Genomic DNA, 226,095 nt, shown 5'->3' with positions numbered 1-226,095 from the left:
GCGTGGAGGCGTACCCTTTGCGTGAGTCCGGGTGCTGCGTCCCGGTCAGCCGCGCGCACGGAGCACTCATGGGCATGACACCTTCCTCCCTCGCCGTGGGGGAAGCGCGCGCCAGCAACGGCTACGTCCATGACGTGATGTTCTGGTCGCGTCCGGATGCGTTCGTCCACGACACCGCCGACTTCGTGCGCGGGGGGCTGCTGGCTGGCGAACGCGTCCTCGTGGCGCTCCCCGCACCTCGCCTGCAGGCGGTCCGGGCGGCCCTCGGCGACGAGGCCAGGCACGTGGACTTCGCCGCCATGGAACACCTCGGCGCCAACCCTGCACGGATCATCGCGGCGTGGGTCCAGTTCGTGACCGAGTCGGGGGACCGACCCTCGCGTGGGGTTGGTGAACCCCTCTGGGCGGGGCGGTCGAGTGTCGAGGTCAGCGAGTGCCAGCTGCACGAGGCCCTGCTCAACGACGCCATCCCGGCGTCGGCGCCGTTGTGGTTGCGCTGCCCCTACGAGGTCGGGGCGCTGCCTGATGAGGTCGTCGACGTCGCCCTGCACTCGCACCCGTGGGTGGCGCAGCCGAATGGCACGCCGACGGCGAACGAGTCCTACGCGGGAGGCGAGCAGGGTGCGTTGGCCTTTGCGACGCCGCTCCCGGATCCGCCGGTCACGAGCATCGTCCGGACCATCACGCACGAGACCCTGCGGTCCGTCCGCGACCTGGCCCTCCACGTGGCTCGCGTCTGCGGAGTCCCGCAGGAACGAGCCGAGGACCTCGGGCTCGCGCTCCACGAGCTGGGTGTCAACTCGGTCGTGCACGGCAACGGCGGCACCCTGCGACTGTGGCGCACGCCGGAGGCCTTGGTGTGCGAGGTCACCGACCGCGGTGTCGTGGCGGACCCCCTGACCGGGCGACTCGCCCCGAGCACCGAGGAGCCGGACGGCCGCGGGCTGTGGATGGTCAACCAGCTCTGCGACCTCGTGCAGCTGCGGTCGTGCGACACCGGGACGACCGTGCGGGTGCACACCTGGCTCTAGCCCGTCAGCCCCGCGTGGGGACGCGTGTGGGGGAGCCGCGTGTCGGGGAGCCGCGTGTCGGGGCCCCGTCAGGGGGCGACGGTGGACGAGTGGAGCAACGCGGCGATGAGGGCCGAACGCCAGGCCAGCGGGGCCTGTGCCGGCGTCCGGCACGATGCGCCACCGCACTCGCAGACCCAGATCCAGCCCCGCGCTCCGCGCAGGACGCGCGGGTGGTGGCTGGTGCTGCGGTGGATGGTGTGCGTGCTCACGTCTTCGACGGTAGAAGCCCGTCAGGTATGCCGTGCACGGACGCGCCGCGGATCGGCCGAGTTCACCCCATGGAAGGGCCGAACGGACGAGGCGGGGGTCAACCTCTCGGAACCCGCGGTGCTGAGCGCGAGGTCAGCTTGCCGGAGTGACCGTCAGGTTGTTGACCTTCACGATGGTGGAGTCGCTCATACCCAGGTAGACGCTGCCGTTGACCACGGCCACGGACTGGGCGCCGGTGGGTGCCGTGCTGAGCGCGGTCCACGAGCTGCCGTCGAGGCTGCGGTACAGGCCGGCGGAGGTCAGGGCGTAGATGTAGCCGTCACCCGGGACGGCCAGGTCGGAGAGTCCCCCGATCGCGGCGGTCACGGCGCTCACCCCGTTGAACGTGGTGACGCCGTAGGACGAGCCTCCCGCGCAGACGATCTTGTTCTTGAAGACCTCGACCCGGTTGGCCGCCACGGTCCCGCACGGCCGGTCGACCGACCCGGGGGAGACGGTCGACCAGGTGACCCCGTTGAAGGCGCGCAGGGGCGCACCTCCCGTGACACCGCTGGCCTGGAGGTACATCGTGCCGTTGATGGCGGCCGCCCAGTAGTAGCGCTCGTACCCGTTCTCGACGGCCGAGGTGTCCTTGGCGACCAGCTGCCAGGTCTGGCCCCCGTCGGTCGACCGGTAGGCACCCGCCCCGCCGCCCGCCACCGCGGGGTCGTACTGCCCGACCGAACCGACCATCCACAGGTCGTTCCCGGTCAGGGTGGCGACGTCGTAGACGTGAACTGCGGGGGCCTTCATCTGGTTGGTCCACGCACCGGTGGCGTTGGTCGCGTACCCGACGTTGGAGGTCCACGGAACGCGCGGGTCCGTCATCGGCGCGTAGAGCTTGCCACTGACCTTGCGGTAGACGCTGATCTCCTCGCTCGGCACCTCGAGCTGGCTTCCCGAGAACGCCTTGGTCGCGGGGTCGAACGTGTGCACCTGCTGTGGCCCGGTGTTCGCGTCGTAGTCGCCGTAGGCGACGTACAGCTTCCCGCCGTCGAGGCCGAGGTCGCGGATGAGGTGACCCGCGGCGGTGGGTTGTGCCGCAGCGAACGGGTCGGTGCCCACCACGGTCGTCGTGTGCGACGGAACGGGTGTCGGCTTGACCGGCTTGGCCGCCTGGGCGGGACTTGCGGCGACGATCGCCACGGCTGCGACGACGGTGGCGAGGACGGCAGGTGCTGCGTTGCGGAGATGCATACGAACTCCCACTATGGGTGCCGTTGGTCCAATGCCACGGCAGGTCGCCGGACACAGCATGGCCGACCCGGTAGGGGCCGCGCCACTACCAGCCTTGCGCGCCTTCAACCCCATGCAAACGTCTTTACCAAACCTTTAATGAGTTGTTCTGCTGTTTACCGAACGCAGCCCAAATCATCATGGTTTCCTCTTCACATCCAGAAGGAAGAAACCCTTCCATTTCGGCTCACGCGGGGAGCGTCCATGGCAAATGAACTCGGCATCGTCATCGAAGAGCGGCTGCGCGAGAAGGGGTGGTCCGTCTCGCAGTTCACGTTCGAGAGCGGCCTGAGCCCGGAGGTCGTCGTCAACCTGGTCGGCCCGGAGCAGCTGTCCGCCATGCCCGACGAGTCGACGCTCTCGCGGCTCTCGAAAGCCCTTGACCTGCCCTACCGTCAGCTGGTGGTGGCGGCCGGGATCGCGTGTGGTCTGCCGAAGAACCAGGAGGGTGAGCCCACGTTCGTCCTGCGGTTCGTGTCGAACCAGGAGCTGGTCAACGAGCTGCGTCGCCGGCTCGTGCGGGGTCGGAACACCGGCGATGCCCGGCAGCGACGACTGACGCACCTCGCGCTGATGCAGACCGCCCTGGTGAGCGAGGCGAGCTGACCCCGGTGGACGCACAGCGCGCATCCACACCCGCTTGACCGGTACATTCGGGGACAAACCCCGTGAAACGGCGGTAGGCGAAACCGTTCCTGGGCCCCCCGGAGGAAGGGTGACGCGTGCTCGCACTGGACACAGCGTGGCTTCGGACGCGGATCCAGCTCGAACGCGAGGTGGTGACCCGCGAGTCACTCGCGGGGGCGCTGGAACACCGGCTGCACGGCCCTGAAGTCGACCATGGGGAACTTCGACGGGGATGCGACTATGCCGCCGAGGTCGGGCTTGCCGCGGTCCTGTGTCGTCCCGAGCACCTGGCCACCGCGGCCCGCCGACTCACTGGGAGCGGAACAGCGCCCGTGACGGCTCTTGCCTTCCATGACAGGCCGTCGCAGTTCCATGACCCGGTCGACCTCGCTGCCGAAGCCATGGAACTGGTGTCCCTCGGCGCCTCAGAGGTCGCCTTGGTCGTCGCACCCGGGCGCGAGAACGACTGCCTGCACCTGATTGCCGAGCAGGTCGACGCGGTCGTGGAGGCCGTGACGCCGCAGGCCGGCAAGGTGCGCGCCCTGATCGACACGACGGACGCCTCCAAGGACCAGCTGACCGCGTGCACGGCGCTGCTCGGGGCGGCGGGGGCGGTGCTCGTCCAAGGGGGGTCGTTCCGCGGCGACCGCGCGACCTTCTCCCAGATCGAGGCCATGCGTCACACGCTTCCCGCCGCGGTCCTGCTGAAGTGGACACAGCCGCTGAGGTCGGTCGAGATGATGCTCGTCTGCATGGCCTTGGGCGTCAACCGGTTCAACGGCGACGTCCCGGCCCTCTTGGCAGAGGCAAAGCGGAGCACGCAGCGTGCACCGCTCATGCTCCCGATCTACGGCGTGGACTTCTGACGTGAAGAACGACCCCGACGATCAAGCGTGTCGGGGTCGTTCCGTGTGGTGTCCGGAGGGGGACTTGAACCCCCACGCCCGTTAAGGGCACTAGCACCTCAAGCTAGCGCGTCTGCCATTCCGCCACCCGGACAAGGTGCTGAGCAGGCCCCTTGGGGAGCGCCTGCTGCGACCCGGAACGATAGCACGCAGCACACCGCATCTCCCAAACGGCCCAGCCCCCAACGGATCCCGTGGAACGACCGGCCGCGTTGCATACCCAACGCCCTTAGTCTGGACGGCATGAGCGAGGTCACCGAGTCCGCCACCACTCCCGTCGACGAGGTCGTGCGGCTGTGCCGTGACCTGATCCGGATCGACAGCACCAACTACGGCGACGGCTCCGGACCCGGCGAGCGCGAGGCCGCCGAGTACGTCGTGGCCCAGCTCCGCGAGGTCGGCCTCGAACCCACCGTCATCGAGAGCGACCCCGGACGCACCAGCGTCGTGGTCCGGATCGAGGGTGAGGACCGCGACCGCCCGGCCCTGTGCATCCACGGTCACCTGGACGTCGTACCCGCCAACGCCGCCGACTGGCAGGTCGACCCGCTCGCGGCCGAGCTCAGGGACGGCTGCATCTGGGGCCGCGGCGCGGTCGACATGAAGGACATGGACGCCATGATCCTGGCCAACATCCGCGACCTGGCCCGCCGCGGTGCCAAACCCCCGCGCGACATCGTGTTCGCCTTCTTCGCCGACGAGGAGGCCGGAGGTGTCAAGGGGAGCCACTACGTGGTCGACCACCACCCGGAGCTCTTCGAGGGTGTGTCGGAAGCGGTCTCGGAGGTCGGTGGCTACAGCGTCACGGTGCCGACCGCCGGGGGCGACACCCGGGCCTACCTGGTCCAGACCGCCGAGAAGGGCATCCTGTGGCTCCGCCTCACCGCCCGCGGACGGGCCGGTCATGGTTCGGTGCCCAACGACGAGAACGCCCTGGTGCGCCTGGCCGAAGCCATCACCCGCATCAACGAGCACAAGTGGCCACGGGAGTACATCGCCTCGGTGCGCGAGCTCCTGGACGGGCTTTCCGCCGTCACCGGCACGTCCTATTCCGACGAGGACCTCGACGACCTGCTCGACCACCTCGGGGGTGCGCAGGGATTCGTGAGGGGGACGCTGCAGGACACCGCCAACTTCACCATGGCCGAGGCGGGGTACAAGCACAACGTCATCCCGCAGAGCGCCTGCGCCTCGCTCGACTGCCGGTTCCTCCCGGGCCACGACGACGACCTCCTCGACACCATCCGGGAACTCGCGGGTGAGCACGTGGAGGTCGAGGTCGTGCACCGTGACATCGCGCTCGACGCCCCCTTCGAGGGGCCGCTCGTCGAGGCGATGAAGGCGGCCCTGCTCGCCGAGGATCCCGGTGCCGAGGTGCTGCCCTACTGCCTGTCCGGGGGGACCGACAACAAGGCGCTGAGCACCCTCGGCATCACGGGGTACGGGTTCGCCCCTCTCCAGTTGCCGGCTGACCTCGACTTCGCGCCCATGTTCCACGGCATCGACGAGCGGGTGCCGGTCTCGGCCCTCGAGTTCGGGACCAAGGTGCTCCAGCGCTTCATCGCCACCTGCTGACCGCGCACAAATCCCTGCTGCAGCCGTATCCCCGCGGTCCGGCCCGTCGTTGAGCAGTCCGTAGTGGACACACGCGAAGGGCGGACGGTCATGGGGACTGGTCAACGGATCAGTGGCGTTGCTCGGCTCGGCGCGGTCCTGGCCCTCGCGGGAGGGGTGGTTCTCCTCGGTGAGGGTGGCGCCCATGCTGCCCCCCAGGTGGTGCCTGACCCCGTTGGCGCGGTGGTCGGCACCGCGACCAGCCTCGTGCCGGCGCCGCCACCTTCCGGCCCGACCACGCCGGTGACCCAGGTCATCGGCGCCGTCAAGGGTGCCCTGGAGAGTCCTTCGGGGAAGGGGTCCGGCAGCGCTCCACAGCGGAGCACCCCGGCTCGCACCGCGCCGGGGACGAGCGCGTCGTCACCGGCGGCCAGCTCCTCGGCCGCGCGCGTCGGCGCAGCACCCGCTGCGGACGGTGACACCGTCGTGGGCGCGGACGTCACCGTGCGGAACCTGCTGGGGGCGTGCGTACGGCTGACCCGCGCCGGTGTGCCGGCCCGCACCACGATCGTCGTGCTCGACCGCAACCTCCTCGACGAGCTCAGGGCTGTGGGGCTGCCCGTGGAACGCTTGCTCGTGCCCTGCCCGGCCGGAGCGTCAGTCGGCACCTCCCAGGGATCCACCGGCGGCACCACCAGCGCGGCCGCCACGTCAGCCAACCCGACGGGGAGCGCAGCGAGGGTTGGTGTCTCGGGGTTGCTCGCGTTCACGGGCGCCGACCTCGCACCCACCGTGCTGCTGGCCAGCGGCTTGATCGCCCTCGGGATCGCCTTTCTGCGCAAGGCCCACGGGCTCGTCGACTACCGGGCAGCGAGCACGAACAACGCCTGACCGGAGGTCGGCACCGACTCCCGCCATCCCTCGTCAGATGGGGCGCGGCGCCCGGATGATCTTGCGGCGCAACCAGGTCCGTTGCAGACCACCGAGGTAGATCCGGGTGCGGTGCAGCTCCCAGTGGCCGTACTCGGCGTGCTCGGTCAGCGTCCGGCGAATGTCGGATCGCGAATCTGTTCGGGTGAAGCTCACCACGCGGTACTCGTACTCAACCATCGTCCGCCATTTTGCCGTAGAACCCGATACCGTCGAGCCATGACCGCAGACCCGCGTGGCGCGCTGGCCAACCTCATGACCGCCTTCGAGCGGCACCTCGAGGCATCGGCATCCAAGCGGGGCGAGGAAGACCCAACGGTCATCGCAGCCTACGACGACCTGGCCGACGCGTTCGCGACCTACGACGACGCCCTCCTGCAGGCGTACGGCGAGATGACGCCGCTCGACATCTATGACGGCGACGACGACGACGACGATGACGAAGATGCCGAAGACGACGAGGACGACGACGAGGAGCTGGACGACCATCCCGACGAGGACGGCGACGGCGGTGTCTACTCAGGACTGGACGACGCGGACTACGACGAGTCCTGACGCCTCAGGCTGAGATCTCGTCCAACGCGGCCACCAGCTCGTCGGGGAGCTCGAGGGACTCGCTGGCGAGCGAGGTGCGCAGCTGTGCCGTGGTCCGGGCGCCGACAACGGGGCTGACCACGCCCGGCCGGTCTCGCACCCACGCCAGGGCGACCTCGGCCAGGCTGACCTCCAGCCCCTTGGCGGCGATGGCGAGCGCCTCGACGATCCCGGTGCTGCGGTCATCGAGGTAGCGGGCCGTGAACCGGGGGAAGTCTCGCGAGGCTGCTCTGGAGTCTGCGGGCACCCCGTTGCGGTACTTGCCGGTCAGCACGCCCCGGCCCAGCGGCGACCATGGCAGCAGCCCGAACCCCAGGGCCTGTGCGGCGGCCAGCAGGTCGGGCTCGGCGCTGCGGTTGGCAAGGGAGTACTCGATCTCGTTGGCCACCAAGGGGACTCGCGCCTGCTCCAGCAGCGACATCGCCCGGGCCGCCTGCCAGCCACTGAAGTTCGACACACCGACATAGCGCGCACGCCCGGTGTTGACGGCCCATTCCAGCGCCGACAACGTCTCGGTCAGTGGCGCCTCGTCCGACCAGGTGTGGACCAGCCAGAGGTCCACATGGTCGGTCCCGAGCCGTTCGAGTGAGGTGTCCAGCTGGCTGAGCAGGCTGTGCCGTGAGGTGTCCACGACGCGGTTGCCGGAGCGGCGGGAGATGCCGGACTTGGTGCAGATGACCAGGTCCTCCCGCTGGACGTCGTCGTCGATGAGGCGGCCGATGATCTCCTCGGAGGCGCCGTCGGAGTAGCCGTGTGCGGTGTCGACGAGGTTCCCCCCGGCATCGAGGAATGTGCGCAGCTGCTCGCGTGCGCCTTCCTCGTCGGTGGTCCGGCCCCACGTCATCGTCCCGAGGGCAAGGCGGGACACCGACAGTCCGGAGGTGCCCATTCGTCGCTGGCGCATGGTCCCGTACGGTAGTCGGCCGCCGCCCGGCTGACGCGGCGCACTCGCCGCTAACCTCGCACCCATGGAACTCGGTGTGAACCTCGGCTACTTCGGCATGGGCGTGGACCAGGACAACGTGGCGGTCGCGCAGGAGGCCGATCGGCTCGGGTATGCCGTGGCGTGGGCTGCCGAGGCGTACGGCTCGGACGTCCCCACCGTGTTGTCGTGGATCGGCGCCCTCACCGAGCGGATCGACCTCGGTGCGGCAGTGATGCAGATCCCGGCGCGGACGCCGGCCATGACGGCGATGACCGCGGCCACGCTCGACACCCTGTCCAAGGGCCGCTTCCGCCTGGGCCTGGGCGTCAGTGGTCCCCAGGTCAGCGAAGGGTGGCACGGTGTCCCGTTCGGGGCGCCGCTCGGGCGGACGCGCGAGTACGTCGACATCGTGCGGATGGCCCTGCGACGGGAGAGCCTGGCGTATGCCGGGAAGCACTTCACGCTCCCGGTGGCCGACGGCCCCGGCAAGGCCCTCAAGCTGACGATCCACCCGCCGCGTCCAGATCTCCCGATCTACCTCGCGGCTGTGGGGCCCAAGAACCTGGAGCTCGCAGGGGAGGTGGCCGACGGGTGGCACGCGATCTTCTTCAGCCCCGAGCACTCCGGCGACCTGGTGCAGTCCGTGGTCACTGGCCGCAGGCGTGCCGGCCGGGGGACCGACGACAACCCCCTCGAGGGTTTCGACATCGCTCCGTCAGTGCCCGTCGTGATCGCCGACGACGTCGAGGCCGCCGCCGACGCGATCCGTCCCTACGCGGCCCTCTACATCGGTGGGATGGGTTCGCGGGAGCAGAACTTCTACAACCAGCTGGCGGTGCGGATGGGGTTCGAGGAGGCGGCGGCGCGGGTGCAGGACCTCTTCCTGGCCAGGCAGCACCGTGATGCCGCAGCCGCAGTTCCCTTCGAGTTCATCGACGCCACGGCTCTCATCGGCCCCCGCGACCGCATCCGGGACCGGCTGGCGCGCTACGCCGACGCCGGGGTCGGCACGCTGTCGATCGCACCCTTTGCCGGAGGGCTCGAGGACCGGCTGCATGTCGTGCGAACGATGGCGGAGCTGATGGGGGAGACTGGCCCGTGACCTCGGCGCCGCACCGCTTCCTCCTCAGGCCCGACCGCCTCACTACCCCGAAAGCAGACCGTTGACCCTGAGCTATCTCGACGCCCTCATCCTCGGCATCGTGGAGGGGCTGACCGAGTTCCTCCCGGTCTCCTCCACCGGACACCTGACGATCACCGAGAAGCTGCTCGGCCTGACGGTCGACGACCCGGGGGTGACCGCCTACACCGCGGTGATCCAGCTCGGGGCGATCGTCGCCACGCTGCTCTACTTCGGCAAGGACATCGTTCGGCTGCTCGTGGCGTGGGTGTCCGGCCTGGTGAGCGCTCCGGCCCGCGCCCACCACGACTACCAGCTGGCCTGGGCCGTGATCGTCGGGTCCATCCCCGTGGGCATCGTCGGCTTCGCGGCAAAGGACCTGATCAGCGGCGGCCTGCGCAGCCTGTGGGTGGTCGCGGTGGCCCTCATTGCCTGGAGTGCCGTGATGTGGCTCGCCGAGACCCGCCACACGATGCTCACCCGCCAGGGGATCGAGCGCGGCGAGGGGCAGGTCACCCTCGTCGACGGCGTCGTCATCGGCCTCGTGCAGTGCGTTTCCCTGGTCCCCGGTGTGTCCCGCTCCGGCGCGACGATCTCCGCCGGGTTGTTCAGGGGTCTCGACCGGCTGACGGCGACCCGCTTGTCGTTCTTCATGGCGATCCCGGCCCTGACCGCTGCGGGCATCTTCGAGCTGCTCAGCGAGACCGACCACCTCAAGCTGCTCGGCATCGGCCCGATCATCCTCGGCGTCGTGGTGTCCTTCGTCGTGGCCTACGCCTCGATCGCGTGGCTGCTGAAGTTCGTCAGCAGCAACAAGATCACGGCCTTCGTCTGGTACCGCGTCGCCCTGGGCGTGGTGCTCCTCGTCGTCCTGGCTGCGGGCTGGATGACGGCCACCTGAGGCCAGGAGTCACAGCCAACCCGACTTGCGGAACGCGCGGTAGAGGCCCACGCAGGCCGACGCCATGACGGCCAGCACGATGAAGTAGCCGTACTGCCACCGGAGTTCGGGCATGTTGTCGAAGTTCATGCCGTAGACGCCCGCGATCATCGTGGGCACGGCCGCGATCGCGACCCAGGCCGAGATCTTCCGCATGTCGCTGTTCTGCTGGACGCTGATCTGCGCGAGGTGGGCGTTGAGGATGTCGGTGAGCAGCCGGTCGTAGGACTCGACGTGGTCGATCACGCGCAGGAGGTGGTCCGCGACGTCACGGAACAGCAGCCTGACCTCCTTGTGGGGCAACGGTGACCGCGACCCGTCGTGGAGCATCCGCAGCGGCGCGGCCAGGGGGACCGCCGCGCGACGGAACTCCAGCACCTCACGCTTGAGCTGGTAGATCGTCGTCGAGCTCGCGGACCTGGACCCCGAGAAGACGGCGGCCTCGATCTCTTCGAGGTCCTTCTGCAGCTCGGCGTCGATGGAGACGTAGTTGTCGATGATGCTGTCCATCACCGCGTGGACCACCGCGATCTCTCCGTGGCGCAGCGTCTCGGTGTTGGCCTCGAGCCCCTGCCGCACCCCCGCCAGCGGGTTCGCCTCGCCCCTCCGGACGGTCACCACGAACCTGTCGCCGACGAAGAGCATCACCTCGCCGGTCTCGATGTCGGAGGTCTCCTCGATGTAGCGCAACGTCTTCATCACCACGAAGATCGTGTTGTCGTAGAGCTCCACCTTGGGTCGCTGGTTGCCCTTGACCGCGTCCTCCACGGCCAGCGGGTGCAGCTTGAGCTCGTCGTTGACGAGGTCGAACTCCGCGTCGGTGGGGTTCTTGAGCCCGATCCAGAGGAAGGCGTGGGGGTCGTCCCCACCGCGTAGCTCCTCCAGCGCGTCGCTGAGGTCGCCGCACGGCAGCCGTTGGCCCTGGCGGTAGATGGCTTGGTCGACGATCACGGCCCTACTTCACCACGTCGCGGACGAGCGAGCGAGCAGCGCGCCGTAGAGTGCGCAGGTGCCCACCGTCCTGCTGGTCCGTCACGGCCACTCCAGCGCCAACGGTGAGGGCATCCTCGCCGGCCGGCTGCCCGGCATCCACCTCACCGACCGGGGTCGCGAGCAGGCCGGCCTCCTCGCGGAACGGTTCCGCGGGCTGCCCGTCGCGCGGGTGGTGAGCAGTCCGCTCGAACGCTGCCTCGAGACTGCGACGCCCATCGCCGCGGCGGTGGGCGTCGAGGTCACCGTCGACGAGGACCTCCAGGAGTGCGGTTACGGGGCGTGGACAGGCCGGCCGCTCGGTGAGCTGGCCAAGGAGGCGTTGTGGAAAGCCGTCCAGGACGCCCCGGAGACGGCCCGGTTCCCGGACGACGACCGGTACGCCGGCGAGAGCCTTCGCGCCATGAGTGACCGCGTCGTGGCGGCCGTCAGGCGCCACGACCGGGAGGTCGGCGAGGCGTCGGGAGGCTCCATGCTGTGGGTCGCCGTGACCCACGGTGACCTCCTCAAGGCGGTCCTGGCCGACGCGACCGGGTCCGGTCTGGCCCGGTTCCAGAGCTACACCGCAGACCCCGCCTCGGTCTCGGCGGTGCGGTACGGCGGTCGACACACGTTCCTGCTGACGGCAAACGACCTGACCCCCGACCTGACCCGGTTCCAGCCGACACCCGATGCGCCGGTCGCGGGCGACGCAACCGTCGGCGGGGGAGCCGGTTAGAGTTTCGCCATGGGGCTCGTCGAGTTTGATCCACCGGACCGGTTCGTCGCCGGCACCGTCGGCCCGCCGGGGCAGCGCACCTTCTTCCTCCAGGCCAGCGAGGGACGTCGACTGACCAGCGTCTCGCTGGAGAAGCAGCAGGTGTCGGTCCTCGCCGACCGCATCAACGACCTGCTCGACAGCTATGCAGCGGGGGAGGGTGGCGACCACGCCGCGGCCGAGGTCGTCGACAACGCACCGCTCGACACCCCGATCGAGGACGAGTTCCGTGTCACTGCGCTGAGCCTGGCCTGGGACGACACCCGGCACGTCGTGGTGATCGAGTGCCTCGACCGAGACCCCGACGACCCCGAGGCTGCCGTCGACCCGGAGGTCCTCACCGAGGAACCTCGACAGGTGCGGGTGGTGCTCTCCCCGTCGAGGGCTCGGGCGTTCGCGCGCCGGGCCCAGTCGGTCGTGTCCGCCGGTCGCCCGCCCTGCCCGTTCTGCGGTGGCCCGCTCGAACCAGAGGGGCACATCTGCCCCCGCGCGAACGGCTACAAGCGCTGACCCAGCCAGCAGGCGGCGCACGGGTCACCCTCGACCTCCTGACGCGCGCAGACCTGGTGGTGCTCGGGGCGTTGGCCGACGCCTCCAACCTCGCCCTGCTCGTGCGACTCGGCGACGACGAGGGACCGCTGGCCATCTACAAGCCGATCGAGGGCGAGCGACCTCTCTGGGACTTCCCTGACGGGTCGCTGGCGGCCCGCGAGGTGGCTGCCCACCTGGTCAGCGCCGAGGGTGGGTGGGACGTGGTGCCAGAGACCGTGCTGCGCGACGGACCCCGTGGTCCCGGATCGGTGCAGCGGTGGGTCGGCGACCCGCAGACCCAGCCGGAGTACGTCGTCGACGTCGTGGCGCCCGACGCCGTTCCGAAGGGATGGCTGGCTGTGCTCCGCGGACAGGACGAGCGTGGCCGGCCGGTCGTGGTCGTGCACGAGGACAGCACGGACGTCCGGGGAGTCGCGGCCTTCGACGCGGTGATCAACAACTCCGACCGCAAGGGCTCGCACCTCGTCCGTGAGGGCGAGCGCCTGCGAGGGTTCGACCACGGCGTGAGCCTGCACCAGGACGACAAGCTGCGGACCGTGCTCTGGGGCTTCGCTGGTCAGCCGCTGTCCTCAGCCGACCTGTCCCGGATCACGACCGTGCGCGACGCCCTGCGCGACGCGACGTCGTCGCTGCACCGCGGCCTGTCAGGACTGCTGACCACGGCCGAGCTCTCCGCCCTGGAGGCCCGCTGCGCGGCGCTGCTCGCCGAGGCGGCATACCCACTGCCCACCGGCGAGTGGCCGGCCATCCCGTGGCCGCCGGTGTGAAGGGCCCCCGTAGGCTTCCGCTGTGATCTCCTGGCCCACGCCCTTCCTCCCCACCGTGCCCGGCACCGGCCACCCCGTGCAGGTCTTCGACTCCGCGACCGGCGCGGTCCGCGCCATCACCCCTGGACCGACCGCGCGGATGTACGTCTGCGGGATCACGCCCTACGACGCCACCCACATGGGGCACGCCGCCACGTACGTCACGTTCGACATCCTCGGTCGCGCACTGCGAGACGCGGGGCACGACGTCGAGTACGTCCAGAACATCACCGACGTCGACGACCCGCTTCTCGAGCGAGCCGCGCGCGACGGGATCAAGTGGGAAGACCTTGCCGCGATGGAGATCTCGCTGTTCCGCGAGGACATGACCGCGCTGGCGGTCATTCCTCCAGACCACTACGTGGGTGTCGTCGAGAGCATCGAACCCGTCGGAGCCGCCGTCCGCGCACTGCTCGAGCGGGGAGCTGCCTACCCGGTCGACACCGCGGAGTCCGACGGAGACGACCTCTACCTCGACATCTCGGCGGACGCCGGCTTCGGCGCGGTGTCCAACTGGAACCGCGAGGAGATGCTCGCGGTCTTTGCCGACCGTGGCGGCGACCCCGATCGGGTCGGCAAGCGCGACGAGCTCGACCCCCTTCTGTGGCGGGCCGCTCGCGAGGGTGAACCGTCCTGGACGGTCGAGGGTCTGCCCGACGGTCGGCCCGGCTGGCACGTCGAGTGCACCGCGATCGCGCTGGAGCACCTGGGCATGGCCTTCGACATCCAGGGTGGGGGGACGGACCTGATCTTCCCCCACCACGAGATGAGCGCGACCCAGGCCGTGGTGCTGACCGACGAGCGGCCCTTCGCACGGACCTACACCCACCAGGCGATGGTGGGTCTGGACGGCCAGAAGATGAGCAAGTCCAAGGGCAACCTCGTGCTCGTCTCCAAGCTGCGCGCTGACGGCGTCGACCCGATGGCCATCCGTCTGGCGCTGCTTGCCCAGCACTACCGCACGGAGTGGTCGTGGACCGACTCCGTGCTGGAGGCGGCCCAGGAGCGGCTGGAGACCTGGCGCGCCGCCCTCTCGGTCAACACGGCACCCGACTCCACGGACGCCGTCGAGGCGATCCGCGCGCGGGTGGCCGAGGACCTCGACACCCCGGGCGCACTGGCTGCCGTTGACGCGTGGGCCCGGCAGACCCTGACCCGCGGCGGCACGAGCAGCTCCGCCGCGGGGGTGCTCTCCCGCGCCCTCGACGCCATCCTCGGAGTCAGGGTCTGAGGCTGGTCAGTCCCGACTGAGCCCCTCGGTCACCCCGCGTCAGGCGGTCGCGGCGTCCGAGAGGAGCTGGGCGAGAGCCCTCGGCTTGGTGACCATGGGCCAGTGGCCCGAGTCGATGTCGACCAGGTCGAGGTGCCTTGCCTTCGCGAGCTCACGAAGCTCACCGTCGTCGATCCACGCCTGGGCCTGCGCAGGGTCGAACTCGGGGCACACCAGCACGACCGGGACGTCGAACCGCCGCTCGTCGGTGAGGTGGACCACCCCCTTGGTCACCCCCTCGGGGACCGCGATGGCCGCAGCCTCGAAGGCTCGCCTGGCCTCCTCGTCGAGGTCGGCCGAGTCCGCTCCCTCGAACGGCCCCCAGCCGGGGAACGGCATGACGCCATCCGTGGTCTCGAAGAAGTCCGCGTAGGCCTCTCCGTCTGCGGACGGGAAGCCGCCGATCAGGGCAACCCGGGCCACCTTGTCAGGCCGGGCATCGGCCGCCAGCCACGCGAGGGTGCAGGCGGCGGAGTGCCCCACGACCATGGGAGGGTGGGCGGCAAGGTCCACCGCGCTGAGCACCGCCGCGACCTGGTCGTCCAGCGAGGCCTCCGTTGCGCCGTCACCTTGACCGGGGAGGGTGATCGGTACGGGGCGGTGGCCGAGGGCCTCGAGCTCCGGCACGACGGCGTCCCAGGCGGATCCGTCGAGCCACAGTCCGGCGATCAGCAGGATGTCCATGGTCAGGCCCCTTTCCAGCGCGGGCTCGGTGCCCGACGGTGAGGCCTGCAGGCTAGGTCCGGTTCCGGACGATGTGCGTCCGGTTCAGCGAGCGACGGGTGCCTCGGCCAGAGTCGGCTGGTCGTCCGGCTCAGCCCGGTCCCTCCTGGCCGCGGCGACGCAGGTAGCGCTCGAACTCGCGCGCGATCGCATCACCGCTTGCCTCGGGCAGGTCCGCGGTGTCCTGGGCCTCCTCGAGGGACTGGACGTACTCGGCGACCTCCTCGTCGGTGTCGGCGAGCTCGTTGATGCCGCGCTCCCACGCCTTGGCGCCCTCGGCCAGGTCGCCGTGGGGGATGGTCGCGTCGAGCAGCTCCTCGAGCCGCGAGATCAGCGCGAGGGTGGCCTTCGGCGAGGGAGAGTGGCCGGCGTAGTGCGGCACCGCGGCCCAGCAGGACAGCGACTGCATCCCCGACTGCGTGGCGGCGTCGGCCAGCACCCCGACGATGCCCGTCGGCCCCTCGTAGCGGCTCGGCTCGAGGTCGAAACGGTGGATCACGTCGTCGTCGTCGGAGGTCGCGGTCACCGGGATCGGGCGGGTGTGGGCCACATCGGCCATGAGCGCGCCGAGCGTGAACACCGTGCTCGCGCCCACCTCCTGGGCGAACTCCATGAGCTCGATGGTGAAGGCCCGCCAGCGGAAGGAGGGTTCGATGCCCTGGATCAGGATCACGTCGCGGTCCAGCCCCGCCGAGCGGGCGACGAGGATCCGGGTGGTCCGCCAGTGGATCCGGCGCCGGCCGTCCTCGAGCACCACGCGGGGCCGGTTGACCTGGAAGTCGTAGTACTCCTCCGGGTCGAGTGCTGCGATGGCCTCGGCGTCCCACACGTCGACGAGGTGGTCGACGGCTGCGGTCGCCGCCTCTCCTGCGTCGTTCCAGCCCTCGAAGGCGGCAATCACGACGGGGTTGTTGAGCTCGGGGACGTCTTCGAGTTCTATCACCACCGCTCCTTCCTCTGCTGCCGATGCGCGGTCCAGGTCCAGCCTACGGTCCGTGGTCCGGAGCCCTCTGCACGGCTGCGTATAGTCGGGCGCGCCGCCATCCCCGCACCACGAAGGCCACCCGCAATGCCGCCTCCCGAGTCCGCTCAGTCCGAGGACCCGTCGCCTCCCGTGGGCGGTCTCCCGTCCGCGGTCTTCTGGGACATGGACGGCACCCTCGTCGACACCGAGCCCTACTGGATCAACGCCGAACACGCGATCGTCGAGGAGGCCGGCGGGATCTGGAACGACGAGTACGCGCACCAGCTCGTCGGCAACGACCTCATGGTGTCGGCGGAGTTCATCCGGGACAACAGCCCTGTCTCGCTCGAACCGGTCGAGATCATCGAGGAGCTGCTCAGGCGGGTCATCGCCCAGGTCACCGAGCACGTGCCATGGCGCCCGGGTGCGGTCGAGCTGCTGACAGCCCTGGGCGAGGCCGGCGTGCCGAACGCCCTCGTGACCATGTCCTGGCGGTCGCTGGCCGACGCAGTCGTCGAGGCACTGCCACCGGGCACCTTCACCGCGGTCATCACCGGTGACGAGGTGGAGCACGGCAAACCCCACCCCGAGCCCTACCTCGCCGCGGCTCGGGCCCTCGGGGTCGAGGTCACCGACTGCGTGGCGATCGAGGACTCGCCCACCGGGGTCCGGTCTGCCGTGGCCGCCGGTGTCCCGACCTTGGCCGTGCCGCACGTCGTGCCGGTGCCCGTGATCGTGGGTGCGGTCCAGGCGCCCAGCCTGCGTGGGCTGACGCCCCGGGACCTTCGGGCCCTGTTCGTCGGTGCGCGAAGGGACGGGGCTCGCGGATAGCTCAGGCCACGGGGCCTCACTCGTCGATCGGGGTCACCTGGCCGGAGACGGCGGGGTTCAGCGCGATCTGGGCGGCGTTCTCAGGCAGCGGCGGGGGAGTGCCACCCCAGGCGGGGCAGAACTCGCGGTAGTCGCACCAGTCGCACAGCCGTGAGGTCTTGGGCCGCCAGTCGCCGGTGGTGGCGGCGTGCTCGATGGCCGTCCACACGGCCTTGAGGTTGCGCTCGAGGCTGAGCAGGTCGTGCTCGTCAGGCGCGTAGCGGACCACCTCCCCGTTGCCGAGGTAGACCAGCTGGAGCAGGCGCGGGATCTCGCCGCGCAGCCGCCACAGGACCAGGGCGTAGAACTTCATCTGGAAGAGCGCCTTGCCCTCGAAGAGCTCGCTCGGCGACCGGCCGGTCTTGTAGTCCACGACCCGCATCGCGCCGTCGGGGGCAACGTCGAGACGGTCGACGTAGCCACGCAGGACGAGGCCGTCCACGTCGGTCTCGACGTAGAGCTCGCGCTCGGCGGGCTCCAGCCGGGTCGGGTCCTCCAACGTGAACCAGGTCTCGATCAGCGCCTGCGCGTCACCGAACCAGCCGGCCTCGGTGAGCTTGTCGTCCGACAGGATCATCTCGGCCAGCTCGGGCTCCTGCTCGACGAGTGCCTCCCACTGCGGACCCAGAAGGGCCTGGGCGGCGGCCGGCGTGCGCTCCTCGGCGGGCAGGTCGAACAACCGCTCCAGGACGGCGTGCACCAGCGTGCCCCGTGCAGCTGCCGGGCTCGGCGGGGACGGCAGCTTGTCGATCGTGCGGAACCGGTAGAGCAGCGGACACTGCTTGAAGTCCGATGCTCGGCTCGGTGAGAGGGCTGGAACCATGGACCACACGGTATGCCGCGCCGCTGACAGCGGTGCCGCGGCGCACCGTCGGTGCCCCGCGGCATACCGCTCGATGACCGGTGCCGCTCGTCCGGCGTGGTGTAGTGACCCGGGTCAGCGGGTGCTCACTAGGACCCAGCCGGCCTGGACGGTGGCCCGGGCACAGGTGGGGGTCACACCGCCCTTGGCCTCGACGCTCTGGGCCGCGACCACCATCACATCCCGCAGGACAGTACGAGGGCGTCCGGGGCTGGCGCACCCGGCGGTGGGGGACTGCGAGCTGGTCAGGGTGACGGTGCCGTCCGACGAGACCGTCACGGTGCCGGAGTCGCGAGGGTTCCTGGCCAGGTTGCCCCTGTCGTCCAGCGCGTAGGTGCCGCGGCTGCCGTCGATCGCGAGGAGCATGCCGGTGCCCGGCATGATCCACACGCCACCCACCTGCGCGACCCGACGAACGGGTGTGGCGCCCGTCATCGAGAACATCGGGATCTCCGTCCCCGCGGGACTTGCCGGGGACAGTCGCACCAGGGACACAGGGGGTGCGGTGTTGCCGCAGAACTCCAGGACGTCTCCCGTGAGCTGCCTGCTCTGGCGGTACCCCGTCAGGCGGAAGGAGAAGTCGCATCCAGTGGCGTCGCGCACCCCGAGCTTGTTCCCCTTGAGGGTGTAGTGGAAGGGGGTCTCCAGGGTGTTCGCGTTGTTGCTGTACCCGCCCGTCCCGTCCGCGTAGAAGGTCCAGAGCCCGAGACCGGTCCAGACGCCGACCATCTCCTCGGGCGAGATGACCGACGGGGTTGCGGCGGGCACGGGAGGTGGCCGGTGGTGGGTGCCGCGTTCGGCCACCGCCCAGTAGGCGGTCGCCCCGCCCAGCAGGAGGGCCGCGGCCGCGCAGGCCGCTGCCAGGCGCTGTCCGCGCCGACGGCGCGACGCGCGGGCCGAGCGGTCCGTGAAGTCGGTGAACGCCGCGTCGACGTCCGCCGCCTCGAGCACGACCTCGTCCGCGAGGCTCGCGATTGCGCGTTCGAGATCTCGATCCTGCAGCGTCATCGGCCGGCTCCCATCACTGCCTGGAGGGCGGCTCGCGCCCGGTGGGTGTGCTGTTTGACGCTGCCCACACTGATGTCCAGCTCGGCCGAGGTCTCGGCCTCGCTGAGTCCCAGCAGGAACCGGCACACGATGACTTCGCGCTGACGGAGTGGGAGTGCCCGGATGGCCCTGCCCAGGCGGTGCGTCTCGTCGAGCAGGACGGCAGAGTCCTCCGAGCTGGGCACCAGCTCCGGCGATCCGAGCTCGCTCACCGCCCTCCGACCCCGGATGAGCCACCGCTGCCTGGATCGGCACTGGTTGAACACCACGGACCGGAGGTAGGGCAGCAGGGCGCCGCGGTCTCGCAGGGTGCCCCAGTGCAGGTGCAGGGAGACGAACGCCTCTTGTGCGACGTCCTCGGCGGCGCTGCGGTCGCCGAGCAGGCAGTAGGCGAGGCGGACCATGCTGCCGAACTGCTCGCGGAACAACGCCTCGACCACGGCGTCCTTGTCGTGGGATGTGGGCGCCTCGAAGGCGAGCACGACCGCTGACTCCTCGCCACCGTTCACTCCGGCCTCCCGGCACCAGTCTCCTGCGGTGTAGTCGTCACAGCGCGCTGGAGGTTGACACGGATGTCGGGGAATTTTCGAAAAAGCTGGAAACGGCAGGAGTCTGCATCGGGATCGGCGGGGCCAGAGACCTTCAAAGAATCTTCCGCGGCGCCGACGTCAACCTTTTGGTCGGCATCGACGACTACCCCACATGCAACCAAAAACTATGCAGCAGAGGCACATTCGTCGCCTGGCGCCCACCGCAGCAGCTGTTGCCGCTGCGCTCATTCTATGCGTTTCCTCGACCGCCACTGCGCGGCAGGACCCAGGGCCACGGCCCCATGCCACCACCGTGTTCTGGGACTCCACCCCGTTCCGGTGTCCGGTGGAACGTGTTGGGTCCCAGATCGTCCGCTGCGACAACCTCTCGGGCGCCGGCGTCTCAGCCCCGCTCGGCATTCCCCAGCAGCACTGACTGTCGCCTGCGGCCGTGGGACTGGGGCCTGGTGGCCGGTCAGTCCTCCGGCAGGTAGCCGAGGTTGGGAGAGAGCCAGCGCTCTGCCTCGGCGAGGGTCCAGCCCTTGCGCTTGGCGTAGTCCTCGACCTGGTCCCGGCCCAGCCGACCCACGACGAAGTACTGCGACTGCGGGTGCGAGAAGTACCAGCCCGACACCGACGCGCCCGGCCACATCGCCATCGACTCGGTGAGCTCCATGCCGGTGTTCTGCTCGACCTGGAGCAGGTCCCAGAGCAGGGCCTTCTCGGTGTGGTCGGGGCAGGCCGGGTAGCCGGGAGCCGGGCGGATGCCGACGTACTTCTCGGCGATCAGGTCCTGGTTCTTCAGGTGCTCGTCGGGAGCGTAGCCCCAGAAGTCGTGACGAACGCGCTCGTGCATGCGCTCCGCGAAGGCCTCGGCAAGGCGGTCCGCCAGTGCTTCGAGCAGGATGGCGTTGTAGTCGTCCATCGCAGCCTTGAACTCGTTGACCTTGTCGTGCGAGCCGAGTCCGGCGGTGACGGCGAACGCCCCGACGTGGTCGGACCTGCCGGTGTCCCGCGGCGCCACGAAGTCGGACATGGCGCGGTTGGGGATGCCCTCACGGTGCTGCCCCTGCTGGCGCAGGGTGTGCAGCGTCGTGGCCACCGTCTCTCGGGACTCGTCGGTGTAGACCTCGATGTCGTCACCGACCGAGTTCGCGGGGAACAGTCCGATGACACCGTTGGCCCGCAGCCACTTCTGGTCGATGATCTGGTCGAGCATCTTCTGCGCGTCCTGGTAGAGCCTGGTCGCGGCCTCGCCCGTCGCCGGGTTGTTGAGGATGTCCGGGAACCGGCCCTTCATCTCCCACGCCAGGAAGAACGGTCCCCAGTCGATGTAGTCGCGCAGCTCGGCGATGGGGTAGTCCTTGAAGGTCCGCACGAACTGGGTGACGGTGCGGTTGCGCGTGCCGGACTGGCGACGCAGCAGCTCCTTCTCCTGGGCCGCGACGAGGTGCGGCACCGGCGGCCGGTAGCCGCTCCAGTCGATCGGGGTCGCCTGTTCCCGGGCCTTCTCGATGGACACGAGCGGCCGCTCGGTCGTCTTGGCCGCGTGGCGGGCGCGCAGCGAGTCGAAGTCCGCCTTCACCTCGGCCATCAGCTTGGGGCGCAGCTCGTCGGACAGCAGCTGCGCGACGACGGGCACAGAGCGGGAGGCGTCCTTCACCCAGACCACGGGGCCGTGGTACTTCTGGTCGACCTTCACGGCCGTGTGCGCCCGTGACGTGGTGGCGCCGCCGATGAGCAGCGGCAGGTCGAACCCCTGGCGCTCCATCTCCGTGGCGAAGTTGACCATCTCGTCGAGGCTCGGCGTGATCAGGCCGGACAGCCCGATGACGTCGGCCTTCTCGGCCTTGGCAGCATCGAGGATCTTCTGCGCCGGCACCATGACGCCGAGGTCGACGACGTCGTAGTTGTTGCACTGCAGGACCACGCCGACGATGTTCTTGCCGATGTCGTGGACGTCGCCCTTGACGGTGGCCATGACGACCTTGCCCTTGGCCCTGTTCTCGGCCACCTCGGCCTCGGTCTTCTCGGCCTCGATGAACGGGATGAGGTAGGCCACGGCCTTCTTCATGACCCGGGCCGACTTCACGACCTGCGGCAGGAACATCTTGCCGGCCCCGAACAGGTCGCCGACGACGTTCATCCCGTCCATGAGGGGGCCCTCGATGACCTCGATCGGACGACCGCCGCGGGCCGAGATCTCCTGGCGAAGCTCCTCGGTGTCGGTCTCGGCGTGCTCGTCGATCCCCTTGACCAGGGCGTAGGTGATGCGTTCGCCGACGGGCAGGGAACGCCATTCCTCGGCGATCGCCTCCTGCTTGGTGTCGCCGGTGTTGAACTTGTCGGCGATCTCGAGCAGCCGCTCGGTGGAGTCGGGCCGCCGGTTGAGGACGACGTCCTCGATGCGTTCGCGCAGCTCGGGGTCGACCTGGTCGTAGACCACGAGCGCACCGGCGTTGACGATTCCCATGTCCATGCCCGCCTGGATGGCGTGGTAGAGGAACACGGCGTGGATCGCCTCGCGCACGGCGTTGTTGCCGCGGAACGAGAACGACACGTTGGAGACGCCGCCCGAGACCAGCGCCCCGGGCAGGTTCTCCTTGATCCAGCGGGTCGCGTCGATGAAGTCCGTGCCGTATGCCGCGTGCTCCTCGATGCCCGTCGCCACGGCGAAGATGTTGGGATCGAAGATGATGTCCTCGGCGGGGAAACCGACCTCGGTCGTGAGGATGTCGTAGGCCCGCTTGCAGATCTCCTTGCGGCGCTGCAGGGAGTCTGCCTGGCCGTCCTCGTCGAAGGCCATCACGACGATGGCGGCGCCGTACTTGCGGCACAGCCGGGCGTGTTCGATGAAGGGCTCGACGCCTTCCTTCATCGAGATGGAGTTGACGATCGACTTGCCCTGGACGCACTTGAGCCCGGCCTCGATGACCTCCCACTTGGAGGAGTCGACCATCAGGGGCACCCGCGAGATGTCGGGCTCGGTCGCGACGAGCTTGACGAAGCGGTCCATCGCGGCGACGCCGTCGATCATGCCCTCGTCCATGTTGATGTCGATGACCTGCGCGCCGGACTCGACCTGCTGTCGCGCCACGTTGAGCGCCGTGCCGTAGTCCTCGGCCTGGATCAGCTTGCGGAACCGCGCCGACCCGGTGATGTTGGTCCGCTCCCCGACGTTGACGAACAACGACTCCTCGGTGACCGTCAAGGGCTCGAGCCCGGACAGGCGCAGGGCGGGGGCGATCTCGCTGGGCACGCGCGGCGACTGGTCGCTGGCCGCCTTCGCGATGGCGGCGATGTGGTCGGGGGTCGTCCCGCAGCAGCCACCCAGGAGGTTGACCAACCCGGACTGCGCGAACTCACCGACCACCGACGCCATCGCATCAGGGGTCTCGTCGTACTCGCCGAAGGCGTTGGGCAGCCCGGCGTTGGGGTAGCACGAGACGAAGGTGTCGGCGACGCGCGCCAGCTCCGCGGCATACGGACGCATCTCGGCAGCGCCGAGGGCGCAGTTGAGCCCGACCGCGAGGGGACGGGCGTGGCGGACCGAGTTCCAGAAGGCCTCGGTGACCTGACCCGAGAGGGTGCGACCGGAGGCGTCGGTGATGGTGCCGGAGATGATGACCGGCCAGCGACGGTCGTGCTCCTCGAACAGCGTCTCGAGGGCGAAGATGGCGGCCTTGGCGTTGAGGGTGTCGAAGATCGTCTCGACGATCAGCAGGTCGGAGCCACCGTCGACCAGCCCGCGGGCCTGTTCGAGGTAGGCCTCGACCAGCTCGTCGAAGGTGACGTTGCGCTTGCCCGGGTCGTTGACGTCGGGGGAGATGGACGCGGTGCGGTTCGTCGGGCCCAGTGCCCCGAGCACCCAGCGCGGCTGGTCCGGCGTCCTGGCAGTCATGTCGTCGCACGCCTGGCGCGCGAGGCGCGCGGCGGCGAGGTTGATCTCGTAGCCGAGGTCCTCCATGCCGTAGTCGGCGAGGGAGATCCGCTGCGCGTTGAAGGTGTTGGTCTCGATGAGGTCGGCACCTGCTTCGAGGTATGCCGTGTGGATGCCGCGGATGATCTCCGGCTGGGTCAGGCTCAGCAGGTCGTTGTTGCCCTTGAGGTCGCTGTCCCAGTCGGCGAAACGCTCGCCGCGGTAGTCGGCCTCGCCGAGCCCCTCGCGCTGGATCATCGTCCCCATCGCGCCGTCCATGACGAGGATGCGCTCGGTGAGCGCGGTCGTCAGCTGGTCGGTGGCATCGGGCCGAAGTGTGGGGGAGTCAGGCACCGCACAAGTATGGCCCAGTGCGGGAATCGACGTCGGGGCCGGTCACGTAGGGTCACCCCATGACGACCAGGGCTCCCGAGACGGAACCAGAGGAGTCCGGTCACGGGGTGCGGATCGCGAGGGTCGGCGGTGTGCCGGTCTACCTCGCGCCGAGCTGGTTCGTCATCGCACTGGTGATCGTGGCGATCGTGGCAACGCCCTACTTCCCGGACCGGGTCGGCACGGGGATCGCCATCGGCATCACGCAGGCACTGCTGCTCCTCGTCAGCGTCCTGGTCCACGAGGCCGCCCACGCCGTGAGCGCCCGTATGTTCGGAATGCCGGTCATCCGCATCGTCGCGAACCTGTGGGGCGGGCACACGTCCTTCGAGGCGGCGCGAAGCACTCCCGGGAGGTTGGCGGCGATCGCGGCCGCCGGCCCTGCCTCGAACGCGGTCCTCGCCGTCGTGGCGTGGCTGCTCCTGCTGGGGACGACGGGCGACCGCACGAGTGCGCTCCTCACGGGGCTCGTGATCATCAACGGCTCCCTCGCGGTGCTGAACTTCCTCCCGGGTATGCCGCTGGACGGGGGGCAGGTCGTGGAGAGCCTGGTCTGGAAGACCACCGGCGACCGCAGCAAGGGTTCCGTGGTCGCCGGGTGGTGCGGCAGGGTGCTCACCGTCCTGCTCGTCCTGTGGTTCTTCGTCCGACCGCTCACCGACGGCCAGCAGGTCGGCTTCGACTCCATCTGGGTGCTGGTCGTGGGCTCGGTCCTGTGGGCCGGCGCCACCGACTCCATCCGCCGCGGGCGAGCTCTCTCCCAGTTCGCGGGCCTCCGGGTGTCGCAGGTCATGGAGCACGCAGTCTTCCTCGACCCGCAGACCCCCTTGGGGGTGGCCATCGACCATCCTGACGCCGTCGTGACGGCCGACGCACGCGGCATTCCCTGCCTGCTCCTCGCCTCGCCGGGCGGCGTCACCCCTGTGGGACTCGACCCGGCCGCCCCGCTCATCTCCGCGGTCATGCGCATCCCCGAGGAGAACGTCCTCGAGGTCTCGCCGGACGCCAACGCGCTCCCCGTGGTCGAGCTCATGCAGTCGACCCGCTACCAGGACGTGGTGCTCACCTGGCACGGCCAGGTCTACGGCATCGCCCACGGCCGCCTGGTCATCGCGGCACTGTCGCGCAATTAGACTTCCCGCCCATGAGCACAGCCCCCGAGCCGACCAGTCCCGCCCCGGCCTCGCCGATCGGCGCTGCGCTGCGTCGCGGAACGTTCACCGAGGGGGAGCGGGTCCAGCTGACCGACCCGAAGGGCCGGTTGCACACGATCACCCTCGAGCCCGGGCGCGAGTTCCACACCCACCGCGGACGGCTGGCCCACGACGACCTCATCGGTGCACCCGACGGGTCCGTCGTCCGCAACACGGCCGGGGTCGAGTACCTCGCCCTGCGGCCACTGCTGTCCGACTACGTCATGTCGATGCCACGCGGGGCTGCCGTCGTCTACCCCAAGGATGCCGGCCAGATCGTGACGATGGCCGACATCTTCCCGGGGGCGCGGGTCGTCGAGGCCGGCGTGGGGTCCGGTGCCTTGTCGATGTCGCTGCTGCGGGCAGTGGGCGAGCTCGGCCACGTGCACTCCTTCGAGCGGCGTGAGGACTTCGCCGACATCGCCAAGGGCAATGCCCGGGCGTTCTTCGGGCTCGACCACCCCGCGTGGCAGGTCACCGTGGGTGACCTCGTCGAGACGTTGCCGTCCGTCGAGGAGCCCGGGTCCGTCGACCGCGTGGTCCTGGACATGCTGGCCCCCTGGGAGTGTCTCGAGGTCGTGGCCCAGGCGCTCGCCCCCGGGGGCGTCCTCATCTGCTACGTCGCCACGGCCACGCAGCTGTCCCGGGTCGCCGAGGCGCTGCGCGACCATGGCGGCTACACCGAGCCCGAGGCGTGGGAGTCCCTGGTGCGCGGCTGGCACCTCGAGGGTCTCGCGGTGCGCCCCCAGCACCGGATGCACGGCCACACCGGCTTCCTCATCACCAGCCGTCGGCTGGCGCCCGGGGTCACCCCGCCCCTGCGCAAACGCCGTCCGGCAAAGGGCTCCACGGACGAGGAAGGCGCCCTCGAGAGTGGACTCGCGTTCGGTGCCGAGAGCGACTTCACCCCCGAGGACGTCGGAGAGCGCGTCCCATCAGACAAGAAGATCCGGCGGCTTCGCCGTTCTGTGACTCAAACCTCCCCGACACCCGAGTAGTTCGGGGTTAGGTTTGTGTCATCGGCCGCGCCAGGCGCGGGCAGGGCACGGTCGGTAGCTCGATCGCCACCGCGTTGTCTTGAGGGAGCCGACATGACCGATCACAGCACCCCTGCAGGCCACTCCGAGGAGCGCCGCCAGGCGGAACTGCTCGCGGAGGAGGTTGCGGCGCTGCGCCAGCGGCTGTCCGACGCCCCAGTCCGATCCCGCGAGCTCGAGACCAAGGTGCTGCAGCTGCAGTCCAACCTCGCCACGGTGTCCTCGCAGAACGAACGGCTGGTGCGGACCCTCAAGGAGGCGCGCGAGCAGATCGTCACCCTGAAGTCCGAGGTGGACCGGTTGGCCCAGCCGCCCGCGGCCTACGGCGTGATCCTCGAGTCCTACGACGACGCCACGGTCGACATCCTCACGGGCGGACGCAAGATGCACGTTGCCGTCAGCCCGGCGGTCGACCCGGCCGAGCTGTCCAGCGGACGCGAGGTCCGCCTCAACGAGGCGATGAACGTCGTCGCCACGTGCGGCTACGAGCGCATCGGTGAGGTCGTCATGATCAAGGAGCTGCTCGGTGAGGGCCGAGTGCTCGTCGTGGCGCACGCCGACGAGGAGCGGGTCTGCCGGATGGCCGACTCCCTCGAGGGCGAGCCGATCCGGGTCGGCGACGCGCTCATGCTGGAGCCGCGGTCCGGCTTCGTCTACGAGCGGATCCCCAAGGCCGAGGTCTCCGAGCTCGTCCTCGAAGAGGTCCCCGACATCGCCTACGAGGACATCGGTGGCCTGGCCGGCCAGATCGAAGCCATCCGTGACGCGGTCGAGCTGCCCTACCTGCACCCCGACCTGTTCACCGAGCACAAGCTCAAGCCTCCCAAGGGTGTCCTCCTCTACGGGCCGCCCGGGTGTGGCAAGACACTGATCGCCAAGGCCGTCGCCGCGTCGCTGGCCCGGAAGGTCGCTGAGAAGGAGGGCAAGCCGGTCGGCAAGTCGTTCTTCCTCAACATCAAGGGCCCCGAGCTCCTCAACAAGTACGTCGGGGAGACGGAGCGGCACATCCGGCTCATCTTCCAGCGGGCTCGCGAGAAGGCGTCCGACGGCACGCCGGTGGTGGTGTTCTTCGACGAGATGGACAGCCTGTTCCGCACCCGTGGGTCAGGTGTCTCCTCGGACGTCGAGACGACGATCGTGCCGCAGCTGCTGTCGGAGATCGACGGCGTCGAGCGGCTCGAGAACGTCATCGTGATCGGCGCGTCCAACCGCGAGGACATGATCGACCCCGCCATCCTGCGCCCGGGACGACTCGACGTGAAGATCAAGATCGAACGCCCCGACGCCGAGAGCGCTCGCGACATCTTCACCAAGTACCTCGTCGCCGACCTGCCCCTGCACGAGCACGACCTGGCCGAGCACGGTGGGTCACCGCAGGCCACCGTCGACGCCATGATCACCGCGGCCGTCGAGCGGATGTACTCCGAGATCGAGGAGAACCGCTTCCTCGAGGTGACGTATGCCAATGGCGACAAGGAGGTCCTCTACTTCAAGGACTTCAACTCCGGGGCGATGATCCAGAACATCGTCGACCGGGCCAAGAAGATGGCCATCAAGGACTTCCTCACCGTCGGGGCCAAGGGCATCCGCGTCGAACACCTGTTGGCCAGCTGCGTGGACGAGTTCAAGGAGAACGAGGACCTGCCCAACACGACGAACCCGGACGACTGGGCCCGCATCTCCGGCAAGAAGGGCGAGCGGATCGTCTACATCCGCACGCTCGTCACCGGCAAGAGCGGCACCGAGCCGGGTCGCTCGATCGACAACGTGGCCAACACCGGCCAGTACCTGTGAGGCGGCGCACAGCGGACTTCCCGACCTAACTTACTCTGGGTAACATCGTGGTCCATGGACCACCTGCTCGAGGACCCGGCGTTGCTCGCCGTGCCGTTCTTCGTCCTGTTCATCGTGCTGGAGCTGGTCGCACTGCGGGTGCTCGAGACGGACGAGGACGCGCCGCGGGTGGGGTACGCCAGGCAGGACTCGGCGGCGAGCCTGTCGATGGGCGTCGGCTCGGTCGTCGTCAACCTCGGGGCGCGGGCGCTGGCCCTGCTGGGCTACGCCGCCCTGTATGCCGTGACGCCCCTGCGTCTCGACCCGCGTGACTGGTGGACCTGGCTCGTCGCGCTGCTGCTCGTCGACCTGCTCTGGTACTCCTACCACCGCAGCAGCCACCGGGTCCGCGTGCTCTGGGCGATGCACCAGGCCCACCACAGCAGCGTCCACTTCAACTACACGACCGCCCTGCGGCAGAAGTGGAACCCGTGGGGCGAGCTGCTGTTCTGGGTGCCGCTCCCGCTGCTGGGGCTGCCCCCGTGGATGATCTTCTTCGTCTTCTCGCTCAACCTGACCTACCAGTTCTGGGTGCACACCGAGACGATCCCCAAGCTGTGGCGTCCCATCGAGCTCGTCTTCAACACGCCCTCCCACCACCGGGTCCACCACGCCAGCGATGCCGAGTACCTCGACCGCAACTACGGCGGGATCCTCATCGTCTGGGACCGGCTCTTCGGGACGTTCCGCGAGGAGCAGCAGCGCCCGACCTACGGCCTCACCCACCCCGTCACGACGTTCAACCCGTTCAGGTTGCAGTACGCCGAGTTCGCGCTGATGTTCCGCCAGGTCAGAGCAGCGGGTCGCTGGTGCGACCGGCTGGGCTACCTTTTCGCCCCACCCGGGTGGGCACCCCGGTCGTGAACGCGGTCGTGAACCCGGTCCTGAGGCCCGGACGGGAGCGCAGGGCGCGGCGCGCGCTCGCCTCGAGCCAGGTCCACATGCGGCAGTAGGCGATCCCGACCGCGAGGCAGCAGGCCATCGCGAGCACCGAGCTCGTCCCCATGATGCGCGGGTAGACCACGAAGTGGGTGAGGTAGACGAACAGCGACGCGGTCGCGACCTGCGATGCCGCGCGGCCGACGAAGCCTGGCACCCTCGCGGTCGGGAACCAGATGAGCGCGAGCAGCCCGACGATGATGGTCACCTCGCGCCCGGGCATGCTCGGCCAGAAACCGGGCACCGTGAGCACCGGGATGGCGGACACGAGGACCCGCTGCCAGGTGGTGGAGGCGCGGGCCGCGGCCCAGCCGGTCGCAAACAGCCAGACGAGCACGTAGGCGTTCGCGCCCCGGTAGGGCCCGGCGTCCGGCACCACCACGGCATACCTCGTCAACAGGCCCAGGCCCACGAGCGCGACGGGGAAGGCGAAGGGCCACCGCCGCTCCCACCGGTCCACAGCAGGAACCGCCATGAGCACGGCCGTGCCGACGAGCAGCGACGTCACTGCCTCGATGAACCAGAAGTGCCAGTGGTCGGACCAGCGCCCCCAGTCGCCGAGCACCTGGTTGAGCATCAGGACGTTGCGCCAGTCGTACGTCCCGGCCACGAGCGCGACGACCCCGATCCACGCGGCGCTCGGCAGCACCACGCGGGCGACGCTGCGCCCGATCCCGCGGACCCGTTCGCCGCGCGGGCGTGAGGTCAGCTGGAAGCGGGCGACGTTGTAGCCGACGAGGGCGAGCAGGGTGTGGGCGCCACCGGGCACGAACGACAGGTGGGTGTGGTTGGCGAGGATGAGCAGGATGGCGAGGGCTCGCACCAGGACGGTGGTGTCGATGGTGTGCAGCCGCCGGCCAGGACGCCTGCGGGCAGGCTCCGACGCGGCCAGCTCGCCGGGGGACAGCAGGTGCCAGCCGTCGGGAAGGGTGTGCAGCAGCGCCTCCAACCGCACCGACACCTCGACGTAGGACAGCGAGTCGCCGCCGAGGTCGACGAAGCTCGTCGTCGTGTCGGCGCGCGGCGCCGCGAGCAGCTCGCGATAGAGGGTCACCACCGCGTCGGTTCGTTCCTCGGCGGAGCGCGCGGCACCACCAGCGAGTCCGTCGGCCTCGGCCGCGCCAGCCCGGTGAGCTCCGATCAGCTCCGCCATGCCGCGATAGTCGGGCTTCCCCGTGGGGAGGCGCGGAGCCTCCAGCCCGTCGAGGACGACGACTCCGGACGCGGGTATGCCGTGCCGCCGGGTCACCGTCTCCGTCACCTCGGCGCCGGCGCCCACCGCCGTCGCGAGGACGCCGACGGCGTCGCCGAGGTCGACGCAATGCGCTTCGTGGCCGGCATTGGCGAGGTCACGCTCGACCTGGTCGAGGTCGATGCGCAGACCCACCACCTTGGCGAACCGGCTCCGGCGGCCGACGATCTCGACTAGGCCGTCAGGGCCGAGGCGGGCGAGGTCGCCGGTGCGCAGCTCGTGCACCTCGCGTCCCCGCGACAGGTCCAGCACGGACTCGGCATAGCCCAGCATCACGTTGGGTCCGGAGTACACGAGCTCGCCCAGCCCGCAGTCGAGGTCGCTGAGCGGGTCGAGGCGGAACGAGCCGCCGGGCACGGGCAGTCCGACCGTCTCGGGCCTGGTCTCGAGCAGGTCAGGGGGCAGCACGGCCATGCGCGCGGTTGCCTCGGTCTGCCCGTACATGACGAAGAGGTCCCAGCCCCGCTCCCGACCGAGGGCGGCATACCGCCGCACCCTGTCCGACGGCAGCCGGCCGCCTGCCTGCGTGACCACCCTCAGGGTGGGGTGCGCGCGGTGGGCGAAACCGCTGCGGTCCAGCAGGTCGAAGCTGTGGGGGACGCCGGCCAGGGTCGTGGCGCCGACGTCGTCGAACAGCGTCCAGAAGCAGGGGTCGACGACGGACAGGTCGGTGAGCACCACGGCAGCCCCCGCGCTCAGGTGGCTGTGAAGGACGGACAGCCCGTAGCAGTAGTGCAGCGGGAGGCTGGTGATGGCCCGGTCGCTGCTCCGCACGCCGAGCGACTCGGCGATGGCGGTGGCGTTGCTGTCGAGGTTCTCGTGGGAGAGGCGCACCAGCTTGGGGGAGCCGGTGGAGCCGCTCGTCGTGAGCAGCAGGGCAAGGTCGGCGTGCAGGTCGTGCGCGGCGCCCGCGTGACGCGAGACCACCTGCCACCCGGAGTCCCCGCGCCCGGCGACGACGTCGGGGTCGTAGGCCTCGATCAGTCCGTCCAGGTGCTGGAGGCGGTCGCCGGGGGCCAGCAGTGGGACGTGTCCGGCGTGGAGTGCGCCGAGGTAGGTGACCAGTGCCTCGACCGAGTTCTCGGCGGCAATGAGGACCAGACGCCGTCCGGTGCCCAGCTGGGCACCGGCGCCGGCCACGAGGTCCGCGAGGTCCGCGTAGGTGAGCGTCGTGCCGGGGGAGAGGACCGCGGTCGCCTCGCCCCGGTCCGCCAGCGTCGCGACGAAGTCGACGCGGTGGCGCTGTGGTGCAGACAGGAGATCGGCGGTCACGCGGGGATGATATTAGGTAAGCCTTACCAAACTCAAATGGCGTTCACAGTGGCGTCACAGAGAGGGGCGGAGCGTTCACGCGACGGTCAGCGGCGCGCCGCCGCCCTGTCGGCCCAGCGGTTCAGCCCCTCCTGAACGAAGCGGAACACCTCGACGGCGCAGCGCCAGCCGATCAGGAACAGGCCCAGCGTGAGCAGGGTGACCACGCCGAAGCTCCAGGCGAAGCCGCCACCTGTGGCGACGCGCAGCCCCAGGCCCAGGGCGACCGTGACCAGCCAGACCGTGGTGGAGCCGGGCATCCGGACCGGCCAGCCGCCACGCCGGTGGGCAATGGCCCACCCCACGAGCAGGGCCGCCACGAACGGCCAGGCGACGGCGAGGACGCCAGTGACGGTGACACCCTCCGCGTGGCTGATCCGTCCGACGGTGGCGAAGAGGAGGACGAAGGTCAGGTCGACGAGCAGGGCGAGCCGGGCAGACCCCGGTGCCCTCACGAGGCCCTCACCGAGATCAGACATGGACCTTGTCGAACAGGGAGGCCTGAGGTGGCGCATGGGTGGGGTCGACGCCGTCGAACAGGCTGCTCACCGACTCGCCGGCGTGGATCCGCTTGATCGCCTCCGCGAACAGCTGCGAGACCGAGCGGACCCGCAGCTCGGGCCAGTGACCGGGAGCGGGGACGGTGTCGGTCGTGACGACCTCACCGACCATCGGGTGCTCCCTGAGGCGCTCAACCGCCTTGCCGGCGAACAGGCCGTGGGTGCAGGCGACGTCGGCACGCGGGCAGCCGAGGTCTGCCAGCCGGTCCAGCAGCTCGACGATCGAGCCTCCGGTGGCGATCTCGTCGTCCAGGATGATGGCGCGCTTGCCGGCGACGTCACCGACGATCGAGTCGATGATGACCCGGTCGTCCGCGAGGCGTTGCTTCGACCCGGCTGCGACCGGGAGTCCCAGGAGTCGCGCGAACTGGGTGGCCGTCTTGGCGTTGCCGAGGTCGGGGGAGACCACCACCGAGTTCTCGAGGTTCGCCCCCCGGAAGTGGTCGGCCAGCACGCCGATCGCCGTGAGGTGGTCCACGGGCACCGAGAAGAAGCCGTGCACCTGCGGTGCGTGCAGGGTCATCGTCAGGACCCGGTCCACGCCTGCCGCCACCAGCATGTCGGCGACGAGGCGACCCCCGAGCGAGATCCGGGAAGCGTCCTTCTTGTCGGAGCGGGCGTAGGCGTAGTGGGGGATGACCGCGGTGATCTGGGCGGCCGAGGCTCCCCGGGCCGCGTCGATCATCAGGAGCAGCTCCATGAGGTGCTCCTGCGTCGGGGGCACCAGCGGCTGCACGATGTAGACGTCGCGCTGGCGGCAGTTCGCGAGCAGCTGCGCCTGGAGGCAGTCGTTGCTGAACCGCTTGATCTCGGCAGGGGACAGCCGCACCCCGAGGGCCTCGCAGATGCGTTGGGCCAGGGCGCGGTGCGCGTTCCCGCTGAAGACCACGATGTCGCGCAATGGCACTCCTGGTGGCTGGGTGTCCGGCAATGAGGTCTTGGTGCGAGCCTAACCCTCCTGGGCGCGCTGTGGCGCGCGCAGGCGGCATCCCCGTGGCAGCAGGGCTGGTCCGGCGGGTCTCGCCTAGGGTGAGTCCATGAGCGTGAGCCAGGTATGACGGTCCGCAGGGTGATGGGGGTCGAGACCGAGTACGGCATCTCGGTGCCCGGGGACCCGGCCGCCAACCCGATGATCCTCTCGGGACAGGTGGTCAACGCCTACGCGTCGGCCCAGGGGATCAGGGCCGCCCACGCGTCGTGGGACTACGCCGACGAGGCGCCGCTGCGGGACGCACGGGGGTTCGAGATGGGACGCGGCGTCGCCGATGCGAGCCAGCTCACGGACGAGGAGGATCCCACCCTCGCCAACGTGGTGCTGACCAACGGCGCTCGGCTCTACGTCGACCACGCCCACCCCGAGTACTCCTCGCCCGAGGTGACCTCTCCCCGGGCCGCGGTCGCCTTCGACCGGGCCGGCGAGGCGATCATGGCCGAGTCGGTCCGCCGGCTCTCCCAGTTCCCTCCCGGGGTGAACCTGTACAAGAACAACACCGACGGCAAGGGCCAGTCCTACGGCACGCACGAGAACTACCTCATGCGTCGCGAGACCCCGTTCACCGACATCGTCCGGCACCTCGTGCCGTTCTTCGTGGCACGTCAGGTCATCACCGGCTCCGGCAGGGTGGGCATCGGCCAGGACTCGCGCACCGCCGGCTACCAGCTGAGCCAGCGCAGCGACTTCTTCGAGGTCGAGGTGGGTCTGGAGACCACGCTCAAGAGGCCGATCATCAACACCCGCGACGAGCCGCACGCGGTGGCCGACCTCTACCGCCGCCTGCACGTGATCATCGGGGACGCCAACCACTGCGACGTCGCCAACCTGCTCAAGCTCGGCACGACGTCGCTGGTGCTGGCCATGATCGAGGACCGCGCCATCGACGTCGACCTCACGGTGGCGCGCCCCGTCGCGACCCTGCAGGCCGTGAGCCACGATCCGACCTGCACGGCCATGATCGAGCTGCGGGACGGCACCAAGCTCACCGCGGTGCAGCTGCTCTGGCGCTACCACGACCTCGCGGAGCGCTACCTGAAGGACAGGTATGCCGGTGAGCTCGACAGCGACACCGCCGAGGTGATGCGGTGGTGGGCGCTCGTGCTGGACCGACTCGAGCGTGATCCGCGTGAGGCCGCTCGCGAGCTGGACTGGGTGGCCAAGCAGCAGGTGCTGCAGGGCTACATCGACCGCGACGGCCTCGACTGGACCGACTCCCGACTGCGAGCCATCGACATCCAGTGGTCCGACGTGCGCCCCGACAAGGGGATCTTCCACAAGCTCCGGGCCGCCGGAAGGTTCGAGGAGCTGGTCACCGAGGACGTCGTCCTCGATGCCGTCCACGAGCCGCCGGTCGACACCCGGGCCTACTTCCGCGGGAAGTGCCTGGAGAAGTACCCCGACCAGATCGCGGCCGCGTCCTGGGACTCGGTCATCTTCGACATCCCGGGACAGACCTCACTCCAGCGGGTCCCGATGCTCGAACCGTTGCGGGGCACCAAGGCGACCGTCGGTCCGCTCCTTGACCGCAGTCCGGACGCGGCCACCCTCTTGCGTGAGTTGGCGTCCGCATCGGGATAGGTTCGGACTAGGTTCATGTGCAGCGGCTCGTCCGCGAGCTTCGAGAATCACGAGTGAGAGGTCACGCCAATGCCCAGCCAAGAGCAGAGCCGACCACAGCGACGCGACGACGCTCCCGACGAGGCGCCCGAGCCCACTCCCGCCGCGCCGGAGGCGACGGCCCGCAAGGAGAACCTGGACTCCGACATCGACAGCGTCCTCGACGAGATCGACGGCGTCCTGGAGTCCAACGCTGAGGAGTTCGTCCGCGGCTTCGTCCAGAAGGGCGGCCAGTGACCACTGGCGCCGACGCGGGGAAGCTCCCCGCGGCATACCTCTCGGCAGGGTCGTCCTCGTTCACCGAGTTCGTCGGCGCCCACGCCCCCCAGCTGCTGCCCTCACGACGCGTCCTGCCGCCCGGCAGCACACTGGAGGCCCCGCATGGCACCACCATCGTCACGGCGACCTTCGACGGTGGCGTGGTGATGGCGGGTGACCGCCGGGCCACGATGGGCAACATCATCGCCAACCGCGACATGGAGAAGGTCTTCGCCGGCGACGAGTACTCCGCCGTCGGCATCGCCGGCACGGCCGGGATCGCGATCGAGCTGGTCAAGCTCTTCCAGGTCGAGCTCGAGCACTACGAGAAGATCGAGGGCACGCTGCTGTCGCTCGAGGGCAAGGCCAACCGGCTCGCGTCGATGATCCGGTCCAACCTCGGCATGGCCATGCAGGGACTGTCGGTGGTGCCGCTGTTCGCTGGCTACGACCTCGACCGCGAACTCGGCCGGATCTTCTCCTACGACGTGACCGGCGGCTGCTACGAGGAGCACGACCACCACAGCGTCGGCTCGGGCTCGCTGTTCGCCCGCGGCGCGCTCAAGAAGGTCTGGCGACCGGGCCTGTCCGCCGACGAGGTCGTCAGCGTGGTCGTCGAAGCGCTCTACGACGCCGCCGACGACGACTCCGCCACCGGTGGACCCGACGTCGGCCGTCGGATCTGGCCGACCGTCGCCGTGGTGGGAGCCGAGGGCGTGCGGTTCGTCGGCGACGACGACCTGCGCACGGTCGTCGAAGCCGTCATCGCCGCCCGTCAGGGCAACCCAGGAGGTGCCCGATGAGCAGCATGCCGTTCTACGTCTCGCCCGAGCAGCTCATGAAGGACCGGGCTGACTACGCCCGCAAGGGAATTGCGCGCGGTCGGTCGGTCGTCGTGCTCGGCTACGACAAGGGGATCGCGTTCGTCGCCGAGAACCCTTCCCGGGCGCTGCACAAGGTCTCCGAGATCTACGACCGGATCGCCTTCGCTGCCGTCGGCAAGTACAACGAGTTCGAGAACCTCCGCGTCGCGGGAGTCCGGTATGCCGACCTGCGCGGCTACTCGTACGACCGCACCGACGTGACCGCTCGCGGTCTGGCCAACGCCTACGCCCAGACGCTGGGGACGGTGTTCACCCAGGAGTCCAAGCCCTACGAGGTGGAGATCGTCGTCGCCGAGGTGGGCAGCACCGCGGACGAGGACCAGATCTACCGGCTCACCTACGACGGTTCGGTCGCCGACGAGCTGGGCTTCGTCGCCATGGGTGGCGCAGCCGAACCCATCGAGACCGCGCTGAAGGATCGCTGGACCCCGGGGTTGTCGCTCGCGGACGCCCTCAGCCTCGCGGTGGAGCTGCTCGGGCAGGACCCTGCCGGTGGTGCCTCGCGGACCCTGACTGCCGCCCAGCTCGAGGTGGCCGTGCTCGACCGCGAGCGACCGCGCCGAACCTTCCGCCGGATCGGCGGCGGGCTCCTCGATGCGCTGCTCAGCACCGAGGACCCGACCAGCGACGCCCCTGCTGAGGACGACCCCACACCCGGGCGCCACGACACCCTGACGGGTGAGGGAACGCCCCGCGACGAGTCCAGCAACCCGCAGACCCAGCGCCCCCAGGAGTAGGGGAGAGCCCAGAGTAGGGGAGAGCCAGGGAACGACGATGCCGCGCCGGCCCGGGAACGGGCCGACGCGGCACACGCGTTGGAGGTGGGGCCGCCGTCAGGCCGTCGGTGCCTCGGCGTAGCGCAGGTAGGGCTTGACGACCTCGACGCCCTTGAACCGCGCCTGCGCGTCCTCGGTGGTGACGGTGGGGGCGACGATGATCCGCTCGCCGGCCTTCCAGTCGGCCGGGGTGGAGAACGGGCCGGAGTCGTTGACCTGCAAGGCGTCCAGCGCACGCAGGATCTCGTCGAAGTTGCGGCCGGCGCTCTTGGGGTAGGTCAGCGAGAGGCGGACCTTGCCCACCGGGTCGATGAGGAAGACCGAGCGGACCGCGGACGTGTCTCCCGCGCCGGGGTGGATCATGTCGTAGAGCTCGGCGACCTGGCGGTCCTTGTCAGCGACGATCGGGTAGTCGACGGCAGCACCGGAGACCTCCTCGATGTCGGCCTTCCAGGCGGTGTGGTCCTCGAGTGCGTCCACGGACACGGCGAGAACCTTGGTGTTGCGGGCTGCCCACTCGTCCTTGAGCTGGGCGACGCGGCCCAGCTCGGTCGTGCACACGGGGGTGAAGTCGGCGGGGTGGCTGAACAGCACTGCCCAGCCGTCGCCCTTCCAGTCGTGGAAGCTCAGCTCGCCCTCGGTGGTCTCGGCAGTAAAGTCGGGGGCGTCGTCGCCCAGTCGCAGCGTGGCCATGACGGTCCTCTCAACGGTAACGCGAAGTTTGTCGTGACCAAACATGCCGTTACTTGACCGAGGAGTGGATGGCCCGTCCGGATGCTGGTACGCCGCCGACCCCGGCAAGACCCGCAACGGCCTCGGCGATGAGGCCCACTGCGGTCGGCTCGAGCAGGACGCCGTAGTGGTCCCCAGCCAGGCCGGTGACCGCGACATCGTCGGGCAGGCGGGCCCCCGCGATCTGCTCGAGGGAGTAGAGCCCCTGGTCCTGGCCGAGTGGCCCCCGGGAGGCCCAGAGCAGGTGGGCCCGGCACTGGAGGGTGTGCACGGCGCTGAGCGTCGCGGGGTCGCTCATCAGGTCGGCCCAGTCGGCCCGCACACACTCCAGCGAGCTGGTCGACCGCATGGCTCCCTGGGGCCCGTCCAGGTCGTGCAGCAGGTAGGCCGTCAGGTCAGCGCCGGACGCCGAGTCCAGCAGCGGGCCCATCACCGGATGGGCAGCCCAGTGGCGCAGGTAGGCGGACTGGTCCTCGAAGGTCATCGACAGGCGGCCCATCGCCGGCCCGATGATGCCGTGCAGCACCTCGTCGACGTCGAAGGTGCCGGGGGAGGGAAAGGCCAGGCCGCCGTCGACGAGGACCACGCCGCGCACGCGTTCGGGGTGCGTGGCCGCCGTCAGCGCGGCGGCGAAGCCACCCATGGCATGACCTGCGAGGGTCGCCGATGCGGATCCGAAGTGGTCGAGCACCCGTATGACGTCGGTGACGTGGTCGGCCAGCCCGGTCGAACGCAGCGCCGCGCTCTCGGCACGGCCGCGCATGTCCGGTGCGATCAGGGTGACCCGTCCGGCCAGCGCGCGAGCCACGGGCACCCAGGCCAACGCGTTCGAGGAGATGCTGTGCAGGCCCACGACGACGGGCGCTCCGGGCAGAGCCTCGGCCAGGACGTGCACCATGAGGTGGCCACCGTCGACGGGAACCCGTTCGGTACGCTCCGCCAGCACGATGCCCCCAGTCTGGTGATCGGTCGGGACAGCGACGTTACGCAGACAGGGACTGGCGTGACATGGCGACGCTGACCACATCGACGAGCCGCGGGTGTGCCGGCGCACCACCTGCGACGGGCCGGGTCCCCTAGGCGCGGGCGTCGGCGAGCAGGTCGAGCTCGTCGGCCACCGTCAGGCCGGCCTTGCGGGCACGACCGGGACCGGACGCGACCTCCCAGGCGAGGGTGTCGCTCAGGGTCTCGGCCAGGGGGCGGCTGGTGAGTCCCAGGGCTTCGGCGGCGGCGGTGCTCCGGGCCATGAACCCGGCATGCTCGGGCACGGGCAGCCACAGCGGCAGGCTGCGTTCGCCGGACCAGGGCTGCACCTCGTGTGCTGCAAGCCAGTCCTGGTCCACCCCCACGGTCTCGCCACGGTGACCCGCGACCTCCCGCGCCGTCTCGAGGTGGTCCCCGAGGGGCAGCACCGGGCCACTCACGTTGACCACCCCGGTGGTGCGGTCCAGGCCCGCCCGGACGAGCCACCCGGCGAGGTCGCGGACGTCGAGGACCTGGGTGGCCACCTCGCTGTCCGGCACCAGGACTGCCCCGTCGGGGCTGGCGGGATGGGCGAACCGCAACGGCCAGTATCCAGTGCGGTCAGTGTGGTCACCGGGCCCGGCGATCAACCCTGACCGGGCGACGAGCGCCCTGTCGCCGACCTGGGCGAGGATGCTGCGCTCACAGGCCACCTTGCGACCGCCGTAGGTCTCCCAGCCCTCGTCGTCGGCCACGTGGGCGGGGAGAAGCTCGGCGCTCTCGTCAGCTCCCGCCACGTCACTGCTGGCGTAGACCGAGGCCGAGGACACGAACACCCACGAGGCGGTGCGCGCCGCCAGCGCCTCCAGGGCGCCGGCGACGTGGCTCGGCTGGCGGGCGACGTCAACGACGACGTCCCAGGCGCGACCGGACACGTCGTCGTATGCCGCGGGGTCGCCGCGATCTGACCGCACCACCTCGACGCCCGGTGGCGGCGGGCCGGAGGCTCCTCGGGCGAGGACGGTGACGTCCTGGCCGAGAGCGAGGGCGGCAGCGACCACCTCACGACCGAGCCAGGCGGTCCCACCGAGGACGAGCAGCGACATGCCCCCACGCAACCAGCGGGCGTGGGGGCATGTCGAGCGGTTGTGCTGACGGCGTAGCGGGCGTCCTGCAGCCGACTCAGGCGCGGGTGCTGGCGCGTTCGTCCACGTCTGCCTCGGCGTCGGCGTCGTCCTCGTCGCCTTCGTCGTCGTCGGAGGCGTCGGCCGAGTCCTCGTCGTCGTCCGCATCGCCGTCGGCGGAGTCGGACTGGTCGACGGCTGCGTCGCCCGCGGTGTCGACGTCGGCGTCGAGGTCGGCGTCGACATCGTCCTCGGCCGGGGCGGCCTTGGCTTCTGCTCCAGCCTCGGCTCCGGCAGAGGTGACGGGCTGAGCCGCCTGCTCGTCGTGGTCCCCGAACGCCTCGGCGATGGCGCCACCGCCGAGGGTTGCCAGCATCTGGCGGACGTTGCTCAGCTGCGCCGTGATGCTGTCTCGTCGCGCGGTCGCGGCGGAGAGCTCGCGCTCGGAGTCACGACGGATGCGCTCTGCCTGCTCACGGGCCGCGCTCACGAGCTGCTCGGCCTCGGCCTTGGCGGCGTCCAGGGCGCGCTGGCTCTCACTGAGGCTGTCCGCGTGGGCCCGGTCGCTCTCGGCAGCCAGCGTCTCGGCACGCTCCTGGGCCTGGGTGAGGGCGGTCTCGTGGGCGGCCATCTGGGCGGAGAACTCTGCTGCGGCCTTGTCGCGGCGCTGGCCGAGGGTGGCCTCGAAGTCCGCGGCAGYGGAGGCGGCCCGGGCGCGCTGGTGCTCGTAGAACGCCTCGGCCTCCTCGCGACGGGCAGAAGCCTCGCGGTCGGCGTCGTCGAGGATGCTGTCCGCCTGCTGCTTGGCCTTCTCCACGACCTGGGTGGCCTGCGCCTCGGCCTTGGTCCGGACGTCCTCGGCGTATCGGTCTGCCTCGGCCCGAGCGCGGTCGGCCTCGAGGGTGGTCGTGCCCTTGAGGGTGTCGGCGTCGGTCTTCGCATTGCTGCGGATCTCGGCTGCCTCCTCGTCGGCCAGGCTCAGGATGGTGCCGATCCGCTCACCGAGGTTGGCGTAGGTGGGGGCGGCCGCCTTGCTGTGCTCCTCCCGAAGGCTGGCCAGCGTCGTTGCCGTGCCGGCCTGCTCCTCCTGGACGCGGGCCAGCGCTGCGCGCAGCTCGCTGACCTCGACAGTGCGTTCGGCGGCCTCCTGTCGAGCCTGGTCCAGGGCGCCTGCGTGTTCGGCGCGCCACTGGTCGACCTGCGCCGGGTCGTAGCCGCGCAGGACGCTGCGGAAGGAACTGGTGTCACTCATGGTCGGTCCGTTCTTGGTGGGGGGAGGGGTCTTCGCTGGTGGGAGTGTCGGTGGAGGTGTCGGTTTGGGCGGAGGTGTCGGCAGAGGTGTCGGCGGACGTGGTGGAGGGCGAGGTGTCGGTCGTGGAGGTCTCGGCGACGCGGTCCGGCACGGACAGCGCGTCGATGACCCCGGAGAGATGGCCGAGCTGGGTGGTGATGTCCTGCCGGCGCGAGGCCAGTGCCGCCACTTCGGCGCGGGCGCGCTCGAGCATCGCGTGGGCCTCCTCACGCACCCGGTCGGCGTCGGCGCGGGCGGCGGCGGTGGTGGTCACGAGCTCCTCCCGTGCCTGACGGTGCGACTCGTGGGTCTCCCGCTGGAGACGCTCGATCTCCTGGGCCGTGCGTTCCCGGACCAGGCGCGCCGCCTTGTCAGCCTCGTCTAGCCGGCGGGCTGCCCGCTCGTCGGCAGCCCGTTCGGTCTCGGCTGCGCTCGCCCTCACCCGCTCTGCCTCCGCAGCGGCGGCTGCGGTGGTGCGCTCGGCCTGGGACTGCGCGGCAGCCATCACGGCTTCGGCCTGGGCTCGCAGGCTGTCGGACTCGAGGCGCGCAGACTCCCGCTCGGACCGGGCGCGGTGTGCGGTCTGGGCCAGCGACGTCTGGATCAGCTGACGACGGGACCGCATCCGCGCGGCGAGCTCACGGTGGGTCTCCTTGCGCATGCGGCTGACCTCGGCCTCGCCCTCGTCGAGGATCCGGCGCACCGTGTCCTGCCCCCACTTCAGGTGCTCCTCGGCCTGCGCCATGATCTCGCTCGCCTCGGAGCGGGCGCGGTCCACCCGCGCATCCGCGTCGACCTGGGCCTGCTCGACGAGCTCGGCCGCACGCGCCGCGGTCTCCTCCTGGTGGATCGCCGCGGCACCGATCATGCGCTCGGACTCGACCTGCGCGTCCTCCCTGAGCTTCGCGGCCGCAGCCGTGGCCTCCTCGAGCAGGGCGGCACGGGCCGCCTTCTCCTGCTCGTCGCGCTCCGCGAAGTGGCTGTCCATCTTCTCGACGCCAGCCGCGAACGCGGCGTCGCGCTCGGTCTCGTGCGCGGCATACCGGGCCATTGCTGTGTCGTAGTCGGTCTGCGCGCTGGTGCGCAGGGCCTCGGCGCGAGTGTTTGCCTCGGTGAGGACAGCGGAGGCCTCGGCGCGAGCGGAGGTGACCGCCTCGTCGCTGGTCCTGGTGGCGGACTCCGTCAGCATGGACGCCTGCTCGGTGGCGTCCTCCACCAGGGACTCCGCCTCGCGGGTCGCCTCGGCGAGCGCGCGACCGGCCTGCTCGCGGTCCCTGACGGCGTCCGCGTGCTGCCGCTCGGCGTCGTCGAGGAGGCGTTGGACCTCATCGCGGATGCTGGCGGCCTCCGCGCGCGCAGCAGCCAGGACCTGGTCGGTCTCGGCTCGCATGGCATCGGCGTAGGCCTGGGCACGTTCGAGGATGGACTGGGTGTGCCGCGTCAGGTCGCCCACCTGGGTGGTGGTCGTACCGGCGACACGGGTCCCCGCGTCCGTAGCGTGGGCGTCGGGCATGCGCCCATCTTCCCACGCGTGGCGTGACCCGCAGCCCGAGACCCCGGAAGCCTAGAGTGTGGGCATGGACCGGCGGATCTTCGGCATCGAGAACGAGTACGGCATCACGTGCACGTTCGAGGGTCAGCGCCGCCTCACCCCCGACGAGGTGGCGCGCTACCTGTTCCGCAAGGTCGTCTCGTGGGGGCGCTCGTCGAACGTCTTCCTCTCCAACGGCAGTCGGCTCTACCTTGACGTCGGCTCGCACCCTGAGTACGCCACCCCGGAGTGCGACCACGTCCGCCAGCTCGTGGTTCACGACAAGGCGGGCGAGCGGATCATCGAGGGCCTGGTCGCCGACGCCCAGGACCGGCTCGCCGAGGAGGGCATCGAGGGCGAGATCTACGTCTTCAAGAACAACACCGACTCCGCGGGCAACTCCTACGGCTGCCACGAGAACTTCCTCGTGGGCCGGGCGGGGGAGTTCCAGCAGCTCTCCGACGTGCTCATCCCCTTCCTCGTCAGTCGTCAGATCACGTGTGGCGCCGGCAAGGTGGTCACGACGTCGAAGGGCGCGACCTACTGCGTGAGCCAGCGGGCCGACCACATCTGGGAGGGAGTGTCCTCGGCGACCACCCGTAGCCGCCCCATCATCAACACGCGCGACGAGCCGCACGCCGACGCCGAGCGCTACCGCCGCCTGCACGTCATCGTCGGTGACTCCAACATGAGCGAGACCACGACCATGCTCAAGGTCGGGTCGGCCGACCTCGTGCTGCGGATGATCGAGGCCGGGATGGTGGTGCGCGACCTCACCCTGGAGAACCCGATCCGCGCGATCCGTGAGATGAGTCACGACATGACGGGGCGCAAGACGGTCCGCCTCTCCAACGGACGTGAGCTCTCCGCCCTCCAGATCCAGACCGAGTACCTCGAACGAGCCCAGGCGTTCGCCGACCGCGAGGGCCTGGAGGACCCGATCCACAAGCAGGTCCTCGACCTGTGGGAGYGGACCATCCGGGCGGTCGACACCGGCAACCTCGGCCTGGTCGACACCGAGATCGACTGGGTCATCAAGCACAAGCTGATCGCCGGCTACATGGCCAAGCACGACCTGCCGATGGAGCACCCCAGGATCGCCCAGCTGGATCTCGCCTACCACGACGTCAACCGTGACCGGGGGGTCTTCTACGTGCTCCAGAAGCACGGGCGCGCGGCCCGGATCACCACCGACCCAGAGGTCTTCGAGGCCAAGACCGTGCCTCCGCAGACGACCCGGGCCAAGCTGCGCGGCGACTTCATCAAGGCGGCGCAGGAGCACCGTCGCGACTTCACCGTCGACTGGGTGCACCTCAAGCTCAACGACCAGGCGCAGCGCACGGTCCTCTGCAAGGACCCCTTCGCGGCGGTGGACGCCCGCGTGGACCGGCTGATCGAGGGTATGCGCGGGTGAGCAGCGGGGTATGCCGCGTGGGCGGCATACCGGCGAATCGGGTATTGCCAGCGGCCACGGTTATGGTGGTCGCTGGTTCCCCGCCCCCAGCGAAAGTTCTCCATCGTGCATCTGCGTCGTTTTCCCGCCCTCACGGCGGTCGCCCTGGCCGCAACCCTGGCCCTGACCGGCTGTGGTGACGCCAAGGACACCAAGACCTCCGTGCTCGACAAGATCACGGTGACGGGCGGCAGCGACACCACGGCCCCCACGGTGACGGTCAACCCCAAGCCCCTCTCGGTGACCGAGACCACCACCAAGGTCGTCAAGCCCGGCACCGGTGCACAGGTCAAGGGCGACGAGATCGTCAGCCTCAAGTACGTCCTGCTGAACGGCAAGGACTCCTCGGTGCTCGACACGAACTTCGGCAAGCAGAACCTCGGCCTCAACCTCGGTGCGGCCGACCTGCTGCCAGGCCTCAAGAAGGGACTCCTGAACCAGAAGATCGGGTCCCGCGTCCTGGTCGCCATGCCGCCCAAGGACGCCTTCGGCACCCAGGGCAACACCGAGATCAAGGTCGGCGGGACCGACACGGTGGTCTTCCTCATGGACGTCCTGTCGGCGACCAAGCCGCTGGCTTCCGCCGAGGGCAAGGAGGTCAAGCCGGCTGCCGGGCTGCCGGCGGTGAAGGTCGAGGGCAACGACAAGCCCGCCACCATCACGATCCCCAAGGGCGCCAAGCCGCCGACCAAGACCGTCGGGCAGCTCCTCATCGAGGGCGCCGGCGCGAAGGTGCAGGCAGGCCAGACGATCCGCGTGACCTACACCGGCGCGCTCTGGAAGGACGGGTCGGTCTTCGACTCCTCCTCCAAGACGCCGAACAAGTACTTCGAGACCTCGATCGGCACCCAGCAGGTCATCAAGGCCTGGGACACCCAGCTCGTCGGCAAGACCGTCGGCAGCCGCGTTCTCATGGTGGTTCCGCCGGCCGACGGCTACGGCGCTGCCGGCAGCCCGCCGAAGATCAGCGGCACCGACACCCTCGTCTTCGTGGTCGACATCCTCGCGGCCTTCTGACGTCACCTGACACCGCTTCACCCACCCCCAGTTCTCACCCTGCGAAGGAGCATGACCCATGGGTTTCGACCCCAACACCACCAAGCCCGAGATCGACTTCCCCGGCGACGCGGCGCCGACCGAGCTGGTCATCGAGGACCTCACCGAGGGCGACGGCCAGGAGGCCGGGGCGGGTGACACCATCTCGGCGCACTACGTCGGAGTGGCCCACTCCACCGGCGAGGAGTTCGACGCCTCGTGGAACCGTGGAGCACCCCTGGACTTCCGCCTCGGCGTCGGCCAGGTCATCCGCGGCTGGGACGAGGGCATCGTCGGCATGAAGGTCGGCGGTCGTCGCAAGCTGGTCATCCCGGCCCACCTCGCCTACGGCGACCGCGGTGCCGGCGGCGCGATCAAGCCCGGCGAGACCCTGATCTTCGTCGTCGACCTGGTCGACGTCCGCTGAGGCCGAGCCAGACCGCGCGCTGAAGCCAGCGCGTCAGCTCTCCAGCAGCCGGGCGGCATGCCGCCCGGCTGCTGCGCTGTACAGGAACGCCGCGTGGTCCTCGTCGAGGCCACGGCCCATCGTCGAGAGCCTGACGGGAGTCGCTCTCAGGGCTGCGTCGAGCCCGTCCGGGTCGACACTGCGGACCGTGAGCGCACCCTGTGCCGTGCGCGCGAGGGTGTGCGCCTGGTCGGCGACCAGGGCGCCGAACTCATCGCCGGTCGCGGGGACCGGCAGGTCCGCGGTGACCAGGCAGATGCGCCCGTATGCCGTGGTGCTGTGGTGGGAGATCCCGCGGTGCCGTTCCCTGGCGTCCGCGTCCGAGACGCGGAGCGCGGCCACGCCGCGGCCCCCCAGGGTGCCGACCGCGTTGAGCGCCTCGCCCGCCGCGACCCCGGTGTAGCCCCAGGTCGTGCCCGTGCCGACGTTCCCCGGGCCCTGGATGACGATGGCGATGTCCGCGCCGAGCACATGCTTCGCGGCCAGCAGACCTGAGTGCAGGGTGACTGCCTCGTGCTCGCCGCCGTAGGCCTGCCCGACCGTCACGGTTCCGGCCAGCCAGCCGTGCTCGGTGAGGGTCGCGACGTTGCGGGAGAACGCGATCGGCAACGCCCCGCCGTCGGTCATGAGGTAGACGCATCGCGCCTCGGGACGGTCGACCCTGATCCCCGCGAGGATGGCGGGCAGCGCTGAGTGGAGGTCGGCCACGACGACCGGCATGCCGAGCAGGTCACCTGCCGTGGCGAGCGCGCCCGTCATCACGGCGTGGTGCGGGCTGTCCTGTTCGTCGACGGCCATGAACATCTGCTGCTGGGGCGTGTAGCGGGCCTTGACGATGTGCCCTGCGGAGGCCTCGGGGTCGCTGGGCAGGCGGTCGGGCGCGGCGACGATGAAGGCGAGCCCGCCGGTCCCGAGCCCTCGCAGCAGCGCCGAGGCGTTGAGCAGCACCCGGTCGCCGACCTGCGGCTCACCCACGAGCGCGGTGTAGGCCAGGGCCCGCACCAGGGTGTCGTCGAGCGTGTCGTCGGCGATGTCGTCGGCGGTGTCGGAGCCGGCTCCACGCAGCCGCACGGCATACTCCACCGCGCCCGGCCACCGGCCACGCACCTGCTCGACCGTTCCCTCGCGCCACTGCATCACGACACGCAGACTAGCCACGGGGCGTGCCTGCCACTCGGGTAGCGTCGGGCGGGTGAGTTCACCCACCGGTCCGGCGGCCAAGACAGAGCGACTGCTCAACCTCGTGCTGTGCCTGCTCTACACCCGTCGGCCCCTACCCAAGTCGCGGATCCGTGCTGTCGTCCCGCAGTACGGCGACGCGGTCAGCGACGAGGCCTTCGACCGGATGTTCGAGCGCGACAAGGACGAGCTCCGCGAGCTCGGCATCCCGCTCGTGACGGAAGACATCGGTGGGGCCTGGGACGACGAGGTCGGCTACCGGATCGACCAGCGCGAGTACGCCTTGCCCGACATCACCTTCGAACCGGACGAGCTCGCCGTGCTCGGCCTGGCCAGCCGCACCTGGGCGCACGCCTCGCTGGCCGGTCCGGCAGCCCAGGCACTGCGCAAGCTCAAGGCGGCGGGGATCGAACGCGACGGCGACTCCCTCATCGGGATCGAGCCGCGCCTCGGCACCAGCGAGCCGGCGTTCGACCCGGTCAAGAACGCCGTGGTCGGTCAGCGCACGATCACCTTCGGCTACCGCACCGGTGGTCAGGGCGAGGTCAACGCGCGAACGGTCCAGCCGTGGGGGCTCGCCTCGTGGCACGGCCGCTGGTACCTCACCGGTTTCGACCTGGACCGCGAGGCGCCGCGGGTCTTCCGGTTGTCACGCATCGACGGCGACGTCGCCGAGGTCAAGAAGGCTCCGGCGTATGCCGTGCCGGCCGACCACCGGGCGCAGGAGATGATCCGCAACTTCGTCGGGGAGCAACCGACCCGCGACGCGGTCGTCAGGGTGCGGGCCGACCGGGGCAACAGCCTGCGCCGACGTGCCACGAGCACCACCGACCTGGGGGAGTGGAGCGAGCTGGTGGTGCCGTTCGGCGACGACGACGCGTTGGCCGACGAGGTGAGCGGCTACGGCGCGGACGTCGTCGTCGTGTCGCCGCCCGAGGTGCGTGAGCTCGTGGTCGAGCGGCTGCGCGGTGCGCTGTCCGCCCACAGCGGGGGCGCAGCATGACCCCGCCGCCCAAGAGGGCTCGCACCGTGCCCGAGACCGCCACCGACCGACTCGCGCGACTCCTCACGATGGTGCCCTGGCTGGTCGCCCGACAGGGGATCGACCTGGGCCGGGCCGCGGCCGAGCTCGGCATCACCGTCGACCAGCTCGAGACCGACCTCCGGTTGCTCTACCTCTGTGGCTACGGCCAGATGCCCGACGAGCTGATCGACGCGCAATGGGAGAGCGGCAGGGTGTTCGTCACCAACGCCGACACCATCGCCCGGCCGCTGCGGCTCGGGCGCGACGAGGCACTCACCCTGATGGTCGGACTGCGGGCCCTCGCGGCCGTGCCGGGACTGGGGGAGCGTGACGCGATCGAGCGCGCCATGGCCAAGCTCGAGCAGGGCACGGGTGCCAGCGCCGAGGCGGCCGCCCGGGTCGAGGTCGCGATCAGCGAGGGCGTGGAGGCAGACCTGCTCGCCGACGCCCGCCGCGCCGTCGAGGGGCACCGTCGGGTGCACCTGCGCTACCTCGTGCCCAGCCGGGACGAGGCCACCGAACGCGACGTCGACCCCATGCGCGTGGTCAACCTGGACTCGCGGTGGTACCTCGAGGGCTGGTGCCACCTGGCCCAGGACACGCGAACGTTCCGCATGGACCGGATCGCCCGTCTCGACGTCCTGGACGTCGACGGGACTCCCCCTGCCGATGCCCAGCTGCGGGATCTCGACGCGGGTGCCTTCACCCCACGGCCGGACGACACGCTGGTCACGCTGCTGCTGCAGCCCGGCGCGACGTGGGTCAGCGACTACTACCCGACCGAGTCGGTCGAGACTGCCGCCGACGGGTCGCAGACCGTCACACTGCGCACCGCCGACACGCTCTGGCTCCGACGCCTGCTGTGGCGGCTGGGGGGACGCGGTGTCGTGGTGTCGCCCCCGGAGGTGGCGCAGGCGGTGAGCGAAGGGGCGCAGGCCGCCCTCGCGGCATACGGAGCGGACGCGAACCCACCCACCACGGGCGGGTAGGGTCGACGCCGTGTGGTGGTGGGTTCTCATCTGGGTGCTGCTCGTGGTCATCGCGGCGGCCTACCTGGCGACCCGCGCGTGGGGCGTCTGGGGGCAGTTCAAGGAGCTGACCGCCGAGGTGCGCCGTTCCTCGGAGACCGTCGCCGCCCTCGAGGCGGAGACGAGCCGACTGGGGGAGAGCCCGCGGGCGCCGCAACCCGACGTGTTCGAGGATCCCCGCAAGCTGCGCCGGGAACGAGACGCCACCCGCGCGTCGTTGAAGCAGCAGCGGCGCGCCCGTCAGGCCGCGCGGCGTCCCAGCTGGGCCAGACACCTAGACTGAGGCCAGAAGGCCCGGCAGAGGCAGGGCAGCACCGTCACACTGGCCACGACGTGGTCGAGAGGAATGAGTCACATGGGTCGCGGATTGTTCGAAGGCTGGCACATCATCATCCTGCTCGTGCTCCTCGTCGTGCTGTTCGGCTTCAAGCGGCTCCCGGACGCAGCCCGCTCGATCGGCCGGTCGATGCGCATCTTCAAGTCCGAGGTCCAGGAGATGAAGACCGACGGCAAGTCCGCAGCGAGCAGCGACACCGTCAAGGGCGAGGCCATCAAGGATCCCGAGGCTCCTGCAGCTCCCGAGGCTGCCAGCCCGATCCGTGAGGACCGTCCCCGCACGGACAACTCCTCCGGCGCCTCCTAGTCCGACCCGTCACCGCACCAGTCACCTCGACCATGGCGTTCCGGCGTGCCCGCAATCCCGACGGGCGCATGTCGCTCGGCGACCACCTGCGTGAGCTCCGCCGACGCTTCCTGATCTCCGCTGTGACGGTCCTGCTCGGTGGCGTGCTCGGCTGGATCATCTACCCGCAGGTCTACGGCAGGCTGGCCGCGCCGTTCAACGACTACAAGGCTGCCCACCCCACGAGTGTCATCAACCTGAACTTCGGGACCGCCACCGCTGCCTTCTCCCAGCAGGTGAGCCTGTCGATCTTCGTCGGGATCATCGTGTCGAGCCCGGTGTGGCTCTACCAGCTGTGGGCGTTCATCGTGCCCGGGCTGACCAAGAAGGAGCGGCGGATCTCGCTGGCCTTCATCGGAGCGACGGTCCCGCTCTTCCTCGCCGGGTGTTCCATGGCCTACTACGTCCTGCCCAAGGTGCTCGCGGTCCTCTACGGGTTCACGCCTCCTGGGGCGTCGAACATCCAGCAGGTCAGCGAGTACTTCTCCTTCGTCACGCGGTTCATCCTCGTCTTCGGCCTCGCCTTCCTGCTGCCGGTCTTCCTGGTCGCACTGAACGCGATCGGCATCCTGCCGGCCAGGGCGATGATCAAGGCGTGGCGCCCCGCCATCTTCGGGATCTTCGTCCTCTCCGCCATCGCGACGCCGACACCGGATGCCTTCACGATGTTCCTGCTCGCCATCCCGCTGTGCGTCCTCTATGCCGCCGCGATCGGGGTCAGCAAGCTGATCGAGCGTGGCCGGACCAAGAACCGGCCGAAGTGGACCGAGGTGCCCGACGACGAGGCGTCGGCCCTGTAGCCTCCGCGCGTGAGTCCGAACCCATCCACCGTGAAGAAGCGCATCGGCCTGGTGGTCAACCCGACCTCCGGCAAGAACCGCGGGATGGCACTCGGCATCGAGGTGGCCCAGCGGATGCGGGCGGCCGGCCACGAGGTGCTGGACCTCTCGGACGAGTCGTATGCCGCGGCGCGCGACCGCGCCCTCGGCGCCATCTCCCAAGGCCTGGACGTGCTGGCCGTGGTCGGCGGTGACGGCATGGTGCACCTGGGTGTCGACCTCGCCGCCGAGACCAAGACGACCTTGGCCATCATCGCGGCCGGGACCGGCAACGACGTCGCCCGCGGCCTGGGCCTGCCGGTCCACGACCCCGTGCGCGCGGCCGACCTGGTCAGCACGGGGATCCCCCGCACCATCGACGCCGTCCGCCACGTCGACGCCCATGGGGGCCGACACTGGTTCGTGGGGGTCCTCGGGGCCGGCTTCGACTCGGTCGTCAACGAGCGCGCAAATACCTGGCCCTGGCCCAAGGGCAACATGCGCTACAACCTGGCGATCCTGCGCGAGCTCCCGCTGTTCAAGGCGATTCCCTATGTCGTGACGATCGACGGCGTGCGACACGAGACCCGCGCCATGCTCGTCGCGGTGGGCAACGGCCCCAGCTACGGCGGCGGGATGCAGGTCCTGCCCGGCGCCAGGTTCGACGACGGGTTGCTCGACGTGCTGATCCTGCACCAGATCAGCACGCTGGAGTTCCTCAAGGTCTTCCCCAAGGTCTTCAAGGGCGCCCACGTCACCCACCCCGCGGTGGAGATCATCCAGGGCCGCTCGGTGACCCTCGAGGCAGCGGGCATCGTGGCCTACGCCGACGGGGAGCGGTTCGCCCCGCTGCCGATCACCGTCGAGGTGGTCCCCGGCGCGGTGACGGTGCTGGCGCCTGCCGCCACGTAGGCTCGGGAGCATGTCGACGCCCGCTGAGCGATTCGCCGCAAGCGCCAGCCGCGCGGCATACGAGAAGTCTCGGTTGGCCGCCTTCGCGGCGACGGTGGACTTCCCCCTCGACGACTTCCAGGTCCAGGCGTGCGAGGCGGTCGAGGCCGGGCGCGGCGTGCTCGTCGCGGCGCCCACCGGGGCAGGCAAGACCATCGTGGGCGAGTTCGCGGTGTTCCTGGCCCTCGCCACCGGGCGCAAGGCGTTCTACACGACCCCCATCAAGGCGCTGTCCAACCAGAAGTACAACGACCTCGTGAAGCGTCACGGTGTCAAGAACGTCGGGCTGCTCACCGGGGACTCCTCGATCAACGGCGAGGCTCCCGTCGTCGTCATGACGACCGAGGTGCTCCGCAACATGATGTATGCCGGGTCGTCGACCCTGCACGGGCTCGGCTTCGTGGTCATGGACGAGGTGCACTACCTCGCCGACCGGTTCCGCGGCGCAGTGTGGGAGGAGGTCATCATCCACCTGCCGCAGGACGTGCAGGTCGTGTCGCTGTCCGCAACCGTGAGCAACGCCGAGGAGTTCGGCGCCTGGCTGTCGGAGGTGCGCAGCGGCGTCGACATCATCGTGTCCGAGCACCGCCCCGTGCCGCTGTGGCAGCACATGATGGTCTCGCAGTCGATGTACGACCTGTTCGTCGACGAGGCGTCCGCGCCGGTCACGGGCGCGGACGCGACGCGGGTGAATCCCGAGCTGTTGCAGGCGATTCGCACTTTCGAGCAACGCGGTCGCTGGGACGACGGCGCACGCCACGGATCGCAGTCGGACCGGCACAGCCGCGGTGGGCGGGGGCCTCGCGGCCCCGGCGGCGGCTACGGCGGGCACGGCATGGCCCGCAGCTCGGGCGGGCGCCCCGGTGGGGGAGCGACCCGTTCCGAGGTCGTCCAGCGGCTCGAGCGCGAGGGGCTGCTGCCGGCCATCACCTTCATCTTCAGCCGGGTGGGGTGCGAGGCCGCCGTCGGCCAGCTGCTGCGCGACGGGGTCCGGCTGATCACCGAGGCCGAGGGCGACCGGATCCGGCGCACCGTCGAGGAGCGCGTCTCCGCGCTGGCCGACGAGGACCTCGGCGTGCTCGGCTACTGGGACTTCGTGGACGGCCTGACGCGTGGGTTCGCGGCGCACCACGCCGGCATGTTGCCGACGTTCCGCGAGATCGTCGAGGAGCTCTTCACGGCAGGGCGGATCCGCGCCGTCTTCGCCACCGAGACCCTCGCACTCGGCATCAACATGCCCGCGCGCACGGTCGTCATCGAGAAGCTCGTGAAGTTCAACGGCGAGACCCATGCCGACATCACCCCCGCCGAGTACACCCAGCTGACCGGACGGGCCGGGCGTCGGGGGATCGACGTCGAGGGCCATGCCCTGGTCCAGTGGAACCGCGGGATGGACCCGCTCGCCGTGGCCGGACTGGCGTCCACCCGCACCTACCCGCTGAAGTCGTCCTTCCGGCCCACCTACAACATGGCCGTCAACCTCGTCGCCCAGGTCGGGCGCGAGACCGCCCGCGAGATCCTCGAGACCTCCTTCGCCCAGTTCCAGGCCGACCGCGCCGTGGTGGGGATGGCCAGGGCCGTGCGCAAGAACGAGGAGGGCCTCGAGGGCTACGGCGAGGGCATGGCGTGTCACCTCGGCGACTTCAAGGAGTATGCCGCGCTGCGCCACGAGATCGCGCGCCTCGAGAAGGAGGGGGCCAAGGTCCGCTCGGCGAGCAACCGGGCGCAGGCAGCGGTGTCGCTGGAGGCGTTGAAGATCGGGGACGTCATCAAGATCCCGTCGGGTCGCCGCGCGGGCTACGCCGTCGTCGTCCATCCCTCCAAGTCCTACCGGGGAGAGGTGCCGGCTCCGACCGTGGTGACCGAGGACAAGCAGCTCCTCAAGCTGACGCTCGTGGACGTCCCGACGCCGGTCGAGGCGATCGCGCACGTCAAGGTGCCGCCACACTTCAACTCCAAGAGCCCGAAGGCCCGCCGCGACCTGGCGACCTCACTGCGGATCGCCGTCCCCTACGACCCCCCGCCCGGCCGCTCGCGCGACCACGCGGCATACGCGGGAAGCGCTGAGGACGAACGCATCTCCGAGCTGCGCCGCCAGCTCAAGGCGCATCCCTGTCACCAGTGTCCGGACCGCGAGGACCACGCCAGGTGGGCCGAGCGGTGGTGGCGGCTCAAGCGCGAGACGCTCGGGCTGCAGCGCAAGGTGGAGGGGCGCACCAACTCGGTCGCCCGCACGTTCGACCGGATCTGCACCCTGCTCGGGGAGATGGGCTACCTGTCCGACAGTGGTGACCTCGTGACGCCGCAGGGGGAGAACCTGCGCCGGCTGTACACCGAGAAGGACCTGCTGGCCGCTGAGTGCCTGCGGCTGGGGGTGTGGAAGCGGCTGGACCCGGCCGGCCTGGCGTCGATCGTGTCGGCCCTGATCCACGAGCCGCGTCGCGACGAGACCGACCCGTCACCCCGGATGCCCAACGAGGACGTCGCCGAGGCGGTCCGTGAGATGAACCGGCTCTGGTCGGTGCTGGAGGACCGCGAACGCGAGCTCGGGCTCCCGCTCACCGGTGACCCCGATGCCGGGATGGTCTGGATGATGCACCGGTGGGCGAGCGGTCGTCAGCTGGAGGAGGTGCTTCGGGGGTCGGACATGGCCGCTGGTGACTTCGTGCGGCGGTGCAAGCAGGTGGTCGACCTGCTCGGTCAGATCGGCGACGCGGCACCCGAGCCGACCCTGCGCGCCACGTCGCGCAGGGCCATCGACGCCGTCATGCGCGGCGTGGTCGCCGCCGACCGCCTCGACTGAGCGCTCTCGGGTGGGCACTTTCGGGCGAGTGGCCGATTTCCCGGGCACAGGTGCGCCCCTCCCTCCGAACGACCGGGCGAGTGGCCGAATGTCCACCGTCGACGCCTGACGATGAGGCTGCACGCCTGACGATGTGGCTGCACGGCTACTCGATGCGCAGAGCCGACAGCACGCGGTTGAACGAGCTGGTCACCCCGAACTCACTGGCGACCCGGCTCATCAGCACGGGGTCCGCTACCTCGGTCGGCAGGGCCAGGTCCACCTCGTCGACCGGTGCGTCGCGAGTCACTCGCACCACCGTGGGCGCCACGTCGAGGTACGCCGTCGCCGCCTCCAGGTTGGCCCGCCGGGCTCCCTTGATGGCCGGAGCTCCAGAGTCCACCGCCGCCCGGAGACCGGCGAGCGAGCCGTACTCGGCGATCAGCTGGGCCGCGGTCTTGTCGCCGATGCCCTTGACGCCGGGCAGGCCGTCGCTCGTGTCACCGCGCAGGATCGACATGTCCAGGTAGGCGTCGCCGTTCTCCACGGCATACCGCTCCCGCAGGTAGTCCTGGGTCGCGAGGTCGGGGTCACGCACCCCGCCCTTGCCGGTGTAGAGGACACGGACGCCTCGGGCGTCGTCCACGAGCTGCAGGAGGTCGCGATCTCCCGTGACGATGTCGACCTTCATGGTGCCGCCCCACCGGGTGGCCAGCGTGCCGATCACGTCGTCGGCCTCGAAGCCGTCAGCCCCGAGGCGGGCAATACCCAGCGCTGCCAGCGCATCGACGATGACCGGCACCTGGGGAGCCAGGTCGTCCGGGACCTCTTCGGCGACGGTGTCGTCCGAGGCCGGGTGCGCCTGGTCGGGCACGGAGCCGGCCACTGGGGCGGGGGACTCCTCGGTCACCCGGTGAGCCTTGTAGCTGGGCAGCAGGTCGACCCGCCACTGCGGTCGCCAGTCGTTGTCCCAGCAGGCTGCGAGGTGGGTCGGCTGGTGGGTCGTGACGAGCGAGGCGATCATGTCGAGGAACCCGCGGATCGCATTGGTGGGCGGCTGCGAGGGATCGCTGCGCTGGTCCGGCACCCCGAAGAAGGCGCGGAAGTACAACGAGGCGCTGTCGAGCAGCATGAGACGGCCGGAGCTGTCGGGCGAGGTCATGGCGGACATGCTGCCACCCCCGACCCCGGTCCTCAGTAAGGTGTGGGCGTGGAAGACCTCGATCGACGCATCGTCGACCTGCTGCGCGCCGACGGTCGGATGAGCTACACCGACCTGGGCAAGGCCATGGGCCTGTCCACCTCGGCGGTCCACCAGCGGGTGCGTCGGCTCGAGGAGCGCGGGGTCCTCAAGGGGTATGCCGCGCTCGTCGACTACACCGCGTTGGACCTGCCGCTCACGGCGTTCATCTCGATCTCACCGCTGGACCCTGCTGCGCCGGACGACATCCCGGACCGGTTGCGCGACATCACCGAGCTCGAGGCCTGTCACTCGGTGGCGGGCGATGAGAACTACATCCTCAAGGCGAGGGTCCGCACGCCCGGTGACCTCGAGGTGCTGCTGGCTCGGGTGCGGTCCGCCGCGAACGTCGCCACCCGCACCACTGTGGTCCTTTCCACCCCCTGGGAGTAGCCGCCTCAGGGTTGGTCCAGCTCGTGCAGGGTCAGCAGCGTGAGGGCAGCGGTCCACACGAGCGGAGCTGGCCCGGCAGGGCGCCCGGTGCGCGTGACCTTCTCGGGCAGGGATCCGTAGGCCGTGCGGTGGTCATCCAGCCAGTTCAACCACCGTGTGGCTGTCCCGTCACGGGCCGTCGCCGCGGCCGTCAGAGCCACGAGGGCGGTCTCCGGCGTCCACGACGCACCGTCGTCCTTGGGCCAGTCGGCGCCGGGGGCCAGACCGCCGGCCGGGCGCAGGGCTTCACGCTGGTAGCGCAACCACGCGTCACGCAGGGCGTGGTCGGCCTCCTGGCCTCCCGGTGGACCGTGGAACGGGGGCAGCAGCATCGCCACCGCGGCGTCGACGCCTCCACCGTCCCGTCCGAACCGCTCGTACCGCGGACCGAAGCTGCCGGTGACGACCTCGCTCAACCGCGAGGCCACGACGCCGACGGTGACGGCCTCCGTCGGCTGTCCGGTGGCGCGGTAGTCACCGGCCGCGGCCTCCAGGCCCGCGAGCATCGGCGCCACGGTCCCCAGGGAGGTGCGGTCGACCGGCAGCTCCCAGTAGTCCGGGGACGGTGGCGGGAGCCGGCTGCCCGAGTCGACGAGCGTGGTGAGGGCTTGCACACAGCGGTCTCGGAGGCCGGCCGCCGTCGCCGGGACACTCGCGGGGCTCGCGGTCCGCACCTGCGCGATGGCCCAGAGCACCCAGCCACACCCGTCGGACTGGCGTGGGCGGTCGGTCAGGGGCGACCCGTCCAGACGGTATCGAGCCTGGAAGCCCTGCAAGGGGTCGAACTCCAGTCGCGCCAGGCGGTCGAGGATCGACGCAGCCTCCTTGTCGTGACCGCTGATGCTCAGAGCGGCCGCCGCGAACGAGCCGTCCCGCGGCCAGAAGTATCCCCACGGCCCGCCGGGCCCGGCCGCCACGGTCCCGTTCGGGGACAGGAACGAGTGGATGTCGACGAGCGCCCACCTCGCCAGGTCCTCCCAGCGGGTGCCGTCGCCGGGCACGGTGCCGGTCTCCAGCCAGAGCTGGTCAGCCCTGCTCTGGCCACCGGCTGCATACACCTCGGGTGAGCGGTAGCCAGGCGCCGTGAGGAGTCGGGCCTCGGGGAGGTGCGCCCGGGGGCCTGCGGTCGCGCCGACCATGACGAGCGCGAGCAGCAGGATGCCCAGCGACCCTGTCCGCGTGGTCCTCACGTGTCACCCCCGATGGTGGGCCAGTCAGCCCACGGTAGATCGCCCCGGGGGCCGACGCACACCACCTTTGGGGGAGTCGGCGGCACGGCGGGTGAGCAGGGCGTCGACGACCGCGACGTCAGGGCGCGGTCAGGGCGTCACCGCGATATCAGCGCGACCTGTGCCCGCGTGGCGGTGACCAGGTCGTCAGGCGTGAGGGAAAGGTCGAGGCCACGACGGCCTCCCGAGACGTACACGCGGTCGAACCCGAGAGCAGACTCGTCCACGACGGTCGGGAGTGCCTTCTTCTGCCCGATGGGGGAGATCCCGCCCACGACGTAGCCGCTCGACCGCTCGGCGTCGGCGGGTTGGGCCATCGCCACCTTCTTGAGGCCCAGTGCGGCCGCGATGGCCTTGAGGTCGAGCTGCCGGTCGACCGGCACCACCCCGACGGCCAGGCCGCGCTCGGACTCGACCAGGAGGGTCTTGAAGACCTGTCCGGGGGGCACCGACAGCGCAGCGGCGGCCTCCAGTCCATAGGAGGCCGCCGCCGGGTCGTGCTCGTAGGAGTGCACCTCGAACGCCAGTCCGAGCCGGGTCAGCGCCGTGCTGGCGGGGGTGCCGGTGCTGGCCTCGCGACGCTTGCCCATCAGGTGTCGGTATGCCGTGACGGAGGTAGGTCGGTCAGCGCTTGTCGACGCGCTTGACGAGCGCCCAGGCGGCCGGGAAGAGGCCCGCAGCCGCCGCGATCTTGATGGCGTCGCCGAGGAGGAAGGGGGTGAAGCCGGCGGCCAGGCCGGCCTCGAGGTCCATGCCGGTGGAGCCCATCAGCCACGACACGCCGACGGCGTAGATGACGAGGTTGCCGAGCACCATGGTGACGCCCGTCCTCACCACGGTGCGGTCACCGCCGCGCTGGGCCAGCCACCCCACGAGCGTCGCCGCAGCGACGAAGCCGATGACGTAGCCGAACGTGGCGCCGCCCCAGCCGTCGTTGTGGTCGGCGAACCAGTTCACGCCCAGTCCGCCGGCGACCAGGTAGGTGCCGACGCTGAGCAGGGCCCGCAGGCCGCCCAGTGAGGCTCCCGTCAGCAGGACGGCGAACGTGCCGAGCGTGAGGGGCACCGGGGTGCCCGGGAGCGGGACGTGCCACTGGGACAAGAGGCCGATGAATCCGGCGCCGGCAGCGATGAGCAGGACGTCACGAACGCGCGATCCGACCCATGCGGGCACGCCCACCACTGCGGGGACGTAGTCGGCCAGGACGCGCTTGCGGGGGATGGCGATAGCAGTCACGGGAGCAACCTAGCGAAGCCCGACCGCGCGGCATGACAGGCCCTCACGTCGTGAACGTCACACGCCGCGGCCGCGCACCGTCCGACTCAGACCAGCGAGGCCTCGCGGCTGGCCGCGGCGCGCTCGACGGCGATCGCGTGGGCAGCCTCGTGGTCACCCTCCTCACGCCACCACTGCTGGCCCGCCTCAGGGAGGGTGTAGATCGGGTCGTAGTAGACGTAGTCGCGCGACAGGGCGTCGGTGTCTGCGTTCTCGATCGAGGTGCGGTAGTTCTTGCGCCAGAACGACATTCCGCGCTCGGTGTCGTAGCTGTCGACCTGGTGCACCCATCGCTTGCCGACGAACGGCACGTCGCAGACGATGCGCGGCGTGGCGAAGCCGGGCAGGTAGCCCATCATCGAGTGCTGCAGGTGCTGCGCCTCGGCGAGCGAGAGCCGCCAGTGCTCGGAGAACGGGATCATGTCGCACATGTAGAAGTAGTACGGCGTGATCATCGCGTCGTCCTGGAGGGCGAAGCAGAGGTCGAGCAGCTGCTCCACCGAGTCGTTGATGCCGCGCATCAGGACGCCCTGGTTGCGCACGTCCCGCACGCCGGCCTCCAACATCGCCTTGGAGGCGTCGGCCACCAGCGGCGTGACGGACTGCGCGTTGTTGACGTGGGTGTGGATCGCCAGGGAGACACCGCGCGAGCGGGCCTTGGCCGACACGCGGGCAACCCCCTCGACGACGTCGGGCTGCAGCCAGTGCTGGGGCAGGCCCATCAGCGCCTTGGTCGCCAGCCGGATGTCGCGGATGTTCTCGACGTCGAGCAGCTTGTCGATGAAGCCCTCGAGGTTCTTCCACGGCATGTTGGCGACGTCGCCACCGGAGACGACGACGTCACGCACCTGTGGCGTCTGCTGCAGGTAGGCGAGCATGGCGGCGTAGCGGTCGACCGGCTTGCCGGTGAGCTTGAGCTTGTCGATCACCGGCGTGGAGTTGCCGACGAGGTCCATGCGGGTGCAGTGTCCGCAGTACTGCGGACAGGTCGGGAGCAGCTCGGCGAGCACCTTGGTGGGGTAGCGGTGGGTCAGGCCCTCGGCGACCCACATGTCGTGCTCGTGCAGGCTGTCGCGGGTCGCGTGCGGGTGGGACGGCCAGTCGGTGCGTCGGTCGGAGAACACCGGGAGCATGTAGCGCCGGATGGGGTCGGCGTAGAACGCCCGGGTGAACTCGGCACCGGCGGCGGGCATCCGCCCGTCGGTCCAGGTCATCTCACTGACCATGGTGTTCATCATCTGCGGGGGGACGAGCATCGACATCGTGGCGCGCTCGGCCTGGTCGCGCTCGAGGTCGGCGTAGAAGGCGTCGGTCAGCAGGTCGCCCATCAGCTCGCGCAGCTGCTTGATGTTCTTGACGCAGTGCGCCCGCTGCCACTGAGCGCTGGCCCAGTCCTCGGCAGTGACGTCGCGCCACCCCGCGAATCGGGTCCAGTCGGGCTCCACCAGCTCGCGGTGGCGGTAGACATAGGGCTGCTCGATGGCGGTGCTCATACGTGGCAGGATACGGGACAGGTTCCGATGAAATCGACATCCGGCCGCAAGATTTGCGCTCTGTGTCGCAATTGATAGGAGATTCTGTGGTCCGCACCCCCTCGTCGCCCGTGGGTTTGCACCGCGTCCTCGACCCCGCCGGGGCCTCGCTGCCCCAGGCCGCCCAGCGGCTCGACGCCTCGCCCGAGCTGTGGCCGGACGAGGTGCGCATCAGCATCGAGACGCTCAACCTCGACGCGGCGTCCTACCGTCAGCTCTCCGAGAAGCACGGCGGCGACGGCGATGCCGTCCGCGCAGAGGTGCTCGACATCGTGGCCACGCGCGGGAAGATGCAGAACCCCGTCACCGGTTCCGGCGGCATGCTCATCGGCACGGTCGAGGAGGTCGGACCCGAGTCCACCCTCGGCCTGGCGGTCGGCGACCACGTCGCCACGCTCGTCTCGCTGTCTCTCACGCCGCTGGTGGTCACCGACCAGCTGGCTCGGTGGGACGGCAAGAGCGAGCGGGTGCCCGCCCGGGGACACGCCATCCTCTTCGGCCGCTCGATCGCGGCGCAGCTGCCCCCCGACCTGGCCCCGGACCTCGCCCTCATGGTGATGGACGTGTGCGGCGCACCGGCGCTGGTGGCCCGCGTGGTGGAGGAGTATGCCGCGCGCGGCGTCAGCCCCACCGTGTGCGTGCTCGGCGGGGCCGGCAAGTCCGGCTCGCTGTCCCTCGCCGCGGCGGCGCGGGCCGGCGCAGGCCGTCGCATCGCCGTGGTGCCCTTCGAGCGCGAGGCCGACCTGCTGTCCGGCACCGGACTGGCGGACGAGGTGGTCATCGCCGACGCCCGCAGCCCGCTCGGACTGTCCGAAGCCGTTGCCGCTGCGGGGGGACCAGCGGACATCACGGTCGTCTGCGTGGACGTGCCCGGGTGCGAGCAGCCGGCCATCCTCTCGACGGCACAGGGCGGCACGATCATCTTCTTCTCCATGGCCACCCACTTCGCGGCAGCGGCGCTCGGCGCCGAAGGTGTCGCCGCCGACGTTCGCATGCTGGTGGGCAACGGCTACGTGCCCGGCCACGCGGCATACGCCCTCGACCTGATCAGGGGCAACGCCGCGGTGCGGAGTCTCTTCGAAGGTCGCCTCGCGGAGTAGCGGCGGGACCAAAGGCCTTCCCCTCGGGTGCGGGTCCGTGGTGTCGTGGGGCGCATGCCGCAGACGTCCGCTGTGCCGGTGACCGTGTCCTACGCCCCGGAGGACCTCGCGCTGGACCTGCGGTGGTGGGCTGCCGCCAACTACCTGACGGTCGGCCAGATCTACCTGCGGGACAACGCCCTGCTCCGGGAGCCGCTGACCCTGGCGCACACCAAGCCCCGCCTGCTCGGCCACTGGGGCACCAGCCCCGGCCTGTCGATGATCTACGCCCTGGTGAACCGCCGCATCCGCGAGACCGACACGGACTGGCTCTACGTCACGGGCCCGGGGCACGGCGGCCCCGCCCTCGTGGCGGCAGCCTGGCTCGAGGGTACCTACAGCGAGATCTACCCCCACATCGGTGACGACGCCGAAGGGGTGCTGCGGCTCTTCCGCCAGTTCTCCTCGCCTGGGGGCATCCCCAGCCACGTCAGCGTCCAGACCCCCGGCTCGATCCACGAGGGGGGCGAGCTCGGCTACGCACTGGTGCACGCGGCGGGGGCGGCGTTCGACCACCCGGAGCTGGTGGTCGCCTGCGTCGTCGGCGACGGCGAGGCCGAGACCGGACCCCTGGCCGCGTCGTGGCGGCTGCCGAACTTCCTGAACCCGCGCCGGGATGGTGCGGTGCTGCCGATCCTGCACCTCAACGGATACAAGATCGCCGGGCCCACCGTGTTGGGACGCACCTCCGACGAGGATGTGGAGGACTACCTGCGCAGCCAGGGCTGGGACCCGGTCACGGTCAGCGGGGACGACCCCGCGCAGGTCTTTCCTGCCTTCCGGTCGGCGCTGGCGACAGCTCACGACAAGATCCGGTCGATCCAGGAAGCGGCGCGCAGTGGCTATGGTCCGGCCGAGCCGGTGCGGCACCCGTGGCCCGCCATCGTGCTGCGCACCCCGAAGGGCTGGACCGGTCCCGACATCGTCGACGGCGTGCAGGTGCAGGGGACCAACCTGTCCCACCAGGTGCCGCTGGCCGGCCTCGCCGAGGACCCCGGACACCTGCGGCTGCTCGAGGAATGGCTGCACACCTACCGCCCCGACGAGCTGTTCGACGCCGATGGCCGGCTCGCGCCAGAGCTGCGGGACCTCGCGCCGGCAGGGGACAAGCGCATGTCCGCGACGCCCTACGCGAACGGCGGACGGCTGCGCACGGAGCTGCCAACGCAGGACCTGACGGCATACGAGGTCCCCCTCACGCCCACCAGACGCGGACAGGACTCGGTGGAGAACACCATCACGTCCGGTCGCCTCATGCGCGACCTGTACGCCGCGACGACCCGACCCGACGGAGGCGGCACCTTCCGACTGTTCTCCCCGGACGAGACGGCGAGCAACCGCCTCCAGCCGGTGTTCGAGGTGACGGACCGCTGCTTCATGGGACCCCTGCGGGAGACCGACGACCACCTCGCGCCGGACGGCCGCGTGATGGAGGTGCTGAGCGAACACCTGTGCCAGGGCTGGCTCGAGGGATACGTGCTGAGCGGTCGGCACGGGATGTTTGCGACCTACGAGGCCTTCGCGATGGTGTCGGCGTCGATGGCCGTGCAGCACGTGAAGTGGCTGCAGCACGCGCAGGAGCTGCCCTGGCGGGCCGACGTGTCGTCGCTGAACGTCCTGCTCACGTCGACGTGCTGGCGCAACGACCACAACGGGTTCTCCCACCAGGGTCCCGGACTGATCGACTGCCTCATCCCGTTGTCGCCGCAGGTCGTGCGGGTGTGGCTGCCCCCGGACGCCAACACCACGCTGTCCATCACCGACCACTGCCTGCGCAGCACCAACTACGTCAACCTCATCGTCGTGGACAAGCAGAAGCACCTGCAGTACCTCACGCTCGAGGAAGCCCACGCACACTGTGCCGCGGGTGCCGGCGTCTGGGACTGGGCCAGCACCTGCGGACCGGACGACGAGCCCGACATCGTGCTCGCCTGCGCCGGCGACGTGCCGACCCAGGAGGCGCTCGCCGCCGCCGAGCTGCTCGCCGAGCACGTGCCAGAGCTCAGGGTGCGCTTCGTCAACGTCGTCGACCTGATGGCCCTGCTTCCCGAGAACGACCATCCCCATGGCTACTCGGACAGCCAGTTCGACGACCTCTTCACCGCCGACAGACACGTCGTGTTCGCGTTCCACGGCTACCCCCGTGCCGTGCACCAGCTCATCCACGGGCGCAACGACCCGGGGCGCTTCCACGTCCGCGGGTTCAACGAGCAGGGCACGACCACGACACCCTTCGACATGGTCGTGCTCAACCGGATGAGCAGGTTCCACCTCGCCCAGGTGGTGCTCCGCCGCGCTGATCGCCGCGTGCCAGGGTGGGACGCGCTCACCGAGCTCTGCGAGCGGCGGCTCGCCGAGCACCGGCCCCACATCGAGGAGCACCTCGAGGACATGCCGGACATCGCGGACTGGACCTGGAGGGGACCTGTCCACCCCAGCGCGCCTGACGAGTCGGGCCGGTAGTTTCGACCCCGTGACCACCAGCATCTACATCGCCGGCACCGAAGCCCGGTCCGGCAAGTCGGCGGTGGCGGTCGGACTGCTGCACCAGCTGAGCCGACGCGCGGGCCGGGTGGGCGTGTTCCGCCCCATCGTCCGCGCCTCGGGGCCGGACGAGCTGGTCCTGACGCTGTTGTCCCAGCTGCCCGGCGACCTCTCGGCAGAGCAGGCGTGCGGCGTGACCTACGACGACCTGCACGCCTCGCCCGAGCGGGCCATGGGAGTGATCGTCGACCGCTTCCACGACGTTGCCCGTGACCACGACGTCGTCCTCGTCGTGGGATCCGACTTCACCGACGTCTCGGCACCGACGGAGTTCTCGGTCAACGCGGCGGTGGCCGCCAACCTCGGCTCCCGGCTGCTCCTGGTCGTACCGGCACAGGGACACGACCCTGGGGAAGTGGCGACGACGGCCGAGATGGCGGTCACAGCGGCCCGCGAGGCGCATGCGCACGTGACCGGTGTGGTTGCCAACCAGGTGGCACGAGAGCTCCTGGCGGCCACCACGACCGCTGTGTCGGACCGGGTCGGGCTCCCCGTGCAGTCGCTGCCGGAGACACCACTGCTGCGGGCCCCGACCGTCAAGGACCTCGTCGACGCGTGCTCCGGCCGGCTCGTCCACGGCGAGGCCGGGTGGCTCGACCGCGAGTGCATGGGCCTGGTGGTCGCAGCCATGACCATGCCCCACGTCCTGGACCGGCTCATCGAGGGCGGCGTCGTGATCGTGCCCGGCGACCGTGAGGACGTGGTCCTTGGCGTCCTGCTCGCCCACCGGTCCAAGACCTTCCCGACCCTGTCGGGGATCGTCCTCAACGGCGGGTTCCCGCTCTCGCCGCAGGTCCAGCGGCTCATCGAGGGCCTCGACGTCGTACTGCCGATCGTCGCGACCGACAGCGGCACGATGACGACCGCGACGAGGTTGGGCGCGGCGCGTGGGCGCCTGACCCCCGGGTCCACCCGCAAGCTCGAGGCCGCAGTGGCCATGGTCGAGCGCGGACTCGACGCCGAGGCGTTGCTCGGACCCGTCGCGACGACGGGGGAGGGTGCTGTCACCCCGTTGATGTTCGAACACCAGCTGGTCGACGACGCTCGAGCGGCAGGCGCTCACATCGTGCTACCCGAAGGTGCCGAGGACCGGATCCTGCTCGCGGCCGACACCGTCCTGGCGCGCGAGATCGCGAAGCTCACCCTGCTCGGCGACGAGGAGACGATCCGCGCCAACGCAGCCCGCCTGGGTGCGGACATCTCCGGGGCGGCGATCATCGACCCGTCCAGCAGCTCCCTGCGCGAAGGATTCGCTGCAGACTATGCCGGGCTCCGGGCCCACAAGGGGGTCACACTCGACCAGGCCCGTGACCGGGTCGTCGACCCGTCCTACTTCGGCACGCTGATGGTGCACCAGGGCCTCGCTGACGGCATGGTCTCGGGGTGCATCACGACCACGGCACACACGATCCGCCCCGCCCTCGAGATCGTCCGGACCTCGCCTGACGTGTCGGTGGTCTCGAGCGTCTTCCTGATGTGCCTGGCCGACCGCGTCCTGGTCTACGGCGACTGTGCGGTCAACCCCGACCCGACCGCCGAGCAGCTCGCTGACATCGCGATCTCCTCGGCCCGCACGGCGCAGCGGTTCGGTATCGAGCCGAAGGTGGCGATGCTGTCGTACTCGACAGGCGAGTCGGGGACCGGCGCTGATGTCGACAAGGTCCGTGCCGCCACGGCGCTGGTCCACCAGCGTGCTCCAGAGCTGCTCGTCGAGGGTCCGATCCAGTACGACGCCGCGGTCGACCCCCACGTCGCGGCGACGAAGCTCAAGGACAGCCCCGTGGCGGGGCGCGCGACAGTCTTGGTGTTCCCTGACCTCAACACCGGCAACAACACCTACAAGGCGGTCCAGCGCAGCGCGTCGGCCGTCGCGATCGGTCCGATCCTCCAGGGCCTCAACCGGCCGGTCAACGACCTGTCCCGTGGAGCGCTGGTGCGCGACATCGTCAACACGATCGCCATCACGGCGATCCAGGCCGGCGCCTGATGCCGAGGTCGCGCACGGTCCTGGTCGTCAACTCGGGGTCGTCGTCGCTGAAGTACCAGGTCATCGATGCCGACAGAGGTGCCACCGCAGCCTCGGGGCTGGTCGAGAGGATCGGGGGCGCTGGACGTCTCAAGCACACGTCCAGCGACGAGACGCACGAGCGTGACGTCACCTGCAACGACCACCGGGCCGCCCTCGACGCGGCCCGAGCCGCGCTGCGCGAGCACGGACCGGATCTCGGAGAGGTGGGGCTCTTCGCCGTCGGGCACAGGGTCGTGCACGGCGGCCCACGGTTCACCGAGCCGGTGGTTGTCGACGACGACGTGATCGAAGCCATCCGCGAGCTCGTGCCGCTGGCACCTCTGCACAACCCGGCGAACCTCGAGGGCATCCTCAGCGCCCGGGAGTCCTTCCCCGACGTTCCCCAGGTTGCCGTCTTCGACACCGCCTTCCACCAGACCCTTCCCGCTCGGGCCCACACGTATGCCGTGCCCGCGGACTGGCGGGACCGCCACCACGTGCGGCGCTACGGCTTCCACGGCACGTCGCACCGCTACGTCTCCCGTCGCACGGCGGAGCTCCTGGGGCGCAGCCCCGCCGACTGCAACGTCATCGTGCTCCACCTCGGCAACGGCGCCAGCGCCTGCGCGGTGCAGGGTGGTCGCAGCATCGACACCTCGATGGGGCTGTCTCCACTCGAAGGCCTGGTGATGGGTACTCGCTCCGGTGACGTCGACCCGGCGCTCGGCGCCTATCTCGCCCGCGTCGCGGACCTCGACGCCACGGCATACGACGAGGCACTCAACAAGGGCAGTGGCCTGCTGGGCCTCGCCGGCATCTCCGACGTGCGCGAGCTCGAGCAGCGGCGTGCCCATGGCGACGCGGACGCCGCTCTGGCCTTCGACGTGATGGCCTACCGGCTGCGCAAGTACGTCGGTGCGTATGCCGTGGCGCTGGGCCACGTCGACGCCATCGCGTTCACCGGTGGCATCGGTGAGAACAGCGCCGAGGTGCGACACGCTGTGCTCAGCGGTCTCGAGGTCCTCGGAGTCGAGGTCGACGCGTTGGCGAACGTCGCGGGGGAGCCCACCCGGCTGGTCACGACGGCCCGCAGCAACATCGCTGTGTACGTCGTCCCGACCAACGAGGAGCTGGAGATCGCCCGCGCCTGCCTCGACGTCCTGGGGCAGGACGGTCCCGTCTAGGGTGCTGGCGTGACCACCCTGTACCGCGGCGGCTTCGTCTACACCCCCATCGACCCCTTCGCCAACGCGATGGTGGTCGACGACGCGACGGGCACGATCGCCTGGATCGGCGGTGACGACGCGGCGGCTGTGCACGTCGACGCCGTCGACGAGGTGGTGGAGCTCGACGGTGCGTTGGTGACCCCGGCGTTCGTCGATGCCCACGCCCACACCTCGCAGACGGGGGCGGGTCTTCGCGGAGTCGACCTCGGCACGACGCAGTCGGTCGTCCAGGCGCTCAGCCGCATCGAGGACGCCGCCCGTGCCAACCAGGGGCGCCCCGTCTACGCCCCCAACTGGGACCAGGGCGACTGGGCCGAGCGCCGTCCGCACACCGGTGCCGAGCTGGACCGCGCGACCTACGGGGGAGTCGTCTACTCACCCCGCGTCGACGGTCACTCGGCCGTCATCTCCTCCGCCCTGGCGGCTGCCTCCGGTGCCCGAGACCTGCCAGGCTGGGAGGGCGACGGCCTGGTCACCAAGGACGCCCACCACGCAGCCCGCGAGGCCTTCAACGGCGCGGTCACTCCTGCGCAGCGGCGGGCCGACATCGACCTCGCCCTCCAGGCCGCGGCGGCAGCCGGGATCGGACTCCTGCACGAGAACGGCGGCCGCACCCTGTCGGGCACCGACGACTTCGCGGAGGTCCTGGCGGCGGGGGAGCGTGGCGACGGGCCCCAGACGATCGGCTACTGGGCCCAGCTCGTGGCCGACGAGGCGCAGGCCCGGGACGTCGCCACCCTGCGCGGCGCCCGCGGGCTCGCCGGCGACCTCAACATCGACGGCTCGGTCGGGTCACGCACCGCCCACCTCCGGGCGGACTACTCCGACGCCTCCGGTCACGCCGGCAACGCCTACCTCACCGTCGAGCAGGTTCGCGACCATGTCGCTGCCTGCTCGCTCGCGGGCGTCCAGGCCGGGTTCCACGTGATCGGCGACGCCGGGGTGGACACCGCGATCGAAGGGTTCGAGGCTGCCGCTGCCCTCGTCAGGGCTCCCGTCGTGACGCGGACCCGGCACCGCCTCGAGCACCTCGAGATGATCTCGCGAGACGGCATCGAGCGCCTCGTGCGACTTGGGGTCACTGCGAGCGTCCAGCCCGCCTTCGACGCCTTCTGGGGTGGCGACCAGGGCATGTATGCCGCGCGGCTGGGCGCCGACCGCGTCCACGGACGCCGCGGCGGCGACTGCGCCCCGATGAACGCCTTCGCAGAGATGATGGCGGCCGGGATGATCGTCGCCCTGGGATCGGACTCGCCGGTGACCCCGTTCGCCCCGTGGGAGGCCGTGCGGGCCTGCGTGAACCACCACGACGAGAGCCAGCGGGTCTCCGCGCGTTCGGCCTTCCTTGCCCACACCCGGGGTGGCTGGCGGGCGGCCGGGTACGACGACCGGGGCTACCTCGACCTGGGACTGCCGGCGAGCTTCGCCGTGTGGGAGGTGGGCGACCTCGTGGTGCAGGCACCGGACGACCGCATCCAGACCTGGTCCACCGACCCGCGCTCCGGGACGCCCGGCCTGCCGGACCTCTCGCCGGGCAGTCCCTCACCGACCTGCCAGCGGACGGTCGTGCGCGGTCGCACCGTCTTCGACTCCGGCGCGCTCGCCTCGTGACCCTGGGACCGGCGTGGGGGAAGAATTTGCGGCCCAGAGGACCATGCGCCGGAAATCCTCTCCCTCGCTGCTAGATTTGCCGCGTGTCTTCGCGCGTGAAACCCCTCCTCGACCTCGACCCGGCTGACGTCCGCCGGGCCCGCACCCTGGCTCGCAAGGCCGGGCGACCTGTCGTCAAGCTGGCCCAGAGCCACACGACCGTCAGTGTCGAGCGCGCCACCCTGCGGCTCGCGGGCCTGTCCGGCGCCGACCACGAGCGCGTCCCGTGGGTCAACCACCTCGTCGATGCGGTCCGTGGCGAGGTCGGGCTCGAGCACGGCATCACCAGCCCGGTCTTCGACGCCCTGCGCAGGGGGGAGGCGCCCGACCTGCTGACCCTGGCCCAGAAGGCGGCGAGCGGCTCGGTGCAGTTCCGGCTCCCCGAGGGCAAGGCGGCCACCACGGCAGCCAAGGACGCGCGCCGTGAGGTGAGCCGCGGCATCCGCACCATCGACAAGCAGCGCGCCAACCGCGACCGCCTCATCAAGCGCCACGGCGACCCCGAGCAGCGCCCCTGGATCTACCTCATCGTCGCCACCGGCGACATCTACGAGGACATCCCGCAGGCGCAGAACGCCGCCCGCGAGGGCGCCGACATCATCGCCGTCATCCGCTCGACGGGCCAGTCGTTGCTCGACTACGTGCCCGAGGGCGCCACCCGCGAGGGGTATGCCGGCACGTACGCGACGCAGGAGAACTTCCGCCTCATGCGCGCCGCCCTGGACGAGACGTCCAAGGAGCTCGGTCGCTACATCCGGCTGACCAACTACGCCTCCGGGCTGTGCATGCCGGAGATCGCCACGCTGGCCGGGCTCGAGCGGCTCGACATGATGCTCAACGACTCGATGTACGGGATCCTCTTCCGCGACATCAACCCCATCCGGACGTTCGTCGACCAGCGGTTCAGTCGGCAGATCCACGCCCGCGCCGGGATCATCATCAACACCGGCGAGGACAACTACCTCACGACGGCTGACGCCGTCGAGGCCGCGCACACGGTGACCGTGAGCCAGCTGCTCAACGAGTACTTCGCCAAGGAGGCGGGGCTCGAGGACTGGCAGCTCGGCCTGGGGCACGCGTTCGAGATCAACCCCGAGATCCCCGACTCGTTCCGGATGGAGCTCGCGCACGCACTGCTGGCGCGGCAGCTGTTCCCCGACGCACCCCTGAAGTGGATGCCGCCCACCAAGCACATGACCGGCGACGTGTTCCGCGGCTACCTGCTCGACGGGTTCTTCAACCTCGTCGGCGCGATGACCGGTCAGGGCATCCTGCTCGTCGGCATGATGACCGAGGCCGTGGTCACCCCGTTCCTGTCCGACCGCGACCTCGCCCTCCAGAACGTCCGCTACGTGCTCAACGCGGCGGGCGGTCTGACCGAGGACTTCCACCCGCCCCGCGACGGCTTCATCCAGACCCGGGCTCGAGGCGTGCTCGGCGAGGCCATCGACCTGCTCACCGCGATCACCGAGGAGCCCGGGAAGGCACCCCTGCTCGAGGCGATCGCGGACGGCACCTTCGGCCTGATGAAGCGTCCCGCGAACGCCGGCAAGGGGCTCGACGGGGTGGTGGTCCGCGCTGACGGCTACGACAACCCGGCCACGACCCTCCTCGAGACCGGGGAGACCCGATGACACCGGCCCAGAACCCGCGCACGACCGACGAGGCCATGCCGCTCGACCCGATGCCCGCCAAGGCCGTGGCCAAGGGGGCGAAGGCTGCTCGCAAGACCCCGGACATCGTCCGCCCCTACGGCGACACCACCGGGGACGGCATGGTGCAGGTGTCGTTCACGCTGCCGGTCCCGCACGACAAGCGGGCCGAGGGCGCCGCCCTCCAGCTCGCAGCCAAGATGGGCCTCGAGCCGGCTCTGCTCGTCCACGCCAAGCCGATGGGTCCCGACTTCACGTTCTTCGTGGTCTACGGCAGCGCGACCCACCTGGTCGACCTGCGCGACGTCACCGTCGTGGAGCGTGAGTTCCCGCTGCTGAGCCCCACCGAGGTCAACAAGGCGATCAAGTCGCGGCTTCGTCGCAAGCTCGTCGTGGTCGGCGCGTGCATCGGCACCGACGCCCACACCGTCGGGATCGACGCCATCCTCAACATCAAGGGGTTCGCGGGGGAGAAGGGGCTGGAGTACTACCGCGAGATCAAGGTCGTGAACCTCGGCGCCCAGGTGCTCGTCCCGGAGCTCGTCGCCCGCGCCCGGGCCGAGAAGGCCGACGCCGTCATGGTCAGCCAGGTCGTCACGCAGCGCGACGCGCACATCCACAACACCACGACGATGAGCGCAGCCTTCCGAGAGGCCTACCCTGCCGGGCAGGTGCCACTGCTCGTCGTCGGTGGTCCCCGGTTCGAGGAGGGTTCGGCCCCCAAGCTCGGGGTCGACCGGATCTTCGGCCGCGGTACCACCCCCGGCGAGGTCGCCAGCTACCTCGTCCATGCCCTCGCCTCGCCCGTCTCGAAGGAGAAGTCATGACCGCCCCCACCCGAGCGACCGTCGGCCTCACCGTCACCCATCGCCGCTATGTGCCGTACAGCCACGCCCACTACGCGGGCAACCTCGTCGACGGCGCCTACTCGCTGGCGGCGTTCGGCGACGTGGCCACCGAGATGTGCATCCGCACGGACGGCGACGAGGGGCTGTTCGCGTCGTACTCCGACGTCCAGTTCAAGGCGCCGGTCCGGGCCGGCGACGTCATCGAGATCGAGGCCCGGCTGGTTCGGGCCGGGACCCGGAGCCGTGAGATGGACTTCGAGGTGCGGGTCGTCGGCCGCGGGACCCCCGAGCGCGGTGAGTCCGCCGCCGACGTCCTGGACCCGCCCGTGGTGGCCACCACGGCTCGTGGCGTCGTGGTGGTTCCCCCGCCGGCACCGACTGGTTGAGGGCCGCTTCCGGCGTGTCGCGCGCGACACGCCGACCGTTCGCCGATTGCCCGAAGTTGCCTTGCAGCACAACGGATTTGGCGTGAGCACGCAACCAGGGCAAATGAGGTCCTGCACCAGTGAACACGGGGTTGACAGCCCTCGCCTCGGGGGTAAGTTTGCCCACGGTTGTATCACCGCAAGACCGTTGACCAGGGGGAATCCAGGCCGGAGACGTACGCATTGCCCGGTGGCTAGCGCGCGCAGCCACCGCCCGCCAGCAGTGACGTACGACCGAACTGGTGCTCCGCCTCTCGGCGGTGGTGGACGGCGGCTCGGCCCGCGCGCTTAGTAGACAACAGCAGGATGTCGGCACCCAGCCGGCCCCTTGCTGGTCCCAACGGCAGTGCGGGCCGTTCCGTGTCCTACCGTGGTCCCGTGCCTCAGCCGACCATCACCCTCCGAGCGGGGCTGCGACTCCTCGCCGCCCTGGGATCCGGCCTCGTCACCTCGTACGCCTTTCCCGGACACGACATCTGGTGGTTCGCCCCGCTCGGTGTGGGCCTGCTGTCCGCGGCGGTCCTCGGCGCCCGGTGGCGACTGGCCCTGCTGCTGGGGCTGGCCCATGGCTTGGGGTTCTTCCTGCCGACGCTGTCGTGGACCGGCGTCTACGTCGGCAACCTCCCGTGGATCGCCCTGGCCACGCTGGAGGCCCTCTACCTCGCAGTCATGTGCGCGCTGACGGCTGCGGCCCAACGCCCCTTCCTCACCTCCCGGCTGYGCCCCCTCGCGTATGCCGCCGTCCCCTTGGCCTGGGTACTCCAGGAGTGGGCTCGAGGGACGACGCCATTCGGCGGTTTCCCGTGGGCGCGCCTGGCCTTCAGCCAGGCCGACGGCCCGTTGGCGCCGTTCGCCCGCTTCGGGGGAGCCCCCGGTCTCACCTTCGCCGTGGCCACCCTGGGCGTCCTGCTGCACCTGGTCGTCCGCGAGCTCACCCACCGGGTCGGGCGGCCGCGCCCGGCCCAGGCCGCGGCATACCGGCCCCTGGCGGTAGCCCTCGCAGTGCTGGCGCTGGCGCCGCTGGGCCTCGCCGTCGCGACGACGCCGCCCACGGACGGGCGGAAGGTGTCGGTCCTGTTCGTCCAGGGCAACGTGCCCAAGGCCGGACTGGACTTCAACGCCGAGCGTCGCAAGGTCCTGGACAACCATGTCCAGGGCACCCTCGAGGCGGTCGCCACGGGTCATCCGGCGCCGAGCCTGGTCGTGTGGCCGGAGAACTCCTCGGACATCGACCCGTTCGAGAACGCCGACGCGGCCGCCGACATCCGGCTCGCCGTCGAGACTGTCAAGGCGCCCATCCTCGTGGGTGCTGTCCTCGACGGCCCCGCCCCCTACATCTCCAACGCCAGCCTGTTCTACCGCCCGGGCGTCCCCGACCCGCAGCGGTACGTCAAGCAGCACCCGGTGCCGTTCGCGGAGTACATCCCCTTCCGCGACTTCTTCCGGAACTTCTCCGACAAGGTCGACCTGGTCACCCGGGACTTCACCAAGGGTGACCGGCCGGGCGGGTTCGAGGTGCCGGTGGCGGGGGAGCGGCCCTACTGGATCATCCCCACGATCTGCTTCGAGGTGGCCTACGACGGGCTGATGCGCGACTCGACCCTGCAGCCCGGGCGGGACGCGAGCATCCTCGCCGTGCAGACCAACAACGCGACGTTCGGCTACACCGCCGAGTCCGAGCAGCAGTTCGCGATCAGCCGGATCCGCGCCATCGAGCACGGACGCTCGGTCGTCCACGTCTCCACTGTCGGCGTCAGCGGGTTCATCAACCCCGACGGAACGTCCGTCGACAAGACGACGTTGTTCAGCGCAGCGGCCCGCTACGGGTCGCCGGTGGTCCGCACCGAGGTCACCGTGTCCGATCGCCTCGGACCGCTGCCGGAGTATGCCGCGGGCCTGGCGTTCGTCACACTCCTGGCGCTCGGTCTGTGCCTGCGGCGTCGGACCGCTAGGGTCGATCGCGCCACGGACGGACCCACCGCACCGGCTCAACCCCGAAGGGATCCTGTCGTTGTCTGACGAGATCGTGTTGTCTGACCAGGTCGACCGGGTGCTCGTGTGCATCCCGACGTACAACGAACGTGAGAACCTGCCCAGGATCGTCGAGCGGGTGCGTGCCGCGGTGCCGACTGCGGACGTCCTCGTGCTCGACGACAACTCTCCCGATGGCACCGGCAAGGTCGCTGACGAGATCGTCGCGGCCGATCCGCAGGTCCACGTGCTGCACCGACCTGGCAAACAGGGCCTCGGCAATGCCTACCTCGCGGGCTTCACCTGGGCCTTGGAGCAGGGCTACGGAGCCATCGTGGAGATGGACGCCGACGGCTCGCACCAGCCCGAGCAGCTGCCGGGCCTGCTGGCGGCCCTCTCCGACGCCGACCTGGTGATCGGCGCGCGCTGGGTTCGTGGCGGCAGCGTGGTCAACTGGCCACTGCACCGCAAGGCGCTCAGCGTCGGCGCCAACATCTACACCCGCGCGCTGCTCGGCATGCCGGTCCACGACGCCACCGCCGGCTACCGCGTCTACCGCGCCAGCGCCCTGCAGGCCATCGGGCTGGACCACGTCGCGTCCCAGGGCTACTGCTTCCAGGTGGACCTCACCCAGCGCGCCGTCCGGCTCGGGCTGCGCGTCGTCGAGGTGCCGATCACCTTCGTCGAGCGCGAGGTCGGTGACTCCAAGATGAGCGGCGACATCATGCGGGAGTCCCTGCTCCGGATCACGTCCTGGGGACTGGCGCACCGATCCGACCAGGTGCGCCGGCTCGGCCGCAGGGAGCCCACGTGGCACCGGCTGTAGGACGCACCCCCTATGCGCGGCGACGTCGGCCGCGCTGGCTGGCCATCGCGTTCGTGCTCCTGCTCGTCGTCCCGGTCCTGGAGATCGCGGCGATCATCGCGGTCGGCAAGGTCATCGGCGGCTGGCAGACCTTGGTCCTGCTGCTGGTCGAGTCGGCCCTGGGCGCCTGGCTCGTCCGGCGTGAGGGGGCCCGTTCCTGGAAGGCGCTCAGCACGGCTCTGACCACGGGTCAGATGCCGAGCCGACAGCTCGCGGACGCGGCGCTCGTCCTCGTGGGCGGGACCCTGTTGCTCACCCCGGGGTTCCTCACCGACATCGTCGGGTTCTTCTTCATCCTGCCCTTCACGCGGCCCATCGCCCGGACCCTGCTCGAGACCGTCGTCGCCAAGAAGCTGCTCGGGGGTCTCTTCGGTGGCCGGGTCACCGGTGCTGGTCCCGGTGCTGGTCCCGGTGGATCCGGCGGGGCCGGCGGACAGTCGTCCAGTGGACCCGACGTCATCGAGGGTGAGGTCCTCTAGCCGCTCACCACGCGGCATACCACGCATGACGAAGGCCGCGTCCCCTGATCGGGACGCGGCCTTCGTGCTGCTGTGGCTCAGGCGGTGCGCTTGCGGCGGGGCTTCTCGCCGCGCGACTCGCGCAGGAGCACCAGGCGCTCCTCGAGGAGCTCCTCGAGCTCAGGGATGGACCGACGCTCGAGCAACATGTCCCAGTGGGTGCGGACGTGCTTGACCTGCTTGACCTCGGGCTCGGGGCCGTCGACGAGACGGGCCTCCTCGCCGCAACGGCATTCCCAGGTCGACGGGATCTCGGCCTCGATCGAGAAGGGCAGCTCGGTCCGGTGGCCCAGTGGGCACACGTAGGACGTGATCTGTCGCTCGCTCGGGACGACGTGGTCGTCTGTCTCGAGACTGTGCGAAACCATTCGGCTGCCCCGGAGGGTGCGCTCTGCCATGACGGGGTTCTCCCAACGTGCTTGGTACCCTGCCCGCTCGGGTGGGGGCTCGGGGATTCACTCGGCATAACGCCGTAGACCCGTGCAATGTTCCGACGTTGGGGACGCCCGTTTCGTTGGCAGTTGTGACGCAAATCACATTCAGACGATCGCGGGCACCTCGTTGCCGGCGTCGATGATCCCCTGGCGTACGTCCACCCTGCGCAGGAGCACGAAGCCGAGGACGAAGAAGATGATCAGCGCGACGATCGCCGGCCGGTAGGAGTCGGTCAGCTGGTGGACCAGGCCGAAGAGCAGCGTGCCGAACCACGACGTGCCGCGCTCCATGGCTTGGTAGAAGGCGAAGAACTCGGCCTCGCGGCTCCTGGGCACGAGCTGGCTGAACAACGACCGGCTCAGGGCCTGACTGCCTCCCAGCACGATTCCGATGAGGACACCGAGGGCGATGAAGGGGATGAACGCCTTCTCCGGGACGAAGAACGCCGCAATGACGATGGCAGCCCAGGCCACCAGCGACCCGAGGATGGTCCGCCACGCCCCGTAGCTGCGGGCGAACCGGCCGAAGAGCAGCGCCCCTCCGAACGCCACGAACTGGACGAGCAGGATCAGGGCGATCAGCTGTTCCTGGGCGAACTTGAGCTCCTCGGCGCCATAGAGGCTGCTCGAGGAGATGACCGTCTGGATCCCGTCGTTGAAGAACAGGTAGGCGAGCAGGAACATCAGCGTGTGCGGGTAGGTCCGCAGGTCACGAAAGGTGTGTCCGAGCTGGGCGTAGCTGCCGCGCACGATGCCTGCGGACGGCTGGTCGACGCGGGCGATCTCCCCACCACGCAGGTCCCACAGGCCGCGCACGGGGATGAGCGTGAACAGACCCCACCACAGCCCGGCCGACAGCATGCTGATCCGCACCGCCATGCCCTTGTCCACGCCGATCAGGTCGGGCTTGGAGACGATGACCAGGTTGATCGCGAGCAGGAGCCCACCGCCGAGGTAGCCCAGCGCCCAGCCTCGCGACGACACGGCGTCGCGGTCGTCGGGGGAGGCGATCCGGCAGAGGATGGCGTCGTACACGACCAGGGACGAGCCCAGGGCGATCGTGGCCAGGATCATCATCAGCGCACCGAACCGCCAGTTCGACCCGTGGAGGAAGAACAGCAGCGACGCGGCCACGGCGCCCGCCCAGGCGAAGGCCCCGAGCAGTCTCGCCGGGCGCGGCGTCCGGTCGGCGATGGCTCCCACGAAGACCAGCAGGACCGCCGAGATGATGGTCGACAGGGTCACCGTGTAGGACGCGACGGACCCCGGGTCGAGGGGAGCGGTCAGGACGAGAACGAGGGCACCGACGGCAGCGAACGACAGCGGGATGGCCGTCGGCACCAGCGCGGGCTTGTTGCGGACCATCTGGACGACCGTGAACACCAGCGCGGCCAGACCCAGGAGGGTGAGCGCCAGGGCGACCTGCCAGACCCCACTGGGCAGGTCGGCGGCAGCCGGGACGACGTGCAGGTCGACGTGGCAGCTCTGGTCGTCATCGAGTCCGGGACAGGCGGCCTCCTTGGCGACCGTCGTGAGGTAGGGCGCGAAGAGCACCGTGCCGACCGTCGTGACGAAGGCGGAGTTCGCCCAGTCGTACCAGTACCAGGGCCTCTTGTACTGCTCGTGCTCAGCCCACGTCGACTGTGGCGCGGCCGCCTCTGTTGTCATGCGTGAAGGGTGGCACAACGACTACTYGCACAGATGGGTATTCCTACCCAAAAGCGATGGCGAGTCGGGGCCTCGCGGTGACTACCCGGCATACTCCCAGTGCCACGGCTCGGGCAGCGAACCGGTGGGTTCGGCCCAGTCCGGGTGGAACCACCCGTAGAGCGGCGCGTTCTGCTTCATCCAGAGGTGCGCAGGCGTCCCGAAGCTGTTGATGCCTCCACAGAGGTCCACGGCCCGGCCCATGCCGTGCTCGCTGCGCCCGGGGGTGGCGGCCCACTTGCCCTTGACCACCTTCACCGCGACCTGCTCGGCGTACGAGCGGTAGGAGTCGGTGACGCAGATGGGGGAGCCCGTGTCCTTCTCGTACGCGAGGCTCATCGCGTTGAACGCAGCGGCCGCACCCGGGCGAAGGCTCTGCCCGAGGGCACCGAAGAGCGGACACAGACCGGCCACCGGGATCTTGCCGTTGGGGTACTCGGTCTCGTTGGTGCTGCACGCCTTGACCGACCCGTCGGCCAGCACTCCCGGCACGACGAGGGCAGCGCGCAGTCGCTTCGACGCGTCCATCGCGGCCGCGTTGCCACTGCCGAGGAGCAGACCTGCCACAGGCCCGGCCTTGGCGACCTGCTCCGCGTGCAGCTGCCTGGTCGCATCCAGCTGGGCCTTCTGCTCCTCGACCACCACGTCGAGCTTCTTCTTGGCGTCGGCGGCCTGGGTCGCGGCTTCGGTGGCCCTGGTGCTGGCCTCGACGGCCTTGATGGCGATGGTGCGCTGCAGCTGGGTCTGGTTCTGGACCCGTTCGATCTGGCCCGTGCGCTGGTCGGTGAGGTAGGACAGCTGGGCGGCGGTGTCGCTCGCCTCGCTCGCCGACTTCGCCAGGGAGTCGAAGAGGGTGCCCATGTCGCTGATGGCGCCGCCGGTTCCGGCGTAGGCGAGGTAGGCCCACTGACCGAGGGCCCGACGGTCCTCACCAAGGCGGGTGCTCAGCTGCTGGTACAGCAGCACGTTGCGGTTGGCCTCCTCGCGTGCGGCCCGCTCCGCGTCACGTGCGGCGGCATACTCCTGCAGGAGGGTGTTGGCCTCGAGGGCGAGTCGGTCGAGCTTGGTCGCCGCGGCCGCGATCCCGGCGTTGGAGGCGGTGAGGTCCCTCGTGAGCGCATCCGCGGCGGCGATCTGCGCGGCCAGCTCTGCGGGGCTGAGCGTTGCCTCGCCACCCGCTCCGGGCGTGGCCGTAGCCCCGGCGGTGACCGTCCCTCCACCGGTCACGAGACCGTCCGTCGGGTGCCCGGCCAGACCATCGGCCGGGTCGGTTGGCGGGGCGGAGGGCTTGGTCGACCTGGACTGCGGAGCAGCTGCCGACGAGGTGGACGAGGGGGCGGGTGTGGACGAAGTGGCCGATGGTGCGGGTGGGGCCGTCGTGGAGGCGTAGGCGGGCGTCCACCCTGCCAGCACCGCGGCGGTCAGGACGCCTGCGGCTACGCCGGCTCTTCCTGCGAGCCCAAGCACGGTCAGCCAACTCCCTCTGCTGCCCTCTCTGGGCAGCTCCGAACTCCTCAACGCACCTTAACCGCGATAGGTCACGTTTTCTCTCGTCCTTTAGTGGGAGAGCGACTGGGCCATCAGGCTGACGCGGTGACCGGGATCGCCCAGCTGGGCCACCTCGCGATAGCCCCGGCGTCGGTGGAACTCCAGGGAGGGAACGTTCGGGGGGTCGATGTTGACCTCGAGGACGAGTCGACCCCGCACCACGGCCGCATCCTCGACCGCGTCGTAGACCGCCGTCGCCAGGCCCCGGCGCCGGAAGCGGTCGTCGATGACGATCCGGTCGAGGTAGTCGAACTCGCTCCCGTAGCGATCACCGAACCAGCGGTAGTTCGGCGAGTCGTAGGCGGTGCCCGGCCCGAACACGAGGACGAATCCGGCCGTCTGCCCGTCGCACACGATCACATCAGCGCGCGAGGCCCATCGCCGGAGGTCGCCGAGTCGCAGCGCGTCGWGGGGGGAGAGCAGCTCGACGTGGTCGGCGTTGAGCCGGAGCACGTCGAGCACGTCGGTGTCGACCATCGGGCGCAGCACTTCCGGAGCCTCCATGGGCCGAGTCTGCCACCCATGACAGTTGTCACTTCCGGTGAGGTCAGGGCTTACGTAGCCTCCGCCAGTCACCACAACCGACAGCCGGAACCGGCACTCGCCAACCCCGCTACCCGACGCGTTGTCACCTCATCGAGTCGCTGTCACCAACCCAACCCAGGAGCGTGCGTCCATGGCCAACCCCGTCCACAGCAGAAGGGGTGGCCCCACCGCCGCCCAGGTCCGGCGGGCGGCGGTGACGGCAGGAGCGGCAGTCCTGGCCCTCGCCGCTGCAGCCTCCACGGGCGCCGGCTCGGCCACCGCCCACGGCACGGACACCCGTCTCGCCCCTCGCACGCACTTCACGATGCAGGCTGACGGTTCCAGCGGGCTGACCGCTGGGGGAGAGGGCATCCCCAACATCGACTCGGTCAAGAAGACCATCTACGCCTACTACGGCGACCCGGCCGGCACCGGTGCAGCCAACCCCACCAGCTCGCCCTACATCAGCGAGCTGACGTCGATCCTGGACCGGCAGCGCCAGGCGCTTCCCCGCTTGCTGGCCAACGCCCAGCGGCACCACGAGAAGCCGGCCATCGTGTTCGATGCCGACGACACGACCCTGTGGACCTACCAGATGGAGGTCGGGGACATGAAGTTCGTGTTCACCCCGGCCGCCCAGGCTCCGTGGGTCAACGAGGAGCGGTTCCCGGCTGTCCCGGGGATGGTCGACTTCGTCAACGACGCCCAGGCGATGGGCTTCACGGTGTTCGGCCTCACCGGGCGCAGCGACAGCCAGAAGGCGCACACCGTCAGCAACCTCGCGAAGGTCGGCTACACCGCCTTCCCGGAGAGCCGGTTCTTCACGAAGTACAACTCGGGCACGACTCCGCCCGGCTACCTCACCTGTGCAGCAGCCCCCACCTGCAACACCGTCGAGTACAAGGCGGGGACCCGCAAGCACATCGAGCAGGACCTCGGTTACGACATCGTGCTCAACGTGGGTGACCAGTGGTCAGACCTGCAGGGCGGGTATGCCGACCGGTCACTCAAGCTGCCGAACCCCACCTACTACCTCCCCTCGCCTAACCTGCCCGGCGTCAGCGAGCCGTGGCTGGCTCCGCGAACCCGCTTCACGATGAAGCCTGACGGGTCCAGCGGGCTGACCCAGGGCGGCGAAGGGATCCCCAACATCGACGTCGTGAAGAAGACCATCGCGGTCTACTACGGCGACTCCGGCAGCGGCATCTCCAACAAGGTCTCGTCGCCCTACATCTCGGAGCTCACCCGGCTCGTCGACCGACACAGTCGCCAGCTGCTCCAGCAGTGCCGCACCGAAACGAAGCAGGGCCGCAACCCCGCCATCGTGCTCGATGCGGACGACACGACGTTGTGGACCTACGACATGGAGGTTGCGGCGATGCACTTCGTCTTCAACCCCACCGTCCAGGACCAGCAGTGGGTCCAGCCGCAGCGATTCCCAGCCACTCCGGGCATGGTCTCCTTCGCCAACGCGGCGGCAGAGGCCGGCTGCACCCTGGTCGGGTTGACCGGTCGGAACACGACCCAGCGGGCCGCCACGCTGGGCAACCTCGCCAAGGTCGGGTACACCGGCTTCAGCCCCGACAACTACTACACGAAGTGGACGTCCACCGAGCCGATCCCGTCGTACGCGACCTGCGTCCTGGCACCCCGGTGCACGACGATCGAGTACAAGTCGCAGACGCGTGCGCACGTGGAGGCCCAGGGCTTCGACATCATCGCCAACTTCGGTGACCAGTACAGCGACCTGATCGGTGGGTCGGCGGACCGCGCGATCAAGCTGCCCAACCCGACGTACTACCTGCCCTAGCCCGCCCACCCCTGAGCGGCGCGGAGGTGAGCTCCGCGCCGCTTCGGTGTGCCATCGGCACACCTCGACGCAAGGATGTCCCGCATGAGCACCGCTCCCCACCCCGCGACCCCGGTCGAGTCCGTCCTCGTCAGGTCCGACTACGTCGTCCTGACCGGCGGTGGGCTCGCGGTCGCGCTGGCCGCGCTGACCCACTTCGTCGGGGCGGGTGCCGTGCTGCCGTTTGTCTGTTCGGCAGTGGCCGTCACCCTGCTCGCCTCGCTGGTGGGGCGGTCCGTGGAGCAGCTGGGAGACCGGTTCGGACCCGGCGCGACGGGCGTCCTGCAGTCGGCACTGGGCAACCTCCCCGAGCTGTTCATCGCCCTCTTCGCCCTCAAGGCCGGACTCGTGGCGGTGGTGCAGGCAGCCCTGATCGGGTCGATCCTCGCCAACCTCCTGCTGGTGCTCGGCCTGGCCTTCCTCGTGGGCGGGCTCAGGCACGGGACACAACAGCTGAACTCCGAACGCGCCCGCAGCATCATCGTCCTGATGGTGCTGTCCGTCGCAGCCATGGTGGTGCCGTCACTCGCACACTACGTGCACACGCCTGCCGCAGCCCACGAGAAGACCTTGTCGCTCATCGTGTCGGTGGTCCTCCTGGTCCTGTTCGCGCTGACCCTGCCTGCCTCGCTACGCCGGAGCACGTCGACCGGGGGACCCGGAGCCGACGAGACGGAGCACGAGGCTCCCCGCTGGCCGGTCTGGCTCGCAGTCGGCCTGTTGGCGCTGGCCGCGGCGCTCTCGGCGTTCGTGTCGGACTGGTTCGTCGTGGCGCTCGAGCCGGCGATGAAGGCCCTGAGCATCTCCGACGCCTTCGCCGGTCTGGTCATCGTCGCGATCGCCGGCAACGCGATCGAGAACGTCGTCGGGGTGCAGCTGGCCGCCCGCAACCGGTCGGAGTACGCCTTCTCGATCGTCATCAACTCGCCGATCCAGATCGCCCTGGTGCTGGCTCCTCTGCTCGTCGTGCTGTCGTCGGTGTTCGGCTTCGCGACGCTGACCCTGGTGTTCCCACCCATGCTCGTGGTGTCCGTCGTGATCGCCGTGATCATCACGGCCTTCATCACCTTCGACGGTGAGTCCACCTGGATCGAGGGGGCCGCGCTGATCGCGGTGTATGCCGTGATCGCCACCTCGTTCTGGTGGGGCTGAGCAGCAACACCGGCCGTGGCGGCCGCGCCACGGCCCCATGACGGCTCCCTGTGTCCCCACGTGGGCGTCGTCGCCGCCGTCGTCCACACGTGGATCTCGTGGTCCTCGACCTGAGCCGGCACCACCGGCAGCGTGAACGCATGGATGACACAGTGGAGTGGGTCAACGAGGTGCGACTGGTGGGCAAGGTCAGCGGTGCCGTCGACGAGCGCGAGCTGCCCAGCGGGGACAGGGTGGCCGCCCTGCGTCTGGTGGTGCCGCGCCCTCCGGGTCGCGGTCCGGGCTCCGCCAGTGTCGACACGATCGACGTGGCCTGCTGGACGGGACGCACCCGTCAGGCTGCCCGACGGCTGGCCGCCGGGGACCAGGTCGAGGTCGCGGGTGCCCTGAGGCGCCGCTTCTTCCGCGCGGGGGCGGCAACCGCGAGCCGCTACGAGGTCGAGGCGCACCGGCTGACCCGGAGGCGGACTCCAGCGGGGTAGGGGAGTGGTCGCGCGGGGAGGTGGTGCCGGGGAGGTGGTGGTGCCGGGGAGCCTGCACCGCGTGGCGAGCCTGCCCTGTGCCGAAGGCGCTGGCACGGGCGCGCGCCACGTGGCACGCTTTCGAGGTGACCAGCACTCCCGCCGCCGAGCAGCACCTGCGTGACCTCGCACGGCTGCGCCGGGTCCGCGACAGGATCGACCGCGAGTACGCCCTGCCGCTGGACGTCGAGGCGCTGGCCCGTGGCGCCCACATGTCGGCCGGGCACCTGAGCCGTGAGTTCAAGCAGGCCTACGGTGAGTCTCCGTACAGCTACGTCATGACCCGGCGCATCGAGCGCGCCATGGCGCTGTTGCGTCGCGGGGAGCTCAGCGTCACCGAGGTCTGTTTCGCGGTGGGGTGTTCGTCGCTGGGCACCTTCAGCACCCGGTTCACCGAGCTGGTCGGCGTCCCACCGAGCACCTACCGGCAGCGGATGGCAACGCCGACGCCGGAGATGCCGTCGTGCGTGACGAAGCAGGTGACCAGACCGATCAGGAATCGAGAAGCGCGGGCCACCGAGGCGCAACTAGCCTGAACCTCATGGACATCACCATTCACGCGAGCTTCCTGCCACAGGACGACCCGGACGCCGCACTGTCCTTCTACCGCGACACCCTCGGCTTCGAGGTCCGGGGCGATGTCGGCTACAACGGGTTGCGGTGGATCACGGTCGGCCCCGTCGACCAACCCGGCACGTCCATCGTGCTGCACCCGCCGGCAGTCGACCCGGGCATCACCGACGAGGAACGTCGCACCATTGTCGAGATGATGGCCAAGGGCACCTACGCCACGATGCTCCTCGCCACCGCCGACCTCGACGCCACGTTCGAGCGGGTGGCGGCCAGCGGTGCCGACATCGTGCAGGAGCCGACCGAACAGCCGTACGGCGTGCGCGACTGCGCCGTCCGCGACCCCGCCGGCAACCTCCTGCGCATCCAGCAGGGCTGAACCGCACCGCACCGTTGCTGCACGCCAACTCGGCAGCACACCCCGCGCATCGCCTCACGGACGGAGACACGACCGAGCATGGCCACACCGAAGGACAGCCAGGTGCAAGCGGTCCACGCCGCCGACAGCCACGACACGATCAGCGTGCTGGGCGCGCGGGAGAACAACCTGAAGGACGTCAACGTCGAGCTCCCCAAGCGCCGGTTGACGGTCTTCACGGGCGTGTCGGGCTCGGGCAAGAGCTCGCTGGTGTTCGCGACCATCGCCGCGGAGTCGCAGCGGATGATCAACGAGACCTACAGCGCCTTCGTGCAGGGGTTCATGCCGAGCCTGGCCCGCCCCGAGGTCGACCTGCTCGAGGGGCTGACGACGGCCATCATCGTGGACCAGGAGCGGATGGGTGCGAACCCCCGCTCCACGGTCGGCACGGCCACCGATGCCAACGCCATGCTCAGGATCCTGTTCAGCCGCCTCGGACACCCGCACGTCGGGCCGCCGACTGCCTTCTCGTTCAACGTCCCGACGCGCAAGGCGAGTGGGGTCATGAGCACGGAGAAGGCCTCGGGTCGCGTCGAGAAGAACGTGGTCCGCGACGTCGTCTACCTGGGAGGGATGTGCCCACGTTGTGAAGGCATGGGCGCGGTCTCCGACTTCGACCTCACGGCGTTGTACGACGAGAGCAAGTCACTGAGCGGGGGCGCGCTGACGGTTCCGGGCTTCAGCATGGACGGCTGGTACGGCCGGATCTTCGCCGGAGCCGGCTTCGACATGGACAAGCCGATCGCGAAGTTCACGAAGAAGGAGATGCACGACCTGCTCTACAAGGAGCCGACCAAGATCAAGGTCGAAGGCATCAACCTCACCTACGAGGGCCTCATCCCCAAGATCCAGAAGTCGATGCTCTCCAAGGACGTCGACGCGATGCAGCCGCACATCCGTGCCTTCGTCGAGCGCGCGATCACGTTCCAGACCTGCCCCGAGTGCGACGGCACCCGGCTGACCCCTGAGGCAAGGTCCTCCAAGGTCGCGGGCAAGAACATCGCCGAGCTGTGCGAGATGCAGATCAGCGACCTCGCCGAGTGGATCCGCGCGCTCGAGGAGCCGTCGGTCGCGCCGCTGCTCACCGGGCTGCAACACCTCCTCGACTCGTTCGCCGAGATCGGGTTGGGGTATCTGTCGCTGGACCGGCCGGCAGGCACCCTGTCCGGGGGAGAGGCCCAGCGCACCAAGATGATCCGGCATCTCGGGTCGTCCCTCACCGACGTCACGTACGTCTTCGACGAGCCGACGATCGGGCTGCACCCCCACGACATCGAGCGGATGAACCAGCTACTGCTCCAGCTCCGCGACAAGGGCAACACGGTGCTCGTGGTGGAGCACAAGCCCGAGACCATCGCCATCGCCGACCACGTCGTCGACCTCGGTCCCGGCGCCGGCACCGAGGGCGGCAGCGTCTGCTTCGAGGGGAGCGTGGAAGGACTGCGGCGCAGTGACACCATCACCGGCCGCCACCTCGACGACCGCGCTGCCCTGAAGGAGTCGGTCCGTCCCTCGGCCGGCGCGCTCGAGGTCCGTGGTGCGTCGACGCACAACCTCCAGGACGTGGACGTCGACGTACCGCTCGGCGTCCTCTGCGTCGTCACGGGCGTCGCAGGGTCGGGCAAGAGCTCACTGATCCACGGCTCGGTCGCCGGTCGCGACGGCGTCGTGGTCGTCGACCAGGGTGCGATCAAGGGCTCGCGCCGCAGCAACCCGGCCACCTACACCGGACTGCTCGAGCCGATACGCAAGGCGTTCGCCAAGGCCAACGGCGTCAAGCCGGCCCTGTTCAGCTCGAACTCCGAGGGCGCCTGCCCCTCCTGCAACGGCGCGGGCGTGATCTTCACCGAGCTGGGTGTCATGGCGACCGTCGAGTCCACCTGCGAGGAGTGCGAGGGGAAACGCTTCCAGGCGTCCGTGCTGGAGTACACGCTGGGAGGTCGCAACATCGCCGAGGTCTTGGCGATGTCGGTCACCGAGGCGGAGGCGTTCTTCGGCGACGGCGAGGCGAAGACCCCTGCCGCCCACAAGGTCCTCGACCGGCTCGTGGACGTCGGGCTCGGGTACCTCACCCTCGGCCAGCCCCTGACCACCCTGTCCGGCGGCGAGCGGCAGCGGGTCAAGCTGGCCACGCAGATGGCCGAGAAGGGCGACGTCTACGTCCTCGACGAGCCGACCACCGGCCTGCACCTGGCCGACGTGGCAAACCTGCTCGGGCTGCTCGACCGGCTGGTCGACTCGGGCAAGTCGGTCATCGTCATCGAGCACCACCAGGCCGTCATGGCGCACGCAGACTGGGTCATCGACCTCGGCCCGGGTGCCGGCCACGACGGTGGGCGGGTCGTGTTCGAGGGCACTCCGGTCGAGCTCGTCGCCGACCGTTCCACCCTCACGGGAGAGCACCTGGCCGCCTATGTCAGGAGCTCGTGAGGATGACGAGCTGCCCCGTCGCTCGGGTCATCGCAACGTAGCGGTCGACCGCTCCCTCGATGCCCGTACCGAACTCCTCTGGGTCGACGAGGACCACCAGGTCGAACTCGAGCCCCTTGGACAGCTCGGGGGTCAAGGACTGGACGCGGGAGGTCGCCCGGAACGCCGGGTGACCGATGACGCAGGCGACCCCTTCGGCATGCTCGCCCAGCCAGGCGTCGAGAGTGGCGTCCAGGTCCGACGTCGCGCCGTGGACCACAGGGACGCCGGTGCTGCGGATGGAGGTGGGCACGTTCGCGTCCGGGATCGCCGCTCGGATGACCGGCTCGGCCTCGACCATCACCTCCACCGGCGTCCGGTAGTTGACGCTCAGGGAGGCGAGGTCGACCCGGTCGAGCCCGATCCGCTCGAGTCGCTCCTGCCACGTCTCGGTGAACCCGTGCCGGGCCTGGGCGCGGTCCCCGACGATCGTGAAGCTCCTCGACGGGCACCTCGCCAGCAGCATCTGCCACTCCGCGTCAGTGAGCTCCTGGGCTTCGTCGACGACGATGTGCGCGAACGGGCCGGCGAGCTGGTCGGAGTCGGCGTGGGGGAGGGCCTCCTCGTCGAGCATCGCTGCCTGGAGGTCCTCGCCACGCAGCATCGACATCACGTGCATCTCCGAGTCGTCCGTGGCGATCAGGTCGTCGACGACCCTGGCCATGCGTTCGCGCTCGGCGGTCACAGCGGCGTCGTGCCGGCGTTTGCGGCGGGAGGCGTCCGGGTCGCCGAGCCGCTGACGGGCGGCGTCCAGCAGAGGCAGGTCGGAGACCGTCCAGGCCTGGGCATCGGCACGCTGGAGTGCCCGGATGTCCTCCGTGCCCAGCCAGGGAGCGCACATCCGCAGGTAGGCAGGCACCGTCCAGAGGTCACCGACGAGGTCGGCTGGCTCGATCAGGGGCCACGCACTGTTGAGGACCGTCAACAGCTCCCGGTTCTGCTGCAGCGACCTGCGGAGCCGCTCGGGGGAGATCTCGCCGTCGTCAGGATCACCTTCGGGGTCGTCGACCAGTCGGTCCGTCAGGATCGTCAGCAGCTCGTCGAGGATCTGGTCGCGCGCCTCGTTGTGCGGAGTACCGGGGTCGGGGGCGTCGAACGCGGTTGCCCAGTCGTCGGCCCGCACCCAGACGTCGGACCACGGGGTGGTGACCGTCATCCCCGTCGTGGGTGGCTCCTCGTAGAACCGGACGGCGGTCTCGATGGCCGTCACGAGTTCTGCCGACGACTTGAGGGCGGCCACGATCGGGTCGCTCTCCGTCGGGGCAGTTGCGCCTCCGGGGACGAGGTCGCGGACGGTGCACGTCTGCACTCCTTCCTCGCCGAGACTCGGGAGCACGTCCGAGACATAGGCAAGGTAGGGCTGGTGCGGTCCCACGAACAGCACGCCTCCGCGGCGGTGCCCGAGTCGTGGGTCCGAATAGAGCAGGTATGCCGTCCGGTGCAGGGCGACGACCGTCTTGCCCGTCCCGGGACCACCGTCCACGACGAGCGGCCGGCGGGACCCCGCGCGGATGATGGCGTCCTGGTCGGACTGGATCGTGCCGAGCACGTCCCGCATCCGGGCTGACCTGTTGGTCCCCAGGCTGGCGATGAACGCGGACTGGTCGTCGAGGGAGGCGGCGTGCCCGGCATACCCGTCCGAGGTGAACACCTCGTCCCAGTAGTCGCTGACCCGACCACGGCTCCAGCGATACCTGCGCCGGCTGTCCAGGCCCATCGGGTCGGCGTGGGTCGCTCCGAAGAACGGCTCGGCCGCCGGGGAGCGCCAGTCGAGCAGCAGCCGACGGCCGTCCGTGTCCGTGAGGCCGAGTCGTCCGACGTAGACGGGCACGGGGTCGTCCCTGAGGACGATGTGTCCGAGGCACAGGTCCAGCCCGAACCGGCGCAGGGCGCGGAGCCGGGCACTCAGCCTGCGGACCTCCACGTCACGTTCCAGGGCCTCCTGACCCAACCGGCCCGGCGCCCTGCGAGCGACCTCCAGCCGGTGTGAGAGGTCTTCGATCGCCTGTTCGAGGCTCTCGGCGATGGCAGCGAAGTGCTGCTCGTCGCCGGCGATCAGGCTCGGGTCAGCCTTGGCGGTCAGATGGACGGGCAGGTCGAAGGCGCTGGTTGTAGTCATCGGCCGACGATTCTGCGGCACGACCCGGGCCTTGCTGCAAGCCCCGGGGTGCGCTATACGTTGGGAGTGGAAGGGAGCGGTTGCTCTCTTCCACTGTGTTGTCCAGCGGTGCGTTCCACGGGCTCCATCGAGCACCTTGATCGGCTGGTCCAGTGTGAAGGATAAACGCCGATAATCGACATTATGTCAATCTAGGGATTCTGGAAGCCTCCCCTACGGTGGTGCCATGGGCACTGACACACCGACCGCCGGCGACACCACCTACTCCCTCAACGACGGCACGTCGTTGCCGGCCATCGGCTTCGGCACCTATCCGCTCAAGGGCGCCGATGGCATCGACGCGATGGTCAGCGCCCTCGAAGCCGGTTACCGACTGCTCGACACGGCGGTCAACTACGGCAACGAGGAAGAAGTCGGCGAGGCCCTGCGTCGATCGGGAGTCCCCCGTGAGGACGTCGCCATCGCCACCAAGATCCCCGGCCGCTTCCACGCGAAGTCCCTGGCGCTGGAGTCGCTTCGGGACTCTGCGGACCGACTGGGTGTCGACCGGCTCGACGTGGCCCTCATCCACTGGCCGAACCCCAGCCAGGACCTGTATCCGCAGGCCTGGGAGGCGCTGGTCGACGCCCGACGCGAGGGCCTGGTCCGCACCGTCGGCGTCAGCAACTTCACGGCGCAGCACCTGCGCCGGATCATCGACGAGACCGGCGTGACGCCGGCGGTGAACCAGATCGAGCTGCACCCGTACTTCCCCCAGCAACAGATGCGCACCCTCCACGAGGAGCTGGGGATCCGCACCCAGGCGTGGAGCCCGATGGGCAAGCGGCAGGCGCCCTTCGACGCGCCGCCGGTGGCCGATGCGGCAGCTGCGCACGGGGTCGCCCCGGGTCAGGTGATCCTGCGCTGGCACGTCCAGCTGGGGTCGCTACCCCTGCCCAAGTCCGCCACGCCTGAACGACAGCGACAGAACCTCGACGTCTTCGGCTTCGAGCTCACGCAGGCCGAGATGGCTGCGATCACCGCCCTCGGCCGCGAGGACGGACGCCTGTTCGGCGGCGACCCGGACACCCACGAGGAGATGTAGGGGGCGAGCACCCCTCTCGCACTCCCCCGTTCGAACATCTGTCTACTCGAACGGCGTCGGGTCTCCCGCGCCCACGCGGGTCACCTCGGGGGTCCCGTCGGAGTAGTCGATCACCGTCGTCGGGTCGGTGCCACACTCCCCCGCGTCGATCACCGCGTCGACCTGGAGGTCGAGCTCCTCCTTGACCAGCCAGCCCTCGGTCATCGGCGCCGTCTCCTCGGGCAGGATCAGCGTGCTCGACAGCATCGGCTCCCCCAGCTCGGCCAGGAGCGCCTGAACGACGCGGTTGTCCGGGATCCTCACGCCGACCGTCTTCTTCTTGGGGTGCAGCAGCCTCCGTGGCACTTCCTTCGTGGCCGGGAGGATGAACGTGTAAGGCCCGGGGGTCGCGGCCTTGATGGCGCGGAACACCCGGTTGTCGATGTGCACCAGCTGCCCGAGCTGGGCGAAGTCGGCGCACACCAAGGTGAAGTGGTGCTTGTCGTCGAGGTGCCGGATCCGCACGATCCGCTCCTTGCCCTCCTGGTTGCCCAGGGCGCACCCGAGTGCGTAGCCCGAGTCCGTCGGGTAGGCCACCAGCCCTCCGTCCCGGATCAGCGCCACCGCCTGCCCGATCGCCCGTGGCTGCGGGTCAACGGGGTGGACGTCGAGATAGCGGGCCATGGGGTGACTGTATGCCGCGTGGTCGCGCCTGCGCGCACGCGGCGCAGCCACGCGGCATACCTCCCCTTTCCGCCAGCCGACTATGTTGTTCGGCGTGCGAGCACTCGTGAAGACCCATGCCGGCCCCGGACTCGAGCTCAAGGACGTGCCGGAACCACAGCCCGGACCCACGGACGTGAAGATCCGCGTCCTGCGGGCTGGCCTGTGCGGCACCGACCTGCACCTCGAGCAGTGGGACGACTGGGCGGCTTCCACCGTCACAGCGCCGATGACCATCGGACACGAGTTCTACGGCGAGGTCGTCGAGGTCGGAGAGGACGTCGACTCGGTGAGGGTCGGGCAGCGTGCTTCCGGCGAGGGACACATCGTCTGCGGGACCTGTCGCAACTGTCGGGCCGGGCGGCGCCACATGTGCATCCACACCAAGGGAATCGGCGTGAACCGCGACGGGGCCTTCGCCGACTTCGTGGTGATCCCGGCCTCGAACGTGTGGGTCCAGCCCGATGACCTCGACCCCGACCTGGGTGCGGTGTTCGACCCCCTGGGCAACGCCACCCACACGGCGCTGTCGTTCCCCATGGCCGGGGAGGACGTCGTCATCACGGGCGCAGGACCGATCGGCGTGATGGCTGCCGCGCTGGCGCGCCACGTGGGAGCCCGACACGTCGTCGTCACCGACCTGAGCGACTACCGGCTGGACCTGGCCAAGAACGCCGGAGCCGACCTCGTCGTCAACGTCCGAACCTCCGACCTGGGCGAGGCCATGAGGTCGCTGGGCATGAAGGAGGGCTTCGACATCGGCCTTGAGATGTCCGGTGTGCCGAGTGCCGTCGAGGACATGCTGGCGCACATGAACCACGGCGGCCGCGTGGCGATGCTCGGCCTGCCCAAGGATCCCTTCCCCATCGACTGGGGCCGGGTCATCACCCACATGATCACCATCAAGGGGATCTACGGGCGCGAGATGTACGACACCTGGTACGCCATGAGCTCGATGCTCGGCAACTCACCGGTGCTGCGCGACCGGATCGCCTCGGTGATCACCCACCGCCTCCCTGCCGAACAGTGGCAGGACGCCTTCGCCGCGGCCCGTTCGGGCCAGTGCGGCAAGGTCATCATGGATTGGAGCTGACCGGATGTACGGCACCGTGAAGGACGAGCTGGCCACGACGTTGCGGGAGATCGCTGACGCCGGGTTGTACAAGCACGAGCGCGAGCTGAGCTCGCCGCAGTCCGCCCACATCACGACAGCCCGAGCAGACGGGCTGCGGTCGGCGGCGCTCAACTTCTGCGCGAACAACTACCTGGGCCTGGCCGACCACCCCGATGTTGAGGCTGCAGCCGCAAAAGCGTTGCAGGACTGGGGATTCGGCATGGCCAGCGTGCGGTTCATCTGCGGCACGCAGGAGCTGCACAAGCACCTGGAGCGGGCGATCTCGGACTTCCTCCAGATGGAGGACACCATCCTCTACTCGTCCTGCTTCGACGCCAACGGCGGAGTGTTCGAGGTGCTCTTCGGGGCGCAGGACGCGATCGTCTCCGACGAGCTGAACCACGCCTCGATCATCGACGGCATCCGCCTGTCCAAGGCCAAGCGGTTCCGCTACAAGAACGCCGACATGACCGACCTGCGCACGCAGCTCGAGGCCGCCGCCGAAGGGGGCGCGCGGCGCACGGTCATCGTCACCGACGGCGTCTTCTCCATGGACGGGTTCCTCGCCCCGCTCGACCAGATCTGCGACCTGGCCGACGAGTTCGGTGCCATGGTCCTGGTCGACGACAGCCACGCGGTCGGGTTCGTCGGCGACGGCGGTCGGGGCACCCCGGAGCGGTTCGGCGTGATGGACCGCGTCGACATCGTCACCGGGACGCTGGGCAAGGCCCTCGGAGGCGCCTCCGGCGGCTACGTCAGTGCCCACCAGGAGATCGTCGACCTGCTGCGCCAGCGTTCGCGGCCCTACCTCTTCTCCAACGCGGTGGCCCCGAGCGTTGCCGCGGGCTCGCTCAAGGCGCTGGAGATCGCGGCGGGCTCCCAGGAGGCGCGCGCCCGGTTGCGCTCCAACACCGAGCTGTTCCGCGCCCTGATGACCGAGGCAGGGTTCACCCTCCTGCCCGGCGAGCACCCGATCACCCCCGTCATGTTCCCCGGTGAGGACGGCGCCCGGCTGGCCGCGCAGGTTGCCGACGCCATGCTCGAGCAGGGCGTCTACGTGATCGCCTTCTCCTACCCCGTGGTCCCGCAGGGCAAGGCGCGCATCCGCGTGCAGCTGTCCGCCGGGCACTCGGAGGACGACGTGCGTACGTGCGTGTCGGCCTTCACGGCGGCGCGCGACAGCCTCGCCTGAGCGTCGCCTGAGCCTCGCCGGAGCTAGTCCTCGGCGAGGCCGCTGTCGATCGGCGTGCCGATCACGACGGTGCGACTCACCGTGCACAACCGGTCGTGCGACATGGCAATCGCCTTGGGAAGCATGTCGCGCGCGCTGTCACCCGCCTCCCCCTCGGGAAAGGTCACCGAGAAGCGGACCTTGATGTCGCCCAGGTGGTTGCCGTTGTCGTCCCGGAGCTTGTCGCCCTCGGCCGTGACGGTGAAGCCCTCGGGCTCGGCCCGCTTGACGGTGATGAAGTCGACGTCCACGGCGCTGCACCCGGCAATGGCGGTGAGCAGCAGCTCGACGGGCGTGAAGTCGGCGTCGTCCCCTCCCCCGATGCGCATCGTGCCGCCGCGCACGTTGGTCACCTCGAAGACACCCCTGGAGACCCGTTCCATGCTCACCGAGCGATGTCCCAGTCCGGTGCCACCAGTCTCTTCGGCCATTCAGGTTCCCCATTTCTGCGCCAGGGCGCGGACGACGGTCAGGTTCCGGGCCGTGCCCGGGATCCCGAGGATCTTCTCGATGCGGGCGCCGGTCAGCTTGACCTCGTTGAACGGCACGGACAGCTCCAGGAGGACATCCTTGCCGATGACGGTGGCGCGCTCTCCCTCGACCTCCCACGCGTGCAGCTCCGTGGTCGCGGCAGCGGTGGGCGCCGTGACGCAGAAGCTGACATACCGGCTGGCCTCGTGCGGCAGCTGATCGGGTATGCCGTCGACCGCCTGCACGAGCACCGGCAGCTCCGCGGCCTTCCTGGCGATCGCGACGATGTCGAAGCCCGCGGACTCACCGAGGAGCCGACCGACCTCGGCCTCGACCTTCGGGACGCTTCGCATCGGGGTCGTGACGAAGACGTTGCCGGTCTGGATGTAGGTCTCGACGTCGCCGAAACCGTTGTCGGACAGTACTTTCCGGGCGTCCGCCATTTTCAGCTGTCGCTTGCCGACGTTCACCGCCCGCAGGAACACGACGTAGCCGGGCATCAGAGCTCGACCTCTCCGGAGCCCACCGGACGCACCAGCCCGCCCACCCGGACCGTGCCGTTGTCATCCACGGTCAGCTCGAGGAGCGACGGCCGCCCGACCTGGGCGCCCTGGCTCACCGACCACCGACCCGATCGACCCTGACCCACGAACCACGCGCCGAGGTTGGAGCAGGCCGAGCCCGTGGCGGGATCCTCCGAGACGGCGTCGCCGTCGCTGATCAGGGCTCGCGCCTCGATCTGCCCCTCCCCCGCCGCCGACCACACGTAGACGAGGGTCTCGCCACCCTTGGCGCCCATCCCGGCATACCGGGCTAGCAGCTCGGGCCGGACTCGTGCCCGGCGCACGGCGTCGACCGAGGTGGCCTGGGCGATGACCTGGGACGTCCCGACACTCACCTGCTGCACCGGTCCGACGAGGTCAGCCGCCCCGAGTCCGATGGCCTGCGCAAGGTCCTCGATGGCGAGCTCGGCCTCGACCCGGCCGGTGTTCGCGGTCAGTGTCCAGCGGTCACCGTCGGCCTCCACCGGGATGACCCCTGCCGGCATGGACAGACCGAGCTGGTCGCCGAGTCCGTGGAGGTCTCGGGCGACGTGGGCGGTTCCAAGGGTCGGGTGTCCGGCGAACGGCATCTCGAACGTCGTCGTGAAGATGCGCACCCCTGCGTCAGCCCCATCCCGCGGTGGGACCAGGAAGGTCGTCTCGGACAGGTTGAACTGTCGGGCCAGGCCCTGCAGCTGGTCCTCCGACAGACCCGAGCCGTCCTCGAAGACGCACAGGGGGTTGCCCGAGAACGGGTCGGAGGCAAGGGCGAAGACGTTGAGCAACCGGTACCTCAGGCGCATGCGCCCACTCTGTCATGCTTGCTCCGTGACCTCTGCGCCAGCGCCACCGGCCGGCCGCCTCGTCCTCCTGCGGCACGGTGAGACCGAGTGGTCGAAGTCCGGGCGGCACACCGGCCGGACCGACATCCCGCTCACGTCGCACGGCGAGGAGCTGGCCCGGCAGTCGGGGAGGCTCGTCGCCGACTACGACTTCGTGCTGGCCCTCAGCTCCTCGTTGCAGCGAGCGCGGCGCACCGCCGAGCTCGCCGGTCTGACGCCCGAGGTGGACGACGACCTGCTCGAGTGGGACTACGGCGGCTACGAAGGGCTGACGACGGCCCAGATCCGCGAGCAGCTCGGCTACGACTGGACCGTGTTCCGCGACGGCGTGCCGACTGGGGACACCCCTGGCGAGACCGTGGAGGAGGTCGCCGCCCGCGCCTCACGCGTCGTCAAGCGCGCCATGGCCGCGATGGCGGAGGGCGACGTGGCCCTGGTCGGGCACGGCCACTGCCTGCGGGTGCTGGCCAGCGTCTTCCTGCGCCAGGAGCCGCGGCTCGGCGCTCAGCTCCTGCTCGACGCCGGTTCGGTCAGCGTGCTGCAGTTCGACCGCGAGCAGCCCGCCATCCGGGTCTGGAACCACGGCCCGGCCGTCGCCGGCCACTGACGACACGGACGGCACCCACCGCACAGACGGCAGCGACGGCCTTGACGACGGTTGACGACCGGCGCCGGGTCAGTCGCGCGTGGTGCGAGTCCGCGGTGGCCGCACGACGGTGAGGTCAGCACGTCGCGGAGTCGGCAACGACGTCGGCGCCCCGGGAACCTGTTGCGCCGGAAGGGGGTCGGGGTCGACCGGCCAGTCCGCCGCCCCGGCGGCGTCGAAGAGGGCAAGGGCACTGGAGTCGCCCGGGGTGAAGCGCGGCCCGTACTTCACTCCCCCACTACCCGCCTCGTCCAAGGCGCGCGCCCAAGCCTGTGGCACGGCATACGGAACCATCGACTCCAGCTCGCGGGTGACGCCGAACGGCGCTGCTCGACCATCCTGCACATCGGCAACCTCGCGGGCCGCCGTGAGCCGCAACCGCGACACGACGGACGCCTCCAGCAGGCCCTCGGGCACCGCCTGTGAGCCACCCAGGACAGGGCCCAGGCGTTCGCGGAGGGCGCTGAGAGGGTCGAGGGCGACGTAGCACGTGCCGCGCGGTGGGGACAGGTCGAACCGCCCGCTGCCGTCGTTGCCGAACCACCACGGCCCCAGGTCCACGCCGTGGGCACGGAACAGGTCGGTGTCGGTGTCCACGCGGTGGGCCGGGAAGCCGGCCAAGGCCGCCGGGGGCGGTCCTTGCGCGGGGCGCTCGCGTGATGTCACGCGGCCCACTGGGACGCGTCGGCGACCGCGGCCGAAGCCACTCTGGACACGGCCGTCGGTGAGGACCGGTGCACGACGAGGTAGTCGACCGCGCTGTGCCCGTCGAAAACTGCTGACGGTGTCGTGAGCCACGCGCCGATCGACCAGCCGTCCGCTCCCCTGCGGCTGAAGGCACCCACCGCGTCCTGGATCCCGGGGCGGACGGCTCCGTTGCGCCCGAACTGCAGCGAGGGATAGAGGAGGTGACCGTCGACGGTGCGGCAGGCGAGCACCGTCCCCCGCCGGATCCTGTCGAACAGGGCCTGGCGCGAGATGCCCAGCCAAGCCACCAGCCCGGCGGTGTCGTAGAACGGGCCCAGGGGCTGGTCGAGCGGGTGCACGGTGGGCAGGGCCGCGAGCATCCGGTCGGCCAGGTCCTGGACGTCCCCGAGGTCGAGGCGGCGTCCCTGGGCCGCGAGCTCGGCGGCCCGCAGCTCGATCCTCGTGCGCACCGCCTCAGTGAGCGCGTCCACCTCTGTCGTGGTGCGGGTGCGTGGTGCCATCCGGTGCCTCCCGGTGCGTCAAGGGCGTCAAGGTCTCAGACACCACCATAGCGTCCCGGCACGACAGCCCGAGGCCCTGGCCCCCGAGGCGCAGGTATGCCGCGTGGCTGGCCCCGCGGCATACCTCACCGATGGGCTCCGGACCCTGYCGTGGGCAGGCCGATGGTCGGGCCGATGGTCAGGGCAACGGCCAGGTGTGCACCGGCTCGTTGCTGTGCATGTGCTTGGCGTAGAGGCGCAGCATCTCGGCCAGGGCCGTCTGGCGGTCCATTCCCGCTCGCTCGAAGCGCTCGACGGCATCGGTCTGCCAGGTGGCGCCGTTGGTGCTCGTCTTGCAGCGGCCCTCGATGACCGAGAGGTAGCGGTCGCGCACCGCCTCGGAGACGCCCCAGTCCGCGAGCCCCTCGTGCGCCATCGGCAACAGGTGGCGCAGCACCAGCTCCTCGGCGCGCACCTCTCCGAAACCCGGCCAGTAGAGCCGTGACTCGATGCCGTCGCGAGCCGCGTTGTGGAAGTTCTGCTCCGCGGCGGCGAAGCTCATCTTGCTCCAGATCGGCCGGTCGTCGGAGGCGAGCTTGCGGATGACGCCGTAGTAGAAGGCGGCGTTGGCCAGGACGTCGACCAGCGTGGGGCCGGCCGGCAGGACGCGGTTCTCGACACGGAGGTGCGGGGTGCCGTTGACGACGTCGTAGATCGGCCGGTTCCAGCGGTAGACGGTGCCGTTGTGCAGCCGCAGCTCGGCCAGGTTGGGCGCCTCGCCGGCCGCGAGCTTGGCCACCGGGTCCTCGTCGCTGACCTCCGCCAGGAGTGCCGGGAAGTAGCGGACGTTCTCCTCGAAGAGGTCGAAGATCGAGGTGATCCACCGCTCGCCGAAGAAGACCCGGGGACGGACTGCCTGGTTCTTCAGCTCGATGCTGCGCGTGTCGGTGGCCTGGCTGAACAGCTCGATGCGAGTCTCGGCGTGCAGCCGCTTGCCGAAGAAGTAGGGCGAGTTGGCGGCCAGCGCGATCTGGGGCGCGACGAGGGCCTGGGCGGCGTTCCAGTGTCCGGCGAAGTCCTGCGGCGCGACCTGCAGGTGCAGCTGCACGCTCGTGCAGGCCGACTCTGGGGCGATCGAGTCGCAGTAGGTGGCTATCCGCTCCCCCGTCGGGCCCTCGATGTCGAGGTAGATGTCCTCGCCGCGGGCGTAGAAGATCGAGTCGTTGAGCGCGGTGTAGCGGTTGTTGGCGCTGATCCAGTCACCCTCGAAGTGCTCGGGCATGATCGTTGGCAGGATCCCGACGGCGACGATGTGGGCACCACGCTTCTCCGCCGCGGCGCTGGCCGCGTTGAGCGAGGCCCGCATCTCGTCCTCGAGCTCGATGGCCGAGTCGCCCGGCAGCGGACGTGGCGGGACGTTGAGCTCGATGTTGTACTGCGCGAGCTCGGTCTGGTATCCGGGGTCGGCGATCGCCTCGAGCACCTCGGCGTTGGCGAACTTCGGCTGGTATGCGTCGTCGACGAGGTTGAGCTCTATCTCCATCCCGGTCATCGGCCGGTCGAACTCGAACTGGCTGGTCGCCAGCATCCGTTCGAAGACGTCGAGGTTCTGGCGCACCTTCTCGCGATAACGCTGGCGCTGCTCGCGCGTGTAGCTCTGCGCGTTGACCTCTTCGCCCACGGCACCTCCTGGGTGTGGCAGCTGGGATGTCCTCCCCGAGCGGGGAGGACCCAACGCCCTGATGACCTGACGCTGTCAGACCTAACTCGGTGATGAGCTAACTCTGTGATGACCTAACTCTGTGATGACCTAACCACGTGCAGGGCGCGCCTGCCAACGGCTGTCGGTGCGCACTCCTAGCCTGCAGGTGTGCGGTTCCTCCACACCTCCGACTGGCACCTGGGGCGTTCGTTCCACCAGGTGGGGCTGCTCGGCGCCCAGGCCAGCTTCGTCGACCACCTGGTGGAGACGGTCCGCGCCGAGGGGATCGACGCAGTGCTGGTGTCCGGCGACGTCTACGACCGCGCCCTGCCCTCGCCCGACACCGTGGACCTGCTCTCGCAGGCGGTCACCCGGTTGATCGACGCCGGGTCCGCGGTGGTCCTGTCCAGCGGCAATCACGACTCGGCCATCCGGTTGGGGTTCGCCAGCGACCTGCTGGCGCGCTCCGGGCTGCACATCCGCACCGCGGCGCAGTCGATCGGCGTGCCCGTCGTCGTCGGCGACGTCGCTGTCTACCCCGTGCCCTACCTCGAGCCCGCCGTGGCGGCAGAGCCGTTGGGCGCCGGTGAGCGATCGCACGCAGGCGTGCTGCGGGCTGCGATGGCCAGGGTGGAGGCCGACCGGGCCCTGCGGGGCGGGCGCTCGATAGTCATGGCGCACGCGTTCGTGACCGGCGGGGCGACCAGTGACTCCGAACGTGACATCTCCGTGGGTGGTGTGTCCGCGGTGCACCCGAGGATCTTCGCTGGCACCGACTACGTCGCCCTCGGCCACCTGCACGGGCGACAGCAGATCGGCGACAGGGTGCGCTACAGCGGGTCCCCCGTGGCGCTGTCCTTCAGCGAGGCCACCCAGACCAAGGGTTACTGGTTGGTCGACGTCGGCGAGTCGGGAGTCCAGGTCGAGGCGGTGGACGCGCCCGTCGAACGTTCGCTGGCCGTCCTGCGCGGTGACATCGACAGCCTGCTCACCGATCCAGCGCACACGACCGCCGAGCGCGCCTGGTGCCAGGTCACCCTGACCGACCCGGTTCGTCCGTTGGGCGCGATGGAGCAGCTCCGGCGACGGTTTCCCCACACGCTCGTCCTGCAGTTCGATCCGCAGGGCGCTCCCGTGTCGGTGCGCAGCTATGCCCAGCGGACCATGGCCGAGTCCGACCTCGACGTCTGCTGCTCCTTCCTGACCCACGTCCGCGGCGGCCACGGCCCCACCCAGGACGAGCAGGCCGTGCTCGCGTCGGCTGTCGAGGCGGTCCGCGTCGGTCGTGCCGGTCACGAGGACGAGGGGCAGCTGCCGCTGCGCTTGCCATCAGCGCGAGAGGGGGCGGCGTGAGGCTGCATCGCCTCGAGGTCACGGCCTTCGGGCCGTTCGCCGGCACGGTGGAGGTGGATCTCGACGCCGTCTCCGCCGGGGGCTTGTTCCTCATCCGGGGCGCCACCGGCGCTGGGAAGACCAGCCTGCTGGACGCGGTCGCGTTCGCGCTCTATGCCGACGTCCCCGGGGCGCGCTCCAAGAAGCAGCTGCACAGCGACCACGCCGAACGCGGCACGGTTCCCTCGGTCACCCTGGAGTTCACCGCCACCGGGCGGCGCCTCAAGATCGAGCGCTCACCCGAGTTCCACCGGCCCAAGTCGCGTGGCCGTGGCGAGACCAAGGTCCAGGCCAAGGCCGTTCTCTGGGAGCACCGCGGCGGTCAGTGGGTGGCCCTCAGCACCCGGCACGACGAAATCGCCGACGTCGTCAAGGACGTGCTCGGCATGGGGCTCGAGCAGTTCAGCAAGGTCGTCCTGCTGCCGCAGGGCGACTTTGCCGCGTTCCTGCGTGCCACGCCTGAGGAGCGCCGCGAGCTGCTCCAGCGGCTGTTCGACGTGTCGGCCTTCGCCGGCATCGAGGAGTGGTTCGCCGCGCAGCGCAAGGAGTCCGCCACGCTCGTCGCCGAGCACCGCTCCGCGCTGAACTCGGATCTCGCCGTGCTGGCCGACGTGCTCGCCGATGCTCCGGCGGTCGATGGCGGCTCGCGCAACTGGTCCGACCTGCCGCTCACCGAGCTCCCGTCGGCGCTCGAGGCAGCCAGGAAGTCCCTCGATGCCGGGTCGACGGCGCGGCTGGCGGCCGTCGACGCCACCCGGCTCTCCGACGCGGCCGCGACGACTGCACACGCCACCGCCAGCGAGACGGCGGCGCGGCGGCGGCGCGGGTTGGCCGCGCGGTCCGCCTTGGCGGCACTCGAGGCCGAGCACGACGCCCACGACGCGAGAATCGCCCGCCTCGAGCTCGGCGAGCGAGCGGCTTCCGTCGAGGGTGATCTCAAGGCACTGGGGCGGGTCACGACGGCCCTGCAGTCGGCACGGGACCTCGCGACCTCCACGGAGCCGGGTGTTGCGCGCTGGGCACTGACAGGACGCGCGCAGACAGCCGTCGACCTCCTCGTCGACCGTCTCGACGCCGCTCGCGACGCCCTCGCCACCGCAGCGCGGGTACACACCTCGCTGAAGGCGCGCGAGGCAACCCGCGAGCGGCTCGCGAAGACGCTGTGGTCAGCCGAGCAGGGAGTCGAGCGGTCCACCACGGCGCTGTCAGCCCACCAGGAGCGGGCAGCTCAGGCGACCGAGGCGCTGGAGACGGCCCAGCAGAGCGCGGCCAAGGTCGAGGCAGCCACGGCGCGGGTGGCCCACGGGTCCACCCTCCTCAAAGCCCGTACGGCGCTAGATGCGACGATCCACCAGCAGGTCGAAGCCGAGTCTGCGATCGGCATCCAGCGAACCCTCACCCAGGACCTGCGCGACGTCTACCAGGACCGCCGCCAGGCCAGGCTAGACGCGATGGCGGGCGAGCTGGCCAGCCGGCTCGAGCAGGCCCAGCCGTGCCCGGTCTGTGGATCGCCCGACCACCCGTCTCCAGCGCCCTCGGGCGACCTCGTCAGCGCCGAGGACGTCGCGGCGGCAGAGGACGCCTGGCAGTCATCAGCAGCGCAGCTCGGCGCCGCGGAGCGCATGGCCGCCGGCCTCGCGGCCACCGCCGCCCAGCTGCGCGAGCAGCTCGGCGACGAGGATCGTGACCAGGATGCCCTGGCCGCTGCCCTCGTCGACGCCAGGCAGGTCCTCGCCGAGCTGACCAGCTCGGCCGCGACGCTTGACCACGCGAGGGCGACCGTGGAGTCGGTCAATGCGGCCGTCGAGACCTTGACGGCTCAGCTGGCCGGCCTGCGGGCAGAAGCGGCCGCGGCCGCCTCTCGCATCGACGCGCTCGACACCGAGCTGGCGACGGAGCACTTGGCGCTGGTGAGCGCCGTGGCGGCCCACAGCGACTCGTGCCCGTGCGCCGAGCCGGGTCCGGCAGACCAGGACCTCATCGCGACCCTGGCTGACCCGGACCGGTTGGAGGCGACCACCACGCACCACGAGGCTGCGGTCGTCGCCGCAACGGCCCACGCAGCCAGCCTTCGCGAACTGTCCCGAGCGACTCGCGACCACGAGGATGTCGTTGAAGTGACGGGCGATTCGTTCCGCGCCGCGGGATTCTCCGATGCCGCCCAGGCACGAGTCGGACTGCTCCCGGCCGCCGAGGTGGCGCGTTTGCGAGTGGCGGTGGCGGCGCACGTCGAGGCTGCCCTGGTGGCGCGCACCACACTCGACGAGCCGGGCGTCCTCAGCGCGCTGGAGGCGCCGGTTCCCGATGTGGCCTCGCTGGCAGCAGCACGCGACGCGGCACACACGGCCTACACCGCTGCGGTGGCGGCTGACACGTTGGTGCGGCGCACGCTGGCCGGTCTGGAACGCGTCCGCGGCAGCCTCACACGTCGCTGTGCCCAGATCACGGAGGCCGAGTCACGGCACCACGTGCTTCGGGAGCTCGCCGACACCGTGGCAGGTACCAGCCCCAACAATGCTCTCCGGATGCGGTTGTCGGCGTTCGTGCTGGCCGCCCGGCTGGAAAAGGTCGCCACCCTCGCCAACGAGCGGTTGTCCGGCATGGGAGAGGGCCGCTACCAGCTGCGGCACACGGACCACCTCGCGGCCCGTGGCGCACGCAGCGGCCTCGGGCTCGAGGTGCTCGACCTGTGGACCGGGCAGGCGCGGGACACCTCGTCGCTGTCGGGCGGTGAGTCGTTCATGGCGTCGTTGGCGCTGGCGCTGGGACTGGCCGACGCCGTCCGCGAGGAGTCCGGTGGGTTCGACCTGCAGACCCTCTTCGTCGACGAGGGTTTCGGCACCCTCGACGACGAGAGCCTCGAGCAGGTCATGTCGGTGCTCGACGACCTTCGCGAGGGCGGCCGTGCCGTGGGGGTCGTGAGCCATGTCGCCGAGCTGCGCACCCGCATTCCCAGCCAGATCGTGGTTCGCAAGACCGAGCGCGGCTCGTCGGTGCAGGTGACCACCACCGACGAGGCCGCGCCCGCGGCCTAGCGAGCCAGGCTCAGGTCGCTCGGCTCTCGAATGCCTCTCAGCTCTCGAACGCCTCGGGCGGAGGGCAGCTGCAGACCAGGTTGCGGTCCCCGTAGGCACCGTCGATCCGAGCCACCGGAGGCCAGTACTTGTCGGCTGCCTCCACGCCTACCGGGAACGCTGCGGCGGAGCGCTCATACGGGTACTCCCACTTGCCAGCCAGGGCCTTGGCGGTGTGCGGAGCGTTGCGCAGCATGCTGTCGACGACGGCCACCTCACCGGACTCGACCTCGGCGATCTCGTGACGGATCGCGATCATCGCGTCACAGAAGCGGTCGATCTCGTAGCGGTCCTCGCTCTCGGTCGGCTCGACCATCAGGGTCCCCGCCACCGGGAAGGACATCGTCGGTGCGTGGAAGCCGTAGTCGATGAGCCGCTTGGCCACATCGTCCACGCTGACCCCGCTGCGCTTGGTGAGGTCGCGCAGGTCGAGGATGCACTCGTGGGCGACGACGCCGTCGTGGCCGGAGTAAAGGACCGGGTAGTGCTCGCGAAGCCGGGCGGCAATGTAGTTGGCGTTGAGCACGGCCACCTGCGTGGCGCGGGTCAGACCCGCACCGCCCATGAGGCGCACGTAGGCCCACGAGATGGGCAGGATGCTCGCCGAGCCGTAGGGCGCGGCAGAGATCGGGCCGACCCCCGTCTCCGGTCCGGCCTCGGCCGCCAGCGGGTGGTTGGGCAGGTGCGGCGCCAGGTGGGCGCGGACCGCCACCGGACCGACGCCCGGGCCGCCACCACCGTGGGGGATGCAGAACGTCTTGTGCAGGTTCAGGTGCGAGACGTCGGCGCCGAACTTGCCGGGTCGGGCCAGGCCCACCAGCGCGTTGAGGTTCGCCCCGTCGACGTAGACCTGACCACCCGCGTCGTGCACGAGGGCGCACAAGTCCGTGATGGTGTCCTCGAAGACGCCGTGCGTCGACGGGTAGGTCACCATGATGGCCGCGAGGTCATCGCGGTGCTGGTCGACCTTGGTCCGCAGGTCGTCCATGTCGATGTCACCGCCGGCGGCAGTCTTGACGACCACGACCTTCATGCCTGCCATCACCGCACTGGCGGCGTTGGTGCCATGGGCGCTGGCGGGGATCAGGCAGATGTCGCGCTGCGACTGACCGTTCGCCTCGTGGTAGGCGTGGATGGCCAGGAGCCCCGCGAACTCGCCCTGCGAACCCGCGTTGGGCTGCAGCGACACCGCGTCGTAGCCGGTGATCTCGCAGAGCCAGTCGGACAGCTCGGCGATCAGGTCGCGGATCCCCTCGGTCTGGTGAGCCGGTGCGAACGGGTGGAGGTGCGCGAACTCGGGCCACGTCACGGCGACCATCTCGGTGGTCGCGTTGAGCTTCATCGTGCACGAGCCCAGCGGGATCATGCCGCGGTCCAGCGCGAAGTCACGATCGGACAGTCGGCGCAGGTAGCGCAGCATGGAGGTCTCGCTGTGGTGGCTGCTGAAGACCGGGTGGGTGAGGTAGTCACTCGTCCGGACCAGGTGATCGGGCCACGAGAGCTCGGCGATGGTGACCTCGTTCGGTCCGGGAACGCCGAACGCGCTCCAGACGGCCTCGAGGTCGCGCAGGTCGGTGGTCTCGTCCATGCTGACCGACACGTGGTCGTCGTCGACGCGCCAGACGTTGACCCCGCGCTGGGCGGCTTCGCTGAGCACCTCGTCGGCTCGGCCGGGCACCGACACGGTGATCGTGTCGAAGAAGTTCGTCGTCACCACGTCGATGCCCGCAGTCGCCAGCCCGGCGGCCAGGGTCTCGGCGTGGCCGTGGACTCGCCGTGCGATCGCGGCCAGACCTGCGGGCCCGTGGTAGACGGCATACATCGAGGCCATCACGGCCAGGAGCACCTGGGCGGTGCAGATGTTGGAGGTCGCCTTCTCGCGGCGGATGTGCTGCTCGCGCGTCTGGAGGGCCAGCCGGTATGCCGGTGCCCCCTCGGTGTCGACGCTCACGCCGACGAGGCGGCCGGGCAGGGACCGCTCCAGGCCCGCTCGCACGCTCATGTAGCCCGCGTGGGGACCGCCGAAGCCCATGGGCACGCCGAAACGCTGGCTGGTGCCGACGGCGACGTCGGCGCCCCACTCCCCCGGCGCCGTGGCCAGGGTGAGCGCGAGCAGGTCCGCAGCGGCGGTCACGAGTGCGCCGGCGTCGTGGGCGGCGGAGGCCAGCGCGCGCCAGTCGCGCAGCTCGCCGTCGGCCCCGGGGTACTGCACGAGGACGCCGAAGACGGCGCGGTCGCCGGCTGCCGCGCGCAGCGCGTCGGCGCTGTCCACCGCGTCGAGGTCGGCCACGACGACGTGGAGGCCGAGCGGCTTCGCCCGGGTCTGCATCACCGCGAGCGTCTGGGGGAAGACGTGCCGGTCGACGACGAGCACGGCATCGGCGGCGACCTTGCTGGAGCGACGCATCAGCGTCATGGCCTCGGCCGCCGCGGTCCCCTCGTCGAGCAGCGATGCCCCGGACGTGGTCAGGCCGGTGAGGTCGCTGACGACCGTCTGGAAGTTCAGCAACGCCTCGAGCCTGCCCTGGGAGATCTCGGGCTGGTACGGCGTGTAGGCCGTGTACCAGGCGGGGTTCTCCAGGACGTTGCGCTGGATGACGGCCGGGGTGATCGTCCCGTAGTAGCCGAGCCCGATCATCGAGGTCATCACCTGGTTGCGCCGAGCCAGGGCGCGCAGCTCATCGACGACGGCCGCCTCGGACGCCGCTGGCTCCACGCGGAGCGGGCCATCGGTGCGGATCGCGGCAGGCAGGGCGTGGTCGACCAGCGCATCGAGGGAACTGTGCCGGACAGCCGCGAGCATGGCGTCGACATCGGCATCGGACGGGCCGATGTGGCGCCCGGCGAACTCGGGCAGGTCGGTGGTGAACTGGGCGGACATGAGGCTCCTGAAGCTCGGGGTGCTCGGATCGCCTCCCCTTCTGTCACGGCGCGGACGCCGCTCCAGAGGTGCCTGTCCCACGCGGTCCTGGCGCCTGAGAGGTTCCGGGGAGTTTGCCCCTTCGGCGCCCCGCCGTGCGACCCGTGAGGGTGCACGCGGGGACTCTCCCGCGCGGGATGTTCAGCGCAGCCAATCTACAACACTGCCGCCGCTCCCGAGGGAACGGCGGCACTGATGGACGTTCGGGCGAGTCAGGCCAAGCGGGCCGCGCGGCGCTCGCGCAGCTCGTCGCCGGGGTGGTCGGCGGGCACCTCATCGTCGGTGCGTTCGCTGGGCAGGGCGGCGAGCTCTCCCTCGACCTCGCGCCAGACGCGGCCGACGGCGATGCCGAAGACTCCCTGACCGCCCTGGACGAGGTCGATGACCTCGTCGGCGGACGTGCACTCGTAGACCGAGGCGCCGTCACTCATCAAGGTGATCTGGGCCAGGTCCTCCACACCGCGTTCGCGCAGGTGGTTGATCGCCACGCGGATCTGCTGGAGCGACACCCCGGTGTCGAGCAGGCGCTTGACGACCTTGAGGACGAGGATGTCGCGGAAGCCGTAGAGCCGCTGCGTGCCGGAGCCGGTGGCGCCACGCACGGACGGCTCGACCAAGCCGGTGCGGGCCCAGTAGTCGAGCTGGCGGTAGGTGATGCCGGCTGCCTTGCACGCGGTCGGACCGCGGTAGCCGATGTCGTCGCTCAGCTCAGGAAGGTCGTCCGTGAACAACAGCCCCTGTGCCGAAGCCGGCACGCTCGTGTGGCCGTGCTGAGCCTCGTTGCTCGGGTTCACAGCGCTCACCTCCTGGAAACTTCTACTGGATACCGCTGCGGGCAATGTCGAGGCGGTGTAGTTACACCGATCGCATTACGGGTCTGTGCCGAAGGTACGGCCGCGCGGAACCAAAGGTCAACAACCACTCGACCTTCGTGCTTCGGCGTGTCGCGGCCGCACGGCCTACTCTCGATGTTCAGTTGAGGGTCATGGTTGCGAGCACAAGAACGACGTTTGTACCTAGCCGGTTGTCCCGGTTTCATCCGGTTTGGTCTCGAAGTCTTCGGCCGAGACGTGGTCCAGGAACTCCCGGAACTTCTCGACCTCGTCGTCCTTGTCCTCCTCGCCGGACATCGCGACGCCTGCCTCCTCGAGCAGCGACTCCCCCGCGACGATCTGGGTGCCGGTACGCAGCGCCAGGGCGATGGCGTCGGACGAGCGCGAGGAGATCTCGGTGGTTCCGTCGAGGATCAGGGCTGCGTGGAAGACCCCGTCACGGAGCTCGACGATGCGCACCTCGGTGAGCCGGTGGCCCAGCCCTTCGATGACGTTCTTCATCAGGTCGTGGGTCAGCGGGCGGGGCGGCTCGATGCCCTGTTGCGCGTACGCGATCGCCGTGGCCTCCGCCGCACCGATCCAGATGGGCAGGTAGCGGTCGCCATCACGCTCGCGCAGCAGCACGATGGGGTGGTTGGTGGGCATCTCCACCCGGACGCCGAGGACCTCGAGCACCTTCACCGTTCCACCTTAACCCGGTTCAGCCGCGCTGGAGCCCGTCCCTCACGAGTGCCGTGTGCAAGGCGATGCACAGGCGTAGGACGTCACCGGTCGGATCGGTCGCGGGGCCACCGTGCGTCCCCTTCGTCGACGCCGAACGTTGGGGCGTCACGACCTGCTGGACCAGACCGATCTCGCGGTCGGCCGCGGTGCGGAACGGCCTCAGATGGCGAGGTTCGAGCCCGTATGCCGCCAGCTCGGCAGCCGCGTGAGCGACCGCGAGTGCCGCATCACCGAAGTGCCCCTGCGCGTCAGCGTGCAGGAGGCCGTAGTTCTCGAGCGCGTCGACCGTGTCGGCATCCAGCCCCGAGGACGTCGCCAGCTCGGCCCGGGTGAGTCGCAACGACCCGACCGACGTGAGCGCTTCCGCGCTCGGCACCTCAGGGTCCGCGCTCGGCGCCGGGACGGTGGGCCGCGGCATACCGGTGTCTGTGCGCTCGGGTGTCAGACCACGGTCCAGGGCATCCAGCGCCGCGGCGATCACCTTCAGCGGCCAGAAGTGGTCGCGCTGGGCGGTGAGGATGTAGCGCAGCCGGTCGAGGTCCTCCACCGTGTAGGTGCGGTAGCCCGACCCGGTGCGAGCCGGCGTGACCAGCCCCTCTGCCTCGAGGAAGCGGATCTTGGAGATCGTGACATCGGGAAAGTCCTGCTTGAGGGCAGCCAGGACCGCACCGATGGTCATGGTCTGTCGCGTCGTGCGAGCACTCACCAGGAGCCTGTGTTCCTTCTCTGGAAGGCTCGGTCAGGCCTTGCCGGCATAGAAGACGAGACGGAACTTGCCGATCTGGACCTCGTCGCCCGTCTGCAGGGTGGCCTCGTCGATCCGCTCGCGGTTGACGTAGGTGCCGTTGAGCGAGCCGACGTCGCGGACCACGAAGGTGTTGCCCTCACGCCGGAAGTTCGCGTGCTTGCGCGACACCGTCACGTCGTCGAGGAAGATGTCGCTGTCGGGGTGGCGCCCCGAGTTCACCTCGTCGTCGTCGAGGAGGAACCGGGCGCCGGTGTTGGGGCCACGAAGAACCACCAGCAGCGCGGTGCCGGGGCGCAGCGCGTCCACCGTGGCCTGGTCGGCCTTGCTGAGGGCGATCTCGATCTCGGCGCTGGTGTCGACCTGCTCGAGGTCGTGGATGCCGGGCAACCGCATCGTCGTCGGCTCGTGCGGGCGCGACGTCTGGTCGTCGTTCTCAGTGCCGTTCATCAGGTCCGCACTCCTCGTGGTGGTTCTGTCCGCCCCCTCTAGCAAAGCACAAACCCTAAGGGACGCCGGTGTCGTCTGCAGCGAAATGTGTGATCGGGCGCCCCCCCGGGTCAGAGGAGGGCCTGGTATGCCGCTGGGTCGAGCAGGGCTGCGACGGCTGCGTCGTCCGACGGGCGCAGCTCGTACATCCAGCCCTCACCATAGGGGTCGCTGTTGACCAGCTCTGGGGTGGCGTCGAGGGAGGCGTTGACTGCCGTCACCTCGCCGGCGAGCGGCGCGTACAGATCGCTGACCGACTTGGTCGACTCGACCTCGCCGCACGCGTCTCCCGCGGCTACCGTGTCACCCACCGTGGGGAGGCTGACATAGACGACGTCACCCAAGGAGTCCTGCGCGAACGAGGTGATCCCGATCCGCACCGTCCCGTCGTCGCCCGACCGCACCCACTCGTGCTCGGCCGTGTAACGCAGGTCCTGGGGGTACTCCAGCTCGCTCATGATGCTCCTCGGTGGATGGTGGTGGGACGGACCCGCCGGCGACTGCGGTGCCGGCGGGCCACGCTGATGCTGCTCAGGGTGACGGCGCCGGGACGGGCCGAGCGTAACGAGGCTCGCTCAGACTGTGCAATGCGGTGATGGCGACGTCGTCGGACTGGCGCACGGTGGGCAGCGCACCGTCCCCGCGGACCGACTCGCTGACGCCGCCCGGGATCTCCATCGCCGAGGCCATCGTCGCGCTGTCGCCGATGGCCTTGATGACGTAGGGCGGCGCGACGCGCTCCCCCCCGATCTCGATCGCACCGTCCACGTCGGCGAACCAGGTGTCGGCCACGACACGCACGTCCCCGATCTGGACCGCCTCGGCTCCGGCGTCGCGCAGCTCCTGGAGGGCGTCGAGCAGCCTGGCTGCGGTGACCTTGTGGTCAGGGTCGTTGATGGTGATGACGACGCCGGGACCGGTGGCCGGCGACGTGCCGGTGAGGATGCCCAGGGTGTCGAGCCGCTCCTGGGCCGACTTCAGTGCCTCCGCGCTGGAGTCGACGCCCGAGATCAGCCGGTCACGACTCACCTCGAGCTCGCGCGAGTCCGACGTCAGCCGGTCCTGCTCCTGGCTGACGTCGTCGAGGATGCGCACCAGCTCGTCCTCGCGCAGCTGTTCCAGGCCGCTCTGGTTGGTCTGCTGCACCTGGGTGGCGATGGCGAAGCCCAGCACGATCGCCAGGAGCGCCGCGAAGGCGTTCGCCCGGGTCGCCCGGGGCCGGGCCATCCGGATCAGGGTCCTCCACGACGAGTCCGGTGRCTCCGGACGGTCAGCACTCATGCCTTGAACAGGTGCCTGCGGATCGAGGCGACGTTGGAGAAGATCCGCACCCCGAGGACGACGACCACCCCCGTGCTGAGCTGCGAACCCACACCCAGCTGGTCACCCAGGAACACGATGAACGCGGCGACCACGACGTTGGCCAGGAACGACACGACGAACACCTTGTCGTTGAAGATGCCGTCGAGGACCGCACGGACCGCCCCGAAGACCGCGTCGAGCGCCGCGATCACCGCGATGGGCAGGTAGGGCTGCAGCGCGACGGGAACGTCGGGACCCCAGAGGAGTCCCACCAGCACGCCGCCGATCAGGCCGAGCAGGGGTATCACGGTGAACTCTCCGACGTGTACGGGGTGGACGAGCTGGAGGAGCTGGAGGAGCCGGACGAGCTGGACCCGGTCGGGGCCGGGGAGCCGCTCTTGGGCTTGGGGACCGTCGCCTCACGCACCGTGAGGGACGTGGCGGCGGGCAGGGTGAGCTTGTCCGCCGCGTCTATGGAAACACGGATGCCGTAGTTGTCCTTGAGGGCGCGCGCGTACGCACCGCCGTCGTTCTCCGCGAACTCCACCTGGAGGTCGCCGGGGTCGCCGATCACGCTGATCGTGTACGGCCTGGCCAGCGGGCGGTAGTTGACCAGGATCGCCTCACCCGCGAAGCGGATGGCGGACGTGGACGTCAGCCGCTGGCCGTTGACCGAGATCGCCTCGGCACCGGCCTCCCACAGACCGTTGACGACGATCTGAAGGTCCTTGGAGAAGACGACGCCATCGTCCTTCTTCCCGTCGGTGCGCGGGTTGCCGTCGGCGCTGGTGCCGCCACTGCCCGGCGCGTTGTCGAGCTGGACCGTGATCCCCGTGCCCGTGACGGACTGGGCACCCGAAGCCAGGGTGAGGGCCGCGAGCCGGGTCTGCAGCGACGACTCGTCCTGCCCGAGAGCCTGGGCCTGGAGCTTGTCGACCTCGGCCTGGACGGCGCGCAACGACGTCCCCTGCTTCTCGACCGCGGCCCGACGGGCCTCGATCTGGTTGACCAGGTTGGCCTTGGCCTTGATGGCGGACGACGACGGGGTGCGCAGCGCCACCGCTCCGAGGGTCAGCAGGAGTCCGGCCACCACCGCGGCGACGACGACGGTCGGGGTCCGCGTGCCGGTGCTCGGCGGCAGTCCGGCCGCCTCGCGCTCGGCGGCCGCGGCGGCATACCCGGGATCGAGCGGTCGCTCCATCATCGAGATGAGGAGCGTCATCGACTCGTCGGGGCGCCTGCCGGGTGTGGTGACCGGTGGCGGCTCGCCGCGGTGCGACGTGGGTCCGGGGTTCATCTCGCCGGCACCGTGTGTGCGGCGACCACCTGCCGGGCCTGCACGATGTACATGACCCCTGCGATCCAGTAGAGGACGGTGCCCCACCACGCGAACGCCCAGCCGATCGGCAGCGCCCACTCGGCGAAGGTGCTGGTGCCCTCGCCCAGGAGGAGCAGCGGGAAGGCGTAGAGCAGGTTGAACGTGGCCGCCTTGCCGACGAAGTGGACCGGCAGCCCGGTCTGGCCATAGCGACGGATCCGCCACAGCACCGCGGCGAGCAACACCTCGCGGCCGACGAGGGCGAGGACCAGCCACCAGGGGATGATCTCGCGCAACGCCAGGCCGAGCAGCGTCGTGGCGATGTAGAGCCGGTCTGCGAACGGGTCGAGCAGCTGGCCCAGCCGGGACTCGAGCCCGAAGCGACGCGCGATCTTGCCGTCGAGGTAGTCGCTGACGCCCGAGAGCATGAGCGTGACGAGGGCGATGACGTCGTGCTGGGCCAGGATCGCCCACAGGAAGATCGGCACCCCGACGAGTCGCAGGACGGACAGCACGTTGGGCAGGGTGAGCACCCGGTCGGAGACGACGGGCTCACTCACGAGCCTCCCCCGATCTCGCTCCCCCCGATCGTGTTGTGCTGGCACGCAGGCAGCCTAACTGCCAGCCCGTCGTAGAGTTCGCAGGCATGGGCAACCCGCTTGTCGACAACCCACTGCTCGGTCCCGGCCTCGATCGTCTCCGCGAGCGGCGCAGCGTCAAGTGGCGGCTCTACGACCCGGACATCCTCCCCCTCTGGGTCGCCGAGATGGACGTCGTGCCGGCCGAGCCGATCCAGCGCGCCGTGGTCGAGGCCATGCATCGCGGCGACACCGGCTACCCGTGGGCAGCGGACTACGCGGAGGCGTTGTCCTCCTTCGCCTCGGAGCGGTGGGCCTGGAAGCCGGACCCGACCACGATGCAGATCGTGCCCGACGTGATGCTCGGCGTGGTCGAGGTCCTCAAGCTGGTCACGGGTCCCGGTGACGCGGTCGTGGTCAACTCCCCCGTCTACCCGCCGTTCTTCGACTTCGTGAGGCACCTGGACCGTCGGGTGGTGCAGGCGCCCCTGGATGCCAACGGCCGGATCGACCTCGCGTCCCTGGAGCTGGGGCTCACGGAGGCGACGCGCGGCGGTGGCCGCGCGGCGTACCTGCTGTGCAACCCGCAGAACCCGACGGGCGCGGTGCACACGCCGGAGGAGCTCACGGCCGCACTCGACCTCGCGGAGTCGCTCGACGTGCGGGTCGTCGCCGACGAGATCCACGCCCCGGTGGTCCCCGCCGGCGCGAGCTTCACCTCGGTGGCCTCCCTGCCGGCGGGGTCGCGGTCGATCTCGGTCATGTCGGCCTCGAAGGCCTTCAACCTCGCCGGTCTCAAGGCCGCGATGGCCGTGCCGGGACCCGAAGCGGCCGCCGACCTGGCGCGCATGCCCGAGGAGGTGTCGCACGGAGCCAGCCACGTGGGGGTCATCGCGCACCGCGCCGCCTACCTGGAGGGCGGGGCCTGGCTGGACGCTCTGCTGAACGGGCTCGACCAGAACCGCCGCCTGTTGGCCGACCTGCTCGCGGAGCACCTGCCGGACGTCGGTTACCGCATCCCCGAGGGGACGTTCCTGGCCTGGCTGGACTTCAGTCGGCTCGGACTCGGCGACGACCCGGCTGCGGTGCTGCGCGAGCGGGCCCGGGTGGCACTGCACCCGGGGCCCGGCTTCGGCCAGGGAGGAGCCGGCTGTGCGCGTCTGAACTTCGGCACCTCACCCGACATCGTTCGCGAGGCCGTGCGCCGGATCGCCGCTTCGCTGTGAGCATCAGCCACCTGGCTCCGAGCCGTTGCCGCTCGCTCTAGGCGTTCGCCTTCGCCTGCAGCATCTCCACCGCCTTGTCGATGCGGCGACGGCGCGTCTCGGGTGTCTTGGCACCGTTGATCGCGTCCACGTGGGCCCGCTGGTGGCTGTAGGACTGCCGGGCGAAGGCTGCCTTCGCATCGGGGACCACCTCGAGCGCGGCCGCGAAGTCCTCCGGCACCTCGACCTCGCGAGGCGCCGTGTCGAGCTCGAGGGTCACCTCGACGACATCGCCGCCGCTGACCCCCGTGAGGGCGCGGTTCTCCGCGCTGACGCCGACCATGAACCTCCCACCCATCACGGCGACGCTGCTGCGGTAGGTCTTGCCGTTGATGGTGACGTTCACCTTGGGACGCTTGCCGCCACCGAGTCCCTCGACGACCTCCGGCGGCACCTCGATGCCCGTGGCCGTCCCGCCTCCCTGCTGCACCTGCGTGGTGAACTTCATGACCGCGAGGGTATGCCGCCGGGCAGCTTCAGGACAGCGTCCTGCGCACCCGCGCGGCAAGCTTCCGAGCCAGGCTCCTGCGGGCCGGAGACGGCGCCTTGGTGACCTTGAGCGCCAGGCGGCCACCTTTGGTGACGTAGGGGCTGATGACGACCCCCGCCTCGGTGAAGGGCTGCGGCACGTGTTCGGGGTCGATGCGCACCGCCACCCGGGAGTCGTACCCGAAGGCGGTGGTGCGTGCCTTGACGTCCCAGGTGCCGGGAGTGATCGGGCTCCCCAGGAGTGCGGTGGCGGGGGCAATCGTGGCCGACCCCTCCGCCGCCCAGACCAGCCCGTCACCGGAGTCGGTCAGTCCACCGCTGACCTGCGTCGGCTGGAACCACTCGGCGTTCGTCGAGCGATGCGTCAGGAGCAGCTCGACACCCGCGTCGTCCACGTCCGAGGTGACATCCAGGGCGCCCAGCGCAACGTCGTCCGACACCGGCGCCGAGGGCTCCATCAGGACCCGTCCCTGCTTCTCGCGGAAGGTCTGGGGGCCCGCGGCTCCCTCCAGCCGGACCCGCAACCGCAAGGCCAGGACTGCCCCGGTCTGCGTGGCCTCGAGGACCTCCGCCCTCGTGGTGACAGCGCTGTCGGCATCGACGTAGCGCAGGACCGCGTCCAGGTCGCCCGCGCGCACGAGCGCGGCCCGGACCCGATCGGCAGCCGCGAGTCCCGCATCGAGTGACTGGTCGAACCGCTCCGACATGACCGCCGTGATCGCCCCGAAGAACTCGCGCTGGTACTCCGCCGGCCAGGTGCGCAGCCCGTTGGCGCCGAACCTGTTGAGTACGACCGAGAGCTCCCACAAGCGGTAGGCGTCCTGGCGGACACGCTCCCCGTACGGCCACTTGTCGACGAGGTCGAGGACCTCGCGGACTGCGGCGAAGTACTCGGCCGGGTCCGGGTGTCGCATCGAGTTGTTCGTGTCGTGGATGACCCAGCGGTAGCACGGGTAGTCGGCGACCACGGACACCACCGGGTCGTGGACGAAGGCGGCCGCGAGCAGGTGGTGGTCCTCCAGGCGCCTGAGGTGCTCGGCGAACTTCACGTCGTGGTCGAGCAGGAACCGGGTCCTGAACATCTTGTGGGGCGTCAGGATGTCGATCACGTGGTCGTCGATCACGTGCGCGTGCGACACGTTGGCGCGGAACGACTCCAGTCCCATCGTGCGGGCACCCGTCCGAACCTCCTTTCCCAGCACCATGTCCGCGGCGTTGGCGTCGGCCGCAGCAAGCATGCGTTCGACCGCCTGGGGGTAGAGCAGGTCGTCGTGGTCCATGAAGAGGACGTAGTCGCCGCGGGCCACGGCGAGCCCCGTGTTGCGGGGACGGCTGGGCCACCCCGAGTTCGGGATCTCCAGGGCCGTGATCCAGTGCTCGCCGCCAAACGCCCGGACCCGCTCAGCGGTCTGGGCGTCGGTCGACCCGTCGTCGACGAGGATGAGCTCGAGGGCCTCCAGGCCCACGCTCTGGCGCCGGACGGACTCCACGGTGCGGTCCAGGTCCGGCCCGCTGTTGTAGGTGGCAATGACGACGCTGACACGAACGGGCATGTCCCAAGCCTCCCATCCTCGGACCGCCGTGCTCACCGGCCCCGAACCGGCCGGCGTGTGCCACAGTGGGCGCCATGGCTGACCGTGCGGGTTTCGAGGGCTTTCCGGCCTGGGGTGTGACCTTCTACCAGGAGCTCGAGGACAACAACACGAAGGAGTTCTGGGCGGCCAACAAGGCGCGGTGGGAACGCGACGTGCGGGAGCCGATGCTGGCACTGGTGGATGCTCTGGAGGACGAGTTCGGGCCGGCGAAGCTCTTCCGGCCCAACCGCGACGTCCGGTTCAGCGCGGACAAGTCGCCCTACAAGACCCACCAGGGCGCGATCGTGGGTCGGGGTGCCGGAGTGGGCTACTACGTGCAGCTCAGTGGGGACGGCCTCGCGGTCGGCGGTGGCTTCCGCACCCACTCCCCTGCGCAGACGCAGTCGTTTCGACGCGCGATAGCCGCGCAGGACACCGGCGAGGAGTTCGAGGGCATCGTGACCGGTCTCGCCCGGGCCGGTTTCGACCTGGAAGGCGACACTCTCAAGACCAGACCCAAGGGATTCGATGCCGACCATCCGCGGCTGGAGCTGTTGCGACGCAAGGAGATCATGGCCCTGAACCGCGTCGGTTCGCCTGACTGGTTGTCGAAACCCGCCGCTCTCGACCACGTGCGGTCGGCCTGGACGGCGATTCGCCCGCTCGCTGAGTGGGTCCTTTCCAACGTTCCCATGGAAGAGCCCCGCGGGAGGGGCAGATGAGCTTCCAGGTACCGGCGCAGGCCTACGGAAGCTTCATGGGGCGGTTCTCCGAGCCGCTGGCCGACCAGTTCGTCGAGGTCGGACGACTGGGCCACGGACAGCGCGCGCTGGATGTGGGGTGTGGCCCGGGCGCGCTCACCGCACGGCTGGTCACCGTCGTCGGCGAGTCCGGCGTCAGTGCCGTCGATCCCTCCGAACCTTTCGTGGCCGCCGCCAAGGAACGCTTTCCTGGTGTCGACGTCACGGTCGGTCACGCGGAGTCGCTGGCGTTCGGGGACGCCACCTTCGACGCGGCGCTGGCCCAGCTCGTGGTGCACTTCATGCGCGACCCGGTCGCCGGGCTTCGCGAGATGGCCCGAGTGACGCGGCCGGGAGGCGTGGTCGCGGCCGCCGTGTGGAACCACGCCGCCAGTGCCGGTCCCCTGTCGCTGTTCTGGGAAGCGGTCCGCGCCGTCGACCCCCAGGCGGAGGGAGAGGGTGACTTCGCGGGCGTGAGGGAGGGCGACCTCGCGAGGCTGTTCGGCGCCGCCGGGCTGGACGCGCTCGAGGAGTCGATCCTCACGGTGCAGGTCCCGTTCGATTCCTTCAACCAGTGGTGGGAGCCCTACACCCTGGGCGTGGGACCGGCGGGGCAGTACGTCCTGGGTCTGGACGACTCGCGTCGCGAGGCGCTGCGGGACGAGTGCCGACGCCGGGTGCCCGACGGAGCGTTCACCGTCGATGCGTCAGCCTGGTGCGTCGCCGCCACCGTCCCGACCGCCTGAGCGGCCGTCGCGAGCACCTGAACCACTGCCCTCCGGCAGAGACGGCGCCGGCATCACTCCGACGTCGTGCCGGGCACGACGCTGACGATGACGTTGCCGACCTTCTGGCCGCTGCCGGCATACCGGTGGGCCTCCACGATCTCGTCCAGCGCATAGCGGCGATCGACGAGCGGTCTGAGGGCGCCGGTCCCCAGGAGTCCGGCCAGCTCCTCGATCATCGCCTGGTTGTGGGTGGGGATGGGGAAGAGCGCCCGTTGGCCACGGCTCACCGGCGCGACAAGGGCGGGGCGGGGGTTCTGGAGCCACGGACCGAGCTCGGAGGAGACGTAGGTGCCGCGTGGCCCGAGGACTCGCCGGGCTGCGGTGAAGGTGCTCTTGCCCACCGCGTCGAGGACGAGGTCGAAGCGGTTCGCGTCGCGGGTGAAATCGTCAGCAGAGCAGTTGATGACCCGGTCGGCACCCAGCCTGCGCACGAGGTCGACGTGTTCGCCGAAGCAGACGGCGGTCACGACCGCACCCATGGCGCGAAGCAGCTGGACCGCGGCTGATCCGATCCCTCCTGTCGCGCCGTTGACCAGCACGCTGTCGCCGGCTCGCACCCGCGCAGCCCTGATCATGCCCATGGCGTAGTGCGCACCCTCGGTCCCTGCCGCGGCCTGCTCAAACAGGAGGCCGGGTGGCATCGGGGCGACCGAGGCGCGTTCCCCGACAACGAGGAGCTCGGCATGGGCGCCGAACGGGCCTTCCGTGTAGCCGAACACCCTGTCTCCCGTCGCGAACGCGGAGACGGAGCCACCCGTCCGGACCACGGTCCCCGCGAACTCGCACCCGAGGATCTTCGCCTTGGGACCGCGGATTCCGTAGACGGCCCGGGCCAGCATGGGCGTTCCCGCGCGGAAGGCGCAGTCGGTTCGGTTGACCGTCGTCGCGTGGACCTGGACCAGCAGATCATGTGGTCCAGGTCTGGGCGCCTCGACGTCGACCACGCGGACGACCTCCGGACCTCCGTACTCGGTGTAGACCGCGGCCTTCATGGGCCGACGGTAGCCCCATCGAGCGCATTGCCTCTGCCACGGTGACCGGAGGACATCGAGCTCGTGGCGGCTCCGTTCAGAGCCACCCGAATCGGCCAGCAGTCGTAGCACATCGAGGAACCTGGGCCGGGGCATGAAAACGGGGCCCGAAGTGTGTGGACAAGTCGGACCCCGTTAGTCGGGCTGACAGGATTTGAACCTGCGACCCCTTGACCCCCAGTCAAGTGCGCTACCAAGCTGCGCCACAGCCCGTGGCTTGCCCACGCAGAATCCAGCCGAAGCAGGACCGCGGGAGCGAACGAAACCTTAGCGCACGGCATACCTCCGCTTGAAATCGGTATGCCGTGCTGCCAGCTATCGGCGCTTGCGCTTCTCGCGGACCCGGACGGAGACCTCGATGGGGGTGCCCTCGAAACCGAACTCCTCACGCAACCGGCGCTCGAGGAAGCGGCGGTAGCCGGCCTCGATGAAGCCGGAGGCGAAGATCACGAACCGCGGCGGACGGGTGGAAGCCTGCGTCGCGAACAGGATTCGCGGCTGCTTGCCACCTCGCACGGGGTGCGGGTGGGCGGCCACGATCTCGCCGAAGAACGCGTTGAGCCGACCCGTGGGGACGCGGAAGTCCCACGACTCGAGGGCACGCTCCAACGCCGGCACGAGCTTCTCGACCGAACGCCCGGTCTTGGCGGAGATGTTGACCCGCGGCGCCCACGGCACCTGGACCAGCTCGCGCTCGATCTCGCGCTCGAGGTAGTGGCGACGCTCCTCGTCGAGCAGGTCCCACTTGTTGTAGGCCACCACGAGGGCGCGACCGGCGTCGATCACGTGCTGCACGACGCGGACGTCCTGCTCCGCGATGGACTGCTCGGCGTCGATGAGGACGACGGCCACCTCGGCCTTCTCGAGCGCGGTCTGGGTGCGCAACGAGGCGTAGAAGTCGGCGCCCCTGGCCTGGTGGACGCGACGGCGGATGCCGGCCGTGTCGACGAAGCGCCAGGTCTTGCCACCGAGCTCGATGAACTCGTCGACCGGGTCGCGCGTGGTGCCGGCGACGTTGTCGACGACGACGCGGTCCTCGCCGGCGAGCTTGTTGAGCAGGGAGGACTTGCCGACGTTGGGCCGACCGACCAGGGCGACCCGACGGGGGCCGCCGCGCTGGTACGCGTCGCCGTTGGCCGAGATCGAGGGCAGCACGTCGAGGACGGCGTCGAGCACGTCGCCACTGCCGCGACCGTGCAGTGCGGAGACGGGCCACGGTTGGCCGAGGCCAAGGTTCCATAGGGCGGCGGCGTCGGCTTCGGTGCGCTGGTCGTCGACCTTGTTGGCCACGAGGATGACCGGTTTGCCCGAACGGCGCAGCAGCTTGACCACTGCCTCGTCGTCGTCGGTCGCACCGACGGTGGCGTCCACGACGAACATCACCACGTCGGCCAGGTCGACGGCCACCTCGGCCTGCTCGGCGACGCGAAGGTGGATGCCGGTGGCGTCGATCTCCCAGCCACCGGTGTCGACGAGCGTGAACCGGCGACCGGTCCACTCCCCGTCATAGGCCACGCGGTCGCGGGTCACGCCGGGGACGTCCTCGACGACGGCCTCGCGCCGGCCGAGGATGCGGTTGACCAGGGTGGACTTGCCGACGTTCGGGCGACCCACGACGGCGACGACCGGCAGCGGACCGTCGACGACGGCATACCCGTCCTCGTCGTACTCGCCGTCGATGAGTGAGCGGTCCTCCTCACTGAGGTCGAACTCGTCCAGTCCGACGCGCAGGGCGCGCTCGACGGTGGAGTCGTCGGTCAGGTTCTCGCTCACTTCGGGGGTTCCTTGCGTTGTTCGTGGGGGCCGGACCGCGAGCAGGGTGCCGCGTGGCCGCCCACCATTGTCGCGCACATTTGAGGTCGGACCTACCAGGCCAGCCCCGCAGCCCGTGCCCCGGAACCAGTCCGGCGCCCGGCATCGGTCACGCGGGGACCTTGTCCGGCGCCTCGCTGCGCACCACGTCGAGCAGGGCCTGGACGCTCTGCTGGAAGTCCAGATCAGAGGTGTCGACCAGGGTCACGCCCTCGGCGGCCTCCATGAAGTCGGACACCGTGGAGTCGTCGGCATCACGGCGCACGATCTGGTCACGGGTCGCCTCGACGGCGTGGTCGGCTGCGTGGCCGTGCAGCTCCTTGGACCGCCGCCGCAGGCGCGCCTCGACGCTGGCCGTCAGCAGGATGCGCACGTCGGCGTCGGGTGCCACCACGGTGGTGATGTCGCGCCCCTCGGCCACGACTCCGCCGGTGCGGGTAGCGACCTGGTCGATGAGGTCGCGCTGGAGCTGCTGCAGGATCGGGCGCACCAGCGTGTTGGTGGCCACTGTGGAGACGGCCTCGCTCACGCGGGTCGTGCGGATGTCGCCCTCGATCTCGCGACCGCTCACGTGCACGCTCGGACTGGTCGGATCGGTGCCCATCTCCAGGGGGATCTCGCGAGTCGCCTGTGCCACGGCCTCCTGGTCGAGAAGGTCGACGCCCTCTTCCAGGCACCACCAGGTGACGGCGCGGTACATCGCACCCGTGTCGAGGTAGCCGACCCCCAGGGCCTCGGCCGCAGCGCGCGACACGCTGGACTTGCCGGAACCCGAGGGCCCGTCGACGGCAACGACGAGGTGCTTGCTGTTCATGACGGGCAAGCCTATGGGCCACCCGCCGTCCTCCGCGAAGTCGTTCACCCCTCAGCCGTGCAGCCGCCAGCCCCTGGTGGTCAGCTCGTCGCCGAGCCGCTCGGCAACGGCGGGCAGCACCGAGATCTCCGCGAGGCCGAAGGGCTGCCCCATGCCGTGCTCGAGGTGCAGGTCCTCGAGGTTGACGCCGGCGTCCCCGACGTCATGCAACAGCCGGGCGAGCTCACCGGGCTGGTCGGGCACCAGCACCACGACCACGCTGTATGCCGTGGGGGCAGCACCGTGCTTGCCGGGGATCCGCGCATGGCCAGCGTTGCCCTGGGCCACGATCCGGGCCAGCACCTCACGGGCGCCGACACCGTCACCGTGCGCGAGCACGTCGAGGGCTCCGATGACCTCCGTGAGCTCGGCGTGGACATGGGCGAGGACCCCGCGCACGGCCACGGCGTTGCCGGCGAGGATCTGGGTCCAGAGCTGAGGGTCGCTGGCAGCCACGCGCGTGACGTCACGAATTCCCTGTCCTGACAAGGCCACCGCGGGATCGGTGAGCTCCCGCAGCCGCCCGGCGACCAGCGACGACGCCAGCTGGGGCACGTGGGAGACCACTGCCACGGCAGCGTCGTGCTCTTCCGGACTCATCGTCGAGACGGTGCCCCCGGCCGCCACGGCCAGCTCCTTGACCGCCGCGATCGCGGCCTCGGACGAGTGGTCGTTCGGCACGACCACCCAGGCGCGCCCGTCGAACAGGTCACCCCGGGCGGCCACAGCACCGGAACGTTCGCGCCCCGCCATCGGGTGCGACCCGGCATACCGAGACAGGTCTGCGCCTCGTCGTCGCACGTCCTCGAGCACGGCGACCTTGACCGACGCCACGTCGGTCACGACGGAGTCGGGCCACGCCTCGAGCTCGTCGGCGACGACAGCACCCGCCACATCAGGCGGCGCAGCCACCACGACGAGGTCGGGTGCTGCGTCGTCGTTGCTCGCCACAGCACCGGCGCCGAGGTCCCGGGCCAGGGCCACCGCCGTCGGCGAGGGGTCGGCGAGGACCACGGCATAGCCGGCACGGGTCAGGGCGATGCCCAGGCTGGTGCCGATGAGGCCGGTGCCGACGATGCGGACGCTGGTGGTCACGTCGGGAAGGTTACCGACGGCCGCGACGCAGTGCGCTCACATTCCAGCCGCGGAGTAGAGCTGCCCGACCTCTGCCTTGTTGAGCTTGCGCATCTTGCCCGGCTTGGTGTCGCCGAGGTAGATGGGCCCGACCTGCACCCGCACGAGGCTGATCACGGGGTGACCGACGGCGTCGAGCAGACGACGCACGATGTGCTTGCGCCCCTCGTGCAGGATCACTTCGACGAGCGCCTTGCCCGGCTGCGAGTCGACCACCTTGAACGAGTCGACCGACGCAGGTCCGTCCTCGAGCTGGACGCCCTCGCGCAGCTGCTTGCCGATGTCGCGCGGCACGGGGCCACGGATCTGCGCGAGATAGGTCTTGAGCACGCCGTACTGCGGGTGCTGGAGGCGGTGGGCGAGCTCGCCGTCGTTGGTGAGGATCAACAGGCCCTCGGTGTCGGCATCGAGGCGGCCGACGTGGAACAGCCGCTCGTTGCGGTCCCCCACGTAGTCGCCGATGCTGATCCGGCCGAGCTCGTCGTTCATCGTCGTGACGACGCCCAGGGGCTTGTTGAAGGCGAAGTAGACGCGGGTCTCGTCGAGCTGGACCTTGACCCCGTCGACGTGGACGGTCTGGTCCGGACGGATCCGCACCCCGAGCTCGGTGACGATGTTTCCGTCCACCTCGACCCGGCCGGCGGTGATGAGGTTCTCGCACACCCGGCGCGATCCCACTCCGGCGGCGGCGAGGAGCTTCTGCAACCGGATGCCATCGGGGTCGTGCATGTCGACCTCGGGCGTGGCCCGCTCACGGGGCACCCGGGTCGGCTGGCTCTTCTTGGTCGTGCCGGAGCTCCCGCGCTGGGGCCGCTCGGGGCGCCCCCCCTCGGACGCGGTCGGGCCTCCGCCCCTCGGTGGGCTGGTGCGACCACTGCCGCCCTGCCCCGCTCGGGAAGAGCCTTGGCCGCCGGCGCGACCACGCCCACCCCCCGGTCGGTCCGAGCCGGATCCTGCGGGGCCTCTGCTGCGTGGGGGTGTCATCGGCGTCCTTGTTCTGCGATCTCGTCGAGCACGTCGACTTCGGGGAGGTAGGGCGCGAGGGCGGGCAGGTCGTCGATGCTGCCGAGACCCAGGCGTTGGAGGAAGTAGTCGGTGGTGCCGTAGAGGAACGCGCCGCCGTCGCCGTCGGACCCCAGCTCCTCGATGAGCCCGCGGTTGAGCAGGGTCCGGACCACGCCGTCGACATTGACGCCGCGGACCGCACTGACGCGCGACCGCGAGATCGGCTGGCGGTAGGCGATCACGGCCAGGGTCTCCAGAGAGGCCTGGGTCAGCTTGGCCTGCTGCCCGTCGAGCAGGAACTTCTCGACCACGGGGGCGTAGTCGGACCGGCTGTAGATCCGCCAGCCGCCTGCCACCGACCTGAGGGTGAAGCCACGCTGCTGCGCGGCGTACTCGGCCTCGAGGTCCCTGAGGTGCATGAGCACGTCGTCGACGGGCAGCTCCAGCGCAGAGGCGAGCGACACCTCGGTGATCGGCTCGTCCACGACCATGAGGACCGCCTCGATGGCACTGCGCGCGCCGCCGGGGAAGTCGTTGACGTCGAACGCGAACTGCTCGTCGGCGGCACTCTCGTTCGGCGCAACGACGCCCTCGTCACGCTCGTGGTCGGGCTCGTGGTCGGGCACGACCTCAAGGTCACTCATCGTCGCTCTTTCCGTCGTCGTCGTCCGGCTCGTCTGCGGGTGGTTCCTCGTCCAGCTCGTCGAACTCGTCGCTGACCTCGATCTCGCCCTCGTCGTCGCCCGTCCAGCGGACCGTCAGCTCGCCGAGCGCCTCGGCCTGCTCGAACGCGATCGCCGCCTCGCGGAACAGCTCGAGCAGGGCCAGGAACCTGGCCACGATGACCAGCGTCGAGTCGGCGTCGGCCACCAGGGCCCGGAACGAGCACACGCGTTCGGCTCGGAGCCTGACGCCCAGGATGCCCGCCTGCTCGCGCACGCTGACCTGTGGAGCGTGCAGGTGGTCCAGGCCGACGCTCGGCGCCACCTTGGGCACCATCGCCCTGGCCGCGATCATGGCCAGCTGCTCGGGCGTGATCCCCATGACCAGCTCGGGCAGGAGCCTCGCGAACTGGGGCTCGAGACCCGCCTGCCGCGGTGTCATCCTGCCTGCGGTGGCCATCCGCTCGCCGAAGGTGAAGGCGATGTCCTTGAAGGCGCGGTACTGCAGCAGCCGGGCGAAGAGCAGGTCGCGGGCCTCGATGAGGGCGAGGTCCTCCTCGTCCTGCGGCCCGGTCTGCGGGAGCAGCCGCGCAGACTTGATGTCGAGCAGGGTCGCTGCGATCAGCAGGAACTCCGACGCCTGGCCCAGGTCCCACTCCGTGTGCGACGACTGGGCTGCCTTGATGTGGGCGATGAACTCGTCGGTGACCTTGGCGAGGGCGATCTCGGTGATGTCGAGCTTGTGCTTGCTGATCAGGCCGAGGAGCAGGTCGAAGGGCCCGGAGAAGTTGTCGAGGTGGACCTGGAACGGCGTGGACCCGCCGCGTCGGGTGATCACGCCACCCGGCGTCATCGTCGCCTGGTCCGCGAGCTGGTCCGCGAGCTGGTCCTCGAGCTGGGCCGCGGGCTGGGCGTCCTCCAGCTGCACCGCGCCTCCCGGCGCAGTGGCGATGGCCTCCTGGCTCACCTCGTCAGGCCGCCCCACCACGGGCGATCAGCTCTCGGGCGAGTTGCCGGTAGGACGCTGCGGAGGCGTGCGTCGAGGCGTAGGTCGTGATCGGCTCAGCAGCGAGCGTGGCGTCCGGGAACTTCACCGTGCGGCTGATCACCGTGTGGAACACCTGGTCGCCGAAGTGGTCGACGACGCTGCGCACGACCTCCTTGCTGTGCAGGGTGCGCGAGTCGTACATCGTCGCCAGGATGCCGTCGACCTGCAGGCGCGGGTTGAGGCGGTCGGTGATCTTGTCGATCGTCTCCACGAGCAGCGCGACCCCACGCATGGCGAAGAACTCGCACTCGAGCGGGATCACCACACCGTGCGCCGCGGTGAGGGCGTTCACGGTGAGCAGGCCGAGCGAGGGCTGGCAGTCGATCATGATGACGTCGTAGTCGTCCATGACCGGCCGGAGCACCCGCGCGAGGATCTGCTCCCGGGCGACCTCACCGACGAGCTGCACCTCGGCGGCGGACAGGTCGATGTTGGCGGGAATGACGTCGAGGTTCTCGGTGGCCGTGGCCTGGATGACGTCGCGCACGTCGTGACCGCGCTCGACGAGAAGGTTGTAGATGGTGACGTCGAGCTCGTTGGCGCGCACTCCGAGCCCCACGGACAGGGCACCCTGGGGGTCGAAGTCGACCAGCAACACGCGTCGGCCGACCTCGGCGAGAGCAGCACCCAGGTTGATGGTCGTCGTCGTCTTCCCGACGCCACCTTTCTGGTTGCACATGGCGATGATGCGGGCGGGGCCGTGGGCTGCGAGGGGCTGCGGGTCGGGGAAGACCGGCATCGGGCGCCCGGTCGGACCGATCTGTCCAGCGCCCGCAGACTCGGTCCCGGGCAGGTGGACGTGGTCGCGTTCAGCACCGTTGGGGGCCGACTCGGAGGTGTCGCCCGAATGGGTGGGCGGCGACTGCTCCTGCGTGGTCACCTCAGATTCCACAGGCGTTTCACTCCCGGTGAGTTGGCGTTCGTCGGTCAGCCTCGCGCTGATCGGCACGACCCTATCAGCGGGCACGGGGGTGACTCTGGGCATACACCTCACGCAAACGCTGCACCGTCACCAGCGTGTAGATCTGCGTGGTGGTCACCGAGGCGTGCCCCAGCAGCTCCTGCACGACCCGGACGTCGGCGCCGCCGTCGAGCAGGTGCGTCGCGAACGAGTGTCGCAACGTGTGCGGCGACAGGTGGCCGCCGAGGTCCGCGCGTTCGGCCGCGGCGCGCAGCACCGCCCAGGCCGACTGGCGCGAGAGCCTGCTGCCCCTCTGGTTGAGGAACACCGCAGGCGTCCCCTTCCCCTTGACCGCGAAGGTGGGCCGTCCCCGGACGAGGTACGCGCCCAGTGCCTGCGCGGCATACGAGCCGAGGGGGACGATGCGCTCCTTGCTGCCCTTCCCGAAGAGCCGCACCACTCCCTCCTCGGTGTCGATGTCGTCGACGTCGAGGCCGACGGCCTCTGAGATGCGTGCGCCGGTGCCATAGAGGACTTCGAGCAGGGCCCGGTCGCGCAGCGACCCGGGCGTGTCACCCAGGCTGGCCGCTTCGAGCAGGCGCTCGACGTCCTCGATGCTGATCGCCTTGGGCAGGCGTGCGGGGGGCTGTGGCGGGCTGACGGCCGACGCCGGGTCGGTGGGCAGGTCGCCCTCGAGGACGAGAAACCGGTGAAAACCACGCACCGCGACGAGCGTCCGCGCCGCCGACGACGCCGCGAGCGGAGGGTGGTCGGTGGTCCCCTCTCGCAGCGTCGCGAGGAAGTCGCTGACGTGCGCCTCCGTGATGCCCGCGGGGTCGTGCACCCCCCGACCAGCGAGGTATGCCGCGTAGCGGGCCAGGTCGCGCCGGTAGGACGTGAGCGTGTTGGCGGCGACGCCGCGCTCGACGTCCAGGTGGTTGAGCCAACCGCGGACAGCGCGCTCGATCGCGCTCGAGGGTGGCACGGATGGGAGTCTAGGTGGCATGAAGCTCTATGCAGACCTGCCGGGCCGCCGCACCGTCCAGATCCTCGCCGACGTCGGGATGCTCGCGTGGGGGTGCCTCTGGGCGTGGGTGGGACGGCTCGTCCACGACACGACCCTGGAGCTCGCAGCGCCCGGTCGACAGCTGCAGACGGCGGGTTCGGGGTTCCGTGACCAGATGACCAGCGCCGGCGACTCGGTGCGGGACCTGCCCCTGGTCGGCGACAAGATCGCCGCGCCGTTCCGGCAGGTCAGCGGTGCGGGCACCACGATCGAGCAGGCCGGCACCGACCTCGTCGACGCCGTCACGAAGCTCGCCAACATCCTGGGGTGGGTCACTGCGCTCGTGCCGATCCTCATCGTCGGGTTGGTGTGGCTGGTGCTCCGCGGGCGTTTCGTCCGCCGGGCGAGCGCCGCACAGCGGTTCATCGACACCGCGGCCGACCTCGACCTGTTCGCCCTGCGGGCCATGGCGGGCCAGCCGATGCGCAAGCTCGCCGCCATCTCGTCGGACCCGACGGGAGCGTGGCGGCGTGGTGACGAGGCGACGATCCGGTCGCTGGCCCTGCTGGAGCTGCGGGACACCGGCCTGCGTCCTCCCGCGTCAGCGGGCAGCGCGGCCTGAGGACTCGGTCAGGGCGCGCAACCGGGCGGCGTGCTCCGACGTCAGCGCACCCGGCGCCATCTGCCAGGACCAGCCGCCCTCGATGCCGGGCGCGTTCATGCGCGCCTCTGAGCCGAGGGCGAGCACGTCCTGGGCCGGCATCATCGACAACCCGCACGGCCCTCGCAGTGCGAGCTCGATGAAACCCCACGACGGTTCGGCGTCGACGTCGGCGCCGACTCCGGCCTGTCGACAGGCTTCGCGGGCAAGTTGCCTGCGGTGGTCGGGGAGGTCCCACCACCAGCCGTTGACCGTGTCGTTGTCGTGGGTGCCGGTGTAGACGACCTGGTTGGGCTCGTGGTTCTCGGGGTCGTGGGCGTTGTACTCGTAGGCCGGCTCGAAGGCGAACTGCAGCACTGCCATGCCGGGGAACCCGAGCGACCTGCGCAGGTCGATGACAGGCTGGTCGATGTCGCCGAGGTCCTCCGCGAGGACCGGCAGCGGGCCCAGGGCACCGAGCGCGGCGTCGAACACCTCTCGCCCCGGGCCCTGCTCCCACTTCCCGTTGAGGGCGACGTCGTCACCTGCCGGGATCGCCCAGTAGGCCGCGAACCCGCGGAAGTGGTCGACGCGCACGACGTCGAACAGCGCGAAGGTGCGGCGCAGCCGCTCGATCCACCAGCGATAGCCGTCGTCGCGCAGCACGTCCCAGCGGTACAGCGGGTTGCCCCAGAGCTGGCCGGTCGCGGCATACGCATCGGGCGGGCAGCCGGCGACGGCGTCGGAGCGGAAGAACTGCGGCCACGCGCGCTCGTCGGCGGCGTCGGGGGCGACGTAGATGGGGACGTCGCCGAGGATCCTGATCCCGCGGTCGTGGGCGTACTCGCGCAGCGCCGACCACTCGCGGTCGAAGCGCACCTGGTCCGCGAGGTCGCCACCGAAGGACGTCCACGAGTCAACCCAGTAGGCCTCGCGGTCAGCGAAGTCCTCCACCTCCTGCTGGCTCACCGGGGCCTCGGGGTGCTCCAGCAGGGCCGGTGACGCGGCGAAGGCGGACGGGGACTTGTAGGGCGATCGGTGCTTGTCGGGGATCGACACCGGGAGCACCTGCCACACCGACTGCCCCGCCTCGACGAGCCAGTCCACGAAGTCGCGCGCCGGCTGGCCGAGGCGGCCACCGGGCAGCGACGTGATGTGCAGCTGCACGCCGCTGGCGCGGGTCTCGGTCAGCGGTCGGGTGGAGTCCATGGGTGCTCAGCTCTCCGCGCGGATGATCTGCGGGCGCAGGTCCTGGGTCGGAGGCTCCCACGAGATGGCGTCGGCGTCGACCTGGTCGCCCGACCGGATGTCCTTGACCTGGTCGCCTCCCCCGCTGCCTTCGTCGCCCGCTGAGCCGGGGAACCAGACGTACGGAATCCCCCGGCGCTCGGCATACCGGATCTGCTTGCCGAACTTGGCGGGCTTCGGCGCCACTTCGCACGGTATGCCGCGTGCCCGCAGCTGCGTGGCGACCCGGGTGGAGCTCGCTCGGCTCTCGTCGTCGTTCACGGCGACGAGGACGCACGCGGGGGTGGACCGGCTGGACCGGAGCAGTCCCTTGCCGATGAGCAGCCCCAGGAGGCGGGAGACACCGATCGAGATGCCGACCCCGGGGTAGGTCGTCTTCCCGTCCGAGGCCAGCGAGTCGTAGCGGCCGCCGGAGCAGAACGAGCCCCACGACTCGTAGCCCACCAGCTGGGTCTCGTAGACCGTGCCGGTGTAGTAGTCCAGGCCCCGCGCGATCTTGAGCTCGGCCACGAGCGCGCCGGGAGCATTGTCGAGGCCCGCCTGGATGACGGCCGCCAGCGCGTCGAGTCCCTCGTCGAGCGTGGGGTGCTCGACTCCCAGCTCGCGCACCTGCGCGACGAAGGAGAGGTCCGCTGTCCGGATCGCGGCCAGGGCGAGGCACTTGTCCGCCTGCTCGGGAGTCCGCCCGGCGTCGACCAGGAGGTCCTTCACCTTGGCCGGGCCGATCTTGTCGAGCTTGTCGACGATGCGCAGCGTGCCCGCGACGTCGTCGATGCCGATGCCGAGGTAGAAGCCTTCGGGGATCTTGCGGTTGTTGACCTGGATGACCATCTGGCCGACCGGAAGCTTGCGGAACACCTCCGCGACGACCAGGGGCATCTCGGCCTCGAAGTGTGGCGCCAGCTCGCCCACGTCGACCACGTCGATGTCGGCCTGGGTGAACTCGCGGTAGCGGCCCTCCTGGGGACGCTCGCCGCGCCACACCTTCTGGATCTGGTGCCGTCGGAAGGGAAAGGACAGGTGGCCGGCGTTCTCCAGCACGTAGCGCGCGAACGGGACGGTGAGGTCGAAGTGCAGCCCGAGCTCGGCATCGGAGTCGGCGCGCCCCTCGGACTTGTCGGCGAGCCGGGTGACGCCGTAGATCTCCTTGTCGGCGTCGCCACCCTTGCCGAGCAGCCGGTCGACGGGCTCCACGGCACGGGTCTCGATCGAGGGGAACCCGTGCAGCTCGAAGGTCTCGCGGATGACGTCGAGGAAGTGCTGCTCGATGATCCGCTGGGCCGGGAGGTACTCGGGGAAGCCGCTGATCGGGGTGATCTTCACGGGGCCAATCCTTGCAAATAGGGGTTGGTCGCCCGTTCGCGGTCCATCGTCGTGGCCTGGTAGTGCCCGGGGAGCACGAGGGTGGTGTCGGGGAGGGGCAGGACGACGTCGCGCAGTGAGCGGTTCATCGCCGCCGGGTCGCCGCCGGGCAGGTCGGTGCGACCGATGGACCCTGCGAAGAGCACGTCGCCGCTGAGGAGCGTGCGGTCGACCTCCACCTGGTCGGCGATCCCGTCCGGGACCGCGTCGACGCTGAACATCACCGAACCCTCGGTGTGGCCCGGCGCGTGCAGCACCTCGAACCCGAGCCCCGCCAGGTCCAGCCTCGCGCGGTCCTTCACCTCGACCACAGTGCTGGGTTCGGTCCAGGTCGCCTTGCTGCCGAACTGCTGCTCGAGCATGCCGAGCAGCCCCGGGTTGACGTTGGCGAGCAGGTCCACGAGCCGATAGCGGTCGTCCGCGTGGATGTATGCCGCGGTGTCCGCTCCGCAGACGGGCGTCACCGAGTACACGTGGTCGATGTGGCCGTGGGTGAGCAGCACCGCGGCTGGGCGCAGTCGGTGCTCGGTGAGCACCGCGCGCAGGGTCTCCTCCACGCCGATGCCTGGGTCGACGATGACGCATTCCTCCCCTGCGTCAGGGGCGAGGACGTAACAGTTGGTGTCGAAGGCAGCGGCGGGAAAAGCAACGGTGAGCACGGCCCGCAGCCTAGCCACAGCGCCGTGCTGCCTAGACTGGCGCGCGTGACGAGGGAACAGGAACGCGCCGCTGCGCGCCGCCGTGCCGTGAAGCTCGAGGCCAAGCAGGTTCAGAAGGAACGTGAGGCCGCGCGCAACCGCCAGGTCGTGGTGGTCGTGCTCGCCGTGCTCGCCGTGGTCGCCGCCTTCGTGTTCCTCGCGACCCAGCTCAAGGACGACACGACCCCCGCCGCCACTGCGCCGTCAGCCACGACTACGACGACCAGTCCGGCAGTCGCAGGCTGCACCGCGCCGCCCGCTCCCCCGTCCGCCGTGAAGAAGGTCGCCAAGCCCGACAAGGCCACGGCCGCCGGCAAGACCTTCACCGCCGTCGTCACGACCAACTGCGGCGACCTCACCGTTCAGCTCGATGGTGCCAAGGCGCCCCAGACCGTGGCCTCGTTCGTCGCGCTCGCCAAGGCCGGCTACTTCGCCGACTCCCCCTGCCACCGCGTGACGAAGGTGGCGGACCCGTCACCCCTGTTCGTGCTCCAGTGCGGTGACCCGTTGGGCGGCACCGGCAGTGGCCCCGGCTACAGCTACGGCATCGAGAACGCACCCAAGGACGGCAAGTACCCGCGCGGCAGCTTGGCCATGGCACGCACGACCGACCCGAACTCCAACGCTGACCAGTTCTTCATCGTCTACAAGGACACCGACCTGAGCAGTGTGCCCGCGGGCTACTCCATCTTCGGCACGGTGACCGGTGGAATGGATATTGTCGACAAGATCGCCGCAGCAGGTGTGAGCGGAGGCGCCACCGATGGTGCCCCGGCTGCACCCATCAGCATCCTTAAGGTTGCTGTGACAGAGAAGAAGGCCTGACCCGTGACCGAGCAGACGCCCCCGGCCGAAACCGAGCCCGACTCCAAGCCTGACTCCGAGCCCAGCACCGTCGCTGACGCGCCTCCTTCCGCTCCCCAGGCAGAGGCTGCAGCCGAGCCCGAGGCTGCACCCGAGCCCGAGGCCGAGGCTGCACCCGAGCCCGAGGCCGAGGCTGCACCCGAGCCCGAGGCTGCACCCGAGCCCGAGGCTGCACCCGAGCCCGAGCCCGAACCAGCAGCCGAGCCTGAGGGAGCCACCGAGCCCGCAGCGTCCGAGCCCGACGCTGCCTCCGAAGCCGCTCCCGCTCCCGCACCGAAGCCGGTACCCCGACCGGCTCCGAAGCCGGGCCCGGTGCCGACCCCTGCCGCGGTGCGCAAGGTGGCTCACGCCCAGCCCGCTGCGCTGACCGTCGCTGCGCCGCCCGGACCGCCGTCGGAGACGTTCGGTCGCGCGGCCGAGGACGGCACCGTGTTCGTCCGCACCGCCGATGGCGAGCGGGAGGTGGGCGCCTACCCGGGAGCCACCCCCGACGAGGCGCTGCACTACTTCGCGCGCAAGTACGACGAGCTCTACGCCTCCGCAGACCTGTTGCACCAGCGGCTGACCACCACTGACCTGTCCGCCAAGGACGCCGCCGAGGGCCTGGCCAAGCTGCGCGAACACTGCGCCGAGGCCAATGTCGTCGGCGACCTCGCCGGTCTCGACGCCAAGGTGGGCGAGATCGAGGGCCTGGTTGCTGCGCGCAAGGCGGCCGAGTCCGCCGAACGCAGCGCAGCCCGAGCCGCGGCGACGGTTGAGCGCGAAGCCATCGTGGCCGAAGCCGAGAAGATCGCGGGACAGCCCGAAGCCAAGATCCAGTGGAAGAGCAGTGGTGCCCGCATGCGCGAGCTGCTCGACGGCTGGAAGAAGCACCAGCGCGAGGGTGCACGGCTTGACCGCGAGACCGAGGGCGCCCTCTGGCAGCGGTTCAGCCAGGCCCGCAACTCCTTCGACAAGGCACGTCGGGTCCACTTCGCCCAGCTCGAAGGCACCCAGGCCGAGGCCAAGGCCGCCAAGCAGGAGCTCGTCAAGGAGGCCGAGGCCCTCTCCACCAGCACCGACTGGGGCCAGACGGCCGGCGCCTTCAAGCGACTCATGGATCGCTGGCGTCAGGCCGGGCGCGCCTCCCGGTCCGACGACGACGCGTTGTGGGAGCGGTTCAAGGCCGCCCAGGATGCGTTCTTCGCCGCGAAGGACGAGGTCGCGGCCAAGGAGGACGAGGAGTTCCGGGGCAACCTGGCCGTCAAGGAGGCTCTGCTCACGGAAGCCCAGGACATCCTCCCGGTGAAGGACCTCGAGACCGCCAAGGCCGCCCTCCGCACGCTGCAGGACAAGTGGGACGCTGCGGGCAAGGTCCCCCGGGGCGACGTCGACCGCATGGAGAAGGGGATGCGTCGCATCGAGCAGGCGGTACGCGACGCCGACGACCAGCGCTGGAAGCAGTCCAACCCCGAGGTCGCGGCCCGCGCCCAGAGCATGGTCGACCAGCTCGAGGCGTCGGTCTCCTCGCTCAAGGACGACCTGGCCAAGGCGCAGGCCTCCGGCAACGAGAAGAAGGTCAAGGACGCCCAGGCCAAGCTCGAGGCCCAGGAGCAGTGGCTGGCCCAGGCCCGCGGCAACGTCGACGAGTTCGGTTCCTAGACCACGACCCTCGTATGCCGCGGGGCTACGCCTTGGCGGCGGTGGCCTTGGTGCCGGTGATCCGGTAGACGTCGAACACGCCGTCGATCTTGCGGACGGCCTTCATCACGTGTTCGAGGTGGCTCGGGTCACCCATCTCGAAGGTGAACTTGCTGATCGCCACCCGGTCTCGCGAGGTCTGCACCGAGGCCGAGAGGATGTTGACGTGCTGGTCGGACAGCACCCTGGTGACGTCGGACAACAACCGGTTGCGGTCCAGGGCCTCGACCTGCAGCTGCACCAGGAAGACCGACGCCGACGAGGGGGCCCACTCGACCTCGATCATCCGATCTGGTTGCGACAGAAGGGATTCAGCGTTGGTGCAGTCGGTGCGGTGCACTGAGACGCCGTTGCCCCTGGTGATGAATCCCATGATCGGGTCACCCGGCACCGGGGTGCAGCAGCGGGCCAGCTTGACCCACACGTCCGCAGTGCCGACCACCACGACGCCGGGGTCGCCCGTGCGTCGCCGCATCGACCGGGTCGGCGTCGTCGCCTCCGCGAGGTCCTCGGATGCGCCCTCCTCGCCCCCCAGCGAGACCACCAGCCGGCCCACCACGTGCTGGGCGGACACGTGCCCCTCGCCCACCGCGGCATACAGGGCGTCGATGTCCTGGTAGCGCAGCTCTGACGCCAGGCCGGTCAGGGTCTCGACGGTGAGCAGTCGCTGGAGCGGGAGGCCTTCCTTGCGCATGGCGCGGGCGATCGCGTCCTTGCCGGTCTCGATCGCCTCCTCGCGACGCTCCTTGGAGAACCACTGCTTGATCTTGTTGCGCGCCCGAGGCGACTTGACGAAGGTGAGCCAGTCGCGCGACGGTCCGGCGCCGTCGGCCTTGGAGGTGAGCACCTCGACGACGTCACCGTTCTCGAGGGTCGACTCCAGCGGCACGAGACGGCCGTTGACGCGGCCGCCGATGCAGTGGTGGCCCACCTCGGTGTGCACGGCGTAGGCGAAGTCGACCGGCGTCGCTCCGGCCGGCAGGGCCACCACCTCGCCCTTGGGCGTGAAGACGTAGACCTCGCGGGCGTTGATCTCGAAGCGCAGCGAGTCGAGGAACTCCCCCGGGTCGGCGGTCTCCTTCTGCCAGTCGAGCAGCTGGCGCAGCCACGCCATGTCGTTGATCGGGCCGGTCTCGCCTTCCTTGGCGCCGGAGGCGGGGGCGGTGCCATCCTCCTTGTACTTCCAGTGGGCGGCGACGCCGTACTCGGCCCGGCGATGCATGGTGTGCGTGCGGATCTGGATCTCGACGGCCTTGCCCTCAGGGCCTATCACCGTCGTGTGCAGGGACTGGTACATGTTGAACTTGGGCATCGCGATGTAGTCCTTGAACCGCCCCGGCAGGGGGTTCCAGCGCGCGTGCAGCGCACCCAGCGCGGCGTAGCAGTCGCGCACCGAGTCGACGAGGACCCGCACCGCCACGAGGTCGTAGATGTCCTCGAAGTCGCGACCCCGGACGATCATCTTCTGGTAGACGGAGTAGTAGTGCTTCGGCCGACCGGTCACGGTCGCCTTGATCTTGGCGCCCCTGAGGTCCTCGCTGACCTGGTCCCGCACCCCTGAGAGGAACTCCTCGCGTGCGGGGGCCCGCTCGGCCACCAAGCGCACGATCTCGTCGTAGACCTTGGGGTAGAGCGTCGCGAAGGACAGGTCCTCGAGCTCCCACTTGATGGTGTTCATGCCGAGCCGGTGGGCCAGCGGGGCGTAGATCTCGAGGGTCTCGCGAGCCTTGCGCTGCGCGGACTCCACCGAGACGTAGCGCCAGGTGCGGGCGTTGTGCAGGCGGTCGGCCAGCTTGATCACCAGCACCCGGATGTCGCGGGCCATCGCCACGACCATCTTGCGCACGGTCTCGGCCTGCGCGGCGTCCCCGTAGGTCACCTTGTCGAGCTTGGTGACACCGTCCACGAGCATCGCCACCTCGCGCCCGAAGTCCTTCTCCAGCTGCGTGAGGCTGTACTCCGTGTCCTCCACCGTGTCGTGGAGCAGCGCCGCCGCCAGGGTGGCCGGCGTCATGCCCAGCTCGGCGAGGATCGTGGTCACCGCGAGCGGGTGGGTGATGTACGCGTCGCCGGACTTGCGCGTCTGGCCCCGGTGCGCCTCCTCGGCGACGACGTACGCGCGCTCGATGACCGTCAGGTCAGCCTTGGGGTGGGTGGCTCGGACTGTCTGGAGCAGGGGCTCCAGGACCGGGTTGATCGGACCTCCGCGGCTGCCGAAGCGGGCCAGGCGGGCGCGGACGCGGTTCGCCGAGGAGGCACCGGTGGGCACCGGTCCGGTGACGACGTCCTCGGTCATGCCGAAAGCCTACGGGACCACCACGGTGGCGTGGATCTCACGCCCAGCCAACCGCTCACGGCCGGGCAGGAACCCGAGCTCGACCAGCGTCTCGAAGGCCACGACCGTGGCACCGGCCTGCTCCAGCAGCCGACAGGCCGCCTCGGCGGTGCCTCCCGTGGCGAGCACGTCGTCGACGAGCAGGACGCGCTCACCGCTCACGAAGGCATCGCTGTGGATCTCGATGGTCGCCGTGCCGTACTCGAGGTCGTAGGTCAGCCCGACGGTGTCGCCCGGCAGCTTGCCCGCCTTGCGCACCGGGACGAAGCCGACCCCCAGCTCGTGCGCGAGAGCGGCTCCGAAGATGAAGCCGCGAGCCTCGATACCGACGACCAGGTCGATGCTGCCCCTGCGTCGGTCCGCCATGTCGCGGATGACGGCACCGAAGACCTCGGGGTCGGCCAGGACGGGCGTCACGTCCTTGAACAGGATCCCCGGGCTGGGAAAGTCCTGGACGTCGCGCAACCGCGCGGAGACCCGCTCGGCGAGGGTGTCGCTCACTGACCCACCCGGGCGCAGCGGCTCCATCTCGTCGACGAGCTGCGCCTCATCGACGAGACTTCGGCGGACGCTTGGGCTGGTTGCGCGGACCACTGGTCGCGTACTTGTGGGTCTCGCGCACCACGCCACCGGAACGTGCCGCCGCCGAGACCGACTCGCGGCCGGAGGTGGCTGCAGCGAGCTCTTCGGCGTCGGGCTCGTGCGGGACCGGAGCGGCATCGGAGGCGGAGACGACGCCGCCATGACGCGCCTGGTAGCGGGTGGCCTTCTTCTCGAGATCGACGACAGCCGGCTCCTTCAGGCGCAGGTGCACCAACAGCGGCGTGGCGATGAAGATCGAGGAGTAGGCGCCGACGGCGATACCGACGAACAGGGCCAGGGCCAGGTCGAGCAGGGTGCCGGGGCCGAGGAAGAGGAACCCGATGACCAGGATCGATGCGATCGGCAGCAGCGCCACGATCGTGGTGTTGATCGACCGCACCAGGGTCTGGTTGACGGCGAGGTTCGCCGCCTGGGCGTAGGTGAGGCGGCCGTTGCCGAGCGCCTCGGTGGTGTTCTCACGCACCTTGTCGAAGACGACGACGGTGTCGTACAGCGAGTACCCGAGGATCGTCAGGAAGCCGATCATCGTGGCCGGGGAGACCTCGAAACCGGCCAGCGCATAGATGCCCACCGTGATGAACAGGTCGTGGAGCAGGGCCACGAGCCCGGCGACGGCCATCTTCCACGTGCGGAAGTAGATCGCCATCACGATCGACACGAGTGCGAGGAACACAGCCAGGGCCTTGAGCGCCTGCTGGCTCACGGAGGCACCCCAGGAAGGCCCGACGAACGATGCGGAGACGTTGTCGACGTCGGTCTTGAACTCGGAGGCCAGTGCCGTCTGCACGGCCCGGATCTCGGACTCGCCGAGCTGCTCGGTCTGCACCCGAATGGTGCCGGTGCCGACCTTGGTCACCTCGGCGGCACCAGCCGTCGGGATGTGGCTGACGGCGTCCTTGGCCCTGGCCTCGTAGTCCGCCGAGCTCGCGACCGACGACACCCGGAACTCCGAGCCGCCGCGGAACTCGAGGCTGAGGTTGAGGCCGTGCCAGACCAGCCCGATGATCGCGAGCAGGACGAAGACCCCGGAGACGGCGTACCACCGCTTGTAGCGACCGACGAAGTCGATGGACCGCTTGCCGGTGTAGAGGTCGTTGCCCAGTGCGGCGAAGTTGATCACAGTGCGCTCCCGTCGCTCACAGCAGATGCGGTGGTCGGCATCGCGACCCGTCCGCGCCCGGYATACCTGGGCTTGTGTGCCTTGGCCCCGAGCCGCTCCGGGTCGAGACCCGACCACTTGTGTCCACCGCCGAAGAACTTGGTGCCGGCCAGGATCGCCACGAGCGGGTGGGTGAACAGCACGACGATGAGCAGGTCGATCAGGGTCGTGAGGCCCAGGGTGAAGGCGAACCCGCGCACGTTGGAGGACGCCAGCAGGTAGAGGACGAACGCGGCCAGGAAGTTCACGCCGTCCGCGGCCAGGATGGTTCGTCGGGCTCGGCGCCAGCCGGTGTCGACGGCGGCACGCAGGGGTCGTCCCTCACGCACTTCGTCGCGAATGCGTTCGAAGTAGACGATGAAGGAGTCGGCGGTGACACCGATGGCCACGATGAGCCCTGTCACGCCCGCCATGTCGAGTCTGAAGTTGTGTGACCAGCCGAGCACGGCGATCGCGACGTAGGTCAGCAGCGCCGCGATGACGATGGACAGCACGGTGACCAGGCCCAGGGCGCGGTACTGCGCGAGGGAGTACATGAAGACCAGCGCGAAGCCGATGACTCCGGCGATCAGACCCATCCTGAGCTGCTCGCTGCCCAGGGTCGGGCTGATCTGGTCGCGGGTCTGCAGCGTGAACGACAGGGGCAGGGCACCGAACTTGAGCTGGTTGGCCAGGTCGCGGGCCGACGTGATCGTGAACTGGCCCGAGATGCTGGCCTGCCCGTCGAGGATCGCGGCCTGGAAGTACGGCGCCACGATGACACGCGAGTCGAGGGTGGCGGCCATCTGGTTGCGGGGGGTCTCGAGGGTGACCATCCGCTTGCTCGCCTCGGCGTAGGCCTTGGTGCCCTCGGACTTGAAGCTCAGCGTGATCTCGACGGTGCTGGACGGCTGGCCGTTGGACAGGGGTCGGTAGCCGGCTGCGGCGTCCTTGATCTGGTCGCCGTTCACCACGACCGGGCCGAGGACGTACTTCTCTGCGCCGTCGTCGCTGCACGTGACCAGCGGCTTCGCCGGGTCGTCCACGATCTTGTCGACCACGGCGGGGTCGGAGCAGTCCAGCGCCTGGAACGCAGCCGCGACGTCGGCCGTGATCCACGCCAGGTCGCTGGCGTTCTGGGGCGCGGCGGTCGAGCCGGTGGGCTTGGCCGTGGAGGTACCCGTGGCACTGCCCGTCGCGGAACCGGTCGGAGTGGGCGGCGTGGTGGCCTTGACGAACGCCCCGGGCAGGGCGGAGCCGGCCGGGGTCGCCGAACCGGTGGCCGTGGCGGAGGGGCTGGGAGCCTTGCTCGGCGTGGCGGTGCCCGTTGCCGTGCCGGTGGCCGTCCCGGTGTCCGTGCCCGTGGGGGTCGGCTGGTTCACTCCCGGCGCGGCAGCGAGGACGGGTCGGAAGCGCATCTGCGAGGACTTGCGGATGGCGTCCTCGGTCGTCTTGTCCAGGCTGGTGCCCGGGACGCTCACGACGATGTCCTCGCCGTTGCGCGTGGTCACCTCGGCGCCCGCGACGCCGTTGGCGTCGACGCGTTGGACGATGATGTCCCGCGCCTGGGTGAGCTGCTCGTTGGTGACCTTGCTGTTGCCGACCAGCACGGGCTTGAGCACCAGCTGGGTGCCCCCGTCGAGGTCGAGACCGAGCTTGGGCTGCCACTGTGCGTCACCCCAGGTGGTGGCCGCGAAGAGGAGGCCGTAGAGGCCGAGGGTGACGGCCGCCAGCGCTGACAGGATCTTCAGCGGCTTGCGGTTGTGCGGGTTGATTGCCACGTGCAGGGACCTCTACTCGGTGGTGCGGGGTGCGGCCGGGCCGGGTGACACCGTCTTGGTGCCGATGGCGCGCCGGTCGAAGCGGACGGTGACCCCGGGGCTGATCTCCAGGGTGGCGGTGCTGTCGTCGAGGGACGTGATCGTGCCGTAGAGCCCGGAGGTCGTGCAGACCTCGTCGCCGACGGCCAGAGCCGCCTGCAGTGACTGCACCTCGCGCTGGCGCCGACGCTGGCTGAACACCATGAAGACGATGAGCAGCACGGGCAGCGCGAAGATCAGCAGGCTGGCTATGGGCGAGCCGCCATTCGACATGGAGCAGTCCCTTCACGGTTGGGGCAGTCAGGGTGCGGCGCCACGCAGTAGGGCACGCGCAAGTCCCCGGCTCCAGCCGGGGGACCGCCCGAGTGTAGGTGACGCACGGCATACCGACCAACGTGCCCCACCGTGGCTGCGTTCCAATTGTGACCTTTGCTCGCCCATGGCGAGAAGGGGCGAGCACGGGCGAGCACGTGCAGGTATGCCGTGGGCACGCCGCCCGAGCGGGTCACCCGCCGAAGCGACCCTCGCCGGTGTCGAGGGGCAGGCTGGGCTGGGGTTGGTGGCCGAGCGGTGGCGTCAGGCCCAGGTGCTCCCACGCCATGGCCGTCGCGGCCCGGCCACGAGGCGTGCGCGTGATGAAGCCCTCACGGACGAGGAACGGCTCGGCGACGGTCTCGACCGTGTCGGCCTCCTCCCCCACTGCGACCGCGAGCGTCGACAGACCGACGGGTCCGCCTCCGAAGCGCCGGCAGAGGGAGTCGAGGACGGCGCGGTCGAGGCGGTCCAGCCCGCGGTCGTCGACGTCGAACAGGGCCAGCGCGGCATGCGCCGCCTCCTCGTCGACGACGTCGCGTCCGTGCACCTGGGCCCAGTCGCGGACCCGTCGCAGCAGCCGGTTCGCGATGCGTGGTGTGCCGCGCGATCGCCGCGCGATCTCGGTGATGCCGTCGGTGTCGGCGGACACCTCGAGCAGTCGCGCCGAGCGTTCGAGGATCGTGACCAGGTCCTCGGCTGCGTAGAAGTCGAGGTGCCCGGTGAAGCCGAACCGGTCGCGCAGCGGCGCGGGCAGCAGCCCTGCCCGGGTGGTGGCGCCCACGACGGTGAAGGCGGGGAGCTCCAGGGGGATGGCTGTGGCGCCGGGGCCCTTGCCGACGATGACGTCGACCCGGAAGTCCTCCATGGCGAGGTAGAGCATCTCCTCGGCCGACCGCGACATGCGGTGGATCTCGTCGAGGAAGAGGACCTCCCCCTCCATGAGCGAGGAGAGCACCGCCGCCAGGTCGCCGGCGTGCTGGATGGCGGGGCCGCTGGTGATGCGGATCGGCCGCCCCAGCTCGGTGCCGATGAGCATGGCCAGCGTGGTCTTGCCCAGACCCGGCGGCCCGGAGAGCAGCACGTGGTCGGGCGGTGTCCCCCGTCGCCGGGCCGCCTCGAGCACGAGCGAGAGTTGGTCGCGCACCCGCGTCTGACCGGTGAACTCGCTGAGCCTGCGTGGTCGCAGGGCTGCCTCCACGGTGCGCTCGTCGGCATCGCCCTCGGCGTCGACCACCCGCGCGGTGGCATCGACCGACGAGTCCTCGAACATCTCGGAGGAGAAGCCGTCAGCCATGGCCTAGCGCCCCAGCTCTCGCAGCGCCGCGCGGAGCATCGCGGAGACGTCGGCGCCGGCCGGCGCCGCCTCCGCCGCCCGCGACACGGCGTCGTCGGCCTGCTTGGCGGAGTATCCGAGCCCCACGAGGGCCTCGGCCACCTGGTCACGCCAGGCCGTGGCTCCCACGGCCGGGACGGCAGTCGCGCCACCCGCCGCACCGGACGGCATACCGAGCTTGTCGCGCAGCTCGAGGACGATGCGCTCGGCACCCTTGCGGCCGATCCCGGGCACCTTGGTGAGCGTCGCGAGGTCCGCGCTGCTGACCGCTGCCCGTAGCCGGTCGGGGGCCAGCACCGAGAGCATCGCGAGGGCGATCCGAGGTCCGACGCCCGAGACGGTCTGCACCTGTTCGAAGATGTCACGCTCGTCGTCGGACGTGAAGGCGTAGAGGGTCAGCGAGTCCTCGCGGACGACGAGGGTGGTCGCGAGCAGCGCCTCCTGACCGAGGTGCAGTGCGGACGCGGTGGCCGGTGTCGTGTGCAGCAGCATGCCCACTCCCCCGACCTCGACGACGACTCGGTCGAGACCGATGTGCCGCACCGGTCCGCGGACCGAGGCGATCACCGGGCCACCGCGGCTCGGCCCGCTGAGCGGAGGCGTTCCTGCTCCGCCCTGGCGGCGTCCTGGAGCCGGGTGGCGGCGGGGCCCTGCCACAGGTGGCAGATGGCGATGGCGAGGGCGTCCGCGGCGTCGGCGGGCTTCGGCGCGGACTCCATCCGCAGGATCCGGGTCACCATGGCCGTCACCTGGGCCTTGTCGGCCCGGCCCGAGCCGGTGACCGCTGCCTTGACCGAGGTCGGCGTGTGCAGCTGGACCGGGAGCCCCCTGCGCGCCGCGGCGAGCAGCGGGATCGCCGAGGCCTGCATGGTGTTCATGACGCTGGCGACGTTGACGTCGGCGAAGACCTGCTCCACGGCGATCGCGTCAGGCTCGAACCGGTCGAGCCACGCGTCGAGCTCGGTCTGGAGGTAGAGCAGCCGCTCGGCGGTCGGCTCGGTGGCCGGGGAACGCACCACGCCGACGGCCACGAGGCGGACCTGGCGACCACGACCGCCCTCGACCACCCCGATGCCACAGCGGGTCAGGCCGGGATCGACCCCGAGTACGCGCACGACAGCTGCTCCCTCACGTCCGACTGCGTTTTCGAACAACCATGCGTTTCCGAACACATGTTCGGTTGAACGCTACACACCGGTTCGCACCTTCGGGCGCAGCAACACGCCTTCTACTCGTCGTCGTCCTCGATCTCGGCGAGCACGTCGTCGCTGATGTCTCCGTTGGCGAACACGTCCTGCACGTCGTCGGAGTCCTCGAGGGCCTCGATGACGCGGATCATCTTGCGTGCCCCGTCTGCGTCGAGCGGCACCTTGAGGTTCGGCACCCACGAGGCCTCGGCGGAGTCGTAGTCGATCCCGGCGTCCTGGACGGCCTTGCGGACGGCGACGAAGTCGGTCGCCTCGGAGATGATCTCGAAGGCGTCGCCGAGGTCGTTGACCTCGTCGGCACCGGCCTCGAGGACGATCTCGAGGATGTCGTCCTCGGTCTTGTCGCCCTTGGGGACCACGACGACGCCCTTGCGGTCGAAGACGTAGGACACCGAACCGGGGTCGGCCAGCTGGCCGCCGTTGCGGGTCAGCGCGGTGCGGACCTCGGCAGCCGCTCGGTTGCGGTTGTCGGTCAGGCACTCGATGAGGACGGCGACACCACCGGGCGCGTAGCCCTCGTAGGTGATGGTCTCCCAGTCGGCGCCGCCGGCCGTCGCACCGGACCCGCGCTTGACCGCGTTGTCGATGTTGTTGTTGGGGACCGAGGTCTTCTTGGCCTTCTGGATGGCGTCGTAGAGCGTCGGGTTGCCCGTGGGGTCACCGCCACCGGTGCGCGCCGCGACCTCGATGTTCTTGATGAGCTTGGCGAAGAGCTTGCCCCGCTTCGCGTCGATGGCAGCCTTCTTGTGCTTCGTGGTTGCCCATTTGCTGTGGCCGCTCATGCCTTGCCTCTCACGATCTCGACGAACAACTGGTGGAACCGGTGGTCACCGGTCACTTCCGGGTGGAAGGAGGTGGCCATCAGGGACCCCTGACGAACGGCGACGATCCTACCTGCGGCAGGTCCGTCCTCCACGCGGGCCAGCACCTCGACCCCCTCGCCCACCTCCTCGACCCACGGCGCACGGATGAACACGGCCCGCATCGGCGCGCCGCCGATGGCCCGGATGTGCAGGTCCTCCTCGAAGGAGTCCACCTGCCGGCCGAACGCGTTGCGACGCACCGTGATGTCCAGGCCGCCGAGCGTCTGCTGGTCGGGTCGGGCGTCGGCGATGCGGTCGGCGAGCATGATCATCCCCGCGCAGGAGCCGTATGCCGGCATGCCGGCCGCCAGCCGCGCCCGGAGTGGGTCGCGCAGCTCGAAGGCGCGGACCAGCTTGTCCATGGTCGTGGACTCACCGCCCGGGATGATGAGCGCGTCCACCGCGTCCAGCTCGGAGGTCCGGCGCACGGTGGTGGCGCGGGCGCCCGCCTGCTCCACGGCATACAGGTGCTCGCGCACGTCGCCCTGGACGGCGAGGACTCCGATGGTGGGCTGCTCGGTCACGCCCGGAATGCTACGGGCGGCGGGAGCGCCGCAACGCCCCGCCCTGCCCCGACCTAGGGTGGCGCCATGACTGACGCCTTCGAAGAGGTGGTGGTGCGCGAGCGCACCAGTGACGACATCCCGGCCCTGGCCGACGTCCTGACCGCCCAGCAGCCGCACTCGGGGTATCCCCAGAGCTGGCCCCTGCCGTTCCCGGTGGAGTCGTTCATCGCGCGGGCCGACGAGGACGCAGCCTGGGTCGCCGAGCTCGGCGGGCGCGTGGTCGGCCACGTCGCGGTCTCGCGGGTCGAGCCGGGGATGGAGGCCGACCTCTGGATCGCGGGGACCGGCCGCCCACGGGAGGAGCTCGCGGCGGTCGCGGTCCTCTTCGTGGATCACACGACCGTCGGCAGGGGTGTCGGGAAGGCCCTTCTCGCGACCGCGGTCGCGGCCATCCGCGAGTCGGGCCGGACACCTGTCCTGGACGTCGTGCGGGAGACCACCTCGGCCGTCGAGCTGTACCGGCGCACGGGGTGGCAGGTGGTCGGCGAGGGCCGCCCGTGGTGGCTGCCCGAGGACCACCTGCCCGTGCTCTTCATGGCGCTGCCCCCTGCCCGGGAGCCGGGAGCGCGGGGCTGACGCTTGCGTCGAGCGGTTCCTGGACCCCGAGCAGGGGTACTTTTCAGGCATGTCCGACTACACGATCAGGGCGCTCACGCCGGAGACGTTCGACGACTTCGCCGCGCTCGTCGAGCGGAACAAGGGCATGTTCGCCAACTGCTGGTGCACCTGGTTCCATCCGGAGGACCGGGAGCCGGACAGCACCGCCGAGGACAACCGCGCGTTCAAGAAGCGCCGGGTGGATGAGGGGATCGCGCACGCGGCGCTGGTCTACGACGGCGACCTCGCCATCGCCTGGGCGGAGTACGGGACGCCGGAGGAGCTGCCCAGCATCCACCACCGCAAGGAGTACCTCGCCACGGCCGAGCGACTCCCCGACTACCGGGTCACCTGCATCCAGGTCGAGCGCAGCCACCGCGGCAAGGGCCTGGCGTCGATCGCCCTGCGTGGAGCGGTCGAGCTGATCGCTCGGGCCGGCGGTGGTCTGGTCGAGGGCTACCCACACGACACCGGTGGCGTCCGGAAGAAGAACTCGTCGTTCCTCTACAACGGCACCCGCACGATGTACGAGCGCGAGGGCTTCAGCTACGACCGCCCCAAGGGCCTCGGCAACTGCGTCATGGTGCGCGAGGTGGCCTCGAGCGACCGGACCTCGGGGAGTAGCGCCGGTCGTCGTGGACCTGCGCCGCACGCCCGGGGTGTGGCATCGCGTCCCCCCACGCGACTGGCCAGGACATGAACCTGTGCCGTCGAGGCCCTGACATCACCGCACCGCCCACCTATAGGTTTCGGGGCATGACCGACCTCACCACCCGCGCTCGCGACCTCGATGCCCAGCACTCCTCCACCGACCGACGCAGCGCGTTCCGGATCCCTGAGGGGGTCATCTACCTCGACGGCAACTCCCTCGGCGCCCTGTCCGTCGCTGCGGCCGAGACGGCCGCCGACGTGGTCGCCCGCCAGTGGGGAGAGCAGCTCATCCGTGCATGGAACGAGTCGGACTGGTGGGGTGCGCCCGAGCGGGTCGGTGACCGCATCGGCTCGCTGGTCGGTGCGGCGCCGGGCCAGGTCGTCGTCACCGACTCCACGTCCGTCAACCTCTTCAAGGCCATCGTCGCCGCCTCGCGCCTGCGCCCGGGCCGGAGCACGGTGCTGACCGACCCCGACTCCTTTCCCACGGATGTCTACATCGCCCGGTCCGCCTGCGAGCTGCTCGGCCTGACCCTCGAGCTCGTGCCCACCCCCGAGGCGCCCGCGCGCATCGCGGAGCTGGGTGACTCGCTGGCGCTGGCGGCCTACTCGCAGGTCGACTACCGCACGGGTAAGCAGTGGGACCTGCCGGCCCTCACCCGCGCCGCCCACGGCGTCGGCGCCCTTGTGTGCTGGGACCTCTGCCACTCGGCCGGTGCGATGCCGGTCGGGCTCGACGATGGCGGCGCAGACCTCGCGGTGGGCTGCGGCTACAAGTACCTCAGCGGCGGCCCCGGCGCCCCCGCGTTCATCTACGTCCGGCGTGAGCACCTGGGCGACTTCGAGAACGTCCTGTCCGGCTGGCAGGGCCACGCCAGCCCGTTCGGGATGTCCACCGACTACGCCCCCGCGGCCACCATCACGAGGGCCAGGGTCGGCACGGCTCCCCTGCTCAGCCTGCTGACGCTGGAAGGTGCGCTCACGGCATACGACGGGCTCTCGATCGAGGAGGTGCGCGCCCGCTCACTGTCACTGACAGGACTGTTCATCGAGGCGCTGGACGCCCTGGGTGTCGACCTGCCGCTCGCGACGCCACGCGAGGAGGCGCGGCGCGGCTCGCAGGTGAGCCTGCGGCACCCCGAGGCGTATGCCGTGGTGCAGGCCCTCATCGCGCGCGGCGTGATCGGCGACTTCCGTGAGGTCGACATCGTGCGGCTCGGGTTCAGCCCCCTCTACCTCTCGCACGCCGACGTGGTGGCGGCGGCGGAGCACGTGGCGGCGGTGCTCGAGGGACGCGAGTTCGAGCGCGAGGAGTTCCGCGCCCGCAGCACCGTCACCTGACAGGTCATCGGACAGGACGGCGCCCGGTGGTTGGCCACCGGGCGCCGTGCTCTGTCAGCTGTGGGACGGGCCGGTCACCAACCGCGCTCGGAGAGGCGGTGCGGCTCGGGGATCTCGTCGACGTTGAGGCCGACCATCGCCTCACCGAGGCCGCGCGAGACCTTGGCGATGACGTCGGGGTCGTCGAAGAAGGTCGTCGCCTTCACGATGGCCTCGGCGCGCTGGGCCGGGTTGCCGGACTTGAAGATGCCGGAGCCGACGAACACGCCCTCGGCGCCGAGCTGCATCATCATCGCGGCGTCGGCCGGGGTCGCGATGCCGCCCGCGGTGAACAGCACGACGGGGAGCTTGCCCAGCTCGGCGACCTCCTTGACCAGGTCGTACGGCGCCTGGAGCTCCTTGGCCGCGACGAACAGCTCGTCCTCGGGCAGGCCCTGGAGCCTGCGGATCTGCTGGCGGATCTGGCGCATGTGGGTGGTCGCGTTGGAGACGTCGCCGGTGCCGGCCTCACCCTTGGAGCGGATCATCGCCGCGCCCTCGGTGATGCGGCGCAGGGCCTCGCCGAGGTTGGTCGCACCGCAGACGAAGGGAACCGTGAAGTTCCACTTGTCGATGTGGTTGGCGTAGTCGGCCGGGGTCAGAACCTCGGACTCGTCGATGTAGTCGACCCCCAGGGACTGCAGCACCTGGGCCTCGACGAAGTGACCGATGCGGGCCTTGGCCATCACCGGGATCGACACGGCCTCGATGATGCCGTCGATCATGTCGGGGTCGGACATGCGCGACACGCCACCCTGGGCGCGGATGTCGGCGGGGACCCGCTCGAGGGCCATCACGGCGACGGCGCCGGCGTCCTCGGCGATCTTGGCCTGCTCGACGTTGACGACGTCCATGATGACGCCGCCCTTGAGCATCTCGGCCATCCCCCGCTTGACGCGTGACGTGCCGGTGGTGGGCTGCGTGGCTGTGCTCTCGACGGGGTTGCTCTCGGCGGACATGGCGGACCTACTCCAGATCTGTTCAGGGCGCAGCGCAGGGAACGCGCTTCGGCACCAATGTTAGTTGGTATGCCGCGGCGTCCCGACCGCGGCTCAGTCCCGCACGGCGGGTGGGAGCTCGTCGTCGAACTCGACGGTACGGGGCAGGTCGGCGTGGCCGGCCAACCGGAACCAGCGGACCACCCACTTGCGGCGGACCCGCTGCACGTCGGTCACCGCGTCGTTCAGGAAGCGCCTGGCCAGCTGCACGCGCACGCCGGCTGCCTCGACCCGCTGCAGGCTGCTCGCCCCGAGGGCGTCGGCGTGACCCCCCCGGATGTCAGCCACCACGTCGGCCGTGAGCGCCGCCTGGAGCGCCTCGGTCAGGTCGCTCTCCAGCACCTCCCGTGCGCCGAAGCTCTGGCCGTCGAGGAGGTCCTCCTCGAGGGCACGCTCGTTGTGGGCCTCCAGGGACTCCGACGCGGCGCCCGCCAGCATCAGCGCGCTGGCCGGGTCGAGGGCTCCCGAGTTGGCCAGCTCCAGCGTCGCCTCGGCTCGGCGGACCAGCTGGGCGTCGAGAGCGGACAACGCACCCTCGGCGCGCGTGTGCAGCCGGTCGAGCCGGGCTGCGCTGTAGGAGAGGTACCAGGCGACGCCGAGCAGCACTGCGACGACCACGACGCCCCACGTCAGAGAGTCCATCACGCCTCCCCTCCCCTGCGACCGCGGAGCAGCCGCGTCCACCGGGTGTCGGCGGCCGGGTCCGACCGCGCGTCCTCGGAGCCATGGGTGACCGTGTCGTAGACCGCCATGACGTCCTCGGCGACGACCGACCAGTCGAAGACCCAGGCCCGGCGGTGCCCGGCCTCCCCCAGCCGCTCGCGCTCCCCCGGATCGCCCAGCAGGCGCAGCAGCTGTCGGGCCAGGTCGGCACTGTCCTCGTTGGTGAAGGTCGCGCCGGCGTGTCCTCCGTCGAGGACCCGGACGAAGGCCGGCAGGTTGCTGGCCACCACGGGCGCCCCTGCACTCATCGCCTCGACGAGCACGATGCCGAAGCTCTCTCCCCCGGTGTGCGGGGCGACGTAGAGGTCGACGGACGACAGGAGCACGGCCTTGTCCTCGTCGCTGACCATGCCCAGGAAGTCGGTGGCAGCCGCCACGGACGGTTCGAGGCGTTCGCGAGCGGCTTGGACGTCACCCGGTCCCGCGACCAGGACTCGGGCTCCGGGATGCTTCGCCAGCACCGCGGGCATCGCCGCCGCCAGCACGGGCAAACCCTTGCGGGGCTCGTCGATCCGCCCGAGAAAGGCGATCGTGGGCGCCGACTCGGTGCCGGTCCACCTGGCAGCCGGCACGGCGTCGGCGAACCGCGCCACGTTGACGCCGTTGGGGATGACGACCGCGTCACCACCCAGGTGGGTCGTGACCGTGCGCCGGGCGTCCTCGGAGACGGCGATCCGCCCGTTGATCTTCTCCAGGCTCGGGCGCAGCAGCGGGTAAGCAGCCTGCATCGCCCGCGACCGCAGGTTGGAGGTGTGGAAGGTTGCCACGACCGGGCCCTCCGCCGACCACAGCGCGAGCAGGGCGATGCTGGGCGTCACCGGCTCGTGGATGTGCAACACGTCGAAGTCGCCCGCCTCGAGCCAGCGCCCGACCCGCGAGGCGGTCAGCGGCCCGAAGTTCAGCCGGGCCACCGAGCCGTTGTAGCGCACGGGAACGGCTCGGCCCACCGACTCGACGTAGTCGGGCAGCGGGGTGTCCTCGTCGGCCGGGGCGAGGACCGAGGCGTGGTGCCCCTGCCCCAGGAAGTGCTCGGCCAGGTCGCGGACGTGGAACTGCACCCCGCCGGGCACGTCGAAGGAGTAAGGACACACGATGCCGATCCTCACGGCCAGCTCCCCTGCGCCTGGCCGGGTCGCGCTGACTGCTCGGGTCGCGGCTCGAGGTCCTCGAGGAACACCCGCTGGAGCATGTGCCAGTCGGCGGTGTGCTCCACGATCGCGGCGCCGAGTGCGTCGGCGCACTGCTGCGTCATCGCGACGGCCTTGGCCCGTGTCGTGCCGGTCGCCGGCACCTCGACCCGGTCGTGCCAGGTGATCACGATGCGGTGCTTCCAGCTCGACCCCTCGACTCGCTCGTAGTGGATCGAGACCGGGTGCAGCGCCGCACCGGTGCCCAGCGACAGCGCCGCCGGACCCGCCGCCATCTTCGAACGGTGACCGCACAGGTCGACCTCGATGCCCCGGTCGGTCAGGTCGCGGTCGGCAAGCAGTGGCATGAGCACCGGCTTCGTCAGGTGCCCCCGCAGCTGCGCGAACACGTCGCCCCCGCCCGTCAGCGGCAGGATCGTCATGCCCAGCGACTCACGGAAGGCGAGGAACTCGGCATACACCTCCTCGGGCTCGAGCCGCTCGGCGACGGTGACGACGGGACCGATCTCCTTGGTGCCCCAGGCTCCGGCCAGGTCCCAGTTGCCGAGGTGGCCGAGGAAGCACACGACCGGTCGGCCCGCGGCGAGCTCGGCCCGCACGGGCCCGTCCCCCTCGACCCGCACCGACGCCGCGATCTGCTCCGGGGTGCGGTCGGGCAGCCGGAAGGCCTCGCAGTAGTACCGCAGGTACGAGCGCATCCCTTCGCGCACCAGTGCGTCCAGCTCCGCGCCGTCGAGCTCGGGGCGCACCCGCGCGTAGTTGCTCCTCAGGCGCTGCACGCCCTTGCCGCCACGAGCCACCGTCAGGTCGGCGATCTGCTCGAAGACTGTGTATGCCGTGCGCTCGGGCAGCCGACGCACAGTGCCCCACCCGAGGCGGTAGCCGCTGACGGCCAGGAGGTCGCCGAAGCCGGTCACGTCGCGTGGCCGCTCAGGAGGCTTCGACCAGGGCCTGCCGACGCACGAGCAGCATGCGCTGGAACACCGTGACGAGGCTGGCGACGGCGAGCAGGGCGAGTACGACGGCGAGGACGACCTCGGGCAGCCCCAGACCCACCAGTCCGGTCACCACGAGGACGGCGACCAACCGGTCGGCGCGCTCCGCGATCCCGACGTTCGCGGTGAAGCCCAGCCCCTCGGCCCGTGCCTTGGCGTAGGACACCACGCTGCCGAGGATGAGGCAGGCCAGCGCCAGCCCGGCCATCAGGAAGTCGTCGMCGCTGCCGGCATACCAGAGCACGAGGCCCCCGAAGATGGCCGAGTCGCCCACGCGGTCGAGCGTGGAGTCGAGGTAGGCGCCCCACTTGCCGGAGCGGCCGGACATCCGCGCCATCACGCCGTCGACGGTGTCGGAGAAGACGAACAGGGTGATGACGATGGTGCCCCAGAAGAACTCGTGCCGGGGGTAGAAGGCCAGCGCGCCGACGCAGACGCCGAGCGTGCCGACGATCGTCACGACGTCCGGGCTGATCCCCAGCTTGAGGAACAGTCGGGCGACCGGCGTGAAGATCTTCGTGAAGAGGGCGCGTGCGTACTTGTTGAGCATGGTGGGGTCAGCCTACTGAGACCGAGCCGCCGTCCCCGCAGAACCGCTGACGGACACGTGTGTGGGCGCGCAGGCGGGAGTGCCTCCCGGCAGCGCGTAGCGGTGGTCGGCCACCCACGTGTAGACCCGACCAGCCAGCCGGCTGATGCCCGGCAGTGTGACGAGGTGGCCGAGTGGCCGCCAGAACGGGGCTCCCTGCTTGAGCCCCTCTGCGATGGCGAGGTGGGCGGCCACGACGGTCCCGTCCGGGCGGACGAACTGGGCCGCCTCGATGCAGTCCTGCTCGGTGAGCCCGAACCGACCGAGTTCCACCTGCTGCCACGGCTGGACGTCGTAGCGGTCGCGGCGGTCCACCCAGCGCGTGGCGAACCGCGCGCTGGTCGTGCAGAACCCGCAGTCGCCGTCGAAGATGAGCAGGCCCCGCTCGCTCCCCGTCACCATGTCCATGTCCTCAGTCTGTCACCCGCATGGGACCATGACCGCGTGAGGGGAGCATGAGGGGGCCGACCACCCGGCTCGGCCCGTATGCCGTGCTGTGGCGGCTGGCCGTGACCGCCGCCGTGGTGACGACGGTCTGTCTGGGGACCTGGGTGGGCAACGACAGCTGGTGGCCCTTCGCCCCCATGTCGCAGTACGCGTTCTCGGTGCGGAACGACGGGGTCATCAACTCGTTGACGTTGGATGCGTTGACCGTGGACGGCGAAGTGGTGCGGGTGCCGCTGTCCAAGGAGAAGATCGGCATCGAGCGCGCCGAGATCGAAGGACAGGCCCCCCGCATCATCGAGCGCCCCGAGCTCCTCCAGGACATCGCCGTGCTGCATGCGCGCCGGCTCCCGCGCGAGGCGGCCTACGCGGTCCTCTACCTGCGCAACACCTCAACCCAGATCGGCACGGGGGCTGCCACCGTCCGCACCCTGGCCACGTGGCAGGTCCGCCACCCGCTGCGTCCCCAGCCGAGCGGCATACCTGGTGGTGCGCCGTGAGCCGCCTGGAACACTCCCCGATGGAACGCCCTGCCGTCGAACGCTCCATCGTCGAGAAGTTCCTCGCGCCGGAGATCTCGCTCGCGCGCGTGGCGTGGCTGCGGCTCGCCGTCTACGCCTTCGTGTGGCTCGACGTGCTGTGGATCGTGACCGACCCCATCCCCCACGGCGACGTCCCGCCGAGCCTCTACCGCGGCCTCGAGGTGCGTTCGCTGCTGCTCCTGCCCGCGCCGTCGCACACCTACGTCAGGGTGCTCCTGGCGGTGATCCTGGTGAGCTCCGCGGTCGCCTTCACGGGCCGGCTGCCGCGGCTGGCGGGATGGGTCTGCGCGGTCGGGATGCTCGACTGGGTGAGCAACGCCTTCTCCTACTCCAAGGTCGACCACGACCACTTCGCCCTGGTCGTCGCGCTGTTCGTGCTGCCGACGGTCGGGCGGGCCCGCCTGCGCGATGTCGACGTGAGGTCGCAGGCCGCTGGCTGGGCGATCCGCATGGTGCAGATCGGGGCCGTGTCGATCTACTTCCTGTCGGCCAGCGCCAAGATGCGTTTCGGCGGCAGGGGCTGGGCCAACGGAGCCACCCTGATCTGGGCGCTGACCCGACGGCCGAACGGCATCGGTCCCTGGGTGGGCGCCCATCCGACCCTCACGCACGCCCTGCAGTGGATCGTGCTCGTGGCCGAGTTCACTTCACCGGTCCTGTTGTGGCTCAGGGGAAAGGCGCTGTACGCCGCGCTCCTCTTCTGGGCGGGCTTCCACCTCAGCACCTACGTCATGCTGAAGATCCACTTCCTGCCGCTAGTGGTGTGCCTGCTCAGCTTCCTGCCGCTGGAGCGCCTGCCGCACCCGGCCACGCTGCGACGAGCCGTGAGCGCACGTCCTCGAGCAGCATCGGCAGCGCCTTCGTCTGTCCGATGACCGGCAGGAAGTTCGAGTCGCCACCCCACCTCGGCACGATGTGCTGGTGCAGGTGGGCCTGCACACCCGCACCGGCGACCGCCCCCTGGTTCATGCCGATGTTGTAACCGTGCGGGCCGGAGGCAGTGTCGATGGCGGCAATGACCTGCTTGGTCAGCAAGGCGAACTCCGTGGTCTCCTCGTCGGTCAGGTCGACGTAGAGCGAGGCGTGGCGGTAAGGACACACGAGCACGTGGCCGGGGTTGTAGGGGAACAGGTTCATGACGACGTAGCAGCTCACGCCGCGGTGCACGATGAGGCCGGTCTGGTCGTCCTTGGCCGGGGCGACACAGAACGGGCAGCCGTCACCCGCGTCCTCGCTCGGCCGCTCCCCCGTGATGTAGGCGAGCCGGTGCGGTGTCCAGAGCCGTTCGAAGCCGTCCTGCACCCCGGCGAAGTCGGTGTCGGGCTCGAGCGCGTCGGTCATCGTCCGTCAGACCTGGACGCGGGCCTCGACCGCGGCGACGATCTCGGCGATCGCCTCGTCGACGGGCACCCCGTTCTTCTGCTCGCCGTTGCGGTAGCGGAACGACACCGCGCCGGCACCGCGGTCCTCGTCCCCGGCGATCAGCACGAAGGGGACCTTGGACTTCGACGCGTTGCGGATCTTCTTGGGGAACCGGTCGTCGGAATCGTCGATCTCGACCCGGATCCCCTTGCGGCGCAGCTGGTCCGCCACGTCGTGCAGGTAGGGCGAGAACTCGTCGGCCACGGGCACCCCGAGCACCTGCACGGGTGAGAGCCAGGGCGGGAACGCGCCCGCATAGTGCTCCACGAGCACACCGAGGAAGCGCTCGATCGACCCGAACTTCGCCGAGTGGATCATCACCGGCTGCTGCCGGGAGCCGTCGGCCGCCTGGTACTCCAGCCCGAAACGCTCCGGCTGGTTGAAGTCGTACTGGATGGTCGACATCTGCCAGGTGCGGCCGATCGCGTCGCGTGCCTGCACCGAGATCTTCGGGCCGTAGTAGGCCGCGCCACCCGGGTCGAGGACGAGCTCGAGGCCGGACTCGGTGGCGACGTCGCGCAGGACGTCGGTCGCGTGCTCCCACTGCTCGTCCGAGCCGATGAACTTGTCCTTCTTGTCGCCCTCGGTCTCGCGGGTGGACAGCTCGAGGTAGTAGTCGTCCATGCCGAAGTCGCGCAGCAGCGAGAGCACGAAGTTCAGCAGGTGCTTGATCTCGCCCGGTGCCTGCTCGGCGGTGACGTAGGAGTGCGAGTCGTCCTGGGTCATGCCACGCACGCGGGTCAGGCCGTGCACGACGCCGGACTTCTCGAACCGGTAGACCGACCCGAACTCGAACAGCCGCAACGGCAGCTCGCGGTAGGAGCGACCGCGCGAGCGGAAGATGAGGTTGTGCATGGGGCAGTTCATCGCCTTGAGGCGGTACTCGGTGCCCTCGAACTCCATCGGCGGGAACATGGTGTCCGCGTAGTAGGGCAGGTGCCCCGAGGTGTGGAACAGCCCGTCCTTGCTGATGTGGGGGGTGCCGACGTACTGGAAACCCTCCTCGATGTGCCTGCGGCGGACGTAGTCCTCCATCTCCCGCTTGATCACCCCGCCCTTGGGGTGGAAGACGGCCAGGCCAGACCCGAGCTCGTCGGGGAAGCTGAACAGGTCCTGCTCCGCCCCGATCTTGCGGTGGTCACGGCGCTCGGCCTCGGCGAGCCGGTCGAGGTAGGCCTTGAGCTCGTCCTTGGTGGGCCAGGCGGTGCCGTAGACGCGCTGCAGCTGGGGGTTCTTCTCGCTCCCCCGCCAGTAGGCGCCACCGCTGCGCATCAGCTTGAAGGCGTTGCCGAGCACCTTGGTCGAGGGCACGTGCGGGCCGCGGCACAGGTCGCCCCAGGCGCGTGAGCCGTCGCGCTTGAGGTTGTCGTAGATGGTCAGCTGCGCGCCCCCCACCTCGACGTCCGCACCCTCTGCCTGCTCGCCGGCCGCGCCACCCTTGAGACCGATGAGCTCGACCTTGTAGGGCTCGTCGGCGAGCTCGACGGCAGCGTCGGCGTCGCTGATCTCGCGGCGCACGAAGGTCTGGCCCTCGTTGACGATGCGCTGCATGACCTTCTCGAGCGCCTTGAGGTCGTCGGGCTGGAACGGCTCGGCCACGTCGAAGTCGTAGTAGAACCCGTCACGCACCGGCGGTCCGATGCCGAGCCTGGCCTTGGGGTTGAGCTCCTGGACGGCCTGGGCCAGGACGTGGGCGGCGCTGTGCCGCAGCACGTCCAGCCCGTCCTGCTCCTGCGCGGTCACGGGCTCGACGACGTCGCCCTCTGCGAGGGCGTGGGCGAGGTCGCGCAGCTCACCGTTGACCCGGGCCACGAGCACGGCGCGGTCACCCTCGAAGAGCTCAGCGGCAGTCGTCTGCTCCGGCACCGATCGCTCGCTTCCGGCGACGGTGACGGTGATCTCGGCAGACACGGTGCTCACTCCTGGGGTGGATGACTGGGTATGCCGCGTGCGGACGTCAGCACGCGGCATACCGATGCTATCGGCCGGGCGCGGGCACCCGCGCGGGAGTTGTTCCGCAGGCTGGGACAGCCGTCCCAGAATTCTTGACTCGTTCCAGAAACCGGGCCAGACTCCGGGACGTGACCCCACCGTCCGTCGTCCGCGCAGGCGACCTCCCGCAGATGCTGCGGGACGTGGGCCTGCGGGTGACGCGGCCCCGGGTGGCAGTCCTCGGTGCGGTGCACGCGCACCCCCACTCCGACACCGACTCGCTCATCGCCGCGGCGCGACGCGACGTGCCGGAGGTCTCCCACCAGGCGGTCTACGACTGCCTGCACGCCCTCACCCGCTCCGGCCTCGTGCGCCGCATCCAGCCGCCCGGCTCGGTGGCGAGGTACGAGTCCCGCGTGGGCGACAACCACCACCACGTCGTCTGCCGGTCCTGCGGCGCCATCGCCGACGTCGACTGCGCCGTCGGCGCAGCCCCCTGCCTTGCCCCGTCGGACGACCACGGCTTCACCATCGACGAGGCCGAGGTCGTCTACCGGGGCCTGTGCGCCACCTGTTCCAGCCCGCGCAATCCCAGCGCCTGAGCAACCCACAGCCTGACCACCCAACCGCCTGAACCCTCGACACCACGTCCGGAAGGAAGCAATGTCCGACAACGAAATCCATGGCGCAAGCCAGACCGGGGACCACGAGACCCAGCTCGCCGAGATGAACGAGAGCGAGCAGAAGTGCCCTGTCGTGCACGGACGGGCCCCCGAGCCCGTCCAGGGCGGCGGCAACCGGGGGTGGTGGCCCGAGCGCCTCAACCTCCGGATCCTGGCCAAGAACCCCGCCGTCGCGAACCCCTACGGCGAGGACTTCGACTACGCCCAGGCGTTCAGCTCCCTCGACCTCGCCGAGGTCAAGCGCGACATCGCCGAGCTCCTCACCACCTCCCAGGACTGGTGGCCGGCCGACTTCGGCCACTACGGCCCGCTCATGATCCGGATGGCCTGGCACAGCGCGGGCACCTACCGCGTGCAGGACGGCCGCGGCGGCGCCGGTGCTGGTCAGCAGCGGTTCGCGCCCCTCAACAGCTGGCCGGACAACGCCAACCTCGACAAGGCCCGCCGCCTGCTGTGGCCGGTGAAGAAGAAGTACGGCCGCAACCTGTCATGGGCCGACCTCATGGTGCTGGCCGGCAACGTCAGCCTCGAGTCCATGGGCTTCCAGACCTTCGGCTTCGCCGGTGGTCGCCCTGACGTCTGGGAGCCCGACGAGGACGTCTACTGGGGTCCGGAGACCGAGTGGCTTGGGGACGAGCGCTACACCGGTGACCGCGAGCTGGAGAGCCCGCTCGCCGCCGTCCAGATGGGCCTGATCTACGTCAACCCGGAGGGCCCGAACGCGGACCCCGACCCCCTCGCGTCGGCCCGCGACATCCGCGAGACGTTCAAGCGGATGGCGATGAACGACGAGGAGACCGTCGCCCTCATCGCCGGCGGCCACACCTTCGGCAAGACCCACGGTGCGGCCGACCCCGAGGCACACGTCTCCGACGAGCCGGAGGGCGCAGGACTCGAGCAGATGGGCCTGGGCTGGAAGAACAGCTTCGGCACCGGCGCGGGCCCCGACGCCATCACCAGTGGTATCGAGGTCACCTGGACGATGACCCCGACGCAGTGGGACAACAACTTCTTCGAGAACCTGTTCGGTTTCGAGTGGGAGCTCACCAAGAGTCCCGCGGGCGCCAACCAGTGGAAGCCCAAGGACGGCGCCGGTGAGGGCACGACGCCCCACGCCCACGACTCGTCCAGGCGCATCGCGCCCAACATGCTCACCACCGACCTCGCCCTGCGCGTCGACCCCGTCTACGAGCAGATCTCGCGCCGCTTCCTCGAGAACCCGCAGGAGTTCGCCGACGCCTTCGCCCGTGCGTGGTTCAAGCTGACGCACCGCGACATGGGCCCACTGGCCCGCTACCTCGGTCCCGAGGTGCCCAGCGAGGTCCTGCTGTGGCAGGACCCGCTCCCGGCGCCGACCGGTGAGGTGGTGACGGCTGAGGACGTGACCGAGCTCAAGCGGCTCGTGGCCGAGACAGGACTCAGCGTGACCCAGCTGGTGTCCACGGCGTGGGCTGCGGCGTCATCCTTCCGTGGCAGCGACAAGCGCGGCGGCGCCAACGGTGCCCGCATCCGGCTCGCCCCGCAGAACGGCTGGGAGGTCAACAACCCCGCACAGCTCGCGACCGTGCTGCGCACGCTCGAGGGTGTCCAGGAGTCTTTCAACTCGCGTGGCGGGCGCCAGGTCTCGCTCGCCGACCTCATCGTGCTCGCGGGCGGCGTCGGCGTCGAGCACGCTGCGCAGGCAGCGGGTCACACGGTCGAGGTGCCGTTCACGCCGGGTCGGGTCGATGCGACCCAGGAGCAGACCGACGTCGAGTCCTTCGCCTACCTCGAGCCCCGGGCCGACGGCTTCCGCAACTACGCCGGCAAGGGCTCACGGCTGGGCGCCGAGTACCAGCTCGTCGACCGCGCCAACCTGCTCACCCTGAGCGCCCCGGAGATGACCGTCCTCGTCGGCGGCCTGCGCGTCCTCGGGGCGAACTACGACGGCTCGCGGCACGGCGTCCTGACCGACGCCCCCGGCACGCTGACGAACGACTTCTTCGTCAACCTGCTGGACCTCGGCACCCAGTGGAGCTCGACGTCCGAGGACGCCTCGACGTTCGAGGGTCGGGGCGCGTCGGGCGAGGTCCGCTGGACGGGCACCCGGGCAGACCTTGTGTTCGGATCCAACTCCGAGCTGCGTGCCCTCGCCGAGGTCTACGCCAGCAACGACGCGGGAGACCGCTTCGTGCAGGAGTTCGTGGCGGCCTGGGCCAAGGTCATGGACCTCGACCGGTTCGACGTCGCCTGAGGCCATGACAGTGCCAGCAGCGCCTCGGCCACAGCCTGGTTCCGAGGCGCTGCTGGTCGGCCCGGTGCCGTTCGCGGACCTGCGGGTCCAGCGCCTCGTCGACGAGGTGCAGGCCCACTACATCGTCATCTACGGCGGACCCGACGACTCACCGGTCGACCCCTCCGAGTTCGAACCGCCACAGGGGCTGTTCGCGCTCGGCACCCTGGACGGAAACGGCGTCGCGATGGGTGGCTGGCGTCGCCGACCGGACCTCGCGACCGTGTTCGACGGTGCCGCCGTGGCGGAGATCAAGCGGATGTACGTCGCTCCGTCGGGTCGGCGTCGAGGCTTCGCTCGCCGGGTGCTGGCCTTCCTCGAGGACACGGCTCGCCAGTCCGGGACGGACGTGCTCGTCCTGGAGACGGGGACCATGCAGCCTGACGCCATCGCGCTCTACGAGGCCAGTGGCTACGAGCCGACGGTGCGCTTCGGGCACTACGCCGACTCGGACCTGGCCCGGTACTTCGCCAAGCGACTGGCCCCGGCCGACTAGGTCACCGTTGGGGTCAGCGTGTGCTCACCGGCGGGTCTGCGTCTGGGTCACAGCCCGACGATCCGGCGTGGAGGCTTCCGGATGGGTCCGCTGTCGGTCGGCATCACGGCCTGGTGGCTTCGTACCTCGAGCTCGCGGATGAGCCGTTGCGCGTCGAGGAGCATGGCGCCGTAGGCGGGCCACGCCTCGGGGTTCTCGAGCTCGCTGGTGCGGACCTCGTTGCCCAGTCGGGCGAGGATCTCCTCCGCGGAGCGCAGGTAGGTGGCGACAGCCTCCCGCTCCGCGTCCTCGGGCAGTCCGAAGTGGCCGATCGCACCGGCGATCTCGTCCAGGGCCTCGGCATAGCTCTCGAGGAAGCGCTGGCTGGGTGCTGGCTGGCTCTCCTCCTCGTCCGCGGCGTCCACGAGCGTCCGGGCGATCCCGGACAGCTGCCACTGACTGCGCCGGATCGCTTCCACGGTGTGGGAGTAGCCGACCCAGTCGACCTCCAGCCCGTGCAGGTTGTCACGGGGGTTGAACTTCGTGCTCTCCCGCCCGGTCTCGATCTCGCTCTGGATGCGGGGCGCCAGCTGGATGATGTCGGTGCTGGTGTCGTACCACTGGTGCGCCATGTCGCTGTCCCAGCCGTCTCGCAGTCCCGCGGCGATGTCGTTGAGCAGCTGGCAGACCCGGCCGGTGAGCGCGCGGATCTGCTCCCGCGGCTGCCTGATGTGCAGGGGGGCCAGGACGATCGCGTTGGTGAGCACGCCGATGACACCACCGGCCAGGGTCTCGACGATCGTGAGGTACGTGAACTCCACATCGGTCCCGCCGACGGTCAGCAGGGACAGCAGCACCATCGTCGGGACCTGGATCCCGTGGTCCCCGAGGCGACGCCACCGAGCGATGAGCAGCCCCAGGTAGAGGACGGGCAGCATCGTCCACCAGTGCACGCCGACCAGCGATCCCACGAGCCACGCGGCACTCATCCCCACGACGACCGCCAGGACTCGCTGACCACTCGCCCACAGGGACCGGAAGATCGTCCGGTCGACGACGAGCAGCGCCGCCATGGGCGCGTAGAACGGTGACGGGCTGTGAAGCACTCGCACCGCGAACTGCCAGGCGAGCACCGTCGCCAGAGCGGCCTTGCCCATCAGCAGGGCCGTGTCCCGCTCAGGGCCGGCATGCCGCACGGCCTCGCGTCCGGCTCGGACCCACCCAGCCGCGTCCTCGCGAACCGTGTACAGCCACGACGCCGGCGGCCGCCGGTCGGCGGGAGTCTCCATCCCCCGACACTAGAGGGGACGTCAACGCATGACGAAGCGGGCCGACCGCTCCCGCCCGATCGCCCCTCAGCCCGCGTGGTGGCCCGACGCGAACGACATCGTCAGGTGTGTGGTCGACGGGTCGCGGGTCGAGCGCAGCCCGGCGACGACGGTGGCGCCCGCATCATCGACGACGACCTCGACCGTGCTCGGCAGCAGCACCGGCTTGGCGAACCAGACGTGCGTCGTCGAGGGTTCGGTCGACCGCTGCCCGAGGACCGCCAGGGTGCGGGCCGCTGTCCACATGCCGTGCGCGATGGCTCGGGGAAAGCCCATCGCCTTGGCGCTCAAGGCGTGCAGGTGGATCGGGTTCACGTCGCCGGACACCGCGGCATACGCCCGGCCCTGTCCCTCGGGGACGCGGATGAGGCCAGCGGGCCCACCCTGCGGCAGGCTCGGCGCGTCCTGTGCCCGCGGCGCGGACACGTCGCCGCTGCCGCGCCGGAGGTAGGTGCTTCGACCGTCCCAGACTCGCACGCCCTCGACGTCCACCTCGGTGACCAGGTCCACCAGGCGCCCCTTGGGGTGCGGTCGCAGGCGTTCGGCGTGCACAGAGATGGTCAGGGGGTCGTCTGCCGTGAGGCGCCGGTGGAGCGTGATCTGGTTCTCGAGGTGCACCAGACCCGGCAGTGGCAGGGGGAAGGACCGATCTGCCATCAGCGCGACCTGGAGCGGGAAGCCCAGCACGTGCGGATAGGTGTGCGGCAGGACGTCGCCTCCGGTGAACCCGCACACCTTGTCGTAGGCGAGGAGGTGGTCGCGGTCCACCACCACTCCCTCCCGGCGCCAGACCGTGTCGGGCAGCTCACCGCCCCGACCTCGTTGGGTGAGCGTCGCTTTGGCGAACAGTGGTGCCAGTGAAGGGGCTTCGGTCAATGTCCGGACGGTCATGTCAGGCGCCCAGCAGGCTCTGGCCACAGACCCTGACGACGTTGCCGGTGACCCCGGCGTTGGCGTCCTGGCTGAACCAGGCGATCGTCTCGGCGACGTCCACCGGCAGCCCACCCTGGCTGAGCGAGTTGAGCAGCCGCCCCACCTCGCGCGTCGCGAACGGCACCTTGGCCGTCATCTCCGTCTCGATGAAGCCCGGCGCCACCGCGTTGACCGTGATGCCCCGCGCCCGAAGCGCCTCGTCCGCAGACATCGCGTCGACGAGTCCGATCACTCCTGCCTTCGAGGCTCCGTAGTTCGTCTGCCCGCGGTTCCCGGCGATGCCGGCGATGGACGACACCAGCACGACATGGCCACGATCGCGTACGCCGCCGACCCCGAGGAGGACCTCGTTCATCCGCAGGATCGAACCGAGGTTGACGTCGAGCACCGAGGCCCAGCGCGCCTCGTCCATGTTGGCGAGCAGCTTGTCACGGGTGATGCCGGCGTTGTGCACGACGATGTCGAGGCCGCCGTGCCGGCGAGTGGCGTGGTCAAGGATCCGGTGCCCCGCGTCAGCGGCGGTCACGTCGAGCTGGAGGGCGGTGCCCCCGACCCGGTTGGCGGTCCTGGCCAGCGAGTCCCCCGCACCCGGGATGTCGATGCAGACCACGGTCGCGCCGTCCCGCGCGAGCACGTCAGCGATGGACGCACCGATCCCCCGGGCCGCACCGGTGACCACGGCCACCTTGCCCGCCAGCGGCTTCGCCCAGTCCTCAGGTTCCTTCGGCGCGCCGCCACCGACTCGAACGACCTGACCGTCGACGTATGCCGCGCGGCCGGACAGCAGGAACCGCACCGCTGCGTCGACGTTGACGTCCGATCCCTCGTCGACGAGGACGAGGTTGGCGGTCGCTCCGGCCCGCAGCTCCTTGCCGATCGACCGCGTGATCCCTTCGAGCGCTCGTCGCGTGGCGGCCTCGGCGAAAGTGCTGGCGCCGTGGGGGTCCCGACCCACGACGATGACCCGGCCGCTCGGCTGGACACCCTTGAGCGCCGGGCCCACGAGAGCCCGCAGCACCTCGAGGTCGGCGGGCTCCCGGGCCTCGGTCAGGTCGGCGACGACAGCCGCGACACGGCCGCCGGACGGCAGCTCGTCCACGGCGTCGACCCCCTCGAGCTTGAGCAGGTCGCGGACTCGCGCCGCCACTGGTGCGGCGCCCAGGCCGCCGACGAGGACGGGGCCGTCGATGAGTGGCGCTCCCACGGCATACCTGCGCAGTCGTGCGGGGCGGGGCAGGCCGAGCTGAGCCGCCAGCCTCGTGCCAAGTCGGCTGTTGACGATGCCGGCGTAGGTGCCGGCCATCAGGCGGCCTCGAGGATCGCCATGACGCCCTGGCCACCAGCGGCGCAGATCGAGATCAGGCCGCGTGCCCCAGATCCCTTCTCGTGCAACATCTTCGCGAGCGAGGCGACGATGCGCCCGCCGGTCGCGGCGAACGGGTGACCCGCGGCCAGCGAGGATCCGTTGACGTTGAGCTTCGTGCGGTCCAGTGCACCGATCGGCGCGTCCAGACCCAGCCGGTCGCGGCAGAACTCCTCGCTCTCCCAGGCCGCCAGGGTCGTGAGCACGGTCGCGGCGAAGGCCTCATGGATCTCGACCAGGTCGAAGTCCTGAAGCTTCATCCCCTGACGCTCGAGCAGGTGCGGCAGGGCGTAGGCCGGGGCCATCAACAGTCCCTCGTTGCCGGTGACGTAGTCGACGGCTGCGGTCTGTGCGTCCAACAGGTGCGCGAGGACGGGGAGCCCGTGCTCTGAAGCCCACTCGTCGGAACCGAGCAGCACGGCGGAGGCTCCGTCCGTGAGCGGCGTCGAGTTGCCCGCCGTCATGGTGGCGCCGTCGCCCTTGCCGAAGACCGGGGTGAGCTTGGCGAGCTTCTCGACGGTGGAGTCGGCGCGCAGGTTCTGGTCGCGCGTCAGCCCGAGGAACGGCGTCACGAGGTCGTCGAAGAAGCCGCGTTCGTAGGCCGCGGCAAGGTTCTGGTGCGACGCCGCGGCGATCTCGTCCTGCGCCTCGCGGGTGAGCCCCCACTGCTTGGCAGTCTGTGCCATGTGCTCACCCATGGACAGCCCGGTGCGCGGCTCGACGTTTCGCGGGATCTCGGGGACCAGCTGGCCGGGGCGCAGGCCTGTCAGGGCTTTGACCCGCTGCCCGGGCGTCTTGGCGCGGTTGAGGGTCAGCAGCGTCTCGCGCAGCCCCTCGTTGACGGCGATGGGGGCATCGGACGCCGTGTCGGTGCCGCCCGCGATGCCCGAGTCGATCTGGCCGAGGGCGATCTTGTTGGCCACCAGGATCGCCGCCTCGAGGCCGGTGCCACAGGCCTGCTGCACGTCGTAGGCCGGCGTCCGGGCCGACAGGCTGGACCCGAGGACGGACTCGCGGGTGAGGTTGAAGTCGCGCGAGTGCTTGAGTACGGCGCCGGCAGCGACCTCGCCCACCCGCTCCCCTGCAAGCCCATGCCTGGCCACCAGACCCTCGATGGCTGCGGTCAGCATGTCCTGGTTGGTGGCCTTGGCGTAGGCGGCGTTCTGCCGCGCGAAGGGGATGCGGTTGCCGCCGATGACGGCAGCGCGGCGGGGCTGGCCGACCGAGCGGGCGGGCTTTGACGAGGGGGCCACGAGTACTCCTGAGGTGGGTCCGACTGTGGGACAGGTAACTGATACGGACAGTAGCAGGTACGCCCAGTACCTGCTACTGTCACGACCTGTGACCACGACCACGGACGCCTCGACGCCGAGCCCCGACGGCCGCAACACCCGGTGGAACCAGCACCGGGCGATCCGTCGGCGCGAGCTCGTCGACGCCACGCTGCGCGCGATCCGCCAGCACGGCGCCGGGGTCGGGATGGACGACATCGCAGCTGTCGCCGGCACCTCCAAGACCGTGATCTACCGCCACTTCACGGACCGGCAGGGCCTGTATGCCGCAGTCTGCGAGAGCGTCGACGCGCTGATCCTGCGCAACCTCGCTCTGGCTCGCAACGTCGAGGGCGACGTCACCGGTGGCGATCTCACCACCGTGGAGCTCTCCCCACGCGCCCTGGTCGCTGGAGCGGTCGATGCCTACCTCACGCTCGTCGAGAAGGATCCCGAGGTCTACCGGTTCGTCGTCACCGCACCCCTGCTGGACAAGCCGTCAGGCGACCCGGCGGCGATGGTGACCGACCACATCGCCGCGCAGATGACCGAGGTCATCGGCGAGGCCCTGGACCGCGCCGGGCGCAGCAGCGCACCCGCTCCCGTCTGGGGCGCCGGGTTGGTCGGCATGGTGCGTGCCGCCGCCGACCGCTGGCTCACCGACTCGGCTATGAGCCGCCGGGAGCTCACCGAACACCTCACCGACCTGGCCTGGGGCGGCTTGTCCGCGGCCTGGCCAGCCGACCCCGCGCCCGACACGCAGGAGGACTCATGACCACGCTCGCCAATGCACTGCAGAGGACCCTCGACGGTCGGTGGGCGGCGATCCGCGAGGAGGCCCGAACGGACCTCGACCCCGAGCGTTTCGCTCCACCGACCGAGCCCCTGGACCTGGAGTCCTACCGCGCCAGGATCGCCGAGCAGGTGCAGGCCCTGGCCGCCACCGGGCACGCCAAGCGCGGCTTCCCGACCTCGATGGGCGGCAACGGCGACCTCGGCGGATCGGTCACGGCGTTCGAGCTGCTGGGGCATGCCGACCTGTCGCTGATGGTCAAGGCGGGCGTGCACTGGGGCCTGTTCGGCGGCGCGGTGGCGAACCTCGGCACGCAGCGGCACCACACGGCCTACCTGCCGTCGATCATCGACGCGACGCTGCCGGGCTGCTTCGCGATGACGGAGACAGGACACGGCTCCGATGTCCAGTCACTCGGCACCACCGCGACCTACGACCCCGACACCGACGAGCTGGTGGTGCACACCCCAGACCTGCGCTCCCGCAAGGACTACATCGGCGGCGCCGCCCGCGACGGACGGATGGCCGCAGTCTTCGCCCAGCTGGTCACCGGTGGCGAGAGCCACGGCGTCCACTGCGTGCTCGTGCCCATCCGGGACGACTCGGGAGCAGCGATGCCCGGGGTGACCATCGGCGACTGCGGCGCCAAGGAGGGACTCCCCGGTGTCGACAACGGCCGGCTCACCTTCGACCAGGTCCGGGTGCCTCGGACCAACCTGCTCAACCGCTATGGCGACATCGACGAGCACGGCACCTACACCTCCCCCATCGAGAACCAGACTCGCAGGTTCTTCACGATGCTCGGCACCCTGGTGCGCGGGCGGATCAGCGTGGCGGGCGGCGCGGGTGCGGCGACCCGCAGTGCGCTCACCCTGGCGATCACGTATGCCGGTCACCGGCGCCAGTTCGCCCCTCCCGGCGGCGACGGCGAGGTGATCCTGCTCGACTACCGGGTGCACCAGCGCAAGCTGCTCCCGGCGCTGGCCAAGTCCTACGCCCTGGCTGTCGCGCAGAACGACCTGGTGTCGCTCATGCACGACGTGCTGACCTCCGGTGAGGCCCCCGACGAGCACCAGCAACGCGAGCTCGAGGCCCGGGCGGCCGGCATCAAGGCCGTCGCCACGGCCCACGCGACAGCGACGATCCAGACCTGCAGAGAGGCGTGCGGAGGCGCCGGCTACCTTGCGGTCAACCGGCTCCCGGCGCTCAAGGCCGACACCGACGTGTTCACCACGTTCGAGGGTGACAACACGGTGCTGCTCCAGCTGGTGGCCAAGGGCCTGCTCACCGACTACCGCGACGCCTTCGGCGACCTCGACACGTTCGGCATGGTCAGGTTCGGCGCCCGGCAGTTTGCCGGGGCCGTCATCGAGCGGACGTCGGCCCGAGGCCTCATCCAGCGCCTCATCGCCACCGCACCCGGCCGCGACAGCGAGAAGGGGCCGACCGACCGCGGCTGGCAGCTCGACCTGTTCGAGGACCGGGAGAAGCACCTGCTGGAGACGCTGGCCCTGCGGCTGCGCAAGGCCGGCAAGCCGGGGGCGCAACTGTTCGACGTCTTCAACCAGGCCCAGGACCACGTCATCGAGGCGGCCCGCGCCCACGTCGAGCGGACCATCCTCGAGTCGTTCGTCGCGGCGATCGACGCCTGTGACGACCCCGCGGCCGCCCAGACGCTGGATCGGGTGTGCGACCTCTATGCCCTCAGCACCATCGAGGCCGACAAGGGCTGGTTCCTCGAGCACGGGCGCATCACGCCGGCGCGCAGCAAGCAGGTCACGGCAGCCGTCAACGACCTCTGCGCAGCCCTGCGACCGCACGCGCAGGAGCTCGTGGACGCGTTCGGCATCCCGCGCGCGTGGCTGGGCACCGAGCTGCTGTCACCGCTGGTCGAGGACGTGAACCAGACCCCGACGACGGCTCCCTCCGCGACGGAGGCGGTGCAGACGGCGGAGGTCGGCAGCTGATCCTCAGGCCAGCCGTCCGAGGACGCCACAGCCCCGCTGACGGGTGGCCGGTCCTCACGACCGCGCTGGAAGCACGCAGAACTCGTTGCCGGACGGGTCGGTGTAGGAGCGCCACGGGAGCTCGCCCCAGTTCGTGTGGAGCAGGCCGCCGCCACGCTCGGCGATGGCTGCCCCGACCTCGTCGGGGTCCTCTCCCGCTTCCAGCCGGACGTCCAGGTGAAGCCTGTTCTTGGCCGTCCCCTTGGGGGCACCCTCAGGGCACAGCTCCAGGAGGGGGCCGCGCAGCGACGGGTGGCGCAGGGACCGTGGCGCGACACCGACCACTTCGGTCCAGCCGGTCAGCCAGGACCAGAACTGCGCGTCCCGGTCGGGGTCGGCGGAGTCGAGCGGGAGTGCCGCGATGGGTCCGGTGTCGGTGTAGGCCGCCCGCTCCTCCATGACGCAGCAGGGATTGCCCTCCGGGTCGGCGAGCACCACCCAGGGCACGTCGCGCTGACCGATGTCGAGGTGTCGAGCGCCCAGCCCGAGCAACCGCTCGACCTGCTGGGCCTGGCGAGTCCCACCCAGGAGGTCCAGGTGGAGTCTCAGCGGTTCGGAGGGTTGCTCGGGCACGCGTTGGAAGCAGAGGTCGAGCACCGGGCCACCCTCGATGGTGAGTCGCGTCTCGTAACCTTCAGGCTCGTCGGTCAGCCTCTCGCCGCCCACGACCGCCTCCCAGAACTGCCCAAGCCGTTGGGGATCGATGGCGTCGAAGACGAGGTTCTCCAGGTACATGCTCCTACCGTAGAGCCCGCGCCGACGCCGATGCGGCACGTGCGGCGTCACGCGCAGCACGTGACCTTCAGCCGCGCAGCAGGGTGCGGCCGTCGTCGGTGACCGTCCAGAACGGGTTGTGCGCGACCTCCCACGGGTGCCCGTCGGGGTCCACGAAGACTCCCGAGTAGCCACCCCAGAACGTCTCGGCGCCCGGACGCCCGATGACCGCGCCTGCCGCGGCTGCGTCACTGAGCACCTCGTCGACCTCGTCCGCGCTGCGGACGTTGAGCGCGAGCGTCACACCGCCCCATCCACCGCCGTCCTCCACCGCTGAGTCCTCGGCGAGGGCGCCGCGGTCCCAGAGGGCCACGACCAGTCCGCCGCACTGGAAGAAGACCACCTCAGTGTCGTCGTTGCCCCGCTCCCACCCGAGGTCTGTGTAGAAGCGCTCGGCCCGCTCGAGGTCTTCGACTCCGAGGGTGACGAGAGAGAGCCGTTGCTCCACTAGGCGTTCCACCAGGGTCGCAGCGGCAGTCCCGCTCCCCCACGGTCGTCGAGCTTGACGGCGAGGACCTGGTGGAGCTGGACGATGTTGCGCTCGAATCCCACCCGCGACCCAGCCATGTAGAGACCCCAGACCCGCGCCGTGGACTCCCCGACCTCCTCGACGCAGGCGTCCCAGTTGTCGCGGAGGTTGGCGCACCAGCCGGCCAGCGTGCGCGCGTAGTGCTCCCGGAGGTTCTCCTCGTGGCGCACCTCCAGACCGGCGTCCTGCGCTGCCGCGATGATGGTCCCCGAACCGGTGAGCTCCCCGTCGGGGAAGACATAGCGGTCGATGAAGGCTCCCGTCGACATCCGCCGGTTCAGGGGTCGGGTGATGCTGTGGTTGAGCAGCAGGCCACCGTCGCGCAGCCGACCCTTGATGAAGTCGAAGTAGGCCGGGTAGTTGCGCACCCCGATGTGCTCGGTCAGCCCGATGGACGACACGGCGTCGAACCCGGTCTCGGTCACGTCGCGGTAGTCGCTGTGGCGCACCTCGGCCAGGTCCTGCAGACCCTCACGACGAATCGCCTCCTGCGCCCAGGACGCCTGCTCTGCCGACAGGGTCGCCCCGATGACGCGCACTCCCCGCCGCGCGGCATACCGGACCATGCCTCCCCAGCCGCAGCCGATGTCGAGGAGTCGGTCACCCTCGGCGAGCCGCAGCTTGTCGAAGACGAGGCGGTACTTGTTCTCCTGCGCCTCCTCGAGGGTGGCCCCGTCATGGGGGTAACAGGCGCACGTGTAGGTCATCGACGGGCCGAGGACGTACTCGTAGAAGGTGTTGGACACGTCGTAGTGGTGGTGGATCGCCTCGGCGTCGCGGGTCTTGCTGTGCCGCAGGCCCTCGGCCACGCGGCGCCAGCGTGGCAGCGCCTCCTGCGGGGGCGGCGGCGGAGGCTTGAGCAGCTCGACGCCGAGCGAGCGGGCAATGGCCGCAGCGGTCTTGGGCGGGGGCATCCTGAAGTGGAGGTCACCCATCGCGTTGAGCAGCTCGTAGGGGTCGCCCGGGTGGACGCCCACCAGGTCGAGGTCGCCCGCGACGTAGGCCCGGGCCATGCCCAGGTCGCCAGGCGCGGTCGCGAGGTAGCTCGCCCCCCGCGGGGTCTTGAGGTCGAGCCCGTATGCCGCGTCGGCCGGGCCGGTGGCCGACCCGTCGAAGGCCGTGAAGCGCAACGGCACCCCGTCGGCGGACACCGCGTCGAGGATCTGGGCCATCGACAGTCGCTGGGGAGGCTGAGACCCCTGGTGGGAGTCGGACCGGTTCGTCCTGAGGATCGTCACTTGCGTTGCACCGCCTTGGAGTAGAGATCGAGCAGTCGTGCGTCAGGGTCGTAGCGTCGCTTGAGAGCGGCGTACGTGTCGCCCCCGTAGAGCCTCCAGAACTGAGTCTCCTCGTAGTAGGCGTCGGAATACAGGGACTTGTGGCCATCGAGGGCGGTGACCTGCTCCTCGATGAGGCGGTTGGCGGCACCCTCCGCCCCGTCGGCGTCTCGTGGGACGCTGGACCAGAAGCCGACGTTGACATAGGTCTCGCCCGGCCGGAGGGGGTAGAGCGGCCAGGATCCCTTGCTGCGCACCGGGCACAGCCAGATCGGCTCGATCGGGATCTCGCGCAGGAACCAGAGGACGAACTCGGCGGTGCGGCCCAGGGGCACTTCGATGTCCTGGACCACCCGCTCGCGTGGCGGTTGTCCCTTGCGGGCCTCCAGCCGGTCCGCGATGTCGTGGCGGTGGTCGAGCGCGATGAGCTTCCAGTAGAACGAGCTGCGGCGATAGCGGCGCGGCCAGAGTCGGCGCAGGCGGGGGTTCTGGGCCCCGAACGCCCGGCTGCACCAGAACCAGTCGGTGTCCCACCGCCAGAGGTAGTCGTGGATGGTCAGCCGGTCGACCTTGGGCTCGGGCGAGTCGTGCTGGATGGAGCGGTAGTAGATCTGCTGGCCGGTGTAGTCGCTGACCGGGCCAGGCTGGGCGGTCCTGGTCCCCAGCGTGAGGTAGGACTCCGTGGCGGAGAACACGACGCCGTCGAGGTAGTCCACCCGAACCCCTTGGTGCTCAGCCGTGTCGCTGATCGTGCCCAACGCGCTGACCATGGACTCCACGTCGTGGAACCGCAGGTGCCGCAGGGCCACGAAGGGCTCCACGGGCTCGAGGGCGATCCGCAGACGGGTGGCGTAGCCGAGGGTGCCGTAGGAGTTGGGGAACCCGTGGAAGAGGTCGGCGTGCTCCCCCTCGGGCCGCGCGGTGACGATCTCGCCGGAGCCGGTGAGGATGTCCATCTCCAACACCGACTCGTGGGGCAGGCCGCTGCGGAAGGACGTCGACTCGATGCCCAACCCGGTGACCGCGCCGCCGAGCGTGATCGTCTTGAGCTGTGGCACCACCAGTGGCGCGAGACCGTGGGGCAGCGTCGCGTCGACCAGGTGCTCGTAGGTGCACATGCCCTGCACGTCCGCCGTGCAGGCCTGCGCGTCGACCGCGATCACGCCCCCGAGTCCCGACACGTCCAGCCCTGGTGCCTGCGAGGCGTCCCTCGCCCGGAACAGGTTGGACGTCTTCTTGGCCAGCCTGACCGGCGCATCCGCCGGGATGGCGCGATAGCTCGCCGCGAGTCGTTGGACAGCGCGCTCGTGTGTCCCCGTATCCAGCAGCCCCAGCACGATTCGACCTTATGCCGCGACACCGACCGGCGTCACGTACCTACCCGTTCGCGTTCACCCGCGAGGCTCAGGACACGACCTCCACCGCGTCGCCCACCAAGAGCTCGCCGGGTCGCCGCACCGCGGCATACACGCCCGGGCAGTTGCGTGCCGTGCCGGTGACGTCCAGCTCGACAGCGCCCACGCGCAGCACCCTGCCGATGCTGGCGGCCAGCTCGGCCGAGCCCAGCGTCACGACGAGGTTGGCGCGGGTGTCGGACCGGACGTCCTCGGCGGCGACCACCTGGACGGCGGCCTTCTTGCGCCGGTCACCGGCCAGGCCCTCGGGTTCGACGACCGCTCCCTGCAGGTCCTGACCGGGCTCGCCATGCACGGGGAAGATGTGGATCTCGTTGACCTGCGCGGACATTCGTCAGACCTCCGGGGGTGCGGAGGCAAGGGCAGCCTCGATCGCGCGGACCAGCCGGCCAGCGGAGTCACGAGTGAGCTCGACCGCAAGGCGCGCCCCGGGGCCACGCGACGGGTCGGCCAGGTCGATGTTGAGGGTGTGTTCGGCCATCGCGTGCACCGGGTGGTCGTAGTAGACCGTGGCATCAGTGACGTGGAACCACTCGCCACCGGGCCCCTTTGCACTGCCGTCGACCTGTTCGGAAACCGTGGCGTACGTGCACATGTCAGCTCTCCCGTGGGCTCAGGTGCGTGGCGAAGAAGCGGGCGATCCGCTCCCACCCGTCGTTGGCCGCGGCGACCCGGTAGCTCGGGCGGTCGACGGCGAAGAACCCGTGCCCCGCGTCCTCGTAGGAGTGGAACTCGTGCGGTTTGTCCAGGTCGGTGAGGCGACTGTCCAGCTCGGAGACGTGTGCCGGGCTCGGCGTCTTGTCCTCGACACCGAACAGCCCCATCAGGGGCGCCTCCAACGACGGGAGCAGGTCGACCAGGTTGGTGATCTTCAGGGCGTAGCCCGCCGGCGGTTCCCCGGTGACGAAGGCGCCGTAGCAGTCGACCGCAGCGTCCACGTCGAGGTGGCACGCGGCGAGCACGGCCTGACGACCACCGGAACAGTGCCCGATGACGCCCACCCTGCCGTCGCTCGTCGAGAGTGCGCGCAGGTATGCCGCGGCCGCACCGACGTCGCCGACCAACCGCTCGTCGGGCACGCCGCCTTGCGCCCTGGCCGTGGCTGCCGCATCGGCTGGGTCGGCTCCCGGCGCCTCGCGGGAGTACAGGTTGGGACAGACGGTGTCGTAGCCGAGTTCGGCGAAGCGGCGCACCATCTCCTTGGTGGCCCGGTCGTAACCGGGCATGTGGTGGATGACCACCACGCCGCCCCGGGTGTGCTGGCCGTCCGGACGGGCGAGGTAGGCCTCGACCTGCGCCCCGTCTGCGCCGGTCAGGGAGACGGTCGTTGCGCTGAGGGAGTCACTCACCTCGCGATGGTATGCCCGGGATGCCTACATCCAGTGCTGTAGTACCCGCGTCCGAGAGGCCGCTCATGCACCGGTCGGTGGGCGCGGGTCCTGCGTTCCCCTAGCGTCGAAGCAGCACCCCCGTCCGGTCCAGAACCGCGGGGGTGCTGCCATGACTTCGTGCTGGTGGACGTGAAGGGACTCGAACCCATGGCCTCTCGCGTGTGAAGCGAACGCTCTAACCAACTGAGCTACACGTCCAGGTGCCCTCGTCACACACGGTGACGGTCGGGCCTGCCGAAGAATAGCCGGATCGGGCGGATCAGGTGAAATCCGGGGGTGTCCCGGGAGTCACCGGCCGCTTCTCGGGCCGGCGACAGCCCGCCGGGTGGCCGCCCGCCGGGTCACAGCCCCGGGAGCCCCTTGATCCAGTCCTCCGCGAAGTCGGGCAGGAGGCTGGGGACCCCGGACACCAGGAACATGGCGTAGAAGACCAGGCCGACCAGCGCTGCAGTCCCGAGGGCGACGAGCGCCTTGACCCACAGGGGCTTGGGCTCGAGCCAGTCCGCCCACGCCCGCACCTTGGCCCTGGCGAACTTCAGCAGGCGCTGTGCCCAGTCGAACTCCGACGCCCAGACGGCCAGCCCGACGAAGATGATCACCCAACCCGGACCTGGCAACGGGAGCAGGACCACACCCCCCACCACGATCAGCATGCCGATGATGCCGATGACCCACTTGTAGATCCGGTGCGTGTGCTGGTTGGACCGGATCTTGCGCCGCCACTCCCAGTCGGACTCCTCCTCGGCGACGAGCTCCTCGGCGACGGCCTCCCGAGCGGCCACGTCCTGTGCCCCTGACTCCCCCGCTGACGGTGGGTCGCTGCCCTCGTTCACGGGTCCATCCGCTCGGCGCACAGGCGCGCGAACACGGCGGCGGCCCTGGCCGTGACCGGACCGGGTTGGAGCGCACGGTCGTCGACGCCGTGAACCGCCAGCACGTCCTTGGTGCTGCTGGTGATGAACACCTCGTCGGCTTCGCGCAGGACATCCAGGGGCAGGGTCTGCTCCCGCACGTCCAGGCCGTCCTCGCGGCACCACTCGATGGTGACCTCCCGCGTGATTCCCGCGAGGCAGCCCGAGTCGAGCGGTGGGGTGAGGATCGTCCCGTCCACCACGACGAAGATGTTCGAGCCCGTGCACTCGCACAGCTCGCCCCGCGTGTTGCCGAAGACGGCCTCGATCCCGCCCCGCTCCTTGGCGTACGCGAGCGCGACGACGTTCTCGGCATACGACGTGGTCTTGAGCCCGGCCACGGCGGAGCGCTCGTTGCGGGTCCAGGGCACCACCGCGACCGAGGCGCTGGCGGGCGGCCGCGGCTGCGGACCCGCCGTCACGATGTAGGTGAGGGGGCTGTCGTCACGGTCCGAACCGAGCGGCCCGGCTCCCCCGGTGACGGAGTAGCGCAACCGGCCGAACTCGATCTCGTCGCCGGCCTCGAGCACCGCCTTGGCCCCCTGGGCGATGTAGTCGTGGTCGGCGGCAGGCAGGCCCAGGCCGGCCAGCGTCCGGTCCAGCCGACGTGCGTGCCGGGTCGCGGCGAACACCTGGCCATGGTCGACCTTGGCCGTCTCGAAGGCCCCGTCGCCGACCGTCACGCCGTGGTCGAGGGCGGAGATGGACGGCTCGTCCACTCCGGTCAGTCGACCGTTGACCCACACCCTGACGTCGCTCATGACTCGCTCACGCCTCCACCCTCCCAGATGCCAACCCGATGAGTCGCGCGGCTTTCACCCGTGTCTCCTCCCACTCGCCGACGGGGTCCGATCCCCAGGTGATGCCCGCGCCGGTGCCGAACCGCAGCCAGCGCCGACCGTCCTCGTCCCGCTCTGCCCAGAACGAGCGGATACCCACAGCGAGTTCCGCCGTGCCCCGGTCGGCATCGATCCAGCCGATGGCACCGCAGTAGGGCCCCCGAGCCACCGTCTCCAGATCCGAGATGGCCTGCAACGCAGTGTGTTTGGGCGCCCCAGACACCGAACCCGGGGGGAACGTCGCCGCCATCACCTCGGGCCACCCCACCCCCGGGCGCAGCTCTCCCGACACAGCGGACACGAGGTGGACCATGCCAGGGTGCTCCTCGGGGCGGCAGAGGTGGTCGACGCGCACCGTCCCCTCCCGACAGACGTGCGACAGGTCGTTGCGGACGAGGTCGACGATCATGACGTTCTCGGCATAGTCCTTGGGCAGCATCGCCTCGAGAGTCGTCGCTGTTCCCTTGATCGGACGGGACTCGAGCCGGTCCCCGCCGCGCAGGAGGAACGCCTCGGGGCTCGCGCAGACGACGTCCAGGCCGACGGACGGCACCGTGATCCGTCCCGCGTGGGGTGCCGGGTTGCCCCGTTCCAGCAGCCGCGCCAGGCCGTCGAGGTCAGCGCCCTCGGGGAGCTCGTGGGACAGCACCCGGCAGAGGTTCACCTGGTAGACCGTGCCCGCAGCGATCCGCTCCCGGATCTCCGCGACCCCGTCGAGGTATGCCGCCCGGTCCAGGCTGCTCTCCCACTCCCCTTCGAGAGGCGACCAGCTCGCGGGTGTCGGGGGCGCGGCATACCGGGTGACGTCGGCGAAGCGGACGGCGGTGACGTCGCCCTCGAACTCGGCGACGACGGCCCAGAACCCCGACTCCAGGGACGCCAGGTCGTGACGCACCTCGACGGGGCGGGTGGCGTACAGGTCGCCGAACCGTGCGTGCCCCGTCGCCGCCTCCACGATGGCGATCCTAGGCCGACCTAGACTCACCGATCATGCGCCCTCTCTCCCCAGGTGTGGCCGCCCCCGTCGCGGCCCTGGCCGTGGCGCTGGCCGCGACCGCCTGCGACGGTGCACCACCCCCTCGTCCTGCGAGCACCCGGCCGCCCGCGAGTACCTCGACGACGGCCGGTGGGACTCCAGTGACGACACCGGCCCCGCCCACGACGACCACGCTCCCCACCTCGGACGCGGGCACCCTGACGATGGCGTTCGCCGGGGACGTCCACTTCGAGGACTACCTGGCCCCGCTCGCCCGCGACCCCCACGGACTGGACGAGCTGCAGACCTCGCTCGGTGCAGCGGACCTGGCCATGGTCAACCTCGAGACGGCGATCACCGAGCGCGGCACCAAGATCGGCAAGGAGTTCCACTTCCGCGCTCCGGCGTCGGCGCTCGACACGATCAAGAGCGCCGGGATCGATGCCGTGAGCATGGCCAACAACCACGGAGTGGACTACGGGCCCGTGGGACTCGTGGACACCCTGGCGGCCAAGAAGTCGAGTCCCGTCCCGATCGTCGGCATCGGCAAGGACCAGGAGGAGGCCTTCGCCCCCGCGATCCTGCGGGCCAAGGGGCTCCGAGTCGCGGTGTTCGGTGCCTCCGAGGTCTTCGAGATGACGCTCGCGCGCTACTCGGCGGGTCCGGGCAAGGGCGGGATCGCCAGTGCGAGTCCGGTGGACCGGCTCCGGTCGGCTGTGTCGGCCGCGGCCGCGAAGTACGACCTCGTCGTCGTCTTCCTGCACTGGGGTCTGGACTACCAGGCGTGCCCCGACCGGCTGTCCGTCCAGACCGCCGAGGCGCTCGAGGGCGCCGGGGCCGACATCGTCGTGGGCGGACACTCGCACCGCGTCAACGGGGCGGGCTGGCTGGGGCGCGCGTACGTCGACTACGGGTTCGGGAACTTCGTCTGGTGGCGCAGCCGCGAGCCGGACGCCCGCTCAGGGGTGCTGACGCTGTCGATCGACGTCGATGCCGCCCGCGGCACCGAGCGCGGCAGGTCGAGTGCGGTGCGCAAGGCCGTCTGGACCCCCATGCTGATCGGCGCGGACGGCATACCGCGCGAGCCCGACGCTGCGAGCAGCGCCCGGTTGCTCAGGCTCTGGCAGCAGGCCGGCGCGTGCGCGCGTCTGGATGCCACGCCGGAGTGACCCAGGCGCCTGCGCCCGGAATGAAACCCGGCGGCTCGCGGTTCATGTAGTTGAATTCGCAACTACTTATCCACCTACCTCACGAGGAGCGCGAGCCCGATGCAGTTCGGAATCTTCACCGTCGGTGACGTGACCATGGATCCGACCACCGGCACGACCATCAGCGAGCACCAGCGGATCAAGAACACCGTGGAGCTCGCACGCCAGGTCGAGCAGGTCGGGCTGGACGTCTTTGCCACCGGTGAGCACCACAACCCTCCGTTCGTGCCCAGCTCCCCCACCACCACGCTCGGCTTCATCGCGGCGCAGACCGACAAGCTCCTGCTGTCCACCTCGACGACTCTCATCACGACGAACGACCCGGTGAAGATCGCGGAGGACTACGCGACCCTCCAGCACCTCGCCGACGGCCGCGTGGACCTGATGATGGGCCGCGGCAACACCGGCCCCGTCTACCCGTGGTTCGGCAAGGACATCCGCGACGGCATCCCGCTGGCCATCGAGAACTACGCGTTGCTGCGCCGCCTCTGGACCGAGGACGTCGTGACGTGGGAGGGCAAGCACCGCACGCCCCTGCAGTCCTTCACCGCCACGCCACGCCCGCTCGACGGCATACCCCCGTTCGTGTGGCACGGCTCGATCCGCAGCACTGAGATCGCGGAGCAGGCGGCCTACTACGGCGACGGCTTCTTCCACAACAACATCTTCTGGCCGATGAGCCACACCCGGCAGATGGTGGCGCTCTACCGTCGCAGGTTCGAGCACTACGGCCACGGCTCCGCGGACCAGGCCATCGTCGGGCTCGGCGGGCAGGTGTTCATGCGAGCCAACAGCCAGGACGCGGTGCGCGAGTTCCGCCCCTACTTCGACAACGCACCCGTCTACGGTCACGGACCGTCCCTGGAGGACTTCAGCCGGGAGACGCCCCTCACCGTGGGTTCGCCCGACCAGGTGATCGAGCGGTATGCCGCGATGGCCGACTCCGTCGGCGACTACCAGCGCCAGCTGTTCCTGCTCGACCACGCAGGGCTGCCGCACCGGACGGTGATGGAGCAGGTGGAGATCCTGGGCACCCAGGTCGTGCCCGAGCTGCGGAAGATCGCGGCTGCGCGCAAGCCGGCCCACGTTCCGGACGCCCCCACTCACGCCAGCCGACTGGCCGCGGCGACCAGGCACGCCACCGAGCGCCCCGCCACGCACGCCACCACTTCCGCCACCACTCCCGCCACGCAGGACCTGGAGGTCACCCGATGAGCTCCCAGCAGACGAGTGCCCGGCAGATCGTCGTCGTGCAGGCCGGGCTGGGCCAGCCCAGCACCACGAGACTGCTCGCCGAGCGGCTGGCCACCGCCACCCAGGACGCCTTGCTCGAACGCGGCGACGAGGCGGAGGTGACCTTCGTCGACCTGCGCGAGCACGCCCACGACCTCGCCAACACCCTGCTGACCGGCTTCGCCACCGGCGGCCTACGCCTGGCCCTGGACGCCGTCCGCGACGCTGATGCGGTGATCGCCGTGACGCCGGTGTTCCAGGCGTCCTACAGCGGACTGTTCAAGACGTTCGTGGATGTCCTGGACGACTCGGCCCTGCGCGGCACCCCGGTGCTCATGGCGGCGACCGCCGGCACGGCCCGCCACTCCCTGGTGCTCGAGCACGCCATGCGACCGATGTTCTCCTACCTCAAGGCGGTCACGGTGCCGACAGGCGTCTTCGCGGCCTCTGAGGACTGGGGCACGGGCGGCACCGTGGATGCCGGCTTGTCGAGCCGCATCACCGTCGCCGCGGGCGAGCTCGCCGACCTCGTCACCGGCGGCGCGGCGCCTGGGTCGGCGTCAAGGGCCGCTCGGGTCGACGAGTTCGCCGATCCGGTGCCGTTCGAGGAGCTGCTCGCCGGCTGAGACGCGCTAGGAGCCGACGGCATTGACGTCATCACCGCCTCCGTCGGCAGACTCCCGAACCACGGCACCAACCTCACCTAGCACGTGGCACCGACAGTCCCATTGCGATGAATTCCATTGCGCTGCAACCAATTTCCCAGTTACGGCGCTTGCGAAGGAGCTCGAACACCTGTACGATTGCGACATGTCGATCAGCCCGATTGCCGAGCAGCGTGACGAGGTCCAGCGCGACCTCTGGGCGCGCACCGCGACCGTGGCCGGCCGGTTGAACCGCGCCCACGCGGAGCTGGTCGACGTCGCGGCCGAGCTCATCGAGGGCGACCACTGGGGCGACGGCGGGTTCCGCTCCCCCGAGCACTACTTGGTCGTGCGGGCAGGGCTGTCGCCGGCGCACGCGCGAGACGTGGTCGCGGTGGCGCGGCGGCGAGCTGAGCTCCCGACGATGGCCAGGTCGGTCGCGACAGGTGCCCTGTCGCTGGACCAGGCCGCTGTCGTCGCCCACCACGTGCCCGCGTCGCACCAGCGGTCGGTCGGTGAGCTGGCGGTGCACATGACGGTGCCGCAGCTGCGGCGAGCAGTCTCGCGACACGCGTTCACCGTTCCTCCTGGCGACAGTGACCCGGCGGAGCCCAACGAGCCGAGCTCGCCGACAGACGCCTCCGTCGCACAGGGCCACGCGGAACGTCGAGCCTGCGCGCGTCCTGAGCTGTCCATGCACTTCGACCGCGACGGCCGGTTCCAGCTGCGCTACAGCGCACCGGCTCCCATCGGAGCCCTGGTCGAGCAGGCACTCAAGGAAGCCAAGGACGCGCTGTTCATCGCCCAGACTGGCGCGGCACCGCCCGAAGACACGAAGAGCGGGCAGGGCTCCAGTGGTGGCGAGGGGGCGTCCGTCGTCCCGCTGGTGCACGATTCCAGGGCGGACCGTCCCACGTACGCCGATGCCCTCGAAGAGATCGCCCACCGGGCGCTGTCGACCGTGACGTCGACCAGCCGGTCCAGTCACTACCGGGTCTATCTGCACCTGTCGACCGATGGCGCCTGGATCAACGGCGGCGGAGCGATCCCGCAGCGACTCCTGAGCCGCTTCCTCTCCGACGGCATGGTCCAGCCGGTCTGGGAGACCGATGGCCGGCCGGTCAGCGTGGGCCGCGCCATGCGGATCCTGCCGAGTCGGTCGCGTCGGCTCATCGAGGACCGCGACCGCGGCTGCCGCTTCCCGGGCTGCACGGCCACCCGGTTCGTCGAGATCCACCACCTCGAGGAGTGGGCATCGGGCGGCGCGACCGACGTCGATAACCAGGTCAGTCTCTGCCCGTTCCACCACGACGCCATCGACCGTGGCGACGTCACGATCAGCGGCGACCCCACCCGACCCGACGGCCTGGCGGTGACCAACCGCTACGGGCTCCCGGTGCGGCCCCCCCTCCCACGCAGAACTGGTCACACCAGCCGGTGGCGAGCCGCCGGGCACCTGGCTGGGGCACGCGGCCTACCAACCACCCACGGGCGAACGCGCCCGCTGGGCTGACATCGAGGTGCCGCCGGACCGCGACCTGCCGCCACGAACCCGCCTGCGCGCCGTCCCTGCGGGCTGACGACCTCCGCGCGGTCCGACTCGTGCGGCGCGTTGCCCGATCGCCCCTACGTCATCTTGCTGATGCCCAGCGGGCGACATCGCGCCCATACTGAGGCATCTGCAGGGAAGCCCCTCCGACCAGCAGCAAGGACGACCACGGAGGCGTGCCGCGATGGCGATCATGAGTGCCCTGCCCGACCCAGCGCAAGGGGCAGACCCTACGGCTGCCCTGCCTGAACCCACGTTCACGCCCGGGCCGGCCACGGTCGAGCAGATCGAGGCAGTGCGGTCGGCGAAACGGGATGCGTGGCGGACCGAGCCGTTGGCCCGCAAGGTCGCGTATGCCAGGCGGCAGGGCGCACCGGTGGCCGGCAACGCATCGCCGACCGTCGTCGACGAGACCCTCGAGCGGATCTTCAAGAACGCCGACTTCCTGCCGGGGTGGTGGCTGGGCGCGGGCGCGAAGCGTGCCGAAGCCGTCGCGAAGCTCACCACCGCCATGGAGATGGGCACCGGTTTCCTCGTCTCGCCATGGGTCTTGATGACCAACCACCACGTCCTCGACTCGGCCGAGACCGCGGCGGACACCATTGCCTGGTTCCGCTACGTCGAGGACGAGGACGGCGCGAGCCAGCCCACGAAGGTGGCCCTCCAGCCCGAGCGGTGCTTCGTCACCAGCCCCGCCGACGACCTGGACTTCACCCTGGTCGCCGTGGCCCCGGTCGCGGACAAGCCCCCGGGCGAGACGTTCGGCTACATCGCCATGCACGGCGGGGTGGGCAAGATCGTGAAGGGCCAGCCGGTCAACGTCATCCAGCACCCCCAGGGGCGGCACCGCGAAGTCACCCTGCGCAACAACACCTTCAGCGGTCCCCTCGTCGACGGCCAAGGGGTGGAGAACCCCAAGTACCTGCTCTACGACGCCGACACCGAACCCGGCTCATCCGGGGCTCCCCTGCTCAGTGACAGCTGGGAGCTCATCGGCCTCCATCACGCCAGCGAGCAGCAGCGCAACACCGAAGGCCAGTTCGTCGACCTCGACGGCAACCTCGCCGACGCCGACACCCCTGAGAACAAACGGATCTGGGTCGCCAACCGCGGCATCCGGATCTCCGCGATCGTCAGGGACCTGTCCGCACGAACCATCGATGCGAGCAACGGAACCGAGGCAGCGGAACTGGTCAGCCACGCGCTCGGACTGGGCGGGAACATATGAGCCGGGCACCGCTGTTGGTCCACGGGCGAAGCCGCATCGACCTCAGCGGGCGTCGACCACTGCAGGCACTGCTCGCCCTGCTGCTGGCGTCGATCCTGGTCGCCTGTGCCGGGTCCGGCGGTGGCGGGTTGGCGACCGACAGCTCGACGTCGGACCAGTCGACCTCCGAGCCCGGTCCCGAGCCGGCACCCACCCCAGAGGACACGGACCCCACCACCCCGGCTTCGTCGAGCAGCAACAGCAACCCGGCGATCTCCGTCGCACGCCTGCCGGTCGGCGGCGGATCCGCGCTGCGTGAGGACGACCCCACGCTGCAGTGCGCCGAGGTGTCCTGGATCGCCAACAACAACGGAGAGATCCCGCGCGGTACCGCGGTGGAGATCACGAGTCCCCTGTTCACCCCGAACGTCTTCAAGGTCGTACGGGGAGGATGTGGTTCCTCGCAACCCAACTGCGTCGGCTACATCTTCCGGTCGACCGCCCAACGCTGCGACCTGCTCGTCCGGCTGGTCGGGACGATCCCCCAGGACACCAGTCCGTCCGTGGGCTTCAAGGGTCTCGTCTACTGTCCGCGCAACGACTCCCCCACGTGCCGGCAGTTCGTGGCAGCGCTCGGCGACCAGCCGCAGATCTCCGTCCAGCTCACCGTGCCACCATCCCCAGAACCCGAGACGACCTGACGGATGGCAACCGAGCCCAGCCGACCGGGGGCGCAGGACGACGACACTCCCAGGAGCCCCAGCACCGTCGCCAGTCCTGACACCTCCGCCAGCACCTCCAGGCTGTCGTGGGACCGGGTCTACAGCTTCGCGGGCAACATCGTGGCTCCCGCGACCGCGCTCAGTGCGTTGCTCTTCTACTTCGGATACGTCTCGACGCGGGCGCAGTACCTCTACTTCGGCCTGGACGTCGACACCATCGGCCTGTCGACGCAGGCCTTCGTCATGCGTAGCCCGCAGCCGCTGCTGGTGCCGGTGCTCGTCCTGTTCCTCCTCGTGGCGGGTGGCGTCGCCGTCAACCGTTGGCTCGGGCCCCGACTGACCGGACACGCCCGGGCCACTCTCATCGTGGGCACGACCATCCTCGGCGTCGGGCTGGTGGTGCTGTTCTCGTACCCCGTCTCCGGACGGTGGACCTACTACCCGCTCGTCGCCCCCGTCCTCCTCGCGCTGGGAGCCGGCATCACGGCATACGCCATGGGGCAGCGGCACGGCACGGTCCGCCTGCGTGTCGCGCTGTGGCTCACAGTCGCCGCCGCTGTCTTCTGGACGAACGCGACGCTCGCGCAGTGGTCGGGCACGGGGCTGGGCCAGGAGCAGGCCGGCCGGCTCAACGAGCTGCCGAGGGTCGTCCTCGACACCCGCGAACGGCTCTACCTGCGCAATGCCGACGTCTCCGAGGCTGCCCTGCAGACGGAGGAGGGGCAGACCTTCCGGTACCGGTACCGCGGTCTGCGGCTGCTGGTGCAGAACGGCGACCGGATGTTCCTCGTGCCCTGTACCGAGCGAGTCACCCCATGTCCGTACCACCAGGGCAGCGCGACCCTCGTCGTGCGGTTCTCCGACAACACCCGCGTGCAGTTCCTCGCGCCCTAGCAGGACAGGCCGGTGAGCCAGGCCCCGGCAGCGGTGATCGCTGCGCGGGTATGCCGCGCGGCCACCGGTGTCGCGTGTGTTACCCGAGATCTAGATTGGTCGGATGAATGCACTCGACCGCTTCTCCCTGGCTGATCGGGTCGCCGTCGTCACCGGCGCGACCCGAGGCCTGGGCGCCGGGTTCGCCCAGGCCCTCGGCGACGCAGGTGCCTCCGTCATGCTGGTCGGACGAGACACCGCCGCGGCTGAAGATGTGCTGGACTCGTTGCGAGGCAACGACATCCGGGCAGACTTCGTGGCGGCCGACGTGACTGTGGCCGAGGACGTGCAGCGCGTCCTGGACTCGACCCTGTCCCTCCACGGCCGGGTCGACGTCTTGGTCAACAACGCCGGCGCCTGCGTCCACGCGCCGGCCCTCGACGTGACGCCGGAGGACTGGCGTGCGGTCATGGCCGTCAACCTCGACGCGGTGTGGACGTGCTCGCAGATCTTTGGCCGACAGTTCGTCTCGCAGCGCTCCGGGTCGATCGTCAACATCGGCTCGATGTCGGGGTTCATCGTCAACCGGCCGCAGTGGCAGCCGGCCTACAACGCCTCCAAGGCGGCCGTGCACCACCTCACGCGCAGCCTGGCCGCCGAGTGGGCTCCACACGGGGTGCGCGTGAACGCCCTGGCCCCCGGCTACATCAAGACGGACATGTCCCCCGTCGACGACCCGCAGTTCCGTCAGCACTGGATCGACGACGCCCCCATGCAGCGCTATGGCACCGTCGATGAGCTCGCCCCGGCGGTGATCTTCCTGGCCAGCGACGCGTCCTCGTTCGTCACCGGGTCCGTACTCGTGGCCGACGGCGGCTACACCGCGTTCTGACTCGGTGTAGCCGGGTCAGACGGCCGGGCACGACAGAGCCCCCGTTCCGGGGGAACGGGGGCTCTGGTCCTTGACCGGTCGGGCTAGGCGATCGCGGGCTTCGGCGCGGTGCGGCGCGAGCCGACACCGACCTCTTCCTCGACCGGTACCCGGCGCAGGTGCATGAAGCCGAGGAGTGCCAGGGCGATCATCGCCGCCGCGCCGAGGAAGGCGGCCCACGCGGCATACATCGCGATCTTGCCCATGGTGCCGAAGGCGTAGGCGTTGAGCAGCAGGCCGCGCAGGGTCTCGCCCTTGAAGGCCAGGTCGACCATGGCCTTGGCCTTCGGGTCGTCAGGGTTGGCGCGGGCCGCGGCGCTCAGCTCGGAGTAGGTCTTGCCACCGGTCGACTCGTTGAGGTGGACCTTGATGAAGTGGTCCGCATAGGCCTTTGCCTGCGCACCCGTGGTGAGCTGCTGGCCGGCGTACTGCTCGAGGTAGGGCTTGACCAGCGGGTCGTTGAGCTGCTCGCTGCCCTGGGCGGGGAAGGTGATGTGCTGGGCCGAGAGCTGGGAGTGGACCTCGTTGTCCACGAAGCTGCTCGCCCACGTCATCAGTCCCCCGACAACCAGGAGGACTGCGGCGACGATGAGGCCGCCGGTGGTGAGCAGGGCGTCGAGTGTGCGTCGTCGCATGGTGGCGATTCCTCCTGTGGTGCGTTGCACCGTGGTATTGGTTCTGACAGAACAACTTTCGCGTGGCTGAGTGCGTCGGATCAGGGCCTAAGGTCCCGTCATCTCGGGGCCGGTTCGAGTGGGCCGCGGGTCACTCGTCTTGCTTCGTGTGCGGAGGGTCGGCGGAGACGTGCCCACCCCGCACGGCGAACCGACGCCCGGACACCGAGTCCGGGTGGATCCGCATGATGCGCGGCTTGGGGGCGTCGTGCCACGGATACAGCGGCAGGCGGAGCGCGTCCAGCGCGTCGTCGAGGTCGTAGACCTCATGGGCGACTCCACGCACGACGACGCTCCACGCCGTCGCGTCACTCGTGTCGTAGCCGTCCACCTCGAAGGCGACGAAGGCGCCGTCGGATGAGGTGAAGAGAGTGCCGGACCCGGTGCGGAACACCAGCGACCCGTGGTCGACGGCGTAGTTGACCGGGAAGATGTCGGGACGTCGGTCGTGGATGACCGCCGCGCGCCCGACCACCCCCTGCCGGAGCCTGGCCCAGCACTGGGCCACCGTGAGCACCTCCGCCGGGCTCTCCCCGGGCTGCTCGTGCTGCTCGTACGTGTGGAGCGAGGTGCGGTGCGTGTCGTCGCGGTGCGTGTCGTCGCGGTGCGTGTCCATGGGTCCACAGTGACGCGCCCGGGTATGCCGTGGTCAGGGTCCAAGGTCCCTGTCGCCGGCCACTTCGCCGGACAACCCTGAAGGCAGAGGCCAGCGGCCGGCCGGCCCGAGCCGAGGAGGAGCCATGTCGTCCACCCCCACCAGACGCACCGTGATGTCCGACGTCGTCAGGCCCACTGACCACACGGGCCTCGAGGTCCTCGACCTCGAGCAGTGCCGCTCACGACTGGCGCAGGTGCCCGTCGGTCGCCTCGCCTTCCACCTCGACGGAGAGCTGGCCATCCTGCCAGTCGTGCACACCCTGGACGGGGTGGACGTCTGCTTCCGCACCGCGGGTGACTCCAAGCTCCAGGTCGCCATCGACCGGGACGTCGTGGCCTTCGAGGTCGACTGGTTCGATGCGGCCACGCACAAGGGTTGGAGCGTCCTGGTCCAGGGAACGGCCATGCTCGTCGAAGACGAAGCGGACGTGCGACGACTGGACTCGGTGGCCCGCATGCCGTGGGTGCCGTCCCACGAGGGACCCAGCACCTGGGTGAGGGTGCGCACCCAGAGCATCACTGGTCGCGAGCTGGTCTGACTCCCTGCCCGGCGATGTAGACCGCAGCCTGAGTGCGGCGCTCCATCCCGAGCTTGGCGAGCACCGAGGTGACGTAGTTCTTCACCGTCTTCTCGGCCAGTGACAGCGAGTCACCGATCTGCCGGTTGGTCAGGCCCTGCGCGATGCAGTCGAGGATGCGGCGTTCCTGCGGGGTGAGGGCCGCCAGCCGCGGATCGGCCGGCTGCTCGTGTCCCCAGGCCTGACGGAGCCGCTCAACGACGTCGGGGGCCAGGAGGGACTCCCCCGCGGCGACCCGCCGGATGGACGTGACCAGGTCGGCACCGCGGACGTCCTTGAGCACGTAGCCGGCCGCTCCGGCCGCCACTGCGGCGGTCAGCGCCTGCTCGTCGTCGTAGGACGTGAGGATGATCGCGCGGATGCTCGGGTCGACGGACCTGACGTCGCGGCACACGTCGATCCCCGAGCCGTCTGGGAGCCGCCCGTCAAGGACCATGACATCGGGTCGGAGGGCGGGGATGCGGCGGCTGGCCTCGTGCGCCGACCCCGACTCACCCACGATCTCCAGGTCGTCCTCCACCTCGATCAGCTCGCGCAGGCCACGTCGCACGACTTCGTGGTCGTCGAGCAAGAACACGGTGATGCCCACCACTGATCACTCCCTCTCGTCCACGAGCCTACCGAGGCGCGCAGTCGACGGAGGGGGACGCCACGTCCACACGGTAGCGGCGCTCAGGCCATCGGGCCGGATCACAGGGAACCCCGACGCACGACCACCACGGGGCTGGCCGAGCGACGCATCACGCCGTGGCTCACCGAGCCCACCATGAGGCCCGCGAAACCGCCCTTCCCGCGACTCCCGATGACCACCAGGCCCGCACGACGGGACTGCTCGACGAGGACGTCGTCGGCGCGCCCCTCGATGACGGACCCCGTGACCGTCAGGTCGGGGTCGACGGAGCGTACCTGCGCGATGGCCTCGTCGACGGCTGCGTGCGCCACCGACACCCACGGCTGCGCCGATGACGAGAAGGACACGTCGTCCGGTCCGTCGGGCCACGCCGTGACCGATGGCGCGCGCCAAGCGCTCACGACGTGCAGCGGTGCCTGCCACCTGCGGGCGAACTCGACGGCGAGGGCCACCGCGGCCAGTGCCGGACGGGACCCGTCGATACCGACGACAACCGGCCACGATGTGCCCGGGTGTCTCTCCGCGCCCTCGCCCACCACGACCACGGGGCACCGGGCGTGCAGGGCCACGGCGAAGGAGACGGACCCGAGGACGGCTGCCTGGAGGGCGCTTCGCCGGTTTCGCCCGACCACCACGAGCCCGGCCTCGCTGGACCGTGCGACCAGCTCGCCGGCAGGACCGCCGACGACCCCCACGGCCCCGATGGCACCGTCGGGGTTGCACGACCGGGCAAGGTCCACGCCCCGTGCGGCCGCCGCCCGACTGAGGCTCCACAGGTCGGGCACCGGGCGGATCACACCGGCGCCCACTGGCGTCTGGACCGGTGGATCGGAGGCGCTGAGGACGATGAGCTCCGACCCGAGCCGTGCGGCTTCCGTCGCAGCCCATTGAACCGCCGCCACGGACGCGGCGCTCTCGTCGAACCCGACGATGACCGGGGCACCGACGAGTCCGGTGGACGGAAGGGCGCGACCGGTCCTGGGTGGGCTGTCGAGGTGAGACGTCATGCACCGAGAATGCGCCCGGCGCACCGGTGAAGACAGGGGCGAAGGTCCCTGCGTCGGTTCAGCCCTCCGACAGGAGTGGGACCTCCCAGTCGAGCACCGTGCCGCCGGTGGCGACCGGAGCGAGCTCGAAGCGGCCCCCGCGGCCGTGCGCCCGGCGCGCGAGGTTGTCGAGCCCGGACCGGTTGGCGTCCGACGGCAGCCCGACGCCGTCATCCCGGACCCGCACCAGCACTGTGTCGGACACCTCGATGACGACCTCGGCCTGGCTGGCCCGGGCGTGCCGCGCGACGTTGCTGAGCCCCTCCCTCACAACCGCCAACAGGTCGGCCGCGATGTGCTCAGGAACGTCGGCGACGCTCCCACGCATGGTGAAGGACGGCGCGAAGCCCAGGCTCACGGCCGCGCCCTCGCAGATGGTGGTGACCTCGGCCGCAAGACTGCGGGCGTCAGGGGCGCGGTTGAGCGCAAAGATCGTGTGCCTGATGTCCTTGATGACGGCGTCGACCTCGTCCACTGCCGTCTCGATGCGTTCGCGGGCAGTCGGTTCGCTGGTCAGGCGACTCGCGGACTGCAACGACATGCCTGTGGCGAACAGCCGTTGGATGACGTGGTCGTGCATGTCCCGGGCGATCCGGTCGCGGTCCTCGAGGAGGTCGATGCGCGACTTCTCGCGTTGCGCACTGGCTGCGGTGAGGCCCACTGCCAGTCGCTGGGCGAAGTCGAGGAGGGGTGCCGAGATGCCACCGAGCTCGACAGGCAGCCCGTGGACGACCATCACCCCCAAGGCCTGCGGTCCGCCCGTCGAGAGGGGCACGACGACGTGGTCCGCCGCCGGGTCGGGTTCGCTGGGCGCCGCGGTCAGGGTGGCGCGGGTCTCCGCGTCATCCAGGATCGTGCCGACCCCGGCCGCCTTGGGTCCCGCCGACGCCACGACAACCAGGTCGCGACCGGTGGGCTGGGCGATCAGCGCGCCCTCGGCACCAGTGAGGACGAGGACGCGATCGACGGCGTCCGCGAGGACATCGGCCTCCGACCCGCCTGCCAGCAGGGCTGACACGAGGTCGCGGGTGGCCTCGCCCCAGTGTTGCTGCGTGACGCTGCGGTGGTAGAGCCGTGCGTTGTCGATCGCCACCCCGGCTGCTGCGGCGAGGGCGGTGAGGATCGTCTCGTCGTCCTCGCTGAAGCGCTCCGCGTTGCGCTTGTCGGTGAGGTACAGGTTGCCGAAGACCTCCTTGCGGATCCGCACCGGCGCCCCGAGGAAGCTCGTCATCTCGGGATGGTTGGCGGGGAAGCCGTAGGAGTCCGGGTGGTCGCTGATGCGGTCGACCCGCTGGGGGTGGGGGCTCGTGATGATCATCCCGAGCAGGCCCCGGCCGTGCGGAAGTGGACCGATGGCCGCCCTGTCCTCGTCCGAGATGCCGTGGGTGACGAACTCGATGAGCTCTTCCCCGTTGGGGCCGAGCACCCCCATGGCGCCATAGGTGGCGTCGACCAGCTGGCAGGCAGACTCCACGATCCGCCGCAGGACCGCTGCAAGCTCCAGGTCCGAGGTCACCGCCACCACGGCATCGAGCAGGGCCTCGAGCCGCTGCTGCGCCGTCCGCGCGCTGCCGGCCCGGGACCTCAGCTCGGCGATCAGGTCGTCGAGGTCGAGCCCGGAGAGCCGCGCGATGGTGCCAGGCCCCTGCGCCGGTTGCGTCTCCTGGTCTGCCACACGCCCCATCGTAGGGTGGCAGGCGTTACCCCGACCGGTGTTCGTCGGCCCGTCGATCCCCTGGGCCCGTCTCGACCTCCACGACCACGTCCCGGACCCCCGGACCTGTCGCCACGACGGACGCTGCGAGTCGCGCGTCGCTCCGGCTCAGCACCCCGGTGACAGTCACCACCCCACGAGCCACCGACACCTCCCAGGCAGGCCGGTCCAGCTCCGCCACGTCGCGGACGACCCGCAACCAGATGTCGGCGTCACGCGTGGCCAGGGCCCGGATGACATCGCTGCGGCTGACCATGCCCGTGAGCTCGCCGTGCTCACCCACCACCGGAAGGCTCTTCCACCCGGTGTCTGCCAGGATCCGCGCAACCTCCGACACGTCGCTCGCCTCGTGGGCAACCAGGGGGTCGGCGCTCATCACCTCGTGGACGGCGGATGGCCACGGCTCGGGCCGGCCGTCATCGACGGGCCGGAGGTGCGCCCGCGGGTCGGTCGCGACGTGGAGCCGCAGGATGTCGGCCTCGCTGAGGATGCCGACGACCCGGCCTTCGGCGTCCACGACGGGCAGGGCGGAGACGTGGTGCTCGGCCAGGACGCGCACAGCCGCGTCGAGCGCCGAGCCGTCCAGCACCGAGACCACGTCTCGGGTCACCAGCTCACGGACCAGCATGTTTGCCTCTTTCGATGGATGTCAGGGGTCTACCGCTTGGTACTCCAGAGTGGCTCCCGGACGGTCGACGCCACAGGGTCCTTCGTCCCTGCCCGTTGCGGTTGTGGGTCGAGCGCCTAGATTGGGCAGGTAGTCGTCCCACGTCCGCTCAGCAAGGAGTGCCCATGGCCACCACCCGCACCGCGTCCGCCCACTGGGAAGGCTCACTCATGGAGGGCTCGGGCCAGGTCGAGCTCCAGTCCTCCGGGATCGGGACGTATGCCGTGTCATGGCCCTCCCGCGCCGAGGAGGCGAACGGCAAGACGAGCCCCGAGGAGCTCATCGCCGCCGCGCACTCGACGTGCTTCTCGATGGCCCTGTCCAATGTGCTCGCCAAGGGGGGCAACCCCCCGACGTCGCTGGACACCACGGCCACCGTGACGTTCCAGCCGGGCACCGGCATCACCGGGAGCGCTCTGTCGGTCGTCGGGAACGTCCCCGGCATCACCGCCGAGCAGTTCGAGGAGGCGGCCCAGGACGCCAAGGCCAACTGCCCGGTGAGCCAGGCCCTCAAGATCCCGATCACCCTGGAGACGAGCTTCACCGGCTGAGGCCGGACGCTCGCCAGCCACGGGTCGAGACACACCACCATGATCGGCACCTGCTGGGTGTCGGAGGCCGGGCTCGAGGAGCACGACGTCGCCCAGGTCGACGCCCTGCTGCAGCGCGACGACGGGTTCGTCTGGGTGGACGTCCCCGAGTTCGACGACGCCGCGGAGGCGGTGCTGCGCGAGCGGTTCCATGCGCACCCCATGGTCGTGAAGGCCTGTCGTGAGCGGAACTTCGTCCCCTCCGTGCACGGCTACGAGGAGCACACCTTCGTCATCGTGCACACGCCCCTGGCCGGCGAGGGCGGGCACGTCCACATGCTCGAGCTCGACCAGCTGGTCGGCACCCGCTACCTCGTGACCGTGCACGGTCCGCGCAATCCCGCGGTCTCCCTGTTCGACGCCACCGAGGAGACCAGGACCGTCCGGGAACGCATCGAAGCCGGACGGTTCCGCCCCAGGACCCCGAGCGAGCTGTCCTATGCAATCGGGTCTGCGGTGGCCCGTCGGCAGAGCGCGGCGGTCAAGTCTGTCGCAGGCCGGCTCCCGGCCCTGGAGATGCGGGTGATGGGTTCGGACTTCCACCAGCCCGAGGAGCTGCTCGAGGAGCTGTTCCTGCTGCGCCACGAGCTGCTCATCTCCCGAACCCAGGCTGGGCAGGCCCACGAGGTCTACGGGCGGCTGGCCTCGCTCGAGCGGTTCGCCAGCGACGAGTCACGGCGGCACGCCCGCGACCTGTCCGAGCAGTTCGACCGGGTCCGCAGCCTCGCTGACGGTGAGAGCCAGTTCCTGTTCGGCGTGATCGAGCTCTACCAGACCCGGGTCACGACCAAGATGACCGTCGCGATGGAACGCCTCGCGGTCATCGCGGCGATCACCTTGCCCGTCACCGCCATCGCGTCGGTCTACGGCATGAACGTCATCGTCAACAACCAGACCCACTGGACGCAGCTGATCATCGTCCTCGTGGTGATGGCCTCGATCAGCCTGTGGCTGCTGCGCTGGGCCCGCCGCCAGGGCTGGTGGTGAGCCAGCCCTGGCGGCCCCCTCCTAGAACTCCTCGTTGAAGGCGACCGAGCCGGACACCCCGACCTGGTAGGCCGAGACGCGACGCTCGAAGAAGTTCGACAGCTCCTGGACGTCCTGCAGCTCCATGAACGCCAGCGGGTTCTTCGAGCCGTACTCCGGGTCGAGCCCGAGCTGTTCGAGCCGCCGGTCGGCGACCGACTCGAGGTAGGTGCGCATGTCGGTGACGGACAGGCCGGCCACGCCTCCACCGAGCAGGTCCTCGGCGAACTGCGCCTCGGCGTCGACGGCGTCGCGCATCATCGCCCGCACCTGTGCGGCGAGGTCGTCGTCGAAGAGGTCCGGCTCCTCGCGCCGCACCGTCTCGACGACGTCGAACGCGAACGCCATGTGCATCGACTCGTCGCGGAACACCCAGTTGGTGCCGCTCGCCAGCCCGTTGAGCAGGCCGCGCGACCGCAGGAAGTAGACGTAGGCGAAGGCGCCGTAGAAGAACAGCCCCTCGATGCAGGCGGCGAAGCAGATCACGTTGAGCAGGAAGGCCCGTCGGTGCTCCCTGGTCTCCAGCTTGTCGAGGTCGAACACCGAGTCGATCCAGCGGAAGCAGAAGTCGGCCTTGTCCTTGATGGACGGGATGTTGTCGACCGCGGCGAAGGCCTCTTGGCGCTGCTGCTCGTCGGGCACGTAGGTGTCGAGCAGGGTCAGGTAGAACTGCACGTGCACGGCTTCCTCGAACAGCTGGCGGCTGAGGTAGAGCCGCCCCTCGGGGGAGTTGATGTGCTGGTAGAGGTTGAGCACCAGGTTGTTGGCCACGATCGTGTCGCCGGTGGCGAAGAACGCCACCAGCCGCCCCACGAGGTGTCGCTCGGCGTCGGTGAGGCGCTGGAGGTCCTTGAGGTCCGTGTGCAGGTCGACCTCCTCGACGGTCCAGGTGTTCTTGATGGCGTCGCGGTAGCGCTCGTAGAAGTGCGGGTAGCGCATCGGCCGCAACGTCAGGTTCATCCCCGGGTCGAGGAGCATCCGCGTGGCCGAGTGGTCGGTCGCGACGGTCGTGTCGGTGGTGGTCTGGTCGATGCTCACTGGCAGGCCTCGCAGCTCTCGGGGTTCTCGAGGGAGCACGCGACGGCTTCCTCGTCGGGGACGGTCGGGATGGGCGCGGCGACGGAGATGGTCGCCTGCTGGATGCGGGTGGCTGGGCGGGACCGCAGGTAGTAGGTCGTCTTCAGGCCGGCCTTCCACGCGTAGAGGTACATCGAGCTCAGCTTCCCGATCGTCGGTGAGGCGAGGAACAGGTTGAGCGACTGGCTCTGGTCGATGTAGGGCTGGCGGGCAGCCGCGATGTCGATGAGGGACTTCTGAGGCAGCTCCCACGCGGTGCGGAACAACAGCCGTACGTCTGCAGGGATCGACGTGATGCCCTGGACCGAGCCGTCACTGCGCTTGATCGCCTCGCGCACCTCGGGGGTCCAGAGCCCGCGTGCCTTGAGCTCGCGCACGAGGGCGGTGTTGACCTGGAGGAACTCCCCCGAGAGTGTCTCGCGCTTGAACAGGTTGGACACCTGTGGCTCGATGCACTCGTAGGCGCCCGCGATCGAGGCGATGGTTGCCGTGGGCGCGATGGCGATGAGCAGCGAGTTGCGAAGTCCATTCTCCTTGATGGCGTTCCGCACCGACTCCCAGCGCCGGGTCTGAGTCGGCGTGACACCCCAGAGGTCGGGTTGCAGATCACCGCGCGCCGCGCGCGTCTGCTGGTATGCCGGGTGCGGGCCGTGCTCGCCCGCCAGCTCCGCGGACTGCTCCAGTGCCGACAGGTAGACCTCCTCCGCTATGCGGGTGGACAGCTCCTGCGCCTCGGACGAGTCGAACGGCAGCCGCAACGCGAACAGCACGTCCTGCAGGCCCATGACGCCCAGGCCCACGGGCCGCCATCTCGGGTTGGACGCCGCGGACTCGGCGGACGGGTAGTAGTTGATGTCGATGACGCGGTCCAGGTAGGTCACGGCCGTCCGCACGGTCGCCCGCAGCTTGTCCCAGTCCATTGCGTCGCGACCACCGGTCAGGTGCTGGGCCAGGTTGACCGAACCCAGGTTGCACACGGCCGTCTCGTCGTTGCTGGAGACCTCGATGATCTCGGTGCACAGGTTGGAGAGGTGGACGACCGGCGCGCCGGGCACCTGGTCGTCGCTGGTCTGGTTGCACGTCCGGTTGCTGGCGTCCTTGAAGGTCATCCAGCCGTTACCGGTCTGGGCCAGGGTCCGCATCATCTTGCCGTAGAGCTCGCGTGCGCTGACCTGGCGCACGAAGCGTCCGTCGCGCTCCGCCGCGGCATACACAGCCTCGAAGGCCGGACCCCACAGGTCCGGGAGTTCGGGCACCTCGTTCGGGTCGATCAGGCTCCACTGCTCGTCGGCCTCGACGCGGCGCATGAACTCGTCGGGGACCCAGTTGGCCAGGTTGAGGTTGTGGGCTCGGCGGGCGTCCTCGCCGGTGTTGTCGCGCAGCTCGAGGAACTCCTCGATGTCGGGGTGCCACGGCTCGAGGTAGACGCACGCGGCTCCCTTGCGGCGACCGCCCTGGTTGACCGCGGAGACCGACGAGTCGAGGGTGCGCAGCCACGGGACGATGCCGTTGGAGTGACCGTTGGTGCCACGGATCAGCGCCCCACGGGACCGCACCCGCGACCACGAGATCCCAATGCCACCAGCGAACTTGGACAGCTTGGCGACCTGGGTGTAACGGTCGTAGATCGACTCCAGCTCGTCCTGGGGCGAGTCGACGAGGTAGCAGGACGACATCTGGGTGTGCCGCGTGCCGGAGTTGAACAGGGTGGGAGAGCTGGGCAGGTAGGCCAGCGAGGCCATCAGCTGGTAGAAGGCGATCGCTTCCTGAGGTGTGTGCGACAGGCCGCAGGCCACCCGGAGCAGGAAGTACTGGGGGGTCTCGATGACCAACCGGGTGTCGGGGTGGCGCAGCAGGTAGCGGTCGTAGACGGTGCGCAGCCCGAAGTACTCGAATCGCCGGTCGTTGGACACGTCGACGGCGTGGTCGAGCTTGCGCGCGTTGGCCTCGACGAAGGCAGCGGTCTCGTCACCGATCAGTCCCTCGAGGTGCCCGAGGCGGACGGCCTGGCTGAACGACGCGATCTGCTGCCCGCGGACCTCCTTGTCGATGTAGTTCGACAACAACCGGGCTGCGAGCCGGGAGTACTCCGGCTCGGCCGCGGTCATCTCTGCCGCCGTCTGGATGGACAGTCGGTCGAGCTCGGCGGTGGTGGCTCCGTCGTAGAGGCCGCTGATGGTCCGGGTGGCGATCGCCATGGGGTCGACCTCGGCGAGGTCGTCGCACCACCGCTCCACGGCGCGGACGATCTTCATCACGTCGACGGGTTCGGCGTCGCCGTTGCGCTTGCGCACGGCCATCGTCGTGCGTCGGGTGGTCGTCGCTTCGGCGGCCTCAGGGGGGTGGACGACGTCACTGTCGACCACGTCGGTGCTGGTGTCGGTCACTGCTCTCTCCTCGCGAGCGAATCGGTGCCGCGGACGCGAGGAGGAGACGACGACGCAGCCACGCGCGTCGCCGAGGGCGACGGGGTGCGGTGCTGCGCATGTCGTGTGACCCGCCCTCGAGGCCACGACTCACCGCGCACGGTGTGCACGGTCGCTGGCAGGTCTTCGGACTCGCGGACGTGTCGTGCCGGCGACCCGGATCTGGTGGGTCGCCGACTCGGTTCCTACTGGCCGTCGCTTCCCACCCGCGTGTGCGAGCAGTGCTTGATGACGGCGGTCGTTTCCGCTTACCGCTGCGGGGCAGTCCCGGAATCTCACCGGGTTCCCTCTTGCCCCGAAGACCGATTGCGCGGCCTTCGGACCAGCAAGAGACACCATATGCGGGTGGTTGGCGCAAAGCGCGGCACCACATGTTGGGTCGGCGTGTCGCTTCCCTAGGATTGCCTGCATGCGGCGCGCCATCCCCTTCGCGGCCAGCGCGGCAATCGTCCTCCTTGCCCTGGTGGGGTGCTCCGCCCCTTCACCAAGCGGTGCGCCGGCACCGCCTGCCGGCACCCCGGCATACCCCCGACTCACCCCGACCTGCCCGGTGGCGACCTCCACAGGGAGGCCGCCCACCGTGACGGTCGGCCAGCTCAACCGGATCGTCGCGGGCCTCGACCTGCCGTTGTGGCAGGCCGGCGACATCGGCGCCAGCGCCCGACTCCCGGATGAGCGGATCGTGTGGGTCTTCGGCGACACGGTGCGCCGCGAAGGGATCTCCCCGCGGATCGTGGCCAACTCCATGCTGGTCACGAGCGGACTGTGCACGTCCCAGGTCGAGACGTCAGCGCGGGGACCGGCGATCCCCGACCGCGCCGATGGCGTCGTCCACTGGCCGATGTCGGTGGTGTCGCTGTCGAGGCCGGACGCTGACTTCCTCGTCGTCATCACCGCACGCATCCGTCGTGGCGTTGCGGGAAGCTTCGACTTCACGTACCTCGGCAGCAGCGCAACGGTTTTCGAGGTGCCCACCGGTGGGGCCCCGCAGCTGCGGCACCAGCTGGACATCACCCCCGACAGCCCCGCGCCCGACCAGGTCAACTGGGGCTCGGCGATGACCGTGAGTGGTGACTGGCTCTACGTCTACGGCACCCGGCTCCCCACTCGCCACTCCTTCGGACGAGCGCTGTATGCCGCCCGCGCACCGGTGGCTGCCGCGCGTGACCGCTCCACGTGGCAGTTCTGGGACGGCGCGGCCTGGGTGTCGGAACAGGATCGCGCTGCGGTGGTCCTCGCGGCCGAGGGCGGGGTCTCCCAGACCTTGTCGGTCGACGCCGTCGACGGCCACTTCGTCATCGTCTCCAAGCGGGACGGCGACCTCGGCAACACGGTCTACGCGTGGTCGTCGGACTCACCCGTCGGCCCCTGGGCGGCTCAGCGAGGGACGAGGGCGGAGTTCCAGGACCCGTCGGGACAGCTCAAGTACGCTCCGCTCGCCCACCCCGGGATCGCGCTGGCCGACGGACGACTGCTCATCTCGATCTCGCGCAACACCACCGACTTCGGCCGGCTGCTCGAGGACCCGACCCTCGGACGGCCGGTGTTCGCCGAGATCGACCGCCCCTGAGGAGGAATCAGGGTCGCCTCAGGGTGAGCATGGGGTCTGTCCCCGATGTGTCCACGTGGCTGTCAGCGCCACGATTCTCGGCATGATCACTGTCGAATCACTCACGAAGACCTACGGACGTGGACTGACCGCCGTCAACGACGTCTCGTTCTCCGCGGCCACGGGCCGCGTCACCGGCTTCCTCGGCCCCAACGGCGCAGGCAAGTCGACCACCATGCGAATCATCGTCGGCCTCACCCCGGCCACCTCAGGTACCGCCACCGTCGACGGACAGCGGTTCACCGACCTGCCCAACCCGGGCCGCGAGGTGGGAGTCCTGCTGGACGCCTCCGCACAGCACGCCGGCCGCACCGGACGCGAGATCCTCACGCTCGCCCAGCGGACGATGGGCCTGCCCCGGGCGCGGGTCCAGGAGATGCTCGAGCTCGTCAGCCTCACCGACAACGAGGCCGACCGGCGCGTCCGCGACTACTCCCTGGGGATGCGCCAGCGCCTCGGCATCGGGACCGCCCTCCTGGGCGACCCGCACGTCCTCATCCTCGACGAGCCCGCCAACGGCCTCGACCCGGCCGGGATCCGATGGATGCGTGACCTGCTGCGAGGGTTCGCCGACCAGGGCGGCACCGTCCTGCTCTCCTCCCACCTCCTCCACGAGATCGAGGTCATCGCCGACGACCTCGTGGTCATCGGCAACGGACGGATCGTGGCCCAGGGCACCAAGTCCGACCTGCTCGCATCGGCCGGCACCGTGGTCCGGGCACGCGACGCCGCCGCGCTGGCGCGGGCCATGGCGGATGCCGGCCTGGCCGTCACGCCCCACCCAGACGGCAGCGTGCACACCGACGCCGCACCCGACCAGGTCGGCGAGATCGCGCTCGCCGCACGCCTGGTCCTCACCGAGCTCCGTACCGCCGACGGGGCCGGGCTCGAGGAGATGTTCCTCGAGCTCACCGCAGACACCCAGCGCGAAGGAGCAGCAGCATGACCACCACCGTCCTGCGGACCCCGACCTCCCAGTCGGCCGCCCCCGCCCCCCGCACGCGCACAGCAGCCGCGCGGATCCCGCTGACCCGCATCGTCGGGGTCGAGCTGCGCAAGATGTTCGACACCCGCTCGGGCTTCTGGCTGATGGCCAGCATCGTCATCACCAGCGTGCTCGCCACGGCCGCCATCATCGTGTTCGCTCCCGACGACCAGCTCACCTACGACAACTTCGCGGCAGCCATCGGAGCGCCGATGACCGTGATCCTGCCCATGATCGGGATCCTCGCGGTGACGAGCGAGTGGAGCCAGCGCAGCGGGCTGACGACCTTCACCCTCGTGCCGCACCGCGGTCGGGTGCTCAGCGCCAAGTTCCTCGCAGCCATCACGGTGGGTGTCGCGTCGATGTTCGTCGCCCTCGTCGTCGGCGTGCTCGGCACGGTCGTCGGGAGTGCCATCGCCGGCGTGGACCCGGTCTGGAACGTCTCCGTGGGCCACTTCGCGACGATCGTCCTGGGCAGCGTCCTCGGAATGGTCTTCGGCTTCATGCTCGGCCTGCTCATCCGCAACTCCCCTGGCGCGATCGTCACGTACTTCGTCTACACCCTGGTCCTGCCGCCGCTGCTCGGTCTCCTGGCGGCGAACCAGAAGTGGTTCGCCGACCTGCAACCGTGGGCCGACTTCAACTACTCGCAGATGCCCCTCTTCGACGGCAACCTCTCCAGCCAGCAGTGGCAGCACCTCGCAGTCTCCGGTGGCCTGTGGTTGCTCCTGCCCATGGTCGTCGGGCTGCTGATCGTCCGCCGCGCCGAGGTCAAGTGACGTCAGGCGCTTCGGAGCAGGGCTCCGCCGCCCCACCACCGGGTCAACCGGTCGGTAGGGCGGCGGAGCTTCGTGCTCGGATGGCGGATGATGGTGCACCGAGGCCCACAATTTCCCACGAGAAATGGAGAGCACTGCGCATGGCGACCACCCGTTTCACCGTCCACACCAGCTTGTCGCCGACCGCGGTCATGGCCGTGATCACCGACTTCGGCCCCGACCGGTCCCGGTGTTGGCCGAACGTCGACGAGGCCCACTTCACGGTCCACGCACAGGGTCCGGACTGGGCTGAGGTGACCGAGGGCACCGGCATGGGCTGGGAGCGCGAACGCTACTCGTGGAACGCCTCCTCCGGCGTCGTCACCATCGACACCCTGGAGTCGAACCTGTGGGGACCGGGCAGCGGTTGGCGGTACGAGCTGGTGCCCTCGGCCGGGGGCACCGACCTGCACGTCTCGCTCACTCGGCTGCCCAACTCGTTCAGGGGCAAGCTCGTCGCCGCCCTGATCCCCATCGCCGGGCCACGAGCGCTGGGGAAGCAGTTCGAGTCGGTCCTGCGCAAGGCAGAGAGCCGCTGAAGGCCGTCTGACCCCCTGATCAGGGGGCGCGATGCCAGACGATCCCGAAGGCGTCGGTGAGGGTGCCCGCGCCTCCGTCGTAGTGGAACTCGATGGTCAGACGTTCCCTCACCACGTTGCCTCCCGGTAGGCAGACGAGGGCCGCGACCATCACCACATCGCTGCCGTCCGTGTAGCCGGGGCCGGACAGCCGGGCTGGGTTGCCGCCGCAGGCGTTGGTGGCGGCATCGTCGACGTAGGTCATCGCGTAGACAGTGCGCCCTGAGCCCCTGATGTCCAGCGTCTGGGTGCTGCCGTCGGTGTCGATCGAGGTCCACCTGCCAGCCAGCGGTCCACTCGCGGCCGATGCGGCGACCGGAGTGAGGACTGCGCAGGTGGCCGCGAGGATCAGACTGGCCGCTATCGAGCGAGTTGCACGATTCATGTGGATTCCCTTCCGTCGCAGCGAATTGTGCGTGAGTCGATGCTGGCGCCGAGGGCTGGTGGACGGCAATGGCCCGGTTGGGTCACGCCCGGGGACTAGGCATGCCTGTGTGTGTCCGCAGCTCGCGAGGGGGCGCCGTCGCTGACAGGTGCTGTCGGTGCGCGGATGACAGGGCTAACGTCAGCGTCATGAGGATCCTGGAGCGCCTCACGGAGGCACAGAACGCCCACGACGCGCAGCGCATGGCGTCCCACTTCGCCGCCGACTACGACAGCTCCCAGCCCGTCCACCCCGGCCGTGGCTTCAAGGGAAGCGCCCAGGTCCTGGCCAACTGGACCGCGGTGTTCGAGGGCGTCCCCGACTTCCACGCCGAGCTGCTTGCCTCCTGCGTGGACGGGGACACCGAGTGGGGTGAGTTCGACTGGCAGGGTCAGCACTCCGACGGCTCGCCCTTTGCCATGCGCGGGGTCATCATCGTGACGGTGCGCGACGACCTGATCGCCGGCGCCAGGTTGTACATGGAGCCCGTGGACCGCACTGACCAGGACATCGAGGCGGCGGTCGAGGAGCTGTCCAGGCCGCCCTCCTCCTCGTCCCGTTGAGCGCCCCGCCACGGGCAGTCAGCCGACGATGCGATCCAGCGTCAGGGGCAGGTCGGTGACGCGCCGCCCCGTGGCGTGGCGGACCGCGTTGGCGACGGCTGCACCGACCCCGACGATGCCCACCTCGCCCGCCCCGAGGATGCCCAAGGGCATCTGGGGATCCGGGTCGTCGAGGGTGTGCACGTCCAGGAAGGGGACATCCGCGTGCACAGGCACGTGGTACTCGGCGAGGCTCGGGTTCATGATCCGCGCGCTCCGCGTGTCGATCAGTGTCTCCTCCCCCATCGCGAGGCCCAGACCCATGACGATCCCGCCGCGCAGCTGGCTGTGGGTCGTCTTGGGGTTGACCACCCGACCCACGTCGAAGACGCTGACCCACCGACGGATTCGCAGCTCACCGGTGTCGGCGTCCACCCTGACCTCGCAGAAGTGCGCCCCCGTGGCGGCCTTCATCCACCGCCTGCTGTCCATCACCAGCTTGGAGAGGAACCGCACCTGGCCCCACATGGCTTTCGGTCCGGAGTCAGCACCCACCTGCACCGTGAGCGAACGCTGGCCCGCGCGGGTCAGGACCTCGGCAGGGTCGGAACCGTCCGGCATACCCGCCTTGGACGCCAGGGCGTCCAGCCTCTTGCGCATGGCGTGGCAGGCCTTCTCGATGGAGCCGGCCAGGCTCGCGGTCTGGCCCGAGCCCCCCGCTCCCGGCCCCATGGGGAGGTCAGAGTCGCCGTAGAGCGCGTTCACCCGCTCCAACGGCACCCCCAGGCAGTCGGCGACCATCTGGCCCACGACAGTGGCCGTGCCCATGCCCATCTCGTGGAAGGCGCAGGCGAGCGTGGCGCTACCGGTCGCATCAACGGTCAGCTGGACGTTGGCCACGAACTCCCAGGACGGGTGGATGGCGGCGGCCACCCCCCAGCCCACGAGGTCCTTGCCGTCGCGCGTGCCCGGCGCCGGCCGATCGGCCCACCCGAACAGGTCCCGTCCCTGCTCGAGCGTCTGGGCGAGCCTGCGGTGGGAGTAGCGCGTTCCGTGGACCGGGCTGTTCTCGCCGGGCTGGTTGAGCAGGCGCAGGTCGACCGGGTCCATTCCGAGCTCGATGGCGAGCTCGTCCACGGCGGACTCCACGGCAAAGCTGCCCTGCGCCTCGCCGGGGGCACGCATGGCTGTGTTCGTCATGAGGTCGAGCTCGACGACCTTCTGCTCGGCCAGGATCGTCGAGGCGTCGTAGAGGTCAAGGCTGCACGCGACGATCTGGTCTGCTTCACCGCCGACACGACCCTTGCGTGACGTGGCCGAGTGGATGAGGGCCTCCATCTGACCGGCTCGCGAGGCCCCGATCGCCACGCGCTGACGGGTGGGGGTCCGACCACCCACGGTGCGATAGACGCCCTCGCGGGTGAGGGCCAGCCGCACCGGCCGTTCCGCGACCTTGGCGGCCATGCAGGCGATCAACGTCGCGGCCCACACCTTGGACTTGCCGCCGAAACCCCCGCCGACGTACTTCGACACGACGTGGACGTCGCCGGCCGGAATGTCGAACCGCTTGGCCAGGAACTTCTGGGTCCAGTCGATGTTCTGGCAGCCCTCGTAGACGGTGAGCCGTCCGCCGTCCCAGACGGCCGTGGTCGCGTGGGGTTCGAGGGCGTTGTGGTTGTGCTGTGGGGTGGTGAAGGTCAGGTCCACCTTCACCGGCGACGTCGCGTATGCCGCGCGGGCGTCACCGCGCTTGCCTCCCGTCGCGGGCATCACCGGCATCGAGCGGACCCGCGTCGCGGTGGGCAGCTCTGCGTCGAAGTCGGCAGTGGGAGTGATGGCCTGGTACTCCACATGGACGAGGGACGCGGCGTACTGGGCTGCTTCGAGGGTCTCGGCCACCACGGCGGCGACGGGCTGCCCGTCGACGTGCACCTCGTCGGTGTTGAGGAAGGCGATGGAGCTCCCAGCGGCCATGGTGGAGAGGTCCATCGGGTTCATCCGGCTCGGTGGCGGGGTGAGGCGCGGGGCGTTGTGGTGGGTCAGGACCAGCACCACGCCCGGATGGGCCTCGGCCCGGGCAGTGTCGAGTGACGTGATGCGACCGCGGGCGATGGGCGCGTGGACGAGGACGGCATGGGTCAGGCCCGGCAAGGGGTACTCCGCCGAGAACCGAGCTGTGCCAGTTGCTTTCGCGAGCCCGTCCACCCGGTCGACCGGCCTCCCGATGGCTGGACCGGTCCGTTCGTCGGTCTCCGTCGGCGCTACGGCTTGGGTCGTCCGCTCGGGCGCCAGGGTCATGACGCACCTCCTTCGTCGCGCAGTCGCCGGAGGGTGGCGGTGATCGTACGGACCGCGAGGTCGATCTTGAACTCGGTGCTGGGCGTGCCCACGGCCTGCGCCAGCTCGGCACGGGCCGCGGCCGTGAAGTCCTCGTCCGTGGCGGGTTGCCCGGTCAGGTGCTGCTCGAGAGTCGTTGCCCGCCAAGGCTTGTGGGCCACTCCCCCGAGCGCGACGCGCACCTGCGAGACCGTGCCGTCGGTGACCTCGAGGGCGGCGGCCACGGAGACCAGCGCGAACGCGTACGAGGCACGGTCGCGGACCTTGCGGTAGCGGGAGCGGGCCGCCAGTGGCTGCGCCGCGACGGTAACCGCCGTGATCAGCTCGTCTGCCGCAAGGGTGGTGTCCACGTCCGGCGTCTCGCCCGGGAGTCGGTGGAAGTCCTGGATCGGGATCGTCCGGACGCCGGCGCGGCTGGCGACCTCGACCTCCGCGTCGAGCATCACGAGAGCCACAGCCAGGTCGGAGGGATGCACCGCCACGCAGTGCTCGCTGGCCCCGAGGACCGCACCCATCCGGTTGTGACCCCCGGCAGCATCGCAACCGGCACCGCGCTCACGCTTGTTGCACGCGGCGGCGTGGTCGTAGAAATAGAGGCATCGCGTGCGTTGCAGGAGGTTGCCCCCGACAGTCGCCATGTTGCGGATCTGGCCGGAGGCCCCCATGAGAATCGCCTGTGCGAGGACTGGGAAGCGTTGGCGCACAGCCAGGTCGGCGGCGAGGTCGGTGTTCCTGACTCCGGCACCGATCCGCAGGCCACCGTCCGCGGTCTCCTTGATCTCGGCGAACGGGAGGCGGGACACGTCGACGAGGACGTCCGGCGTCTCGATGCCCTCACGCATGAGGTCCACCAGGTTGGTGCCACCGCCGAGGAACTTCGCACCAGGCAGGTCGACGATGGCCGCCAGCGCCTCGTCGATGCTTGCCGGCACGGCATACGAGACCGGCTTCATCGGTGACCACCCGCCGTGTTCGCATAGGACTCGATGGCCTCCACGATGCCGTTGTAGGCGCCGCACCGGCACAAGTTGCCGCTCATGCGTTCTCGCACCTCGAGGTTCGAGCGGGCGGGCGGTGAGGCGAGGTGCTCGGAGACCGCGCTCGGCACCCCTTCGTCGAGCTCGCGCAGCATGCCCAGAGCCGAGCAGATCTGACCTGAAGTGCAGTAGCCACACTGGAATCCGTCTGCCCCGACGAACGCACGCTGGAGGTCGTGCGGAGTCTCGGGTGACCCGACGCCCTCGATGCTGGTGACCTCCCGGCCCTCGACCTGGACCGCGAGGGTGAGGCAGGCCAGCACGCGGCGGCCGTCGACGAGCACGGTGCAGACCCCGCAGGCGCCCTGGTTGCAGCCCTTCTTGGTCCCGGGGAGGTCGAGGCGCTCGCGCAGGAGGTCCAGCAGGCTGACCCCCGCATCCACCTCGACCTCGGTCGGCGTTCCGTTGAGGGTGAAGCGGAACTGCGGAGTGGTGCGGGGATGCACTGGCACTGGCGTCTCCCTTCCTTGTCCGGAGACTAACCCAGCCCGAGCGGTCCCGCCGGTGGCCGGCCGGGTCTCAGCGGCGCCACCACGTCGGGTCGAACCGGAGCGGCAGCGGCCCGTCGAGGATGCCGAGGCGCCGAGCCGTCCAGAGGCCCAGGCGCCACAGCAGCCAGACCCCCAGCAGGGCCAGCGGGATCGTGATCCACACGACCAGCCTGGCTCGCCACACCGCAGCCTGGTTGACGTGGGGCTTGCCGCTGAAGGCATCGGCCCTCCAGCTCGTCAGCCCGGCAAAGCCCGCCGTGCTCTCGGCGGCGGCCGGTCCCCCGACCGGACCCGTGCGCCCGCTCGAGGTGACGAAGAGGACGCCGCGTTGCCAGGTGACCCCGTCCACGGAGTAGCGGGAGTGCAGCGGCACGACAGTGCCACTCGCGGCGAAACCCGTCTCCCGCACTCCGGTGAGGTCCCAGGTGATGACCGAGGAGTCGTAGGAGGCGTTCATCAGCGACGCACCGATCGCCAGGGTGCGGCCGTCCGGCGACACCGCCATCGCCTGGGGCTCGAGGGTCGCCTCGGACGGGTAGGTCAGGCGCCCGACGGCCCGCCACGAGGAGTCGCCGAGGGTCCACGTGTACACGTCGAGGGTCGAGTCGGTCTGCGAGCTGTAGGTCACCATGAGCGTGCGGTCGTCCAGCCAGCCACCAGCCAGGGGGAAGCCGCTCGTGACCTGCTCCAGCGGCGTGTGCGCGGGCACCGGGACCTGGGGCCCCTCGGGGGTGGCGACGACGATGGTCGACGACGAGCCGTAGGCCCGCGCGTAGTGACCCGAGTCCGGCGACCAGGCCGCCCACAGCTGATAGTCGTCAGGGGCACCCGGCTGGGGAACGGGGCGACTCGAGCCCGCCACGAAGTCGTAGACGTCGAGGCCGTCGACCATCCAGCGACCGCTGGGTGACAACGCCGCATACATCCGGCTCGGTCCGGCACCGGGCACCTTCCACGCCTCACCGAGGGAGTCGATGCCGAAGGCCGTGGTCCCGTCGAGGACGACCGCGGTCATCGGACGATGGGCACTGAGGACGTTCGGGGCGAAGTAGGGGTGGGCGAGGATCGAGGGGTAGGTGTCCGGAGCGTCGGTCTGCAGCGGCCGGGGCGAGGCGGGCACGGGAGGGACCGACAGCGACGGCCAGGCGACGAAGGTCAGCAGCGCGACGAGGGCTGCAAAGGCGGCGGCGCTGGCGACACGCATCCTGGTCCTGCGGTGGGCGCCCCGGGTCCAGAGCTCGTCGACGGAAGGACCTCCGGCCGACCCGACGTCACGAACCAGATCCGCCATGGCGGTGCCGAGTGGGGTGTTCATCGACGAACCTCCGTCCTGCCAAAGGTGAGTGCGAGCTCCGGAGCGAGGACGCGGAGGCGTTCCAGCGCGTGGCGGGTCTGGGACTTCACGGTGTTGACCGAACAGCCGAGCACGTCGGCCGCCTCGCGCTCGGTGCGGTCTTCGTAGAAACGCAGGACCAGGACGGCACGCTGCCTCGCGGTCAGGCGAGTCAGCGCCCCCGCGAGCGTGAGGCGGGCATCGGCGCCGGCGACCCAGTCGCGTGAGGACGAGGCGAGCCGCTCGCTGGCCTCCACCGGGTCGGGCTGGTGGCGCCGCCACCGCCAGGCGTCCACCGACCGGGTGTACAGGATCCGTCGGACATAGGCCTCCGGCGATCCGGCAGCCGACACGACGGACCAGCGCTGCGCCGCCCTGGCCAACGTCTCCTGCACCAGGTCCTCAGCCGCGTGGGGGTCGCCCGTGAGCAGCGTGGCCGTGCGCAGCAGCGGCACCCAACGGGCCCGCACGAACGCCTCGAAGTCCTCACGCGCGTCCACCTGTTCCGCCTCCCCCGCCGTCGTCGCCCGAGTCCACCCTGCCACCCGACCCCGCCTGTGCTCCGCAGTCCACACTCTTGAGGACGGACGCGCGGGGAGGTCTGGGTGGAACCCCCGACGTGTTGCGGGTCACGGGCCGGGCGCGGTTCCCCACCTGAGCACGCCGACTGCGCAACAATGGGCCATGCCCTCCAGCCGGAAGACCGGCGCCACGAGCACCTCCTGTCGTCGGCCTGCCGCGCCCGAGCTCTGCGGAGCTAGGTGATCCCCTCGTCCTCGTTCCTGCGACGGTGGCCGTTCGCGGCTGCCGTCATGCTGGTCGCCGTCTTCGTGCTGGCGGCGAGCGCCGTCCGGTTCGCCCCGCCGGGGTCCTCCGTCGCCGTGTGGTGGCCGGCGGCCGGGCTCGCCGTCGCCTTCCTGCTGGCGACGGGCCCGAACTGGCGACGTGCAGGCATCGTCGTCGGCGGCATGGTGGTGATCAGCGGTGCGGCGAACCTCTACGGCGGGCGGCCCCTCCTCGCCGCCACGTGCTTCGGCGTGGCCAACGCCACCGAGGCCGCGGTGGTCTGGTGGGTGATGACGCGCGGAGGGCGCCGCCCTCGCCTCGCCTCACTCGACGACCTGGGCCGACTGTTGGTCGCCACCCTGACAGGAGCCGTCCTCTTCGGCGTCCTGGCCGGCCTCATCGTGACGTACACGCTCGACGGCACCTTCCTGCCCACGGCCTACGCCGTTGCGGCCTCCCACTCCGCGGCCGTCCTCATCATGGCGCCACTCGGTGTGGCCGTCTCCACCAGCAGGTCCCAACCCCGCCGGCTGGAGGACCTGCTCCAGGCGGTCATGCTGCTGGCTGTCGTCCTGTGGGTGTTCGCCTCCAAGGACGGGCTTCCGCTCGCCTTCCTCCCACTCCCGGTACTGGTCTGGGGGGCGACCAGACTCCACCTGCGCAGCCTCGCCGTCCAGCTGTTCGCCCTCGGCGTCTTGGTCGTCCTGCTCACCAGTGAGGGGGGCGGACCCTTCGCCGCGGCGGCGCGTTCCGGGATCGTCGAGCCCGAGACGGTGGGCGCCCTGACGCAGGCCTTCCTGATCACCGCCGCCATTACCGGCCTCGCGCTCGCCGTGGCCTCGACCCAGCGCCGTGACGCCCTCGCAGACCTGCACAGCGAGGCGACGTTCACCCAGACCGTCCTCAACTCCGCCGTCGCGACGGCCATCATCGGGACCGACCCCTCGGGCACCATCACGTTGTTCAACCGTGGTGCGACCAACTTGCTCGGCTACCAAGCGGACGAGGTCGTCGGTTCGCTCAACTGGGTCGACCTGCACGACCCGGCAGAAGTGGCCAGGCGTGCGGCCGAGCTCCGCCTCCCGGCCGGTCCGGCCGTCCTCGTCCACGCGCTCGAGGATGCGGACCGCACGGAGACGCGTGACTGGACCTGGGTGACCAAGGACGGGCGCCGCATCGTGGTCGACCTGACGACGAGTGCCATCGTCGACCAGGCCGGCACCGCTACGGGCTACCTCGGCGTGGCCGAGGACGTCACCGAACGACGCGTGTCGGCCGACGCGGTGCAGGCGGCGCTCCTGCGCGAGCGCCGCGCGGTCGAGCAGCTCACCGCCCTGGACCGGACCAAGAACGACTTCCTCTCGTCCGTCAGCCACGAGCTGCGGACGCCGCTGGCCAGTGTGCTCGGCTACACCGAGATGTTGGAGGACGGCGCGGTGGGTGAGCTGGCCCCCAAGCAGCTCGACCTGATCTCGCGGATCGACCGCAACGGACGGCGGCTGCTCGCCCTCATCGAGGACCTGCTGCTCAACTCGCGCATCGAGTCAGGGCAGCTCCACCTCGCCCGCCAGCGTTGTGACCTCGTGGAGGTCGTCGACCACGCCTGGGAGTCGGTGGGTGCTCTGACCCAACGGCGAGACCTGGAGCTGTCGCGTGACGTCACAGACCGCCCGGTCCCGTTGCACGGCGACCCGGCCGCCCTCGAGCGGGTCGTCACGAACCTCCTGTCCAACGCCGTGAAGTTCACGCCCGACGGCGGCAGCATCGTGCTCAGGCTCGACACCACCTATGACCGCTTCGGTGACGGCAGGGCGAGGCTGATCGTGGCCGACACGGGCTTCGGCATCTCCGAGAGCGACCAGGGTCAGGTCTTCCGCCGTTTCTTCCGCTCCTCGGACGCCACCGAGCGGGCCGTCCAGGGCACCGGCCTCGGGCTCTCCATCGTGCGTGCCATCGTGGACGGCCACGACGGCACGGTGCACGTGACCTCCAGCGTCGGCGAGGGTTCGGCCTTCACCGTCCTGCTGCCGTTGGCCCGAGCCGCCAGGTCCAACGGGATGGCCGGCTGAGGAGTCGCCGATGAGTTGCCGGGTCGGCGGCGGTCTATCTGGCATGGACACCAATCCCCTGGTGGACGCCTACATCCAGTCATTGCCGGCTTGGCAGCACGAGCTGTGCCAACGTCTCCGAGAGGTCGTGCACGCCGCCGACCCCGAGGTCGAGGAGACGATCAAGCGGCGAGTGCAGCCCTACTTCGTGCCGAGGGCAACGTCTGTGCGCTGCTTGCCACGAAGGACCACGTCAACCTGTTCGTCTACGACGGGGCCATCGTGGACGACCCCCACGGCCTGGTGACCGGCGGCCATGACAACGCCACCGCCCGCACCATCGCGTTCTGGGAGGGCGACCCCGTCAACGAGGCAGCGCTGCTGGAGTTCCTGCGCCAGGTCATTGCCAACAACCGGGCAGGTGGCTGGCGGCGACTCAAGAAGTCCTGAGGTCCGTCACGCGAGGCACTCGCCTAGACCCCCATCGAGCTGAGGTCCGGCGGGACGTCGACGGAGTGCTCCCTCAGGACCTCCAGCGGGACAACCTGCAGCACCACCTCGTTGGTCGCCGCCAGGACGACGTGGGCGGCTGCCCCGTCACGGTGGGCCCGCGCCCAGTTGAGCGCCGTGACGCACCAGCGGTCCCCCGGCACCAGTCCGGGGAAGCGGTACTCGGGAATCGGGGTCGACAGGTCGTTCCCGATTCCGCGCTGGTGCTCGAGGAACTCGGCGGTCACCACCGCGCAGATGGTGTGGCTGCCGAGGTCCTGAGGGCCCGTGCTGCAGCAGCCGTCGCGGAAGAACCCGGTCATCGGCTCCGTGCCGCAGACCTCCAGCTCGCCACCGAGGACATTTCGCCCCACCGCCCCGGCGCCCCCCGAGTCGCCCGTGGCAGCCACCTCAGTCCCCCTCCGGTGAGATGGCTCGCAGCTCCTCGCGAAGGCGAGGCTCGGTGCGCAGCTCCGGGTGTATGCCGTGCTTGTCCGCGTAGAACTCCCGCACCTTGTCCATGTCTGCGACAACATCCGGCGTGGCCGAGATCGTCGGACCGAAACCCGCTGTGCGAGTGGGCCCGTCGATGAAGGCCAGAGCGATCGGCAGCTTGGCGGATCGTGCCACGCGCCAGAATCCGGACTTCCAGTACTCGCCCTTCTGCCGGGTGCCCTCTGCCGCCAGGATCAGCAGGAACGGCTCTCCGCTGCGCGCCTCGCGCACGAGCTCGCGCACGACCGCACCCGGGTTCTGACGGTCGAGCGGCAGGCCGCCCAGCCGGTGCAGGAGCCAGCCGACCGGCCCACGGAACAGCTCCTTCTTGATGAGCACGCGCGGTGTCACCCCGCCCCGCCACATGATCAGCAGCATCATCACGAAGTCCCAGTTGGACGTGTGTGGAGCGCCGACGAGCACCCCGGTGCGGGGCACCTCGCCCACGGCGGTCCAGCCTGCGGACCGCAGCACCAGGCTGGCGAGGCGACTCCTCATGGTGTGCCTCTCGGGTGAGGTCGGGTCACCGGGCAGGTGGTTGCGTGGGGGTGGTCCTGGCCGTGGTGAGGTCTGGATGGCTGGTGGGGTCGGCGACGATCGCCTGGGCGATGTCGGTCAGCCGGTGGTGGTTCCGGCGAGCGTACTGGCGCAGGCGGTCGAAGGCCGTGTTGACGTCGATGCCGTGGGTCCTGGCGAGGACGCCCTTGGCCTGCTCGATCGCGATCCGGCTGTTGAGCGCACCCTGGAGCTGCTCGGTGAGGATCTCCGCGCTCCGGATGCTGCGCTCCTGCAGGAGGCCGATGGTGGCGATGTCGGCCATGGACTGCAGGATGCGGGCGTCCGCCGACTCGAGCCGACCGGTGTGGCTGCTGAACATGTTCAACGCCCCGATGACCCTCTGGCGATGGCGCAGGGGGAAGGCGTGGACGGAGCGGAAACCTGCAGCGACCGCGCGCGGGGCGAACAGGGGCCACCGCTCGGTGGCCTCGTGCAGGTTGGTGTTGACGACCGCGGTGCCGGTGCGGAAACAGTCCAGGCAAGGCCCCTCCTCGTACTGCAGCTGGAAGAGCTCGAGCAGCTTGACCGACTCGGCTGAGGCGGCCATGTACTGCAGCTGGCCGTGGGGGTCCGCCAGCAGCAACCCGGCGGAGTCCGCGCTGCTCACCGCAGCGGTGTGCCTGGTCACGGTCTCCAGGAACTCGATGACGTCGAAGTCGTCGACGAGGGTGTCCGCCACCTCTACGAAGACCTCGGCGAGCACATCAGCGGCAATCATCGTGGGCTCCCCTTCCCCGTCGCGTCCTGCGCAGGCGGCCCGTCCTCTGCCCGGTCATTTCGTGTCTCGGTTCAGTCTGAGTTTACCGGCGACGACGTCCCTTGCGACATCGCTGATGTAACGCCCGTGGGCGTACGCGTGAGCCCGAAGTCGCGCCATCGCCTCGTCGATACCCACCCCGAGATCCACCATCACCATCCCCTGCGCCTGGTAGACCTCGAGTCGGTAGGCCAGCGCGTCATCGAGGTCCTCGGTGGTCTTGCCGTCCTGGGCACCGTCCTGTCCGTCCACCAGCAGACCCATCGCCACCTCGGCGAACGTGACCGCCTGCGTGAGCCCGTCGGCGGTCAGCGACCCCCGCTCGTCGCGGTAGACGTCGAGCGCACCGGCTCGAGCAGCCCCGACCTGTAGGGGAAAGGCGAAGACTGCATTGATGCCGCGCCCGTGGGCGGCAGGGGCGTAGCCCGGCCAGCGTCGCATCCCGTGCGTGGGCAGGTCCGGTTCCATGACCGGGCGCCGCGAGCTGTAGGCGTCGATGCAGGGGCCTTCGCCGAGGGTGAACTGGAGCTCCTCGAGCTCCCGACTGGCGGCACTCGACGCGGCGATGGTCCCGCCGCCGCGGTTGTCGTCGGTCAGGAGGCTGACGCCGACCCCCGTGGCCGGGAGCGCGCGGGTCAGCGCGGAGCAGAGTCGTTCGAGCCGACCGATCGTTCCCGGGGTTCCACCCGGAGGCGATGGCTCGTCGTCGATGAGCCGGTTGGCGCGGGCAAGGCGACCGTGGACCTCAGTCACAACGGCACCCGGGTCGAGCTGGGACTGTTGCCGTGGCGGCGCGACATGCGCGCACGGCACCCACCGTCCAACCGCTCATGTGCTCACCCGTCATCGACTCCGACCCGGTCTGGGCGCTGTCGTCGGCGTCCGGGGGCTGGCTGCTAGGCCTGCATAGAGGATAGCGCTGATGCCCGTCCTGCCCGCGAAATGGCTCGCCGTGACGCCTCAGGCGACGCCGGCGCGGTGCGCGATGACGACAAGCTGCACACGGTCGCGAGCGTCGAGCTTGGTCTGGATCCGCGACACGTGGGTCTTGACGGTGGTCTCGCCGATGAAGAGGCTTCGCGCGATCTCCGGGTTGCTGGCTCCCTGGGCCACGAGGTGCAGCACCTCGGACTCCCGCGGCGAAAGCCGCCCCAGGGCTGCCACCGCCTCCGGGTGCTCCCGCCGGGGTTGGCCCCGCACCAGCTGAGCGAGCACCTGCTTCTCGACGGCGACGTCACCAGCGGCCACCGCGCGAATCGCCGCGACCAGCGACTCTCGCGGCGCATCCTTGAGGAGGTACCCGCTGGCACCAGCCCGCAGCGCGGCGAGCACGTAGTCGTCCGCACCGAAGGTCGTGAGGATGAGAATCTTTGTGGCAGAACCTGATTCGACAATCCTGCGGGTGGCCTCGATGCCGTCGACCTCAGGCATCCGGATGTCCATCAGGGCGACGTCTGGTGCGAGCGTCGTGATCAGGCCGATCGCCTCCGCTCCGTCGGCGGCCGTCCCCAGCACGGTGAAGTCCTCTTCGGCATCGAGGATGGCCGCGACGCCGTCACGGATGAGGAACTGGTCATCGACCACGACGAGGGTGGTCACGGGGCATCTCCGAGGGGCAGGACGGCACGCACGCGGTAGCCGCCGCCGGGCCGCGGTCCGGTCGTCAGCATGCCGCCACAGGCAGCCACCCGTTCGTGCATTCCTGACAGTCCGAACCCGGGTGCGGCCGAACTGCCGTTCACCCCGCTGGGCGCCTCGCTGTCGTTCTGCACGTCGATCACGAGCAGGTCGGCCTGCTGTCGGACGGCCACCGAGGTGGGCGACGTGTGCGCGTGCCGCAGGGCATTGGTGAGGGCTTCCTGCACCACTCGGTATGCCGTGGCCGAGGCTTCGGGAGTGAGCGTGGGTTCGCTGTCGGGGGCATCAAGGGTGATCTGCAGCCCGGACTCCCGCATCCGCCGGACCAGCTCGGGGACGTCGGGCCAGGTGGGCGGGTGGGCGGCGCTGTTGCCCTGCGTCGGATCCCGCAACGCCTCCAGCAGGCGTCGGGTCTCGCCCAGCGCGTCGCGCCCCGTGTCCTGCACCCGGAGCATCGCCTCATCTGCCCGAGCCGGGTCCGATGTCATGAACAACCGCGCCAGCTCCGACTGCACGACGATAACGCTGAGGCTGTGTGACACCACGTCGTGGACCTCGCGGGCGAGGCCCACCCGCTGGTCCGCAACCTGGGCCTGGGCCTGGGCGGCGACCGCCCGGGCCACCTGCTCCCGGAGCGTGCGCTCGTGGCGAAACGCGGCCCCCAGTGCGAAGATCCACCACGAGTTCAACCCCCACGCCCACGCGTTGTCGACGTTGATCTCAGGGATGACGCCCGTCCACAGAAGCACCGGGAGCTCGGGCAGGACGAGGGCGGCGTACTTCGTCACCCCGGTGCCATAGCGTCCGCAGGCAAAGACGGCGACCACCAGCAGATAGAGGCCGGCCAGCAGGAACGCGTGCAGCTGCGCCGTGGTGGTCACGACGATCGAGCCGACCACCACCACGAGCGCCGCAACCGGATGGGTCCGCCTCAGGCACAGGGCGAGCGCGCTCGCGGTCAGTGCCAGGGCGAAGGGCCACCTCGCACCGTGCACCGCGACGGTCTGGGGACCCGTGACCCACAGCTCCACCTGCCCCACAGCCCAGAGGGCTCCGGGGACCGCCCAGTCCCGCCACGTCAGACGGTGCGACAGCCCTGACATGGCCCAAGGCTACGCGGGTCGGAGTGGGGGGACGTCGTCCTCAGGTCCACATCGCCATCAGCGTGCAGGACGACACGGTCGGACCTCGGCGCGGACGCGGTCGGGTCACCCCGAGGCGCACCCTCCAGGGGTCCACCACCCCGCCTGCACCCCGCCCGCGACAAGGAAAATGCCGATGCGATCGACCCAGCTCCTGCCGACGACGATCGGCGCCGCCGCGCTCGTCCTGACGGTCTCCGCCTGCGGGGCCGGCGCGTTTGCGCAGGGAACACCCCTGGGCGCCAACGAGTTGCACGCCGTCGAGACCCAGGTCAAGACAGCGGGCAAGCCGGCCTACTACCTGGGTTCCAGCGTCGGCGATCTCCCCTTGACGTTGCTGGACCTGGTCGAGGAGAACGCGCCGGCGTTCCAGGTCCAGGCCGACTACGGCACCTGCATCGCCGCCGACGGCGGGTGCTCCGCTCCGGTGGTCGTCTCGACCAACGACTGGCATCCCGATGTCGCTGGCATGAGCTGTCGGCGGCTCGACCCACAGCTCGGCGTTCCGGCTGGGGTGCTCATGGGCGAGCTGACCCTGGTGACGGACGGCGTGGTCGTCACGGTGTCCGACTTCCGTGGCCGAGATGACAGTGACGACGTCCAGCCGGCCGTGCGCCTCCTGTCGCAGCTGAGGGCCGTGGGGGCAACACAGCCGGTCGGCACCCTCCCCGCACCGGATCCCGCTGTGGCTGCCTGGATGGACGACGTCTGCGGCAGCACCCCGGGCCTGGAGGTCTCACACCCCTTCGAGGGCGAGAAGGATCCCCTCGACAACTCCCACGTCCCTGACTTCACAGTTGAACGCCTCGGTGGCGGAGAGCTGAAGTGGGCGGACTACCGCGGCAAGCCCGTCGTGATCACCGTGGGGACCGTCCCGCAGGTGTCGGCCGCGCTGCGGCGGTTGCAGCCGCTTCTGGCGAAGACTCCCTCCCGTCCCACTCTGCTCGGGCTCGTCACCGACCCGACGGCGGACAAGTTGAACCCGCGCCCCGTGGCCGTGATCGAGCACGAGGCGGGAGACCTGCCCGCGCCCGTCGGGTATGCCGCCGTGCCCCTGTCAGCGGTGTGGTTCCTCGACGCCGCCGCCAACACCGGTGGCGCGTCTGCCTGGGACTCCGGGGTCGTGGCGTTCGTGGACTCGACCGGCACCGTGGTGCGGTTCGCCCCACCATCCATGCCGGATGCCCAGGTGACGGAGTGGGCTCGTGCGCTGGGCTGAGGTGCTGACGCCCACGGTCCTGGGTTCCTCTAGGCGAGCCTCGTTCGCCGTGTCGCCGAGATCCAGGTGCTGATGCGCACGGCTGTCCCCCACCGTCCAGACCTGATCTCGACGAGGTCGCAGAGCTGGTTGGCAAGCCACAGCCCGCGACCATGGTCGTCGTCCAGCGATGCGAGGCGGTGCCCGGCCATCGGGTCCCTCAGCCGGTGGACACTGCGGACCTCGCAGACCAGCCGGGCGGCGGTCCGCCATACGCACAGGTGACACGTCCCACCACCGTGGTTGAGGGCGTTGAGGGCTGCCTCGTGGACGGCCAGGACGACGGCTTCGGCGTCCTCGGCAGGCAGCTTCGCCCTGGCGGTCTCCTCGCGAATCGTCGTCCGAGCCGCGGCCAGGTCGGAGTGACGCGAGACGACGAAGGTCCGGGCCGGCCCGGCAGGGTCGACCAGTCGTTCGGCAAACAGGTGGCGGACGTGCGCGAGCCCGGCATAGCCCGTACTGCCCTCGTACGCGCCTTCGTGCTCGAGCAACGAGTGGCACGCCTCGATCTCGTCCGTGCGGTCGGCGTCCAGATGATCGGTGTCGAAGCTGCAACGAACCCAGAGATCGGTGTCGGCTCCCACGGCCATGTTGACCAGGGCGTCGGCGAACTGCTCCTGGCGGCGCACCGCGACCGGGCGATGGCCGTAGGCGGGACTGATGAGCAGCCTTGCCGGCTGCCCGGTGGCCTCGCACCGGTCGGCGAAGGCGATCCAGTGCGCCACGCTTCTCGAGGGATATCTGCCGTGTTCCACGAGCGTCGGCTGGCTTCCACCCGTGGCGAGCTCGCCGGACAGCCGGGCGAGCACGTCGTCGGGGGCGCAGACCATGACCTGCTCACCGGCCTCGAGCCCGCTCCGTACGAAGTCGGCGGCAGCCGCGACGAGCCGCCTGCGTCCTCGATGCAGTGACGCGTCATGTCTGAAGCCCCGCCCCCGTCCGCGCGGTTGGGGGTCGGACTGTGGCGGAAGCGCGTTGAGATGCCTGGGGTCCTGTGGTGCGGGTCCGCTCGGCATCTGCGCTCCTCGCCGAGCTGCGCCGGCCTCGGCCGTGTGACCGCGTCGCCACGGCGCCCACGTCAGACGCCCCGCGACGCTAGTACTACTAAAGCACCGTGAAGCGTGACAAGCCAGCGCGCGGTGCTCCCGGGCGCAGCGTCCCGTGGCAGGCGCTCTTCCGAAGCGTCACGGCGGAAAGGGCGGTCGGGGCGTGCGGTAACGGGCGACGGTCCGGTCTGGGTCGAGGATCTCGAAGACACGGCTCACGCCTCCGCTCGCACCCGCGACCACGAGGCGGCCGTCCTCATTGGCTGAGAGCACCGCCTCCACACACGATGAGTCGCAGAAGGTCAGGTTGGAGACGTCCAGGATCACCGCGCTGCGACCCTTGGACAGCCCCGCGCTCAGGGCGCCCTCCAAGGTGTGCCGGCTGCCGATGTCGGCTTCGCCGAAGAGCTCGACGACCCACACTGCGCCGCAGTCGTAGTGGACCGCTGCCAGGGTGCGCGATGGCCTGCACGTGCGTCCTCCGGGGCCGAGGTCCCGCAGTCCGGTCATCGTCGTCCCCGGCGTGGGCACGGCCGCTTCGTCGCCACGGGCAGGGACCAGCTGCAGTTCGGGGTGGCCGTGCTGGCCTGACGGTGGCACCTGAGGGCTCCGGACGTCGCGGGGTTCGCCACCGGGTCCGGGGTAGCCTCTCGCCCCACCCTACGCCGGGAACTCTTCGACCGACACGGCCACGATCCCAAATGCCCCACGTAGCCGAAATGTCCCCACCGCTCAGGGCCTTTGGCCCTGTTCCCTGGACGTCAGTGAGGCGGTGCGCTGACGTCGCTCTGGAGCGCAGCGACCTTGTCGGCGAGGTCGGACATGCCCTGGCGGAGCTCCACGAGGATCGAGTCGAGCTTGGCGTTCAGGTCGGACAGGTCGGCACGAACCGTGGGCAGGAACTCCATGACCTGCTTGAGATCGGCCTCGATGCGACCCAGGGTCTGGTCGCTGGCCGCGCGACCGTCGTTGACCGCGGTTTCCACCCGACCCAGTGTCGCTTGGCCACCCGCGCCCAGGGCCTCGATCCTGCCGAGTGTCTCCACGTTGACCGCCTTGAGGAGTCCACCGGTCTCCCTGACGAGAGTCAGGATCTCCGCCGCGGCGTCACGTGCCCTCAACGCTGCGTGATACGTCTGGGGCACCAGTCCCGGGAACGATCCAACCTGTCCCATGCCGCCGGTCATCTCGGTGGGCGAGGTGCGCACGAGCGCGTCCAACAACATGTTCGTGTCGCGATTCACGTCGTCGATCGATGCCATCGGCATTCTCCAGCCTCGTGGGCCACGCAGGAACGGGCGAACCGGGACGTCGGGAACGCTACACCGCCCGGCCCATTTGTCACCCATTCGTCAGTGGACTTCAGGGCAGCCGTCGCGACCATGGTCCTATGAGACCGACACGCAGCTCCGAACGTCGTGACAAGGGCGCCCGGACGGCAGGTGCCTCAGGGCTCGCCTTCGTGCTCCTGCTCCTCATCGGGGCTGGCATGGCGAGCGTCCCTGGCGGGCACGACGCAACGGCCGCAGTGCGGACGTACTACGAGCAGCACGCTGGGGTCGTCGCCGTCGCCCAGCTCGTCGAGCTGGTGGCGACCGCGCCCTTGCTCGTGTTCGTGGTGGGGCTCGCTCGATCGACCTCCGTTGAAGCCAGCAGACCCGTTGTGGTGGCCGGTGGTGGGATGTCGGCTGCCGCCGTGCTGACGGTGGTACCTCCACTGTGGCTGTGCGTTGTCGCGCCCACTGCGACGTCGTCACTCGTGCACAACCTCGCTCGCCTCTCCGACCTGGTCGACGTGCTGCTGTTCCTGACCATCGCATGGTTCGCCACGACGTGCTGGCGGCTCTGGCGGGGACCGGGATGGCTCCGTTGGACGTCGTTGGCAGTGGCTGGCCTGTGCGCGCTGCGCTCGCTGGAGATTGCCTTCGGAGGGTCCCTTCTCGAGGTCGTCGCCCCGGTTGCCTTCCTGGTCCTGGTCGTCGCGCTCAGCGTGCACCTGCTCCGGCGTCCACTCCCCTCAAAGGACCCCCTCCACGGGTCCACCCTTGCGGCATGAGCGAATTCGACGTGGTGGTGATCGGTGGCGGCGCCGCCGGCCTGTCAGCCGCCCTTGTCCTGTCCCGGGCGCGGCGAAGGGTCCTCGTGGTCGACGCCGGGTCACCACGCAACGCCCCTGCCGCCCACATGCAGGGCTACCTCTCCCGAGACGGTATGCCGCCCGCTGACCTCTTGACCCTCGGGCGCACCGAAGTGATGGGGTACGGCGCAGAGCTCCGCACCGGCATGGTCACCGACGCCGTGCGGGACGGCACCAAGGGCTTCTGGGTGCTGGTCGACGACGGCACGCGCGTGTCAGCACGGCGGTTGCTCGTCACCACCGGTCTCAGGGATGAGCTCCCCGACATCCCGGGTCTGGCCGACCGCTGGGCACGCGACGTGCTGCACTGCCCCTACTGCCACGGCTGGGAAGTACGCGACCAACGGCTCGGGGTCCTGTGGAACGGTCCGGAGACGATCGGCTACACGCAGATCGTGCGGCAGTGGGCCGACGACGTCGTCCTGTTCGTGCCGGCTGACACGCTGACCCAGGCCCATCGTCCGCAGCTCGTGGCGCGCGCGATCGGCATCGTCGAAGGCGACGTGGCGGAGCTCCTCGTCCGGGACGACCACCTGAGCGGGGTGCAGATGGCCGACGGTCGAACCATCGCCCGCGACGCAGTGTTCGTCCCGCCGCGGTTCGTCCCCAACCACAGCCTGCTCACCACGCTGGGTGCCGACCTCGACAGCCAGGGCTGGGTCGTCACTGGAGCGCACGGATCGACCAGCGTTCGAGGCGTGTGGATGGCGGGCAACGTGAGCAATCCGCGAGCGCAGGTCATCACGGCGGCAGGCGAAGGATCAGCCGCAGCCATCGCCCTGAATGCCGACCTGGTCGAGGAGGACGTCCGCGACTCCGTCCGCGCCTTCTACCTCTGAACAGCCGTCCCTTCCCCGGGGCCGTCGTCATCGACCTGCACGGCCAGGAGCGTGACACCGAGGTCCCGGATCCTGGCCAGTAGTCCGTGCAGCTGCGCCTGGTCCGCGATCTCGCCCGTCAGCGTGGTGGTGCCGTCGACCTCGCGCGTCAGGGTGAGGTCGGCCAGCCAGGGCGACCAGTGCTCTTCGAGGTGCCCGTCGACCCGGAGCCGGTAGCTGGTGGGTGCGGGTCGACTGCCGGACCGTGTCATGGCGCACCGACCTGGGTGGTCAGCCCTGTGGCAAGCCGCTGGGGCCTCCGGCGGCCATCGCGCCCGATGACGTACTCCGCCACCGCCAGGTTGATGACCCAGCCCGCACCGAGGCTCAGGTCCTTCGTGAGGACGCTGGTGCCGAAGACACCTTCCCCGATTCCGAGGGTGAAGACCTGGGTCCCCGCACCGAGCGCCAGGGCGTAGGCGCGGGTCATCCAGGCCCGATGACGCACGATGTCGCCACGGCGGACTGCCGCAAAGCCGAGGACGATGCAGGCGGCCATCCCTGACCCGAACGCCAGCCGGAACACATGGGCGAGCTCGCCCGTGCCGGGCTGGCGCGGATAGAACTGCGTCATCCACAGACCCGAGCCCGCCACCGCCAAACCCAAGCCCACCAGGGCTCGTCCAGCCCTGCGGTGCCAGCCGGGTCGACGGCGCCGCAGGGCCGCGGAGAACTGGAAGGCGCCGAGCACGGCATACGTGACGGCGCAGGTGATGTGCACGACGACCGGCACCGGCGAGGCACTGAGGCGTGGGTTCGCGGGCAGGACGTGGGGGCCGCCTGCGAGCTCGAGCAGCCGCAGCGAGCCCGCGACGGCCGGGACGACCACCAACGCGACGAGGGCGAACGGCACCCACCCGGTCGACCTGGCCGACCGGGTGGGTGCCGCAGCCACGTGGACGCTCACTTGGCGCCGGCCAGGTCGTGCTGCGCGGTGGCAGAGCCGGGCGCGAACTGCGCGGTGCGGGTGCGTCCCTCGCTCCACAGGGAGTAGCCGAGGCCGACCATGGCGACGCCGATCGGAAGGGCGAAGAGCCTGAAGTTGACGTCCGGCACCAGGGGGATGGCGATCGTGGCGACGGCTCCGGCAGCGAGCACCACTGCCGCCCATCGGGCGAGGACGTTGGCCCGGAAGAGAGCGACGCCGAACAGGAAGCCACCACCCAGGTAGGTCAGGGCGTTCACCAGGTTGAGGGGCTGCATGAGGCCGATGTCGCCGGTCGCGTGGCCGGCCGTCGCCACCGCGAGGACGTCGGTGACGTAGCCAGGTGAGGTGACGGCGATCGACGGGAAGACGACCAGACCGACCACTTCGATGCTCAGCATGATGAGGTAGCCGACGGCGAAGAGGAGGTACCCGACCAGCCCCAGCACTCGCGTCTGCTTCACCTGGCGCAGGTACATGCCGGTGATACCGGCCAGTGAGAGAACGGCCATCACCACCTTCATCCCCTGCCGGACCTTCCATTCGGTGGTGGTGACGAAGGCGACGTCCAAGGGAGGGTGCTTGATCTGGACGGCGATGAAGAGCAGACCGGCGACCACGGCGCACAGGCCTGCCGCGCGGGTGAGCTTGGTGGTGGTGATGGTCATGACCGACTCCTGGTTCGAGGTCCTCGGCGAGGCGCCGTGGGGGTAGTTCGAAGGTAGGTAGCCGGACGGTGAGCGGGCGTCACCCAACGATGTGACCGACGGGGTGATTTGCCGGGCGCTACAACAGGCCGCGCTCGCGGGCGGTGCGCACCGCAGCGCGGCGACTGGTCACGTCGAGCTTGGTGAAGATGTGCTTCGTGTGGGTGCGCAACGTGTTGTGGGACACGAAGAGCTCGCGGGCGATCTCAGGTCCGGTCAGCTCGCTGTCCAGCAGTCGCAGCACCTGCAGCTCGCGGTCGCTCAGCGCGACCGACCCACCCGCCTGCGGCCCTGCGTCCTCGAGTCCTCCAGCCCCCCGGGAGATCCGGTGCGCGAGCAGCCGACGTGCCTGGTGACCCGCGTCGACGTCCAGCTCGGCTGCGCGCAGCAGCTCCGTCATCGCTGGGCCCTCGTCGAGGAAGAGGCTGACCCAGACCTCGGGTTCGGGGGCTTGGGCCCATGCCTGGGCCAGCGACTTCACTGCGTCGTCGCGGCGCCCCAGGGCGTCCTGTGCCAGGGCTGTCAGCATCCGGATCTCGAGGAGGCTTCCGTGCCGACCAGAGGTCTGGGCAGCGTCGCCCAGTCGCGTCACAAGGCTCAACGCCCCCTCCAGCGCATCCGCATGCGGATGCTCCCTGTGCTGCGCGATCACCAAGCGCACCAACGTGAGGTGGTCGAACTCGCTCAGGTACCGGGCTTCGTCGTCGATGGTGACACCTCGTCCAGCCGCCCACTCGACCACCGGTGCCAGGGTGCCCTGACTGACCCAGACCCGGGCCTTCATCGCCGCGATGGGCCGCACCTCGGGGAAGAACCCCGGCCGGTAGAGGTCCGCGGCCCGGTCGAGCAGGGCAAGGGCCTCGTGCGAGTCCCCCTCGGCCGCGGCAACCCGGCTCCGGGCCACGAACCACCGGAAGCGGCTCTCGTTCACGGGTACACGTTCGCCGAGGGCGGCGGCGGCCTCGAGGTGTCGGGCGGCCCCGTCGAGGTCCCCCGCCTCGTAGTCGATCTCGCTGAGGCCGACGTGCAGGTCCGCGGCTGCCCGCGCCACGTTCTCTCCATGCGCCTCCGTGACCTGCATTGCCTGCTCGTAGAGCCGTCGCGCCTCATGTGGTCGACCGGCGGCGAGACACAGGTCGGCGAGCACCACCGTGCTGCTGAGCTCGTCGACCAGGTTGCCCGCCGCGTGCAGACTGGCCACTGCGTCGGTGAAGGTCTCCAACGCACCCACCACGTCACCGTTCGCCCACGCGGCAAGCCCGAGGAACCCGGCTGCGCCGCCGCGGGCAAGGTGGTCGTCGGGGCCTGCCAGCTCGAGGGCGCGCCGTGCGTGGGCCACCGTGCCGGTGACGTCGCCCAGCGCCTGCGCCAGGGAGGCCCGGTGGACGGCGATGGTGGCCGGCAGGGTGCGCAGCTCGTCCGTGTCAGCCCACGGCCGGGTGGACCCGTCCTGACCGGTGGCGAGCGCCCGTTCCGCGTCGTCGAATCGCTCCTCGACGGCGCCGAGGTCACCGGAGACCATCAGCATGTAGGCATAGAAGACACTCAGCACCGGGCTGCTCCGGACGGCCGAGTCGGGCAGCGCCCTGAGCCAGCCGAGCAGCACGGCTTCGCGACGATGGCGTCGGATCGAGGGAACCGACAGCTCCATGAGGTGTGCCGCGTGGTCGAAGTCCCGGGCCTCGAGGGCGTGCCTGACCGCGTCCTCGATGAGGCCCTGGTGCTCGAACCAGCCGCTGGCGCGCTGGTGCAGCATCGGGACGAGCTGGGGTTGCTCGGCAAGCAGTCGCGCCCTCAGCACGTCCGCGAACAGGTGGTGGTAGCGGTACCACTCCCGCCGGTCGTCCAGCGGAACGAGGAACAGGTTCCCCCGCTCGAGCGCCTCCAGGGTCCCGTTGCCGTCGTCACGGCCGGTGAGGGCGTCGCACAGCGGGCCGGCGAGCCGGTCTAGCACGGCGGTCTGCAGGAGGAAATCGCGGACCTGCTCGGGTTGGTGCGCCAACACCTCTTCGACCAGGTAGTCGACGAGGTAGCGGTCATTGCCCGCGAACCGGGCGATGAACCCCCCGACATCGGACCGGCCCCGCAGAGACAGGGCCGCGAGCTGGAGGGCGGCGATCCATCCCTCGGTCCGCTCCTCGAGCGCTGCGACTTCCCCTGCCGTGAGGTCCAGGCCCGCGGAAGAGTTGAGGTATGCCGTGGCCTCCTCCGGCGTGAAGCGAAGGTCTGCGGCACGGATCTCGACCAGCTCTCCCCGCACCCGCCAGCGTGGCAGCGGCAGGTCCGGGTCGGCGCGGGTGCTCAGCAGGACGTGGACGTTAGTCGGCAGGTGCTCCAGGAAGAACCTCATCCCCTCGCGCACGTCCGGGTCGACGACGACGTGGTAGTCGTCCAGGACCAGCCACACCTCCCCGGGTGCCGCGGCCAGCTCGTTCACCAGCGGGGTCAGCACGGCTCCCACCGACACGGGCGCGGACGCGATGCGTTCCAGCGCGCCAGCACCGACGCCGGTCACCGCCGCCTGCAACGCCGTCACCACGTAGGTCCAGAACGAGGCGGCCTCGTTGTCTGCGCTGTCGAGGGAGACCCACGCGACTGCGTGCCCTGCGCTTCCTCTCTGACGGACCCACTCCGAAACCAGCGTCGTCTTGCCGAAGCCGGCCGGGGCGGAGACCAGGGTGAGCCTCGCCTGCCCTCCCGCGTCGAGGAGCTCGTGCAGCCGTGCGCGGCCCACCAGGCCCTGTCGCGGCCTGGGAACGTACAGCTTGGTCCCGATCAGCGGACGTGCCACACGCATCCCCGTTCAACGGTGCGCCACAGGTCCGTGGCGTTGCCCGGCCAACGCTAACGCGCTGGGCCCCGGGCGGTGCCCACGGGCGGTCAGAGCTGGGTGTTGAGGTACGCCTGCAGGCCGTTCACGGTCCGGGCGTTCCAGGTCCTGGCACCGTCCCGCGCGATCCCGAGGTAGGACTGCAACGCAGCCATCGACTTCGGACCCCACTGGCCGTCGACCGCCGTTCCGATCCGGGCCTGGAGAGCCCTGACGGTCGCGGAGCCGAGCGTGCCGGTGACCGTCACTCCGAGCCATCGCTGAAGGGCGGAGAGCGTCGCCGGCCTGAGGCTGCCGTCCACGACGAGGCGCGTCCCGAGCAGCCCGTCGTTGGCCTTCGCCAGCAGGACCCGGTATGCCGCCGCGTTGACCTTGGCACGGAACACCGGGTCGCTCGCCGCCTTGGCGCTCACGGCAGAGACCATCGCCGGCAGGACGGTGGAGTTGACGGTGAGGACGATGTCGCCGCCCGCCGCGATGAAGCTCGTGGCGCGCGTGCCGGGAGACCAGCCCGCGACCTGCTTGGCGTTGCCCAGGTCGTCGCTCATGACGACCCCCGTGAAGCCGAGGTCTCCTCGGACCATCCCCCCGATGACCGTGGGCGAGAAGGCTGCCGGGTGGGCCGAGTCGATCCTCGAATACACGGCGAGGGACACCATGACCATGCGCGCACCGGCGGCGATGGCCGAGCGAAACGGAGCCAGGTCGCCCGTGGTTCGGGTGGTGACCCTGTCGGTCACCCCGGCTGTGGTGTCGGTGTTCTCAGTCACGTGACCGAGGCCGGGAAAGTGCTTGGCAGTGACGGCCAGGCCGACACTCCGTTCGCCCCGGACGACGTCGCTGCCCTTGGCGGCGACCACCCCTGGTGTGTAACCGAATTCGCGGAAGTAGCTGCCGATGGGGATGTTCCGCGTGCCAAGGCTTGCCGGGACCGTGTCCATGACCGGGGCCAGGTTCAGGTTCACGCCTGCGCGGGACAGCTGCCGCCCCCACGATCTCGCGTCAGCCGTGAGGGTCGAATCTGCCCAAGTGCCCTGCGTCAGCGCGGTCGGGATGCGCGTGAAGCCGGGGCCCTGGAGCACCTGGACCTGACCGCCCTCCTGGTCTGCGGACACGTAGAGCGGAACCCCCGCCGTTGCCGCGGCGGTCGTCAGCCGGTCCGCGCTGGCCGCGAGGTACCGCACCGGTGCCGCACCGGCATACGTGCGTCCGGTGAGGATGAGGTTGCCCACGTGCCGTGTGGAAATCGCTGAAGCCGCGGCGGCAGACAACCCGGTCGCCGGGGTGCCGACCATGAAGAGCTGCCCGATCCGTTGCGCCTCGGTCATCCTGGTGAAGGCCGCCTGCGCGAGGCTGGCGGGCGTCGCGGCGGCGCCTGCGGTGGCCCCTGTCGTCGTCGTGGCCGTCAGGGCGCTCGCCAGCGCCAGCGTCAGCGCGCCCACCACCGAAGTCCTTCTGGTCAGTCGCCCGCGTTCCATACCCTGAAGACGAACGACGGTGGCAACGGGTTGTCGCCCTCACCGCAGCCGTTCTGTGCCCGGGGGCAGTCCGGTCATGACAGCTCCGTCACCGGAATGCCGAAGCGCCTCAGGCGTCGTGCCAGGTCTGAGTGCAGCCACGACCTGGACCCATGTGCAGGCAGCGCGAGCACGATCTCGTCGACGGGTTCGCTGAGGACGGTCTCCTCGATGGCCTCGACCGGATCGTGACGGACGGACACCGAACCGATGACCCTGGCGCCCGCGACAGCCTCGAGCGCCGGCAACGACTCCAGCAGGACGCACTCGGCCTCGAACGCCTTGTCGTGACGCTCCGGGCGCAGCAGGTTGACCTCCGCGCGTGCCGGGTTCAGCACCACGAGCCGAAACTGGACGTCGCCCCTGGCCGCCCGCGCGGCAACGGCGCGCAGCACCGCGGGCGAGGGTTTGGCACTGTCAGTGACCACCAAGACCCTCGCCCGCCGTCGCTCCACGGTCATTCCTGTCAACCAGCCCTGTCGGTGCAGGCCTGTCGGTGCAGCCCTGTCGGTTCAGCCCCGTCGGTTCAGCCCCGTCGGTCGCCCACCGCGGCGGCTTCGAGCTCGGCGCGAACGGCCGTCCGCTCGATGCGGTCCTTGTGGGTGACGCTGAGGTAGACCACGACGGCGAGGATGGTTCCAAGGAACAGGACGCTCGTGCCCAGGGTGCCCAGCCCCGCGCCGCCCTCATCTCGGCCAGAGGCCAGGAAGTCACCGATGTTCGCGCCCAACGGACGGGTCAGGATGTAGGCCAGCCAGAAGCACAGCACCGGCCCGGCTCCGAGCTTCCACGCCCCGAACACAGCCGCGATCAGCCCCAGCGGCAGCAGGACCGAGGGTCCGGCCGACCAGCCGGTCAGCTCCAGGGTCCAGTCGCCGGCGGCGGTGCCCAGCGCGAAGGTCACGAGAACGGTGAGCCAGTAGAAGGCCTCACGGGGGGTCGTGACGATGGAGTGGATGGAGAGGGTGCGCTCCCGGGCGTACCAGATCGCGAAGACCACGCCGAGGACCACGGCGAACACCGTCGTGCTGATCCACAGTGGGACGCCGACCCCGTCGGTGTGGTTGTCCGTCAGGAGGGTCCCCACGACGCTGATGAGCACCACTGCCAGCCAGTAGACCGAAGGCACGTACTGGCGGAGCCGGAACTGCGCGACGAGTACGGCGATGAGCGCGACGGAGAAGACCAGGGTCGTCCTGCCCAGGCCGAAGCCGAGGGTCTCGTTGACGTAGTCCGCGAAGCTCTCCCCGACCGTGGTGCACAGGATCTTGATGATCCAGAAGTACACCGTGACCTCGGGGACCTTGTTGAGCATGGCACGGCGTTGGTCTGTTGCAAGCGTCGTCATGGGGTGAACCGTGCCAGTGGCCCCCTGAGCAGACCCTGAGGCCCAGTCGGCCGCACTTGGTGAGGACCACGCCTTCGGACGCGCATCCGTCGGCGAAACTCCCGCCGAATTCTGCTGCGGACGATGCTTCGACGATGGAGGATCGAGGTTGGGCGGCCGCCGACCGGTGCCGGCCTGAAACCCTCGAAGGAGTAGTCGTGTCGAAGTACATGGTCTTCTACAACACCACCAGCGCCATGCGCGCTCAGATGGCTGACATCCCACCCGACCAGGCAGCAGCCGGGATGCAGGAATGGATGAGCTGGGGCGAGCGCGTCGGGGACAAGCTCGTCGACATGGGGTCGCCCTTGGTGAACGAGGGCGACGCCGACGTGCAGGTGTCGGGCTACTCGGTCATCGACGCCGACTCGCAAGAGCAGCTGGACGGGCTCGTCGAAGGACACCCGCACTCCGCAGCAGGCGGGACGATCTCGACCCAGAAGTTCATGGAGATCCCCGGCATGTGACCGGGACGCGGGGGCGGGCCGAACCGCAGGTCCCCGCGTCAGCCTTCCCGCCGGTCACCCGTAGGCCTGTCCGAGCGGGACGGTTCCGGCGGCCTTGGCCACTTGCGCCGACACCGTCGACCTCTGCCTGAGTACTTCCCGACCTCCCCCACCGGAAACCCCCAGCGTCATGACCGGCCCGACGCCTTTCGCGTAGAACTTGTACTCGAGGACGTCGGGTTGAATGGTGATGGTGTCGCGGGTCAGCAGCACGGCACCGAACTTGCCCGCCGGCACCTCGGCGAACTCGCTGACGCTGAGGACCTGGCCGTTGTCCTCGGCCTGCCCCTTGAAGAACTCCTGCCGGTACTTCATCCCGACCTCGGGCCTGCCGGGCATCACCACCCCAGCCAGCGCACCGTCGACCCCTGCTTCGAAGGACCCCTCCCTGGATGCGACCTTGCCGTCCTCGAACTCCGCAGTGTCCTCCCCCAGGTACCAGATGGTGCCGTCCCGATGCTGTGCGTAGTAGTCGAACGTGTCCTCCACGAGCCCCTCCTTGCCGGTGACCGTGTCGCGCAGCACCCGCGCGGTGACACCGTTCGCCACGGTGCGGGTGAGGCTGGTGACGGTCACGGCGACCGTGAGGGCGCGACCCTCGTCGTCGACCTCGTCGTAGGTCCACCGAGTGCCTGGTTCCATCGGCCAGTAGGGGTTGTCGATCACCGTCGTGAAGTCTGACGGCTGCATCGAGACGATCTGGCCACCCTGAGGCAGCGTGACCGACGCGGGCCCGGCGGAACCCGTGGACCCGGTCGATCCCGTGGACCCGGTCGATCCCGTGGACCCTGTGGACCGGCCGGACCCTGTGGATCCGGAGCATCCTCCCGCGGCGAGAGACAATGCAGCGACGGTGGCGACTGCAGCCGCCACGGACCGCGCCCGGATGGTCGGGAGTGTGCGCTGGCTACCCGTTCTCGCGGTCTGTCCTGCTACCCACGACGTGGAACTGCTCGTCGAGCTGGACATCCACCTGGGTGCCATCGCCCAAGGTGACCTCCACCTCATACAGGCTCTCCTCATCGCCCACCTCCGTCTCGGTCACGCGGCCACCACCGGTCTCGGCGAGAGCGGCCTGGCTCGCCTGCCGGAGGGCCCCACCGGTGATGGGCCGGTCCGCAGCCTTGTCGTCCCGGCCGGTTGCGACGGCGGCGCCGGCACCGAGAACGGCCACCAGGCCAAGGGTTCCGACGAGGGCAATCGCCCGCCGCTTCGTCATCCGAACGTCCATGTCGGGTCTCCTTCCGGTTCTCCCAGGCTAGGTCGGCGAGATGAGGTGGCGATGAGCTCTCATCGGGGTCTCACGTGGCTGCCTACCATGGAGGAGTGCACCTGCTGCTCGTGGAGGACGAGCCGAAGATGGCCCAGCTGCTCCGGCGGGGGCTGGGCGAGAACGGCCACGTCGTCGAGGTGACGCGGACGGGCGAGGCAGCGGTCGACGCAGCCGTCTCCGGTGAGTTCGACGCCGTGCTCCTGGACGTGATGCTGCCCGACATCGACGGCTTCGAGGTGTGCCGTCGACTGCGCCGCGCCAACAACTGGGCACCGGTCCTGATGCTGACCGCGCGGACCGCGGTGCGTGATCGCATCCGCGGCCTGGACGTGGGAGCCGACGACTACCTGACCAAGCCTTTCGCCCTGGTGGAACTGCTGGCGCGCTTGCGCGCGCTCGCGCGGCGAGGACCAGTGCCGCGCCCCACCCAGCTCGTCGTGGGTGACCTCACGCTCGACCCGGCGACGCGACAGGTATGCCGTGGAGGCGAGTCCGTCCTACTCTCCTCGCGCGAGTTCGCCCTCCTCGAGGCCTTCATGCGCCGACCGGGGCGCGTGCTCACCCGTGACCAGCTTCGTGACCTCGTCTGGGATGTCGCACACGACGGTCACTCCAACGTCGTCGATGCCTACGTCCGGTACCTGCGCCAGAAGATCGACCGCCCGTTCGGCCACGCCTCCCTGCAGACGGTCCGAGGCGTGGGATACCGACTGGACCGCTCGGGACGATGAAGGCCGTGAGCCGCCTGCCCATCCGCATCCGGGTGGCGGCCTCCTTCGCCGTTGCGACCGCGTTCGCCCTCGCGGCTCTCGGCACGTTCGTCTACCTTCGCGTGGACGACACCCTGACGCAGCAGAGCCGTGGGGCGATGGCCACCCAGCTGGACGCGCTCGCTCACGTCCCGTGGCCTGGTCGCGCCGACGCCGCCACTTCCATGACGGGTGAGTTCTTCGCGCAGATCGCGACGCCGGAAGGACGGTTGGTGGCCTCCTCACCGCAAGTATCGGGTGCTGTGTTGAGCGCAGCCGATGCTGCGCACTCGACCAGCATCGACCGGGAAATCGACCGCCCTGTCCGACTCGTCGGCGAGGAGGACCCGGAGGGAAGCCTGCTTCTCGTGCGCCGGGTCTCGGACCAGGTTCTCGTGGTCGGCACCTCGCAGGCCCAGACCGAGGACGCCCTGGGCGGGATCCAGTCACAGCTCCTGGTCGGTGGACCATTGGCGCTCATCCTCGCGTCGGGCCTGGGCTACCTGGTGGCGGGTTCGGCCCTGCGTCCCGTCGAGCGCATGCGACGCAGGGCGGCCGAGATCTCCTCGACCTCCGCAGGCTCGAGGCTGCCGCTGCCGGCCGCCCACGACGAGATCCACCGACTCGGCTCGACCCTGAACGGCATGCTCGACCGGCTCGACGCCGCAGTGCGGCAGCAGCGCCACTTCGTCGCGGAGGCCAGCCACGAACTGCGCACACCACTGTCGCTCCTGCGCGTCGAACTCGACCTTGCGCTGTCGCGGCCACGCTCTCGCGACGAGCTCGTCACAGCCCTCACCTCAGCGAACGAAGAGGTGTCGCGGCTCACCGCACTCTCCGAGGGTCTGCTCACCGTAGCCGCGACGGACAGCTCGCCGCTGTCGCTCGAGGTGTCCGACGTGGACCTCGGCCAGCTGGTGCGCGACGTGGCGCAACGCTTCTCGACGTGGGCAGCCGCAGAGGGACGACGCATCGAGGTGCATGCCGATGGGTCGCTGACGATCTGTGGAGATGCTGTCCGACTCGAGCAGGCATTGGGCAACCTCGTCGACAACGCGCTCAGGCACGGCGGCACGGACGTGTGCCTCGATGCCTCGAGCGAGCCGCACCGGGTGACCATCAAGGTGAGCGACAGTGGTCCCGGCATTGCCGAGGACCTGCGGATGCGTGCCTTTGATCCGTTCAGCAGGGACGCCACGTCGCGGCCAGGCCGAGGGCATGGCCTTGGCCTGGCCATCGTCGACGCCATCGTCACGGCACACGGGGGCACGACCACCATCAGCCCGCGGTCCGAAGGGGCCGGGACCGTCGTCACGGCGACGCTGCCCACCGCTCCATCCTGACGGACGAACGCCCTCAGAGCCAGGTGTGGATCCGGACCGTCGTGCCGCCCTCGCCGGAGCGGACCTGGACG

At 70.1% G+C, this 226,095-nt stretch carries 221 protein-coding genes, 3 tRNA genes and 2 riboswitches (1 of these 226 running past the window's edge); of the genes, 95 read left to right on the top strand and 129 right to left on the bottom strand.

The features are described 5' to 3' along the window. Window positions 1–74 precede the first annotated feature (74 nt). Entirely contained in the window at window positions 75–1,031 is a 957-nt protein-coding gene (locus AC1DWR_RS05105; RefSeq protein WP_477623793.1) for an anti-sigma factor RsbA family regulatory protein, read from the top strand. A 68-nt stretch (window positions 1,032–1,099) separates the two neighbouring features. On the opposite strand, the gene AC1DWR_RS05100 is transcribed toward AC1DWR_RS05105, so the two are convergent. Then, a complete protein-coding gene (locus AC1DWR_RS05100) occupies window positions 1,100–1,282 on the bottom strand; it encodes a hypothetical protein (RefSeq protein WP_477612890.1) in 183 nt (60 codons plus the stop codon). Between the two features lie 133 nt (window positions 1,283–1,415). Then, entirely contained in the window at window positions 1,416–2,519 is a 1,104-nt protein-coding gene (locus AC1DWR_RS05095) for a beta propeller repeat protein (RefSeq protein WP_477623792.1), read from the bottom strand. 243 nt (window positions 2,520–2,762) lie between these two features. On the opposite strand from AC1DWR_RS05095, the gene AC1DWR_RS05090 reads away from it, so the two are divergent. Continuing rightward, the gene (locus tag AC1DWR_RS05090; protein WP_477623791.1) at window positions 2,763–3,164 is read left to right on the top strand and encodes a hypothetical protein; all 402 of its coding nucleotides are present in this window, start codon (window positions 2,763–2,765) and stop codon (window positions 3,162–3,164) included. 116 nt (window positions 3,165–3,280) lie between these two features. Then, window positions 3,281–4,051 carry a hypothetical protein gene (locus AC1DWR_RS05085; protein ID WP_477623790.1) on the top strand — a complete coding sequence of 257 codons (771 nt, stop codon included), beginning with the start codon at window positions 3,281–3,283 and terminating at the stop codon, window positions 4,049–4,051. A gap of 46 nt (window positions 4,052–4,097) precedes the next feature. Here the strand turns inward: AC1DWR_RS05085 and AC1DWR_RS05080 are convergent. Then, window positions 4,098–4,184: transfer RNA gene (locus AC1DWR_RS05080), tRNA-Leu, on the bottom strand. Between the two features lie 149 nt (window positions 4,185–4,333). Between AC1DWR_RS05080 and AC1DWR_RS05075 the strand changes: the two genes are divergently transcribed. Further along, window positions 4,334–5,665 (top strand): M20/M25/M40 family metallo-hydrolase, encoded by a 1,332-nt coding sequence (locus AC1DWR_RS05075; RefSeq protein ID WP_477623789.1) that lies wholly within the window; start codon window positions 4,334–4,336, stop codon window positions 5,663–5,665. Window positions 5,666–5,755: 90 nt separating this feature from the next. Further along, window positions 5,756–6,535: a hypothetical protein gene (locus tag AC1DWR_RS05070; RefSeq protein WP_477623788.1), complete on the top strand. Its 780-nt coding sequence runs from the start codon at window positions 5,756–5,758 to the stop codon at window positions 6,533–6,535. Between the two features lie 33 nt (window positions 6,536–6,568). Here AC1DWR_RS05070 and AC1DWR_RS05065 read toward each other — a convergent pair whose 3' ends face one another. Continuing rightward, window positions 6,569–6,754 carry a DUF5703 family protein gene (locus tag AC1DWR_RS05065; RefSeq protein ID WP_477612896.1) on the bottom strand — a complete coding sequence of 62 codons (186 nt, stop codon included), beginning with the start codon at window positions 6,752–6,754 and terminating at the stop codon, window positions 6,569–6,571. 39 nt (window positions 6,755–6,793) lie between these two features. On the opposite strand from AC1DWR_RS05065, the gene AC1DWR_RS05060 reads away from it, so the two are divergent. Next, window positions 6,794–7,129, top strand: coding sequence for a hypothetical protein (locus tag AC1DWR_RS05060; RefSeq protein WP_477612897.1), 336 nt, complete (start codon window positions 6,794–6,796; stop codon window positions 7,127–7,129). A gap of 4 nt (window positions 7,130–7,133) precedes the next feature. On the opposite strand, the gene AC1DWR_RS05055 is transcribed toward AC1DWR_RS05060, so the two are convergent. Next, window positions 7,134–8,072 (bottom strand): aldo/keto reductase, encoded by a 939-nt coding sequence (locus tag AC1DWR_RS05055; RefSeq protein ID WP_477612898.1) that lies wholly within the window; start codon window positions 8,070–8,072, stop codon window positions 7,134–7,136. 64 nt (window positions 8,073–8,136) lie between these two features. Here AC1DWR_RS05055 and AC1DWR_RS05050 point away from each other — a divergent pair, with 64 nt between their 5' ends. Together AC1DWR_RS05050 and AC1DWR_RS05045 are read left to right on the top strand one after the other, a co-directional pair. Then, the gene (locus AC1DWR_RS05050; protein WP_477612899.1) at window positions 8,137–9,195 is read left to right on the top strand and encodes an LLM class F420-dependent oxidoreductase; all 1,059 of its coding nucleotides are present in this window, start codon (window positions 8,137–8,139) and stop codon (window positions 9,193–9,195) included. 61 nt (window positions 9,196–9,256) lie between these two features. After that, window positions 9,257–10,114, top strand: coding sequence for an undecaprenyl-diphosphate phosphatase (locus AC1DWR_RS05045; protein WP_477623787.1), 858 nt, complete (start codon window positions 9,257–9,259; stop codon window positions 10,112–10,114). A 9-nt stretch (window positions 10,115–10,123) separates the two neighbouring features. On the opposite strand, the gene corA is transcribed toward AC1DWR_RS05045, so the two are convergent. After that, on the bottom strand, window positions 10,124–11,104 hold the full coding sequence (gene corA, locus AC1DWR_RS05040) for a magnesium/cobalt transporter CorA (RefSeq protein WP_477623786.1): 981 nt from the start codon (window positions 11,102–11,104) through the stop codon (window positions 10,124–10,126). Window positions 11,105–11,162: 58 nt separating this feature from the next. Between corA and AC1DWR_RS05035 the strand changes: the two genes are divergently transcribed. Genes AC1DWR_RS05035 through mshC form a run of 4 tightly spaced genes read left to right on the top strand, consistent with a single transcriptional unit; the run spans window position 11,163 to window position 14,489 of the window. Beyond that, window positions 11,163–11,861: an MSMEG_4193 family putative phosphomutase gene (locus AC1DWR_RS05035; protein ID WP_477623785.1), complete on the top strand. Its 699-nt coding sequence runs from the start codon at window positions 11,163–11,165 to the stop codon at window positions 11,859–11,861. Window positions 11,862–11,870: 9 nt separating this feature from the next. Next, on the top strand, window positions 11,871–12,410 hold the full coding sequence (locus AC1DWR_RS05030) for a DUF3090 domain-containing protein (protein ID WP_477612903.1): 540 nt from the start codon (window positions 11,871–11,873) through the stop codon (window positions 12,408–12,410). Further along, window positions 12,347–13,219, top strand: a complete 873-nt coding sequence (locus tag AC1DWR_RS05025) for an SCO1664 family protein (RefSeq protein WP_477623821.1) — start codon at window positions 12,347–12,349, stop codon at window positions 13,217–13,219. The genes AC1DWR_RS05030 and AC1DWR_RS05025 overlap by 64 nt, the downstream gene beginning before the upstream one ends. A gap of 22 nt (window positions 13,220–13,241) precedes the next feature. Further along, window positions 13,242–14,489 carry a cysteine--1-D-myo-inosityl 2-amino-2-deoxy-alpha-D-glucopyranoside ligase gene (gene mshC, locus AC1DWR_RS05020; RefSeq protein WP_477623784.1) on the top strand — a complete coding sequence of 416 codons (1,248 nt, stop codon included), beginning with the start codon at window positions 13,242–13,244 and terminating at the stop codon, window positions 14,487–14,489. A gap of 39 nt (window positions 14,490–14,528) precedes the next feature. On the opposite strand, the gene AC1DWR_RS05015 is transcribed toward mshC, so the two are convergent. After that, complete coding sequence (locus tag AC1DWR_RS05015; RefSeq protein ID WP_477623783.1) at window positions 14,529–15,212, bottom strand: alpha/beta fold hydrolase; 684 nt, start codon at window positions 15,210–15,212, stop codon at window positions 14,529–14,531. Window positions 15,213–15,342: 130 nt separating this feature from the next. Further along, window positions 15,343–16,194 carry a PAC2 family protein gene (locus AC1DWR_RS05010; protein WP_477612906.1) on the bottom strand — a complete coding sequence of 284 codons (852 nt, stop codon included), beginning with the start codon at window positions 16,192–16,194 and terminating at the stop codon, window positions 15,343–15,345. A gap of 126 nt (window positions 16,195–16,320) precedes the next feature. Here AC1DWR_RS05010 and AC1DWR_RS05005 point away from each other — a divergent pair, with 126 nt between their 5' ends. Then, entirely contained in the window at window positions 16,321–17,046 is a 726-nt protein-coding gene (locus AC1DWR_RS05005) for an HAD family hydrolase (RefSeq protein WP_477623782.1), read from the top strand. A 16-nt stretch (window positions 17,047–17,062) separates the two neighbouring features. Here AC1DWR_RS05005 and AC1DWR_RS05000 read toward each other — a convergent pair whose 3' ends face one another. The 4 genes from AC1DWR_RS05000 to metH form a co-directional block, all read right to left on the bottom strand. Further along, entirely contained in the window at window positions 17,063–17,908 is an 846-nt protein-coding gene (locus AC1DWR_RS05000; protein ID WP_477623781.1) for a RecB family exonuclease, read from the bottom strand. 114 nt (window positions 17,909–18,022) lie between these two features. Continuing rightward, the gene (locus AC1DWR_RS04995) at window positions 18,023–18,955 is read right to left on the bottom strand and encodes a hypothetical protein (RefSeq protein WP_477623780.1); all 933 of its coding nucleotides are present in this window, start codon (window positions 18,953–18,955) and stop codon (window positions 18,023–18,025) included. Further along, window positions 18,952–19,503 (bottom strand): RNA polymerase sigma factor, encoded by a 552-nt coding sequence (locus AC1DWR_RS04990; protein WP_477623779.1) that lies wholly within the window; start codon window positions 19,501–19,503, stop codon window positions 18,952–18,954. Before AC1DWR_RS04990 ends, AC1DWR_RS04995 begins: the two co-directional genes overlap by 4 nt. Before the next feature lie 496 nt (window positions 19,504–19,999). Continuing rightward, window positions 20,000–23,797: a methionine synthase gene (gene metH, locus AC1DWR_RS04985; RefSeq protein ID WP_477623778.1), complete on the bottom strand. Its 3,798-nt coding sequence runs from the start codon at window positions 23,795–23,797 to the stop codon at window positions 20,000–20,002. Window positions 23,798–23,856: 59 nt separating this feature from the next. Between metH and AC1DWR_RS04980 the strand changes: the two genes are divergently transcribed. The 4 genes from AC1DWR_RS04980 to AC1DWR_RS04965 all read left to right on the top strand — a co-directional run bounded on the left by AC1DWR_RS04980 (window position 23,857) and on the right by AC1DWR_RS04965 (window position 28,763). Further along, complete coding sequence (locus AC1DWR_RS04980; protein ID WP_477612912.1) at window positions 23,857–24,969, top strand: site-2 protease family protein; 1,113 nt, start codon at window positions 23,857–23,859, stop codon at window positions 24,967–24,969. Window positions 24,970–24,980: 11 nt separating this feature from the next. Next, window positions 24,981–26,027 (top strand): tRNA (adenine-N1)-methyltransferase, encoded by a 1,047-nt coding sequence (locus AC1DWR_RS04975; RefSeq protein WP_477612913.1) that lies wholly within the window; start codon window positions 24,981–24,983, stop codon window positions 26,025–26,027. A 93-nt stretch (window positions 26,028–26,120) separates the two neighbouring features. Beyond that, window positions 26,121–27,860 carry a proteasome ATPase gene (arc, locus tag AC1DWR_RS04970; RefSeq protein ID WP_477612914.1) on the top strand — a complete coding sequence of 580 codons (1,740 nt, stop codon included), beginning with the start codon at window positions 26,121–26,123 and terminating at the stop codon, window positions 27,858–27,860. Window positions 27,861–27,914: 54 nt separating this feature from the next. Then, window positions 27,915–28,763, top strand: a complete 849-nt coding sequence (locus AC1DWR_RS04965) for a sterol desaturase family protein (RefSeq protein ID WP_477623777.1) — start codon at window positions 27,915–27,917, stop codon at window positions 28,761–28,763. On the opposite strand, the gene AC1DWR_RS04960 is transcribed toward AC1DWR_RS04965, so the two are convergent. The 3 genes from AC1DWR_RS04960 to AC1DWR_RS04950 all read right to left on the bottom strand — a co-directional run bounded on the left by AC1DWR_RS04960 (window position 28,690) and on the right by AC1DWR_RS04950 (window position 32,862). Next, on the bottom strand, window positions 28,690–31,362 hold the full coding sequence (locus AC1DWR_RS04960) for an AMP-binding protein (protein ID WP_477623776.1): 2,673 nt from the start codon (window positions 31,360–31,362) through the stop codon (window positions 28,690–28,692). The genes AC1DWR_RS04965 and AC1DWR_RS04960 overlap by 74 nt on opposite strands. An 86-nt stretch (window positions 31,363–31,448) precedes the next feature. Continuing rightward, window positions 31,449–31,880, bottom strand: coding sequence for a DUF3054 domain-containing protein (locus tag AC1DWR_RS04955; protein WP_477623775.1), 432 nt, complete (start codon window positions 31,878–31,880; stop codon window positions 31,449–31,451). Beyond that, a complete protein-coding gene (locus tag AC1DWR_RS04950) occupies window positions 31,873–32,862 on the bottom strand; it encodes a ribose-phosphate diphosphokinase (RefSeq protein WP_477612918.1) in 990 nt (329 codons plus the stop codon). Before AC1DWR_RS04950 ends, AC1DWR_RS04955 begins: the two co-directional genes overlap by 8 nt. A gap of 153 nt (window positions 32,863–33,015) precedes the next feature. On the opposite strand from AC1DWR_RS04950, the gene dop reads away from it, so the two are divergent. The 4 genes from dop (at window position 33,016) to prcA (ending at window position 36,451) form a co-directional block, all read left to right on the top strand. Beyond that, complete coding sequence (dop, locus tag AC1DWR_RS04945; protein WP_477612919.1) at window positions 33,016–34,533, top strand: depupylase/deamidase Dop; 1,518 nt, start codon at window positions 33,016–33,018, stop codon at window positions 34,531–34,533. A gap of 69 nt (window positions 34,534–34,602) precedes the next feature. Beyond that, complete coding sequence (locus AC1DWR_RS04940) at window positions 34,603–34,809, top strand: ubiquitin-like protein Pup (protein ID WP_056914404.1); 207 nt, start codon at window positions 34,603–34,605, stop codon at window positions 34,807–34,809. After that, entirely contained in the window at window positions 34,806–35,633 is an 828-nt protein-coding gene (gene prcB / locus AC1DWR_RS04935; RefSeq protein ID WP_477612920.1) for a proteasome subunit beta, read from the top strand. Before AC1DWR_RS04940 ends, prcB begins: the two co-directional genes overlap by 4 nt. Beyond that, on the top strand, window positions 35,630–36,451 hold the full coding sequence (gene prcA / locus AC1DWR_RS04930) for a proteasome subunit alpha (RefSeq protein ID WP_477612921.1): 822 nt from the start codon (window positions 35,630–35,632) through the stop codon (window positions 36,449–36,451). Before prcB ends, prcA begins: the two co-directional genes overlap by 4 nt. A 96-nt stretch (window positions 36,452–36,547) precedes the next feature. Here prcA and AC1DWR_RS04925 read toward each other — a convergent pair whose 3' ends face one another. The 5 genes from AC1DWR_RS04925 to AC1DWR_RS04905 form a co-directional block, all read right to left on the bottom strand. After that, window positions 36,548–37,183, bottom strand: a complete 636-nt coding sequence (locus tag AC1DWR_RS04925; RefSeq protein WP_477623774.1) for a peroxiredoxin — start codon at window positions 37,181–37,183, stop codon at window positions 36,548–36,550. Window positions 37,184–37,232: 49 nt separating this feature from the next. Beyond that, on the bottom strand, window positions 37,233–38,168 hold the full coding sequence (locus AC1DWR_RS04920) for an alpha/beta fold hydrolase (RefSeq protein ID WP_477623773.1): 936 nt from the start codon (window positions 38,166–38,168) through the stop codon (window positions 37,233–37,235). Window positions 38,169–38,298: 130 nt separating this feature from the next. Continuing rightward, window positions 38,299–39,291, bottom strand: coding sequence for an NAD-dependent epimerase/dehydratase family protein (locus AC1DWR_RS04915; RefSeq protein ID WP_477623772.1), 993 nt, complete (start codon window positions 39,289–39,291; stop codon window positions 38,299–38,301). 76 nt (window positions 39,292–39,367) lie between these two features. Continuing rightward, window positions 39,368–40,561, bottom strand: a complete 1,194-nt coding sequence (locus AC1DWR_RS04910; RefSeq protein WP_477623771.1) for a hypothetical protein — start codon at window positions 40,559–40,561, stop codon at window positions 39,368–39,370. Next, window positions 40,554–42,113 (bottom strand): coiled-coil domain-containing protein, encoded by a 1,560-nt coding sequence (locus tag AC1DWR_RS04905; protein WP_477623770.1) that lies wholly within the window; start codon window positions 42,111–42,113, stop codon window positions 40,554–40,556. The genes AC1DWR_RS04910 and AC1DWR_RS04905 overlap by 8 nt, the downstream gene beginning before the upstream one ends. A 64-nt stretch (window positions 42,114–42,177) precedes the next feature. Here AC1DWR_RS04905 and pafA point away from each other — a divergent pair, with 64 nt between their 5' ends. From pafA to AC1DWR_RS04890, 3 genes are all read left to right on the top strand, one after another. Beyond that, window positions 42,178–43,545 carry a Pup--protein ligase gene (gene pafA, locus AC1DWR_RS04900; protein ID WP_477623769.1) on the top strand — a complete coding sequence of 456 codons (1,368 nt, stop codon included), beginning with the start codon at window positions 42,178–42,180 and terminating at the stop codon, window positions 43,543–43,545. Window positions 43,546–43,650: 105 nt separating this feature from the next. Next, window positions 43,651–44,601 carry an FKBP-type peptidyl-prolyl cis-trans isomerase gene (locus AC1DWR_RS04895; protein WP_477612928.1) on the top strand — a complete coding sequence of 317 codons (951 nt, stop codon included), beginning with the start codon at window positions 43,651–43,653 and terminating at the stop codon, window positions 44,599–44,601. Window positions 44,602–44,659: 58 nt separating this feature from the next. Beyond that, window positions 44,660–45,046, top strand: a complete 387-nt coding sequence (locus AC1DWR_RS04890) for an FKBP-type peptidyl-prolyl cis-trans isomerase (RefSeq protein WP_477612929.1) — start codon at window positions 44,660–44,662, stop codon at window positions 45,044–45,046. Window positions 45,047–45,079: 33 nt separating this feature from the next. Here the strand turns inward: AC1DWR_RS04890 and AC1DWR_RS04885 are convergent, their stop codons facing one another. Continuing rightward, window positions 45,080–46,225: a DUF3866 family protein gene (locus AC1DWR_RS04885; RefSeq protein ID WP_477623820.1), complete on the bottom strand. Its 1,146-nt coding sequence runs from the start codon at window positions 46,223–46,225 to the stop codon at window positions 45,080–45,082. A 52-nt stretch (window positions 46,226–46,277) separates the two neighbouring features. On the opposite strand from AC1DWR_RS04885, the gene AC1DWR_RS04880 reads away from it, so the two are divergent. From AC1DWR_RS04880 to AC1DWR_RS04850, 7 genes are all read left to right on the top strand, one after another. Then, complete coding sequence (locus AC1DWR_RS04880; RefSeq protein ID WP_477623768.1) at window positions 46,278–47,267, top strand: helix-turn-helix transcriptional regulator; 990 nt, start codon at window positions 46,278–46,280, stop codon at window positions 47,265–47,267. After that, window positions 47,264–48,277 (top strand): helix-turn-helix transcriptional regulator, encoded by a 1,014-nt coding sequence (locus AC1DWR_RS04875; RefSeq protein ID WP_477623767.1) that lies wholly within the window; start codon window positions 47,264–47,266, stop codon window positions 48,275–48,277. The genes AC1DWR_RS04880 and AC1DWR_RS04875 overlap by 4 nt, the downstream gene beginning before the upstream one ends. Window positions 48,278–48,287: 10 nt before the next feature. Next, window positions 48,288–48,599: a hypothetical protein gene (locus AC1DWR_RS04870; RefSeq protein ID WP_477623766.1), complete on the top strand. Its 312-nt coding sequence runs from the start codon at window positions 48,288–48,290 to the stop codon at window positions 48,597–48,599. Window positions 48,600–48,671: 72 nt separating this feature from the next. Then, window positions 48,672–48,959: a Sec-independent protein translocase subunit TatA gene (tatA, locus tag AC1DWR_RS04865; protein ID WP_477612934.1), complete on the top strand. Its 288-nt coding sequence runs from the start codon at window positions 48,672–48,674 to the stop codon at window positions 48,957–48,959. Between the two features lie 32 nt (window positions 48,960–48,991). Next, window positions 48,992–49,798 (top strand): twin-arginine translocase subunit TatC, encoded by an 807-nt coding sequence (tatC, locus tag AC1DWR_RS04860; RefSeq protein WP_477612935.1) that lies wholly within the window; start codon window positions 48,992–48,994, stop codon window positions 49,796–49,798. A 9-nt stretch (window positions 49,799–49,807) separates the two neighbouring features. Further along, window positions 49,808–50,728 carry a diacylglycerol/lipid kinase family protein gene (locus tag AC1DWR_RS04855; protein WP_477612936.1) on the top strand — a complete coding sequence of 307 codons (921 nt, stop codon included), beginning with the start codon at window positions 49,808–49,810 and terminating at the stop codon, window positions 50,726–50,728. Window positions 50,729–50,738: 10 nt separating this feature from the next. Further along, window positions 50,739–53,570 carry a DEAD/DEAH box helicase gene (locus AC1DWR_RS04850; protein ID WP_477612937.1) on the top strand — a complete coding sequence of 944 codons (2,832 nt, stop codon included), beginning with the start codon at window positions 50,739–50,741 and terminating at the stop codon, window positions 53,568–53,570. Window positions 53,571–53,715: 145 nt separating this feature from the next. On the opposite strand, the gene AC1DWR_RS04845 is transcribed toward AC1DWR_RS04850, so the two are convergent. Further along, entirely contained in the window at window positions 53,716–54,711 is a 996-nt protein-coding gene (locus AC1DWR_RS04845) for a 5'-3' exonuclease (RefSeq protein ID WP_477612938.1), read from the bottom strand. A 48-nt stretch (window positions 54,712–54,759) separates the two neighbouring features. Here AC1DWR_RS04845 and AC1DWR_RS04840 point away from each other — a divergent pair, with 48 nt between their 5' ends. Further along, the gene (locus tag AC1DWR_RS04840; protein ID WP_477612939.1) at window positions 54,760–55,182 is read left to right on the top strand and encodes an Lrp/AsnC family transcriptional regulator; all 423 of its coding nucleotides are present in this window, start codon (window positions 54,760–54,762) and stop codon (window positions 55,180–55,182) included. 5 nt (window positions 55,183–55,187) lie between these two features. On the opposite strand, the gene AC1DWR_RS04835 is transcribed toward AC1DWR_RS04840, so the two are convergent. The 4 genes from AC1DWR_RS04835 to AC1DWR_RS04820 all read right to left on the bottom strand — a co-directional run bounded on the left by AC1DWR_RS04835 (window position 55,188) and on the right by AC1DWR_RS04820 (window position 59,218). After that, window positions 55,188–56,411 carry a glycoside hydrolase family 15 gene (locus tag AC1DWR_RS04835; RefSeq protein WP_477612940.1) on the bottom strand — a complete coding sequence of 408 codons (1,224 nt, stop codon included), beginning with the start codon at window positions 56,409–56,411 and terminating at the stop codon, window positions 55,188–55,190. Window positions 56,412–56,548: 137 nt separating this feature from the next. Then, window positions 56,549–57,040 (bottom strand): Cys-tRNA(Pro) deacylase, encoded by a 492-nt coding sequence (gene ybaK / locus AC1DWR_RS04830; RefSeq protein ID WP_477612941.1) that lies wholly within the window; start codon window positions 57,038–57,040, stop codon window positions 56,549–56,551. Between the two features lie 34 nt (window positions 57,041–57,074). Then, window positions 57,075–57,686: a biotin transporter BioY gene (locus AC1DWR_RS04825; RefSeq protein WP_477612942.1), complete on the bottom strand. Its 612-nt coding sequence runs from the start codon at window positions 57,684–57,686 to the stop codon at window positions 57,075–57,077. Window positions 57,687–57,772: 86 nt separating this feature from the next. Further along, window positions 57,773–59,218 carry a KamA family radical SAM protein gene (locus AC1DWR_RS04820; protein ID WP_477612943.1) on the bottom strand — a complete coding sequence of 482 codons (1,446 nt, stop codon included), beginning with the start codon at window positions 59,216–59,218 and terminating at the stop codon, window positions 57,773–57,775. An 86-nt stretch (window positions 59,219–59,304) separates the two neighbouring features. Here AC1DWR_RS04820 and kdd point away from each other — a divergent pair, with 86 nt between their 5' ends. The 11 genes from kdd to AC1DWR_RS04765 all read left to right on the top strand — a co-directional run bounded on the left by kdd (window position 59,305) and on the right by AC1DWR_RS04765 (window position 74,064). After that, the gene (gene kdd, locus AC1DWR_RS04815) at window positions 59,305–60,357 is read left to right on the top strand and encodes an L-erythro-3,5-diaminohexanoate dehydrogenase (protein ID WP_477612944.1); all 1,053 of its coding nucleotides are present in this window, start codon (window positions 59,305–59,307) and stop codon (window positions 60,355–60,357) included. A gap of 54 nt (window positions 60,358–60,411) precedes the next feature. Then, the gene (locus tag AC1DWR_RS04810) at window positions 60,412–62,859 is read left to right on the top strand and encodes a phosphoketolase family protein (RefSeq protein ID WP_477623765.1); all 2,448 of its coding nucleotides are present in this window, start codon (window positions 60,412–60,414) and stop codon (window positions 62,857–62,859) included. A gap of 10 nt (window positions 62,860–62,869) precedes the next feature. Beyond that, complete coding sequence (gene pta, locus AC1DWR_RS04805; RefSeq protein ID WP_477623764.1) at window positions 62,870–64,927, top strand: phosphate acetyltransferase; 2,058 nt, start codon at window positions 62,870–62,872, stop codon at window positions 64,925–64,927. Then, entirely contained in the window at window positions 64,927–66,132 is a 1,206-nt protein-coding gene (locus AC1DWR_RS04800; protein WP_477623763.1) for an acetate/propionate family kinase, read from the top strand. Before pta ends, AC1DWR_RS04800 begins: the two co-directional genes overlap by 1 nt. A 9-nt stretch (window positions 66,133–66,141) precedes the next feature. Then, entirely contained in the window at window positions 66,142–67,785 is a 1,644-nt protein-coding gene (locus tag AC1DWR_RS04795; RefSeq protein ID WP_477623762.1) for an amidohydrolase, read from the top strand. A gap of 83 nt (window positions 67,786–67,868) precedes the next feature. After that, window positions 67,869–69,458 carry a lysine 5,6-aminomutase subunit alpha gene (kamD, locus tag AC1DWR_RS04790; protein ID WP_477623761.1) on the top strand — a complete coding sequence of 530 codons (1,590 nt, stop codon included), beginning with the start codon at window positions 67,869–67,871 and terminating at the stop codon, window positions 69,456–69,458. Continuing rightward, window positions 69,455–70,303, top strand: a complete 849-nt coding sequence (kamE, locus tag AC1DWR_RS04785; protein ID WP_477623760.1) for a lysine 5,6-aminomutase subunit beta — start codon at window positions 69,455–69,457, stop codon at window positions 70,301–70,303. Before kamD ends, kamE begins: the two co-directional genes overlap by 4 nt. After that, entirely contained in the window at window positions 70,300–70,710 is a 411-nt protein-coding gene (kal, locus tag AC1DWR_RS04780; protein WP_477612951.1) for a 3-aminobutyryl-CoA ammonia lyase, read from the top strand. The genes kamE and kal overlap by 4 nt, the downstream gene beginning before the upstream one ends. 417 nt (window positions 70,711–71,127) lie before the next feature. After that, window positions 71,128–72,768, top strand: coding sequence for an apolipoprotein N-acyltransferase (gene lnt / locus AC1DWR_RS04775; protein ID WP_477623759.1), 1,641 nt, complete (start codon window positions 71,128–71,130; stop codon window positions 72,766–72,768). After that, the gene (locus AC1DWR_RS04770) at window positions 72,761–73,546 is read left to right on the top strand and encodes a polyprenol monophosphomannose synthase (RefSeq protein WP_477612953.1); all 786 of its coding nucleotides are present in this window, start codon (window positions 72,761–72,763) and stop codon (window positions 73,544–73,546) included. Before lnt ends, AC1DWR_RS04770 begins: the two co-directional genes overlap by 8 nt. After that, a complete protein-coding gene (locus tag AC1DWR_RS04765; protein WP_477623758.1) occupies window positions 73,531–74,064 on the top strand; it encodes an FxsA family protein in 534 nt (177 codons plus the stop codon). The genes AC1DWR_RS04770 and AC1DWR_RS04765 overlap by 16 nt, the downstream gene beginning before the upstream one ends. A 77-nt stretch (window positions 74,065–74,141) precedes the next feature. Here AC1DWR_RS04765 and AC1DWR_RS04760 read toward each other — a convergent pair whose 3' ends face one another. The 4 genes from AC1DWR_RS04760 to AC1DWR_RS04745 form a co-directional block, all read right to left on the bottom strand. Continuing rightward, a complete protein-coding gene (locus AC1DWR_RS04760) occupies window positions 74,142–74,501 on the bottom strand; it encodes an RNA polymerase-binding protein RbpA (protein ID WP_179423005.1) in 360 nt (119 codons plus the stop codon). A gap of 141 nt (window positions 74,502–74,642) precedes the next feature. Next, complete coding sequence (locus tag AC1DWR_RS04755) at window positions 74,643–76,205, bottom strand: MFS transporter (RefSeq protein ID WP_477623757.1); 1,563 nt, start codon at window positions 76,203–76,205, stop codon at window positions 74,643–74,645. 81 nt (window positions 76,206–76,286) lie between these two features. After that, window positions 76,287–77,471, bottom strand: a complete 1,185-nt coding sequence (locus AC1DWR_RS04750; protein WP_477623756.1) for a D-alanyl-D-alanine carboxypeptidase family protein — start codon at window positions 77,469–77,471, stop codon at window positions 76,287–76,289. A gap of 330 nt (window positions 77,472–77,801) precedes the next feature. Next, a complete protein-coding gene (locus AC1DWR_RS04745; protein WP_477623755.1) occupies window positions 77,802–78,296 on the bottom strand; it encodes a GNAT family N-acetyltransferase in 495 nt (164 codons plus the stop codon). A 172-nt stretch (window positions 78,297–78,468) separates the two neighbouring features. Between AC1DWR_RS04745 and AC1DWR_RS04740 the strand changes: the two genes are divergently transcribed. The 6 genes from AC1DWR_RS04740 (at window position 78,469) to AC1DWR_RS04715 (ending at window position 85,257) form a co-directional block, all read left to right on the top strand. Further along, window positions 78,469–80,127: an HAD family acid phosphatase gene (locus AC1DWR_RS04740; protein ID WP_477612958.1), complete on the top strand. Its 1,659-nt coding sequence runs from the start codon at window positions 78,469–78,471 to the stop codon at window positions 80,125–80,127. 84 nt (window positions 80,128–80,211) lie between these two features. Then, window positions 80,212–81,318 carry a calcium/proton exchanger gene (gene cax / locus AC1DWR_RS04735; RefSeq protein WP_477623754.1) on the top strand — a complete coding sequence of 369 codons (1,107 nt, stop codon included), beginning with the start codon at window positions 80,212–80,214 and terminating at the stop codon, window positions 81,316–81,318. 140 nt (window positions 81,319–81,458) lie between these two features. Further along, window positions 81,459–81,800 carry a single-stranded DNA-binding protein gene (locus AC1DWR_RS04730; protein WP_477612960.1) on the top strand — a complete coding sequence of 114 codons (342 nt, stop codon included), beginning with the start codon at window positions 81,459–81,461 and terminating at the stop codon, window positions 81,798–81,800. A gap of 125 nt (window positions 81,801–81,925) precedes the next feature. After that, complete coding sequence (locus AC1DWR_RS04725; RefSeq protein WP_477612961.1) at window positions 81,926–82,375, top strand: helix-turn-helix transcriptional regulator; 450 nt, start codon at window positions 81,926–81,928, stop codon at window positions 82,373–82,375. A 5-nt stretch (window positions 82,376–82,380) separates the two neighbouring features. Next, complete coding sequence (locus tag AC1DWR_RS04720) at window positions 82,381–82,788, top strand: VOC family protein (RefSeq protein ID WP_477612962.1); 408 nt, start codon at window positions 82,381–82,383, stop codon at window positions 82,786–82,788. A 78-nt stretch (window positions 82,789–82,866) separates the two neighbouring features. Next, entirely contained in the window at window positions 82,867–85,257 is a 2,391-nt protein-coding gene (locus AC1DWR_RS04715) for an ATP-binding cassette domain-containing protein (RefSeq protein ID WP_477623753.1), read from the top strand. Here the strand turns inward: AC1DWR_RS04715 and helR are convergent. Then, window positions 85,244–87,415 carry an RNA polymerase recycling motor ATPase HelR gene (helR, locus tag AC1DWR_RS04710; protein ID WP_477623752.1) on the bottom strand — a complete coding sequence of 724 codons (2,172 nt, stop codon included), beginning with the start codon at window positions 87,413–87,415 and terminating at the stop codon, window positions 85,244–85,246. The genes AC1DWR_RS04715 and helR overlap by 14 nt on opposite strands. A 226-nt stretch (window positions 87,416–87,641) precedes the next feature. Between helR and AC1DWR_RS04705 the strand changes: the two genes are divergently transcribed. After that, window positions 87,642–88,499: an aldo/keto reductase gene (locus AC1DWR_RS04705; protein WP_477612964.1), complete on the top strand. Its 858-nt coding sequence runs from the start codon at window positions 87,642–87,644 to the stop codon at window positions 88,497–88,499. Between the two features lie 42 nt (window positions 88,500–88,541). Here the strand turns inward: AC1DWR_RS04705 and AC1DWR_RS04700 are convergent, their stop codons facing one another. Beyond that, on the bottom strand, window positions 88,542–89,162 hold the full coding sequence (locus AC1DWR_RS04700; RefSeq protein ID WP_477612965.1) for an L-threonylcarbamoyladenylate synthase: 621 nt from the start codon (window positions 89,160–89,162) through the stop codon (window positions 88,542–88,544). Window positions 89,163–89,256: 94 nt separating this feature from the next. Here AC1DWR_RS04700 and tdh point away from each other — a divergent pair, with 94 nt between their 5' ends. Further along, complete coding sequence (tdh, locus tag AC1DWR_RS04695) at window positions 89,257–90,294, top strand: L-threonine 3-dehydrogenase (protein WP_477623751.1); 1,038 nt, start codon at window positions 89,257–89,259, stop codon at window positions 90,292–90,294. A gap of 4 nt (window positions 90,295–90,298) precedes the next feature. Next, window positions 90,299–91,507, top strand: coding sequence for a glycine C-acetyltransferase (locus AC1DWR_RS04690; protein WP_477623750.1), 1,209 nt, complete (start codon window positions 90,299–90,301; stop codon window positions 91,505–91,507). A 23-nt stretch (window positions 91,508–91,530) separates the two neighbouring features. Here AC1DWR_RS04690 and AC1DWR_RS04685 read toward each other — a convergent pair whose 3' ends face one another. From AC1DWR_RS04685 to AC1DWR_RS04675, 3 genes are read right to left on the bottom strand one after another with little or no spacing between them, the layout of a single operon-like run. Continuing rightward, a complete protein-coding gene (locus AC1DWR_RS04685) occupies window positions 91,531–91,977 on the bottom strand; it encodes an OsmC family protein (RefSeq protein ID WP_477623749.1) in 447 nt (148 codons plus the stop codon). Continuing rightward, window positions 91,978–92,517 (bottom strand): DUF1697 domain-containing protein, encoded by a 540-nt coding sequence (locus AC1DWR_RS04680; RefSeq protein WP_477623748.1) that lies wholly within the window; start codon window positions 92,515–92,517, stop codon window positions 91,978–91,980. Beyond that, on the bottom strand, window positions 92,517–93,362 hold the full coding sequence (locus AC1DWR_RS04675) for a PhzF family phenazine biosynthesis protein (RefSeq protein WP_477623747.1): 846 nt from the start codon (window positions 93,360–93,362) through the stop codon (window positions 92,517–92,519). Before AC1DWR_RS04675 ends, AC1DWR_RS04680 begins: the two co-directional genes overlap by 1 nt. Before the next feature lie 25 nt (window positions 93,363–93,387). Between AC1DWR_RS04675 and AC1DWR_RS04670 the strand changes: the two genes are divergently transcribed. Next, a complete protein-coding gene (locus AC1DWR_RS04670; protein ID WP_477612972.1) occupies window positions 93,388–94,008 on the top strand; it encodes a histidine phosphatase family protein in 621 nt (206 codons plus the stop codon). A 69-nt stretch (window positions 94,009–94,077) separates the two neighbouring features. Here AC1DWR_RS04670 and AC1DWR_RS04665 read toward each other — a convergent pair whose 3' ends face one another. The 3 genes from AC1DWR_RS04665 to AC1DWR_RS04655 form a co-directional block, all read right to left on the bottom strand. After that, window positions 94,078–94,713, bottom strand: a complete 636-nt coding sequence (locus AC1DWR_RS04665; protein WP_477612973.1) for an RES family NAD+ phosphorylase — start codon at window positions 94,711–94,713, stop codon at window positions 94,078–94,080. After that, entirely contained in the window at window positions 94,710–95,255 is a 546-nt protein-coding gene (locus AC1DWR_RS04660; protein ID WP_477612974.1) for a hypothetical protein, read from the bottom strand. The genes AC1DWR_RS04665 and AC1DWR_RS04660 overlap by 4 nt, the downstream gene beginning before the upstream one ends. Window positions 95,256–95,433: 178 nt before the next feature. Beyond that, window positions 95,434–96,915, bottom strand: coding sequence for a glutamate-cysteine ligase family protein (locus AC1DWR_RS04655; RefSeq protein ID WP_477612975.1), 1,482 nt, complete (start codon window positions 96,913–96,915; stop codon window positions 95,434–95,436). Between the two features lie 189 nt (window positions 96,916–97,104). On the opposite strand from AC1DWR_RS04655, the gene AC1DWR_RS04650 reads away from it, so the two are divergent. Next, entirely contained in the window at window positions 97,105–98,289 is a 1,185-nt protein-coding gene (locus AC1DWR_RS04650; RefSeq protein WP_477612976.1) for an exonuclease SbcCD subunit D, read from the top strand. Then, complete coding sequence (locus AC1DWR_RS04645) at window positions 98,286–101,363, top strand: AAA family ATPase (RefSeq protein WP_477612977.1); 3,078 nt, start codon at window positions 98,286–98,288, stop codon at window positions 101,361–101,363. Before AC1DWR_RS04650 ends, AC1DWR_RS04645 begins: the two co-directional genes overlap by 4 nt. Before the next feature lie 37 nt (window positions 101,364–101,400). Here the strand turns inward: AC1DWR_RS04645 and gcvP are convergent, their stop codons facing one another. The 10 genes from gcvP to clsA form a co-directional block, all read right to left on the bottom strand. Next, window positions 101,401–104,283 (bottom strand): aminomethyl-transferring glycine dehydrogenase, encoded by a 2,883-nt coding sequence (gene gcvP, locus AC1DWR_RS04640; protein ID WP_477612978.1) that lies wholly within the window; start codon window positions 104,281–104,283, stop codon window positions 101,401–101,403. A 72-nt stretch (window positions 104,284–104,355) separates the two neighbouring features. After that, a riboswitch (glycine riboswitch) is annotated at window positions 104,356–104,463 on the bottom strand. Window positions 104,464–104,534: 71 nt separating this feature from the next. Next, window positions 104,535–105,125 (bottom strand): MerR family transcriptional regulator, encoded by a 591-nt coding sequence (locus AC1DWR_RS04635; RefSeq protein ID WP_477612979.1) that lies wholly within the window; start codon window positions 105,123–105,125, stop codon window positions 104,535–104,537. Between the two features lie 213 nt (window positions 105,126–105,338). Next, a complete protein-coding gene (locus AC1DWR_RS04630) occupies window positions 105,339–105,836 on the bottom strand; it encodes a bifunctional nuclease family protein (protein ID WP_477612980.1) in 498 nt (165 codons plus the stop codon). A gap of 19 nt (window positions 105,837–105,855) precedes the next feature. After that, window positions 105,856–106,584, bottom strand: a complete 729-nt coding sequence (gene ftsR, locus AC1DWR_RS04625) for a transcriptional regulator FtsR (RefSeq protein ID WP_477623746.1) — start codon at window positions 106,582–106,584, stop codon at window positions 105,856–105,858. A gap of 33 nt (window positions 106,585–106,617) precedes the next feature. Further along, on the bottom strand, window positions 106,618–107,073 hold the full coding sequence (locus AC1DWR_RS04620) for an FHA domain-containing protein (RefSeq protein WP_477612982.1): 456 nt from the start codon (window positions 107,071–107,073) through the stop codon (window positions 106,618–106,620). Between the two features lie 110 nt (window positions 107,074–107,183). Beyond that, window positions 107,184–107,570 (bottom strand): glycine cleavage system protein GcvH, encoded by a 387-nt coding sequence (gene gcvH / locus AC1DWR_RS04615; protein ID WP_477612983.1) that lies wholly within the window; start codon window positions 107,568–107,570, stop codon window positions 107,184–107,186. A gap of 73 nt (window positions 107,571–107,643) precedes the next feature. After that, entirely contained in the window at window positions 107,644–108,339 is a 696-nt protein-coding gene (locus AC1DWR_RS04610; RefSeq protein ID WP_477612984.1) for a DUF881 domain-containing protein, read from the bottom strand. A 50-nt stretch (window positions 108,340–108,389) separates the two neighbouring features. Beyond that, window positions 108,390–108,722, bottom strand: coding sequence for a small basic family protein (locus AC1DWR_RS04605; RefSeq protein ID WP_056920954.1), 333 nt, complete (start codon window positions 108,720–108,722; stop codon window positions 108,390–108,392). Then, complete coding sequence (locus AC1DWR_RS04600; RefSeq protein WP_477612985.1) at window positions 108,719–109,711, bottom strand: DUF881 domain-containing protein; 993 nt, start codon at window positions 109,709–109,711, stop codon at window positions 108,719–108,721. Before AC1DWR_RS04600 ends, AC1DWR_RS04605 begins: the two co-directional genes overlap by 4 nt. After that, window positions 109,708–110,292 (bottom strand): cardiolipin synthase ClsA, encoded by a 585-nt coding sequence (clsA, locus tag AC1DWR_RS04595; RefSeq protein ID WP_477612986.1) that lies wholly within the window; start codon window positions 110,290–110,292, stop codon window positions 109,708–109,710. The genes AC1DWR_RS04600 and clsA overlap by 4 nt, the downstream gene beginning before the upstream one ends. A gap of 86 nt (window positions 110,293–110,378) precedes the next feature. Between clsA and AC1DWR_RS04590 the strand changes: the two genes are divergently transcribed. Beyond that, window positions 110,379–111,536, top strand: coding sequence for a MalY/PatB family protein (locus AC1DWR_RS04590; RefSeq protein WP_477612987.1), 1,158 nt, complete (start codon window positions 110,379–110,381; stop codon window positions 111,534–111,536). A gap of 37 nt (window positions 111,537–111,573) precedes the next feature. Here AC1DWR_RS04590 and AC1DWR_RS04585 read toward each other — a convergent pair whose 3' ends face one another. Continuing rightward, on the bottom strand, window positions 111,574–112,023 hold the full coding sequence (locus tag AC1DWR_RS04585; protein WP_477612988.1) for a YdeI/OmpD-associated family protein: 450 nt from the start codon (window positions 112,021–112,023) through the stop codon (window positions 111,574–111,576). A gap of 28 nt (window positions 112,024–112,051) precedes the next feature. Next, the gene (locus AC1DWR_RS04580) at window positions 112,052–113,617 is read right to left on the bottom strand and encodes a glycosyltransferase family 2 protein (protein WP_477612989.1); all 1,566 of its coding nucleotides are present in this window, start codon (window positions 113,615–113,617) and stop codon (window positions 112,052–112,054) included. A gap of 74 nt (window positions 113,618–113,691) precedes the next feature. Between AC1DWR_RS04580 and AC1DWR_RS04575 the strand changes: the two genes are divergently transcribed. Both AC1DWR_RS04575 and AC1DWR_RS04570 read left to right on the top strand, forming a co-directional pair. After that, window positions 113,692–114,360 carry a DUF2461 domain-containing protein gene (locus AC1DWR_RS04575; RefSeq protein ID WP_477612990.1) on the top strand — a complete coding sequence of 223 codons (669 nt, stop codon included), beginning with the start codon at window positions 113,692–113,694 and terminating at the stop codon, window positions 114,358–114,360. Then, window positions 114,357–115,124 (top strand): class I SAM-dependent methyltransferase, encoded by a 768-nt coding sequence (locus tag AC1DWR_RS04570; RefSeq protein WP_477612991.1) that lies wholly within the window; start codon window positions 114,357–114,359, stop codon window positions 115,122–115,124. Before AC1DWR_RS04575 ends, AC1DWR_RS04570 begins: the two co-directional genes overlap by 4 nt. Before the next feature lie 53 nt (window positions 115,125–115,177). Here AC1DWR_RS04570 and AC1DWR_RS04565 read toward each other — a convergent pair whose 3' ends face one another. The 10 genes from AC1DWR_RS04565 to xerD form a co-directional block, all read right to left on the bottom strand. Next, complete coding sequence (locus AC1DWR_RS04565) at window positions 115,178–116,158, bottom strand: NAD(P)-dependent alcohol dehydrogenase (RefSeq protein WP_477623745.1); 981 nt, start codon at window positions 116,156–116,158, stop codon at window positions 115,178–115,180. A gap of 178 nt (window positions 116,159–116,336) precedes the next feature. Further along, window positions 116,337–116,410 (bottom strand) — tRNA-Pro (locus AC1DWR_RS04560). 102 nt (window positions 116,411–116,512) lie between these two features. Then, complete coding sequence (gene der / locus AC1DWR_RS04555; RefSeq protein ID WP_477612993.1) at window positions 116,513–117,970, bottom strand: ribosome biogenesis GTPase Der; 1,458 nt, start codon at window positions 117,968–117,970, stop codon at window positions 116,513–116,515. A gap of 148 nt (window positions 117,971–118,118) precedes the next feature. After that, entirely contained in the window at window positions 118,119–118,823 is a 705-nt protein-coding gene (cmk, locus tag AC1DWR_RS04550; protein ID WP_477612994.1) for a (d)CMP kinase, read from the bottom strand. Between the two features lie 51 nt (window positions 118,824–118,874). Continuing rightward, the gene (locus AC1DWR_RS04545; protein WP_477612995.1) at window positions 118,875–119,957 is read right to left on the bottom strand and encodes a prephenate dehydrogenase; all 1,083 of its coding nucleotides are present in this window, start codon (window positions 119,955–119,957) and stop codon (window positions 118,875–118,877) included. Window positions 119,958–119,993: 36 nt separating this feature from the next. Continuing rightward, complete coding sequence (locus AC1DWR_RS04540) at window positions 119,994–120,980, bottom strand: pseudouridine synthase (RefSeq protein WP_477612996.1); 987 nt, start codon at window positions 120,978–120,980, stop codon at window positions 119,994–119,996. Further along, window positions 120,977–121,645: an SMC-Scp complex subunit ScpB gene (gene scpB, locus AC1DWR_RS04535; protein WP_477612997.1), complete on the bottom strand. Its 669-nt coding sequence runs from the start codon at window positions 121,643–121,645 to the stop codon at window positions 120,977–120,979. The genes AC1DWR_RS04540 and scpB overlap by 4 nt, the downstream gene beginning before the upstream one ends. Beyond that, the gene (locus tag AC1DWR_RS04530) at window positions 121,638–122,516 is read right to left on the bottom strand and encodes a segregation and condensation protein A (protein WP_477613423.1); all 879 of its coding nucleotides are present in this window, start codon (window positions 122,514–122,516) and stop codon (window positions 121,638–121,640) included. The genes scpB and AC1DWR_RS04530 overlap by 8 nt, the downstream gene beginning before the upstream one ends. 118 nt (window positions 122,517–122,634) lie before the next feature. Then, window positions 122,635–123,450: a ParA family protein gene (locus AC1DWR_RS04525; RefSeq protein ID WP_477613424.1), complete on the bottom strand. Its 816-nt coding sequence runs from the start codon at window positions 123,448–123,450 to the stop codon at window positions 122,635–122,637. A 217-nt stretch (window positions 123,451–123,667) separates the two neighbouring features. Further along, the gene (gene xerD, locus AC1DWR_RS04520) at window positions 123,668–124,618 is read right to left on the bottom strand and encodes a site-specific tyrosine recombinase XerD (protein ID WP_477612998.1); all 951 of its coding nucleotides are present in this window, start codon (window positions 124,616–124,618) and stop codon (window positions 123,668–123,670) included. Between xerD and AC1DWR_RS04515 the strand changes: the two genes are divergently transcribed. Beyond that, on the top strand, window positions 124,617–125,240 hold the full coding sequence (locus AC1DWR_RS04515) for a hypothetical protein (RefSeq protein ID WP_477612999.1): 624 nt from the start codon (window positions 124,617–124,619) through the stop codon (window positions 125,238–125,240). The genes xerD and AC1DWR_RS04515 overlap by 2 nt on opposite strands. Here AC1DWR_RS04515 and AC1DWR_RS04510 read toward each other — a convergent pair. The 3 genes from AC1DWR_RS04510 to AC1DWR_RS04500 are packed head-to-tail and all read right to left on the bottom strand — an operon-like array spanning window position 125,220 to window position 128,527. Further along, entirely contained in the window at window positions 125,220–126,467 is a 1,248-nt protein-coding gene (locus AC1DWR_RS04510) for a 4-alpha-glucanotransferase (RefSeq protein ID WP_477613000.1), read from the bottom strand. The genes AC1DWR_RS04515 and AC1DWR_RS04510 overlap by 21 nt on opposite strands. A gap of 6 nt (window positions 126,468–126,473) precedes the next feature. Beyond that, window positions 126,474–127,829 (bottom strand): histidine--tRNA ligase, encoded by a 1,356-nt coding sequence (gene hisS, locus AC1DWR_RS04505; RefSeq protein WP_477613001.1) that lies wholly within the window; start codon window positions 127,827–127,829, stop codon window positions 126,474–126,476. Continuing rightward, window positions 127,826–128,527 carry an MBL fold metallo-hydrolase gene (locus AC1DWR_RS04500; RefSeq protein ID WP_477613002.1) on the bottom strand — a complete coding sequence of 234 codons (702 nt, stop codon included), beginning with the start codon at window positions 128,525–128,527 and terminating at the stop codon, window positions 127,826–127,828. The genes hisS and AC1DWR_RS04500 overlap by 4 nt, the downstream gene beginning before the upstream one ends. A 45-nt stretch (window positions 128,528–128,572) precedes the next feature. On the opposite strand from AC1DWR_RS04500, the gene AC1DWR_RS04495 reads away from it, so the two are divergent. Together AC1DWR_RS04495 and AC1DWR_RS04490 are read left to right on the top strand one after the other, a co-directional pair. Next, a complete protein-coding gene (locus tag AC1DWR_RS04495; RefSeq protein ID WP_477613003.1) occupies window positions 128,573–129,391 on the top strand; it encodes a peptidylprolyl isomerase in 819 nt (272 codons plus the stop codon). 3 nt (window positions 129,392–129,394) lie between these two features. Further along, window positions 129,395–131,071 carry a DUF349 domain-containing protein gene (locus tag AC1DWR_RS04490; protein ID WP_477623744.1) on the top strand — a complete coding sequence of 559 codons (1,677 nt, stop codon included), beginning with the start codon at window positions 129,395–129,397 and terminating at the stop codon, window positions 131,069–131,071. Between the two features lie 25 nt (window positions 131,072–131,096). Here the strand turns inward: AC1DWR_RS04490 and AC1DWR_RS04485 are convergent, their stop codons facing one another. The 10 genes from AC1DWR_RS04485 to pdxT form a co-directional block, all read right to left on the bottom strand. Next, entirely contained in the window at window positions 131,097–133,406 is a 2,310-nt protein-coding gene (locus tag AC1DWR_RS04485) for a RelA/SpoT family protein (protein WP_477613005.1), read from the bottom strand. A 9-nt stretch (window positions 133,407–133,415) separates the two neighbouring features. Beyond that, on the bottom strand, window positions 133,416–133,946 hold the full coding sequence (locus tag AC1DWR_RS04480) for an adenine phosphoribosyltransferase (RefSeq protein ID WP_477613006.1): 531 nt from the start codon (window positions 133,944–133,946) through the stop codon (window positions 133,416–133,418). A 46-nt stretch (window positions 133,947–133,992) separates the two neighbouring features. Further along, the gene (gene secF, locus AC1DWR_RS04475) at window positions 133,993–135,168 is read right to left on the bottom strand and encodes a protein translocase subunit SecF (protein WP_477613007.1); all 1,176 of its coding nucleotides are present in this window, start codon (window positions 135,166–135,168) and stop codon (window positions 133,993–133,995) included. Further along, window positions 135,165–136,967 (bottom strand): protein translocase subunit SecD, encoded by a 1,803-nt coding sequence (secD, locus tag AC1DWR_RS04470; RefSeq protein ID WP_477623743.1) that lies wholly within the window; start codon window positions 136,965–136,967, stop codon window positions 135,165–135,167. The genes secF and secD overlap by 4 nt, the downstream gene beginning before the upstream one ends. Before the next feature lie 12 nt (window positions 136,968–136,979). Further along, window positions 136,980–137,279 (bottom strand): preprotein translocase subunit YajC, encoded by a 300-nt coding sequence (gene yajC / locus AC1DWR_RS04465; RefSeq protein ID WP_477613009.1) that lies wholly within the window; start codon window positions 137,277–137,279, stop codon window positions 136,980–136,982. A gap of 232 nt (window positions 137,280–137,511) precedes the next feature. Next, window positions 137,512–138,615 carry a Holliday junction branch migration DNA helicase RuvB gene (ruvB, locus tag AC1DWR_RS04460; RefSeq protein ID WP_477613010.1) on the bottom strand — a complete coding sequence of 368 codons (1,104 nt, stop codon included), beginning with the start codon at window positions 138,613–138,615 and terminating at the stop codon, window positions 137,512–137,514. Between the two features lie 3 nt (window positions 138,616–138,618). Continuing rightward, entirely contained in the window at window positions 138,619–139,221 is a 603-nt protein-coding gene (gene ruvA, locus AC1DWR_RS04455; RefSeq protein WP_477613011.1) for a Holliday junction branch migration protein RuvA, read from the bottom strand. Further along, window positions 139,218–139,769, bottom strand: a complete 552-nt coding sequence (gene ruvC, locus AC1DWR_RS04450; protein WP_477613012.1) for a crossover junction endodeoxyribonuclease RuvC — start codon at window positions 139,767–139,769, stop codon at window positions 139,218–139,220. Before ruvC ends, ruvA begins: the two co-directional genes overlap by 4 nt. Window positions 139,770–139,882: 113 nt before the next feature. Beyond that, window positions 139,883–140,644, bottom strand: a complete 762-nt coding sequence (locus tag AC1DWR_RS04445) for a YebC/PmpR family DNA-binding transcriptional regulator (RefSeq protein WP_477613013.1) — start codon at window positions 140,642–140,644, stop codon at window positions 139,883–139,885. Next, window positions 140,641–141,249, bottom strand: coding sequence for a pyridoxal 5'-phosphate synthase glutaminase subunit PdxT (gene pdxT, locus AC1DWR_RS04440; RefSeq protein WP_477613014.1), 609 nt, complete (start codon window positions 141,247–141,249; stop codon window positions 140,641–140,643). Before pdxT ends, AC1DWR_RS04445 begins: the two co-directional genes overlap by 4 nt. Window positions 141,250–141,315: 66 nt before the next feature. On the opposite strand from pdxT, the gene AC1DWR_RS04435 reads away from it, so the two are divergent. The 3 genes from AC1DWR_RS04435 to kynU are packed head-to-tail and all read left to right on the top strand — an operon-like array spanning window position 141,316 to window position 143,880. Then, a complete protein-coding gene (locus AC1DWR_RS04435; protein ID WP_477613015.1) occupies window positions 141,316–141,867 on the top strand; it encodes a GNAT family N-acetyltransferase in 552 nt (183 codons plus the stop codon). 49 nt (window positions 141,868–141,916) lie between these two features. Beyond that, window positions 141,917–142,588, top strand: a complete 672-nt coding sequence (locus AC1DWR_RS04430) for a GNAT family N-acetyltransferase (RefSeq protein WP_477613016.1) — start codon at window positions 141,917–141,919, stop codon at window positions 142,586–142,588. A gap of 56 nt (window positions 142,589–142,644) precedes the next feature. Next, window positions 142,645–143,880, top strand: coding sequence for a kynureninase (kynU, locus tag AC1DWR_RS04425; RefSeq protein WP_477613017.1), 1,236 nt, complete (start codon window positions 142,645–142,647; stop codon window positions 143,878–143,880). 74 nt (window positions 143,881–143,954) lie between these two features. On the opposite strand, the gene pdxS is transcribed toward kynU, so the two are convergent. The 6 genes from pdxS to AC1DWR_RS04395 form a co-directional block, all read right to left on the bottom strand. Continuing rightward, window positions 143,955–144,878 (bottom strand): pyridoxal 5'-phosphate synthase lyase subunit PdxS, encoded by a 924-nt coding sequence (gene pdxS / locus AC1DWR_RS04420; RefSeq protein WP_477613018.1) that lies wholly within the window; start codon window positions 144,876–144,878, stop codon window positions 143,955–143,957. Window positions 144,879–144,971: 93 nt separating this feature from the next. Beyond that, window positions 144,972–145,559, bottom strand: a complete 588-nt coding sequence (locus AC1DWR_RS04415; RefSeq protein ID WP_477613019.1) for a hypothetical protein — start codon at window positions 145,557–145,559, stop codon at window positions 144,972–144,974. Beyond that, on the bottom strand, window positions 145,559–146,746 hold the full coding sequence (locus AC1DWR_RS04410; protein ID WP_477613020.1) for a glycosyltransferase family 4 protein: 1,188 nt from the start codon (window positions 146,744–146,746) through the stop codon (window positions 145,559–145,561). Before AC1DWR_RS04410 ends, AC1DWR_RS04415 begins: the two co-directional genes overlap by 1 nt. Beyond that, window positions 146,743–147,705 carry a phosphatidylinositol mannoside acyltransferase gene (locus AC1DWR_RS04405; protein WP_477613021.1) on the bottom strand — a complete coding sequence of 321 codons (963 nt, stop codon included), beginning with the start codon at window positions 147,703–147,705 and terminating at the stop codon, window positions 146,743–146,745. Before AC1DWR_RS04405 ends, AC1DWR_RS04410 begins: the two co-directional genes overlap by 4 nt. A gap of 13 nt (window positions 147,706–147,718) precedes the next feature. Continuing rightward, window positions 147,719–148,333, bottom strand: a complete 615-nt coding sequence (gene pgsA / locus AC1DWR_RS04400; protein WP_477623742.1) for a phosphatidylinositol phosphate synthase — start codon at window positions 148,331–148,333, stop codon at window positions 147,719–147,721. Window positions 148,334–148,345: 12 nt separating this feature from the next. Continuing rightward, entirely contained in the window at window positions 148,346–148,780 is a 435-nt protein-coding gene (locus AC1DWR_RS04395) for a thiol-disulfide oxidoreductase DCC family protein (protein ID WP_477613023.1), read from the bottom strand. Between the two features lie 47 nt (window positions 148,781–148,827). Here AC1DWR_RS04395 and AC1DWR_RS04390 point away from each other — a divergent pair, with 47 nt between their 5' ends. Further along, window positions 148,828–149,316, top strand: a complete 489-nt coding sequence (locus tag AC1DWR_RS04390; protein ID WP_477613024.1) for a hypothetical protein — start codon at window positions 148,828–148,830, stop codon at window positions 149,314–149,316. After that, the gene (locus AC1DWR_RS04385) at window positions 149,313–150,233 is read left to right on the top strand and encodes a hypothetical protein (RefSeq protein ID WP_477623741.1); all 921 of its coding nucleotides are present in this window, start codon (window positions 149,313–149,315) and stop codon (window positions 150,231–150,233) included. Before AC1DWR_RS04390 ends, AC1DWR_RS04385 begins: the two co-directional genes overlap by 4 nt. On the opposite strand, the gene AC1DWR_RS04380 is transcribed toward AC1DWR_RS04385, so the two are convergent. Further along, on the bottom strand, window positions 150,130–150,699 hold the full coding sequence (locus AC1DWR_RS04380) for an HIT family protein (RefSeq protein WP_477613026.1): 570 nt from the start codon (window positions 150,697–150,699) through the stop codon (window positions 150,130–150,132). The genes AC1DWR_RS04385 and AC1DWR_RS04380 overlap by 104 nt on opposite strands. 6 nt (window positions 150,700–150,705) lie before the next feature. Continuing rightward, on the bottom strand, window positions 150,706–152,691 hold the full coding sequence (gene thrS / locus AC1DWR_RS04375) for a threonine--tRNA ligase (RefSeq protein ID WP_477613027.1): 1,986 nt from the start codon (window positions 152,689–152,691) through the stop codon (window positions 150,706–150,708). A gap of 212 nt (window positions 152,692–152,903) precedes the next feature. On the opposite strand from thrS, the gene AC1DWR_RS04370 reads away from it, so the two are divergent. From AC1DWR_RS04370 to AC1DWR_RS04360, 3 genes are all read left to right on the top strand, one after another. Further along, the gene (locus AC1DWR_RS04370; protein WP_477613425.1) at window positions 152,904–153,314 is read left to right on the top strand and encodes a Fur family transcriptional regulator; all 411 of its coding nucleotides are present in this window, start codon (window positions 152,904–152,906) and stop codon (window positions 153,312–153,314) included. 124 nt (window positions 153,315–153,438) lie between these two features. Beyond that, window positions 153,439–155,628, top strand: a complete 2,190-nt coding sequence (gene katG / locus AC1DWR_RS04365; protein ID WP_477613426.1) for a catalase/peroxidase HPI — start codon at window positions 153,439–153,441, stop codon at window positions 155,626–155,628. A gap of 4 nt (window positions 155,629–155,632) precedes the next feature. Beyond that, a complete protein-coding gene (locus AC1DWR_RS04360) occupies window positions 155,633–156,163 on the top strand; it encodes a GNAT family N-acetyltransferase (RefSeq protein WP_477613028.1) in 531 nt (176 codons plus the stop codon). A gap of 47 nt (window positions 156,164–156,210) precedes the next feature. On the opposite strand, the gene AC1DWR_RS04355 is transcribed toward AC1DWR_RS04360, so the two are convergent. From AC1DWR_RS04355 to AC1DWR_RS04340, 4 genes are all read right to left on the bottom strand, one after another. Continuing rightward, window positions 156,211–157,431, bottom strand: a complete 1,221-nt coding sequence (locus AC1DWR_RS04355) for an FUSC family protein (RefSeq protein ID WP_477613029.1) — start codon at window positions 157,429–157,431, stop codon at window positions 156,211–156,213. A 66-nt stretch (window positions 157,432–157,497) separates the two neighbouring features. Next, complete coding sequence (locus AC1DWR_RS04350; RefSeq protein ID WP_477623740.1) at window positions 157,498–158,361, bottom strand: MaoC family dehydratase; 864 nt, start codon at window positions 158,359–158,361, stop codon at window positions 157,498–157,500. 1 nt (window position 158,362) lies between these two features. After that, entirely contained in the window at window positions 158,363–159,706 is a 1,344-nt protein-coding gene (locus AC1DWR_RS04345) for a 3-oxoacyl-ACP reductase (RefSeq protein WP_477613031.1), read from the bottom strand. After that, window positions 159,706–161,019 carry an acetyl-CoA C-acetyltransferase gene (locus tag AC1DWR_RS04340; protein ID WP_477613032.1) on the bottom strand — a complete coding sequence of 438 codons (1,314 nt, stop codon included), beginning with the start codon at window positions 161,017–161,019 and terminating at the stop codon, window positions 159,706–159,708. The genes AC1DWR_RS04345 and AC1DWR_RS04340 overlap by 1 nt, the downstream gene beginning before the upstream one ends. 88 nt (window positions 161,020–161,107) lie before the next feature. Between AC1DWR_RS04340 and AC1DWR_RS04335 the strand changes: the two genes are divergently transcribed. Together AC1DWR_RS04335 and AC1DWR_RS04330 are read left to right on the top strand one after the other, a co-directional pair. Then, the gene (locus AC1DWR_RS04335; RefSeq protein WP_477613033.1) at window positions 161,108–161,812 is read left to right on the top strand and encodes a TetR family transcriptional regulator; all 705 of its coding nucleotides are present in this window, start codon (window positions 161,108–161,110) and stop codon (window positions 161,810–161,812) included. Beyond that, entirely contained in the window at window positions 161,809–163,797 is a 1,989-nt protein-coding gene (locus AC1DWR_RS04330; protein ID WP_477613034.1) for an acyl-CoA dehydrogenase family protein, read from the top strand. The genes AC1DWR_RS04335 and AC1DWR_RS04330 overlap by 4 nt, the downstream gene beginning before the upstream one ends. Before the next feature lie 54 nt (window positions 163,798–163,851). Here the strand turns inward: AC1DWR_RS04330 and AC1DWR_RS04325 are convergent, their stop codons facing one another. From AC1DWR_RS04325 to AC1DWR_RS04275, 11 genes are all read right to left on the bottom strand, one after another. After that, on the bottom strand, window positions 163,852–164,571 hold the full coding sequence (locus AC1DWR_RS04325; protein ID WP_477613035.1) for a VOC family protein: 720 nt from the start codon (window positions 164,569–164,571) through the stop codon (window positions 163,852–163,854). A gap of 67 nt (window positions 164,572–164,638) precedes the next feature. Then, window positions 164,639–165,058 carry a VOC family protein gene (locus AC1DWR_RS04320; RefSeq protein WP_477613036.1) on the bottom strand — a complete coding sequence of 140 codons (420 nt, stop codon included), beginning with the start codon at window positions 165,056–165,058 and terminating at the stop codon, window positions 164,639–164,641. Further along, window positions 165,058–166,377, bottom strand: coding sequence for a class I SAM-dependent methyltransferase (locus tag AC1DWR_RS04315; RefSeq protein WP_477623739.1), 1,320 nt, complete (start codon window positions 166,375–166,377; stop codon window positions 165,058–165,060). The genes AC1DWR_RS04320 and AC1DWR_RS04315 overlap by 1 nt, the downstream gene beginning before the upstream one ends. Next, window positions 166,374–167,753, bottom strand: a complete 1,380-nt coding sequence (locus tag AC1DWR_RS04310) for an FAD-binding oxidoreductase (protein WP_477613038.1) — start codon at window positions 167,751–167,753, stop codon at window positions 166,374–166,376. Before AC1DWR_RS04310 ends, AC1DWR_RS04315 begins: the two co-directional genes overlap by 4 nt. Window positions 167,754–167,820: 67 nt before the next feature. Then, entirely contained in the window at window positions 167,821–168,162 is a 342-nt protein-coding gene (locus AC1DWR_RS04305) for a hypothetical protein (RefSeq protein WP_477613039.1), read from the bottom strand. A 3-nt stretch (window positions 168,163–168,165) separates the two neighbouring features. Further along, the gene (locus AC1DWR_RS04300) at window positions 168,166–168,426 is read right to left on the bottom strand and encodes a DUF6295 family protein (protein ID WP_477613040.1); all 261 of its coding nucleotides are present in this window, start codon (window positions 168,424–168,426) and stop codon (window positions 168,166–168,168) included. A gap of 1 nt (window position 168,427) precedes the next feature. Continuing rightward, window positions 168,428–169,180: a dienelactone hydrolase family protein gene (locus AC1DWR_RS04295; RefSeq protein WP_477613041.1), complete on the bottom strand. Its 753-nt coding sequence runs from the start codon at window positions 169,178–169,180 to the stop codon at window positions 168,428–168,430. Window positions 169,181–169,343: 163 nt separating this feature from the next. Further along, window positions 169,344–169,420 (bottom strand) — tRNA-Val (locus tag AC1DWR_RS04290). A gap of 143 nt (window positions 169,421–169,563) precedes the next feature. After that, complete coding sequence (locus tag AC1DWR_RS04285; protein ID WP_477613042.1) at window positions 169,564–170,055, bottom strand: TIGR02611 family protein; 492 nt, start codon at window positions 170,053–170,055, stop codon at window positions 169,564–169,566. Then, complete coding sequence (locus AC1DWR_RS04280; protein WP_477613043.1) at window positions 170,052–170,894, bottom strand: aminotransferase class IV; 843 nt, start codon at window positions 170,892–170,894, stop codon at window positions 170,052–170,054. The genes AC1DWR_RS04285 and AC1DWR_RS04280 overlap by 4 nt, the downstream gene beginning before the upstream one ends. A gap of 7 nt (window positions 170,895–170,901) precedes the next feature. Then, complete coding sequence (locus AC1DWR_RS04275) at window positions 170,902–171,927, bottom strand: chorismate-binding protein (protein ID WP_477613044.1); 1,026 nt, start codon at window positions 171,925–171,927, stop codon at window positions 170,902–170,904. A 35-nt stretch (window positions 171,928–171,962) separates the two neighbouring features. Here AC1DWR_RS04275 and AC1DWR_RS04270 point away from each other — a divergent pair, with 35 nt between their 5' ends. From AC1DWR_RS04270 to AC1DWR_RS04235, 8 genes are all read left to right on the top strand, one after another. Further along, complete coding sequence (locus AC1DWR_RS04270) at window positions 171,963–173,117, top strand: CapA family protein (RefSeq protein WP_477613045.1); 1,155 nt, start codon at window positions 171,963–171,965, stop codon at window positions 173,115–173,117. 99 nt (window positions 173,118–173,216) lie between these two features. Beyond that, the gene (locus AC1DWR_RS04265) at window positions 173,217–174,371 is read left to right on the top strand and encodes an LLM class flavin-dependent oxidoreductase (RefSeq protein WP_477613046.1); all 1,155 of its coding nucleotides are present in this window, start codon (window positions 173,217–173,219) and stop codon (window positions 174,369–174,371) included. Then, entirely contained in the window at window positions 174,368–175,015 is a 648-nt protein-coding gene (locus AC1DWR_RS04260; RefSeq protein WP_477613047.1) for an FMN reductase, read from the top strand. The genes AC1DWR_RS04265 and AC1DWR_RS04260 overlap by 4 nt, the downstream gene beginning before the upstream one ends. Window positions 175,016–175,199: 184 nt before the next feature. Then, window positions 175,200–176,546, top strand: a complete 1,347-nt coding sequence (locus tag AC1DWR_RS04255) for an HNH endonuclease signature motif containing protein (RefSeq protein WP_477613048.1) — start codon at window positions 175,200–175,202, stop codon at window positions 176,544–176,546. A gap of 220 nt (window positions 176,547–176,766) precedes the next feature. Next, the gene (locus AC1DWR_RS04250; protein WP_477613049.1) at window positions 176,767–177,810 is read left to right on the top strand and encodes a trypsin-like serine peptidase; all 1,044 of its coding nucleotides are present in this window, start codon (window positions 176,767–176,769) and stop codon (window positions 177,808–177,810) included. Beyond that, entirely contained in the window at window positions 177,807–178,490 is a 684-nt protein-coding gene (locus AC1DWR_RS04245; protein ID WP_477613050.1) for a hypothetical protein, read from the top strand. Before AC1DWR_RS04250 ends, AC1DWR_RS04245 begins: the two co-directional genes overlap by 4 nt. A 3-nt stretch (window positions 178,491–178,493) precedes the next feature. Continuing rightward, window positions 178,494–179,405, top strand: a complete 912-nt coding sequence (locus AC1DWR_RS04240) for a hypothetical protein (protein WP_477613051.1) — start codon at window positions 178,494–178,496, stop codon at window positions 179,403–179,405. Window positions 179,406–179,508: 103 nt separating this feature from the next. Then, on the top strand, window positions 179,509–180,276 hold the full coding sequence (locus AC1DWR_RS04235) for an SDR family NAD(P)-dependent oxidoreductase (protein ID WP_477613052.1): 768 nt from the start codon (window positions 179,509–179,511) through the stop codon (window positions 180,274–180,276). An 83-nt stretch (window positions 180,277–180,359) separates the two neighbouring features. Here AC1DWR_RS04235 and AC1DWR_RS04230 read toward each other — a convergent pair whose 3' ends face one another. Continuing rightward, a complete protein-coding gene (locus tag AC1DWR_RS04230; RefSeq protein WP_477613053.1) occupies window positions 180,360–180,950 on the bottom strand; it encodes a hypothetical protein in 591 nt (196 codons plus the stop codon). Window positions 180,951–181,080: 130 nt separating this feature from the next. Then, complete coding sequence (locus AC1DWR_RS04225; RefSeq protein ID WP_477623738.1) at window positions 181,081–181,605, bottom strand: pyridoxamine 5'-phosphate oxidase family protein; 525 nt, start codon at window positions 181,603–181,605, stop codon at window positions 181,081–181,083. Between the two features lie 124 nt (window positions 181,606–181,729). On the opposite strand from AC1DWR_RS04225, the gene AC1DWR_RS04220 reads away from it, so the two are divergent. Next, complete coding sequence (locus AC1DWR_RS04220) at window positions 181,730–182,185, top strand: pyridoxamine 5'-phosphate oxidase family protein (RefSeq protein WP_477613055.1); 456 nt, start codon at window positions 181,730–181,732, stop codon at window positions 182,183–182,185. Here the strand turns inward: AC1DWR_RS04220 and AC1DWR_RS04215 are convergent. From AC1DWR_RS04215 to AC1DWR_RS04200, 4 genes are all read right to left on the bottom strand, one after another. Continuing rightward, a complete protein-coding gene (locus tag AC1DWR_RS04215; RefSeq protein WP_477613056.1) occupies window positions 182,163–182,816 on the bottom strand; it encodes a response regulator in 654 nt (217 codons plus the stop codon). The two genes, AC1DWR_RS04220 and AC1DWR_RS04215, sit on opposite strands and share 23 nt — an antisense overlap. 98 nt (window positions 182,817–182,914) lie before the next feature. After that, window positions 182,915–183,862: a universal stress protein gene (locus AC1DWR_RS04210; protein ID WP_477613057.1), complete on the bottom strand. Its 948-nt coding sequence runs from the start codon at window positions 183,860–183,862 to the stop codon at window positions 182,915–182,917. Between the two features lie 58 nt (window positions 183,863–183,920). Beyond that, window positions 183,921–185,576 (bottom strand): GAF domain-containing sensor histidine kinase, encoded by a 1,656-nt coding sequence (locus AC1DWR_RS04205; protein WP_477613058.1) that lies wholly within the window; start codon window positions 185,574–185,576, stop codon window positions 183,921–183,923. A gap of 25 nt (window positions 185,577–185,601) precedes the next feature. Next, window positions 185,602–186,243 (bottom strand): CBS domain-containing protein, encoded by a 642-nt coding sequence (locus AC1DWR_RS04200; RefSeq protein ID WP_477613059.1) that lies wholly within the window; start codon window positions 186,241–186,243, stop codon window positions 185,602–185,604. A 164-nt stretch (window positions 186,244–186,407) separates the two neighbouring features. Here AC1DWR_RS04200 and AC1DWR_RS04195 point away from each other — a divergent pair, with 164 nt between their 5' ends. Together AC1DWR_RS04195 and AC1DWR_RS04190 are read left to right on the top strand one after the other, a co-directional pair. Beyond that, a complete protein-coding gene (locus AC1DWR_RS04195) occupies window positions 186,408–186,833 on the top strand; it encodes an OsmC family protein (RefSeq protein ID WP_477613060.1) in 426 nt (141 codons plus the stop codon). Window positions 186,834–186,872: 39 nt separating this feature from the next. Further along, window positions 186,873–187,859: a magnesium transporter CorA family protein gene (locus tag AC1DWR_RS04190; protein WP_477613061.1), complete on the top strand. Its 987-nt coding sequence runs from the start codon at window positions 186,873–186,875 to the stop codon at window positions 187,857–187,859. A gap of 21 nt (window positions 187,860–187,880) precedes the next feature. On the opposite strand, the gene AC1DWR_RS04185 is transcribed toward AC1DWR_RS04190, so the two are convergent. Continuing rightward, window positions 187,881–188,936, bottom strand: a complete 1,056-nt coding sequence (locus AC1DWR_RS04185) for a ribonucleotide-diphosphate reductase subunit beta (protein ID WP_477613062.1) — start codon at window positions 188,934–188,936, stop codon at window positions 187,881–187,883. Continuing rightward, on the bottom strand, window positions 188,933–191,362 hold the full coding sequence (locus AC1DWR_RS04180) for a ribonucleoside-diphosphate reductase subunit alpha (protein WP_477613063.1): 2,430 nt from the start codon (window positions 191,360–191,362) through the stop codon (window positions 188,933–188,935). Before AC1DWR_RS04180 ends, AC1DWR_RS04185 begins: the two co-directional genes overlap by 4 nt. Before the next feature lie 139 nt (window positions 191,363–191,501). Further along, window positions 191,502–191,743: riboswitch (cobalamin riboswitch) on the bottom strand. 67 nt (window positions 191,744–191,810) lie between these two features. Between AC1DWR_RS04180 and AC1DWR_RS04175 the strand changes: the two genes are divergently transcribed. From AC1DWR_RS04175 to AC1DWR_RS04160, 4 genes are all read left to right on the top strand, one after another. Then, a complete protein-coding gene (locus AC1DWR_RS04175) occupies window positions 191,811–192,971 on the top strand; it encodes a DUF4185 domain-containing protein (protein WP_477613064.1) in 1,161 nt (386 codons plus the stop codon). An 82-nt stretch (window positions 192,972–193,053) separates the two neighbouring features. Beyond that, entirely contained in the window at window positions 193,054–193,956 is a 903-nt protein-coding gene (locus tag AC1DWR_RS04170) for an ATP-binding cassette domain-containing protein (RefSeq protein WP_477613065.1), read from the top strand. Further along, window positions 193,953–194,774: an ABC transporter permease gene (locus tag AC1DWR_RS04165; RefSeq protein ID WP_477613066.1), complete on the top strand. Its 822-nt coding sequence runs from the start codon at window positions 193,953–193,955 to the stop codon at window positions 194,772–194,774. Before AC1DWR_RS04170 ends, AC1DWR_RS04165 begins: the two co-directional genes overlap by 4 nt. A 140-nt stretch (window positions 194,775–194,914) precedes the next feature. Beyond that, complete coding sequence (locus AC1DWR_RS04160; protein WP_477613067.1) at window positions 194,915–195,352, top strand: SRPBCC family protein; 438 nt, start codon at window positions 194,915–194,917, stop codon at window positions 195,350–195,352. A 19-nt stretch (window positions 195,353–195,371) separates the two neighbouring features. On the opposite strand, the gene AC1DWR_RS04155 is transcribed toward AC1DWR_RS04160, so the two are convergent. After that, window positions 195,372–195,776, bottom strand: a complete 405-nt coding sequence (locus AC1DWR_RS04155; RefSeq protein ID WP_477613068.1) for a hypothetical protein — start codon at window positions 195,774–195,776, stop codon at window positions 195,372–195,374. 188 nt (window positions 195,777–195,964) lie between these two features. On the opposite strand from AC1DWR_RS04155, the gene AC1DWR_RS04150 reads away from it, so the two are divergent. Continuing rightward, on the top strand, window positions 195,965–196,378 hold the full coding sequence (locus AC1DWR_RS04150) for a nuclear transport factor 2 family protein (protein ID WP_477613069.1): 414 nt from the start codon (window positions 195,965–195,967) through the stop codon (window positions 196,376–196,378). 18 nt (window positions 196,379–196,396) lie between these two features. On the opposite strand, the gene AC1DWR_RS04145 is transcribed toward AC1DWR_RS04150, so the two are convergent. The 5 genes from AC1DWR_RS04145 to AC1DWR_RS04125 form a co-directional block, all read right to left on the bottom strand. Beyond that, on the bottom strand, window positions 196,397–198,655 hold the full coding sequence (locus AC1DWR_RS04145) for a xanthine dehydrogenase family protein molybdopterin-binding subunit (RefSeq protein ID WP_477613070.1): 2,259 nt from the start codon (window positions 198,653–198,655) through the stop codon (window positions 196,397–196,399). Beyond that, a complete protein-coding gene (locus AC1DWR_RS04140) occupies window positions 198,652–199,647 on the bottom strand; it encodes an FAD binding domain-containing protein (protein WP_477623737.1) in 996 nt (331 codons plus the stop codon). The genes AC1DWR_RS04145 and AC1DWR_RS04140 overlap by 4 nt, the downstream gene beginning before the upstream one ends. Further along, window positions 199,644–200,183: a 2Fe-2S iron-sulfur cluster-binding protein gene (locus tag AC1DWR_RS04135; RefSeq protein WP_477623736.1), complete on the bottom strand. Its 540-nt coding sequence runs from the start codon at window positions 200,181–200,183 to the stop codon at window positions 199,644–199,646. Before AC1DWR_RS04135 ends, AC1DWR_RS04140 begins: the two co-directional genes overlap by 4 nt. Window positions 200,184–200,250: 67 nt before the next feature. Next, complete coding sequence (locus AC1DWR_RS04130; RefSeq protein WP_477613073.1) at window positions 200,251–201,537, bottom strand: hypothetical protein; 1,287 nt, start codon at window positions 201,535–201,537, stop codon at window positions 200,251–200,253. Next, window positions 201,534–202,100 carry a SigE family RNA polymerase sigma factor gene (locus AC1DWR_RS04125; RefSeq protein ID WP_477613074.1) on the bottom strand — a complete coding sequence of 189 codons (567 nt, stop codon included), beginning with the start codon at window positions 202,098–202,100 and terminating at the stop codon, window positions 201,534–201,536. Before AC1DWR_RS04125 ends, AC1DWR_RS04130 begins: the two co-directional genes overlap by 4 nt. Before the next feature lie 216 nt (window positions 202,101–202,316). Between AC1DWR_RS04125 and AC1DWR_RS04120 the strand changes: the two genes are divergently transcribed. Next, window positions 202,317–204,410, top strand: coding sequence for an ATP-binding protein (locus tag AC1DWR_RS04120; protein WP_477623735.1), 2,094 nt, complete (start codon window positions 202,317–202,319; stop codon window positions 204,408–204,410). A 261-nt stretch (window positions 204,411–204,671) separates the two neighbouring features. After that, a complete protein-coding gene (locus AC1DWR_RS04115) occupies window positions 204,672–204,839 on the top strand; it encodes a hypothetical protein (protein ID WP_477623734.1) in 168 nt (55 codons plus the stop codon). A gap of 23 nt (window positions 204,840–204,862) precedes the next feature. Here the strand turns inward: AC1DWR_RS04115 and AC1DWR_RS04110 are convergent, their stop codons facing one another. From AC1DWR_RS04110 to AC1DWR_RS04085, 6 genes are all read right to left on the bottom strand, one after another. Further along, window positions 204,863–205,288: a DUF2237 family protein gene (locus AC1DWR_RS04110; protein WP_477613077.1), complete on the bottom strand. Its 426-nt coding sequence runs from the start codon at window positions 205,286–205,288 to the stop codon at window positions 204,863–204,865. A 1-nt stretch (window position 205,289) separates the two neighbouring features. Next, a complete protein-coding gene (locus tag AC1DWR_RS04105) occupies window positions 205,290–205,871 on the bottom strand; it encodes a 1-acyl-sn-glycerol-3-phosphate acyltransferase (protein WP_477613078.1) in 582 nt (193 codons plus the stop codon). Between the two features lie 25 nt (window positions 205,872–205,896). Further along, window positions 205,897–206,649 carry an ANTAR domain-containing protein gene (locus AC1DWR_RS04100; RefSeq protein WP_477613079.1) on the bottom strand — a complete coding sequence of 251 codons (753 nt, stop codon included), beginning with the start codon at window positions 206,647–206,649 and terminating at the stop codon, window positions 205,897–205,899. A 54-nt stretch (window positions 206,650–206,703) separates the two neighbouring features. Beyond that, complete coding sequence (locus tag AC1DWR_RS04095; RefSeq protein ID WP_477613080.1) at window positions 206,704–207,441, bottom strand: GAF and ANTAR domain-containing protein; 738 nt, start codon at window positions 207,439–207,441, stop codon at window positions 206,704–206,706. Between the two features lie 207 nt (window positions 207,442–207,648). Continuing rightward, window positions 207,649–208,287 carry a response regulator gene (locus AC1DWR_RS04090; protein WP_477613081.1) on the bottom strand — a complete coding sequence of 213 codons (639 nt, stop codon included), beginning with the start codon at window positions 208,285–208,287 and terminating at the stop codon, window positions 207,649–207,651. Next, window positions 208,284–209,429, bottom strand: a complete 1,146-nt coding sequence (locus AC1DWR_RS04085) for a sensor histidine kinase (protein WP_477613082.1) — start codon at window positions 209,427–209,429, stop codon at window positions 208,284–208,286. The genes AC1DWR_RS04090 and AC1DWR_RS04085 overlap by 4 nt, the downstream gene beginning before the upstream one ends. Window positions 209,430–209,604: 175 nt before the next feature. On the opposite strand from AC1DWR_RS04085, the gene AC1DWR_RS04080 reads away from it, so the two are divergent. Beyond that, on the top strand, window positions 209,605–210,687 hold the full coding sequence (locus AC1DWR_RS04080; protein WP_477613083.1) for a hypothetical protein: 1,083 nt from the start codon (window positions 209,605–209,607) through the stop codon (window positions 210,685–210,687). Window positions 210,688–210,716: 29 nt separating this feature from the next. On the opposite strand, the gene AC1DWR_RS04075 is transcribed toward AC1DWR_RS04080, so the two are convergent. The 3 genes from AC1DWR_RS04075 to AC1DWR_RS04065 form a co-directional block, all read right to left on the bottom strand. Continuing rightward, window positions 210,717–211,742, bottom strand: coding sequence for an ATP-binding protein (locus tag AC1DWR_RS04075; protein ID WP_477623733.1), 1,026 nt, complete (start codon window positions 211,740–211,742; stop codon window positions 210,717–210,719). Between the two features lie 168 nt (window positions 211,743–211,910). Beyond that, entirely contained in the window at window positions 211,911–212,303 is a 393-nt protein-coding gene (locus AC1DWR_RS04070; protein ID WP_477613085.1) for an STAS domain-containing protein, read from the bottom strand. A gap of 230 nt (window positions 212,304–212,533) precedes the next feature. Continuing rightward, the gene (locus tag AC1DWR_RS04065) at window positions 212,534–213,034 is read right to left on the bottom strand and encodes a hypothetical protein (RefSeq protein ID WP_477613086.1); all 501 of its coding nucleotides are present in this window, start codon (window positions 213,032–213,034) and stop codon (window positions 212,534–212,536) included. Between the two features lie 128 nt (window positions 213,035–213,162). Between AC1DWR_RS04065 and AC1DWR_RS04060 the strand changes: the two genes are divergently transcribed. Beyond that, window positions 213,163–213,828 (top strand): hypothetical protein, encoded by a 666-nt coding sequence (locus AC1DWR_RS04060; protein ID WP_477613087.1) that lies wholly within the window; start codon window positions 213,163–213,165, stop codon window positions 213,826–213,828. After that, complete coding sequence (locus AC1DWR_RS04055) at window positions 213,825–214,748, top strand: NAD(P)/FAD-dependent oxidoreductase (protein WP_477613088.1); 924 nt, start codon at window positions 213,825–213,827, stop codon at window positions 214,746–214,748. Before AC1DWR_RS04060 ends, AC1DWR_RS04055 begins: the two co-directional genes overlap by 4 nt. Here the strand turns inward: AC1DWR_RS04055 and AC1DWR_RS04050 are convergent. From AC1DWR_RS04050 to AC1DWR_RS04020, 7 genes are all read right to left on the bottom strand, one after another. Then, window positions 214,739–214,999, bottom strand: a complete 261-nt coding sequence (locus AC1DWR_RS04050; RefSeq protein WP_477613089.1) for a hypothetical protein — start codon at window positions 214,997–214,999, stop codon at window positions 214,739–214,741. The genes AC1DWR_RS04055 and AC1DWR_RS04050 overlap by 10 nt on opposite strands. After that, window positions 214,996–215,682, bottom strand: a complete 687-nt coding sequence (locus AC1DWR_RS04045; protein ID WP_477613090.1) for a DUF2306 domain-containing protein — start codon at window positions 215,680–215,682, stop codon at window positions 214,996–214,998. Before AC1DWR_RS04045 ends, AC1DWR_RS04050 begins: the two co-directional genes overlap by 4 nt. 8 nt (window positions 215,683–215,690) lie before the next feature. After that, window positions 215,691–216,380, bottom strand: a complete 690-nt coding sequence (locus AC1DWR_RS04040) for a hypothetical protein (RefSeq protein ID WP_477613091.1) — start codon at window positions 216,378–216,380, stop codon at window positions 215,691–215,693. 118 nt (window positions 216,381–216,498) lie between these two features. Then, a complete protein-coding gene (locus tag AC1DWR_RS04035; protein ID WP_477613092.1) occupies window positions 216,499–219,210 on the bottom strand; it encodes a winged helix-turn-helix domain-containing protein in 2,712 nt (903 codons plus the stop codon). Between the two features lie 89 nt (window positions 219,211–219,299). After that, complete coding sequence (locus tag AC1DWR_RS04030; RefSeq protein ID WP_477623732.1) at window positions 219,300–220,691, bottom strand: glycoside hydrolase family 3 N-terminal domain-containing protein; 1,392 nt, start codon at window positions 220,689–220,691, stop codon at window positions 219,300–219,302. Window positions 220,692–220,801: 110 nt separating this feature from the next. Then, window positions 220,802–221,194, bottom strand: a complete 393-nt coding sequence (locus AC1DWR_RS04025) for a hypothetical protein (RefSeq protein WP_477613094.1) — start codon at window positions 221,192–221,194, stop codon at window positions 220,802–220,804. A gap of 98 nt (window positions 221,195–221,292) precedes the next feature. Beyond that, entirely contained in the window at window positions 221,293–222,114 is an 822-nt protein-coding gene (locus tag AC1DWR_RS04020; protein WP_477623731.1) for a COG4705 family protein, read from the bottom strand. A 197-nt stretch (window positions 222,115–222,311) separates the two neighbouring features. Between AC1DWR_RS04020 and AC1DWR_RS04015 the strand changes: the two genes are divergently transcribed. Continuing rightward, a complete protein-coding gene (locus tag AC1DWR_RS04015; RefSeq protein ID WP_477623730.1) occupies window positions 222,312–222,620 on the top strand; it encodes a hypothetical protein in 309 nt (102 codons plus the stop codon). Window positions 222,621–222,674: 54 nt separating this feature from the next. On the opposite strand, the gene AC1DWR_RS04010 is transcribed toward AC1DWR_RS04015, so the two are convergent. After that, on the bottom strand, window positions 222,675–223,325 hold the full coding sequence (locus tag AC1DWR_RS04010; protein WP_477623729.1) for a hypothetical protein: 651 nt from the start codon (window positions 223,323–223,325) through the stop codon (window positions 222,675–222,677). 241 nt (window positions 223,326–223,566) lie between these two features. Next, window positions 223,567–223,890, bottom strand: coding sequence for a PepSY domain-containing protein (locus AC1DWR_RS04005; RefSeq protein ID WP_477623728.1), 324 nt, complete (start codon window positions 223,888–223,890; stop codon window positions 223,567–223,569). Between the two features lie 74 nt (window positions 223,891–223,964). On the opposite strand from AC1DWR_RS04005, the gene AC1DWR_RS04000 reads away from it, so the two are divergent. Continuing rightward, the gene (locus AC1DWR_RS04000; protein WP_477623727.1) at window positions 223,965–224,663 is read left to right on the top strand and encodes a response regulator transcription factor; all 699 of its coding nucleotides are present in this window, start codon (window positions 223,965–223,967) and stop codon (window positions 224,661–224,663) included. Window positions 224,664–224,668: 5 nt separating this feature from the next. Continuing rightward, complete coding sequence (locus AC1DWR_RS03995) at window positions 224,669–226,024, top strand: sensor histidine kinase (protein WP_477623726.1); 1,356 nt, start codon at window positions 224,669–224,671, stop codon at window positions 226,022–226,024. Window positions 226,025–226,037: 13 nt separating this feature from the next. Here AC1DWR_RS03995 and AC1DWR_RS03990 read toward each other — a convergent pair whose 3' ends face one another. Continuing rightward, window positions 226,038–226,095 carry the 3' portion of an anti-sigma factor RsbA family regulatory protein gene (locus AC1DWR_RS03990; RefSeq protein ID WP_477613101.1) on the bottom strand. Its footprint extends 872 nt past the window's final position, so only the last 58 of its 930 coding nucleotides appear in the window; its start codon lies beyond the right edge, outside the window; its stop codon occupies window positions 226,038–226,040.

This window comes from Pedococcus sp. P2_E2 (genome assembly GCF_056403955.1).
Note: the sequence above shows the minus strand (reverse complement) of the source record. Positions and strands in the feature narration are given on the sequence as shown.

What these genes read in the sequence shown, in the direction of transcription:
- cax (WP_477623754.1), top strand. Translation starts at nt 80,212, where the DNA reads ATGAGCACCGCTCCCCACCCCGCGACCCCGGTCGAGTCCGTCCTCGTC.
- AC1DWR_RS04955 (WP_477623775.1), bottom strand. Translation starts at nt 31,880, where the DNA reads ATGTCTGATCTCGGTGAGGGCCTCGTGAGGGCACCGGGGTCTGCCCGG.
- AC1DWR_RS04660 (WP_477612974.1), bottom strand. Translation starts at nt 95,255, where the DNA reads ATGGCACCACGCACCCGCACCACGACAGAGGTGGACGCGCTCACTGAG.
- AC1DWR_RS04580 (WP_477612989.1), bottom strand. Translation starts at nt 113,617, where the DNA reads ATGCCCGTTCGTGTCAGCGTCGTCATTGCCACCTACAACAGCGGGCCG.
- AC1DWR_RS04080 (WP_477613083.1), top strand. Translation starts at nt 209,605, where the DNA reads ATGCGATCGACCCAGCTCCTGCCGACGACGATCGGCGCCGCCGCGCTC.
- AC1DWR_RS04755 (WP_477623757.1), bottom strand. Translation starts at nt 76,205, where the DNA reads ATGACAACAGAGGCGGCCGCGCCACAGTCGACGTGGGCTGAGCACGAG.
- AC1DWR_RS04225 (WP_477623738.1), bottom strand. Translation starts at nt 181,605, where the DNA reads ATGGACACGCACCGCGACGACACGCACCGCGACGACACGCACCGCACC.
- arc (WP_477612914.1), top strand. Translation starts at nt 26,121, where the DNA reads ATGACCGATCACAGCACCCCTGCAGGCCACTCCGAGGAGCGCCGCCAG.
- AC1DWR_RS04700 (WP_477612965.1), bottom strand. Translation starts at nt 89,162, where the DNA reads ATGGCCCGCTATCTCGACGTCCACCCCGTTGACCCGCAGCCACGGGCG.
- AC1DWR_RS04510 (WP_477613000.1), bottom strand. Translation starts at nt 126,467, where the DNA reads ATGGACTCCACCCGACCGCTGACCGAGACCCGCGCCAGCGGCGTGCAG.
- AC1DWR_RS04435 (WP_477613015.1), top strand. Translation starts at nt 141,316, where the DNA reads ATGACTGACGCCTTCGAAGAGGTGGTGGTGCGCGAGCGCACCAGTGAC.
- AC1DWR_RS04305 (WP_477613039.1), bottom strand. Translation starts at nt 168,162, where the DNA reads ATGTCCGCGCAGGTCAACGAGATCCACATCTTCCCCGTGCATGGCGAG.
- AC1DWR_RS04265 (WP_477613046.1), top strand. Translation starts at nt 173,217, where the DNA reads ATGCAGTTCGGAATCTTCACCGTCGGTGACGTGACCATGGATCCGACC.
- AC1DWR_RS05050 (WP_477612899.1), top strand. Translation starts at nt 8,137, where the DNA reads ATGGAACTCGGTGTGAACCTCGGCTACTTCGGCATGGGCGTGGACCAG.
- AC1DWR_RS04210 (WP_477613057.1), bottom strand. Translation starts at nt 183,862, where the DNA reads ATGACGTCTCACCTCGACAGCCCACCCAGGACCGGTCGCGCCCTTCCG.
- AC1DWR_RS05030 (WP_477612903.1), top strand. Translation starts at nt 11,871, where the DNA reads ATGGGGCTCGTCGAGTTTGATCCACCGGACCGGTTCGTCGCCGGCACC.
- AC1DWR_RS04570 (WP_477612991.1), top strand. Translation starts at nt 114,357, where the DNA reads ATGAGCTTCCAGGTACCGGCGCAGGCCTACGGAAGCTTCATGGGGCGG.
- AC1DWR_RS04200 (WP_477613059.1), bottom strand. Translation starts at nt 186,243, where the DNA reads ATGCTGGTCCGTGAGCTGGTGACCCGAGACGTGGTCTCGGTGCTGGAC.
- AC1DWR_RS04610 (WP_477612984.1), bottom strand. Translation starts at nt 108,339, where the DNA reads ATGGCCCGGCCCCGGGCGACCCGGGCGAACGCCTTCGCGGCGCTCCTG.
- AC1DWR_RS04190 (WP_477613061.1), top strand. Translation starts at nt 186,873, where the DNA reads ATGATCGGCACCTGCTGGGTGTCGGAGGCCGGGCTCGAGGAGCACGAC.
- AC1DWR_RS04150 (WP_477613069.1), top strand. Translation starts at nt 195,965, where the DNA reads ATGAGGATCCTGGAGCGCCTCACGGAGGCACAGAACGCCCACGACGCG.
- AC1DWR_RS04590 (WP_477612987.1), top strand. Translation starts at nt 110,379, where the DNA reads ATGGGCAACCCGCTTGTCGACAACCCACTGCTCGGTCCCGGCCTCGAT.
- AC1DWR_RS04085 (WP_477613082.1), bottom strand. Translation starts at nt 209,429, where the DNA reads ATGTCAGGGCTGTCGCACCGTCTGACGTGGCGGGACTGGGCGGTCCCC.
- tatC (WP_477612935.1), top strand. Translation starts at nt 48,992, where the DNA reads ATGGCGTTCCGGCGTGCCCGCAATCCCGACGGGCGCATGTCGCTCGGC.
- AC1DWR_RS04195 (WP_477613060.1), top strand. Translation starts at nt 186,408, where the DNA reads ATGGCCACCACCCGCACCGCGTCCGCCCACTGGGAAGGCTCACTCATG.
- AC1DWR_RS04685 (WP_477623749.1), bottom strand. Translation starts at nt 91,977, where the DNA reads ATGGCCGAAGAGACTGGTGGCACCGGACTGGGACATCGCTCGGTGAGC.
- AC1DWR_RS04980 (WP_477612912.1), top strand. Translation starts at nt 23,857, where the DNA reads ATGACGACCAGGGCTCCCGAGACGGAACCAGAGGAGTCCGGTCACGGG.
- AC1DWR_RS04845 (WP_477612938.1), bottom strand. Translation starts at nt 54,711, where the DNA reads ATGACCTCGCCCGACAGCTCCGGCCGTCTCATGCTGCTCGACAGCGCC.
- AC1DWR_RS04395 (WP_477613023.1), bottom strand. Translation starts at nt 148,780, where the DNA reads ATGGACATGGTGACGGGGAGCGAGCGGGGCCTGCTCATCTTCGACGGC.
- yajC (WP_477613009.1), bottom strand. Translation starts at nt 137,279, where the DNA reads ATGTCGAATGGCGGCTCGCCCATAGCCAGCCTGCTGATCTTCGCGCTG.
- AC1DWR_RS04345 (WP_477613031.1), bottom strand. Translation starts at nt 159,706, where the DNA reads ATGGCCGGCACCTACGCCGGCATCGTCAACAGCCGACTTGGCACGAGG.
- AC1DWR_RS04850 (WP_477612937.1), top strand. Translation starts at nt 50,739, where the DNA reads ATGTCGACGCCCGCTGAGCGATTCGCCGCAAGCGCCAGCCGCGCGGCA.
- AC1DWR_RS04380 (WP_477613026.1), bottom strand. Translation starts at nt 150,699, where the DNA reads ATGACCGACGCGCTCGAGCCCGACACCGACTTCGCCGGGGTGCAGGAC.
- AC1DWR_RS04430 (WP_477613016.1), top strand. Translation starts at nt 141,917, where the DNA reads ATGTCCGACTACACGATCAGGGCGCTCACGCCGGAGACGTTCGACGAC.
- AC1DWR_RS04995 (WP_477623780.1), bottom strand. Translation starts at nt 18,955, where the DNA reads ATGACGCTGCAGGATCGAGATCTCGAACGCGCAATCGCGAGCCTCGCG.
- AC1DWR_RS04445 (WP_477613013.1), bottom strand. Translation starts at nt 140,644, where the DNA reads ATGAGCGGCCACAGCAAATGGGCAACCACGAAGCACAAGAAGGCTGCC.
- AC1DWR_RS04250 (WP_477613049.1), top strand. Translation starts at nt 176,767, where the DNA reads ATGGCGATCATGAGTGCCCTGCCCGACCCAGCGCAAGGGGCAGACCCT.
- AC1DWR_RS04975 (WP_477612913.1), top strand. Translation starts at nt 24,981, where the DNA reads ATGAGCACAGCCCCCGAGCCGACCAGTCCCGCCCCGGCCTCGCCGATC.
- AC1DWR_RS04620 (WP_477612982.1), bottom strand. Translation starts at nt 107,073, where the DNA reads ATGAACGGCACTGAGAACGACGACCAGACGTCGCGCCCGCACGAGCCG.
- AC1DWR_RS04705 (WP_477612964.1), top strand. Translation starts at nt 87,642, where the DNA reads ATGGGCACTGACACACCGACCGCCGGCGACACCACCTACTCCCTCAAC.
- AC1DWR_RS04255 (WP_477613048.1), top strand. Translation starts at nt 175,200, where the DNA reads ATGTCGATCAGCCCGATTGCCGAGCAGCGTGACGAGGTCCAGCGCGAC.
- cmk (WP_477612994.1), bottom strand. Translation starts at nt 118,823, where the DNA reads ATGAACAGCAAGCACCTCGTCGTTGCCGTCGACGGGCCCTCGGGTTCC.
- helR (WP_477623752.1), bottom strand. Translation starts at nt 87,415, where the DNA reads ATGACTACAACCAGCGCCTTCGACCTGCCCGTCCATCTGACCGCCAAG.
- AC1DWR_RS04175 (WP_477613064.1), top strand. Translation starts at nt 191,811, where the DNA reads ATGCGGCGCGCCATCCCCTTCGCGGCCAGCGCGGCAATCGTCCTCCTT.
- AC1DWR_RS04875 (WP_477623767.1), top strand. Translation starts at nt 47,264, where the DNA reads ATGACCCCGCCGCCCAAGAGGGCTCGCACCGTGCCCGAGACCGCCACC.
- xerD (WP_477612998.1), bottom strand. Translation starts at nt 124,618, where the DNA reads ATGCCACCTAGACTCCCATCCGTGCCACCCTCGAGCGCGATCGAGCGC.
- scpB (WP_477612997.1), bottom strand. Translation starts at nt 121,645, where the DNA reads ATGAGTGACCTTGAGGTCGTGCCCGACCACGAGCCCGACCACGAGCGT.
- AC1DWR_RS04050 (WP_477613089.1), bottom strand. Translation starts at nt 214,999, where the DNA reads ATGACACGGTCCGGCAGTCGACCCGCACCCACCAGCTACCGGCTCCGG.
- AC1DWR_RS04005 (WP_477623728.1), bottom strand. Translation starts at nt 223,890, where the DNA reads ATGGACGTTCGGATGACGAAGCGGCGGGCGATTGCCCTCGTCGGAACC.
- AC1DWR_RS04905 (WP_477623770.1), bottom strand. Translation starts at nt 42,113, where the DNA reads ATGCCCGACGCCCACGCTACGGACGCGGGGACCCGTGTCGCCGGTACG.
- AC1DWR_RS04355 (WP_477613029.1), bottom strand. Translation starts at nt 157,431, where the DNA reads ATGGAGACTCCCGCCGACCGGCGGCCGCCGGCGTCGTGGCTGTACACG.
- pdxS (WP_477613018.1), bottom strand. Translation starts at nt 144,878, where the DNA reads ATGTCCGCCGAGAGCAACCCCGTCGAGAGCACAGCCACGCAGCCCACC.
- AC1DWR_RS04370 (WP_477613425.1), top strand. Translation starts at nt 152,904, where the DNA reads ATGCTGCGGGACGTGGGCCTGCGGGTGACGCGGCCCCGGGTGGCAGTC.
- AC1DWR_RS04100 (WP_477613079.1), bottom strand. Translation starts at nt 206,649, where the DNA reads ATGATTGCCGCTGATGTGCTCGCCGAGGTCTTCGTAGAGGTGGCGGAC.
- AC1DWR_RS04300 (WP_477613040.1), bottom strand. Translation starts at nt 168,426, where the DNA reads ATGTGCACGTACGCCACGGTTTCCGAACAGGTCGACGGCAGTGCAAAG.
- AC1DWR_RS04130 (WP_477613073.1), bottom strand. Translation starts at nt 201,537, where the DNA reads ATGAACACCCCACTCGGCACCGCCATGGCGGATCTGGTTCGTGACGTC.
- AC1DWR_RS04020 (WP_477623731.1), bottom strand. Translation starts at nt 222,114, where the DNA reads ATGACGACGCTTGCAACAGACCAACGCCGTGCCATGCTCAACAAGGTC.
- AC1DWR_RS04540 (WP_477612996.1), bottom strand. Translation starts at nt 120,980, where the DNA reads ATGACACCCCCACGCAGCAGAGGCCCCGCAGGATCCGGCTCGGACCGA.
- AC1DWR_RS04810 (WP_477623765.1), top strand. Translation starts at nt 60,412, where the DNA reads ATGCCGCAGACGTCCGCTGTGCCGGTGACCGTGTCCTACGCCCCGGAG.
- AC1DWR_RS04360 (WP_477613028.1), top strand. Translation starts at nt 155,633, where the DNA reads ATGACAGTGCCAGCAGCGCCTCGGCCACAGCCTGGTTCCGAGGCGCTG.
- AC1DWR_RS05065 (WP_477612896.1), bottom strand. Translation starts at nt 6,754, where the DNA reads ATGGTTGAGTACGAGTACCGCGTGGTGAGCTTCACCCGAACAGATTCG.
- AC1DWR_RS04915 (WP_477623772.1), bottom strand. Translation starts at nt 39,291, where the DNA reads ATGTCGCTGCTCGTCCTCGGTGGGACCGCCTGGCTCGGTCGTGAGGTG.
- AC1DWR_RS04965 (WP_477623777.1), top strand. Translation starts at nt 27,915, where the DNA reads ATGGACCACCTGCTCGAGGACCCGGCGTTGCTCGCCGTGCCGTTCTTC.
- AC1DWR_RS05105 (WP_477623793.1), top strand. Translation starts at nt 75, where the DNA reads ATGACACCTTCCTCCCTCGCCGTGGGGGAAGCGCGCGCCAGCAACGGC.
- AC1DWR_RS04715 (WP_477623753.1), top strand. Translation starts at nt 82,867, where the DNA reads ATGGCCACACCGAAGGACAGCCAGGTGCAAGCGGTCCACGCCGCCGAC.
- ybaK (WP_477612941.1), bottom strand. Translation starts at nt 57,040, where the DNA reads ATGGGCAAGCGTCGCGAGGCCAGCACCGGCACCCCCGCCAGCACGGCG.
- gcvP (WP_477612978.1), bottom strand. Translation starts at nt 104,283, where the DNA reads ATGTCCGCCCAGTTCACCACCGACCTGCCCGAGTTCGCCGGGCGCCAC.
- AC1DWR_RS04720 (WP_477612962.1), top strand. Translation starts at nt 82,381, where the DNA reads ATGGACATCACCATTCACGCGAGCTTCCTGCCACAGGACGACCCGGAC.
- ruvB (WP_477613010.1), bottom strand. Translation starts at nt 138,615, where the DNA reads ATGGCTGACGGCTTCTCCTCCGAGATGTTCGAGGACTCGTCGGTCGAT.
- AC1DWR_RS04160 (WP_477613067.1), top strand. Translation starts at nt 194,915, where the DNA reads ATGGCGACCACCCGTTTCACCGTCCACACCAGCTTGTCGCCGACCGCG.
- AC1DWR_RS05075 (WP_477623789.1), top strand. Translation starts at nt 4,334, where the DNA reads ATGAGCGAGGTCACCGAGTCCGCCACCACTCCCGTCGACGAGGTCGTG.
- AC1DWR_RS04730 (WP_477612960.1), top strand. Translation starts at nt 81,459, where the DNA reads ATGGATGACACAGTGGAGTGGGTCAACGAGGTGCGACTGGTGGGCAAG.
- AC1DWR_RS04525 (WP_477613424.1), bottom strand. Translation starts at nt 123,450, where the DNA reads ATGCCGGTCTTCCCCGACCCGCAGCCCCTCGCAGCCCACGGCCCCGCC.
- AC1DWR_RS04060 (WP_477613087.1), top strand. Translation starts at nt 213,163, where the DNA reads ATGAGACCGACACGCAGCTCCGAACGTCGTGACAAGGGCGCCCGGACG.
- AC1DWR_RS04165 (WP_477613066.1), top strand. Translation starts at nt 193,953, where the DNA reads ATGACCACCACCGTCCTGCGGACCCCGACCTCCCAGTCGGCCGCCCCC.
- AC1DWR_RS04105 (WP_477613078.1), bottom strand. Translation starts at nt 205,871, where the DNA reads ATGAGGAGTCGCCTCGCCAGCCTGGTGCTGCGGTCCGCAGGCTGGACC.
- AC1DWR_RS04390 (WP_477613024.1), top strand. Translation starts at nt 148,828, where the DNA reads ATGAGGGGGCCGACCACCCGGCTCGGCCCGTATGCCGTGCTGTGGCGG.
- katG (WP_477613426.1), top strand. Translation starts at nt 153,439, where the DNA reads ATGAACGAGAGCGAGCAGAAGTGCCCTGTCGTGCACGGACGGGCCCCC.
- AC1DWR_RS04270 (WP_477613045.1), top strand. Translation starts at nt 171,963, where the DNA reads ATGCGCCCTCTCTCCCCAGGTGTGGCCGCCCCCGTCGCGGCCCTGGCC.
- AC1DWR_RS04220 (WP_477613055.1), top strand. Translation starts at nt 181,730, where the DNA reads ATGTCGTCCACCCCCACCAGACGCACCGTGATGTCCGACGTCGTCAGG.
- AC1DWR_RS04065 (WP_477613086.1), bottom strand. Translation starts at nt 213,034, where the DNA reads ATGGCATCGATCGACGACGTGAATCGCGACACGAACATGTTGTTGGAC.
- AC1DWR_RS04055 (WP_477613088.1), top strand. Translation starts at nt 213,825, where the DNA reads ATGAGCGAATTCGACGTGGTGGTGATCGGTGGCGGCGCCGCCGGCCTG.
- AC1DWR_RS04040 (WP_477613091.1), bottom strand. Translation starts at nt 216,380, where the DNA reads ATGACCATCACCACCACCAAGCTCACCCGCGCGGCAGGCCTGTGCGCC.
- AC1DWR_RS05095 (WP_477623792.1), bottom strand. Translation starts at nt 2,519, where the DNA reads ATGCATCTCCGCAACGCAGCACCTGCCGTCCTCGCCACCGTCGTCGCA.
- prcA (WP_477612921.1), top strand. Translation starts at nt 35,630, where the DNA reads ATGAGCAGCATGCCGTTCTACGTCTCGCCCGAGCAGCTCATGAAGGAC.
- AC1DWR_RS04585 (WP_477612988.1), bottom strand. Translation starts at nt 112,023, where the DNA reads ATGAAGTTCACCACGCAGGTGCAGCAGGGAGGCGGGACGGCCACGGGC.
- AC1DWR_RS04140 (WP_477623737.1), bottom strand. Translation starts at nt 199,647, where the DNA reads ATGAAGCCGGTCTCGTATGCCGTGCCGGCAAGCATCGACGAGGCGCTG.
- AC1DWR_RS04235 (WP_477613052.1), top strand. Translation starts at nt 179,509, where the DNA reads ATGAATGCACTCGACCGCTTCTCCCTGGCTGATCGGGTCGCCGTCGTC.
- AC1DWR_RS04170 (WP_477613065.1), top strand. Translation starts at nt 193,054, where the DNA reads ATGATCACTGTCGAATCACTCACGAAGACCTACGGACGTGGACTGACC.
- AC1DWR_RS05090 (WP_477623791.1), top strand. Translation starts at nt 2,763, where the DNA reads ATGGCAAATGAACTCGGCATCGTCATCGAAGAGCGGCTGCGCGAGAAG.
- AC1DWR_RS05005 (WP_477623782.1), top strand. Translation starts at nt 16,321, where the DNA reads ATGCCGCCTCCCGAGTCCGCTCAGTCCGAGGACCCGTCGCCTCCCGTG.
- AC1DWR_RS05060 (WP_477612897.1), top strand. Translation starts at nt 6,794, where the DNA reads ATGACCGCAGACCCGCGTGGCGCGCTGGCCAACCTCATGACCGCCTTC.
- AC1DWR_RS04940 (WP_056914404.1), top strand. Translation starts at nt 34,603, where the DNA reads ATGCCCAGCCAAGAGCAGAGCCGACCACAGCGACGCGACGACGCTCCC.
- AC1DWR_RS04330 (WP_477613034.1), top strand. Translation starts at nt 161,809, where the DNA reads ATGACCACGCTCGCCAATGCACTGCAGAGGACCCTCGACGGTCGGTGG.
- AC1DWR_RS04245 (WP_477613050.1), top strand. Translation starts at nt 177,807, where the DNA reads ATGAGCCGGGCACCGCTGTTGGTCCACGGGCGAAGCCGCATCGACCTC.
- AC1DWR_RS04075 (WP_477623733.1), bottom strand. Translation starts at nt 211,742, where the DNA reads ATGCCGAGCGGACCCGCACCACAGGACCCCAGGCATCTCAACGCGCTT.
- AC1DWR_RS04675 (WP_477623747.1), bottom strand. Translation starts at nt 93,362, where the DNA reads ATGCGCCTGAGGTACCGGTTGCTCAACGTCTTCGCCCTTGCCTCCGAC.
- AC1DWR_RS04600 (WP_477612985.1), bottom strand. Translation starts at nt 109,711, where the DNA reads ATGAACCCCGGACCCACGTCGCACCGCGGCGAGCCGCCACCGGTCACC.
- AC1DWR_RS05055 (WP_477612898.1), bottom strand. Translation starts at nt 8,072, where the DNA reads ATGCGCCAGCGACGAATGGGCACCTCCGGACTGTCGGTGTCCCGCCTT.
- dop (WP_477612919.1), top strand. Translation starts at nt 33,016, where the DNA reads ATGACGGTCCGCAGGGTGATGGGGGTCGAGACCGAGTACGGCATCTCG.
- AC1DWR_RS04690 (WP_477623750.1), top strand. Translation starts at nt 90,299, where the DNA reads ATGTACGGCACCGTGAAGGACGAGCTGGCCACGACGTTGCGGGAGATC.
- gcvH (WP_477612983.1), bottom strand. Translation starts at nt 107,570, where the DNA reads ATGAGCGAGCTGGAGTACCCCCAGGACCTGCGTTACACGGCCGAGCAC.
- AC1DWR_RS04890 (WP_477612929.1), top strand. Translation starts at nt 44,660, where the DNA reads ATGGGTTTCGACCCCAACACCACCAAGCCCGAGATCGACTTCCCCGGC.
- AC1DWR_RS04820 (WP_477612943.1), bottom strand. Translation starts at nt 59,218, where the DNA reads ATGAGCACCGCCATCGAGCAGCCCTATGTCTACCGCCACCGCGAGCTG.
- AC1DWR_RS04760 (WP_179423005.1), bottom strand. Translation starts at nt 74,501, where the DNA reads ATGGCAGAGCGCACCCTCCGGGGCAGCCGAATGGTTTCGCACAGTCTC.
- AC1DWR_RS04145 (WP_477613070.1), bottom strand. Translation starts at nt 198,655, where the DNA reads ATGACCCTGGCGCCCGAGCGGACGACCCAAGCCGTAGCGCCGACGGAG.
- AC1DWR_RS04240 (WP_477613051.1), top strand. Translation starts at nt 178,494, where the DNA reads ATGGCAACCGAGCCCAGCCGACCGGGGGCGCAGGACGACGACACTCCC.
- AC1DWR_RS04530 (WP_477613423.1), bottom strand. Translation starts at nt 122,516, where the DNA reads ATGACGCCGGGTGGCGTGATCACCCGACGCGGCGGGTCCACGCCGTTC.
- AC1DWR_RS04230 (WP_477613053.1), bottom strand. Translation starts at nt 180,950, where the DNA reads ATGCGACGACGCACACTCGACGCCCTGCTCACCACCGGCGGCCTCATC.
- AC1DWR_RS05015 (WP_477623783.1), bottom strand. Translation starts at nt 15,212, where the DNA reads ATGGACATCCTGCTGATCGCCGGACTGTGGCTCGACGGATCCGCCTGG.
- AC1DWR_RS04575 (WP_477612990.1), top strand. Translation starts at nt 113,692, where the DNA reads ATGGCTGACCGTGCGGGTTTCGAGGGCTTTCCGGCCTGGGGTGTGACC.
- AC1DWR_RS04800 (WP_477623763.1), top strand. Translation starts at nt 64,927, where the DNA reads ATGCCGAGGTCGCGCACGGTCCTGGTCGTCAACTCGGGGTCGTCGTCG.
- AC1DWR_RS04260 (WP_477613047.1), top strand. Translation starts at nt 174,368, where the DNA reads ATGAGCTCCCAGCAGACGAGTGCCCGGCAGATCGTCGTCGTGCAGGCC.
- kamE (WP_477623760.1), top strand. Translation starts at nt 69,455, where the DNA reads ATGACACCGGCCCAGAACCCGCGCACGACCGACGAGGCCATGCCGCTC.
- AC1DWR_RS04485 (WP_477613005.1), bottom strand. Translation starts at nt 133,406, where the DNA reads ATGACCGAGGACGTCGTCACCGGACCGGTGCCCACCGGTGCCTCCTCG.
- AC1DWR_RS05070 (WP_477623788.1), top strand. Translation starts at nt 5,756, where the DNA reads ATGGGGACTGGTCAACGGATCAGTGGCGTTGCTCGGCTCGGCGCGGTC.
- tatA (WP_477612934.1), top strand. Translation starts at nt 48,672, where the DNA reads ATGGGTCGCGGATTGTTCGAAGGCTGGCACATCATCATCCTGCTCGTG.
- AC1DWR_RS04325 (WP_477613035.1), bottom strand. Translation starts at nt 164,571, where the DNA reads ATGTACCTGGAGAACCTCGTCTTCGACGCCATCGATCCCCAACGGCTT.
- AC1DWR_RS04415 (WP_477613019.1), bottom strand. Translation starts at nt 145,559, where the DNA reads ATGGACTCTCTGACGTGGGGCGTCGTGGTCGTCGCAGTGCTGCTCGGC.
- AC1DWR_RS04565 (WP_477623745.1), bottom strand. Translation starts at nt 116,158, where the DNA reads ATGAAGGCCGCGGTCTACACCGAGTACGGAGGTCCGGAGGTCGTCCGC.
- kynU (WP_477613017.1), top strand. Translation starts at nt 142,645, where the DNA reads ATGACCGACCTCACCACCCGCGCTCGCGACCTCGATGCCCAGCACTCC.
- AC1DWR_RS04680 (WP_477623748.1), bottom strand. Translation starts at nt 92,517, where the DNA reads ATGCCCGGCTACGTCGTGTTCCTGCGGGCGGTGAACGTCGGCAAGCGA.
- AC1DWR_RS04925 (WP_477623774.1), bottom strand. Translation starts at nt 37,183, where the DNA reads ATGGCCACGCTGCGACTGGGCGACGACGCCCCCGACTTTACTGCCGAG.
- AC1DWR_RS04280 (WP_477613043.1), bottom strand. Translation starts at nt 170,894, where the DNA reads ATGAGCGACGTCAGGGTGTGGGTCAACGGTCGACTGACCGGAGTGGAC.
- AC1DWR_RS05000 (WP_477623781.1), bottom strand. Translation starts at nt 17,908, where the DNA reads ATGGTTCCAGCCCTCTCACCGAGCCGAGCATCGGACTTCAAGCAGTGT.
- AC1DWR_RS04515 (WP_477612999.1), top strand. Translation starts at nt 124,617, where the DNA reads ATGAAGCTCTATGCAGACCTGCCGGGCCGCCGCACCGTCCAGATCCTC.
- AC1DWR_RS04155 (WP_477613068.1), bottom strand. Translation starts at nt 195,776, where the DNA reads ATGAATCGTGCAACTCGCTCGATAGCGGCCAGTCTGATCCTCGCGGCC.
- AC1DWR_RS04740 (WP_477612958.1), top strand. Translation starts at nt 78,469, where the DNA reads ATGGCCAACCCCGTCCACAGCAGAAGGGGTGGCCCCACCGCCGCCCAG.
- kal (WP_477612951.1), top strand. Translation starts at nt 70,300, where the DNA reads ATGACCGCCCCCACCCGAGCGACCGTCGGCCTCACCGTCACCCATCGC.
- AC1DWR_RS04350 (WP_477623740.1), bottom strand. Translation starts at nt 158,361, where the DNA reads ATGACCGTCCGGACATTGACCGAAGCCCCTTCACTGGCACCACTGTTC.